Source organism: Mesonia phycicola (assembly GCF_900141885.1).
GTDB classification, from domain to species: domain Bacteria; phylum Bacteroidota; class Bacteroidia; order Flavobacteriales; family Flavobacteriaceae; genus Mesonia; species Mesonia phycicola.
The window spans coordinates 115,343-346,028 of sequence record NZ_FQYY01000002.1 but is presented as its reverse complement, the minus strand read 5'-3'; the positions used below and the strand labels follow the sequence as shown (position 1 = coordinate 346,028).

Annotated in this window: 211 protein-coding genes, 1 other RNA gene and 1 riboswitch (2 of these 213 cut by a window edge); of the genes, 101 read left to right on the top strand and 111 right to left on the bottom strand. The window is 30.8% G+C overall.

What is annotated here, in order from left to right; all coding sequences use genetic code 11:
- The 4 genes from BUC03_RS04320 to BUC03_RS04305 form a co-directional block, all read right to left on the bottom strand.
- A protein-coding gene (locus BUC03_RS04320) for an AMP-dependent synthetase/ligase (RefSeq protein WP_073148624.1) crosses the window boundary here: on the bottom strand, positions 1-311 show its start. Its footprint begins 1,471 nt before the window's first position; the window shows 311 of its 1,782 coding nt (coding positions 1-311); its start codon is at positions 309-311; its stop codon lies off the left edge, out of view.
- A gap of 110 nt (positions 312-421) precedes the next feature.
- Positions 422-4,087, bottom strand: a complete 3,666-nt coding sequence (gene purL / locus BUC03_RS04315) for a phosphoribosylformylglycinamidine synthase (RefSeq protein ID WP_073148622.1) — start codon at positions 4,085-4,087, stop codon at positions 422-424.
- 116 nt (positions 4,088-4,203) lie between these two features.
- Positions 4,204-6,093: an endonuclease gene (locus tag BUC03_RS04310; protein ID WP_073148620.1), complete on the bottom strand. Its 1,890-nt coding sequence runs from the start codon at positions 6,091-6,093 to the stop codon at positions 4,204-4,206.
- 6 nt (positions 6,094-6,099) lie between these two features.
- Positions 6,100-7,314 carry an RsmB/NOP family class I SAM-dependent RNA methyltransferase gene (locus BUC03_RS04305; protein ID WP_073148618.1) on the bottom strand — a complete coding sequence of 405 codons (1,215 nt, stop codon included), beginning with the start codon at positions 7,312-7,314 and terminating at the stop codon, positions 6,100-6,102.
- A 75-nt stretch (positions 7,315-7,389) separates the two neighbouring features.
- Here BUC03_RS04305 and BUC03_RS04300 point away from each other — a divergent pair, with 75 nt between their 5' ends.
- Positions 7,390-8,457 carry a sialidase family protein gene (locus BUC03_RS04300; RefSeq protein WP_073148616.1) on the top strand — a complete coding sequence of 356 codons (1,068 nt, stop codon included), beginning with the start codon at positions 7,390-7,392 and terminating at the stop codon, positions 8,455-8,457.
- A 1-nt stretch (position 8,458) separates the two neighbouring features.
- Here the strand turns inward: BUC03_RS04300 and BUC03_RS04295 are convergent, their stop codons facing one another.
- The 7 genes from BUC03_RS04295 to BUC03_RS04265 are packed head-to-tail and all read right to left on the bottom strand — an operon-like array spanning position 8,459 to position 15,093.
- Positions 8,459-8,881, bottom strand: coding sequence for a hypothetical protein (locus BUC03_RS04295; RefSeq protein ID WP_073148614.1), 423 nt, complete (start codon positions 8,879-8,881; stop codon positions 8,459-8,461).
- A 2-nt stretch (positions 8,882-8,883) separates the two neighbouring features.
- Positions 8,884-9,390 (bottom strand): hypothetical protein, encoded by a 507-nt coding sequence (locus BUC03_RS04290; protein WP_073148612.1) that lies wholly within the window; start codon positions 9,388-9,390, stop codon positions 8,884-8,886.
- 32 nt (positions 9,391-9,422) lie between these two features.
- Positions 9,423-9,974 (bottom strand): RNA polymerase sigma factor, encoded by a 552-nt coding sequence (locus BUC03_RS04285; protein ID WP_073148610.1) that lies wholly within the window; start codon positions 9,972-9,974, stop codon positions 9,423-9,425.
- 16 nt (positions 9,975-9,990) lie between these two features.
- On the bottom strand, positions 9,991-11,817 hold the full coding sequence (locus BUC03_RS04280) for an ABC transporter ATP-binding protein (protein WP_073148608.1): 1,827 nt from the start codon (positions 11,815-11,817) through the stop codon (positions 9,991-9,993).
- 13 nt (positions 11,818-11,830) lie between these two features.
- Positions 11,831-13,546 carry a phospho-sugar mutase gene (locus BUC03_RS04275; protein WP_073148606.1) on the bottom strand — a complete coding sequence of 572 codons (1,716 nt, stop codon included), beginning with the start codon at positions 13,544-13,546 and terminating at the stop codon, positions 11,831-11,833.
- A gap of 52 nt (positions 13,547-13,598) precedes the next feature.
- Positions 13,599-14,555: a glycosyltransferase family 2 protein gene (locus tag BUC03_RS04270; RefSeq protein WP_073148604.1), complete on the bottom strand. Its 957-nt coding sequence runs from the start codon at positions 14,553-14,555 to the stop codon at positions 13,599-13,601.
- A 10-nt stretch (positions 14,556-14,565) separates the two neighbouring features.
- On the bottom strand, positions 14,566-15,093 hold the full coding sequence (locus tag BUC03_RS04265) for a DUF4199 domain-containing protein (RefSeq protein ID WP_073148602.1): 528 nt from the start codon (positions 15,091-15,093) through the stop codon (positions 14,566-14,568).
- Between the two features lie 169 nt (positions 15,094-15,262).
- Between BUC03_RS04265 and BUC03_RS04260 the strand changes: the two genes are divergently transcribed.
- Entirely contained in the window at positions 15,263-15,517 is a 255-nt protein-coding gene (locus BUC03_RS04260; RefSeq protein ID WP_073148600.1) for a type B 50S ribosomal protein L31, read from the top strand.
- Positions 15,518-15,750: 233 nt separating this feature from the next.
- Here the strand turns inward: BUC03_RS04260 and BUC03_RS04255 are convergent, their stop codons facing one another.
- Positions 15,751-17,925 carry a T9SS type A sorting domain-containing protein gene (locus BUC03_RS04255; RefSeq protein ID WP_073148598.1) on the bottom strand — a complete coding sequence of 725 codons (2,175 nt, stop codon included), beginning with the start codon at positions 17,923-17,925 and terminating at the stop codon, positions 15,751-15,753.
- Between the two features lie 126 nt (positions 17,926-18,051).
- Between BUC03_RS04255 and BUC03_RS04250 the strand changes: the two genes are divergently transcribed.
- The 3 genes from BUC03_RS04250 to BUC03_RS04240 are packed head-to-tail and all read left to right on the top strand — an operon-like array spanning position 18,052 to position 20,005.
- Positions 18,052-18,495 (top strand): c-type cytochrome, encoded by a 444-nt coding sequence (locus BUC03_RS04250; protein WP_073148596.1) that lies wholly within the window; start codon positions 18,052-18,054, stop codon positions 18,493-18,495.
- 7 nt (positions 18,496-18,502) lie between these two features.
- Positions 18,503-19,138 carry a Crp/Fnr family transcriptional regulator gene (locus tag BUC03_RS04245; RefSeq protein WP_073148594.1) on the top strand — a complete coding sequence of 212 codons (636 nt, stop codon included), beginning with the start codon at positions 18,503-18,505 and terminating at the stop codon, positions 19,136-19,138.
- A gap of 57 nt (positions 19,139-19,195) precedes the next feature.
- Complete coding sequence (locus BUC03_RS04240) at positions 19,196-20,005, top strand: sulfite exporter TauE/SafE family protein (RefSeq protein ID WP_073148592.1); 810 nt, start codon at positions 19,196-19,198, stop codon at positions 20,003-20,005.
- 36 nt (positions 20,006-20,041) lie between these two features.
- Here BUC03_RS04240 and BUC03_RS04235 read toward each other — a convergent pair whose 3' ends face one another.
- Both BUC03_RS04235 and BUC03_RS04230 read right to left on the bottom strand, forming a co-directional pair.
- Positions 20,042-21,286, bottom strand: a complete 1,245-nt coding sequence (locus BUC03_RS04235; RefSeq protein ID WP_073148590.1) for a BamG family beta-barrel-assembly machinery protein — start codon at positions 21,284-21,286, stop codon at positions 20,042-20,044.
- Entirely contained in the window at positions 21,276-22,586 is a 1,311-nt protein-coding gene (locus BUC03_RS04230; protein ID WP_073148588.1) for a DUF4270 family protein, read from the bottom strand. Before BUC03_RS04230 ends, BUC03_RS04235 begins: the two co-directional genes overlap by 11 nt.
- Before the next feature lie 627 nt (positions 22,587-23,213).
- Here BUC03_RS04230 and BUC03_RS04225 point away from each other — a divergent pair.
- The 5 genes from BUC03_RS04225 to BUC03_RS04205 all read left to right on the top strand — a co-directional run bounded on the left by BUC03_RS04225 (position 23,214) and on the right by BUC03_RS04205 (position 27,665).
- Complete coding sequence (locus BUC03_RS04225) at positions 23,214-24,194, top strand: Kelch repeat-containing protein (protein WP_073148586.1); 981 nt, start codon at positions 23,214-23,216, stop codon at positions 24,192-24,194.
- A gap of 85 nt (positions 24,195-24,279) precedes the next feature.
- The gene (locus BUC03_RS04220; protein WP_073148584.1) at positions 24,280-24,624 is read left to right on the top strand and encodes a DUF4907 domain-containing protein; all 345 of its coding nucleotides are present in this window, start codon (positions 24,280-24,282) and stop codon (positions 24,622-24,624) included.
- An 83-nt stretch (positions 24,625-24,707) separates the two neighbouring features.
- On the top strand, positions 24,708-25,319 hold the full coding sequence (locus tag BUC03_RS04215; RefSeq protein WP_073148582.1) for a class I SAM-dependent methyltransferase: 612 nt from the start codon (positions 24,708-24,710) through the stop codon (positions 25,317-25,319).
- Positions 25,320-25,425: 106 nt separating this feature from the next.
- The gene (locus tag BUC03_RS04210) at positions 25,426-26,313 is read left to right on the top strand and encodes a sterol desaturase family protein (protein ID WP_073148580.1); all 888 of its coding nucleotides are present in this window, start codon (positions 25,426-25,428) and stop codon (positions 26,311-26,313) included.
- 17 nt (positions 26,314-26,330) lie between these two features.
- Positions 26,331-27,665, top strand: coding sequence for an MBL fold metallo-hydrolase (locus BUC03_RS04205; RefSeq protein WP_073148578.1), 1,335 nt, complete (start codon positions 26,331-26,333; stop codon positions 27,663-27,665).
- A 70-nt stretch (positions 27,666-27,735) separates the two neighbouring features.
- Here the strand turns inward: BUC03_RS04205 and BUC03_RS04200 are convergent, their stop codons facing one another.
- Entirely contained in the window at positions 27,736-28,152 is a 417-nt protein-coding gene (locus tag BUC03_RS04200) for a PepSY-like domain-containing protein (RefSeq protein WP_073148576.1), read from the bottom strand.
- A gap of 171 nt (positions 28,153-28,323) precedes the next feature.
- On the opposite strand from BUC03_RS04200, the gene BUC03_RS04195 reads away from it, so the two are divergent.
- The 6 genes from BUC03_RS04195 to BUC03_RS04170 all read left to right on the top strand — a co-directional run bounded on the left by BUC03_RS04195 (position 28,324) and on the right by BUC03_RS04170 (position 34,172).
- The gene (locus BUC03_RS04195) at positions 28,324-28,875 is read left to right on the top strand and encodes a YeeE/YedE family protein (protein ID WP_073148574.1); all 552 of its coding nucleotides are present in this window, start codon (positions 28,324-28,326) and stop codon (positions 28,873-28,875) included.
- Between the two features lie 67 nt (positions 28,876-28,942).
- A complete protein-coding gene (locus BUC03_RS04190) occupies positions 28,943-29,356 on the top strand; it encodes a DUF6691 family protein (RefSeq protein ID WP_073148573.1) in 414 nt (137 codons plus the stop codon).
- A gap of 209 nt (positions 29,357-29,565) precedes the next feature.
- Positions 29,566-30,051, top strand: coding sequence for an acyl-CoA carboxylase biotin carboxyl carrier protein subunit (locus BUC03_RS04185; RefSeq protein ID WP_073148571.1), 486 nt, complete (start codon positions 29,566-29,568; stop codon positions 30,049-30,051).
- A gap of 122 nt (positions 30,052-30,173) precedes the next feature.
- Positions 30,174-31,619, top strand: a complete 1,446-nt coding sequence (gene accC, locus BUC03_RS04180; RefSeq protein WP_073148569.1) for an acetyl-CoA carboxylase biotin carboxylase subunit — start codon at positions 30,174-30,176, stop codon at positions 31,617-31,619.
- A gap of 186 nt (positions 31,620-31,805) precedes the next feature.
- The gene (locus tag BUC03_RS04175) at positions 31,806-33,350 is read left to right on the top strand and encodes an acyl-CoA carboxylase subunit beta (protein ID WP_073148567.1); all 1,545 of its coding nucleotides are present in this window, start codon (positions 31,806-31,808) and stop codon (positions 33,348-33,350) included.
- 324 nt (positions 33,351-33,674) lie between these two features.
- Positions 33,675-34,172 (top strand): DUF4168 domain-containing protein, encoded by a 498-nt coding sequence (locus BUC03_RS04170; protein WP_073148565.1) that lies wholly within the window; start codon positions 33,675-33,677, stop codon positions 34,170-34,172.
- Between the two features lie 542 nt (positions 34,173-34,714).
- Here the strand turns inward: BUC03_RS04170 and BUC03_RS04165 are convergent.
- The 8 genes from BUC03_RS04165 to BUC03_RS04130 all read right to left on the bottom strand — a co-directional run bounded on the left by BUC03_RS04165 (position 34,715) and on the right by BUC03_RS04130 (position 47,093).
- Positions 34,715-36,154, bottom strand: coding sequence for a SusD/RagB family nutrient-binding outer membrane lipoprotein (locus BUC03_RS04165; protein WP_073148563.1), 1,440 nt, complete (start codon positions 36,152-36,154; stop codon positions 34,715-34,717).
- Positions 36,155-36,164: 10 nt separating this feature from the next.
- Positions 36,165-39,386 (bottom strand): SusC/RagA family TonB-linked outer membrane protein, encoded by a 3,222-nt coding sequence (locus BUC03_RS04160; RefSeq protein WP_073148561.1) that lies wholly within the window; start codon positions 39,384-39,386, stop codon positions 36,165-36,167.
- A 242-nt stretch (positions 39,387-39,628) separates the two neighbouring features.
- On the bottom strand, positions 39,629-41,851 hold the full coding sequence (locus tag BUC03_RS04155) for an NADP-dependent isocitrate dehydrogenase (RefSeq protein ID WP_073148559.1): 2,223 nt from the start codon (positions 41,849-41,851) through the stop codon (positions 39,629-39,631).
- 326 nt (positions 41,852-42,177) lie between these two features.
- The gene (gene rplS, locus BUC03_RS04150; protein ID WP_073148557.1) at positions 42,178-42,537 is read right to left on the bottom strand and encodes a 50S ribosomal protein L19; all 360 of its coding nucleotides are present in this window, start codon (positions 42,535-42,537) and stop codon (positions 42,178-42,180) included.
- 104 nt (positions 42,538-42,641) lie between these two features.
- Complete coding sequence (gene trmD / locus BUC03_RS04145) at positions 42,642-43,319, bottom strand: tRNA (guanosine(37)-N1)-methyltransferase TrmD (RefSeq protein WP_073148555.1); 678 nt, start codon at positions 43,317-43,319, stop codon at positions 42,642-42,644.
- A gap of 8 nt (positions 43,320-43,327) precedes the next feature.
- Positions 43,328-43,942 (bottom strand): hypothetical protein, encoded by a 615-nt coding sequence (locus BUC03_RS04140; RefSeq protein WP_234971597.1) that lies wholly within the window; start codon positions 43,940-43,942, stop codon positions 43,328-43,330.
- 166 nt (positions 43,943-44,108) lie between these two features.
- On the bottom strand, positions 44,109-45,554 hold the full coding sequence (locus tag BUC03_RS04135; protein WP_073148551.1) for a glyceraldehyde-3-phosphate dehydrogenase: 1,446 nt from the start codon (positions 45,552-45,554) through the stop codon (positions 44,109-44,111).
- A gap of 132 nt (positions 45,555-45,686) precedes the next feature.
- On the bottom strand, positions 45,687-47,093 hold the full coding sequence (locus BUC03_RS04130) for a S1C family serine protease (protein WP_073148549.1): 1,407 nt from the start codon (positions 47,091-47,093) through the stop codon (positions 45,687-45,689).
- 137 nt (positions 47,094-47,230) lie between these two features.
- Here BUC03_RS04130 and dapF point away from each other — a divergent pair, with 137 nt between their 5' ends.
- From dapF to mltG, 3 genes are read left to right on the top strand one after another with little or no spacing between them, the layout of a single operon-like run.
- A complete protein-coding gene (gene dapF / locus BUC03_RS04125; protein ID WP_073148547.1) occupies positions 47,231-48,010 on the top strand; it encodes a diaminopimelate epimerase in 780 nt (259 codons plus the stop codon).
- A complete protein-coding gene (locus BUC03_RS04120; protein WP_073148545.1) occupies positions 48,004-48,534 on the top strand; it encodes a GNAT family N-acetyltransferase in 531 nt (176 codons plus the stop codon). Before dapF ends, BUC03_RS04120 begins: the two co-directional genes overlap by 7 nt.
- On the top strand, positions 48,524-49,567 hold the full coding sequence (gene mltG / locus BUC03_RS04115; RefSeq protein WP_073148543.1) for an endolytic transglycosylase MltG: 1,044 nt from the start codon (positions 48,524-48,526) through the stop codon (positions 49,565-49,567). The genes BUC03_RS04120 and mltG overlap by 11 nt, the downstream gene beginning before the upstream one ends.
- Before the next feature lie 95 nt (positions 49,568-49,662).
- Here mltG and BUC03_RS04110 read toward each other — a convergent pair whose 3' ends face one another.
- The 3 genes from BUC03_RS04110 to BUC03_RS04100 are packed head-to-tail and all read right to left on the bottom strand — an operon-like array spanning position 49,663 to position 52,463.
- A complete protein-coding gene (locus tag BUC03_RS04110; RefSeq protein ID WP_073148540.1) occupies positions 49,663-50,046 on the bottom strand; it encodes a DUF3037 domain-containing protein in 384 nt (127 codons plus the stop codon).
- Positions 50,024-50,818 (bottom strand): HipA family kinase, encoded by a 795-nt coding sequence (locus BUC03_RS04105; RefSeq protein ID WP_073148538.1) that lies wholly within the window; start codon positions 50,816-50,818, stop codon positions 50,024-50,026. Before BUC03_RS04105 ends, BUC03_RS04110 begins: the two co-directional genes overlap by 23 nt.
- Before the next feature lie 34 nt (positions 50,819-50,852).
- Positions 50,853-52,463: an ABC transporter substrate-binding protein gene (locus BUC03_RS04100; RefSeq protein ID WP_084112798.1), complete on the bottom strand. Its 1,611-nt coding sequence runs from the start codon at positions 52,461-52,463 to the stop codon at positions 50,853-50,855.
- Positions 52,464-52,582: 119 nt separating this feature from the next.
- On the opposite strand from BUC03_RS04100, the gene mtaB reads away from it, so the two are divergent.
- On the top strand, positions 52,583-53,935 hold the full coding sequence (gene mtaB, locus BUC03_RS04095) for a tRNA (N(6)-L-threonylcarbamoyladenosine(37)-C(2))-methylthiotransferase MtaB (protein ID WP_073148536.1): 1,353 nt from the start codon (positions 52,583-52,585) through the stop codon (positions 53,933-53,935).
- Here the strand turns inward: mtaB and BUC03_RS04090 are convergent.
- Entirely contained in the window at positions 53,932-54,231 is a 300-nt protein-coding gene (locus BUC03_RS04090) for a GNAT family N-acetyltransferase (protein ID WP_073148534.1), read from the bottom strand. The two genes, mtaB and BUC03_RS04090, sit on opposite strands and share 4 nt — an antisense overlap.
- 15 nt (positions 54,232-54,246) lie before the next feature.
- Complete coding sequence (locus tag BUC03_RS04085; RefSeq protein ID WP_073148532.1) at positions 54,247-54,957, bottom strand: pirin family protein; 711 nt, start codon at positions 54,955-54,957, stop codon at positions 54,247-54,249.
- 98 nt (positions 54,958-55,055) lie between these two features.
- On the opposite strand from BUC03_RS04085, the gene BUC03_RS04080 reads away from it, so the two are divergent.
- Genes BUC03_RS04080 through cls form a run of 3 tightly spaced genes read left to right on the top strand, consistent with a single transcriptional unit; the run spans position 55,056 to position 58,195 of the window.
- Positions 55,056-55,742, top strand: coding sequence for an alpha/beta hydrolase family protein (locus BUC03_RS04080; protein ID WP_073148530.1), 687 nt, complete (start codon positions 55,056-55,058; stop codon positions 55,740-55,742).
- A gap of 33 nt (positions 55,743-55,775) precedes the next feature.
- Positions 55,776-56,741 (top strand): lytic transglycosylase domain-containing protein, encoded by a 966-nt coding sequence (locus BUC03_RS04075; RefSeq protein WP_073148528.1) that lies wholly within the window; start codon positions 55,776-55,778, stop codon positions 56,739-56,741.
- Complete coding sequence (gene cls / locus BUC03_RS04070; protein ID WP_073148526.1) at positions 56,741-58,195, top strand: cardiolipin synthase; 1,455 nt, start codon at positions 56,741-56,743, stop codon at positions 58,193-58,195. The genes BUC03_RS04075 and cls overlap by 1 nt, the downstream gene beginning before the upstream one ends.
- A 1-nt stretch (position 58,196) precedes the next feature.
- Here the strand turns inward: cls and BUC03_RS04065 are convergent, their stop codons facing one another.
- Both BUC03_RS04065 and BUC03_RS04060 read right to left on the bottom strand, forming a co-directional pair.
- The gene (locus tag BUC03_RS04065) at positions 58,197-58,895 is read right to left on the bottom strand and encodes a TlpA family protein disulfide reductase (protein WP_073148524.1); all 699 of its coding nucleotides are present in this window, start codon (positions 58,893-58,895) and stop codon (positions 58,197-58,199) included.
- A gap of 105 nt (positions 58,896-59,000) precedes the next feature.
- The gene (locus BUC03_RS04060) at positions 59,001-59,516 is read right to left on the bottom strand and encodes a tetratricopeptide repeat protein (protein ID WP_073148522.1); all 516 of its coding nucleotides are present in this window, start codon (positions 59,514-59,516) and stop codon (positions 59,001-59,003) included.
- Positions 59,517-59,684: 168 nt separating this feature from the next.
- Here BUC03_RS04060 and rpmH point away from each other — a divergent pair, with 168 nt between their 5' ends.
- Entirely contained in the window at positions 59,685-59,843 is a 159-nt protein-coding gene (gene rpmH, locus BUC03_RS04055) for a 50S ribosomal protein L34 (protein WP_073148520.1), read from the top strand.
- Positions 59,844-59,953: 110 nt separating this feature from the next.
- Positions 59,954-62,806, top strand: coding sequence for a carbamoyl-phosphate synthase large subunit (gene carB, locus BUC03_RS04050; protein WP_073148518.1), 2,853 nt, complete (start codon positions 59,954-59,956; stop codon positions 62,804-62,806).
- 69 nt (positions 62,807-62,875) lie between these two features.
- Here carB and BUC03_RS04045 read toward each other — a convergent pair whose 3' ends face one another.
- Positions 62,876-63,628: an NUDIX hydrolase gene (locus BUC03_RS04045; protein ID WP_073148516.1), complete on the bottom strand. Its 753-nt coding sequence runs from the start codon at positions 63,626-63,628 to the stop codon at positions 62,876-62,878.
- Between the two features lie 145 nt (positions 63,629-63,773).
- Positions 63,774-64,466 (bottom strand): NAD(P)H-dependent oxidoreductase, encoded by a 693-nt coding sequence (locus BUC03_RS04040; protein WP_073148514.1) that lies wholly within the window; start codon positions 64,464-64,466, stop codon positions 63,774-63,776.
- 95 nt (positions 64,467-64,561) lie between these two features.
- Here BUC03_RS04040 and BUC03_RS04035 point away from each other — a divergent pair, with 95 nt between their 5' ends.
- Positions 64,562-64,924, top strand: a complete 363-nt coding sequence (locus BUC03_RS04035) for a winged helix-turn-helix transcriptional regulator (protein WP_073148512.1) — start codon at positions 64,562-64,564, stop codon at positions 64,922-64,924.
- On the opposite strand, the gene BUC03_RS04030 is transcribed toward BUC03_RS04035, so the two are convergent.
- Complete coding sequence (locus BUC03_RS04030; protein WP_073148510.1) at positions 64,921-65,478, bottom strand: sugar O-acetyltransferase; 558 nt, start codon at positions 65,476-65,478, stop codon at positions 64,921-64,923. The genes BUC03_RS04035 and BUC03_RS04030 overlap by 4 nt on opposite strands.
- Positions 65,479-66,390: 912 nt before the next feature.
- Here BUC03_RS04030 and BUC03_RS04025 point away from each other — a divergent pair.
- Positions 66,391-67,227, top strand: coding sequence for a T9SS type A sorting domain-containing protein (locus tag BUC03_RS04025; protein ID WP_073148508.1), 837 nt, complete (start codon positions 66,391-66,393; stop codon positions 67,225-67,227).
- Positions 67,228-67,276: 49 nt separating this feature from the next.
- Here the strand turns inward: BUC03_RS04025 and BUC03_RS04020 are convergent, their stop codons facing one another.
- On the bottom strand, positions 67,277-67,984 hold the full coding sequence (locus BUC03_RS04020; RefSeq protein WP_073148506.1) for a DUF3307 domain-containing protein: 708 nt from the start codon (positions 67,982-67,984) through the stop codon (positions 67,277-67,279).
- Complete coding sequence (locus BUC03_RS04015) at positions 67,981-68,595, bottom strand: SatD family protein (protein ID WP_073148504.1); 615 nt, start codon at positions 68,593-68,595, stop codon at positions 67,981-67,983. The genes BUC03_RS04020 and BUC03_RS04015 overlap by 4 nt, the downstream gene beginning before the upstream one ends.
- 297 nt (positions 68,596-68,892) lie before the next feature.
- Between BUC03_RS04015 and BUC03_RS04010 the strand changes: the two genes are divergently transcribed.
- From BUC03_RS04010 to BUC03_RS04000, 3 genes are read left to right on the top strand one after another with little or no spacing between them, the layout of a single operon-like run.
- Complete coding sequence (locus BUC03_RS04010) at positions 68,893-70,194, top strand: cytochrome ubiquinol oxidase subunit I (protein ID WP_073148503.1); 1,302 nt, start codon at positions 68,893-68,895, stop codon at positions 70,192-70,194.
- Positions 70,195-70,196: 2 nt separating this feature from the next.
- The gene (locus BUC03_RS04005; RefSeq protein WP_073148501.1) at positions 70,197-71,216 is read left to right on the top strand and encodes a cytochrome d ubiquinol oxidase subunit II; all 1,020 of its coding nucleotides are present in this window, start codon (positions 70,197-70,199) and stop codon (positions 71,214-71,216) included.
- The gene (locus tag BUC03_RS04000; protein WP_073148499.1) at positions 71,216-71,611 is read left to right on the top strand and encodes a DUF423 domain-containing protein; all 396 of its coding nucleotides are present in this window, start codon (positions 71,216-71,218) and stop codon (positions 71,609-71,611) included. The genes BUC03_RS04005 and BUC03_RS04000 overlap by 1 nt, the downstream gene beginning before the upstream one ends.
- Before the next feature lie 3 nt (positions 71,612-71,614).
- On the opposite strand, the gene BUC03_RS03995 is transcribed toward BUC03_RS04000, so the two are convergent.
- The 8 genes from BUC03_RS03995 to BUC03_RS03960 form a co-directional block, all read right to left on the bottom strand.
- Positions 71,615-72,595 (bottom strand): Gfo/Idh/MocA family protein, encoded by a 981-nt coding sequence (locus tag BUC03_RS03995; protein WP_073148497.1) that lies wholly within the window; start codon positions 72,593-72,595, stop codon positions 71,615-71,617.
- Positions 72,576-74,270, bottom strand: a complete 1,695-nt coding sequence (locus BUC03_RS03990; RefSeq protein WP_073148495.1) for a sodium:solute symporter family protein — start codon at positions 74,268-74,270, stop codon at positions 72,576-72,578. The genes BUC03_RS03995 and BUC03_RS03990 overlap by 20 nt, the downstream gene beginning before the upstream one ends.
- A 113-nt stretch (positions 74,271-74,383) precedes the next feature.
- Entirely contained in the window at positions 74,384-76,876 is a 2,493-nt protein-coding gene (locus BUC03_RS03985) for a PIG-L family deacetylase (protein ID WP_073148493.1), read from the bottom strand.
- Positions 76,877-76,998: 122 nt separating this feature from the next.
- Positions 76,999-77,547, bottom strand: a complete 549-nt coding sequence (locus BUC03_RS03980; RefSeq protein ID WP_073148491.1) for a mechanosensitive ion channel domain-containing protein — start codon at positions 77,545-77,547, stop codon at positions 76,999-77,001.
- A gap of 56 nt (positions 77,548-77,603) precedes the next feature.
- Positions 77,604-78,185 (bottom strand): Maf-like protein, encoded by a 582-nt coding sequence (locus BUC03_RS03975; protein WP_073148490.1) that lies wholly within the window; start codon positions 78,183-78,185, stop codon positions 77,604-77,606.
- Between the two features lie 9 nt (positions 78,186-78,194).
- Complete coding sequence (locus BUC03_RS03970) at positions 78,195-79,106, bottom strand: geranylgeranylglycerol-phosphate geranylgeranyltransferase (RefSeq protein ID WP_073148488.1); 912 nt, start codon at positions 79,104-79,106, stop codon at positions 78,195-78,197.
- Positions 79,107-79,162: 56 nt separating this feature from the next.
- Positions 79,163-79,687 (bottom strand): KdsC family phosphatase, encoded by a 525-nt coding sequence (locus BUC03_RS03965; protein WP_073148485.1) that lies wholly within the window; start codon positions 79,685-79,687, stop codon positions 79,163-79,165.
- The gene (locus tag BUC03_RS03960; protein WP_234971596.1) at positions 79,680-80,420 is read right to left on the bottom strand and encodes a Rossmann-like and DUF2520 domain-containing protein; all 741 of its coding nucleotides are present in this window, start codon (positions 80,418-80,420) and stop codon (positions 79,680-79,682) included. Before BUC03_RS03960 ends, BUC03_RS03965 begins: the two co-directional genes overlap by 8 nt.
- A gap of 178 nt (positions 80,421-80,598) precedes the next feature.
- On the opposite strand from BUC03_RS03960, the gene ccsA reads away from it, so the two are divergent.
- Positions 80,599-83,820, top strand: coding sequence for a cytochrome c biogenesis protein CcsA (gene ccsA / locus BUC03_RS03955; protein WP_084112780.1), 3,222 nt, complete (start codon positions 80,599-80,601; stop codon positions 83,818-83,820).
- A gap of 3 nt (positions 83,821-83,823) precedes the next feature.
- Positions 83,824-84,219 (top strand): copper resistance protein NlpE, encoded by a 396-nt coding sequence (locus BUC03_RS03950; RefSeq protein WP_084112778.1) that lies wholly within the window; start codon positions 83,824-83,826, stop codon positions 84,217-84,219.
- An 84-nt stretch (positions 84,220-84,303) separates the two neighbouring features.
- On the opposite strand, the gene fumC is transcribed toward BUC03_RS03950, so the two are convergent.
- The gene (fumC, locus tag BUC03_RS03945; protein WP_073148477.1) at positions 84,304-85,701 is read right to left on the bottom strand and encodes a class II fumarate hydratase; all 1,398 of its coding nucleotides are present in this window, start codon (positions 85,699-85,701) and stop codon (positions 84,304-84,306) included.
- Positions 85,702-85,905: 204 nt separating this feature from the next.
- On the opposite strand from fumC, the gene BUC03_RS03940 reads away from it, so the two are divergent.
- On the top strand, positions 85,906-86,088 hold the full coding sequence (locus tag BUC03_RS03940; RefSeq protein WP_073148475.1) for a hypothetical protein: 183 nt from the start codon (positions 85,906-85,908) through the stop codon (positions 86,086-86,088).
- A 145-nt stretch (positions 86,089-86,233) separates the two neighbouring features.
- Here the strand turns inward: BUC03_RS03940 and BUC03_RS03935 are convergent, their stop codons facing one another.
- The 4 genes from BUC03_RS03935 to BUC03_RS03920 form a co-directional block, all read right to left on the bottom strand.
- On the bottom strand, positions 86,234-88,729 hold the full coding sequence (locus BUC03_RS03935; RefSeq protein ID WP_073148473.1) for a TonB-dependent receptor: 2,496 nt from the start codon (positions 88,727-88,729) through the stop codon (positions 86,234-86,236).
- A 126-nt stretch (positions 88,730-88,855) separates the two neighbouring features.
- Positions 88,856-89,200: an arsenate reductase (glutaredoxin) gene (gene arsC / locus BUC03_RS03930; protein WP_073148471.1), complete on the bottom strand. Its 345-nt coding sequence runs from the start codon at positions 89,198-89,200 to the stop codon at positions 88,856-88,858.
- Positions 89,201-89,215: 15 nt separating this feature from the next.
- A protein-coding gene (gene prfB / locus BUC03_RS03925) for a peptide chain release factor 2 (protein WP_143159132.1) occupies positions 89,216-90,323 on the bottom strand; the annotation gives its coding sequence in 2 pieces (ribosomal slippage) (positions 89,216-90,259 and positions 90,261-90,323; 1,107 coding nt in all).
- 128 nt (positions 90,324-90,451) lie between these two features.
- Complete coding sequence (locus BUC03_RS03920; protein ID WP_073148469.1) at positions 90,452-90,844, bottom strand: methylglyoxal synthase; 393 nt, start codon at positions 90,842-90,844, stop codon at positions 90,452-90,454.
- Between the two features lie 210 nt (positions 90,845-91,054).
- Between BUC03_RS03920 and BUC03_RS03915 the strand changes: the two genes are divergently transcribed.
- Positions 91,055-92,071, top strand: coding sequence for a threonine aldolase family protein (locus BUC03_RS03915; protein ID WP_073148467.1), 1,017 nt, complete (start codon positions 91,055-91,057; stop codon positions 92,069-92,071).
- Positions 92,072-92,142: 71 nt separating this feature from the next.
- A complete protein-coding gene (locus BUC03_RS03910) occupies positions 92,143-92,658 on the top strand; it encodes a redoxin domain-containing protein (protein ID WP_073148465.1) in 516 nt (171 codons plus the stop codon).
- A 22-nt stretch (positions 92,659-92,680) separates the two neighbouring features.
- Here BUC03_RS03910 and BUC03_RS03905 read toward each other — a convergent pair whose 3' ends face one another.
- The 3 genes from BUC03_RS03905 to BUC03_RS03895 are packed head-to-tail and all read right to left on the bottom strand — an operon-like array spanning position 92,681 to position 94,010.
- Entirely contained in the window at positions 92,681-93,094 is a 414-nt protein-coding gene (locus tag BUC03_RS03905) for a hypothetical protein (RefSeq protein WP_073148463.1), read from the bottom strand.
- On the bottom strand, positions 93,091-93,642 hold the full coding sequence (locus BUC03_RS03900; RefSeq protein ID WP_073148461.1) for a hypothetical protein: 552 nt from the start codon (positions 93,640-93,642) through the stop codon (positions 93,091-93,093). The genes BUC03_RS03905 and BUC03_RS03900 overlap by 4 nt, the downstream gene beginning before the upstream one ends.
- 53 nt (positions 93,643-93,695) lie before the next feature.
- Complete coding sequence (locus BUC03_RS03895) at positions 93,696-94,010, bottom strand: YbaB/EbfC family nucleoid-associated protein (RefSeq protein ID WP_073148459.1); 315 nt, start codon at positions 94,008-94,010, stop codon at positions 93,696-93,698.
- A gap of 110 nt (positions 94,011-94,120) precedes the next feature.
- On the opposite strand from BUC03_RS03895, the gene BUC03_RS03890 reads away from it, so the two are divergent.
- The 3 genes from BUC03_RS03890 (at position 94,121) to BUC03_RS03880 (ending at position 98,719) form a co-directional block, all read left to right on the top strand.
- On the top strand, positions 94,121-96,184 hold the full coding sequence (locus tag BUC03_RS03890; RefSeq protein ID WP_084112774.1) for a S9 family peptidase: 2,064 nt from the start codon (positions 94,121-94,123) through the stop codon (positions 96,182-96,184).
- 90 nt (positions 96,185-96,274) lie between these two features.
- Positions 96,275-97,315, top strand: coding sequence for a cysteate synthase (locus tag BUC03_RS03885; RefSeq protein WP_073148454.1), 1,041 nt, complete (start codon positions 96,275-96,277; stop codon positions 97,313-97,315).
- Between the two features lie 147 nt (positions 97,316-97,462).
- Positions 97,463-98,719, top strand: coding sequence for a cysteate-C-fatty acyltransferase (locus BUC03_RS03880; protein WP_073148452.1), 1,257 nt, complete (start codon positions 97,463-97,465; stop codon positions 98,717-98,719).
- 76 nt (positions 98,720-98,795) lie between these two features.
- Here the strand turns inward: BUC03_RS03880 and BUC03_RS03875 are convergent, their stop codons facing one another.
- A complete protein-coding gene (locus tag BUC03_RS03875) occupies positions 98,796-99,770 on the bottom strand; it encodes a transporter (protein WP_073148450.1) in 975 nt (324 codons plus the stop codon).
- 104 nt (positions 99,771-99,874) lie between these two features.
- Between BUC03_RS03875 and BUC03_RS03870 the strand changes: the two genes are divergently transcribed.
- From BUC03_RS03870 to BUC03_RS03855, 4 genes are read left to right on the top strand one after another with little or no spacing between them, the layout of a single operon-like run.
- Positions 99,875-100,153, top strand: coding sequence for a DUF4834 family protein (locus tag BUC03_RS03870; RefSeq protein ID WP_073148448.1), 279 nt, complete (start codon positions 99,875-99,877; stop codon positions 100,151-100,153).
- Between the two features lie 33 nt (positions 100,154-100,186).
- Positions 100,187-102,613 carry a YfhO family protein gene (locus BUC03_RS03865; protein WP_073148446.1) on the top strand — a complete coding sequence of 809 codons (2,427 nt, stop codon included), beginning with the start codon at positions 100,187-100,189 and terminating at the stop codon, positions 102,611-102,613.
- A gap of 57 nt (positions 102,614-102,670) precedes the next feature.
- Complete coding sequence (locus tag BUC03_RS03860) at positions 102,671-103,954, top strand: glycosyltransferase family protein (RefSeq protein ID WP_317041142.1); 1,284 nt, start codon at positions 102,671-102,673, stop codon at positions 103,952-103,954.
- Positions 103,955-105,406 carry a polysaccharide biosynthesis C-terminal domain-containing protein gene (locus BUC03_RS03855; RefSeq protein ID WP_073148442.1) on the top strand — a complete coding sequence of 484 codons (1,452 nt, stop codon included), beginning with the start codon at positions 103,955-103,957 and terminating at the stop codon, positions 105,404-105,406. It begins immediately after the preceding gene.
- Between the two features lie 60 nt (positions 105,407-105,466).
- Here the strand turns inward: BUC03_RS03855 and BUC03_RS03850 are convergent, their stop codons facing one another.
- Positions 105,467-106,528 carry a hypothetical protein gene (locus BUC03_RS03850; RefSeq protein WP_073148440.1) on the bottom strand — a complete coding sequence of 354 codons (1,062 nt, stop codon included), beginning with the start codon at positions 106,526-106,528 and terminating at the stop codon, positions 105,467-105,469.
- 216 nt (positions 106,529-106,744) lie between these two features.
- Entirely contained in the window at positions 106,745-109,534 is a 2,790-nt protein-coding gene (gene uvrA, locus BUC03_RS03845) for an excinuclease ABC subunit UvrA (protein WP_073148438.1), read from the bottom strand.
- 239 nt (positions 109,535-109,773) lie between these two features.
- On the opposite strand from uvrA, the gene BUC03_RS03840 reads away from it, so the two are divergent.
- Together BUC03_RS03840 and BUC03_RS15280 are read left to right on the top strand one after the other, a co-directional pair.
- Positions 109,774-110,364, top strand: coding sequence for an RNA polymerase sigma factor (locus BUC03_RS03840; protein ID WP_073148436.1), 591 nt, complete (start codon positions 109,774-109,776; stop codon positions 110,362-110,364).
- Positions 110,365-110,423: 59 nt separating this feature from the next.
- Positions 110,424-110,573, top strand: a complete 150-nt coding sequence (locus BUC03_RS15280) for a hypothetical protein (protein WP_200799125.1) — start codon at positions 110,424-110,426, stop codon at positions 110,571-110,573.
- Positions 110,574-110,598: 25 nt separating this feature from the next.
- On the opposite strand, the gene BUC03_RS03835 is transcribed toward BUC03_RS15280, so the two are convergent.
- Complete coding sequence (locus BUC03_RS03835; protein WP_073148434.1) at positions 110,599-111,267, bottom strand: endonuclease III domain-containing protein; 669 nt, start codon at positions 111,265-111,267, stop codon at positions 110,599-110,601.
- A 180-nt stretch (positions 111,268-111,447) separates the two neighbouring features.
- Positions 111,448-112,806: a hydroxymethylglutaryl-CoA synthase family protein gene (locus BUC03_RS03830; protein ID WP_073148432.1), complete on the bottom strand. Its 1,359-nt coding sequence runs from the start codon at positions 112,804-112,806 to the stop codon at positions 111,448-111,450.
- A gap of 235 nt (positions 112,807-113,041) precedes the next feature.
- Here BUC03_RS03830 and bcp point away from each other — a divergent pair, with 235 nt between their 5' ends.
- Positions 113,042-113,491, top strand: a complete 450-nt coding sequence (gene bcp, locus BUC03_RS03825; RefSeq protein ID WP_073148430.1) for a thioredoxin-dependent thiol peroxidase — start codon at positions 113,042-113,044, stop codon at positions 113,489-113,491.
- Between the two features lie 29 nt (positions 113,492-113,520).
- On the opposite strand, the gene aroB is transcribed toward bcp, so the two are convergent.
- Positions 113,521-114,588, bottom strand: coding sequence for a 3-dehydroquinate synthase (gene aroB / locus BUC03_RS03820; RefSeq protein WP_073148428.1), 1,068 nt, complete (start codon positions 114,586-114,588; stop codon positions 113,521-113,523).
- 91 nt (positions 114,589-114,679) lie between these two features.
- Here aroB and BUC03_RS03815 point away from each other — a divergent pair, with 91 nt between their 5' ends.
- The 3 genes from BUC03_RS03815 (at position 114,680) to BUC03_RS03805 (ending at position 117,588) form a co-directional block, all read left to right on the top strand.
- Positions 114,680-115,870 carry a proline dehydrogenase family protein gene (locus BUC03_RS03815; protein ID WP_073148426.1) on the top strand — a complete coding sequence of 397 codons (1,191 nt, stop codon included), beginning with the start codon at positions 114,680-114,682 and terminating at the stop codon, positions 115,868-115,870.
- A gap of 68 nt (positions 115,871-115,938) precedes the next feature.
- Positions 115,939-116,916, top strand: a complete 978-nt coding sequence (locus tag BUC03_RS03810; RefSeq protein ID WP_073148424.1) for a YihY/virulence factor BrkB family protein — start codon at positions 115,939-115,941, stop codon at positions 116,914-116,916.
- 123 nt (positions 116,917-117,039) lie between these two features.
- Positions 117,040-117,588 carry a type 1 glutamine amidotransferase domain-containing protein gene (locus tag BUC03_RS03805; RefSeq protein WP_073148422.1) on the top strand — a complete coding sequence of 183 codons (549 nt, stop codon included), beginning with the start codon at positions 117,040-117,042 and terminating at the stop codon, positions 117,586-117,588.
- Positions 117,589-117,629: 41 nt separating this feature from the next.
- Here BUC03_RS03805 and BUC03_RS03800 read toward each other — a convergent pair whose 3' ends face one another.
- From BUC03_RS03800 to BUC03_RS03775, 6 genes are all read right to left on the bottom strand, one after another.
- Positions 117,630-117,965, bottom strand: a complete 336-nt coding sequence (locus BUC03_RS03800; protein WP_073148420.1) for a DUF6787 family protein — start codon at positions 117,963-117,965, stop codon at positions 117,630-117,632.
- A 4-nt stretch (positions 117,966-117,969) separates the two neighbouring features.
- Positions 117,970-118,374, bottom strand: coding sequence for a DUF6146 family protein (locus BUC03_RS03795; RefSeq protein ID WP_073148418.1), 405 nt, complete (start codon positions 118,372-118,374; stop codon positions 117,970-117,972).
- Positions 118,375-118,379: 5 nt separating this feature from the next.
- Positions 118,380-119,144, bottom strand: a complete 765-nt coding sequence (locus BUC03_RS03790) for a septal ring lytic transglycosylase RlpA family protein (RefSeq protein ID WP_073148416.1) — start codon at positions 119,142-119,144, stop codon at positions 118,380-118,382.
- A 23-nt stretch (positions 119,145-119,167) separates the two neighbouring features.
- Entirely contained in the window at positions 119,168-120,118 is a 951-nt protein-coding gene (locus tag BUC03_RS03785; RefSeq protein WP_073148414.1) for a D-2-hydroxyacid dehydrogenase, read from the bottom strand.
- A 28-nt stretch (positions 120,119-120,146) separates the two neighbouring features.
- Positions 120,147-121,211, bottom strand: coding sequence for a 3-phosphoserine/phosphohydroxythreonine transaminase (serC, locus tag BUC03_RS03780; RefSeq protein WP_073148412.1), 1,065 nt, complete (start codon positions 121,209-121,211; stop codon positions 120,147-120,149).
- 69 nt (positions 121,212-121,280) lie between these two features.
- Complete coding sequence (locus tag BUC03_RS03775) at positions 121,281-122,324, bottom strand: acyl-CoA reductase (protein WP_073148410.1); 1,044 nt, start codon at positions 122,322-122,324, stop codon at positions 121,281-121,283.
- 66 nt (positions 122,325-122,390) lie between these two features.
- Here BUC03_RS03775 and BUC03_RS03770 point away from each other — a divergent pair, with 66 nt between their 5' ends.
- Positions 122,391-122,741, top strand: a complete 351-nt coding sequence (locus tag BUC03_RS03770) for a 4Fe-4S dicluster domain-containing protein (protein WP_073148408.1) — start codon at positions 122,391-122,393, stop codon at positions 122,739-122,741.
- Positions 122,742-122,794: 53 nt separating this feature from the next.
- Here the strand turns inward: BUC03_RS03770 and BUC03_RS03765 are convergent, their stop codons facing one another.
- Positions 122,795-123,277, bottom strand: coding sequence for a hypothetical protein (locus BUC03_RS03765; protein ID WP_073148406.1), 483 nt, complete (start codon positions 123,275-123,277; stop codon positions 122,795-122,797).
- Between the two features lie 169 nt (positions 123,278-123,446).
- Between BUC03_RS03765 and ychF the strand changes: the two genes are divergently transcribed.
- The 6 genes from ychF to mscL all read left to right on the top strand — a co-directional run bounded on the left by ychF (position 123,447) and on the right by mscL (position 132,371).
- A complete protein-coding gene (gene ychF / locus BUC03_RS03760; RefSeq protein ID WP_073148404.1) occupies positions 123,447-124,541 on the top strand; it encodes a redox-regulated ATPase YchF in 1,095 nt (364 codons plus the stop codon).
- Between the two features lie 119 nt (positions 124,542-124,660).
- Positions 124,661-126,853 (top strand): response regulator, encoded by a 2,193-nt coding sequence (locus BUC03_RS03755; RefSeq protein ID WP_073148402.1) that lies wholly within the window; start codon positions 124,661-124,663, stop codon positions 126,851-126,853.
- Positions 126,854-126,938: 85 nt separating this feature from the next.
- Complete coding sequence (locus BUC03_RS03750) at positions 126,939-128,795, top strand: DNA topoisomerase IV subunit B (protein ID WP_073148400.1); 1,857 nt, start codon at positions 126,939-126,941, stop codon at positions 128,793-128,795.
- Positions 128,796-128,800: 5 nt separating this feature from the next.
- The gene (locus BUC03_RS03745; protein ID WP_073148398.1) at positions 128,801-129,313 is read left to right on the top strand and encodes a hypothetical protein; all 513 of its coding nucleotides are present in this window, start codon (positions 128,801-128,803) and stop codon (positions 129,311-129,313) included.
- The gene (locus tag BUC03_RS03740; protein ID WP_073148396.1) at positions 129,291-131,903 is read left to right on the top strand and encodes a DNA gyrase/topoisomerase IV subunit A; all 2,613 of its coding nucleotides are present in this window, start codon (positions 129,291-129,293) and stop codon (positions 131,901-131,903) included. Before BUC03_RS03745 ends, BUC03_RS03740 begins: the two co-directional genes overlap by 23 nt.
- A 6-nt stretch (positions 131,904-131,909) precedes the next feature.
- The gene (gene mscL / locus BUC03_RS03735; protein ID WP_073148394.1) at positions 131,910-132,371 is read left to right on the top strand and encodes a large conductance mechanosensitive channel protein MscL; all 462 of its coding nucleotides are present in this window, start codon (positions 131,910-131,912) and stop codon (positions 132,369-132,371) included.
- Between the two features lie 296 nt (positions 132,372-132,667).
- Here the strand turns inward: mscL and BUC03_RS03730 are convergent, their stop codons facing one another.
- Together BUC03_RS03730 and BUC03_RS03725 are read right to left on the bottom strand one after the other, a co-directional pair.
- Positions 132,668-133,042, bottom strand: coding sequence for a DNA topoisomerase IV (locus BUC03_RS03730; RefSeq protein ID WP_073148392.1), 375 nt, complete (start codon positions 133,040-133,042; stop codon positions 132,668-132,670).
- A 43-nt stretch (positions 133,043-133,085) separates the two neighbouring features.
- Positions 133,086-133,529, bottom strand: coding sequence for a helix-turn-helix domain-containing protein (locus tag BUC03_RS03725; protein ID WP_073148390.1), 444 nt, complete (start codon positions 133,527-133,529; stop codon positions 133,086-133,088).
- A 279-nt stretch (positions 133,530-133,808) separates the two neighbouring features.
- On the opposite strand from BUC03_RS03725, the gene BUC03_RS03720 reads away from it, so the two are divergent.
- Together BUC03_RS03720 and BUC03_RS03715 are read left to right on the top strand one after the other, a co-directional pair.
- A complete protein-coding gene (locus tag BUC03_RS03720) occupies positions 133,809-134,966 on the top strand; it encodes a M14 family zinc carboxypeptidase (protein ID WP_073148388.1) in 1,158 nt (385 codons plus the stop codon).
- Positions 134,967-135,043: 77 nt separating this feature from the next.
- Positions 135,044-135,523 carry an Lrp/AsnC family transcriptional regulator gene (locus BUC03_RS03715; RefSeq protein WP_073148386.1) on the top strand — a complete coding sequence of 160 codons (480 nt, stop codon included), beginning with the start codon at positions 135,044-135,046 and terminating at the stop codon, positions 135,521-135,523.
- A gap of 77 nt (positions 135,524-135,600) precedes the next feature.
- On the opposite strand, the gene BUC03_RS03710 is transcribed toward BUC03_RS03715, so the two are convergent.
- The 7 genes from BUC03_RS03710 to thrA form a co-directional block, all read right to left on the bottom strand.
- Positions 135,601-136,311: a YebC/PmpR family DNA-binding transcriptional regulator gene (locus BUC03_RS03710; RefSeq protein ID WP_073148385.1), complete on the bottom strand. Its 711-nt coding sequence runs from the start codon at positions 136,309-136,311 to the stop codon at positions 135,601-135,603.
- A gap of 72 nt (positions 136,312-136,383) precedes the next feature.
- Positions 136,384-136,671 carry a 4a-hydroxytetrahydrobiopterin dehydratase gene (locus BUC03_RS03705; protein WP_073148383.1) on the bottom strand — a complete coding sequence of 96 codons (288 nt, stop codon included), beginning with the start codon at positions 136,669-136,671 and terminating at the stop codon, positions 136,384-136,386.
- 12 nt (positions 136,672-136,683) lie between these two features.
- Positions 136,684-137,487: a sugar nucleotide-binding protein gene (locus BUC03_RS03700; protein WP_317041141.1), complete on the bottom strand. Its 804-nt coding sequence runs from the start codon at positions 137,485-137,487 to the stop codon at positions 136,684-136,686.
- A gap of 136 nt (positions 137,488-137,623) precedes the next feature.
- On the bottom strand, positions 137,624-138,706 hold the full coding sequence (gene gcvT / locus BUC03_RS03695) for a glycine cleavage system aminomethyltransferase GcvT (protein ID WP_073148379.1): 1,083 nt from the start codon (positions 138,704-138,706) through the stop codon (positions 137,624-137,626).
- Between the two features lie 151 nt (positions 138,707-138,857).
- Complete coding sequence (thrC, locus tag BUC03_RS03690; RefSeq protein ID WP_073148377.1) at positions 138,858-140,153, bottom strand: threonine synthase; 1,296 nt, start codon at positions 140,151-140,153, stop codon at positions 138,858-138,860.
- A gap of 140 nt (positions 140,154-140,293) precedes the next feature.
- Entirely contained in the window at positions 140,294-141,217 is a 924-nt protein-coding gene (locus BUC03_RS03685) for a homoserine kinase (RefSeq protein ID WP_073148375.1), read from the bottom strand.
- 3 nt (positions 141,218-141,220) lie between these two features.
- Positions 141,221-143,668 carry a bifunctional aspartate kinase/homoserine dehydrogenase I gene (gene thrA / locus BUC03_RS03680; RefSeq protein ID WP_073148373.1) on the bottom strand — a complete coding sequence of 816 codons (2,448 nt, stop codon included), beginning with the start codon at positions 143,666-143,668 and terminating at the stop codon, positions 141,221-141,223.
- Between the two features lie 284 nt (positions 143,669-143,952).
- On the opposite strand from thrA, the gene BUC03_RS03675 reads away from it, so the two are divergent.
- Entirely contained in the window at positions 143,953-145,473 is a 1,521-nt protein-coding gene (locus BUC03_RS03675; protein ID WP_073148371.1) for a bifunctional ADP-dependent NAD(P)H-hydrate dehydratase/NAD(P)H-hydrate epimerase, read from the top strand.
- Between the two features lie 98 nt (positions 145,474-145,571).
- Entirely contained in the window at positions 145,572-147,086 is a 1,515-nt protein-coding gene (gene hutH, locus BUC03_RS03670) for a histidine ammonia-lyase (RefSeq protein ID WP_073148369.1), read from the top strand.
- Between the two features lie 80 nt (positions 147,087-147,166).
- On the opposite strand, the gene BUC03_RS03665 is transcribed toward hutH, so the two are convergent.
- Both BUC03_RS03665 and BUC03_RS03660 read right to left on the bottom strand, forming a co-directional pair.
- Positions 147,167-147,538 carry a hypothetical protein gene (locus BUC03_RS03665; RefSeq protein ID WP_143159131.1) on the bottom strand — a complete coding sequence of 124 codons (372 nt, stop codon included), beginning with the start codon at positions 147,536-147,538 and terminating at the stop codon, positions 147,167-147,169.
- 90 nt (positions 147,539-147,628) lie between these two features.
- A complete protein-coding gene (locus tag BUC03_RS03660; protein ID WP_073148365.1) occupies positions 147,629-150,193 on the bottom strand; it encodes an ATP-dependent Clp protease ATP-binding subunit in 2,565 nt (854 codons plus the stop codon).
- 241 nt (positions 150,194-150,434) lie between these two features.
- Here BUC03_RS03660 and gyrA point away from each other — a divergent pair, with 241 nt between their 5' ends.
- Both gyrA and BUC03_RS03650 read left to right on the top strand, forming a co-directional pair.
- Positions 150,435-152,969 (top strand): DNA gyrase subunit A, encoded by a 2,535-nt coding sequence (gyrA, locus tag BUC03_RS03655; RefSeq protein ID WP_073148363.1) that lies wholly within the window; start codon positions 150,435-150,437, stop codon positions 152,967-152,969.
- 31 nt (positions 152,970-153,000) lie between these two features.
- Positions 153,001-154,242 (top strand): tetratricopeptide repeat protein, encoded by a 1,242-nt coding sequence (locus BUC03_RS03650; RefSeq protein ID WP_073148361.1) that lies wholly within the window; start codon positions 153,001-153,003, stop codon positions 154,240-154,242.
- 70 nt (positions 154,243-154,312) lie between these two features.
- Here the strand turns inward: BUC03_RS03650 and BUC03_RS03645 are convergent, their stop codons facing one another.
- The 7 genes from BUC03_RS03645 to BUC03_RS03615 form a co-directional block, all read right to left on the bottom strand.
- Positions 154,313-154,702 carry a hypothetical protein gene (locus BUC03_RS03645; protein ID WP_073148359.1) on the bottom strand — a complete coding sequence of 130 codons (390 nt, stop codon included), beginning with the start codon at positions 154,700-154,702 and terminating at the stop codon, positions 154,313-154,315.
- 102 nt (positions 154,703-154,804) lie between these two features.
- A complete protein-coding gene (locus tag BUC03_RS03640) occupies positions 154,805-155,350 on the bottom strand; it encodes an acyl-CoA thioesterase (protein ID WP_073148357.1) in 546 nt (181 codons plus the stop codon).
- 163 nt (positions 155,351-155,513) lie between these two features.
- Complete coding sequence (locus BUC03_RS03635; protein WP_073148355.1) at positions 155,514-155,879, bottom strand: 6-phosphogluconate dehydrogenase; 366 nt, start codon at positions 155,877-155,879, stop codon at positions 155,514-155,516.
- Complete coding sequence (gene rmuC / locus BUC03_RS03630) at positions 155,876-157,201, bottom strand: DNA recombination protein RmuC (protein ID WP_073148353.1); 1,326 nt, start codon at positions 157,199-157,201, stop codon at positions 155,876-155,878. Before rmuC ends, BUC03_RS03635 begins: the two co-directional genes overlap by 4 nt.
- Before the next feature lie 178 nt (positions 157,202-157,379).
- On the bottom strand, positions 157,380-158,162 hold the full coding sequence (locus tag BUC03_RS03625; RefSeq protein WP_073148351.1) for an ABC transporter ATP-binding protein: 783 nt from the start codon (positions 158,160-158,162) through the stop codon (positions 157,380-157,382).
- A gap of 31 nt (positions 158,163-158,193) precedes the next feature.
- Positions 158,194-159,216: a FecCD family ABC transporter permease gene (locus BUC03_RS03620; RefSeq protein ID WP_073148349.1), complete on the bottom strand. Its 1,023-nt coding sequence runs from the start codon at positions 159,214-159,216 to the stop codon at positions 158,194-158,196.
- Between the two features lie 44 nt (positions 159,217-159,260).
- Entirely contained in the window at positions 159,261-160,409 is a 1,149-nt protein-coding gene (locus tag BUC03_RS03615; RefSeq protein ID WP_073148347.1) for an ABC transporter substrate-binding protein, read from the bottom strand.
- 73 nt (positions 160,410-160,482) lie between these two features.
- Positions 160,483-160,702, top strand: a riboswitch (cobalamin riboswitch).
- A gap of 35 nt (positions 160,703-160,737) precedes the next feature.
- Here BUC03_RS03615 and BUC03_RS03610 point away from each other — a divergent pair.
- Positions 160,738-162,564, top strand: coding sequence for a TonB-dependent receptor plug domain-containing protein (locus BUC03_RS03610; RefSeq protein WP_073148345.1), 1,827 nt, complete (start codon positions 160,738-160,740; stop codon positions 162,562-162,564).
- A gap of 2 nt (positions 162,565-162,566) precedes the next feature.
- The gene (locus BUC03_RS03605; RefSeq protein WP_073148343.1) at positions 162,567-163,655 is read left to right on the top strand and encodes a YncE family protein; all 1,089 of its coding nucleotides are present in this window, start codon (positions 162,567-162,569) and stop codon (positions 163,653-163,655) included.
- Between the two features lie 100 nt (positions 163,656-163,755).
- Here BUC03_RS03605 and BUC03_RS03600 read toward each other — a convergent pair whose 3' ends face one another.
- Positions 163,756-165,156, bottom strand: a complete 1,401-nt coding sequence (locus BUC03_RS03600; protein WP_143159130.1) for a S41 family peptidase — start codon at positions 165,154-165,156, stop codon at positions 163,756-163,758.
- 110 nt (positions 165,157-165,266) lie between these two features.
- Between BUC03_RS03600 and BUC03_RS03595 the strand changes: the two genes are divergently transcribed.
- The 5 genes from BUC03_RS03595 (at position 165,267) to BUC03_RS03575 (ending at position 169,085) form a co-directional block, all read left to right on the top strand.
- Positions 165,267-165,776 (top strand): RNA polymerase sigma factor, encoded by a 510-nt coding sequence (locus BUC03_RS03595; protein ID WP_073148339.1) that lies wholly within the window; start codon positions 165,267-165,269, stop codon positions 165,774-165,776.
- On the top strand, positions 165,763-166,224 hold the full coding sequence (locus tag BUC03_RS03590) for a hypothetical protein (protein ID WP_073148337.1): 462 nt from the start codon (positions 165,763-165,765) through the stop codon (positions 166,222-166,224). Before BUC03_RS03595 ends, BUC03_RS03590 begins: the two co-directional genes overlap by 14 nt.
- Positions 166,225-166,228: 4 nt before the next feature.
- Positions 166,229-166,753, top strand: a complete 525-nt coding sequence (locus BUC03_RS03585; RefSeq protein WP_073148335.1) for a DUF4252 domain-containing protein — start codon at positions 166,229-166,231, stop codon at positions 166,751-166,753.
- Positions 166,754-166,761: 8 nt separating this feature from the next.
- Positions 166,762-167,376, top strand: a complete 615-nt coding sequence (locus tag BUC03_RS03580; RefSeq protein ID WP_073148333.1) for a DUF4252 domain-containing protein — start codon at positions 166,762-166,764, stop codon at positions 167,374-167,376.
- Between the two features lie 83 nt (positions 167,377-167,459).
- Complete coding sequence (locus BUC03_RS03575; protein WP_073148331.1) at positions 167,460-169,085, top strand: dihydroxyacetone kinase subunit DhaK; 1,626 nt, start codon at positions 167,460-167,462, stop codon at positions 169,083-169,085.
- 66 nt (positions 169,086-169,151) lie between these two features.
- Here the strand turns inward: BUC03_RS03575 and BUC03_RS03570 are convergent, their stop codons facing one another.
- Positions 169,152-170,585 carry an L-serine ammonia-lyase gene (locus BUC03_RS03570; protein WP_073148329.1) on the bottom strand — a complete coding sequence of 478 codons (1,434 nt, stop codon included), beginning with the start codon at positions 170,583-170,585 and terminating at the stop codon, positions 169,152-169,154.
- A 285-nt stretch (positions 170,586-170,870) separates the two neighbouring features.
- Between BUC03_RS03570 and dnaK the strand changes: the two genes are divergently transcribed.
- Complete coding sequence (dnaK, locus tag BUC03_RS03565) at positions 170,871-172,787, top strand: molecular chaperone DnaK (protein WP_073148327.1); 1,917 nt, start codon at positions 170,871-170,873, stop codon at positions 172,785-172,787.
- Between the two features lie 72 nt (positions 172,788-172,859).
- Here dnaK and BUC03_RS03560 read toward each other — a convergent pair whose 3' ends face one another.
- Complete coding sequence (locus BUC03_RS03560) at positions 172,860-173,708, bottom strand: aldo/keto reductase (protein ID WP_073148325.1); 849 nt, start codon at positions 173,706-173,708, stop codon at positions 172,860-172,862.
- A gap of 234 nt (positions 173,709-173,942) precedes the next feature.
- Here BUC03_RS03560 and pyrR point away from each other — a divergent pair, with 234 nt between their 5' ends.
- From pyrR to BUC03_RS03520, 8 genes are read left to right on the top strand one after another with little or no spacing between them, the layout of a single operon-like run.
- Positions 173,943-174,482: a bifunctional pyr operon transcriptional regulator/uracil phosphoribosyltransferase PyrR gene (gene pyrR, locus BUC03_RS03555; protein ID WP_073148323.1), complete on the top strand. Its 540-nt coding sequence runs from the start codon at positions 173,943-173,945 to the stop codon at positions 174,480-174,482.
- A 9-nt stretch (positions 174,483-174,491) separates the two neighbouring features.
- On the top strand, positions 174,492-175,421 hold the full coding sequence (locus BUC03_RS03550; protein ID WP_073148321.1) for an aspartate carbamoyltransferase catalytic subunit: 930 nt from the start codon (positions 174,492-174,494) through the stop codon (positions 175,419-175,421).
- 3 nt (positions 175,422-175,424) lie between these two features.
- A complete protein-coding gene (locus tag BUC03_RS03545) occupies positions 175,425-175,772 on the top strand; it encodes a ribonuclease Z (protein ID WP_073148319.1) in 348 nt (115 codons plus the stop codon).
- Between the two features lie 31 nt (positions 175,773-175,803).
- Positions 175,804-176,712, top strand: coding sequence for a ribonuclease Z (locus BUC03_RS03540; protein WP_073148317.1), 909 nt, complete (start codon positions 175,804-175,806; stop codon positions 176,710-176,712).
- Between the two features lie 59 nt (positions 176,713-176,771).
- Positions 176,772-177,422, top strand: a complete 651-nt coding sequence (pdxH, locus tag BUC03_RS03535; RefSeq protein ID WP_073148315.1) for a pyridoxamine 5'-phosphate oxidase — start codon at positions 176,772-176,774, stop codon at positions 177,420-177,422.
- Between the two features lie 29 nt (positions 177,423-177,451).
- Positions 177,452-177,940, top strand: coding sequence for a SixA phosphatase family protein (locus BUC03_RS03530; RefSeq protein WP_073148313.1), 489 nt, complete (start codon positions 177,452-177,454; stop codon positions 177,938-177,940).
- Position 177,941: 1 nt separating this feature from the next.
- Positions 177,942-180,008 carry a polyphosphate kinase 1 gene (gene ppk1 / locus BUC03_RS03525; protein ID WP_073148311.1) on the top strand — a complete coding sequence of 689 codons (2,067 nt, stop codon included), beginning with the start codon at positions 177,942-177,944 and terminating at the stop codon, positions 180,006-180,008.
- Between the two features lie 15 nt (positions 180,009-180,023).
- Entirely contained in the window at positions 180,024-180,929 is a 906-nt protein-coding gene (locus BUC03_RS03520; protein WP_073148309.1) for a Ppx/GppA phosphatase family protein, read from the top strand.
- Between the two features lies 1 nt (position 180,930).
- On the opposite strand, the gene miaE is transcribed toward BUC03_RS03520, so the two are convergent.
- Both miaE and BUC03_RS03510 read right to left on the bottom strand, forming a co-directional pair.
- Entirely contained in the window at positions 180,931-181,512 is a 582-nt protein-coding gene (gene miaE / locus BUC03_RS03515; RefSeq protein ID WP_073148307.1) for a MiaE family protein, read from the bottom strand.
- Positions 181,513-181,515: 3 nt separating this feature from the next.
- The gene (locus BUC03_RS03510; protein ID WP_073148305.1) at positions 181,516-183,264 is read right to left on the bottom strand and encodes a DNA polymerase III subunit gamma/tau; all 1,749 of its coding nucleotides are present in this window, start codon (positions 183,262-183,264) and stop codon (positions 181,516-181,518) included.
- 118 nt (positions 183,265-183,382) lie between these two features.
- On the opposite strand from BUC03_RS03510, the gene rnpB reads away from it, so the two are divergent.
- An RNA gene (rnpB, locus tag BUC03_RS03505) (RNase P RNA component class A) lies at positions 183,383-183,691 on the top strand.
- On the opposite strand, the gene BUC03_RS03500 is transcribed toward rnpB, so the two are convergent.
- From BUC03_RS03500 to BUC03_RS03485, 4 genes are read right to left on the bottom strand one after another with little or no spacing between them, the layout of a single operon-like run.
- Entirely contained in the window at positions 183,684-184,067 is a 384-nt protein-coding gene (locus tag BUC03_RS03500) for a hypothetical protein (protein WP_073148303.1), read from the bottom strand. The two genes, rnpB and BUC03_RS03500, sit on opposite strands and share 8 nt — an antisense overlap.
- A 12-nt stretch (positions 184,068-184,079) precedes the next feature.
- Positions 184,080-184,616 (bottom strand): 16S rRNA (guanine(966)-N(2))-methyltransferase RsmD, encoded by a 537-nt coding sequence (rsmD, locus tag BUC03_RS03495; RefSeq protein WP_073148301.1) that lies wholly within the window; start codon positions 184,614-184,616, stop codon positions 184,080-184,082.
- On the bottom strand, positions 184,613-185,452 hold the full coding sequence (locus BUC03_RS03490; protein ID WP_073148299.1) for a DUF3822 family protein: 840 nt from the start codon (positions 185,450-185,452) through the stop codon (positions 184,613-184,615). Before BUC03_RS03490 ends, rsmD begins: the two co-directional genes overlap by 4 nt.
- On the bottom strand, positions 185,436-186,083 hold the full coding sequence (locus tag BUC03_RS03485; RefSeq protein WP_073148297.1) for a hypothetical protein: 648 nt from the start codon (positions 186,081-186,083) through the stop codon (positions 185,436-185,438). The genes BUC03_RS03490 and BUC03_RS03485 overlap by 17 nt, the downstream gene beginning before the upstream one ends.
- Positions 186,084-186,205: 122 nt before the next feature.
- Here BUC03_RS03485 and BUC03_RS03480 point away from each other — a divergent pair, with 122 nt between their 5' ends.
- Together BUC03_RS03480 and kdsB are read left to right on the top strand one after the other, a co-directional pair.
- Positions 186,206-187,636 (top strand): ATP-dependent DNA helicase, encoded by a 1,431-nt coding sequence (locus BUC03_RS03480; RefSeq protein ID WP_073148295.1) that lies wholly within the window; start codon positions 186,206-186,208, stop codon positions 187,634-187,636.
- Between the two features lie 77 nt (positions 187,637-187,713).
- Positions 187,714-188,439: a 3-deoxy-manno-octulosonate cytidylyltransferase gene (gene kdsB, locus BUC03_RS03475; RefSeq protein WP_073148293.1), complete on the top strand. Its 726-nt coding sequence runs from the start codon at positions 187,714-187,716 to the stop codon at positions 188,437-188,439.
- A 107-nt stretch (positions 188,440-188,546) separates the two neighbouring features.
- Here kdsB and BUC03_RS03470 read toward each other — a convergent pair whose 3' ends face one another.
- Entirely contained in the window at positions 188,547-189,299 is a 753-nt protein-coding gene (locus BUC03_RS03470) for a C40 family peptidase (RefSeq protein WP_073148291.1), read from the bottom strand.
- Positions 189,300-189,323: 24 nt separating this feature from the next.
- Positions 189,324-190,502 (bottom strand): acetyl-CoA C-acyltransferase, encoded by a 1,179-nt coding sequence (locus BUC03_RS03465; RefSeq protein ID WP_073148289.1) that lies wholly within the window; start codon positions 190,500-190,502, stop codon positions 189,324-189,326.
- Between the two features lie 116 nt (positions 190,503-190,618).
- Here BUC03_RS03465 and BUC03_RS03460 point away from each other — a divergent pair, with 116 nt between their 5' ends.
- The 3 genes from BUC03_RS03460 (at position 190,619) to BUC03_RS03450 (ending at position 194,049) form a co-directional block, all read left to right on the top strand.
- Positions 190,619-192,676 (top strand): HD family phosphohydrolase, encoded by a 2,058-nt coding sequence (locus tag BUC03_RS03460; RefSeq protein WP_073148287.1) that lies wholly within the window; start codon positions 190,619-190,621, stop codon positions 192,674-192,676.
- Positions 192,677-192,699: 23 nt separating this feature from the next.
- Positions 192,700-193,569: a DUF72 domain-containing protein gene (locus BUC03_RS03455; RefSeq protein ID WP_073148285.1), complete on the top strand. Its 870-nt coding sequence runs from the start codon at positions 192,700-192,702 to the stop codon at positions 193,567-193,569.
- Between the two features lie 87 nt (positions 193,570-193,656).
- Positions 193,657-194,049, top strand: a complete 393-nt coding sequence (locus BUC03_RS03450) for an acyl-CoA thioesterase (RefSeq protein ID WP_073148283.1) — start codon at positions 193,657-193,659, stop codon at positions 194,047-194,049.
- A gap of 10 nt (positions 194,050-194,059) precedes the next feature.
- Here the strand turns inward: BUC03_RS03450 and BUC03_RS03445 are convergent, their stop codons facing one another.
- On the bottom strand, positions 194,060-194,347 hold the full coding sequence (locus BUC03_RS03445) for a DUF3817 domain-containing protein (protein ID WP_073148281.1): 288 nt from the start codon (positions 194,345-194,347) through the stop codon (positions 194,060-194,062).
- Positions 194,348-194,593: 246 nt separating this feature from the next.
- Between BUC03_RS03445 and galE the strand changes: the two genes are divergently transcribed.
- The gene (galE, locus tag BUC03_RS03440) at positions 194,594-195,604 is read left to right on the top strand and encodes a UDP-glucose 4-epimerase GalE (protein WP_073148279.1); all 1,011 of its coding nucleotides are present in this window, start codon (positions 194,594-194,596) and stop codon (positions 195,602-195,604) included.
- Here the strand turns inward: galE and BUC03_RS03435 are convergent, their stop codons facing one another.
- From BUC03_RS03435 to BUC03_RS03425, 3 genes are all read right to left on the bottom strand, one after another.
- Positions 195,605-195,763: a YqaE/Pmp3 family membrane protein gene (locus BUC03_RS03435; RefSeq protein WP_073148277.1), complete on the bottom strand. Its 159-nt coding sequence runs from the start codon at positions 195,761-195,763 to the stop codon at positions 195,605-195,607.
- Positions 195,764-195,850: 87 nt separating this feature from the next.
- Positions 195,851-196,465, bottom strand: coding sequence for a M15 family metallopeptidase (locus BUC03_RS03430; RefSeq protein ID WP_073148275.1), 615 nt, complete (start codon positions 196,463-196,465; stop codon positions 195,851-195,853).
- 88 nt (positions 196,466-196,553) lie between these two features.
- Entirely contained in the window at positions 196,554-196,922 is a 369-nt protein-coding gene (locus BUC03_RS03425; RefSeq protein WP_073148273.1) for a hypothetical protein, read from the bottom strand.
- A 275-nt stretch (positions 196,923-197,197) separates the two neighbouring features.
- On the opposite strand from BUC03_RS03425, the gene BUC03_RS03420 reads away from it, so the two are divergent.
- Positions 197,198-198,697 carry a DEAD/DEAH box helicase gene (locus BUC03_RS03420; RefSeq protein ID WP_073148271.1) on the top strand — a complete coding sequence of 500 codons (1,500 nt, stop codon included), beginning with the start codon at positions 197,198-197,200 and terminating at the stop codon, positions 198,695-198,697.
- A 70-nt stretch (positions 198,698-198,767) separates the two neighbouring features.
- Here the strand turns inward: BUC03_RS03420 and BUC03_RS03415 are convergent, their stop codons facing one another.
- Positions 198,768-199,388, bottom strand: a complete 621-nt coding sequence (locus BUC03_RS03415; RefSeq protein WP_073148269.1) for a YqaA family protein — start codon at positions 199,386-199,388, stop codon at positions 198,768-198,770.
- A 68-nt stretch (positions 199,389-199,456) separates the two neighbouring features.
- Positions 199,457-200,737: a mechanosensitive ion channel family protein gene (locus tag BUC03_RS03410; protein ID WP_073148756.1), complete on the bottom strand. Its 1,281-nt coding sequence runs from the start codon at positions 200,735-200,737 to the stop codon at positions 199,457-199,459.
- 145 nt (positions 200,738-200,882) lie between these two features.
- Here BUC03_RS03410 and BUC03_RS03405 point away from each other — a divergent pair, with 145 nt between their 5' ends.
- Together BUC03_RS03405 and BUC03_RS03400 are read left to right on the top strand one after the other, a co-directional pair.
- Positions 200,883-203,129 (top strand): FUSC family protein, encoded by a 2,247-nt coding sequence (locus BUC03_RS03405; RefSeq protein WP_073148267.1) that lies wholly within the window; start codon positions 200,883-200,885, stop codon positions 203,127-203,129.
- Positions 203,113-204,030 carry an SdiA-regulated domain-containing protein gene (locus BUC03_RS03400; protein WP_073148265.1) on the top strand — a complete coding sequence of 306 codons (918 nt, stop codon included), beginning with the start codon at positions 203,113-203,115 and terminating at the stop codon, positions 204,028-204,030. Before BUC03_RS03405 ends, BUC03_RS03400 begins: the two co-directional genes overlap by 17 nt.
- A gap of 26 nt (positions 204,031-204,056) precedes the next feature.
- Here the strand turns inward: BUC03_RS03400 and BUC03_RS03395 are convergent, their stop codons facing one another.
- A complete protein-coding gene (locus BUC03_RS03395; protein ID WP_073148263.1) occupies positions 204,057-206,360 on the bottom strand; it encodes a transglycosylase domain-containing protein in 2,304 nt (767 codons plus the stop codon).
- A gap of 10 nt (positions 206,361-206,370) precedes the next feature.
- Positions 206,371-207,144: a DUF1206 domain-containing protein gene (locus BUC03_RS03390; protein WP_073148261.1), complete on the bottom strand. Its 774-nt coding sequence runs from the start codon at positions 207,142-207,144 to the stop codon at positions 206,371-206,373.
- Positions 207,145-207,324: 180 nt separating this feature from the next.
- On the opposite strand from BUC03_RS03390, the gene BUC03_RS03385 reads away from it, so the two are divergent.
- Together BUC03_RS03385 and BUC03_RS03380 are read left to right on the top strand one after the other, a co-directional pair.
- Positions 207,325-208,050 carry an SDR family oxidoreductase gene (locus BUC03_RS03385; RefSeq protein WP_073148259.1) on the top strand — a complete coding sequence of 242 codons (726 nt, stop codon included), beginning with the start codon at positions 207,325-207,327 and terminating at the stop codon, positions 208,048-208,050.
- 12 nt (positions 208,051-208,062) lie between these two features.
- Entirely contained in the window at positions 208,063-209,010 is a 948-nt protein-coding gene (locus BUC03_RS03380) for an aldo/keto reductase (protein WP_073148257.1), read from the top strand.
- Positions 209,011-209,066: 56 nt separating this feature from the next.
- Here BUC03_RS03380 and BUC03_RS03375 read toward each other — a convergent pair whose 3' ends face one another.
- Together BUC03_RS03375 and BUC03_RS03370 are read right to left on the bottom strand one after the other, a co-directional pair.
- The gene (locus BUC03_RS03375) at positions 209,067-209,933 is read right to left on the bottom strand and encodes a sigma-70 family RNA polymerase sigma factor (protein WP_073148255.1); all 867 of its coding nucleotides are present in this window, start codon (positions 209,931-209,933) and stop codon (positions 209,067-209,069) included.
- 156 nt (positions 209,934-210,089) lie between these two features.
- A complete protein-coding gene (locus BUC03_RS03370) occupies positions 210,090-210,518 on the bottom strand; it encodes an FKBP-type peptidyl-prolyl cis-trans isomerase (protein WP_073148253.1) in 429 nt (142 codons plus the stop codon).
- 268 nt (positions 210,519-210,786) lie between these two features.
- On the opposite strand from BUC03_RS03370, the gene BUC03_RS15415 reads away from it, so the two are divergent.
- Positions 210,787-210,918, top strand: coding sequence for a hypothetical protein (locus tag BUC03_RS15415; protein WP_262493966.1), 132 nt, complete (start codon positions 210,787-210,789; stop codon positions 210,916-210,918).
- A gap of 58 nt (positions 210,919-210,976) precedes the next feature.
- Entirely contained in the window at positions 210,977-211,129 is a 153-nt protein-coding gene (locus BUC03_RS15275) for a hypothetical protein (RefSeq protein ID WP_200799124.1), read from the top strand.
- Positions 211,130-211,175: 46 nt separating this feature from the next.
- Here BUC03_RS15275 and rlmF read toward each other — a convergent pair whose 3' ends face one another.
- On the bottom strand, positions 211,176-212,132 hold the full coding sequence (gene rlmF / locus BUC03_RS03365; RefSeq protein ID WP_073148251.1) for a 23S rRNA (adenine(1618)-N(6))-methyltransferase RlmF: 957 nt from the start codon (positions 212,130-212,132) through the stop codon (positions 211,176-211,178).
- Between the two features lie 420 nt (positions 212,133-212,552).
- On the opposite strand from rlmF, the gene BUC03_RS03360 reads away from it, so the two are divergent.
- Both BUC03_RS03360 and BUC03_RS03355 read left to right on the top strand, forming a co-directional pair.
- Positions 212,553-213,263, top strand: a complete 711-nt coding sequence (locus tag BUC03_RS03360; RefSeq protein ID WP_073148249.1) for an Ig-like domain-containing protein — start codon at positions 212,553-212,555, stop codon at positions 213,261-213,263.
- A gap of 7 nt (positions 213,264-213,270) precedes the next feature.
- Complete coding sequence (locus BUC03_RS03355; RefSeq protein ID WP_073148247.1) at positions 213,271-214,131, top strand: hypothetical protein; 861 nt, start codon at positions 213,271-213,273, stop codon at positions 214,129-214,131.
- A 46-nt stretch (positions 214,132-214,177) separates the two neighbouring features.
- Here the strand turns inward: BUC03_RS03355 and recQ are convergent, their stop codons facing one another.
- Together recQ and BUC03_RS03345 are read right to left on the bottom strand one after the other, a co-directional pair.
- Positions 214,178-216,283, bottom strand: coding sequence for a DNA helicase RecQ (gene recQ / locus BUC03_RS03350; RefSeq protein WP_073148245.1), 2,106 nt, complete (start codon positions 216,281-216,283; stop codon positions 214,178-214,180).
- A 165-nt stretch (positions 216,284-216,448) separates the two neighbouring features.
- Positions 216,449-216,718 carry a hypothetical protein gene (locus BUC03_RS03345; RefSeq protein WP_073148244.1) on the bottom strand — a complete coding sequence of 90 codons (270 nt, stop codon included), beginning with the start codon at positions 216,716-216,718 and terminating at the stop codon, positions 216,449-216,451.
- Between the two features lie 219 nt (positions 216,719-216,937).
- Between BUC03_RS03345 and BUC03_RS03340 the strand changes: the two genes are divergently transcribed.
- Both BUC03_RS03340 and BUC03_RS03335 read left to right on the top strand, forming a co-directional pair.
- A complete protein-coding gene (locus tag BUC03_RS03340; RefSeq protein ID WP_073148242.1) occupies positions 216,938-217,525 on the top strand; it encodes a Crp/Fnr family transcriptional regulator in 588 nt (195 codons plus the stop codon).
- Between the two features lie 65 nt (positions 217,526-217,590).
- The gene (locus tag BUC03_RS03335) at positions 217,591-218,697 is read left to right on the top strand and encodes an alkene reductase (protein ID WP_073148240.1); all 1,107 of its coding nucleotides are present in this window, start codon (positions 217,591-217,593) and stop codon (positions 218,695-218,697) included.
- An 83-nt stretch (positions 218,698-218,780) separates the two neighbouring features.
- Here the strand turns inward: BUC03_RS03335 and BUC03_RS03330 are convergent, their stop codons facing one another.
- The 5 genes from BUC03_RS03330 to BUC03_RS03310 all read right to left on the bottom strand — a co-directional run bounded on the left by BUC03_RS03330 (position 218,781) and on the right by BUC03_RS03310 (position 222,706).
- A complete protein-coding gene (locus BUC03_RS03330) occupies positions 218,781-219,260 on the bottom strand; it encodes a CREC-EF hand family protein (protein ID WP_073148238.1) in 480 nt (159 codons plus the stop codon).
- Between the two features lie 125 nt (positions 219,261-219,385).
- The gene (locus BUC03_RS03325) at positions 219,386-220,033 is read right to left on the bottom strand and encodes a SanA/YdcF family protein (protein ID WP_073148754.1); all 648 of its coding nucleotides are present in this window, start codon (positions 220,031-220,033) and stop codon (positions 219,386-219,388) included.
- Positions 220,034-220,199: 166 nt separating this feature from the next.
- Positions 220,200-221,195, bottom strand: a complete 996-nt coding sequence (locus BUC03_RS03320; protein WP_073148236.1) for an NADP-dependent oxidoreductase — start codon at positions 221,193-221,195, stop codon at positions 220,200-220,202.
- 87 nt (positions 221,196-221,282) lie between these two features.
- Positions 221,283-222,272, bottom strand: a complete 990-nt coding sequence (locus tag BUC03_RS03315) for a glycosyl transferase family 90 (protein WP_073148234.1) — start codon at positions 222,270-222,272, stop codon at positions 221,283-221,285.
- Positions 222,273-222,286: 14 nt separating this feature from the next.
- The gene (locus BUC03_RS03310) at positions 222,287-222,706 is read right to left on the bottom strand and encodes an SRPBCC domain-containing protein (protein WP_073148232.1); all 420 of its coding nucleotides are present in this window, start codon (positions 222,704-222,706) and stop codon (positions 222,287-222,289) included.
- A gap of 384 nt (positions 222,707-223,090) precedes the next feature.
- Here BUC03_RS03310 and BUC03_RS03305 point away from each other — a divergent pair, with 384 nt between their 5' ends.
- The 6 genes from BUC03_RS03305 to BUC03_RS03280 form a co-directional block, all read left to right on the top strand.
- On the top strand, positions 223,091-224,392 hold the full coding sequence (locus BUC03_RS03305) for a DEAD/DEAH box helicase (protein WP_073148230.1): 1,302 nt from the start codon (positions 223,091-223,093) through the stop codon (positions 224,390-224,392).
- 4 nt (positions 224,393-224,396) lie between these two features.
- Positions 224,397-225,938 carry an SDR family NAD(P)-dependent oxidoreductase gene (locus BUC03_RS03300; RefSeq protein WP_073148228.1) on the top strand — a complete coding sequence of 514 codons (1,542 nt, stop codon included), beginning with the start codon at positions 224,397-224,399 and terminating at the stop codon, positions 225,936-225,938.
- A gap of 163 nt (positions 225,939-226,101) precedes the next feature.
- The gene (locus BUC03_RS03295; protein WP_073148226.1) at positions 226,102-227,457 is read left to right on the top strand and encodes a DEAD/DEAH box helicase; all 1,356 of its coding nucleotides are present in this window, start codon (positions 226,102-226,104) and stop codon (positions 227,455-227,457) included.
- Between the two features lie 143 nt (positions 227,458-227,600).
- Positions 227,601-227,792 (top strand): cold-shock protein, encoded by a 192-nt coding sequence (locus BUC03_RS03290; RefSeq protein ID WP_073148224.1) that lies wholly within the window; start codon positions 227,601-227,603, stop codon positions 227,790-227,792.
- Positions 227,793-228,016: 224 nt separating this feature from the next.
- Positions 228,017-229,021: a 2,3-diaminopropionate biosynthesis protein SbnA gene (gene sbnA, locus BUC03_RS03285; protein WP_073148222.1), complete on the top strand. Its 1,005-nt coding sequence runs from the start codon at positions 228,017-228,019 to the stop codon at positions 229,019-229,021.
- A protein-coding gene (locus BUC03_RS03280; RefSeq protein WP_073148220.1) for an FAD/NAD(P)-binding protein crosses the window boundary here: on the top strand, positions 229,022-230,686 show its 5' portion. It continues 99 nt past the right edge of the window; only the first 1,665 of its 1,764 coding nucleotides appear in the window; it begins with the start codon at positions 229,022-229,024; its stop codon lies off the right edge, out of view.

The following is a 230,686-nucleotide window of genomic DNA, read 5'->3' as shown; positions in this document are numbered from 1 at the left end:
TTGAGTACATAAGCGTACTCATCTTCAGAAATGGTAGGGTAAACAGGTACATCTTGAGCACCTATTTGTAAGATACCAATGTCCATAATATTCCACTCTGTTCTATTAGAAGTAGAGATAATGGCAATTTTATCATTGGGGTTGACTCCCATTCTAAGTAAAGCTCTACTTATTTTGTTAGCTTTAGCTATGTATTCTTTAGTAGAAGTACCAATCCACTCTCCGTTATATTTAGTTACAAGAGACTGTTTTAAATTGAATTTTTCTAACTGATAATATGGGAAATCGAATAGTCTTTTAATTTCAGTCATAAGAGGATGTCTGTTTATATACTGCAAAATATAAAATAAACTGCTTATTTTATATTAAATATATAAAAAAACATCCTTTTAATTATTTAATTGACCAAATTGGTTAGAAACTATTCTGCTTTTTCTAACCAATTTTTAGCATTTACAAAAGCACTTAACCAAGGTGTTACTTGATCATCTTTTCTATTTTGTGGGTAGTAAGACCAGTTCCAAGTAAAGGTAGAACGCTCTAAATGAGGCATCATTACTAAGTGTCGGCCAGTTTTATCTGTTAACATAGCAGTGTTAAAATCTGATCCGTTAGGGTTAGCAGGGTAACCTTCATAACCATATTTACCTACAATGTTATATTTTTCTTCAGCATACGGAAAGCTAAATTTACCTTCACCGTGAGCAGCCCAAATACCTAATTTACTTCCTGCTAAGCTAGAAAGCATGACAGAATTGTTCTCTTTTATTTCTACTGAAGTGAAATTACATTCAAATTTATGAGAGTCGTTATGTAACATTTTTGGTTTTTCATCATGATCTGGGTTAATTAAACCAAGCTCAATAAATAACTGACAACCGTTACAAACCCCTAAAGAGAGTGTATCTTCTCTGTCAAAGAATTTCTTTAAAGCATTTTTAGCTTTTTCATTGTATAAAAATGCACCAGCCCAACCTTTTGCGCTTCCTAATACATCTGAATTAGAGAAACCACCAACGGCAGCAATAAACTGAATATCTTCTAAAGTTTCACGACCAGTGATTAAATCGGTCATGTGTACATCTTTTACATCAAAACCAGCTAAATGCATAGCTCGTGCCATTTCACGCTCAGAGTTAGAACCCTTTTCACGAATAATAGCTGCTTTAATTTTAGCTTTGCCAGTATCTATTTTAGGTAGTTTTCCTGTAAAACCTTCTGGGAATTTATAAGTAAGAGGTTGTTTTTTATAATTATTAAAACGCTCTGTCGCTTTTTCTTTTCCGCTTTGTTTCTGGTCTAATAAATAAGAAGTTTTAAACCAATTATCGCGGTATTGCTCAATGTCAAAAATAAAGTTATCGCTGTGGTTTACTATTTTTAATTCTGCAGCTTCAGTTACTTCCCCTATTTTAAAATACTCAACACCTTGTTCTTTTAAAATGTTTTCTACTGAATTGTCTTTAGCTTGAAAAACAATTCCGCTGTTTTCATTAAATAAAACTTTAACGGTATCTTTTTCATTTAATTTAGATAGATCTAATTCTGCTCCTAAATTAGTATCTGCAAAACACATTTCTAAAAGTGTAGTAATTAATCCGCCAGAAGCTACATCGTGCCCAGCTAAAATTAAGTCACTTTTAATTAATTGCTGAATGGTATTGAAAGCGGTAGCAAAGCTTTCGTCATTTTTAATAGTTGGAGCTTCTGTACCAATTTTATTTAAGATTTGTGCAAACGAAGAACCACCTAGTTTAAAATTATCTTGAGAAAAATTAATGTAATAAATAGAACCAGCATTATGTTGCAATACAGGCTCTACTACTTTGGTAATTTCATTACAGTTTCCTGCAGCAGAAACAATAACAGTACCTGGAGCAATTACCTCTTTGTTTGGATATTTTTGCTTCATAGAAAGAGAATCTTTCCCTGTAGGAACGTTTACTCCCAAAGCAATTGCAAATTTAGATAAACCTTCTACAGCATCATATAAACGTGCATCTTCACCTTCATTATTACAAGGCCACATCCAGTTTGCAGAAAGAGAAACCGATTTTAAACCGTCTTTTAATGGTGCCCATACTAAATTAGTTAAAGCTTCTGCAACAGAGTTTTTAGAACCAGCAACAGGGTCTATTAATGCAGAAATAGGAGAGTGCCCAATGGTAGTAGCTACCCCTTCTTTCCCTTTATAATCTAGTGCCATAACACCAACATTGTTTAAAGGTAATTGTAAAGCACCTGCGGTTTGTTGTTTAGCCACTCGGCCAGAAACACAACGGTCTACTTTGTTAGTTAACCAGTCTTTAGAGGCTACTGCTTCTAATTGTAAAACTTGTTGTACGTAATCGTATATTTTAGAAGTGTCGTAAGCTAAATCTGCATAGTTACGTTTCACTTTTTTATCGTTCATAATGGTTTTAGGCGAGCTTCCAAACATATCTGAAAGTGCTAAATCCATTGGTTTTTCTCCTGTAGTTTCACTTATAAAAGTAAACTGATGATCACCGGTTACTTTACCAACTTCATACATTGGAGAACGTTCGCGTTCTGCAACACGTTTAAGCGTAGCAATTTGCTCTTGGCTAATTACTAAGCCCATACGCTCTTGAGACTCGTTACCAATAATTTCTTTTGCAGAAAGAGTAGGGTCTCCCACAGGTAATTTATCTAAATCTATTTTACCACCAGTATCTTCTACTAATTCACTTAAACAGTTTAAGTGACCACCAGCACCGTGATCGTGAATAGATACTATAGGGTTTTTGTCTGCTTCTACCATACCACGAATGGCATTGGCAGCACGTTTTTGCATTTCTGGGTTAGAACGTTGTATAGCATTTAACTCGATACCGCTACTAAATTCTCCTGTATCTGCAGAAGAAACTGCAGCACCACCCATACCAATTCTATAATTTTCACCTCCTAGAATAACAATAGAATCGTCTGTTTTTGGTGTTGCTTTTATAGCTTGGTCTTTTTTACCGTAACCAATACCACCAGCTAACATAATTACTTTATCGTAACCTAGCTCTCGGTTATCTTCATTATGCTCAAAAGTTAAAACAGAACCAGAAATAAGAGGTTGTCCAAATTTATTTCCAAAATCTGAAGCACCGTTAGAGGCTTTGATCAAAATATCCATTGGGGTTTGGTATAACCATTTGCGCTCTTGCATCGCTTTTTCCCAAGGTCTTTCTTCTAATCTACTATAAGAAGTCATGTAAACTGCAGTTCCGGCTAATGGTAAAGAACCTTGCCCTCCTGCTAAACGGTCTCTAATTTCTCCACCACTACCAGTTGCAGCTCCGTTAAAAGGCTCTACAGTAGTAGGGAAATTGTGTGTTTCTGCTTTTAAAGAAATAACCGAATCAAACTCTGTATTTTGATAAAAATCTGGTTTATCTGCAGATTTAGGGGCAAATTGCTCGACTTTAGGTCCTTTAATAAAGGCTACATTATCTTTATATGCTGAAACAATTTCGTTAGGGTTTTCTTCTGAAGTTTTCTTTATAAGCTTAAATAGTGAAGTTGGTTTTTCTTCACCATCAATTACAAAAGAACCGTTAAATATTTTATGACGACAATGCTCTGAGTTTACTTGAGAGAAACCAAATACTTCAGAATCTGTTAGTTTTCTACCTAATTTTTCTGAAAGTTGTTCTAGGTATTTTACTTCTTCATTATTTAAAGCAAGACCTTCTTGTTGGTTATATGCTTCAATATTTTCAATTTCAATAACATTTTCTGGTTGTAAATGAATATCAAAAATAGTTGGAGTTAACTCGTTATATTTTTGAGACAACATTGGGTCAAACTCATTATAACCTTCTTCTACTCCGTAAAATTCTTCAATTCTAATAATACCTTCAATTCCCATATTTTGGGTAATTTCTACGGCATTAGTACTCCAAGGAGTAATCATAGCTGCACGTGGCCCTATAAAGTTTCCTTCTAATATTGTTTGATCTATTTGGTGAGTATTGCCAAAAAGCCAGTTAAGTTTTTCAACGTTTTCTGTAGTTAAGTTTTTTTGAACTTGAACCGCATAAACGGTAGATTGAGGGTTCCCGAAGAAAAGAATCATAATAGGTTATTTGCGTTGAGTTTTAAAAATGCAAATTTAACTTTTTATGATGAATTTAAGATATAAAAAAAGCGACAAAATTTTGTCGCTTTTTAACTAAGTATCGTTAATAACTTTTAATTTACAATTAACTTCTTGGTTGCAGTTAACCCTTTTACTGTAACTTGTAATAAATAAAGACCGCTAGATAGGTTTTTAACAGATATTTCTTTATTTATGGTTTGGTTGTTTTTAATTATTAATCTTCCGTTTAAGTCATAAATAGCGTAAGAATATTCTTCATTAGTAGAAAAATCAATATTTAAAATTCCATTAGCAGGGTTAGGGTAAATGCTAAATTGTAATTTGTTTTTTGGGTTTGTAGCTAAGTTTTGATCTCCTGCTATTGTAAAACTATCTACTGTATATCTTGTAGCGCTGTCTCCATTAGAAGTATCATACTTAAAGGCAAAATAGACTTGTCCCGTGATAGAACTTATATCTATAGTAGAAAAATAAGTTTCTTCTATAGTACTACCACCATCTGTGTGTAATGGGATAGAGATATTTGGTACAACTTGCCAAGTAAAATTTGAAGGATTATTACTACCATTATAATCTGAAGAATATAATAATTGTAACGTTGAATTACCAAATGTGGCGGCAGTAAAAAAGCTTAAAGTCTCGTTAGTATATGCATCAAAATCTATTTTGTTGTTAGTAATTAGCCAATCTGTGCTAGGTACTTGACTTCCGTTAGAATAAGCATTCATTTGATAAGCGCCCGTATTATTTTCACCAAACTCTGTGGTGCATTCCCAGTCTAAATCACTTAATTCACTAATAGCAGTAAATTGTACGGTTTCACAATCATTAAAATCTTCACTAAATGCTACTCCAGGATTATCTAAAGTAGTTACAGTTATTAAATTACTAGCCACAGAAACATTACCGTAAGCATCTAAAGCATACACTTCAAAATTATAAGAAGTAAGCGCGGTTAGATTGGTAACAGTGTAAGTTGTATTAGTAGCAGTGGTAGAACCTATATTTGTTCCGTTTTGTTCAATTGTATATGAATATACTCCCACATTATCTGTAGCTGCTGTCCAAGATAAAATTACAGAATTGTTGGTTAAATTACTGTAAGTTAAATTAGTTGGTGCAGTAGGAGCTTGTGTATCTGTTGTTCCCCAAATTTGAGCAACGTATTGCGGATTATCAATAAACGGGTTTCTGTTCCCTTGAAAAGTATACGCTGCATTATTACGGTCTATTTCTTTTTGAGAAACAGGGTCTGCATTATGCCAACTTATTAACATATCTAACATCCAATCTTCAAAAACTTGATTTGATGTTCCGTTAAGAACAATATTACTATTACTAGAGTTGGTTTCCCAACCGGCAATTTGGCTTTCATAACGAGTAGCCATGTAAAGCCATGTTCTAGCAACATCACCTTTAAATTCATCTATAGGTTCAAAAACAGTACCTGTATAAGCTCCTGAATAGGTATAAGAATTGTTTCCTTTTTTACTTCCGTTTAGAGATGTCCAAGATGCATTATTTACTTCACCAAAAGGAAAACTTCCACGTTGCCCATTTACATACCCGTCGGTTGGGTATATATGATGCATATCTGTCACCATAGGTGATTGATCGTTAAAATAGCTTTTAGGAAACAAATGTTCTCTGTTGTAACAAGAATTTTCTCCAGAATAGCTACCGCATTGATCACTACCAATAGTAAAATTATAAGGGTCTGATCCACTAGGATCTTCAGAATAAATATCTAAAACGCTACCATCATTTTCATAATAATTATCACGATCTGAACTATAATAAACCGTCCATAAATCACCATAACTTTGTGCGTTGTGACCATTGGTGATAATAGAGCTTAATTCGGTTTTTAAAGCGTAACCGGTTAAGCCTTGGGCAGTGCTATAATATCCCGACGGAACTTGGGCTTGCGTACAAGCCATATTAATTAATATGATAATTGATAAAAGTAGAATTTTTTTCATAGAAACTTATTTTCTTTTTTCTAATAAAGCCATATAAAATCCATCGTAACCGCTTTCATGAGATAAAATAATTTTCTCATTAGTAAGCATAAAGTCTTTTCCGCTTTCTCTTTCTAAAAATGCTTTTACTTGTTTTTGATTTTCAGAAGGAAGAATAGAACATGTAGCGTATACAAGTTTACCATCTTCTTTAATAATTTTAGAATAACGATCTAATATCTCTGCTTGAGTTTTTCTAATTTCATCAATAAATTCAGGTTGAAGTTTCCATTTAGCATCTGGGTTTCTTCTTAAAACTCCTAATCCGCTACAAGGTGCATCAATAAGTACACGATCTGCAGTACCATAAAGTTTTTTTACAACTTTGGTAGTATCTATTGTTCTGGTTTCAATATTATGAGCTCCAGCACGTTTTGCACGTCTTTTTAATTCTTTTAGTTTATTCTCGTAAATATCTAATGAGATAATTAAGCCTTTATTCTCCATTAAAGCAGCTAAGTGTAAAGATTTACCTCCTGCACCAGCACAAGTATCTACAACGCGCATACCAGGTTTAACATCTAAAAATTCTGCTACTAATTGAGAAGAAGCATCTTGTACTTCAAAAGAACCATATTTAAATGCTTCTGTAGAGAAAACATTAGCTCTTTCTTCTAGTATTAAAGCATTTTTATAACCTTTAACAGTATGTGTTTCAATATTTTCTTTAAAAAGTTTGTCTTTTAAAGCTGTTTTGCTGTTTTTTAAAGTATTAGCTCTTAAAACTACAGGAGCCTGTTTATTTAGAGCAGCAATTTCTTTGGTCCATTTTTCTTCTCCTAGCTCTTCTATAGCTAATTTATCTAACCAATCTGGAATAGATTCTCTGTATTTTCTTGTTTTGTTTAACTCGTCAAACCTACCTTTAATTCTTCTAGTAGGGGTTTCTTCTAATTGTTTCCAATCTGGTAATTCTATACCTCGTAAGGTAGCCCAAACAGCAAATAATCTAAATAAATTTGGTCTAGAAAAAGGTTCTTTTACATCAGCAATCTCTGCATATAGTCTTTTCCATCTAACAATATCGTAAGTAGTTTCAGCAATAAAGCTACGGTCTCTAGACCCCCAACGTTTATCTCTTTTTAAGGCTTTAGCAATTTCTTTATCGGCATATTTATTTTCGTCAAATATAGCTTTTAAAGCATCTATTACTGCAAAAACCAAGTTTCTGTGCAATCGCATTTTTTTGTCAATTTTAGTCTGCAAAGTTACGTAATTAAATATGTGAATAATGTTATATTTGGAAAAAATCTATTTATGAGGGGTTTTACCGGACTTATTCTTTTTTTATTTTTAACAGCTTGTGTAAATGTTGCACAGCAAGAAATTACTTCTCATCAATTTACCTCAGTTAATGTAGAAGATATTTACACTAAGCCCATAAGTATTAGAGCACTGCACGTAAATGCTAATTATGTTTTTTATGCAGGTTCTGGTGGTAAATTTGGTTATTTAAATACGGCAGATAACTCTGTTGCTTTTATGGGTAAAATAAGAGAAGCGAGTAAAGACACTGAGTTTAGAGCAATTGGGAGTACAGAAGATTCTGATTTTATACTATCTGCAGGAAACCCTGCTATGCTTTACAAAGTAAACTATTTTGGTAAAAGAAAGTTGGTTTATAAAGAAGAGGGAGAAAATGTGTTTTATGATGCTATGGCATTTTGGAATGCAACTGACGGAATAGCTATTGGTGACCCTACCGATGGTTGTATGTCTGTAATTATTACTAGAGATGCTGGAGAAACATGGAATAAAATAGATTGTTCTGTATTGCCTGAAGCATTAGAAGGTGAAGCTGCATTTGCGGCAAGTAATAGTAATATTTCTATTGTGGGTAATCAAGTTTGGTTTATTTCTGGCGGAAAAAAATCTAGAATTTATACATCTAAAGATAAAGGTGAAAGTTGGGAAGTTTTTGACTTACCTATTACGCAAGGCGAAAGTACAACGGGAGCTTATAGTTTAGATTTTTACGATCAAAATTTAGGTGTAGCTATTGGCGGAGATTATACAAAGCCTAATTACAATGAAAACAATAAGGTAATTACACAAGATGGGGGAGAAACGTGGAAGGTAATAGCAAAAAATAAAGAACCTGGTTATAGAAGTTGTGTGAAATTTGTACCCAATACAGGTGGTAAAGAGTTAATTGCAGTAGGGTTTCAAGGTATTTCTTATAGTTATGACTACGGAGAAAATTGGCAACAATTGAGTGATGAGCCGTTTTATACCATAAATTTTATAAATGAATTTGTAGCTTATGCTGCAGGGAAAAACAGAATTTCAAAACTGATTTTTATGGAAAATACGATTGAAGAATAATTTATTTTTTAAATTTTTCTAATAGCATTTTATGAAAATCGTGTTCTGCTTTTTTAAGCATTAGTATTTTTTTAGAAGACATGAGCTTCTTTAAATCTGCTACGTACTCTTTTCTTAATTGAAGACGATCGTCTTTAATTTTCATATACATAGCTAAAACTTTTTCTGCTTTTTCTTCTGAAATTTCATCTACGGTTTCTAGTCCGTTTTGAACTTCACACCATTTACTGTCTAAAATTTCACTTTCTTTTTGTTCGTATAAATTATAAACAGGCCAAAATTTTTGAGCTTCTGTAGGAGTTAGTGAAAGAGCTTCTGTAATAAAAGCTGTTTTTAAAGACTTAATTTTTTCATCTTCTCCCTTCTGGGCAAACATAGAAGAGGTGAAAAGAAATATAGCGAGGTAAAAAATATATTTTTTCATAATTAGTTGTCGTTAAGTAAAGAAGCTATGTCCATATCAGAGCTTTGTGCAAGATATTCTAAGATGGCTTCGTCACCTACAGTGTTTAATTCTTTTTTAATACTAATAAAATAAGCATCACTATTATAATCTATTTCATTTTCAAAATCAAAATCATTTTGTTCTAAATAATTTTCTATAGCTAATTGGTTAAGCTCTGTAGTTTCTGAAAATTCTACTGTTTTTTCTTTATAAATTAATACAATAAATAATAATACAGCAGCTGCAGTGGTAATCACTGTGAAAAACTGATTTCTGTAAAGAGAGATAACTTTAGATTTTTTATTTTCTGAAGGGATATCTACTTTAAAATCATTAAAATAATTATCAGGTGTTTTAAACCCTGTAGTTTTAATTTTATCTAGCTTAGAGATTGTATCTGCATGAGAGAAATCTACCTTAAAGTCCTCAAAATATTGATTAGGGACTTTAAAGCCGTTTTGTTTTGGTATGTTGTGTTTCTCTTTCATTTACTTATAAGACTATTTTATATAGTAAAGGTTTAATCTCTTTTGAGATATTCTTCAATTTTTTTTGTAGCGTGGTGATAGTTAGATTTGCAGGCACCTTCTGTAACTTCTAAAATTTCGGCAATTTCTTTGTATTTAAGGTCTTGAAAGTATTTCATATTAAAAACCTGTCGCTGTTTTTCTGGAAGAGTGTTGAGTGCTTTTTGTAAAGCAATTTGAATTTTATCTCCTTCAAAATAAACATCACTTTCTAAATTATCTATTAATTGATCTTGTAATTCTTGATCTGATAATTGAAGCTTTTTTGCCTTTTTATTTAAAAAGGTAATACTCTCATTAGTAGCAATGCGGTACATCCAACTGTATAGTTTGCTGTCTCCTTTAAAATTTTTAATATACCTAAATACTTTTATAAAGGTATTTTGTAGAACATCGTTAGCATCTTCATGGTTTTTAACCATGTTTCTTATGTGCCAGTAAAGTCTTTCTTTATAAAGAGAAACAAGTTCAGAAAAAGCTTGATCAGCTTGCTTATTAGATTGCAGCTGTTGTATTATTTTATCTTCTTTTTCTTGTTCTGTCATCTTTTAAATTTCACAATTATTCAAAAGATTGCATTTCTACTAAGTTTTTGTAAGTACCGTTTAAAGCTAGTAGTTCTTGGTGTTTGCCTTGTTCTACAATTTCACCGCGTTGCATAACAATAATATTATCTGCATTTTGAATGGTAGAAAGTCTGTGTGCAATGACGATAGAGGTTCTGTTTTTCATCATATTTTCTAAGGCTTTTTGTACCAATTTTTCACTTTCTGTATCTAGAGCAGAGGTGGCCTCGTCTAAAATCATAATTGGTGGGTTTTTTAATACCGCTCTAGCAATAGAAAGACGTTGTTTTTGTCCGCCACTCAATTTATTACCGCTATCTCCAATATTAGTTTCTATGCCATTAGGTAAGTCTGAAACAAACTCCCAAGCGTTGGCAATTTTAAGAGCATCAATAATTTCTTGATCACTGGCATCTTCTTTGGCCATTAAAATATTATTTTTAATGGTGTCGTTAAAAAGAATAGCATCTTGGGTAACCATTCCCATTAAATTACGCAGACTATCTTTGGTAATATTTTTAATATTAATACCGTCAATCAAAATTTCGCCACTTTCGATATCGTAAAAACGAGTAACTAAATTGGCGATGGTTGATTTCCCGCTACCAGATTGACCTACTAATGCAATGGTTTTTCCTTTTGGGACTTCTATGGAGAAGTTTTTTAAGACATCATAATCTTCGTAACGAAAAGATATATTGTTAATTGAAATTCCATTTTCGAACGTATCTTTTATAATCGCATTTTCTTTATTGTGTATTGGGTTTTTAGTTTCTAAAACGCTAAGTACACGTTCTGCAGCGGCATTTCCTTTTTTAACTTCATAAGAAGCTTTACTTATCGCTTTTGCCGGTGTAAGAATATTGTATGCTAACCCCATGTATGTGATGAAAGATGCTCCATCTAAAGTTCCTTCGAGAACGACCATTCTACCGCCATATAAAAGTAAAATAGAAATAACCACGATACCTAAAAATTCACTTACTGGTGAAGCTAAATTTTTACGATGCATTAAATCATTTGAAAATTTAAAATGTCTCTCTGTAGATTCTTGAAAGACTTGCGTAAACCTTCCTTCAGCATTAAAAGCTTTTATGATTTTTAAACCTGAAAGCGTTTCTTCTAAATTCGAAAGAATATGACCGTTTTCTTGCTGAACTTTATCAGATTTCTTTTTTAACTTTTTACCGATTAAAGAAATGACATATCCTGAAACCGGAATAAAAATAAACACAAATAGAGTTAACTTTGGACTAATTAACAACATTCCAACAATGGTAAAAATGATGGTCAGAGGCTCTTTTACAATTAATTCTAAAACCGCTAAAAATGAATTTTGAACTTCTTGCACATCAGAAGTCATTCTGGCAATAATATCTCCTTTTCTTTTTTCTGAATAGAACGAAATAGGAAGTTCTACAATTTTCTTATATAATTTATCTCTTAAGTCTTTTAAAACACCATTTCTTAAAAAGGCAATAAAATATAGCCCCATATAATTGAAAAGATTTTTTAATAAGAATAAGCTAATAATTATACCTACCAATATTGTTAAGGTGTAGACACCTCCTTTTTCTGCTGAAGTGGTGGTAATGTAATAATTAGAATATTCGTTAAAAAAGTCTCCTAAATGTACTATACCTCTATAAGCTGGAACCTCTTTTATAGGTTTTGCTTCTCCAAACATTACTTTAAGCATAGGAATTAGCGCTACCATAGAAAGGGTGCTAAACAATGCGTAAAATATATTGGCAAATATGTTTAAAAAAGCATACTTCTTATAAGGAAGTACAAAAGGGTAAATCTTTTTAATGTATTTCATTTAAAATAGATAGTTAAAAATCGAAATGCGAAAGTACCGAATCAATTTTATTTTCTAATTGTTCTTTTGTTTTTTTATAATTTTCTGCTGTATCTAATTTACCATTTACGCTAACATAAAATTTAATCTTAGGTTCTGTACCACTTGGTCTTGCAGCAATTTTACTACCATCTTCTAAATAGAAAATTAATACGTTAGATTTAGGGAAATCTAATTCTTTTGTAATGTTTTCTTTAAAGTCTTGTGCTTTACCAGTTTGGTAATCTTCAAATAAAACTACTTTAGTATTATTAAATTCTTTTGGCGGATTTTCACGAAGATCTGTCATCATGGTTTTAATCTCTTCTGCACCAGTAATTCCTTTTTTAACTAAAGAAATTAATTTTTCTTGGTATAAACCGTGGGTTTTATAAAGCTCTAGTAATTCATTGTAAAAAGAACTACTATCTGCTTTTGCAGCAGCACCAATCATACAAGCAAGTAGGGTAGAGGTAACGGCATCTTTATCTCTTACAAAGTCACCTACCATATATCCAAAACTTTCTTCACCACCACCAATAAAGGTTTGTTGTGGGTAATCTTTAATCATTTTGGCAATCCACTTAAAACCAGTTAAACCTAGTTTGCATTCTACGCCGTAGTGTTTTGCTAATTGATTCATCATTGGGGTAGAAACTACTGTAGAAGCAATAAACTCATTCCCTTTGAAGCTGTTTTTTGCTTGGTATTCTTTCAGTAAAAAATCTGTCATTAAAACCATGGTTTGGTTTCCGTTTAATAAAACCATTTTACCATCGTTATCTCTTACGGCAATCCCTAAACGGTCACTATCTGGGTCTGTACCAATTACCATATCTGCTTGTTTTTCATCTGCTAACTCTAAGGCCATTTTTAAAGCGTCTGGCTCTTCTGGGTTAGGAGATTTTACGGTAGGGAAATCACCATTTGGTTCTGCTTGTTCTTTAACAATGAAAACATTGCTAAATCCAGCTTTTTCTAATACTTGCGGAATTAATGTAATAGAAGTACCGTGAAGACTTGTAAATACAATTTTATAATCTTCTTTTGCTTTTTTAGAAACTCCAAAATCTACATTGGCTAGAGAAGCTTCTACAAATGCCTGATCTACTTCTTGGTCTATATATTCTATTAGCTCTTCGTTAGCTTCAAATTTAATTTCTTGGTATTCTAAATTATTAATTTCTGTAATAATTTCATGATCTTGTGGTGGTACTAATTGTCCGCCATCTTCCCAATAAACTTTATAACCGTTATATTCTGGCGGATTATGGCTTGCTGTTAGTACAATACCACATTGGCAGTCTAAATATTTTACTGCAAAACTAAGCTCTGGAGTAGGGCGTAGGTCTGAGAAGATAAACACCTTAATTCCGTTAGCAGAAAAAACATTGGCTACAATTTGCGCAAGTTCTTTACTATTATGTCTACAATCGTAAGCAATTGCAACTTTAATTTCTTTTTTAGGGAATTGTTCTTTTAAATAATTAGACAATCCCTGTGTATTTTTACCTAAAGTATATTTGTTAATTCTATTGGTACCTACTCCCATAATACCGCGCATACCGCCAGTACCAAAGGCTAAATCTTGGTAAAAACTATCTTCTAGTTCTGCTTTATTATTTTCTAGTAGGTCTTGTGTTTTTTTTCTTGTATTTTCATCAAAAACATCAGATAACCAATATTTTGCTTTAGATAATATCTCTTCCATAATATTTTTTTAGTTTGGTAGTAAACAAAAATATATAAAAATTGCTGAAGCTCTAGTGATTTAGCGTTTTGCTAACTTTATAACGTTCATGTTTACGTTGTGTGCGTAAAATTAATTCTGCAATAAATCCAGACAAGAATAGTAGTGTACCTATAACCATAACTGTTAGTGCAATAAAAAACCAAGGGTTTTGGGTAACAAGAATATCTGGTACGTGGTTATATAGGTGGTATAATTTAGAAATACCAATGTATAAGGCAGATAGAAAGCCAATAAAAAACATGAGAATACCTAGCCCGCCAAATAAGTGCATTGGGTTTTTACCAAATTTAGACAAAAACCAAATGGTAATTAAATCTAATAGTCCGTGTAAAAATCTTTCTGAACCAAATTTTGTTTCTCCGTATTTTCTGGCTTGGTGTTTTACTTCTTTTTCACGAATGTTAGTGTAGCCTGCGTTTTTTGCTAATAATGGTATGTAGCGGTGCATTTCACCGTAAACGTCTATATTTTTAACAACTTCTAATTTATATGCTTTTAAACCGCAGTTAAAATCGTGTAAGGCTAAGCCAGAAACTTTTCTTGCGGCAAGATTAAAGAGTTTTGAAGGTAGGTTTTTAGTGACTACATTGTCGTATCTCTTCTTTTTCCAGCCAGAAACAATATCGTAGTTTTCATTGTGAACAAGGTGGTAAAGTTCTGGAATCTCTTCTGGATTGTCTTGCAAATCTGCATCCATAGTAATTACCACTTCTCCCTTAGCCATTAAAAAACCTGCGTGTAAAGCCTGAGATTTACCGTAGTTCTTTTTAAAATGAATTGCTTTTACATTTTGGCTTGTGGTAGCAAGGTCTTCTATAATTTGCCAAGAATGATCTGTACTACCATCATTAATAAAAATGATTTCATAGGAGAAAGAATTGGAAAGCATTACTTCTACAATCCAATTATATAACTCTGGTAAAGATTTTTCTTCGTTAAGAAGCGGGATAACTATTGATAATTGCATAAAATAAGTTTTATCCTTCTAACGCAGGATTCTTTTTCTTAATAATTAAACCAATTATCAAAGAAATAATAAAGCCAAAAAATATAGATCCAACCAAGCTAAATGTAGCTTGAGCAAATGGACTAACCATTTTTTTGCTTATCGCTAGAGCTTGTTCCATTTGAGCATCAGACATACTTGAGTTGCTGTCTAACATTTCTTGTTGCGCTTTTTCTAGTGTTATTTCTAAAAATTCAGGATATACAAATGAGTAATGTATATAGGTGTAAACAGCAGATATTAAACCACCAATTACAGCAATTGCTAAACCTACTTTTAAAGCATCTGTTAAAGAAATAAAACCGCTATTTTTTGATTTAAATTCTTTCAAACCAAAAAAATAAACAAGAATAGAAAGTGAGAAACTTAAAATGGCTAAAAAGTAATTTGTATCTGTAATATTTAATACATAAATTAAAACAAGCATTATAATACTTACCACACCTAAAACAATACCATAAGTAAAGGCTGTACTTTTAATAGTTGTAGAATTTTCCATATTTTTGAAAGATTAAAGTTTGGCTTGTTAGTGTACAAATATAGAAAAAGGTTACATAGGCTATTCAAAAACTTTTATTTATGTAAAAAATATTGCTGTATATGTTGTAGGATAATATATTTTATATAAATTTGCACTTCGAAAATTATAAGGTTTAAAGCTAAAGAAGATGAAACAAGGAATCCATCCAGAAAATTATAGACTAGTAGCTTTTAAAGACATGTCTAACGAAGAAGTCTTTATTACTAAGTCAACAGTTAATACAAAAGAAACTATTGATGTTGAAGGAACAGAATATCCATTAGTTAAATTGGAGATTTCTAGAACTTCTCATCCTTTTTATACTGGTAAGACAAAACTTATCGATTCAGCTGGTCGTATTGACAAGTTCAAGAACAAATACTCAAAATTCAAAAAGAACTAAATCTAGTTTTTTTAAATTTTATAAGATAATAAAAACCCTTAGATTAATTTCTAAGGGTTTTTCTGTTTTTTCAATGTAGAAATGTATTTGCTTTATATTTTGCCACAAATCAGTTATTTGTTTTTATATAGAATGAGATAGAGGCAAGGTTTTGGTTATTTTAAAAAAATATGTTATTATGATAAAAAAAATGCTGCATTAATTATGCAGCATTTTTTATAGAATTAAAACTGTTAATTCTTTACAATCTTAAAGATCTCTCTTTTACCATTTACTTCTACATTTACAAAATATGCACCACTCATTAGAGTTTCTATATTAATTTGTGCGTTGTTAGTAGATAGGTTGTTATTTTCTATCACTTTTCTTCCGGCAATATCATATATAGTAATGCTAGAAATATTTGTTTCTGCATCTACGTGAAATATTGCATTAGTAGGGTTAGGGTATATGTTGATAGATGTTTTATGAATGTTTGTGGTAGATAAAGTTCCGCAAGAAATGTTAACGGTCCAACCAGATCTTGTGGTATAACTATCTGAAGTAAATTTAATAGTGATAGCTCCATCTGTATTGGTTGCGGTATAACTAAGTGATTGAGAAGTTAAATTACCAGATAAATTATCTCCATTGGTAAAAACAGGGTCGTTAACAGACGTTCCGTCATAAATAGTCATAAAATCGTAATCAAGTTCTGTATTAAATTCAGAAAAACTTAAGGTAACTTTATTATTGCTATTAGTAGGGTAAAAAGTTTTTATAAGATTTTGGTTGTTACCATAATTATTAAACTGTAACCCTGAATCAAAAAATTGATCATTTCCGCAAAAATCACCGTCTGTTAAAAACAGAAAGTTTAATGCGCTCCCTATTTCTGTATTGTTACAAATATTAGTAATAGAAAGTTGGTAATAAGTATTTGGTGAAAGATTGTTTACAGAAAATGTATTAGTATTGGTGGTAATCCAGTTATTTGAATTATTACCGTATGGTTTTAAGTTATAATACCATTGGTTAGAGTAGTTGTCGTTTATAGTAATATCTGTAGATGTAGAAGTGGTGTTGTTAAAAACTACATTGTCTATAGATCTAAAACAAGAGTTGATGCAGTCTGTACCTAAACAAGTTTTGTTATTTATATTATCTCTCATTAATTGAGCGGGTTGGGAGTGAAAACCATTGGCTAAATTAGTACCTACAGAAACCAAGTGGCAATAACTCATTATGGTACCTCCGTTAGAAGGGATAATAGCATTACAACCTTCATTTGCGCCACCTGCAGGTCCGCAACCATCAATAGCGGTGTTATTCCCGTTCCAATAACAAGCATGAGTATGTGGAGAGCCAAAAGAGTGACCTATCTCATGCGTAGAAGCATTAATAGTCCAAGAATAAGCGGGAATTTGATTAAAATACTGACTAACTGCAGAGTATGCGTAATTATTTTCTTCACATAAAGAATCTAAAAAAGCAACACTAGTAGTAGAGGGTTGATTAATTAGATGTGCTAAATCTCCATTAAAAGTAGTTCTATTAGCATAGAAGTAGTATAAGTTGTTTTGATAACCATACGTATACGGATCAGGAGTTGTCCATATCATTGTAGTGCTTAATGCAATTTGTATATTATCGTTAGCATAAAGTGTAGAAATATTGTTATGGATAGAGGTTAGCCAATTAAGGGTTTGGGTAGAATCGTAATTATTTTCTACATAAGGTTGATAAGCAACTTCATAATAGATTCTCACACAATTGTTTGTTAATGCTGCTGAAGAGTTAGAGGTGTTATTTAATTTTTCAGTTATTTTTTTTGTATTCTCTTCTATTTGAGAGAAACCACAAGTAAACGGATTTTCTCCTTTTAAATCACTTTCTGTGTATGCTATGTAAGTTTCAGAATCTTTAATTTTTCCAATATTTACATTACCTAATCTTAAAGAAGAAGCTACACCGTAAGCACTATTTTTAAAAAAGCTAAAGGCAACTATAGATTTTTCAGAATTTTTTATAACTCCTCTATAATAAGCTCCTGGTTTGTAATTAATAGTTTCTTTGTTTTGGTCTGTTGCTTGAAAATCTTCAGATAATATATCTTTTTTATATAATTCAATTTCTATAACAGAATTTTGATAAGGAATAGATATGCTTACTAATAAAGGTTTCTCTTTATAAATTTGCTGAATAACATTGGTGTCTATTTCTAAAAAAGTAGCATTATTTACAGATTTAGATATGTTTTGTATTAGAGTTTCTTCATTTGGTGTGTTTTTTTTAAATAAAGAATAGTTTTTAAATTCATAACCATATTGTTTGTATTGATTAATATTATTTAAAATTTTAGAAGAGTTTTCTTGAGCAAAAGAACATATAGATAATACAAATAAGAGTAAAGTAATTATTTTTTTCATACAATAATTTTAATAAGTCTGTGAATATAAGAGTAATTAAAAAAAATAGAGTCTTCTATAGCAAGGTTTGTTTAAAATTTTAACCTTTACTTTTGTACCTTTATCTTAAAATTATTCTATTTGAATATGAAAAAGAGTTTATTATTTATTTTCTCATTATTGATTTTTGTTAGTTGTAAAAATGAAGAAGAGAAAAAAACTACAGATAAGTTTGAAGTAGAAAAAGTAGAAAAAACACCTTTGCAAAAAAGTATTTCTGCAGGTAAAAGCATTTATACAAAAAAATGTGCTCAATGTCACTTAGCTACTGGTAAAGGAATACCTAAAATGTACCCGCCGCTAAGAAGCTCTGATTGGTTAACTAAAAAAAGAACAGAAAGTATCCATGCGGTTAAATATGGCTTAAATGGAGAAATTACGGTAAACGGTAATAAGTTTGATAATGTAATGATCCCTGTAGGTTTAAAAGACCAAGAAGTGGTAGATGTACTCAATTACGTGATGAATAGTTGGGGGAATAAACAAGACAAAATGGTATCTCTAGAAGAGGTAAAACAAGTGAAAAAATAAATACTTTATGTTAAATAGTGAACTTCAGCAAAATTACGGAAGCTTTTTTCAGCCAGAATTATTAAAAGAAATTAATGAAATAGCTATACAAAAAGAGGTAAAAGCAGGAGAAGAGCTTATAAAGTATAACGATTACATACGATCTATGCCTTTAATTTTAAAAGGTTCTATAAAAATATTAAGAGAAGATGAGAATGGAGATGAATTGTTATTATATTTTTTAGAAAAAGGAGATACTTGTGCTATGACTTTAGCTTGTTGTTTAGGAGATAAAAAGAGTGAGATTAAAGCGATTGCAGAAATAGACTCTACTTTATTAATGATTCCAATTCAAAAAATGGAAGAATGGTCTTCAAAATATAAAAGTTGGAGAAATTTTGTGTTTGATAGTTATCATCATCGTTTAATGGAGGTGCTTCAGTCTATAGATAATATAGCTTTTTCTAAACTTGACAGTAGGCTTATTAAGTATTTAGAGCATAAAAAGGAAGTTTTTAATTCTAATTATATAGAAATTACTCATCAAGATATTGCTCGTGATTTAAACTCATCTAGAGTAGTAATTTCTAGATTACTTAAAAAATTAGAAAATCAAAAAAAAATAGAATTATATAGAAACGCAATAAAGTTAATTGCTGTGTAACTTACATTACTTAAATCAACTACTTTTTTAAATAGTTTTGTTTACAAAGAAATTTTTTTGATGTTAATTACTATTCTTGGTTATATAGCTGCGTTGATAATTGGAGTTGTTTTGGGACTTACTGGAGGAGGGGGGTCTATTTTAACAGTGCCTGTATTTGTTTATTTGTTAGGGATAGATCCTGTGCTAGCTACTGGTTATTCTTTATTTGTAGTAGGAAGCAGTTCTATGTTTGGCGCAATAAAAAATGTACAAAAAAAATTAGTTAATTTTAGTACTTCTTTAATTTTTGCTGTTCCTGCTGTAATAGCAGTATTTTCTACCCGAAAGTTTATTATACCAGCCATTCCAGAAACTATTTTTCAGAATGAAAAAATTACTATTTCTAAAGATATGGTAATTATGGTGTTTTTTGCAGCTTTAATGTTAGTCGCATCTTTTTCTATGATATTTAATAAAAAAAGAGAAATGTCTTCCATTAATCTAGAGCAAACAAAATCAATTAATCTCTTTAGTTTAATAATACTAGGGATAGTTACAGGAGTGGTTACTGGCTTAGTAGGAGCAGGAGGAGGATTTATAATTGTGCCCATATTAATATTTTTTGCTAAGCTACCAATTAAAAAGGCCGCAGCAACTTCTTTATTTATTATAGCATTAAACTCTTTAATAGGTTTTTTAGGAGATGCTTTGCAAATAGATATAGACTGGTATTTTCTATTATCATTTTCTGCTTTATCTATAGTAGGTATTTTTTTAGGAATCTACTTAAACAAGTTTATCGATGGAGCCAAACTAAAGAAAGGTTTTGGTTGGCTAGTATTGTTAATGGGAGTATATATATTCTATAAAGAAATTCTCCTATAATTATTCAAACAGAATAATTATAGGAGAAAATAATAATTAATTTAATTTACGCTTAACAAACCAAATTCCTTCAAAACTTAGGTTAACGCTTATTAAATGATAATTCTCTTTTATTAAGCTATTAGAAATTTTACCTTTTTGTCCATAAGAATAAGATATATTAATCATAGAATGCTTAGTACTTCTTAGAGGTAAACCAATACCTAAACTAAGTGCATAATTATCTACAGTTTCTTCATCATTTACAAGAATATTTCCATTATCATAGCTTACTCCAGCTCTGTATTCTATGTGTTCCCAGTATTTTAAAGAGTTTTCGTTTGGTATATATTCAACTCCTAATCCAAAAAAGTCTTGATCTGTATATTTTCCTATATAATCTTCTTGATCTGTTTCATCCCAAAAGCTATGTTTATAATCGGCATATGCGTATAGATTGTCATTTAGCTTTGTTTGAAGTCCAAAACCAACTTCTAAAGGAAGTTTAAAATCATCTAATTCTGTAGAAACTTCTATTTGGTCATCATACAACTGCGTAATACTAGTTTCTTGATCGCCAGATAGTCTTACAGGAAGATTGACAATTGCTCCAAAAGAAAAGTTTTCATTCAATTCATATTGAGTACCAAAACCAAATTTAAAACCACGGTAATAATTATCGTCCTCTACTACTAATAGGTTTTGGTTAATTACGTTTGTTTCTGTTTGTTGTATTTTACCAAATAACACAGAAGCGTAACTACCTATGCTTAAATTAGGTAATATATTATAACCATAACTTAGCTTTAAGTCTTTTAACCCACCTGTACCTTCAACAATAGTAGAGAAGCTGTTGTTAGAGCCTTCAATATCAGTCTCTATACCGTCTATATTATACCCCACACTAGAATAAGGGGTAAGGGTTAAACCGATACCAGATTTGTCATTTACAGGAAATGCAAAAGAAATATTAGAAAAATTTGCACTAGAGCTATTTTCTTTATTTCCAGCAGTTTCGTAGGTATCAAATTGAGCTTTCCCTCCAACATCAAAAAAGAAACTATGTAAAGGTATACCTGCATAAGATGCAGGGTTTAAGTTATTTATAGAGGTGCTAGATTTCATGGCAATACCTGCCTTACCTAAAGCGTTTGTTTTACCTGTACTTACTTGATTTAGAATGCCTAAACCACTTAAAGAATAAGGAGAGCTAGATAAAGAGTTATTTTGAGCTAATATTTCTTGGGAAGCAAGTACTCCCAATATAAGTACAAATAATAAACTTTTTTTCTTATTCATCATAAATGGCATATGTTAATTCTAATTTTAATTTTAAGTCGTCATCTTGTTCATCTTCACCATAAAATATATATCTATCTACAGAGGCATTAAAATCTTGTGAGTAGACTGCTAAATACCAATTTTCACCATTTACTTCAGATAGTTTTTGCTCAATAAAATATTTTACAGGTATTTTATAGGTAGTTGTATTAAACTCGGTGTTATCATCGTCTAAAAGCCCAAGAGATGTAGTTTGAGTATAATCTGTTAATTGACTTAGTACGTTAGAGTCTTGATCTATAATATAGATGCTTAGCGAATCTCTAGTAGATAAATTATCTGTATGAGAATTCTTTTTAAGAGTAATTTCAACGTTAGCGTCAATAAATGAACCTTCTCCTTCAATATCGTAAATTCGTTCAAGATATGGGAAAGCAATTCTAGTAGCTATTCCTGAACCAGACTGAATATAACTATATCCATTTGATTGTGGATCAGAGCTAGATAAATATGTTTCCTGATCATCTAAATTGCTAAAAATAGTACCTGCAATTTCATTATTTACAAGATGAAAAGTATTTACGCTATTAAAAGGCATATCGTAAGTTAATTCTTGATCTGCAGTTTCATCAGGAATGGTATAGTAAATTCTAATAAAGCTATCTTTAGAGAAACCCAAAATAGAAGTGTTTGAAGGGTCTGCTACGATATTTATTCCTTGATATTCTTGTAGAAATTCATCTGAATTATTGATATCATTATCTAATATTTTATTAAACATTTCTTCTCCATATGCATCACTTAGAGGTATTGTAAGAGAATCGTGAGATATTGGCCTAGCATAGACGGTAACATCTCCAATAGATGTAGGGTCAACTTTAAAATCTGTAACATTATAATAATAATCCTCATCTGGAGTAATATCTTCTTCTACAGTATAAACAGAGAATTTTTGAGGAGATAAAGTATCATTATAATAATAGTTGTCATACTTTAATATAATTTCTATTGAATCATATACAGCATCTGTGTCTAATATATAATTTGTACTATAAAATTGAGAATAAATTTGACTTTCTGTATAACCAAAAACATCATCTGTATAAGCACCTAAAATCAATCTAGTACTAGACTCTGAAATTAAAGAGTCATATTTAAACGTAGATGATTCTATGCTCATGGTGTCTATATAATAAACTTTAGTGTTGCTTTCTAACCAAGACTCTCCAACAGCATAAGCTGTATCATCTTGCGAGCAAGAGAAAGTGCTAATTAAAATTAAAAGCATCACACCGTAATTAAGATACTTCTGTGTAATCATATAAATATAAATTTGTGCGAATGTATTACTTAGTTATAACTAATGAAAAAAATAATAGATTAATGATGATTTTTTATAGCCAGATATTGTTAATGTATCGATATAAAAACACGCTATTTTTGGTCGGGTAAATATAGTTGTTAATATGTAAAAAATACAATTTGGTATATTTTTTTTGATAGTCAACTAATATTCAAATTATGTTTGTTTAAACTCCTAATTAAGAACGCTAAAAAATCCATTTATTATATTTATCATCAATATAAAGAGTTTTAAATTTTACAATTGTTGCAAAAAAATGTTTTATAATTAGAAAATAGCTAATAAAATTGCAGAAGAGCTTAATAATTTCTTACGTAGAGTACTCAATTATTAAATCTTTTGATAGTTTTGCTTATTAATAAAGAGATATTTAAGAGTGATTTTAAAAAAAAATGTAACAATTAAATAAAAAAAGAGTTACTATATACGGTAAGCATTAAAATAAATTTTAGTTTTGACGTTTAACATATATAGAATGGTTTAGATATAATTATATATAAAAATATCAGTAAAGATTTTTGTGAAAAATTAAATTAAAAAGTTCAATACAAATTATAAAGACAATTAATAAAAATTAGAATTAAAATGATTAAAGGTAAAAAGTTTTTTATAGGATTAGCATTAGCATCATTAGGTGTTGCTTGTTCAAGTGATGATGATTTTGATAGAGGTAACTGGGTAGAGAGTTCTGTTTTTGATGGAGTGCCTAGAAGTAGTGCAGCAGCTTTTACTATCGATAACTTAGGGTATATGGGTACAGGCTATGATGGAGATGATTACCTTTCAGATTTTTGGGAATATAATATAGAAGGTGATTACTGGGTACAAAAAGCAGATTTTCCTAGTACACCAAGAAGTGCAGCCTCAGCTTTTACAATAGATGGTAAAGGTTATTTAGGTTTAGGTTATGATGGTGATGATGAACTTCAAGATTTTTGGGAGTATAATCCAGCAACAAATACTTGGGACTCAATCGCAGATTTTGGTGGGGGAGTTCGTAGATCAGCTACAGGTTTTGCTATCAACGGTACAGGTTATGTAGGTACTGGTTACGATGGAGATAACGATTTAAAAGATTTCTGGAAATATAATCCATCTACAGACCAATGGACAGAGATGGTTGGTTTTGGAGGAGGTAAGCGTAGAGATGCTGCTTACTTTATATTAAACGATCTAGTTTATTTTGGTACAGGTGTTACTAATGGAGTTTATAATACAGATTTTTGGCAATTTGACCCTTCTTCTGAAGTTTGGACTCGTTTAAACGATTTAGATGAAGAAGATAGCTATAGCGTAGTAAGGTCTAACGCAGTAGGCTTTAGTCAAGCAGGTTATGGTTATTTTGCAACAGGTTATAATGGAGGTGCATTAGATACTATTTGGGAGTATGATCCAACAAATGATGATTGGGAAAAAATCACAGAGTTTGAAGCTACAGCAAGACAAGATGCAGTTAGTTTTAGTACAGCTACTCGTGCATTTGTATTATTAGGTAGAACAGGTAGTTTATATTTAGATGATAACTACGAGGTATTTACTCAAGATGAATACGACGAAGAAGACTAATTTGATATAACTTTTTTAAAAAAACCAAAGTATATGAGTGTTTCACCTATATGCTTTGGTTTTTTTATTTTATAATATTTAGATAATGAAAAAGAAATATTTATTCTTTACCATAACTGTAGTAATTCTAATTTTTCTATTTTTTAAGTTTAATAGCTTTTTTACTAATAATGAAACTACATCAAATTACTATGCACAGGCAATAGAAGTTGATGGCGGGTATGGTTATGAAGTAAGAAAAAAAATCTCAAGCAAAATTTATATAAAGCAAGAATATATCCCAAGCTTAAACAAAAAATTAGTTTTTTGCACCAAAGAAGATGCTTTAAAAATAGGAGAACTTGTTGTAGATAAACTTAACAATCATATAAACCCCGCAGTAAGTAAAGAAGAGTTAAAAGAACAACAAATAGCATTAACTTGTAAATAGTTTACTATTTTATTAATTCTAATTTTAAAACTTATCTTCTCTAGATTTAATAAATTAGAAACGAAATTTAAATATTATGGAGGATGAAAGAATTTTGGGAACAGAAATTTAATACAAAAGATTATATCTACGGAAAAGAACCAAATAGATATTTAGCAGAAAAATTATCAAATATATCTCCAAAAAGAATATTGTTTCCAGCAGAAGGTGAAGGCAGAAATGCAGTTTATGCAGCAACTAAAGGTTGGCAAGTAGAAGCTTTTGATTTAAGTGAAATAGCGAAAGAGAAAGCCTTAAAATATGCTAAAGAGCTTCAAGTTTCTATTAACTATACAACCGCAAGTTTTTTAGAAATATCATACAAGTCTAATAGTTTTGACGCTGTAGCATTAATATATGCTCATTTTGCAGCAGATAAAAAAGAAACTTACTTTCAAAAAATCACTCAAATACTTAAACATAACGGAGTTATTATTTTTGAAGGTTTTGGGCAAAAACATCCAACTTATCAAGAAAAATATCCACACATTGGCGGACCAAAAGACAAAGAACTTCTTTTTTCTGTGGAAGAATTAAAAACTACTTTCTCTAATTTTGAGTTTTTAGAACTACAAGAAAAAGAAATAGAACTATCTGAAGGGAAAAAGCACATAGGTAAAGGCTCTGTAGTAAGAATGTTTGCTAAAAAGAAATAAAATTTGATTCCCTTTCTACAACTTCACTTATTAAAAACCTCTAATGTAACTCTAGTTACTTACATAAGTGTAGATAATGTGTATTTTTGTTTTCAATCATTCTAAAATGCTAAATAAGTATCTACATATAATAGAAAACTCATTCACGGGATATTTCAACTATTTAATAACTGAAATTACTACCCCATCGTGGATTAATTATTTCTATTGGCTAATTGCTTTATCACTGTTAGTTTGGTTATTAGAAATTTTTATTCCTTGGAGAAAAAATCAACCAATTTTTAGAAAAGGTTTTTGGTTAGATAGTTTTTATATCATTTTTAACTTTTTTCTATTTTCATTAATTGGTTATAACGCTATTTCTAATGTTGGGGTAGAGTTATTTAATGATTTTTTAGCACTTTTTGGTATTAAAAATATTGTAGCACTAGAAGTACAAACTTTTCCTGTTTGGGCACAATTACTTATTATGTTTGTCATTGCAGATTTTATACAATGGAATGTACATCGCCAATTGCACAAAAGAGCCTGGCTCTGGAAGTTTCATCAAGTACATCACAGCGTAAAACAAATGGGGTTTGCAGCACAGTTTCGCTTTCATTTTATGGAGACTATTGTATATAAAAGTGTGCAATACATTCCTTTAGCAATGATAGGTTTTGGGATAGAACAATTTTTTATCATCCATATGTTTGCAGTTTTTATAGGTCATTTAAATCACGCAAATGTAGGCTGGGGTTATGGTTGGTTAGGTTATATATTTAATAACCCTAAAATGCATATTTGGCACCACGTAAAAGATTTACCAGAAGAACACCCTTACGGAATGAATTATGGTTTGAGTTTAAGCATTTGGGATTATCTTTTTAAAACAGCCTATGTGCCCACAAACGGACAAAATATAGAATTAGGATTTGCTGGAGACGAGAGTTTTCCAGAAAACTTTACAGAGCAACTAACATATCCTTTTCAAACTAAAAAAATAAAGAAATAAAATAAAACTCTACATCAATGAATATTAAACAATTTAACGATAAAGCTTTAGCACATTATAGTTATGCAATCGTTTCTGAAGGGAAAATGGCAGTAGTAGATCCTGCTAGAAACCCAATGCCTTATTACCAATTTGCAGAAGAGAATAACGCCAAAATTGTAGCTGTTTTTGAAACACACCCTCACGCAGATTTTATAAGTAGCCACTACCAAATACATAAAGAAACAGGGGCAACTATTTATGTTAGTAAATTATTAGGTGCAGATTACCCACACCAAACTTTTGATGATGGAGATAGTTTTGTAATGGGAGAAATAAAATTTTCTGCAATTAATACACCAGGACACTCTCCAGATAGTATTTCAATTTTAACAGAATTGAAAGAAGAAAAAGTATTGTTTACAGGAGATACTGTATTTATCGGTAATGTAGGAAGACCAGATTTAAGAGAAACAGCAGGAAATATGCAAGCTAAACGAGAAGAGTTAGCAAAGCAAATGTACTATACTATAAACAATAAATTTACTCACTTACCAGATAATACTGTTGTTTATCCAGCTCACGGGGCAGGGTCACTTTGTGGTAAAAATATGAGTGATGCTTCTTCTTCAACATTAGGTAACGAAAGAATGGGTAACTGGGCTTTTAAAGAACAAACAGAAGAAGAGTTTGTTGCAGAAATTTTGAAAGATCAACCAATGATCCCTCATTATTTTGGCTTTGATGTAGATACTAATAAAAAAGGACCAGATAATTTCTTAAAAAGTGTAGGAGAAGTACCAGTTTTATTAAATGTAAATGAAGTAGAACCTGGAGCTGTTATTGTAGATATAAGAGCGCAAGAAGAGTTTAAAGCAAATCACTTGCCAGGTAGTATAAATATTCAAGGTTTAAGAGAACCTCAAAAATTAGAAACTTGGTTAGGTGCAATTGTTAAACCAGAAGAACCTTTCTATTTAGCTATACCTTCTGTAGATATGTTAGAGATAGCATTATCTAGAATGGCTAAGATTGGATACGAAAAGCAATTAAAAGCAGTAATTACTTTAGCAGATAATTTAAATACTTCTACAGAAATTAATCTAGAAGAGTTTAAAAATAATCAAGAAAAATATACTATTGTAGATATTAGAAATGTAGCAGAAGTAGAAGAAAATAAACCTTTTACCAATTCTATTAATATTCCTCTTCACGAGTTAAGAGAAAGAGCTAATGAAGTACCAACAGATAAACCAGTGGTAGTACATTGTGCAGCAGGTTATAGGTCTGCAGCAGGTAGCAGTATTTTAGAAAGTAATCTTGATAATGCTACAGTATTAGATTTAAGTGATGCAATTAAATATTTTATGTAATATATTCACTTTTTAGCATTAAAAAAGCCAAGCTATTTTAGCTTGGCTTTTTTGTAACTGAGTTTCTTAATTATTTTAAACTCTTGTTTTGTAATAGATTTCCATCTTTGTCAAAAACAAGTTCGGCACCGCTTTTCATTTCAATCTTGTGTCCGTCTTCATTCATTTTCCATTCATCCACATAATCGTTTTTGTACTTATTTTTTAAAAAATAACTCATTTTTTCTGGTAATAAGTCGTAAGGTACCTTTTCATCTCCTTTAATTTCAGTAGGATTACCTTCTTTGTCAAAATCAATTTTAGTATCATTTTCAAATTTTACTTCGTAACTATCATCGTCAATATCTATTTTTTCAATTTCATGACTTGCATAATTGGTTTCTATAATTTCTTTTGCATTTTCAGGAAGTTTATCAAAATTTTCCTGTGCACGTCCAAAACTTGCTAATAATAATGTAAATGCTCCAGTTAAAATTAATTTTTTCATAGTATAAATTTTTATGGTTATACCTTCAAAATTAAGATGCAAAAAACCGTTTTATATTAATACTATGTGAATTTGAATGAGATTAACAGTTTTTACTAATAAAGTATTAAGTAACTTGTGTTACAAAGTTTGAAACAAGAAGTAGGCATATTTGTATAAAAATTAATTAGTATGAATTGGATTTATGAACCTTGGCCGTGGTATATTGGGGGTCCTGCCATTGCATTTTTTATGTTATTATTATTAGTTATAGGCAAACAATTTGGTATGTCTTCTAACTTAAGATCTATTTGCTCTATTGGAGGAGGTGGTAAAATAGCAGATTTTTTCAATTTTGATTGGAAATCTCAACGCTGGAACTTAACTATTATGATTGGCGCAGCTATAGGTGGTTTTATTGCAGCCAATTATTTATCTACCAATACCGTTCAAATTAATGAAAGTTTATTACCGCAATTAAAAGCGTACGGTATAAATAGTGCAGGAAAAGCATACTTGCCAACAGAAATTTTTGCATTAGAAAATTTAAACCTCAAAAACTTTTTTATTCTTTTGATTGGTGGCTTATTAGTTGGTTTTGGAGCGCGTTATGCAGGTGGTTGTACCTCAGGTCACGGTATTTCTGGTTTAAGTAATTTACAATTACCATCTTTAATTGCCATTATTGGTTTCTTTATAGGTGGTTTGGTTATGGTACATTTACTTTATCCATTAATTTTTTAAAACTAATAGTAATAATTAGTGATGCTGTACTTTTTTAGTATCACTCTACAATACAATATTTATAAAAATGAAAACACTACTTTATTTATTTTTAGGTACAATTTTCGGAATTATTATGTACAAGTCTGAAGCTGCGTCTTGGTTCAGAATTTATGAAATGTTCAACTTTGCTAGCTTCCATATGTACGGTATTATGGGGTCTGCAGTAGCTATAGGGATAGTTGGAGTTCAATTTTTAAAAAAGAAAAATTACAAAGCTTTAGATGGTTCAGATTTATCACTTCAACCTAAAGAAAAAGGAATTTCAAGATATCTATTTGGTGGTATTATTTTTGGTTTAGGGTGGGGCTTAGCAGGTGCTTGCCCAGGACCAATGTATACGTTAGCAGGAGTGGGTTATATTTCAATTTTAATAGTAATTGCTGGTGCGGTTTTAGGAACTTTTTTATATGGTTTGCTACGTAAAAAATTACCACACTAAAATAAAAATTCAATTTTTTATATAAATCTCCTATTACAGGAGATTTTTTTATGCTTAAATTTATAAGAAGTATATCATAAAATAATAAAAGATATTTCAATTTTTAAAAAAGTTGAAAATTTTATGATAAAGTGAAATTCTGAAAAAAAATGCGTTTAGAATTTACTATATTTACAAATCGTCAAAAATAAGTCTATTTATTTATCAATATGGATAAAGATTATAAAGTAAAAGTAAATAGTGAGGCAGAATTTGAATTTAATTTAGATGAAATTCAAAAACTCGATGCTCAACCACTTTCTTCAAACAAATACCATGTTTTAAAAGAAAACAAATCTTTTAAAGCAGAAATAGTAGATAGTAATTTTCTAAACAGAAAGTACGTCGTCAAAATAAATTCTAATTCTTACGAAATCGATATTGCTAACGAGCTAGATCTTCTTATAGAAAAAATGGGCTTGTCTTTAGGTAATGCCCAAATTGTAAATGATATTAAAGCACCAATGCCTGGTTTAATTTTAGAAGTAAACGTGCAAGAAGGGCAAGAGGTAAAAGAAGGAGATTATCTTCTCGTGTTAGAAGCTATGAAGATGGAAAACGCTTTAACGGCCCCTAGAGATGCGGTTATAAAATCTATAAGTGTTGAAAAAGGGCAAACGGTTGATAAAAATCAACTTTTAATAGAAATGGAATAAAACTTCTTCACGTCTTTCCAAATGGTTGTATGACATAAGCTGATGTTTTACAGTAAAATACCATTTAAAATACAAGTTTTTATATAATTAAAAATGAACTTGAAGAAAAACAACAATTTACAATGAAAAAAATATTAGTTGCTAACCGAGGAGAAATTGCTTTAAGAGTAATGAAATCTGCTCAAAAAATGGGTATTAAAACCGTAGCAATATATTCTACAGCAGATAGAAATGCACCACACGTAAAATTTGCAGATGAAGCAGTTTGTATAGGTGAAGCACCTTCTAATCAATCTTATTTATTAGGGGATAAAATTATAGAAACCGCAAAAAAACTTGATGTAGATGGGATTCATCCTGGTTATGGATTTTTAAGTGAAAATGCGCAATTTGCAAAAGCAGTAACCGATAGCGGCATTAAATTTATTGGTCCAAAACCTTATGCTATAGAAATTATGGGTAGTAAGCTTGCCGCTAAAGATGCAGTAAAAGCTTACGATATACCAATGGTGCCAGGTATAGATGAAGCCATTACCGATACCGAAAAAGCTAAGAAAATCGCTAAAGAAATTGGTTTTCCTATTCTAATCAAAGCTTCTGCTGGTGGTGGAGGTAAAGGTATGCGTGTAGTTGAAAATGAAGAAGTGCTAGAAGAACAAATGAAGCGTGCCATTAGTGAAGCCGAATCTGCTTTTGGTGATGGATCTGTTTTTATTGAAAAATATGTGGCTTCTCCACGCCATATTGAAATACAAGTGTTAGCAGACGAGTACGGTAATACGGTTCATCTTTTTGAAAGAGAATGCAGTGTACAACGTCGTCACCAAAAAGTAGTAGAGGAAGCTCCGTCGGTAGTTTTAGATGAAGCTTTACGTAAAGAAATGGGAAAAGCTGCTGTTAGAGTGGCTAAAGCTTGTAGTTACGTTGGTGCTGGTACAGTTGAGTTTCTATTTGATGAAAGTAGAAATTTTTATTTCTTAGAAATGAATACGCGTTTACAAGTAGAGCATCCCGTAACCGAATTAATTACAGGTATAGATTTAGTAGAAGAGCAAATTAAAATTGCTCGAGGAGAAAAATTAAGTTTTACGCAAGAAGATTTAAATATTAAAGGTCACGCGTTAGAATTAAGAGTGTATGCCGAAGATCCGTTAAACGATTTCTTGCCAAGCGTAGGGAATTTAGAAAAATATATAATTCCTGAAGGAGAAAATATTCGTCTTGATAATGGTTTTGAAGAAGGTATGGATGTGCCTATTTATTACGATCCGATGCTAGCAAAATTAGTTACTTACGGTAAGAGTAGAGAAGAAGCTATTCAATTAATGATTAAAGCAATAGATGCTTATCAAGTGCAGGGTGTTTCCACCACATTGCCATTTGGTAAATTTGTTTGTGAGCACGAAGCCTTCCGTAGTGGTAATTTTGATACGCATTTTGTAAAAAACTATTATTCTGCTGAAAAGCTTCAAGCTAAAACAGAAGAAGAAGCAAAATTGGCAGCAATTATTGCATTAAGACAATATTTAAAAGATCAGCAACAATTACGTCTACCTATTACAGAATAGTACAATTATCACACTGAGCAGAGTCGAAGTGTTGATTCAGGGTCTCATCCTCAAATTTTTAGTTTTTAAAGCAGGATGTGATTCCGGATCAAGTCCGGAATGACGAAAATCTCGAATATTTTACATTAAAGATAATCGGTAAATTTTTAAAAATTTAAATATCGTAAAGGATTAAAAAATAATTAAATGAGTCAAAAAAATATAGATCAGCTTCAAGAAAAAATCAAAAACGCCCATTTAGGTGGTGGCGAGAAGCGTATTGCCAAACAACACGAAAAAAAGAAACTTACCGCAAGAGAGCGAGTAAATTATTTGCTAGATGAAGGTTCTTTTGAAGAAATAGGAATTTTAGTTACCCACCGAACTACAGAATTCGGGATGGAAAAACAAAAAATTTATGGCGATGGAGTTATCACTGGTTACGGAACTATTAACGGAAGATTAGTTTACGTTTTTGCACAAGATTTTACCGTTTTTGGAGGTTCACTTTCAGAAACACACGCCGAAAAAATCTGTAAAGTAATGGACTTAGCGGTTAAAGTTGGTGCTCCAATGATTGGTTTAAACGATTCTGGTGGAGCGAGAATTCAAGAAGGAGTTCGATCGTTGGGTGGTTATGCAGATATTTTTCATCGCAATGTAAAATCTTCTGGAGTTATTCCACAGATTTCAGCCATTATGGGACCTTGCGCCGGTGGAGCCGTTTATTCTCCGGCAATGACAGATTTTACCTTAATGGTGCAAGACACAAGTTATATGTTCGTAACTGGTCCAAACGTAGTGAAAACGGTAACGAATGAAGAAGTAACTTCAGAAGAATTAGGAGGGGCAAGCACACACTCCACCAAATCTGGTGTTACGCATCGCGTTGCCATTAACGATATAGCTTGTTTAGAAGATATAAAAAAAATGATTGGCTATATGCCGCAAAACAATCAGCAAGCGCCAGAAAAATTACCTTATGAGTTAGGCGATGAGCTTCGCCCAAAATTAGATGAGTTAATTCCTGATAGTTCTAACAAACCTTACGATATGCACGAGGTAATTAACGGAATTATCGATGAAGATTCTTTCTTTGAAATTCATAAAGATTATGCCGATAATATTATTGTTGGTTTTGCTCGTTTAGGCGGAAGAAGTATTGGTATAGTTGCTAACCAGCCTATGAGTTTGGCAGGTGTTTTAGATGTAGATGCCTCTAAAAAAGCAGCTCGTTTTACCCGTTTTTGTGATTGTTTTAATATACCGTTATTGGTGTTGGTAGATGTTCCGGGATTCTTGCCGGGAACTGACCAAGAGTGGAACGGGATTATTCTTCACGGAGCTAAATTATTATATGCATTAAGTGAAGCTACTGTGCCAAAAGTTACGGTAATTACACGTAAAGCTTATGGCGGTGCTTATGATGTGATGAACTCAAAACACATTGGTGCCGATTTAAACTTTGCTTGGCCAAGTGCAGAAATTGCGGTAATGGGAGCCAAAGGAGCCAGCGAAATTATCTTTAGAAAAGAAATTAGTGAAGCCGATGATAGCGAAGCAAAATTAGCTGAAAAAGAAGCAGAATATGCAGAGTTATTTGCAAATCCTTTTGAAGCTGCAAAACGAGGATTCATAGATGAGGTAATAATGCCACACGATACAAGAAGAAAATTATTAAAAGGTTTTAGTATGTTAGAACATAAAAAAGTGCTAAGACCAGATAGAAAGCACGGTAATATTCCGTTGTAAAATTATCTAGCTTTAAAACATACTAGAAATAAAAATGGGTAATAATTATACAGGTTTACATTAGTTTCTACAGTTATGGTGAAGAAAAAAGTACATCTAATTAAATACCTATACTTACATATAATGTGTTTAAATTTATTAATAGTTGAATTATAACTACTTAAAATATAAAACTTCGTTAAGATGAAATAGTTTTTTGGCGTTCCAAATTAATGGCATTACATTTGAAACTATGACATGGTAGGATATTTAGATGTAAAGTTGTTTTATATAAAAACACGATCTTATCTTATTAATAACGAAAGTAAAACTTAAAAAACAATTATGTTAAAATCAGTAAAAGTAAACCTAGTCTTATTGTTAACTGTAGTTTGTGCATCTATCAGTGGAGTTAATGCTCAAATTCAGGCACCTGCTCAAAATGTTGCTACAGATGTATCTGAACAAGAATTAAGTAATTTTGCAGATGCATATCAAGCAATTCAAGTAGAAAATCAGAAAATCCAAGAAAAAATGGAAGCGATGATTGAAGAGTCTGGATTAAATGTTGAAAAATTTCAAAAAATTCAGAATTCTAAAATGAATCCAGATGCAGAGGTAGAGGCTACAGAAGAAGAATTAACAGCTCACCAAACGGTAATGACAAAAATTCAAGCAATGCAGCCAGAACTTCAATCACAAATGGAGACTGTAATTAAAAATAAAGGACTTTCTTTAGAAAGATATCAAGAAGTTGCTTCAGCAATACAAGCCGATGCTTCTCTTCAACAAAAGCTTCAAGCTATTATAATGAAGCAGCAAACAGGAGGTTCTGAAGGATAAGATAATAACCTTTTATTACTTATAAAGCGATGTGAAAACATCGCTTTTTTTGTTTATTAAATTTAAAATAATTGTATTTCATATATATTTAGTTGTAGAAAAACAATAGGGTAGTAGGTATTCAAAATACTTCTTTTAACTAATTTAATTTTGTTTGAACATGTTAAACTCTAAATATTCAACTATAGTATATGCAAATAAAACCTATAATTATTGATGGTAATTATATAAATGTAACTTAGTATTTCATACAAGTTGAGAGGTTTAATGAATTGATTGAAGTAAGGGTATTAAAGAATTTTCGTTATTGTATATGTGTCTTACATTTATCTGATTAGCAATTATTCAGGTAAATATATTGAGAATTAATTCATTATATATGGATAGCGAGCGAAGTAAAAATACTTGGAAGATGTTGTAGAAAAAATATGAGGTTATATTATAAAGTGATATAAATACAAAAACCCCAAGCATATTGCTTGGGGTTTTATATTAACAAAAGATAAAGTTTAGTGGAAAATAGCCTTTGTTAATAATGTGGCTTAATTAACATCCCAAAATAATGCTGTTTGCTGAGTGTCACCACCAATAGCAGCAGCAGCGGCATTGTAATTAGTAGGGTTCAAGTTTTGTTCTGTTACAGGGTAAGTATAACGCAACGGCACAGGGTTACCAGTATCTTCTGGTAAATTAAATGCAGGAGCATCAAACTTTCTCCAAACAGACCAACCTTGATAAGGGTTATCATACATTGCAATCCAAAACTGAGTTCCTATAGATTCTTTCCAATTAGCAGAATCATAAGCAACATCAGATTGTGCTATATAAGTGTTAGCATCACTGTCTGAACCTCCCCAATAAGTTATAGAAGCAGTAATAGCATTATTATAGTGCGTTTCTGCATCGCTAGCAGAAGCATAACCTCTTTGGGCAGCTTCAGCTAAATAAAACTCTACTTCTGCGTAATCTAATAAAATACCTTCGTGAGCTGGATCTAAAAATACTTCACCAACGTGAGTATAAGAGCTATAAGAATTACTTGCTCCATAAATACCACCTATATATCCTGTAGAGACATTGTCATCAAAATAATAAGTTCTTCTAGGGTCATTTAAGTCATTTAATTTATCTACAATGGTATTTGCAGTTACATAGTCAGATCTTCCGCTTTGTACTAAATCTTCCCATAATGGGTTAGTGTTAGGTGGAGATGATTCATAATATATTAAAGCATTGTCAGAGTTACTTGTAAATACTCCATTATCTATTGCAGTATTTGCAGCATCTTGAGATAAAGCAGGGTTAGAGTCTGAAATTCTCATAGCCAATCTTAATAATAATGAATTAGAGAATTTTCTCCAGTTAGTCATATCACCACCATAAATTACATCTGAACTAGAAAAACCATCACCATTTGCAAGTGCATCATCCGCATCAATTAACGTATTTATTAAATCTTCATAAATAGTTTCTGCATCAGAATATGCGGGTAAAGGATTGTCTGCTCCTTGTAATGCAGTCTCATAAGGAACATCACCAAATGTATCAATTAATACTTGCCAAGTAAGTGCTTGTAAAACATTAATTTGTGCAATTCTAGCGTCTATATCTTCTTGACTTAAAGCTCCTTCACTTACCACTAAACCTTCTTGTACATTAGTTTTAGCATTTTCTAAATCAAGTAATACGTTTTGGTAAAGAATCGCCCATTGATTAGAAGGAATACCTCTATTTACTAAATTATAATTTGGTTCATCTAAGTAAGTAGTGGCTGTCCAATATTGAGATATAAATCTAAAAATATTAAGATTTACATTTGGGCTTGCCATTTGGTCACCTAACGCTTGTGTAGATGAGGTAAATAGAAAATCTGCAGAAACCTCTTGTGGGTTTTTGGGATCTGTATTTAGATTATCAAATTGATCGTCTGAGCAGGCATAAATAACCACTACAGACAATATTGCTATTATATATTTTTTCATATGTTTTTTATTAAAAGTTAAGTCTTAAACTAGCTCCAATTTCTCTGAAAGAAGGGTATGCTCCAGATTGATAACCTTGAATATTACCAGAACTTAAACCAGCTTCAGGATCTGAATAAGGTATATTTTTATGGATAATCCATAAGTTTCTACCAATTAAAGAAATAGATGCATTAGTAATAAAAGTTTTTTCTAGAGCTTTTTCTGTGAAATTATAAGTTAAACTTACCTCTCTTAATTTTACATAAGAAGCGTCATAAATATGACCTTTGTTTGCATCTCTAGCATATCCATAAGGATTAGCATAAGTATTAAAAGAAGCTCTGGTAGTATTTTCTGCACCACCTTCTGTAACTCCTGGTAAAATAATACCACCGCTATCAGTACCTCCTGTTACAGCATTTCTTATAGGGTTTCCTAACTCATTAGTACCTACAGTTCTGTCATACAATCCAGTAGCAAAACCATACCAAGTATCTAAAGAGAAAATATCACCACCTTGTTGTACATCGATTAAGAAAGACATACTTATGTTTTTGTAAGAAAGTGAATTTTGAACTCCACCAATCCAATCTGGTTGAATATTACCAATTATTTCATTGTTGGTATCAGATATTAAATAGTAACCATTGTCTCCTACAATTTTTCTTCCTTCGCTATTGTAAACATAGTCAGAACCTCTAATGGCACCATATGCTTCACCTGGAGCAGCATTAATAGACACACCACCTTGTAAGCTAGCAAGCTCTAGGTTTTCGATACCTTCTGTTAACTCAACAACTTCACTTCTGTTTCTAGACCAGTTTACAGATAAATCCCAGCTAAAATCTTTTGTTTTTATAGGGTTAGCTCTAAATAACACTTCTATACCTTTATTCTCGATGGTACCTGCATTTAAAATTCTTGCAGAATAACCTGTTGCATCTGAAGTAGGTACTGGAGTAATTTGATCTTCTGTTCTGTTGTTATAATAAGAAACATCAAAACCTAATCTATTGTTCAAAAAGTTGGCTTCAAGACCTAGCTCGTAGTTTTTAGATCTTTCAGGTTTTAAGTCTGGGTTATTTAATGTAGATGGGTTAGATGCGTTACCACTACTATTAAAAGGTAAACTTACGTTATAAGTATTTACTAATCTATATGGATCTGTATCGTTACCAACTTCTGCATAATTAGCTCTTAATTTAGCAAATGATAGCCAATCTGTATCTACTATATTAGATAATAGTATACTAGTAGAAACTGAAGGGTAGTAAAATACATTATTATCGGTAGGTAGTGTAGAAGATTTATCTCTTCTTAAGGTTCCTTCTAAGTAGTAAGTATCTAAAAACCCTAAACTTGCTCTAGCATAAACTCCATAAAGCATTTTAGTTGCATCATACTCGTCAGGTGCTTCTAAAGGGCTTATTGTATTAGTTAATGCATAAAGGCCAGGTATTGCTAAACCACCGTTTGTAGATGCAAGAATTGAACTGTAACCATTTCTTCTTAAATTCCAACCTAAATTCCCGTCTAAATTAAGATCATCACTTAAATCTTTGTTTACATTTAAAATAATATCGTAGTTATACTCAGAAGTTCTATTGTTATATCTACTATAACCAGAAACACCAGCACTACCTACATTATTTCTTTCTTCTCTTAATTCATCATAAGTATCAAAAGTAAATCTACCTAAAACACTAAATATATCGTTTAATTCGTAATTTAAATTTACATTACCAAAATATCTATTTCTAGTATCGGTTTCAAAATTCTCATAAAATGTCCAGTATGGGTTATCAGAATAAATAGGAGATAAGTTACTTGGTCCGTTAGGGTTCCAAGTGATGTTTTCACCAGTTGCTAGATATGCTTGTTTTTGTTCTTCAATATCTACATTTACTTGCCACCATTGTCTAAATTGTTGCATAATATTGTTAGAGTCATAACCAGTACCATATCTACCTTTACCATCTGTTTTAGTGTAACTGATATTAGAACTTACTTCCAATTTATCTGTAAACTCGTGAGATCCACTAAATTTTAAAGTATTTCTTTTGATTTCACTATTAGGTAAATTACCATCTTGTAAAAAGTTGGTAAAGCTCATTCTGTAAGTACTTTTATCTGTACCTCCACTTAAAGCTACGCTATTTATAGCTGTAGTTCCACCTTCCCAAATGGTATTAGGGTCATTTTCTGCAGCTTCCCATGGAGTTGCTTGTTGGTAAGTGTCTAATTGTGGGTAAATAGAGTTCCATTGGTAAATAGGCTGACCGTCAAAAGCAGCACCAAAAGACGCATCTTCTGTAAATGGTGTAGTTTTATCTGGTATACCATCTCCATCAATATCGGCTAAATTAAAATAACCATCATCAGAATCATAATAAGGTCCATAACCAGCACCATATTCTTTTTGATAAATTGGTAATGTTTTTTTGTTTACGCTAGTAGCCATCAATGTAGAGCTAATAGTAACTCCAATGTCTGTATTCTTTTTACCTTTTTTAGTTTCAATAATAATAACCCCGTTTGAAGCTCTAGCTCCATAAAGAGCGGTTGCGGCTGCCCCCTTTAGAACGTTGATAGATTCAATATCTTCTGGATTAATATCTGTAGCAGCATTACCATAATCATAACCACCACCACCAGACATCTGTGTAGAAGTGTTATTGTTAGAATTATCAATAGGCGTACCATCAATTACATATAAGGCTTGGTTATTACCTGTTAAAGAAGAATTACCTCTAATAACGGTATTGGTAGAACCACCCATAGTACCAGAAGGATTAATTCTTAAACCTGCTACTTTTCCTGAAAGAGCGTTAGCAAAGTTTGTTGTAGGGACATCAGAAACTGCAGAGCCATCAACTTCTTGAGTAGCGTAACCTAAAGATTTCTTTTCTCTTTTAATCCCTAAGGCAGTTATCACTACTTCATCTAATTCTGAAGAGTCAGCTTCTAAAACAACATCTATAGTAGTATTGTTACTTACAGTATATTCTGTTGTTTTAAGACCTACATAAGAAAACACTAAAATATCTCCTTGCTGTGCAGTAATAGAATAATTTCCATCAAAGTCAGTTTGTGTCCCTGTTGATGTGTTTTTAATAACAACATTTACTCCGGGTAGAGGTAAATTGTTGTTGTCTGTAACGGTTCCGGTAATTTCACTTTCCTGCGCTAGAAGTACTTGTGAAAATAGCACACAGAGAAGTGTGCAAAACACTTTAAATTTTGTTCTCATATTTATTTATTTGAATTAGCCTTTTCAATTAGGCGAAAAACAAATAAATATTGAATATTTATGAGCAGTTTTAACATTTAATATGCGGTATTTTATAATTTCTATAACATTTTGTTAAGATAAGACAAAGAAATTTTAAGTTTTATGAAATATTCTCTGTTGGTAATTCTTAACATACTTTAATAAAAAAGCCACGCAAATAGCGTGGCTTTTTAAAATTTATATAATAAAACTTTAATACTCTATTTGTTAATAATGTTATTAAGCGTTTCACTAGCTCTCATTTCTTTATAAACAAGTGCTTCATTTGGATTGTAGTAGCCTTTAATATTTACCGGGCTACCTTGAGCAGCATTTAATTCTGCTATAATTTTATCTTCATTTTCACTCATAGCTTTAGCAATTTCAGAAAATTCAGCTTTTAAGTCAGCATCTTTATCTTGATTAGCTAAAAACTCTGCCCAATACATAGCTAAATAAAAGTGACTCCCTCTGTTATCTAACTCATTAACTTTACGAGAAGGAGATTTATTAGTATCTAAAAATTTATCTGTAGCCTCGTCTAGAGCATCTGCCAAAACAAGTGCTTTATTATTGTTATATTTTTTACCTAAATGTTCTAAAGAAACAGCTAAGGCTAAAAATTCACCTAAAGAATCCCAGCGTAAGTGACCTTCTTCTACAAATTGCTGAACGTGTTTAGGAGCAGAACCTCCCGCTCCGGTTTCAAATAAACCTCCTCCATTCATTAACGGAACGATAGATAACATTTTAGCACTTGTACCTAATTCTAAAATAGGGAAAAGATCTGTTAGGTAATCACGTAATACGTTACCTGTAACAGAAATAGTGTTTTCACCAGCTTTAACTCTTTTTAATGTATAAGTGGTAGCTTCTGCTGTAGACATAATTTGAATGTCTAAGCCTTCAGTATCGTGATCTTTTAAGTAAGTATTTACTTTTTTAATTAGCTCTGCATCATGAGCTCTGTTTTTATCTAACCAGAAAATTGCTGGCCAACCTGTATCTTTAGCACGATTTACTGCTAATTTTACCCAATCTTGGATTGGTGCATCTTTTACTTGACACATTCTCCAAATGTCACCTGCTTCTACTTCGTGAGCTATTAATACATTTCCTTCTGCATCTATTACTTGAACAGTACCATCTGTAGCTATTTCAAAAGTTTTATCATGAGAACCATATTCTTCTGCTTTTTGAGCCATTAATCCAACATTAGGTACTGTACCCATAGTGGTAGGATCAAAAGCGCCATTTTCTATACAAAATTTAATAGTAGCATCGTAAAGAGGAGCGTAGCTGCTATCTGGAATTACAGCTTTTGTATCTTGAGTTTCGTTATTTTTGTTCCACATTTGTCCAGATGTTCTAATCATTGCTGGCATAGAAGCATCAATAATTACATCACTTGGTACGTGTAGGTTTGTAATTCCTTTATCAGAATTTACCATAGCGATATCTGGACCATTTTCTAATTCTGTCTGGATATCAGCTTCAATAGCTTCTTTTTTATCTGCAGGAAGATTTTCTATAGCATTTAAAACAGAACCTAGACCATTAGTTGCATCTGCTCCAGCTTCTTTTAATTCTGTAGCATATTTTTCAAAAACATTACTAAAAAAAGCTTCTACTGCATGACCAAAAATAATAGGGTCAGAAACTTTCATCATGGTAGCTTTCATGTGTAAAGAAAAAAGCACCCCTTGTTTTTTAGCATCTGCAATTTGTTCTTTTAAAAATTTTAAAAGAGCTTTTTTGCTCATAAAGGTCCCGTCAATTACTTCACCTTCTAAAACAGGAGTTTTTTCTTTTAATACAGAAACATTACCGTCTTTATCTACTAATTGAATTTTTACATTTCCTTCTTTAGCAATAGTTACAGATTTTTCATTTGCAAAAAAATCACCACTCTGCATAGTTGCTACGTGAGATTTAGAATCTGCACTCCATTTACCCATACGGTGTGGGTTCTTTTTAGCATAGTTTTTTACAGCCTTAGGAGCTCTACGGTCAGAGTTACCTTCTCTAAGTACTGGGTTTACGGCGCTACCTTTAACGCTATCGTATTTCTTTTTAGTAACAGCCTCTTCGTCTGTTTTTGGCTCATCTGGATAATTAGGTAATTTGTATCCTTGAGATTGTAGCTCTGCAATTGCAGCTTTTAACTGTGGTACAGAAGCACTAATGTTTGGTAATTTAATAATATTTGCTTCTGGAGTTTTTGCTAGTTCACCTAATTCTGCTAAAGCATCAGGAACTTTTTGATCGTCGGTAAGTAATTCTGGAAATACAGCTAAAATTCTTCCTGCTAAAGAGATATCTTTTGTTTCTACATTAATACCTGAAGACTTAGTGTATGATTCTATAATTGGTAATAAAGAATGAGTCGCTAAAAAAGGAGCTTCATCTGTTTTAGTATAAATAATTCTAGGTTGTTCTGCCATTGGAATTTAATTTGTTAGTTTTTGAGGATTATAAATAATCCTAGTTAATAAATTATTTAAAGATGTCTTATTTTGAGAGCATAAGACTTAAATACTATAATCACAAATATAAACAATTGAGCTCTTTTAATTTAATAATTTCGGTTAGAAATCGTTTAAGTATTTCAAATTTTTGTAAGAATAACGTAAAATGGAAAATGTATTTAAAAAGAGTAGGAGAGATGTAGTAGTTTTTTACTACAAGTTTAATTGTGAATTTTTTTATAGTTGGGTTGAAAGCAAAAAAAACCTTCAACGAAAGTTGAAGGTTTGTCTTATTTAAAAGCTTAGTCTTGTTTGAAACGACGTTCTTTAATTCTAGCTTTTTTACCAGTAAGTTCTCTAAAGTAGTAAATTCTAGCTCTACGAACTTTACCTCTTTTATTAATCTCTACTTTTTGTAGTGCAGGTAAATTAATTGGGAAGATACGCTCTACACCAACAGTACCACTCATTTTACGAATAGTAAAAGTTTGAGCTGAACCAGCACCTTTAATTTGAATTACAACACCTCTAAAAAACTGAGTACGTGTTTTAGCTCCCTCTTTAATTTCGTAGTATACAGTAATTGTATCTCCTGCATTAAATTTTGGGAATTCTTTTTTTGTTACGAATTCGTCTTGAACAAATTTAATTAACGATTCCATTGTTAAAATGTTTTTTAATAATACTAAATCAACATTCGCGACGATCGCCAGAGGTTAATATAGAAACGGCTGCAAAATTAATATTTATTTTTAATTTAACCAACTTAATCTTTTAAAAGATCTGGTCTTTTTTCTTTTGTTCTTTGGTATGCTTGGTTTTCTCGCCAAGCTTCTATTTTAGGGAAATTGCCGCTCGTTAGTATCTCTGGTACTTTCCAACCTTTATAATCTGCTGGTCTAGTATAAATTGGTGGAGCTAAAAGATCGTCTTGAAAAGAGTCTGTTAGAGCAGAAGTTTCATTACCTAGTACTCCTGGTATTAATCTAATAACTGCATCACACAAAATAGCGGCTCCTAACTCACCCCCAGATAATACAAAATCACCAACAGAAATTTCTCTAGTGATAAAGTGATCTCTTACTCGTTGGTCTACACCTTTATAATGACCGCATAGAATAATAATATTTCCTTGAAGAGATATAGAATTTGCAATTTTTTGATTTAATGTTTCTCCGTCTGGAGTCATATAAATCACTTCATCATACTCGCGTTCGTTTTTAAGTTTTGTAATACATTTATCTATAGGCTCAATCATCATTACCATACCTGCACCACCTCCAAATTGATAATCGTCAATTTGCTTATAATTATCTGTAGTATAATCTCGTAAATTATGTAAATGAACTTCAACGAGTCCTTTTTCTATGGCGCGTTGCAATATAGAAGCTTCAAAAGGACTTCTTAAAATATCAGGAACAACAGTAATAATATCTATTCGCATACAGGTGTTTAATGCTTGTTTTTAGCTTGTTTGTTTTTTTCGTCTTGAAGTTGTCTACCTAATTTTTGTTGTTTCTCTAGCGCTTGTTTACGGTATTCGTCAAATTCTACTTCATTTTCTGCTAAGTTCTTTTTAGCTTCTTTAGTAAGAATGTTACTTTGCTTGAATTTATAAATGAAGAATAATAGAATTAGTATTAAAGCGAAGATAATTACCCACATAATAGTTTGGTAAGTACCTTTATCTGTAGGTAAACCAAAAAATAGTATTTGGTCTTTTTCTTCTGTTACCTTGTTTAAATTGTTTTGAGTGTCACTTAATTGAGTTTTTAAATCTTCAATTTTTGTGTTTTGTTCGTTGATGGTTTTTTTAGATGCTACAATTATTTCATTTAATGCATCTACTTTTTTTACAGTACTTTTTTGAAGCTGAATTAACTCGTAACGCTTTACCACTTTATAATCTTGGTAATTGTTAGATGATTCTATAAGCTCATCAAACTGATTATTAATTACGGCGCTACTGGTTTCTTCTTGATTAGTTTCTGTGGTTTCTTGTGCAATGCTTAGGTTACAAATGCATAATAAAATAAATGTGAAGAATAAGTTTTTTGGTTTCATCATTGCTTGTTAGTTTTCAGAATAAATAACACAAGTTATTCAACTTTATTGTAAACAGTTTATTTTTAGAGTAAACCCCAAATATAAGTAAAGCTGTGAAGAATTAAACTTAAAAATAAAAAAAACCTACTGGGCAAGCAGTAGGTTTTTAGACGACAGATAGATACTATTAATAATATGTAAATCGTCTTACTTTTGCAATGTATTTAGCTAAACGCATTACTTGATGGCTATAGCCGTATTCGTTATCATACCAGATGTATAAAATCACATTTTTTCCGTCTTCTGTAACAATTGTAGAATTACTGTCGTAAATAGACGGAGCAGAAGACCCAATAATATCAGAAGAAACTAGTTCATTATCTATTGAGTACTTAATTTGTTCTACTAAATCACCCTCAAGAGCATATTTTTTAATTAAGGTATTCATTCCTTTTAAAGTAACTGGCTTTTTTAAAGTTAAATTTAAAATAGCTAATGATCCATTTGGGACAGGTACTCTTATAGCATTTGAAGTTAATTTACCTTCTAGTTTAGGTAATGCTTTTGCAACTGCTTTACCTGCACCGGTTTCTGTAATAACCATATTTAACGCAGCAGCACGGCCTCGTCTATATTTACTATGCATGTTATCTACCAAATTTTGATCATTGGTATATGCGTGTATGGTCTCTAAGTGACCGTGTTGCACTCCTAAAGAGTCTTCTACAGCTTTTAATATAGGTGTAATTGCATTAGTAGTACAAGAAGCTGCAGAAAAAATAGAAACTTTATCTGGATCGTGATCTTTATGGTTTACACCATGTACAATATTAGGTATATTTTTACCTGGCGCTGTTAGTAATACTTTACTAGCTCCTTTTGCTTTTAAATGTCTTTTAAGTGCTACATCATCTCTAAAAGCCCCAGTATTATCTATAACTAAGGCATTATTTATACCGTATTTTGTATAATCAATATCTTCTGGTTGATTTGCAGAAATTATATAAACGGTAGTTCCGTTAATAATAAGTGCTTTTTTCTTTTCATCTATATTTACTGTACCAGAAAAATCACTGTGTACAGAATCACTTTGTAAAAGAGAAGCTCTTTTTTCTAAAACTGTTTTGTCTACAGTACCTCTAGTGACTATGGCTCTTAATCTTAGTTGACTGCCTTTACCTGTTTTAGTCATTAATTCTCTAGCAAGTAAACGACCAATTCTACCAAAACCATAAAGAACCACATCTTTTGGTTCTATATTTTTATAACTTTTTGCTTTAGAAAGTTTATTGGCTATAAATGCGGTAGCGTTATGTTTAGAGTCTTCTAATTGATACTCGTAAGTAAGCTTACCAATATCTAATTTTGCAGGAGGAAGGTCTAATGTTTGAATTGCTTTTGCAATTTCTACAGAGTCAAAAATAGAAATAGGTTTTTGTACAAATTTACCTGCATATTCGTGAAGGTTTAGAATTTGACTTACATTTTGATCTAATAATTGATTTCTGAATAATACAATCTCAATAGATTTATCATACCAAAGGTCACTAATAATTTTAATGAACTCTACTGTTGCTTTTCTTCTGTCTGCTTGAAAAGCTAGTTCTTTTTCGTATGCTTCGTTTTGACTCATTTTTGTGTGTTGTGTTTGTGAATAAAAATTTAAAGTCAATGCAAAAATACATATTTCAATCGTTTTCGTAACATAAAAATAAAAAAATCCTCTTTTGGTATAAAGAGGATTTTTTGCGAATAATTCAATAAATTACGGTCTAAACGTGTAATTTTCTTGTTGACCGCTAATATGTTTAAAGGTTATTTTGGTATTCTCATTTTTAGACTTGCTATTTATTATTTTTTTAACATCACTAACATTAGCAACTTTTTTATTGTCTATGGCGGTAATCAACCACTCATTTTCTTTTATATCTAGACGGGTAGAAAGCGGTCTTAAAATTTTGACACCATTATCTGCATTAAAACTAGCTAAATCACTGTCTGTAGCATTTGTAATTTCTACGCCAGCTACATCTAATATAAATGTTTCATATTTAGAAAGAATTACTCCTGTATTTTTCTCTTCACCATCTCTAAAATAACTAACAGTGACTTTGTCACCTGGTCTTTTGGTTCTAATATAAGCGGTTAAATCTGATAAATTTCTAACTTTGATGCCATCAATTTTTGTAATTAAATCGCCTTCACGTAAACCTGCTTTTTTTGCACCTTCTGCTGTAGATGCTACATAAACACCTTGAGAAATTGCAATTTCATTTTTTTGAGCAGCTTTAGGGTTTAATGTACCTCCGGTAATACCTATTATAGCTTGTTGTACATCTCCATACTCTAAAATGTCTTCTACAATTTTTCTAGCATTATTGCTAGGCACTGCAAAGCCGTATCCAATATAGCTTCCTGTTTGAGAGGTTATGGCGGTATTAATACCAATTAACTCTCCGTTAGTATTTACTAAAGCACCACCGCTATTACCAGGATTTATAGCGGCATCTGTTTGTATAAACGATTGCATTTTAGAGTCACCTTCATTTAAATCTCTTCCTTTTGCACTTATAATTCCTGCTGTAACAGTAGACGTAAGATTAAACGGATTACCCACAGCAAGAGCCCAATCACCAATACCCACTGTATCACTGTCTCCAAACGGAATATAGTCTAAATCTTCAGCATCTACTTTTATTAAAGCAATGTCAGACTGTGGGTCTGTACCAATTACTTTAGCTTGGTAAGTACGATTGTTGTTTAAAGTAACCTCTAATTCACTAGCACCGTCTATCACATGGTTATTGGTAACAATATAGCCATCTGGAGTTATAATAACCCCAGAGCCAGCACCTTGTATAGCTCTACCAGCTCTCATACCACTCATGTATTCTTGTAAGGTTCTTGGTTGTCTACCCACAGTAACATTTTTTACGTGTACTACTGCATGTATGGTTTTATCTGCTGCTTCTCTAAAATCGGTATTCATAGCATTAGAGACAGCGGTATTTGTAAAGTTATGGTTAATAAATGTAGCAGCTTCTTTTTGAGCCTGTGTTTCTGTTTGATATAATGGGGTGCTATTTTCATTTTCAAAAAATAGTTTGTAGCTCCCAAGTGTAAGAGCTCCACCCAACATAGATACTAAAAGTAAACTTGATAAATTTTTCATAGTTATATTGAGTTTTAAATAGAAAACATGATTAAAGTTAAAAATTTTTATTCCTACAAAATATTTGCTTAACTGTTTTTTAACGACAGTATTTCTAAGTGAAAATTGTATATTTGCGCACTTTTTATAACGAAAAAATGACTGTAAAATTTTATAAATATCAAGGAACTGGTAACGATTTTATAATGATCGATAACCGTGAAGGTTTTTTCAAAAATAATACCAAACTCGTTAATCGTTTATGTGACCGTAAATTTGGCATAGGTGCAGATGGTTTAATTTTATTAGAAAACTCTGAAGACCCTGAAGACGATTTTAAAATGGTTTATTTTAATTCTGACGGAAACCAAAGTACTATGTGTGGTAATGGAGGAAGATGTTTAGTGCGTTTTGCTGAATTTTTAAAAATTGTAGATAAAACAGCCATATTTACAGCTATAGACGGAAAACATCATGCAAAAATAGAAGCAGATAAAATTCATTTACAAATGCAAGATGTTGTTGAAGTAAAAGAATTAGGTACAGACTATTTTTTAGATACTGGATCTCCTCACCATATCGTGTTTACACCAGAAGTACATCAATTAGATGTGAAAAAAGAAGGCGCTGCCATTCGTTATAATGATGTTTATAAAACAGAAGGAACTAACGTAAATTTTGTAGAACCACAAGAGGGAGTTCTTCAAGTAAGAACATACGAGCGTGGAGTAGAAGATGAAACACTATCTTGCGGAACTGGCGTTACAGCCGTTGCAATTGCATCTACCTACGCAAAAAAATACAATACATTGCCAGTTAAAATTGAAACTCCTGGCGGTAATTTAGAAATCAGTTTCAAACAGAAAGGAAATCAATTTACAGATGTTTGGTTAAGCGGACCAGCAGAGCAGGTTTTTGAAGGTACAATTCTATGCTAACATTAACGGGAAAACATATTAGTTTAAGACCGTTAGAGCCAGAAGATCTAGATTTTATTTATCAAATAGAAAACAACGAAGATTTGTGGGAGTTAAGCTCTACACAAACCCCATATTCTCGTTTTTTAATTCAGCAATACTTAGATAATGCATATCGAGATATTTATGAGGTAAAACAATTACGTTTAGTTATTGAAAATAATGAGAAAGAGAGTTTAGGCTTAATAGATATTTTTGATTTTGACCCGCAACATCGCAGAGCAGCTATCGGTATATTAATTGTAGAGCAACAAAATAGAGGTAAAGGCTTTGGGGCAGAAGCTCTAAATTTACTTTGTGGTTATGCTTTTGAGCGTTTAAAGCTGCACCAAGTGTATGCCAATGTAGCAGAAGATAATTTAAAAAGTCAGAAACTTTTTGAGCACCAAGGTTTTCAAAAAATAGGGGTGAAAAAAGACTGGAACCTCGTAAACGGAATTTATAAAAACGAATATTTATATCAATTATTAAATAATGTATATTAAAAAAATATTAGTAATTATATCTCTTTTAGGGATAGTAGGCTTAGGTGTGTTTAGTTATTTTGTGTACAACTCTATTTTTACCGCTAACACTAATTTTTCTTCAGATACGCAAGAAGTTTTTGTACCTACAAATGCAGAATATGCAGAGGTAATTGAGCAATTAAAGCCTTTAGTTAAAGACATTTCAAGTTTTGATGCTATTGCAAGAAAAAAAGGTTACGCTAATAACCTAAAACCAGGAAGATTCATTCTAAAAAAAGGGATGAATAATAATGAAATAGTAAACACTTTAAGAAGCAATAATCAACCTGTAGCTGTAGTATTTAATAATCAAGAGCGTATAGAAAATCTTGCCGGCAGAATAGCCATGCAAATAGAAGCAGACAGTATTTCTTTACTAGAAGTAATGCAAGATTCTACATTTTTAGCAGAAAATAATTTTAAGGCAGAAACTGCATTGGCTATGTATATACCTAATCAATATCAATTGTATTGGAATACTTCCGCAGAAACCTTCAGAAATAGAATGCTAAAAGAATACCAGCGTTTTTGGAATGAAGATAGAATGGCAAAAGCCAATAAAATAAACCTAACACCTAACCAAGTGTATACCCTAGCTGCTGTGGTACAAAAAGAAACCGCAAAAGTAGACGAACGTAAGCGTGTAGCTGGTGTTTATATGAATCGTTACAATCGCGGAATTAAACTTGACGCAGATCCAACCGTAATATATGCAGTTAAGAAAAAAAATAACAATTTTGATACGGTTATAAAACGTGTACTTTATAAAGACCTAGAAACCGATTCTCCCTACAATACCTATAAATATGCAGGTTTACCACCAGGGCCCATTGCAATGCCAGATATCTCTGCTATTGATGCCGTGTTAAATTACGAAAACCACGACTATTACTATTTTGTAGCAAATCCAGAAAATCCAGGGTATCATAAATTTGCAAAAACCTTACGCCAGCACAATAATAACAGACAAGCTTACGTACGTTGGATAAATAAAATGGGAATTAATAGATAATTTTTGGGCGTTACCCTAACGGGTCGGGCTTTACATTACAATCTTTTTACTCGTACCTCATAAAAAGGATTTTCATTGCAATCCCTAACGCATTGTTACAAAACAAGTTCGTTAAATAAACAAGAAACAGTATCTTCTAAATGATTGCTAAAACCTGGATGCGTTTTAGAAGTTTGTATAACAGAACTTCTTGTGGCTGTTAACCATCTAAATCTAGAAGCTATATCCATTAAAGCAATAGGTCCTCCATTTTTCTCTCCCAAACTAATTAAATGAAAAGCTTTTAAATTTTTTTCTACCTGTTCTGCATCTAAATCAGGGCAAAATGCAGCCAATTTATTTTTATCTAATTGGTATCGCATATCAATAAATTTCTGATTTTTAGAATATAAAATTACACCAACGTTAAAAAACTCTTCTCGTTCTACCTTTGGTACAATTCTAATTACAGCATATTCATATAAGTGTCTTTCTTGCATCTTGGGCGTGTTTTACAAATATTTCTGAATGAGCTAAACGTATAGTTAAAAAGTTAAAATAAACCAATTTAATTTCTTCTGGAGACAAATTAGAGCCTTCCCAAGTAATCCATTCTTCAGGTATTAAATCAACAACTGTTTTTAAAACATCAGGATTAAGAATTTTCTGGAATTTTAAATTAGTTTCTTCTAACAAACCAGCTTGAGGTAACAAAACATGGTCTTTTATAAAAGGAAAATTAGTTTTGGCAGTTTTTTCCCAATTATCCCAAGAATGGTGAAAATATAAAGAAGCACCATGATCTATTAACCATACCTCACGATTCCAGATTAACATGTTTGTATTTCTAAAAGTTCTATCAATATTGGTTAAAAATGCATCTAACCAAACAATTTCTGAAGCTAGTTGAGGTGCTACCGTAGTTACCGCAGGATCAAAATTAATAGCTCCAGATAAAAAATGTAAACCTAAATTTAAACCTTTACTAGATTTTAATAAATCTTGAATTTCTTCATCAGCTTCTGTTCTTCCAAAAGCCTCGTCTAAATTAGTAAATACAAGCTCTGGTATTTTTAAACCTAATAGTTTAGCTATTGCTCCACCAATAAGTTCTGCTATTAATGCTTTTGTACCGTGACCTGCACCTTTAAATTTTACCACATACTTAAAACCATCATCTGCATCTGCAATTGCTGGCAACGAGCCACCTTCTCGCAGTGGAGTAATATAGCGAGTAACATTTACAGATCTTAAATCAATTTTTTCTTGCATCTAATAATTTTTGCAAATATATATTTTAATAAAATTAGTTAACTTTCTTTACTCGTTTTAAATCCAATAAATTAATAGGATTAATGCCTAAGCCTTGTACATTTTTTTGTGAAAATCTAACCACTTGATCATAATATAAAGGTACAACTGCTGCTTGCTTTATTACTATAGAATCCATTTGTTGGTAAAGTGGTATTCTATCTTTTGCGTCAGAGGTATTAATAGCTTTTTCATATAAACTATCAAAGGTAGCAGATTTAAAATGTGTATAGTTTGGCCCGTTGGGAGAAAAATTTTCAGAATAAAACAACGACAGATAATTTTCTGCATCAGGGTAATCTGCAATCCAACTAGCTCTAAAAATATCTAATTTCCCGGCAGATCGTTGCTGGCGTAGGGTAGAAGGTGGCATCACGTCTATATTTACTTGAATACCTATTTTCTGTAATTCTCGCTGAATATATTCTACCAAATCCAAATATGAAGAATTAGTACTAATAGTTATTTCTGGAGAAGTGTCACCAGTTTCTGCTTGATAAGAAGCTAAAAGTTCTTTTGCCTTAGGTAAATTATATGTATAGTACTTATCTTTAGAAAAACCCGGTAAACCTTTAGGTATAAAACCATTTTCTGCAGGCGTGCCAATTCCGTTTCTTAAATAAGTAATCATTGTTTTTCTATCAAAACCATAGTTAATAGCTTGGCGTAATTGCTGGGCATTAATTTCTGGGGTGTTACTGTCAAGATAAATACCTAAATACTCTGTATTTAAATAAGGAGCAGAAAGCATGTTTACTCGCTTGCTATATTTTTCTTTCAGATTTCCTACGGCAGAAAGCAATTCATCTTTATAAGATGGGTCTAATCCGCTTAAAAAATCTATATTTCCTTGAGCAAATTGTAAAAATTCACTTTGTTTATCTGGTAAAAATGTAATGGCAATAGCTTCAAGATAGGGTAATTGCTCACCTTTTTTATCTTTTTCAAAATAAAGATTATTTTTTCTGAACACCAATTTTTCATTGGCTTCCCAGCGCTTAAATTTAAACGGTCCTGTGCCAATTGGGTTTTCTCTAAAATCAAGTTCTTGCATTTCCGTAGGGATAATAGAGCAAAACTTCATCGATAATAATCCTAAAAATGCAGGAAATGGCTTTTTAAGTTGAATAATCACAGAGGTATCATTTAAAGCAGTAATGCTCTCTACATTTTGCATGACCCAACTTCCTGGAGAAGCCAATTTTGTATCTGTTAAACGTTGTAAACTATAAACAACGTCTTTTGCATTTACTGTTCTGGTAGAGTCTGCTCCAAAAATTTGATGTTTATGAAAATAGATACCTTTTCTTAGAGAAAAAGTATAGGTTTTAGCATCTGCAGAAATAGTCCAATTTTCAGCTAAATCTGGCTGAATATTTAAACTATCGTCTAACTGAACCAAACTATTGTATAATTGATTGCAAGGCCAAATATTACGTTGATCTTTAGCAAAAGCAGGATCTAAAGAGGTAATATTTGCGTGTTCGTTATACCGAAAAACTAGATGATCTTGATTGCTTTTTCTTGTGTTTTGGCAGCTAGAGAAACCAATAAATATAAAGGCTATAAATAATAGCTTGATAATTATGTTGTTAGTGTAATTTATCAATTTTCTTAAACCAATTTTAGATAGTATATTTGCACGCGTTTTTGTAAGGATTGCTGTGGCTTATCGCCAAAGTATTTCAATCACAATAATACTAAAAGATTAGGAAAGGAGCTGTTATGATAGATACAAATAAAAATGTAGCATTTTACACTTTAGGTTGTAAACTTAATTTTTCTGAAACTTCTACGATTGCTCGTTCGTTTGAGAAAGAAGGTTTCAATAGGGTAGAGTTTACAGAAAAAGCAGAGATCTATGTGATTAATACGTGTAGTGTTACAGAAAATGCAGATAAGCGTTTTAAATCTATTGTAAAGCAAGCTCAAAAAATTAATGAAAATGCATTTGTAATAGCTATTGGTTGTTACGCACAGTTAAAACCAGAAGAATTAGCAGATGTAAATGGTGTAGATTTAGTATTAGGTGCTACAGAAAAATTTAACATTACTAGTTATTTAAATGATTTACTAAGTCAGCCAACAGAAGCAAGAACAGCTCAAATTCATTCTTGTGAGATTGATGAAGCAGATTTTTATGTTGGTTCTTATTCTATAGGTGATCGTACACGTGCTTTTTTAAAAGTGCAAGATGGTTGTGATTATAAATGTACTTACTGTACTATTCCGCTAGCACGCGGGATTTCTAGAAGCGATACTTTAGAGAATGTTTTAAAAAATGCCCAAGAAATTTCTGAGCAAGACATTAAAGAAATTGTTTTAACGGGTGTAAATATTGGTGATTATGGCAAAGGTGAGTTTGGTAATAAAAAGCATGAACATACTTTTTTAGAGCTAGTTAAAGCTTTAGATGAAGTAGAAGGTATTGAGCGTTTGCGTATTTCTTCTATCGAGCCAAATTTACTTAAAAACGAAACTATAGAGTTTGTAGCAAACAGCAACACATTTGTACCTCATTTTCATATTCCGTTACAAAGCGGTAGTGACAAGTTATTAGGTTTAATGCGTCGTCGTTACCAAACAGCTTTATACGTAAATAGAGTAGAGCAAATTAAAGCAACAATGCCAAACGCGTGTATTGGGGTAGATGTAATTGTTGGTTTCCCTGGAGAAACAGAAGAACTTTTCTTAGAAACCTATAATTTTTTAAATGATTTAGATATATCTTATTTACACGTATTTACTTATTCTGAAAGAGATAATACTGTAGCTGCAGAAATGGATAATGCTGTTTCTTTAAATGTACGTAAAAAAAGAAGTAAAATGCTTCGAGGTTTATCTGCTAAAAAACGTAGATCTTTTTACGAAAGTCAATTAGGTAATGAGCTAACAGTTCTTTTTGAAGGAGAAAATAAAGAAGGTTACATTCACGGATTCACAGAAAATTACGTAAAAGTAAAAATGCCTTGGGATCCTAGTTTTGTAAATACATTACACTCTGTAAGACTTACAGAAATAGATGAAGATGGTTTGGTGCGTTTTGATTTACTATGTAAAAAAGAAAATGTGGCTTAAATGCTAATGCCTATTGGCAGTAAGTCTGAATATTTAAACTTATTTTTTCGGAAAAATTTTTTCACCTCTTTGCTAGTAGGTACTATTTTAATTCTTCCTTTATCTTTGATAAAATCAAATATTTTAGTTAAAAATTTTTCTTGATACCCTTGGTCTATTAAATCTTCAGAAATTTCTAGCTTAGAAAGAAAAATTTTTCGCTCTTGTTCAGAGTATTCTAACTTAATAAGTTCATTATTAATCGTTGCTTCAAACTGTCTTAAAAATTCATTGTTTTTAATTTCAAAATCTTCCATAATATTAGTTTTAAATTATGTCATAGGTACTTCAATTAAAAGTATGTAAGCATCTTCTATTACTTTTATTTCTATATTGCTAGTATCCCAAATCCCTATTGCATCTCTTTTTTCTAAAAGTTGATTGCTTACTTCAATTTTACCAGAGATTACTAAAATGTAAATACCGTGGTTTTGTTGGTGTAGTTTATAAGTAACGTTTGTAGAGGCGTTAAAATTGCCTAAATTAAAATATGCTTGTTGGTAAACCCAAAGCGCATTTCCGTCGTTATCATTTTTTGGAGAAACTATTTGTAGAAATTTATTTGCTTTAAAAGAGAATTTTTTTTGATCGTAACGTGGAGTTGCGTTTTCTTTTTCGGTAAAAACCCAAATTTGTAAAATATTTACAGTTTCTGTTTGGCTAGCGTTAAATTCACTGTGTTGTACGCCACTACCAGCACTCATTACTTGTACTTCTCCTTTTGTAATAACACCTTCGTTCCCTAAAGAATCTTTATGTTGAAGTGCTCCCTGTAGCGGAATAGTAATAATTTCCATATTTTGATGAGAATGCATACCAAAACCCTTCCCGCCAGCAATAAAATCATCATTAAGTACACGTAAATTTCCAAATTGCATATAATCTGGATTATAATATTTAGCAAAACTAAAAGAGTAATTTGCTTTTAACCATCCAAAGTCTACAGAGCCACGAGAAGAGGCAGGATGAAAAACTTTTTTCATTTTAAATATTTTATAAGATTAAATAACTTTATAACCCGTATTTTTGATTTTTAAAGTTAATTTTTAAATACCAGTTTTACTGTTATCTAGCTGTTAAAATGAATGAAAACTCTACAATTACCCACGTATATTTTATGCCAGGAATGGCGGCTAATCCTACTATTTTTGAACATATAAAACTACCAGAGAACGATTATAAAATACATTGGTTAAAGTGGAAAATACCTTACCATAATGAGTGTATGCATTCTTACATTACAAGAATGTTAGAAGATGTTGTACACCCCAACCCTGTTTTAATTGGTGTTTCGTTTGGAGGTGTTATTGTGCAAGAAATGGCTAAACTTATACCAGTTAAGAGATTAATTTTGATTTCTACGGTAAAATCTAAACATGAATTACCATCTAGAATGAAGTTTGCAAGTAAAACAGGTCTCTATAAAATTTTGCCAACAAGTCTTGCTGGTAGATTGGGAGATTTAGAAAAATTACCTGTTGGAGAGTTTACCAAAAAAAGAGCGCACCTTTACAAACAATATCTTTCTGTAAGTGATAAGCAGTATTTAGATTGGGCTATTCAAAAAATGGTTTGTTGGGATCAAGAAGAACCTATGGAGGGAGCAATACATATTCATGGAGATGCAGATATTGTTTTTCCTATTAAAAATATTGAAAATTGCATAGTTGTTGAGGGTGGTACACATATTATGATTATTAACCGTTTTAGATGGTTTAATAAATATTTACCTTCTTTAATTACAGAAGGTAAAATGCAGGAAGATTAGTAAGTTTTCCTATGAAAGAAGAAAAAAGAGAATATGAAATATAGAAATGTTTTTGCAACTGTTGGAGTCATAGCTGTTGCAGGTTTGGGAGTGCAAGCCGTTAGTTCAATATCACAAACAGAAGGCTCTGCAGCCACAGCTAGTGATACAGAAATAGTGAAAATAGATCCAGAAAAAGCAGTGAAAGATTATAATGTCTATGCATTGTCTTTACCAGAAGATTTAAATTTTGCAGGAGAAAAGGTACCAGTGCAAGACCCTGATATTAAGGAAAGAATGGACAGAGAATTGTTAGTAAATACTTACTGGCAATCTAATGGATTGTTACTTATTAAACGTGCAAATAAATACTTTCCTATAATAGAACCTATTTTAAAGAAAAATGGTATTCCAGATGATTTTAAATATTTAGCTATAGCAGAAAGTGGTTTAACTCAAATTGTCTCTCCAGCTGGCGCTACAGGTTTTTGGCAATTAATGAGAGAAACAGCGAAAGAACACGGGTTAGAAGTTAACGATAATGTAGATGAACGCTATCATATAGAAAAAGCTACACAAGCAGCTTGTGAGTATTTAAAAAAATCTAAAGAACAATTTGGTAGTTGGACGCTTGCAGCTGCAGCTTATAATGCAGGTAATTACGGTATTTCTAAACAACAAGATAGACAATTAGTAAATGATTATTACCAATTATTACTAGGGGAAGAAACGGGTAGGTATGTTTTTAGAATTTTGGCTTTAAAAGAGATTTTAAGTAACCCAGTTAAGTATGGTTTTAATTATGAAGCCAAACACCTTTACCAACCAATTACCACAAAAGAAGTAATAATAGATACTCCTGTTGCAGATTTTGCTGTATTTGCTAAAGAACTAGGTATTAATTATAAAATCTTAAAAATTCATAATCCTTGGTTAAGAGAAGCGCATCTTAACAATAAATCTCGTAAGTTGTACAAAATTAAAATTCCTGAAGAAGGGGTTTACTCTTATAAGCCATAATGTTAGAATATATACAGAATAATATCTTTTTTTCATTAATTATTATTAATTATATCATTGCTATTGGTACTGCAATTTTTATAATTTTAAATAATAGAAATCCTATAACGACCGTGTCATACATATTGGCATTGGTCGTTTTGCCATTTTTAGGACTATTAGTTTATTACTTTTTTGGCCAAGAATACCGAAAAGACAAAATGTTTAAACGCAGAAAAGTATTTGATAATGAAACCGTAAAAAAATGGGAAAAAAAATTAATGCTGAATAATTGCCGTTTAGAAGATTATGAAAATGGTTTTTTACAAAACAAAGTTAACGTAGTTAAATTACTTCAAAACAATCAAAAAAAACCACTGGTATTAGGTAATGATGTGGAGATTTTGATAAACGGAGAAAAAAAATTTGAAGCACTATTTAAAGATTTAAAAACAGCAAAGCATCATATTCATGTAGAATACTATATGTTTAATGACGATAAAATTGGTACTAAACTTATTAATGCGCTTATAGAAAAAGCAAAAGAAGGAGTTAAAGTTAGGGTAAATTACGATTATGTAGCAAGTGGTATTTCTAATAAAAACATTAATAAAATGAAAAGTTTCGGAATAGAAATTTTTCCTTTTATGCCAGTTTGGTTTCCAAATTTAACCAGAAAACTTAATTACAGAAATCACCGTAAAATTGTAGTAATAGATGGTGTTATTGGCTACGTTGGTGGGGTAAATATTTCAGATGAATATGTAAACCCTTGTGATAAGGGGTATTGGCGAGATACGCATTGCAGATTAAAGGGAAATATTGTTAAGTCTATTCAATCTCACTTTTTATTAAATTGGAATTTTGTTTCTCAACAAGAAATAGAAATTACAGATCATCTTTTTCCAGATGTAGAGTCTTTTGGAGACATACCAGTGCAAATAGCAGCGAGTGGTCCAGACTCAGACTATCCGCATATTATGGAAGCTTTATTTACGGCCATTAACGGGGCAAATGATTATATAAAGATTACAACCCCTTATTTTATACCTAATGAGCAAATGTTAACCGCTTTAAAAACAGCAAGTAGAAGAGGGGTAGATGTAGAATTACTAATCCCTAAAGAAGGAGATTCTTGGGCGGCTAAATATGCTACTAATTCTTATATCTCTGGGTTGCTAGAATCTGGTATTAAAGTATTTCATTATTGTAAAGGCATGGTGCACGCCAAAACAATGATTGTAGATGGTTTGTTAACTACAATAGGTACTTCTAATATGGATTATAGAAGTTTTGAAATCAATTTTGAAATTACAGCGCTCATTTATAATGAAAATTTAAGTGAAAAAATGGTTCAAATCTTTAAAGAAGATATAGAGCATTGCGATGTAGTAGAACTAAAAAAATGGGAGCAAAGACCATTTATAGAAAAAGTGAAAGAATCTTTTAGTAGACTTTGGGCGCCTTTATTATAAACTACTCTAAGTTAAAAGGTTTGTTATTTAATAATTGCTCTTCGTGTTCTAAAATTAACGAAACACCTTCAGAAACATTTTGGTAATTTAAAGTGTAAGACTTTTCGTAAGCAGAATTATAAGGTAATATAATAGTTCTGCTAATATCTAAAATCTGTTTATCAGAACCTATAAAAAATGTAGTAGGAAACCCTAGAGAATGTTTCATTGTTTTTACAATATAAGCATTTCTATTATCTAACTCATTAACATATAAAATATCTATAGAATTGTGGTATTCTTTAGCTACTTTTCTAACCTCGTCTTTTTTGTCCCAAAAAAGAACTATAAAATCTATCTGATCTTTAAATTTTTTAGATAACTCATTTAGTGCAGGTATTTCTCCTTTTCCAGGAACGCACCATGAAGCATAAGTTAGTAGGTATATAGGTTTTTGGTAATCGTTAAAACAGTTTTTGTTTTTACCTAAGCAATTTATGCTAAAATTGTCAATGTAAGAGCCTTTTAAACAATGGTTCACGAGAGAGTCAAAAAGAAAATTAGCTCTTTCAATATTTTCATACCGATAGGCTTTACTTACTTTCTTTTTGTAACTACTAATGTTTAAGCTAATAGCTTCAGAAAAATAAGTTTTTTTTTCTTGGGCATTAGCTAACGATAACATTAAACAGAATAAGATTATGAGTAATAATTTAATCATACGCCAAGCTTCTGTAATAAATATACTAAAATATATCTATTTTTTTGATGAATTGTTAATTCAATATCATCAAATTAACTTGGCATAATTAAATTTAGATAACAATTAGATTTTTTTCATCTGTTGTTTCATCATTCTTATTTGCTCATTAAGCATTCCGTGTTTATCTAAAGTTTTAGCTTCTTTTAATAACATTTGTGCTTCACGTTTTCTTCTTTTGGTCATGGCAATACCTGCCAAGTTCAACTTAGCCATAGCTAAATCTTGACTCATAGAAAGGCCTAATTTTATAGCTTTTTTAAAATATTTTTCAGCTTGACTTATATTGGTTTGAGAAACCATTAAACCATGTAAATAATAATAATAGCCTTGTTGTTTTTCTACTAAAGCAGCCTCTGGGTTAGATATTTTGTCTAGCCATTTTTTTGCACCAGGAAAATCTTGTTTTCTAAGTCTTAAAAAAGCAAGAAGTATAATTTCGTTTTTAAAATATAAAAAAACAAAAATGGCTGCTAGTAAAATAAGCATAATACCATTACCTATATTATTTTCTATAAATTGATAAATTGCAAATACAATAGTACCTACGGCTAAAACTAATTTTATATTTTTGTTAAACATGTGTTCTATTTTTTAACAGCGGCAAAGGTATAAAAAACAATTCAGAAATTATTTAAAAATACGTTTGGAAGAGTTAAAAGATATTGTATATTTGCACGCAGTTTTAGAAAAGAAATTTTCTTAAAAAGCAAATAACGAAGATACAAAGAAGATTAAAGATATTTTACAATGAAAAGAACGTTTCAACCCTCAAAGAGAAAAAGAAAAAATAAGCACGGTTTTAGAGAACGTATGAGTTCTGTTAATGGTAGAAAAGTGCTTTCACGTAGAAGAGCAAAAGGAAGAAAGAAACTTTCTGTATCTTCAGAAAATAGACATAAACACTAATTATGATATATTAGTGGTTTAAAATATTAAGGTGTTACTTAGCGTAACGCCTTTTTTTATATCTACTCGTAGCTTAACTTTGTAACCCAACCTAATACATTTATTTTCAGATGCCTAAAAACAACGACTTAAAAAGTATTTTAATTATTGGATCAGGACCAATCGTTATTGGTCAAGCGTGTGAATTTGATTATTCCGGAACGCAAGCCCTTCGTTCTTTAAGAGAAGATGGGATAGAAACGATACTTATCAATTCTAATCCGGCAACAATCATGACAGACCCTTCTATGGCAGATCATGTTTATTTAAAGCCTTTAACAACAAAATCTATCATAGATATTTTAAAAGAGCATCCGCAAATTGATGCTGTTTTACCTACTATGGGTGGACAAACTGCATTAAACCTTTGTATCGAAGCTGATGAAAAGGGAATTTGGAGTGATTTTGATGTAAAATTAATAGGTGTAGATATTAACGCTATTAATATAACAGAAGATAGAGAACAATTTAGAGAGTTAATGTTGAAAATTGGTGTGCCTATGGCGCCTCAAGCAACAGCTACTTCTTTTTTAAGAGGTAAAGAAATAGCTCAAGATTTTGGTTTTCCTTTAGTAATTAGAGCTTCTTACACTTTAGGTGGAGCAGGAGCAGGAATTGTATATAAAGAAGAAGACTTTGATGAAATGCTAACCAGAGGTCTTGAAATCTCACCTATTCATGAAGTGATGATTGATAAGGCAATGATGGGTTGGAAAGAATATGAATTAGAGCTTTTACGTGATAAAAATGATAACGTAGTTATTATCTGTACTATTGAAAATATGGATCCAATGGGTATTCATACAGGAGACTCAATCACTGTTGCACCTGCAATGACATTGAGTGATGCCACTTTTCAACGTATGAGAGATATGGCTATTAAAATGATGCGTAGTATTGGTGATTTTTCTGGAGGTTGTAATGTACAATTTGCAGTAAGTCCAGACGATAAAGAAGATATTATTGCCATAGAAATTAACCCTCGTGTATCTCGTTCTTCTGCATTAGCATCTAAAGCAACAGGTTACCCTATTGCTAAAATAGCTTCAAAATTAGCGTTAGGTTACACATTAGATGAGCTAGATAACCAAATTACAAAAACTACCTCTGCTTTATTTGAGCCTACATTAGATTATGTAATTGTAAAAATACCACGTTGGAATTTTGATAAGTTTGAAGGGTCTGATAGAACTTTAGGTCTTCAAATGAAATCTGTAGGAGAAGTAATGGGAATTGGGCGTTCTTTCCAAGAAGCATTACAAAAAGCAACTCAATCTTTAGAAATTAAAAGAAACGGTCTTGGTGCAGATGGTAAAGGGTATAGCAAGTATGATACAATTATAGAAAAACTAACTCACGCAAGTTGGGATCGTGTATTTGTAATTTATGATGCTATTCAATTAGGTATTCCTTTAAGCAGAATTCACGAAATTACTAAAATAGATATGTGGTTCTTAAAGCAATATGAAGAGCTTTATACCCTAGAAAAAGAAATTTCTAATTATAAAATAGATACACTTTCTAAAGAGTTATTGTTAGAAGCAAAACAAAAAGGTTTTGCAGACAGACAAATAGCATATATGTTAGGTTGTTTAGAAAGCCAAGTTTATAATAAAAGAGACGAATTAAAAATTAACCGAGTTTACAAACTGGTAGATACTTGTGCAGCAGAGTTTAAAGCACAAACCCCTTATTATTATTCTACTTTTGAAAGTGAAATAGAAAGAGTAGATGGTACTACGTATGTAGAAAATGAAAGTGTTGTTACAGATAAAAAGAAAATTATTGTACTAGGTTCTGGACCAAATAGAATTGGGCAAGGTATTGAGTTTGATTACTGTTGTGTACACGGAGTTTTAGCAGCATCTGAATGTGGTTATGAAACTATCATGATTAACTGTAATCCAGAAACGGTATCTACAGATTTTGATATTGCAGATAAACTTTATTTTGAACCTGTTTTCTGGGAACATATTTATGACATTATTCGTCACGAAAAACCAGAAGGAGTAATTGTTCAATTAGGAGGGCAAACCGCATTAAAATTAGCAGAAAAACTAGAGCGTTACGGAGTTAAAATTTTAGGTACTAGTTATGAAGCTTTAGATTTAGCTGAAGACCGTGGTAGCTTCTCTACTTTATTACAAGAAAACAACATTCCTTATCCAGAGTTTGGTACTGCAGAAACTGCAGATGAAGCTCTTGCTTTAGCAGATGAATTAGATTTCCCAATCTTGGTAAGACCTTCTTACGTGTTAGGTGGCCAAGGAATGAAGATTGTTATTAATAAAAAAGAACTAGAAAGTACAGTTGTAGATTTATTAAGAAAAATACCTAACAATAAGTTACTATTAGATCATTATTTAGACGGAGCTATAGAAGCAGAAGCAGATGCTATTTGTGACGGTGAAAATGTTTACATTATTGGTATAATGGAGCATATAGAACCTTGTGGTATTCACTCTGGAGATTCAAATGCATTACTACCTCCTTTTAACTTAGGTGATTTAGTACTTCAGCAAATTAAAGACCATACTAAGAAAATTGCTTTGGCATTAAAAACAGTAGGTCTTATTAATATTCAATTTGCAATTAAAGAAGATAAAGTTTACATTATAGAGGCTAACCCTCGCGCATCTAGAACAGTACCATTTATAGCAAAAGCATACGGAGAGCCTTATGTAAACTATGCTACCAAGGTAATGTTAGGTGAGAAAAAAGTAACAGATTTTGAGTTTAACCCTCATTTAGAAGGTTATGCAATTAAGCAACCTGTATTCTCTTTCAATAAATTCCCGAAAGTAAATAAGCAATTAGGGCCTGAAATGAAGAGTACTGGTGAGAGTATACTTTTTATTAAAGATTTAAAAGATGATGATTTTTACGATCTTTATGCAAGACGTAAAATGTATTTAACTAAATAAGATAAATTATTTAGTAGTAATAAAAAAGGGACTTCAAAATTGAAGTCCCTTTTTTTTATGAGGCAAAAGTTACCAACTTTCTTGTAAACCAGTTTTTAAAGCGGCATTATAGTTTTCTATATCAAATTTATAAAGATCTGGAGCTTTATGTGCGCCACCTTTACGGGTTTCGTTTAATTTATCTAAAATATTATAACGGGTCATTTTTCTATAAAAATTACCTCTATTTAGTTTTTTGTTTAAAATTATTTCATAGAGTTTTTGTAACTCTGGCATGGTAAATTTTTCAGGAAGAAGATTTAAACCCACTGGTTTATAATTTAAATCTCTACGAAGTTGAATTAGTGCTTCATCAAATATATGTTGGTGATCCATCATTAATTCAGGTAACATATCTATATCTTTCCATTCACAAGCATCAGAAAATTGATCCATCACAGGGGTTACGGTTTCAAAATCTATTAACGCGTAATGTGCAATAGATATGTAGCGTTGTTTATGCCACAAATCATCAGGAAAATCTTTAAAATGAGCTTCAGATCTGTTTTTATCTCCAAATGTTTTAAATTGATTTAAGTAGATATTGGTAGCACCGGTTCTTTCTTGTAATATTCTATTAGCTCCTACGTTTAAATCTTCTTTTTTTTTTAAATATCCGCCAGGAAGTCCCCACGTTTCACTTTCTTTTAGCTTTATTAATAGAACTTTTAAACAAGCATTATGAAAACCAAAAACAACACAATCTATAGATACACTGGGTAAGTAGTTTTCTTTGTAATAAGGTGAAAGTATGGTAAGCTGTTTATATAATTCAGATTTCATGAAATTTAATTAAATACAATATATTTTTAATTTAGCTAATGATAATAAAAATTTCTTAAAATATATCAATTTTAATTATGAAATAAACAAAAAATCTCCTTATTGTTAACAATAAGGAGATTTAGTTTTGCAAACCTATTTTATTTTAAGTAGGATCTCCTAAAGAGCCTTCCATTGGTGCTTCATCAAAATCTGCCGCATCTGCAAGAGTCATTTCTGTAACAAAATCTTCTTTTGGCGTACGTATTTTTTTCATATTTACTAACCAATCATTTTCTTCTTCACGATAACCAATTGGTAATAGTAAAGTACTTTTATAACCGCTACCTTCTAATTTTAAAAGTTTATCTAGCTTTTCTGGTATAAAACCTTCAATAGGAGTAGCATCTACTTTTTGCTCTGCAGCTGCAGCAATAGCTAAACCAAAAGCAATATAACTTTGCTTAGACGCGTGATGTGCGTGCCATTCTGGGCTTAATTGAGAGTACATACCTAACAAATTATTTTTATAATCGTCCATAGTGCTGTGTGGTAATCCACGCTCATCCATCGTATAATTAAATACTTTAGAGACACGCTCATCTGTGTAACCATCCCAAGCAGCAAATACTAATAAGTGAGAACAATCTGTTACTTGGCTTTGGTTCCAAGAGATGCCTTTTATTTTTTCTAGTAAAGCTTTATCTGAAATAACAATTACTTTATAAGGTTGTAACCCTGAAGAAGAAGGAGCTAAACGAGCTGCTTCTAAAATATAATCTAATTTATCTTGAGGTACTTTTGTACCATTCATTTTTTTGGTGGCATAACGCCATTTAAGATCTTCTAATAAACTCATTATATAAATTTTTATACAAAGGTATATGTTAGGGGTTTAATATAGTAACTTTGTGACAAAAAGTAATAGTGACATTTAAGTAACCAACATGTTTTATGGAGAATATTGAAGAAAAACCCTGTACTTTAAAGACTTGCTCTCAAAAAATAAGAGCAATTCATGATACGATGGATGTGTTAAGCGGAAAGTGGAAGGTGTCTATTATTGCTTGTCTTTGTTACGAGCCTATGCGATACTCTGAATTGTTAAAAGAAATACCTGGTATTTCTGGTAAAATGTTGAGTAGAGAGTTAAAAGATTTAGAGATCAATAATTTAATAGTTAGAAAAGTTTTAGATACTAAACCAGTTATGGTAAGTTACCAAATTACAGAATACGGAAAATCTTTAAAAGATTTAACCAACGTAATTGCAGATTGGGGTTTACAACATAGAGAAAAGGTAATTAAAAGCTTTTAGTCTAACTCTTTTATTACTTTACACGGGTTGCCTGCAGCCATCACGTTTGCTGGTATATCTTTAATTACAACACTACCTGCGCCAATTATACTTTTATTTCCAATTTTTACTCCGGGACAAATAGTAACATTGCCGCCAATCCATACATTACTACCTATGCTAACTGGTTTTCCTTTTTCTAAATGTGTAGCGCGTTTTTCTGCATTGGTGGGATGTATTGCCGTATAAATTTGTACGTTGGGGCCTAGTAGAGTTTTTTCTCCTATTTCTATGGTTGCTAAATCTAATAAAGTACAGTTAAAATTAAAAAACACGCCTTTACCTGTTTTTATATTGTAGCCATAATCACAGTAAAATGGAGGCTGAATAAATGTTGCTTTACTAGAATTTGGTAATAATTTTTTTATAATTTCTTTTTGCTGCTGAAAATTATCTGGAGAAAGATGGTTGAGTTCATGCAATAGTTTTCTTGCTTGTAAACGTTCTGTGCTTAGCTCTTTGTCAAACGGATGAAAATATTCTCCAGAAAGCATTTTTTCTTTTTCAGATTTCATTTTTGGTTCAAGTTTATTGCGTTAGGGGTAGAGGCTTTGTTGAAGCTCTTTTGTTTTATTTCTTTGAGCGCAGCTAAAAGGGATAAACAAAAAGCGACTGCCGATAACCCGACCCGTTAGGGTAAGGTCCTTATTCTATATAAATTTTAAGGAATAACTACATAATATATCTGTAAAGTTACTAGACCTAAAAATAGATTTGGCTGCAATTAAAGAGCTATACCTTCCCAATATCTTGCGGCAATAAATACAAATATCAATAAACATTCTGGTATACCAACTATAGATTTCTGCTTTTCTAGAGCTTCTTTTTTTCCAATTTTTGTATTGAATTTATATACAGAGACAAGTCTTTTAATAACAAAAGAAGTTGGTTGATTAAGAAAAATGCTACGGAAATTTAAATCAATAAGATTGACAAAATTTCTAAAGGAATACTAACTCATTTTAAAAATTATAAAAAAACAAAATAACTAAAGAGTGGAATAACTCATTGAAAAAAAGAACAAACGTTTGTTTTTTGGTTTTACAACTAAGTTTCTAAGTAGCTATGGCTAAATGAGCAATTTTTATAATTAATGAAATTTACTACAAGCTAAAATATGAAAGAAGTGTAATGCTTTGAAAAGTTATTTTAACACTTAATGGTTTGGTTTAAAATTTTTTAAGTAATTTAGGTGTAAGTTTTTTTTATTTAACCAATTAAGATTTAATTCGATTAAAAAAAAATTACCAACCGATTATCATATAATTATGACAAGAGTTTTATTGTAAATCTATAAATTAAAATTATAGCAATTAAATGCATAAGCCTCAATCTTTCAATGATTAAATCTTGGGCAGATGAAGGCTATATAACGACGATTTCTATCTAAACTACATTTATTAATAATTCAATAAAACAAAAACTTCATGAAAATATATATATACATTTTTTTCTTTTGCTTAAAACTTACTGCGCAAACCACCAGCATTCCTGACCAAAATTTTGAGCAAGCCTTGATTAATTTAGGTATAGATTCTGATCAAACTATAAACGGGCAAGTATTAACAAGTGATATTAGTGGTGTAATAAATTTAGATTTAAAAAATATACTTTTAAATGATTTAACGGGAATAGAAGATTTTGATTCACTTAAAATACTTAATATTTCTGATACAGGATTAGGCTATACACTAGATTTGAGCCAAGTAGGAAGTTTAGAAGAACTTTATATGAATAGTGGTGGAGACAGTACTACAATACTTGTGGGAGAGATTATACTGACCAACAATCCAAACCTTCAAGTTATTCAGGCGATTGATGCCTGGTCACTTAATAAAATTAATTTAAAGGGAAGTGATACTCAACTTAACAATTTATCAGTAAATGTACAGAAATATGGAGAGGAATCAGATTCTAGCGTTTGTTTTGAAGTAACAAATTCTGTAAATGCACAGAACCAACAAGGAATTTATTCTACTTGGTCAATTTCTGGAAGTAGTAATTTTTCTGAAAATTGTAATTTATCACTAAAGACTACTAACAAAATAGAAGCTGCTTTATACCCTAATCCTGTGCAAAATAACTTTCAAGTAAAAACATTAGAAGAAATAGAGCATGTAAGCGTATTTTCTATTATAGGTAATGAAGTAGCAAATTTTGGTTTGCAAAATACATATGATATTTCACAACTTCCTGCTGGAGTCTATTTTGTGAAAATACAGAATAATAGGGGGCAAAGTATTAAGCGAGTGGTTAAACGATAATTTTTTTAATCAAAAATACCTTTCTGTAACAATTTTAGTGAGGCATTTTTTATAAACTATGCTGTAAAACACCTATTAAAAGCGCAACATTAATAGCTATACCAAAGCTTAATAATGTCCCAATTAAAATATATTCTGTAAGTTTTCTATCTTTAGATTGGGTAAGGTCGCTAAAGCGGAAAATAGATTTGGCAGCAATTAAAAATCCTACGCCTTCCCAATGTTGTGTAGCAATAAAAACAAATACGAGTAAACGCTCTAAGATACCTATGTATTTTCCTGCATTTTCGAGCGATTCGTCTTTTTCTATCTCGGTATTTGGCTTGTAAATAGAAATTAGCGTTTTTATCATAATTGATGCGGGGGTGCTCAAGAAAATAGCTCCGGTAAGGTAACACAGAAAAACAGGCGAGAGGTTAAAGTGAATGTTCTCTCTCTCGATTAAAAAATAAAGTCCAAAAATAATAATCAAATGAAAAAGCTGGTCAAGAAAAAAGAGTAATCGTCTATTTTTATTATTTTGAAAACTAAGTTTCCAGGCATCTATGCCCAAATGAGTAACGGCAATAATTAGTGGGACGTACCAAAGTTTTAAATTCCACAGAAAAAGAAAATTAAGCAATAAGTGAATCCCTACGTGAAAGTAGAGTTTATTAGAAGCTAATTTTTTATTTTCTTTCTCTTTTACCCAAGAATAAGGTTGCAACAAAAAATCTCCCACCAAGTGAGCTAAAATAAGTTTGAGCAGAATAATCATAAAATGGAATTAATTTTTTCTCTAAATATAAGGTCAAAATCTTGTAATTGACTTAAAGCTGCGCGTTTTTGTCGCTCACTCACGGTATTTTGCTTGATCCCGATAAGCTCACCTAATTGCTTTTGATTGAGTTGTGGATTTTCTATAGATAGCTTAATAATTTCGGCAGAATTTGGTGTCCAATAATCCATCGTCATTAATGCTAATTGAAAATATACGTTTAGCTCATTATCTAAATCTGTATGGCCTGTATTAATTAGTAAGTTGCTTTTTTCTTTTTTAAGAGTCTCAAATACTTCTCCAGAATTTATAAATGCAGAGCCATTAGCCTCTGATATGGTTTTGGCGTGGTAAGTTTTCTCTCCAATCCCTATTGCCATTCTTGCATCAAGCTCTTTTATAGTTTTTAAAGAAGCTTTTATGTATACACATTGCCAAAAAACATTTAGCGGATCTTTAATTTCTATCTGAAAACTGTCTCCTCTAAAAATTTCCCAATCGGTATGCTCTTTGCCTAGTACTTGAAGCGTTGTTCTTATTTGCTCTAAGTATGCTTTAGGCAATTTAACCGATTTAGAATTGATGATATCTCCTGTTATTACACTTGTCATAGGTCAAATATCGTTTAAAAAAGCGATAAATGCAAATATCGTTTTAAAAGACGATATTGTATTTTATCGTTTGTAGAGTAGATAAAGATAATTATCGTGTTTTGAGAAGATAATTTTTAAATGTAAAAATTTACAGAAGAATGAAATTAATGCAAAAATGAGGTAGCGCAAATTACGATTAATTATGAAAATAAGAAGAAAGAAAAAAAGTGTTAAACCTGCAAACTATGTAACAAAAGCTACAGATTTTAAAGGGATATGAAGTAAATTTGTAAGAGAACATAAATACCTATTTATATGGAAAATCTAGAGGCCGCAAGACTTCAAATGGCAATAACACTTATTTTCCACATTGTGTTTGCTTGTATTGGAATGGTGATGCCTTTTTTTATGGTAATTTCTCATTACAAATGGTTAAAAACTAAAGATAAAGTCTATTTAAAACTAACCAAAGCTTGGCAAAAAGGAGTGGCAATTTTTTTTGTAACTGGAGCCGTTTCTGGTACAGCGCTTTCTTTTGAATTAGGTTTACTCTGGCCAGAGTTTATGAAACATGCAGGGCCAATTATAGGAATGCCATTTTCTTTAGAGGGAGCAGCATTTTTTGTAGAAGCAATAGCTTTAGGTTTTTATTTATATGGATGGAAAAAATTACCAGAGAAATTTCATTGGTTTACCGGAGTAATAATTGGTGTTTCTGGAGTGATGTCTGGCATTTTAGTAGTAGCTGCTAACGGCTGGATGAATTCACCTTCTGGTTTTACTTATGAAAACGGTGTGTTTTCTAATATAGATCCTATTCAAGCAATGTTAAACGGAGCTTGGTTTACTCAAGCATTACATATGACGTTGGCTGCCTTTGTAGCTACTGGCTTTGCCGTAGCTGGTATTCACGCCTATCAAGTATATAAAGGAAGAAATGTAGTATTGCACAAAAAAGCATTTAGCATAGCAATTATTTTTGCTGCAATTGCTGCTTTATTTCAACCTATTAGCGGAGATATTTCTGCTAAAGATGTAGCAGAGCGTCAACCAAGTAAATTAGCTGCTCTAGAGGCGCACTATGAAACCGAGAAAGGAGCTCCGCTTTATATTGGTGGTATTGTAGATGAAGAGAAGCAAGAAGTAAGTTATAAAATAGAAATACCTAAAGCACTTTCTTTTTTAGCCTTTGGTGATTTTGATGCAGAAGTAAAAGGATTAAATGATTTCCCTGAAGATGAACAACCACCAGTAGCTATAGTGCACTATGCGTTTCAAATAATGGTTGGTATTGGTACGCTGCTTGCTATAGTAGGTTTATTTTATTTGTTGAGTTTAAAATGGAAAAAATGGCAAGATAACAGAAAGTTTTGGTTGCTTTTTACCTTTATGGCTCCATTAGGTTATATTGCTTTAGAAGCAGGGTGGATTGTTACAGAAGTTGGTAGACAACCGTGGATTATTTACCAAGTAATGAAAACAAAAGATGCGGTAACACCTATGCCAGGTATTTTTTATAGTTTACTTTTTTATACAGGGATTTATATTTTACTTACTTGTGTGGTAAGTTGGTTAATGGTGAGACAAATAAAAGTACTTAACCAAAAAGAAGCTTAATTATGCTAACAGTTGTTTTATTCTTTTTATTTTTTTCGTTATTTCTATATGTTTTATTGGCGGGAGCAGATTTTGGAGGCGGTATTATTGAGCTTTTTTCGTTGCCTAAAAATCAAGAGAAAACCAAACAAACAATTTATAGAGTAATGGGGCCAATTTGGGAGGCTAACCATATCTGGATTATTATTCTTATTGTAATTATGTGGATTGCTTTTCCTGAATACTTTAACATATTTGTGGTTTACCTACATATCCCAATTACATTAATGTTATTAGGTATAACCATACGTGGAGTTGCATTTATTTTTAGACACTATGATGCAGTAAAGGGAAAATCACAGACTTCTTATAACGTTCTATTTAAAATGGGAAGCATACTTAGTCCGTTGTTTTTAGGAGTTATCTTTGGAGGATTAGTAGGGGGAAATATAAATTTACATACAACGGGTGCAAATTTAGGTTTCAAAGAAATTTATATTGATGGTTGGTTTAACACTTTTTCTTTATTAATAGGTCTATTTTATACCGCACTATGTACATTTATAGCTTCTAATTTTTTAATTGGAGAAGCAGATGATGAACACGAGCTAAATGAATATAGAAAAAAAGCAAGTTACTCTACCATTGTTTTGGTATTAATTGGTTTTATAATCTTACTGTACGGCTATTTTAATGAGGTAGCTTTTGTATTAGATTTTTTAGAGAATCCTTTTTCTTTATTAGCAGTTTTTATCTCCGGAGTTGTATTAATTCCTCTGTGGAAAATGATTAAACTAAAGAGAAAAGTTTGGGCAAGAGTTTTAGCGGGAGTACAAGTATTGCTTGTTCTTTCTGCAGCAATGTTGGCTCATTTTCCTGATATTATAATCACTTCTACTAAAGAGGTAAGTATTTTAGATGGAGTAGCGCCAGATAGTGTTATTTTTGTTTTAGGAATAGCTTTAATAATAGGTGGTAGTGTAATTTTACCTGGATTATTCCATTTAATGAAATCTTTTCAACTTATAAAATTATTTAAATAATGTATAAAGAAATAGCTTTACTATTTGGAGCCAGTTTTGGAATTTTAGCCATTGTTTTAGGTGCATTTGGTGCTCACGCCTTAAAAAAAACTTTTACAGAAGAACAATTAGCTAGTTTTGAAACTGGAGTAAAATACCAAATGTATCACGCGTTATTACTAATTGTGATAGGCTTAAATTTACCCTTAGTAAATAGTTTACAACACGTAATGCTTATTTTTTTAATTGTAGGAGTTGTATTATTTTCTTTCAGTATTTATGGTTTATGTATTTCTTCTAGTAAAGGAAAAAAGATAAAAATACTAGGCCCTATAACTCCGTTAGGTGGGTTGTGTTTAATAATAGGTTGGGTATTAATGCTGGTAGTGTTTTTAAAAGACGGTTACTATTTATAGAAATTAATATGTCAAACCAATTTTATTTCTAATCTCATCTAGTAAAGAAATTAGATTTAAGCTCTTTTCAAAAGTCATAATTGTACTTTCTATTCTGTTTAAATCTAGCATTTCTTGCACGTGAATAGCTTCAAAATTATAACCTAGAGTATGTACAGGAAAATCTATTGTTTGTGTATCTCCATTTGTTAATGTAATTTCTATTTTACTAGGAGGTTGGTGAAATCTGCTGGTTAGTTTAACGGTAGCATTTTCTAATTCAATAACACATTCTGTAGGGGTTTTTTCTAATAAAGTACTTTTTAAAGAAGCAGTTACTTCATTTTTATACTCAAAATTTATCACACACTCTTCATCAATACCAGTAGAACTCATTTGGGCTGAAGCATCTATTTTTTGAGGCATTCCTATACAAGTTAAAGCGGCAAAAACAGGGTATATACCAATATCTAATAAACTACCACCACCTAATTTTTTGTTGAATAAGCGTTTGTTAAAATCTAAGGGAGCTTTAAAACCAAAATCTGCAGTTAAAGATTTTACTTTTCCGTATTTTTTTTGCTGAATTATTTCTAAAACAGAATTATAATGTGGTGTAAAATGCGTCCATAATGCTTCCATTAAAAATACATTTTCTTTTTTGGCAGTGGCTATCATTTCTTCTACTTCGGCTTTATTCATTCCAAAAGCTTTTTCGCATAAAACAGCCTTTTTAGCTTTTAGGCATTCAACAGTCAATTCTTTATGAAAAACGTGTGGAGTAGCAATATAAATGACATCAATTTCGGGAGAATTAATTAGTTCTGTATAACTTCCGTAGAAATTTTCAGCGTGAAAATCTTGTGCAAAATCTTCAGCTTTTTCTATAGATCTACTTGCAACAGCTTTTAAGTTTGCTCTTTCTACACTTTGTAAATCGGTAGCAAATTTTTTTGCTATTTTACCTAATCCTATAATTCCCCAATTATATATTTTGGACTGCATACGCTTTTTGTTTTGTAAAAATTTGAATTAATATAGCAATAAGCATCACTAAAGCACAGCCAAACATATTAAGCCATAAATAAGGCATCCAATCGTACCACCAACCAATTATTACAATAACTTGTGTAATTAAGGCAGCTGTAAAAGTGGCATTACTTTTTACAAATTTTACAAAAAATGCAAGAAGAAAAATACCTAAAACATTTCCGTAGAAAATAGAACCTATAATATTAACCAACTGAATAAGATTATCAAACAAATTGGCAGTACAAGCAACTATCACAGCTAAAAATCCCCACATAACCGTAAACCAACGAGAGGCGGTTAAAAAATGTTTTTCAGATTTGTTTTCACTAACATTGCGTTTGTATAAATCTATAGCAGTGGTAGAGGCAAGAGAATTAAGCTCTGATGCTGTAGAAGACATTGCGGCAGATAGTATAACGGCTAGAAGTAGACCTATTAATCCTTTTGGTAAATTATTTAGAATAAAATGTATAAACACATAATCTTTATCGTTGGTTTCTAATAGCGGATTTGCTTTTTTAATTAACAAATTAGCTTTTTCTCTAATTTTTACTTCTTTTTTATTAGAGTTTAAAATTTGTTTTTGTAGAGTAGAGTTATCTTTATTACTACTCTCTATAAATTGATAGGTAAGTTGTTCTTTTTTTAAACGTTCTGTTTCTAATTGTTGCTGAAGCTGTTTATATTCTTTAGAATAAGCAGAATTTAAAACTTCTTCTTCTGCTGCAGGATTAAAATTTAACGGAGAAGAGTTGAATTGGTAAAACACAAAAACCATAATACCTATAAGTAATATAAAAAACTGCATAGGTACTTTTAAAAAGCCATTAAAGATTAGCCCCATTTGGCTTTCTTTTAATGAGCTAGCAGAAAGGTAGCGTTGTACTTGGCTTTGGTCTGTACCAAAGTAAGAAAGCGCTAAAAAAGTACCTCCAATAAGTCCGCTCCAAAAAGTATATCTATTATTCCAATCAAATGAAAAATCTAAAACATTCAATTTTTCATTAGCAGAAGCAATTTTCAAAGCGTTAGAAAAGGTAATATTATCTGGTAAATCACTTACAATAAGAACAAAAGCAATAATTAAACCTAGAAAAATAACTCCCATTTGTTGTTTTTGGGTTACGCTTACCGCTTTTGTACCGCCAGAAACGGTGTAAATTACTACCAACGACCCAATAATAATATTTAGAGAAAATAAATCCCAACCTAAAACGGCAGAGAGAATTATAGAAGGTGCAAAAATGGTAATACCTGCAGCTAAACTTCTTTGAATTAAAAAAAGCATAGCTGTTAAGGTTCTAGTTTTTAAGTCAAACCTTGTCTCTAAATACTCATAGGCCGTATATACTTTTAATTTATGGTAAATAGGTATAAAAACCATACAAATTACAACCATAGCAATTGGTACGCCTAAGTAAAATTGAACAAAACCCATCCCGCTATGAAAAGCCTGACCAGGAGCAGATAAAAATGTAATGGCACTTGCTTGGGTAGCCATTACAGATAAACCAACCGTCCACCAACGAGCTTCGTTACCGCCTTTTAAAAAATCATTTACATTTTTGCTTCCTCTGGTTTGTGTGTAACCGTAAATTACTATAAATGCCAGTGTACAAACTAGAACAACTAAATCTATGGTGTGCATTGTAGTAATTTTATTGAAAGAAATTCATAAATAAATAGAAGAAAAACACGTAAATTAAATTGGCAAGTAGTAGCCACGTGTAAGATTTTTTCCAGATATATTTTTCAGGTTGTTTACTCGTCATTTCCTAGAGATAAAATATTAGCAAATAATTTATAAGCACCAGACACACCTGCTGGCAGCTCTCTAAAAAAGCTTAAACCTGTGTATACATAATTACCTTTACCATAAGGCGCAACTAATAAACTACCGTAAAGTTCTGCTTCGTTTTTATCTTTCATAGCTAAAATTGGGGTAAATTCTTTACTCCATTCATCAGGAAAATATAAACCACGCTCTTGTACCCAACCGTCAAAATCTTTTTCTGTTATTTTGTTAGGGGTATTTAATACGGGGTGATTTTTAGTTTTAAATATTACATTAGAAAACTCATCTGTAACTCTATCTCTAGAAAGATGGAGTGGGTAAGGAGCTATATTTTCTGTTTTAAGTCGATGGTTAGTGTTGTACTGCACCACCATTGTACCACCATTTTTAACGTAATCAAACAAAATAGGTTGTTTATACACTAATTCTTGTTGCGTATTATAAGCACGAATACCAATTACCACTGCATCAAAGTTTTTTAATTTTTCTGAAGTAATTTGTGAAGGTTTTATTATTTCAACTTGATAACCAATTGCTCTTAAACTTTTAGGTACCACATCTCCCGCACCTTCTATATATGCTATTTGGTTTCCTTTTTTCTGAATATTTAATTTAATCACCTTTGTTTTAGAAGGTAAAATCACGGTTTGCTGCGGAATATGATTGTATTTAATTACGTGAATTTCATTACTAAATTTCTCGTCATTATCGGTAAAAACAGGGTAAATTTCTGCCTCTTCATTGTTTTCGGGCGGGGTTACATTAAAAATAACTGTTTGTGAAGCTCCTTTTTGCAAAAATGTTAACGGGATATTACTTGGGGTTACTTGCCAATTTTCAGGAGCATTTAAAGCAATATTTCCTTTTAAGTTTTCTTTATAAGCAGTGACATTTACTGTAACTTTTTTAGGTGTATCATCTTTAAAAATTAAGGTAGAGTTTTCTAAACCTACAGATACCTCTGGCACAATGGCAAATGGCTCAAATACTTCCCCTTTTACAGGGTCATTAGTTTTAAAAACTAGATCTTTTGTAAATGATATCTGTTTACCTTCAATAAGTAACTCAAAATTAGCTTGAATAGCCGCAGGTGTTTCTGGTAAACCTATTAATGATTTTTGATTGACTGTATACATACCTAATGTACTAGGCTCATTTAACCAATAAGGATTGGTGTAATTTGCTGACGAAGGTATTGGTAGGGATATTTTTTTGTAATAAGGTTCGTTGTTTTTTAGTGCAGAATTAATTTCTATTTCTTTTTCTAAATTATGGAAAGCGATTTTTTGTAATTGAATAGAGGCATTACTTCTATTAATAGCCTCTAAATTGATAGAAATTTCTGAATTTTTTGTTGCAAATGAAGTTGAAGTATTGGCTTCTAGATATAAACCTGTACAAGCTAAAATGATAGATTTTATTTCTTTAGATTTTAACTCTCGCCAATGTTTATTTTTTAACTTCTGGATAAGTTCATAAGCTTCTATAAGTTGAGGTAAGCTCTTTTCTGGGTGTGTAAAATCAAAATTATCTTCTACATTATGTAAAATTTTTCCAATTTTTTTTCCTCCTTTTACTCTAGACCAAGTAGTATTAATTCCTTCAAAAATATCTTTACTTTTAGGGTAATCGCCTTTTATAAGTTCTATGTATTCTGAAGAAATACCGCGGGTACCTGTATTACCAAAACCTTGAGATTTATGTTGACTTCTACTTAGAGCAGCAATTTCTGAATTAGATAAACCTTTACTTGGGTAATAAGTACCTATATCATAACTCAAAAAGTTAGACTTGTCTGCCTCATTAAATTTTTCTTGACTTCCATAAAATCTCCAAGAGGTATTAATAAATAGCCGTTTTGGTTGCCAAACATCTAAATCTTGTAGTTGTTCTGGGTAGTATTTTTTATTGCCAGCAATATCAAAAGCTTCTACGCTTAAAATAGCAGAGGTGGTGTGGTGACCGTGTGTGGTGCCAGAAGTACGGTGATCAAACCTATTAATGATAATATCTGGCTGAAATTTTCTAATATTTTTAATGACATCTGCCATTACTTCTTCTTTGTTCCAGATTTCTAGTGTTTCTTCGGGTGTTTTAGAGTATCCAAAATCATTAGCTCTGGTAAAAAACTGTTCTCCGCCATCTATTTTTCTAGCTTCTAATAATTCTTCGGTTCTTATAACGCCAAGTAATTCTCTAATTTCTGTACCTATTAAATTTTGACCACCATCACCACGAGTTAGAGAGAGGTATGCGGTTCTAGCATGTACTTTATTAGAAAAATAAGAGATTAATCTGGTGTTTTCATCGTCTGGATGAGCTGCAAAATATAAAACAGAACCTAAAAAGTTGAGCTTTTGTATAGCGTCATATATTTCAGAACTATTTAATTTTTGAGGGGTTTGTGCTTTTAAAAATTGAAAAGAGACTAATAATAGTAGCAGAATGAGTTTTTTCATCTGGTAGGAGTAATATTTTAGGGATATCTCCAAATATAATAACTTTCAAGATAAAGAAAAGCTCTAGCTTTAATAAATATAATAGTATTTAAATATGTATAAAGTTTATCTCTTAAAACCTATTACAATGCATCTTTACCTTCATCAGAAGAATCTATAAAGGCATCTTTTTTTACTAAAGAAACAGCTTTTTGTAAAATTAAATTATTAGGGTAGGTAATAAGCTCTCCTTCAGAAGTTCTTAAGTGAATTTGAAATGCTTTAATATCTTCTATGATAGCGGTAAAAGGAAAATCTTTATCGTGAATTTTAATTTCATCACCAATTTTGTACGGGCAAGAGAAAAACATAATTACTCCAGAGGTGATATTACTTAAAATAGACCAAACAGCAAAAAGACCAACGCCTATTACTGCAAATACAGAAGAGAAAACAACTGTAACTTGTGTAATTTCTACTCCCCACACAATTAGCAATACAAAAATGGCTATAAAAATCACTAAAAAATTAATATACCTTACTATTAATTTTACTCTCGCCAAATTAATATCTGCTCGTTTACCTACTTTATTAGCGGTTGTGGTTAATATAAACTTGAATATAAAAAGTAATATTAACGCTGTAATAGTGTAAATAATCTCTTTTTCAAAAGAAGTGAAAACCTCTTGCATACTATATTTTTTTGCAAAGATACTAGTTTATAAATCCCGACATTAGAAATAAATATCTAAAAATTCATTAATTCTTTATAGAGTAAATGTGTAGGCATTCCCATTACTGTAAAGTAAGACCCTTCAATTTTTTCAATACCAATTTGTCCTATCCATTCTTGTATGCCGTAAGCGCCAGCTTTGTCAAATGGTTGGTAGTTTTTAATGTAGCTATTAATTTCTTCGGAAGTTAATTTTTTAAAATAAACTACAGTTTTATCATAAAAAAGCTTGGTTTTTTCTGTAGATTTTAAGCATACAGATGATATTACCTCGTGCGTTCTGCCAGAAAGTTGTTCTAGCATTTGGTATGCTTCTTCTGCATTTTTAGGTTTCCCTAAAGCAATGTTATCTATACAAACTATAGTGTCTCCGGTAATTAAAATTTCGTTGTCTTGCAGAGAACCATCAAATGCTTTTGCTTTTAATTCTGCTAGAAAAAGAGCAATATCTGCCCCTTTTAAGTTTGGAGGGTAAATTTCTTCTACAGATTTTAACTGAATTTTAAAATCTAAATTTAAATCTTTTAAAAATTGCTGTCTACGAGGAGAACCAGACGCTAAAATTAGCTGCTTATTTTTTAATTTTTCTTTTAGCATGATTTAATATTATAAAAGAATGAATTGAAAAAGACCACTAGAAAGCAATCCCAAAAACATAATTACTTTTAAAAGTAAGCTTAAACTTTTATAATCATTTTCAGTTTTTGCAGTTATTATTTTAATCATAAAATAAAGTAGTGGTGCAACAATTAATGCAAGAGCATAAATAATAGAACTTAGGTGACTATATAAATAGGTATATAAATAATATATTACAGCTGCTAATGGTAAAATACTTACTGCAAAAATAATTTTATTGGTACGCTCTTTTCCTACCATAATAGGTAAGGTTTTAATGCCAGTTTTATAATCACCATTAATATCTTGCTGGTCTTTAACCATTTCTCTTAGCCAATTTAGTAGAAAAGCGAAAATAGAATAGTCTAATACAATTCTAAAAATCACGTTTTGAGTGGCTTGGTTTTGCGGAGTAATAGCAGGAAAAAGATCAAAAAGGCCTACAATTATAAGTGACATTGCAACTAATATACTAATGATAATATTGCCTAGTACCAAATAACTTTTTAAAGAGCTTGCATAAAGGTAAAGTAGGGCAGAGGTAAAGATAAAAATAGCTGTAAAAGATGGTTTTTGTATCATATTAGATAGATAAAAACCAATAACTACACCAATTATATTTAGAATAAAAAATAGGTTGTAAGCAGTTTTTTCTGAAATAGATTTACCAATTATTACTTTACTAGGTTTGTTTATATGGTCTGCCTCAACATCAAAAATATCGTTAATTATATTTCCTGCAGCGGCTAAACAAACAGTAGCAGTTACTAATAAAAAGAACCCAAAAGCATTTAAGGTTATAGATATGCCAAAAGGCTCAAATAGAAAATATTTAATGAGAATTTGAGTAAAAATAATCATTAATAAATTAGGGTAACGTACTAGTTTTAAATACTTCAAAATTTAATTATGCTTAGTGTTAGTGAATTTTGTTTTAGATAAGTTTATTTTAATTTTTATTCGTTGCTCATTACTTCATTTATCCACTTGCCTTGCACCTTCATTACTTGCTCTATTAAATCACGACCAGCACCTTCACCACCATTTTTATGAGAAATATATTTAGAAATAGCTTTAATCTCTGGCACGGCATCTTGTGGGCAAGTAGGTAAACCTATTAATTTCATAGGGAAAATATCAGGGATATCGTCTCCCATATAAGCTACATTTTCTGCTTTTATTTGATGGTTGTTAAAAAATGTATTTAGGCATTCCACTTTGTCTTCTACTCCTAAAAAAATATTATTAATACCTAATCCGCTTAAACGTTTTCTAACACCTTCGTTTTTTCCACCAGAAATTATACAAACATGATAGCCAGTTTTTACGGCTTTTTTTAAAGCATAACCATCTTTAATATTCATAGATCTTAGTAGTTCTCCTTCAGAAGAAACCAATACTGTTCCGTTGGTTAAAACACCATCTACATCAAAAACAAAAGTGGTTATATCGTTTAAAATCTCTTTATAATTTCTATTCATGTTGGTTAATTATTGATTGGGTGAGCAATTTATAAATTTCCTTATAATCCGCATTATTAATTTGATCTAAATGATGCTGAATGGTTTTTTGGTCTTTTCTTACAGCAGGACCAGTTTGTACATCTTTTGGTGAATTGAGAGTTGCTTTTTTTGCAGTTTCTTTTATTAAAGCACTTAAAACATCAAAAGGTACTTGATTTTCTTTACAAATATCTTCAGAAATAGAATACATATAATTCACAAAATTACACGCAAATACAGCTGCTAGATGTAATTTTTTTCGTTGAGCTGAAGAAATAAAATATACTTTGTTAGAAATGCTTTTAGCTAAACCTTCTAGTAACTCATTATCACCTTTATTAGAAGTTTCTAAACAAAACGGAATTTCTTTAAAATCTACTTCTACATTTTTAGAAAAAGTTTGTAATGGGTAAAAAACCGCACTATGAGCACTACTTTTTAGCAGCTCTACGCTACCAGAAGTATGTGCTATTATTCCTTTTTTAAAACTAATTTTCTTGGCAGTTTCTGCAACAAAATCATCTTTTACACAAATAACATACACATCAGCATCTTTTATTTGCGATAAAGAAGTTGTGGTAGCAGTATGTTTTTTAAAGGGTAATAAAGATTCTTCTAGGTGATTATAAACCTGAATAACTTTCACGTTTTCAGTAGTTAAAAAAGCATGAAATAAATGCGTGGCAACATTTCCTGTGCCAATAAGTACCATATTTATCATTTGGCTAAAATATTAAAAAGAGTCGGCCTTTTAAAATTAACATTCTTAGAGGTATTTTAATAGCATAATTGCAGATAAATCCGTTAGAAATGGGTAAATTTGCAGCGTTTTTAAAGTACTTCTCATGATTCAAAAAAAGATCGCGAATATTCTGTTCTCAACACGATTAATGGCCGTATTATTTATTGTTTTTGCACTTGCAATGGCTATTGGGACTTTTGTAGAAAATTCTTACACCACAGCAACCGCTAGAGAGTGGATTTACAATGCCTGGTGGTTTGAGGCAATTATGCTACTTTTTGCGGTTAATTTTTTAGGAAATATTAAAAGATATAGACTTTGGAGTAAAGAAAAAGCAAGTACTTTATTATTACACCTTTCTTTCTTTTTAATTATTATAGGTGCAGCTATTACCAGGTATATTGGTTATGAGGGGGTTATGCCAATACGAGAAGGTGAAGTTTCTAACGTAATGTTATCTCAAGAAACTTATTTAACAGCAATGATAGATGGTGAGTTTAATGGAGAACCACTTAGAAGATCTGTAGAGCTACCTTTAAATCTTGCACCTGGTATAAATAACCTTAAAACTGTAACCACAGATTTTAAAGGCCAAAAAATCACTTTTGAAGTTACAGAATTTATTAACGGAGCTGAAGAAGGATTAGTAGAAGATGAAAACGGAGAAAATTATTTAAAAATTGTAGAAGCTGGTGGCGGGCAACGTCACGATCACTACTTAAAAGAAAATGAAGTAGCCAACATACATAATATTCTTTTTGCGTTAAATAAACCAACAGAAGGTGCTATAAATTTTATGATAGAAAATGGAGAATATAAAATTTCATCTCCTTTTGAAGGTAACTATATGAGAATGGCAGACCAAAAACAAGGTAGCGTTGTTGCAGATACAGTACAACCTTTAGTGTTAAGATCTCTTTACAATATGGCAGGAATGCAATTTGTAATTCCAGATCCTGTAATTAAAGGACGTTATGATATGGTAGCTTCAGACCCTAAACAAAAAGGTCAAGCAGATGGAGTAGTGCTTAACGTTACTACTGCAGGAGAAACACAACAATTAAAACTATTGGGAGCTGAAGGAATTATTAATGATTTTAAAGAAGTAGAAGTTGGTGGTTTAGAGATTTATGCCCGTTACGGAAGTAAAGAACACGAATTGCCTTTTGCTTTAAAATTAAACGATTTTATTGCTGAAAAATATCCAGGTACAGAAGAAAACCCAACACCTAGTTATTCTGCATTTAAAAGTAAAGTAGAATTGGTAGATGAGGGTGAGTCTAAACCTTTTGATATTTACATGAATCACGTTTTAGACCATAAAGGGTATCGTTTTTTTCAGTCTTCTTTTGATGCAGATGAAAAAGGAACCGTACTTTCTGTAAATCACGATTGGTGGGGAACTTGGGTAACTTACATTGGCTATTTTTTACTATACATAGGTTTAATGTGGATTTTGTTTGATAAAAATTCTCGTTTTGGAGAGCTTACCATAAAACTAGATAAGCTAAAAGCTAAAAAAGCCAAACAACTAAGCATATTATTATTACTAGTTAGTTTTGGTAGTTTTGCTCAGCAAGACGTTACTTCAGGTACGATTAACGAAGAGCAAGCTCCCGAGCATATTACAGAAGAGCATGACCACCAACACGATCATGCAGTAGAAACAGAAGAGCACCAACACGAAGCTCAAGCACCAATTAGTTTATCTAAAGAAGAAGTAGATAAAATAATTATAAAAAATAAAATTTCTGAAGAACACGCTGCAAAATTTGGAAAACTAATTATTCAAGATGCAGGTGGTAGAATGAAACCTGCCAACACGTATTCTTCAGAATTAGTTAGAAAATTAAGCAAGTCTGATACTTACGAGGGGTTAACAAGTGATCAGGTATTGTTTTCTATGTTTGAAAACCCTTCACTTTGGTATAATGTACCTATAATTTATGTAAAAGCTAAAAACGATAGTTTACATAATATATTAGGAGTAGAGAAAGGATTAAAACATATTCCGTTAGCTAATTTTTTTGATGAAAAAGGAGCGTACAAACTTTCATCTTACTTAGAGTCGGCTTACAAAGAAGAAGTAAAAAATCAATTTCAAAAAGATTTTATTTCTGCAGATGAAAAAGTGAATTTACTTTACAGCGCTTTAGAAGGAAAGGTTTTAAAAATATTTCCGGTTCCTAATGCCGAAAACAACAAATGGCTTTCTTACCCTGAAGTAATTAAAACCGAAGGTAAATTTACAGGTGTAGACTCTTTATACGTTACGCAAGTACTTCCTTTATACATGCAAACTATACAAAATGCAAAAAGTACAGGAGGTTATAATAAAGCAGACGAAGTTTTAGAAAGCTTAAAAGGTTTTCAGAAAAAATACGGAGCAGAAGTGATGCCATCTGATAAAAAAATAGATTTAGAAATCATGTATAATAAATACGATGTTTTTAGAGGTCTATTTTGGCAATATATGCTTGCAGGCTCTGTGATGTTTATTTTGGTAATTTTTAGAATATTTTTTGATAAAAAAGGACTTAAAATAGGAGTAAACATTAGCAAAGTGGCAATAATTATTTTGTTTGCATTGCATACCGCAGGGTTAATTGCCCGTTGGTATATTTCTGGACACGCGCCTTGGAGTGATGCTTACGAAAGTATGATTTACGTGGCTTGGGCTACTATGTTTTTTGGTTTAGCATTTGGTAGAAAAAGTGATTTAACTTTTTCTTCTACTACATTTGTAGCTTCTATGATTTTAATGGTAGCTCACTTAAACTGGATGGATCCGTCTATTGCCAACCTAGTACCTGTATTAGATTCTTATTGGTTAATGATTCACGTAGCGGTAATTGTAGCAAGTTACGGTCCGTTTACTTTAGGAATGATTTTAGGTTTAGTTTCTTTAATTCTAATGATTTTAACTAATCAAAAGAATAAAAAGAAAATGGCTATTAATATACAAGAGTTAACCATTATTACAGAACTTGCATTAACAGTAGGCTTAGTAATGCTAACTATAGGAAACTTTTTAGGAGGTCAATGGGCTAATGAAAGTTGGGGAAGATATTGGGGTTGGGACCCTAAAGAAACTTGGGCGTTAATTAGTATTATGGTATACGCATTTGTAATACATATGCGTTTAGTGCCAGGTATGAGAGGGAGATTTGCTTTTAACTGGGCAGCAGTTTTTGCTTTTTCTTCTATTATGATGACTTATTTTGGTGTAAATTTCTATTTAACAGGTTTACATTCATACGCTAGTGGAGATCAAATTATAAGTTACCAATTTATAATAGCTGCTTTTGTAATTTGGTTGTTATTAGGCTTTTTTGCTAGAAGAAAGTATGTACTATTTTATAAAAAATAAAATATGATGAATTTTAAATCTTTTTTACTTTTAGTAATAGGTGTTATTAGTTTTATTGCTTGTAATTCTAACTCATCTATAGATTATATAGGTGTTTATGAAGGGGTTTTACCTTGTGAAGATTGTGATGCTATAAAGGCTAAACTTACTTTAAAAGAAGATCAATTTTACACTTTGTATGAAACTTATAGTGCTGCAGAAGGGGATGAAATAAAGAGAATGAGTGGGAAATTTGAATGGGAAGAAGAAAAAGGAGTTTTTAGTATAGAACAAGTTGGTGCTATGCCTTTATATTTTAAAATAGTAGATAATAAAATTATGCACCTTAATTTTAAAGCAGAACCTTTTAAAGATAACCAACAACATATATTAATGAAAATAGAATCTTCTGAAGAGTAAAAAACTATTTTCTTTAACTAAATAAAATAAAAAATCCCAGAGATAATTCTCTGGGATTTTTTTATAAAATATTGTGGAAAGTGATTATTTTAACTCACCAACCATATCTTCAGGTTTTACCCAAGCATCAAACTCTTCAGCAGTAGTGTAGCCTAAATTTACAGCTTCTTCTTTTAAAGTTGTTCCGTTTTTATGAGCAGTATTTGCAATTTCAGCAGCTTTATAGTATCCAATTTTGGTATTTAAAGCAGTTACTAACATTAAACTATTTTTTAATAACTCATCTATACGCTCTTGGTTAGGCTCTATACCTGCAGCACAATGCTCTTCAAAAGAAAGACAAGCGTCACCAATTAACTGTGCACTCTGTAATAAGTTAGCAGCCATAACTGGTTTAAATACATTTAGCTCAAACTGGCCTTGTAAACCGCCAACAGTTGCAGCAACATCGTTACCTACAACTTGCGCGCAAACCATAGTTAAAGCTTCACATTGTGTAGGGTTTACTTTACCTGGCATAATAGAAGAACCTGGCTCATTGGCTGGTATAATAATTTCTCCAATTCCACTTCTTGGCCCAGAAGCTAACATTCTAATATCGTTTCCTATTTTATTTAAAGAAACAGCAAGTTGTTTTAAAGCTCCGTGTGTTTCTACTAAAGCATCGTGAGCAGCAAGAGCTTCAAATTTATTTTCGGCAGAAGTAAAAGGTAATCCTGTAAATTCAGCAATAAATTCAGCTACTTTTTCAGCATAACCAGCAGGAGTATTTAACCCTGTACCTACTGCAGTACCACCTAAAGCTAATTCAGCTAAATGCGGAAGTGTGTTTTCTAGAGCTTTTAATCCGTGATCTAATTGAGAAACGTAACCTCCAAATTCTTGACCAAGAGTTAGGGGAGTAGCATCCATAAAATGCGTACGTCCAATTTTTACTACTTCTTTAAAATCTTGTGATTTTTTATATAATGTGTCACGTAATTTTTTTACACCAGGGATGGTTACTTCTACTACTTTTTTATAAGCAGCAATGTGCATACCTGTAGGAAAAGTATCATTAGAAGATTGAGATTTATTTACATCATCATTAGGTTGAAGTGTTTTTTCTCCCTCACCAATTGTTTTTCCTGCTAATTGGTGTGCACGATTGGCTACAACTTCGTTTACGTTCATGTTACTTTGTGTACCAGAACCTGTTTGCCAAATAACCAAAGGAAATTGATCATCGTGTTTACCTTCTAAAATTTCTTCACAAACTTGAGCAATAAAATCTCTTTTTTCGTTAGGTAAAACACCTAAAGCAGCGTTTGTGTATGCCGCAGCTTTTTTTAAGTAAGCAAACCCATAAATAATCTCTAAAGGCATAGAAGCTGCTGGCCCTATTTTAAAGTTATTTCTAGATCTTTCTGTTTGAGCACCCCATAATTTATCGGCAGGTACTTTTACCTCACCCATGGTGTCTTTCTCTATTCTATATTCCATAATAGTTGATTAATTTTAAGTATAACAAATTTAAGGATTTAGTTTTTTTTATAAGCTTAGTTAAACCACGAAATGCATATTTTTTACAAATAGAAATAGAAGGATAAAAAATAATTAATAATCTGTTGATATTTTTTTAAGTTTAGTTGTGATATTTCATATAGAATAATTATTTTTGAAGCAAATTCTTGAAATTTATAAATTATGTTTGAGTTTGATCAATACCTTGGCTTTTTAGCATTTTTAACCATCGCAACTATTGGTTTTTGGTTAATGATATTTTTAGTAAGTTTTATAGTACCTTATTGGATTGGTGGTTCTATTATGGAAATGCTTAAAGAAAAGAAAGAAGCTAAGCGTAAAAAACGTGAAGAGTTAAACGCATAATTAAGATATATACTTATATAAAAAAAGGAAGCTATTTTTAGCTTCCTTTTTTTTGTGGGGTAAAATTTAAGTAGTTGTATGGGTAAAAAAAATGCGCTCTAAATAAAATAATTTAAAGCGCATTTTATTTTTCTTTGAGTTTTGTTTAGAAATCTCCTTCTTCTTCGTTTAAACCAGCACCGTTGTTTCTTCCTTTTTCTTTCATTCTATCTTCTTTAGACTGATTAAATCTGTAGATAAGAGATAAAGTAAATTGTCTTTCTCTCCATTGAAACTCACTATCTGATGTGAAACTATCACTTACTGTATAAGAGTTTCTTTTTCTAGAATTAAATACGTCTCTAATATTAAAAGTGGCAGTTAATTTATCTTTGATAACCTCTTTACTTAAAGCAAGATCTAAAGAGAAAATAGCATCATTTTCTGTTTGAGAGTTTTGAGTAGGCCCTTTATAAATACCATTAGTTTGTATGTCTATTTCTGCTGGTAAAGTATATTTAGCGCTAAACCTACCAAACCAACTTGTACTTTCTGTCCCGTAATCTACGCCTTCATAAAAACCTTCTGTCTCAAATCTAAATATATTAAAACTACCGTTTAATCTCAATTTTCTTGTCGGATTGTAAATTAATCCTACCTCACCACCAATACGTTCATCTGTAGCTAAATTAATAGGTTGGTTTCTAATAATAGCAACACCATCATCATTAGTATTTCCTGTGTCTTGCTGTATTCTTTCAAAAGCGTCTGTTTCTTTTTGGTAGTACACAGAAGTATTAAAAGTTAGTTTATCCCATTTTTTTAGGTAACCCAAATCAAAAGTATTAGCAAATGCAGGATTTAAATTTGGATTTCCTTGAAAGATGTTTGTAGTACTTGATCTTGAAGGAAAAGGATTTATGTATCTTCCTCTAGGTCTGTTTATTCTTCTATTGTATCCTAAAGTTATATTTTCATCATTTCCTATTTCGTAAATTAAATTTACGGTAGGGAAGAGGCCTAGGTAATTTTTATCAAAATTAGGATCAAAATCTACACCAATTTCTTCTATTAATTCATCTTGCGTTAAATAATCTGAATATGCATTTCCTTTTAATTCTGTTTGTTCTAAACGTAGCCCTAATAGAAATGAAAATCTATCTCCTAGTTTGTTTCCGTATTGAGTATATAGAGCGTACACATTCTCATCGTAATCAAAATTATAAGACTGTCCCTCGTCTAAATAATATTCTTGTGTATCTAAATCAAAATCTTCTAGTACGTAATCTGTTTTGCTAGATTGTGTATTTATTCTAAAACCAGCTTCAAATTGTGCATCTCCCTTAGGTAAAACATAATCTGCTTGTAATAAAAATTCATTTTGACGTTGATTTTCAAATATGCGTTGACTTTCTACCAACTCATTAGTAGGGAAAGTTTTATTTTCTACAATATTATTTGGCTTGTCTTCATTATCGTAAGAATACTGCAAATCTGCAGTTAATTTATGTCCTTCTCCATTAAAATTATTAATGTAATTTACAGACCCTTGGTAGGTTTCTTCTTTTTCTCCTTCTAATTGATTTCTGTAGGTAGAGCTATCTAAAGCATCGTCTATATAACGATCACTAATAGATTCACTTTCATCTTCATCATCACCCCATTTTCCGAAAAAAGTACCAGTAATAGAAGATTGATCATTTAAGTAATATTCTATACCTAAGTTGGTGTTAATACCTTTTCTTAAGCGATCATACTCACGGTCTTCAATAATACGATCGTAAGTGCCAGAGAAGTAGTTATTATCAAAATAAGCATTACCAGGAGATTTTCTATAATAAACCCCTGTGTTATTAAATATATTAAATTTATCTGTTCTTAGGTTTAATGTGGTAGAAACAGAATTATTAATTGGATAACCAAAGGTTGCATTAACAGAACCATTAAGACCTAAAGTTTTTTCTTTTTTAAGAATAATATTTAATATCCCAGCAGTACCTTCTGCATCATATCTAGCTGAAGGACTAGTAATAACTTCTACCTTTTCAATAGCATCTGCAGGTAGTTGTTGAAAGATAGTGGTATCATCAAAGCCAGCCATTGCAGACGGTTTACCATTAATAAGTATACGTACATTTTCATTACCACGTAAACTTATAGCTCCCTCTACATCTACAGATACAGAAGGTATGTTTTGCAATGCATCATTTACAGTACCACCGCGAGTGGTTAGATCTTTACCTATATTGTATATTTTTTTATCTAAACGTACTTCAACTTGTGTAGTTTCTGCGGTAACAACTACTTCGTCTAAGCTATCAGAATTTATACCTAAAGTGATTGTACCTAGATCTAAGTTTCCATTTAAAGTTTGGCTGTTATATGTTTTTGTTTCAAAAGAAATAAATTCAATTTTAATATCATACGTACCTTTATAAACATCTACATTAAAATTACCATCAAAATCTGTTACACCACCTTGTGGTAGGCGATCTCCAGATTTGTCTATAAATGTAATAGTAGCGTATTCTAGCGGTATTGCAGCATCTTTGTCTACAACAGTACCAGTTACTTTAACTTTCTCTTGGGCGTTACTAAATTGAGTTAAGCTTAGTGTAACAAATAATAAAAGTGTTTTTACTAAAAATAGTTTTTGGGTCATTGGTTTGTTCTTTGCTTATAAGACCTAATTATTATAGAATCGTTTAATTTTATTTTGTTAAAGTTGAGTTAACAAAAAAAGCCTCTTTTTTATAAGAGACTTTTAGTTTTCAAATTAATTGAAAGTTTATTGTATTATTTTTTTAATATTTTCTGACGGTCTACCAATTACAGCTTTCTTATTATTAACTACAATTGGTCTTTCTATTAACTTTGGGTTTTCTTGCATAGCAGTAATTATTTCTTCTTCAGAAAGTGATTTACCTTTATAGTTTTCTTTCCAGATTTTTTCATTTTTACGTACTAATTCTTCCGCAGAAATATTTAAAAGGTTAAGAATTTCTTTTATTTCTGAAGCAGATAATGGTGTATCTAAATACTTAATAATTTGAAAATCTTTACCAGACTCTTCTAACATCTTTAAACCTTCTCTAGATTTAGAACATCTAGGGTTGTGGTATATTTTAATCATTATTTTATATTTTATTTAAAGAGATTTTTCATCTTCTTTTTGCCCCATCATCATTAAATATGCTTTTAAAAATGCATCAATATTACCATCCATCACGGCATCTACATTACCAGTTTCTTCTGCGGTTCTTACATCTTTAACTAACTTGTAAGGGTGCATTACATAATTTCTAATTTGTGAACCCCATTCTATCTTCATTTTTCCGGCCTCAATATCTTCTCGTTGTGCTAGTTGTTTTTGTAGCTCAATTTCGTATAGTTGTGATCTAAGCATTTGCATAGCACGAGCTCTATTTTCATGTTGAGAGCGTGTTTCTGAACAAGATATTTGAATACCAGTTGGGTGGTGCACTAATTGTACTTTTGTTTCTACTTTATTTACATTTTGCCCTCCAGCACCACTAGATCTAGCGGTAGTAATTTCGATATCTGCAGGGTTAATGTCTATTTCTATAGAATCATCTACTAATGGGTAAACGTAAACAGAAGCAAAAGAGGTGTGACGTTTAGCATTACTATCAAACGGAGAAATACGTACCAAACGGTGTACACCATTTTCTCCTTTTAGCCAACCAAAAGCATAATCACCTTCAATTTCAATAGTTACTGTTTTAATACCAGCTACATCACCAGCTTGGTAATTAAGTTCTTTAATTTTAAAGCCTTGCTTTTCTGCCCACATTAAATACATTCTCATCAGCATTTCTGCCCAATCACAACTTTCTGTACCACCAGCACCAGCAGTTATTTGTAAAACAGCAGATAAATCGTCTCCTTCTTCAGAAAGCATATTTTTAAACTCTAAATCTTCTAAAAGGTTTTTAAGTTTTTCGTAGCGTAAATTAAGGTCTTCTTCTGTAGCTTCGTCTTCTTTGTAAAATTCAAAAATTACTTCTAAATCTTCATAAAGAGTCACCGCAGCTTCATAATCTTCTACCCATTTTTTTTCTTGGTTAAGAGCTCTAACTATTTTTTGAGCCTCTTGTGCATTATTCCAAAAATCTGGCGCAAAAGTTTTTTCTTCCTGATTGCTAATTTCTATACGTTTGGCATCAATGTCAAAGATATTGTTTTAGGGCAGTTACACGATCTTTGAAGTCTTTAAGAGTATCTTGGGTAATCATATTTTTTATTTTTTAATGTATAAAAATAGAAGTTGATAAGAGTTTTAAAAAAAATACAACTACTTATTTCTTCGGAATAAATTTTAAACCATTCCATACTTCTATTGTAAATTTTCTGAGTGAAGTTTTTAAATAGGTTTTATTTCTGTATTTACCAAAGAAACACCTTTAATTAAAAGTTTAGCAGATGCAGGATTGGATGCTAGAGGTACATTATGTACATCACAAATACGTAAAAGCATTAATACATCTGGCTCGTGCGGATGTTTTTCTAAAGGGTCTCTAAAAAACAATACCATTTTGCATTTTCCTTCTGCTACACGGCCTGCAATTTGTGCATCACCCCCAATTGGTCCAGAAAGATAGCGCTGTACTTTAAATCCTGCATTTTCAACTTTATTTCCTGTAGTACCTGTGGCAATTAGTTTAATATGATCTTGAAGAAAAAAATCTTTAAATTCTTCTAAAAACTTAACCATTTCTACTTTTTTACCATCGTGGGCAATTATAGCTATTTCCATTTTTCTTTAGTTTGAATAACAAAATTACAATTATTTTAGTTGGGTATCAATTTTATAAAGAAAGACAAAATGAAAATTTTGTCTATAATAATTACATTGTAAAACAGATACAAATTTTAGTTTTAAGTAATTATAATGATTATTTAATTGAAGAGGATGCAGCTTAAACAATTCTTGTAAATTTGATTTTCTTGAATATAATTAATAGCTATGATAGATTTAAAAAGTGATACTGTAACCAAACCAACTCCTGCAATGTTAAAAGCTATAATGAGTGCAGAAGTAGGTGACGATGTTTATAAAGAAGACCCAACAGTTAATACATTAGAAGAACGTTTGGCTAATATGTTTGGTAAAGAAACGGCCTTGTTTTTTCCTACGGGAAGTATGGCTAACCAAGCAGCAATAAAGTTGCATACTCAGCCTGGAGAACAGTTAATTTGTGATAAATGGGCGCATGTGTATAATTATGAAGGTGGTGGTGTTTCTTTTAACAGTGGAGTTTCTTGTAAATTAATAGATGGTGACCGCGGAATGATAACTGCAGCACAAGTGGCAGAAAATATTAATCCGCCAGATTTTTATCACAGTCCGTTAACGTCTTTGGTTTGTTTAGAAAATACTACTAACAAAGGGGGTGGAGCTTGTTATAATTTTGAAGAAATCAAGAAAATAAGAGAAGTATGTAATGAGCACAAATTAGGTTTGCATCTAGACGGAGCGCGTTTATTTAATGCTCTAGTAGCCAAAAATGAAAATCCAAAACAATATGGGGAAGTTTTTGATACTATTTCTGTATGCCTGTCTAAAGGGTTAGGTACACCAATGGGTTCTGTTTTAATTGGAGATAAAGAAGTAATGAAAAACGCTATGCGTGTACGTAAAGTATTGGGAGGCGGAATGAGACAAGTAGGTTTTATGGCAGCTGCAGGTTTGTATGCTTTAGACAATCACATAGATCGTTTAGCGGTAGATCATAGAAGAGCTAAAGAGTTAGCAACCGTTTTAAAGGAATTGACTTTTGTAAAAAAAGTGGAACCAGTAGAAACTAATATTGTAATATTTTATTTAAATGATAATGTAAATGAAATTACTTTCTTAAAACATTTAGAAGATAAAGGAGTAATAATTAGCGGAATGGGGCAAGGAAAATTAAGAATTGTAACTCACTTAGATTATTCTCTAGAAATGCACGAAAAATTCATTTCTATTCTAAAAAACATATAAATTTAACAACACCTTGTTGGTTTATTAAGAGTTTTTATGAAGAACATCTGTTAGCTTTGAAAAAAAAAGCTATGAAAAATTTTAAACCAAGACAAAAAGTACCAGCATTAAACATTAAAACGGTTAATGGTACTAATTGGAATATTGAAGAGTCAAATCCTGAAAATTTTAACCTTATAATTTTTTACAGAGGTCTTCACTGCCCAGTTTGTAAAACATATTTACAAGAATTAAATACGCTTATAAAAGATTATGAAGAAAGAGGCGTTAATGTTATTGCAATTAGTTCTAATACAAAAGAACTAGCAGAGAAAACAGTAGAAAGTTGGGATGTAGATAATGTAACTATTGGTTACGATTTCCCAATTGAAGAAGCAAGAAAGTGGGATTTGTATGTGTCTGAAGGTATTAATGATAAAGAACCTGCAGAGTTTGTAGAGCCTGCAATATTTTTAGTACGTCCAGACCAAACACTTTATGCAAGTTCTGTACAAACAATGCCATTTGCAAGACCAAAATTAAAAGAGTTACTAAAATCTATAGATTTTGTACTAGACAAAGATTATCCTGCAAGAGGGGAAGCATAATTTATAAAAAAGTCCTGATTTTTCAGGGCTTTTTCTTTATTTTCTTATGTTTTATAAGGGTAGCTAAACTTATAGAAACTACTACAGAGATACAAGCAGTAGTACCTAAAGCACCTCCAAAATTGTTAAAGAAACTTCCTTTATTAAGGTATAAAACACTAAAAATTAGTCCGGCTAACAGTACATAAATACTATGAGTAAGTATTTTTTTAGAAACCATACCTACAAAAGAAGAACCTATATAAACTAACGGAATTTGCTTTTGAAGCGTTTCATTTACTATTTCTCCAAAATAATAGAAAAATAATCCCACTAATAAAGAGGGAAAAGCAGAAGCTAAAACCGCTCCTAATTTTATGTGATTATTTAAGTAGTAGGTAATATAACTTCCAATAGTACCTACAAGTATTAGTATAATTGTGTTTTCTTCTATCATACAAGTAGGTATATTAATAAAGAAGTAAAAGCTACTCCACCAAATGCTAAAGTTCCCAATTTACCACCATACCCATTAAACAGGTTTTTTGAGCCAATAAATAAAATGCCAGTTAGTAGACAAGCAAATAGAATAAAGCTATAACCGCTAGCTAAAGTTTTTTGAGACATCCCTACAAATGCGCCACAATAAACCGTAGCAGGAATTCTTCTAAAAATTTTTGAATTTTTAGGAAGATAAGGAGGTATAGAAGCAACGGTTCCTACAATTCCTGCAGCAATTACAGAACCTAGTTTTAGTTCTACACTTAAAAAATAAGTAAAAATGCCACCTATAGCAATGTAAAATATATCTTGTAAATCGGCTAAAAAGTGGTCTTCTTGGTCGGTAGTGCTATGGTAATAAGCATAAGTAATTAAAGAGGTTACTAAAATAATACCTAACAAAACCCATATTTCATTTACTTTTTCTACCAAGATTGAGGTTAAAAAAATAAGATGAATAGCAATAATCAAAAAAAAGGTAATTACACTAATAATTCTCTTCATTAGGAAGAATTTTAAAAAAAAGACCGCCTAGAATATAGGCGGTCTTTATAAATTTATTTAAACATATCCATTCCAGGGATATTAGGCATACCTTCTTTTGCAGCAGCAGCCAATTCAGCTTCGTTAATATCAGAAGCTTTTTTTATGGCTTTATTAAGAGTAAGTATTAAATAGTCTTCTAGTTGTTCTTTATCATTTAATAATTCTTCAGAAACCTCAATATTTTTAATTTCTCTATTTCCAGTGATCGTAATTTTTAATAAATCGTCACTAGACTTTTCTTGAATGGTAACCGTGTCTAAGCGTTTTTTAGTTTCTTCTACTTTTACTTGCGCCTCTTTAATTTTATTCATCATATCTCCAAACATAGCTTCTTTGTTTTTTAGTTGAGTGGCAAAGTTATTAATATACTCTCAATGCTTCCTAATTTCTACTTAAATTTTACCTTTGCAAGCATTCAAAATTGAATTTTAAGAAGATGATAGAAGAAAAAATACTTCCGCCTAAAGCAGAAAAAATTGCAAAAGAATTAGAAATGCATGGCGATATACGTGTAGATAACTATTTCTGGCTGAATGATAGAGAAAACCCTAAAGTAATTGATTATTTAGAGCAAGAAAATACATATAACGATAAAATGACCGCTCATACCAAGCAATTTCAAGAAAATTTGTTTGAAGAGATGAAAAGTAGAATAAAAGAAGATGACTCTTCTGTACCCTACAAATCTAATGGTTACTGGTATTATGTAAGGTATGAAGTTGGTCAAGGTTATCCTATTTACGTGCGTAAAAAAGAAACCTTAGAAGCAGCAGAAGAAATTTTGTTTGATTGTAACGAAATGGCTAAAGACCATGCTTATTTCAATTTAAGCGGAATTAGTGTGAGTCCTAATAACAAATTAGTAAGTTTTGGGATAGATACGGTGAGTAGAAGAAAATACACTATTCAAATAAAAAACTTAGAAACCAATGAGGTTTTACCAACAAAAATAGAAAGTACCACAGGAGGTTCTACTTGGGCTAACGATAATAAAACACTTTTTTATACTCGTAAAGACGAAGAAACTTTACGTTCAGACAAAATTTATCAGCATATATTAGGGCAAGACCCTGCAGAAGATAAATTAGTTTATCATGAAAAAGATGAAACCTTTAACACCTTTGTTTATAAATCAAAATCTAAGCAATACATCATTATTGGTGCTAGTAGTACTATGAGTGATGAGTATATGATCTTAGACGCAGATAAACCTAGAGGTGAATTTAAAATGTTTCAAGAAAGAGTAAGGGGTGTAGAATATGGTTTTTCTCATTATAAAGACCATTTTTATATTATTACCAATAAAGATGATGCTCACAATTTTAAGTTGATGAAAACCTCATTAACTAACACCAGCTCTAACTATTGGGAAGAAGTAATACCACACAGAGAAGATGTTTTGTTAGAAGACATGGATATTTTTAAAAATTACTTGGTATTAGGTGAGCGTTTTAATGGTTTAAATAGAATTAGAATAATGAGTTGGGATAATCAAGAAGATTATTTTTTACCATTTGATAATGAAACTTACACCGCCTACACGGGTAATAACCCAGATTTTGATACAGATATATTACGTTATGGTTATAACTCTTTAACTACACCATCTTCAGTTATAGATTTTAACATGAAGACAAAAGAAAGTGAAGTTAAAAAAGAACAAGAAGTACAAGACCCTAGTTTTAAAAAAGAAAATTATATTTCAGAAAGAATTTGGGCTACCGCTAAAGATGGTGCCAAAGTTCCAATTTCTATGGTCTATAAAAAAGGTATTAAAAGAGATGGAAGTAATCCCGTTTTACAATATGCTTACGGTAGTTACGGCCATACCACAGATCCATCATTTTCTAGTTCAAGATTAAGTTTACTAAATAGAGGATTCATTTTTGCAATTGCTCACATAAGAGGAGGAGAGTACCTGGGTAGAAAATGGTATGAAGATGGAAAAATGCTGAAAAAGAAAAATACGTTTACAGATTTTATAGCTTGTAGTGAATACTTAATAGCTCAAAAATATACTTCAGCTCAACATTTATATGCAATGGGAGGTTCTGCTGGCGGAATGTTAATGGGAGGTATCGCAAATATGGCACCACATTTATACAACGGAATTATAGCAGCTGTTCCTTTTGTAGATGTAGTAACCACTATGCTAGACGATAGTATCCCATTAACTACAGGTGAGTATGACGAGTGGGGTAACCCTAATAATGAAGAATACTACCATTATATGAAATCTTACTCTCCTTACGATAATGTAAAAGCGCAAGATTACCCAAATATTTTGGTAACTACAGGTTTACATGACTCACAAGTTCAATATTGGGAACCTGCAAAATGGGTTGCAAAATTAAGAGAGTTAAAGACAGACAACTGTATACTCTTGCTACATACAAATATGGATGCAGGCCACGGGGGGGCATCAGGTAGATTTGAAGCTTTAAAAGAAGTAGCTGAAGATTATTCTTTTATATTAGACTTGGAAGGAATTAATGAATAATTAAAAAAAATATTGTAAATTCGCAATGTTTTTCAAAAATGTATCTCTATACTTAGAGACATTTTTATATGTTAACAAGAACTTCAATTTATGAAAGAAGACTTAAAGGTTTATAACGATGTGTTGCAACTTATAGGTAATACTCCACTAATAAAACTCAATAAAGTAACTAAAGAATTAGAAGGTAATTTTTACGCTAAAGTAGAAGCCTTTAACCCAGGTCACTCTACAAAAGATCGGATTGCTCTGTATATCATAGAAGAAGCAGAGAGGAAGGGTATATTAAAACCAGGAGATACAATTATTGAAACTACCTCTGGTAACACAGGCTTTAGTATTGCTATGGTTAGTGTAATTAAAGGGTACGATTGTATTTTAGCAGTAAGCTCAAAATCATCAGCAGATAAAATAGATATGCTGAAAACCATGGGAGCTAAAGTATATGTTTGTCCGGCAAATGTTTCTGCAGACGATCCAAGATCATATTACCAAGTAGCAAAACGCCTTCACCAAGAAATGAAAGGTTCTGTTTACATAAATCAATATTTTAATGAATTGAATATTGAAGCTCACTACCGCTCTACAGGTCCAGAAATTTGGAAACAAACAGAAGGTAAAATCACACACTTAGTAGCTTGTAGTGGTACAGGAGGTACAATTTCTGGTACAGCTAGATTTTTAAAAGAACAAAATCCAAATATTAAAGTAATTGGTATAGATGCATATGGATCGGTACTTAAAAAATACCACGAAACTCGAGAGTTAGATCCAGATGAAATTTACCCATATAGAATAGAAGGTTTAGGTAAAAACTTAATACCAACAGCTACAGATTTTGACGTGATAGATAAATTTGAAAAGGTTACAGATGAGTCTAGTGCACATACTGCTAGATTTATAGCAAGAACAGAAGGTTTATTTGTAGGTTATACTAGTGGAGCAGTTTTTCAAGGAATAAAACAACTAGAAGAACAAGGTGAATTTGATGAAAATAGTAATGTAGTTATGATTTTCCCTGATCACGGTTCAAGATATATGAGTAAAATTTACAGTGACGACTGGATGAAAGAACAAGGTTTTTCAGACAGTGAAAACATTGTAGGAGCAGAGAAAATAGAATTTGTAAAATAATAAATGTTGTAATAAATTATAAAAAAGACTTTGAATTCTATATCAAGGTCTTTTTTTTGCGATAAACGGTCTATATTTCTAATATATACATTACGTTTTCACACTAAAAAATTATATTTTTGCAACTTGGCTTAAAATTAAAATCTTATGAAGGATTTATTTGATAAAATATATAGAGATAAAGGACCATTAGGTAAATGGGCAGACCAAGCAGAAGGATATTTTGTTTTCCCTAAACTTGAAGGAGAGATTAGCAACCGCATGAAATTTCAAGGTAAAGAAGTTATTACTTGGAGTGTGAATGATTATTTAGGGTTAGCAAATCACCCAGAAGTAAGAAAGGTTGATGCTGAGGCTGGTAAAAAATACGGTTCTGCTTACCCAATGGGAGCAAGAATGATGAGTGGGCATACAGATTTACACGAAAAGCTTCAAAATGAATTGGCAGACTTTGTACAAAAAGATGCTGCATATTTATTAAATTTTGGGTATCAAGGTATGGTTTCTACTATTGATGCTTTAGTTGGTAAAGATGATGTGATTGTGTATGATGTAGATGCTCATGCTTGTATTATAGATGGTGTACGTTTACATTTAGGGAAGCGTTTTACTTATAAGCACAACGATGTAGCAAGTATCGAAAAAAACTTAGAAAGAGCAACTAAAATTGCAGAGCAAACAGGTGGTGGTATACTTTTAATTTCTGAAGGAGTTTTTGGTATGCGTGGTGAGCAAGGTAAATTAAAAGAAATAGTTGAGCTTAAAAAGAGATTTAATTTTAGACTTTTTGTAGATGATGCTCACGGTTTTGGTACTTTAGGTAAAACAGGAGCAGGAGCAGGAGAAGAACAAGGTGTACAAGATGATATTGATGTTTATTTTGCAACTTTTGCAAAATCTATGGCAAGTACAGGTGCATTTATTGCTGCAGACCAAGAAGTAATAGATTACTTAAAATACAATTTAAGATCTCAAATGTTTGCCAAGTCTTTACAGATGCAATTGGTAGAAGGAGCTCTTAAACGTTTAGAAATGTTACGTTCTATGCCAGAACTTAAAGAAAAGTTGTGGGAAAATGTAAATGCACTACAAAACGGATTAAAAGATAGAGGTTTTGATATTGGTACCACGCAAAGTTGTGTAACACCAGTTTACCTTAAAGGTAGTATACCAGAGGCAATGGCATTGGTGAAAGATTTAAGAGAAAACTATGGTGTATTCTGTTCTATAGTGGTTTATCCAGTAATACCTAAGGGATTAATTTTATTAAGAATGATACCAACAGCTTCTCATACATTGCAAGATGTAGAAGAAACTTTAGAAGCTTTCTCTGCAATTAGAGAGCGTTTAGAAAATGGTACTTATAAGCGTTTATCTGCAGCAGTAATGGATGCAATGAAATAATAATTACCTATTTTAATAATATAGAAAAAGCCCGATATAATTTTATATCGGGCTTTTTTATAAATAAGATAAGAGATTACTCTACTACTTCATTCTCAAAACCATCTTGTCTATTTTGTTTTACTTCTTTTTCCTTTTTTTCAACCTCCTTACTTTTTTTCTTATCCTCCATTATATATTCATCAGTACTATGCATATCTAATCTATAAGAAACTCCCAAAGCAACTTGCCATCTATAAGGTGTATCTTTAAAATTAGTTAAAAAAGACATATCTACTTGTAAGTCATTACCAAATAAGTAGGCTGCACCAAGTCTAGCAATGTCATCACTATAATAATCACTTTTAATAGCTTGGTATTCTCCAAAAACAGAAATCTCCCTGTTAATAGAATGAGTAAGGGTGAAAATACCAGAATAACTAGGGAAATCTGAACTTAATTTATCTGCAATAAAATTCATTACATATACCCATCTTCCTAAATTATGTTGAGTTATTAAGGCAAACTGAGGGGTTATTTTGTTATTTCCTTCTGGTAAATATGGGTTATCATCACCAAATGCTAAATTTAATCCAGCATACACAGAAACAGCAGGTATTAAATCTCTCCATTGAAAAGTATTATCTGCTTTCCAACTGTATAAATTAGGGCCTTCTAACATTCTTTTTTTATGAGGATCATACACTAAGTATTTTGCACCAAGTGTATTTTTGTCAAAATTGCTAAAGGTATTTTTATATTCTGTACCAGAAACAAAATATTTTTCTGTAGAACTAAGGTAAGAACCTCTTAAACTAATTTCTAAAGCTTCTCTAAAAAAACCATATCTAACTTCAAAATCTATTCCCCACAAATTTGTATCTGTACCTAATAAATCGTGATTGTCATTACCTAGCTTAACACCAGTTTCTACCTGTAAAACATTTTTACCAACCGCAAAAGCTCCCTGAGACTGTCCAGGTCTATTAGAGTTAATAGTTTCTGTATATTGAGCAAAAAGTACAGGGGAGGCTAATAAAAAGCCACTTAGTAATAGGGATTTAATCTTCATAAACGGTCAGTTTTTTTCAAATATAGAATAGTTTTTAGTAATTTTTATAGGTATTAATAAGTTTTTCATTGATGTAATTAATAGTTTTGTATAAAAAAGTAATTATGCAAGAAGCATCTTTGGTAGGTTTGGTGAGAACCATTCTTATTATACTATTTATTTATTTTGGATTGAAATTAATTTTTAAATGGTTTGGACCTCTTATTTTAAAATATTTTATGAGAAAAATGGGAGAAAAAGCCTTTAAAGGATTTAATCCGCAAGATTTTTCTAATCCTAATTCTTCCCACAACAACAAAAAAAATATAGATAAAGATCCTGAGACGAAAAGAAAGGAAAAGAAACCTGTAGGAGAGTATATTGATTACGAAGAAATTGATTAATTTTCGTGTTTTATCTTAGTTGAAGTAAATTTTATGTCTATAAATTTTAAGAAGGTTATACCACACTTATTAATTGTTGTGGGTTTTGTAATTGCAGCAATAGCGTATTTTAATCCGGTTTTGCAAGGAAAAGTTATTTTTCAGAGTGATATTTCTCAATATGTAGGGATGTCTCACCAAAACAAAGAATTAAAAGAAGAAACAGGAAAAGAGATATATTGGACAGACGCTGCCTTTGGCGGAATGCCAACTTACCAATTGGGAGCTAATTACCCACACAACTATATAAAGCAAATAGATAGACTACTTAGGTTTTTACCAAGGCCTGCAGATTATTTATTTCTTTATTTTATAGGTATTTATATATTCTTTTTATGCTTAAAAATAGACTATAAATTAGCAGCTTTAGGTGCCTTGGCTTTTGGTTTTTCAACTTACCTTATTATTATTTTAGGGGTTGGGCACAACGCAAAAGCACACGCTATTGCCTATATGCCATTAGTATTGTCTGGTATAGTACTTACATTTAGACAACGCTACCTTTGGGGAGGCTTGCTATTAGCAGTTGGTATGGCTTTACAAGTAAATGCTAACCACCCACAAATGACTTACTATTTGTTTCTTTTAGTAGTAGTTTTAGGGATAGCATATCTAATAGATTTTATTCAGAAGAAAAAAATTAAAGAATATTTTATAGCAATTGTAGTAATGGTATTTGCAGTAGTTATTGCTATTGGTACCAATGCAACTAGTATTTTAGCAACAAAAGAGTATTCTGAATTTAGTACTAGAGGAGATACAGGTTTAACCATTACTCCAGATGGTAACCAACAAGCACAAGCTTCTGGTTTGTCTTATGATTATATCACAGAGTATAGTTATGGCATTGCAGAAACTTTTAATTTATTTATCCCTCGTTTTATGGGAGGCTCTAGCGCAGAAAAATTAGGAGAAGATTCAGAATTATATAAAGAATTACTAAAAATTGGTGCTAGCCCACAACAAGCATTAGATTTTGCAAATTCTGCACCTACTTATTGGGGAGATCAAACATTTATTGGAGCACCAGCATATATAGGTGCAGTAGTAATTTTCTTATTTGTATTAGGTTTATATTTAGTAAAGGGACGATTTAAATGGTGGATTGTAGGAGGTTCTATTTTAGCCTTACTTCTCTCTTGGGGAGATAATTTTGCTCCCTTAACCAAGTTTTTTATCAACACCGTTCCGTTATATAATAAATTTAGAGCTGTATCTTCCATTCAAGTAATTATAGAATTGTGTTTGCCTTTGATGGCGGTTTACGGTTTATCTAAATTTTTTAGTAATGAAAGAACTAAAGAGGAAAAAGAGCACGCTTTAAAATTGGCAACGATTATTGTAGGAGGCTTTGCTCTATTATTTTTAGTTGCAAAATCTGTATTTTTTGATTTTGTAGGTTCACAAGACAGACAGTACATTCAGCAATTAGGGCAAAGCTTTGTAAGAGCATTAAAAGAAGATCGTAAAGCAATTTTTAATGCAGATACCCTTAGAAGTTTGGTTTTTGTATTGCTAGCAGCAGCTTTAATTTGGGGATTTTTAAAAGAAAAAGTAAGCAAAAGCTTAACCATATCTGGTTTAGCATTACTAATTGTTATTGATCTAGTAGGTGTAGATAGAAGGTATGTTAACAATGATGATTTTGTACAAGCACGCCAAATGAAACAACCGTTTCAAGCTAATAAGGCAGATGTAGAAATATTAAAAGATAAAGGTCATTACCGAGTTTTAGATTTTTCTGGTTCTCCTTTAAATTCTGCACGTGCATCTTTTTTTCATAATTCTTTAGGGGGTTACCACGCAGCAAAACCAGGAAGAATTCAAGAGTTATTCGATTTTTATATTTACAATGGGCAGCCAGAGGTTTTAAACATGTTAAATACCAAATACATTATATTATCTAACCAAGGAGAAATAATGGCACAACCTAATCCAGATGCTAATGGTAATGCTTGGTTTGTAAATAATATACAAATAGTAGCTAATGCCAATGAAGAAATTTTGGCTTTAGATAAAATAAATACTAAAGAAACCGCTGTTATTAATCAGCAATTTTCAGAAATTATTACTAACAAAACGTTTATCTCAGATTCTTTAGCTCAAATTAATTTAAAGAGTTATCAACCTGAAGAGGTAGTTTACGAGTACGAGACTTCTGTAGATAGATTAGCGGTATTTTCTGAAATTTATTACCCACACGGTTGGAAAGCTTATGTAGATGATCAAGAAATTGATATTTTACAGGCAGATTACGTGTTAAGAGCTGCGTTATTACCTAAAGGAAAACACAAAATTGTATTTAAATTTGATCCAGAAGTAATTAAAACAGGAAGTACAATTACTATTGCTAGTTGCGCAATTTTAGGACTTTTACTTTTAGGCGGATTTGTTTATACGTACAAAAAGAAAGCTATATAAAAGCATTATTTAGGTTTTAAATAATTAATATTTCAAATAACCAATATATTGAAAAAAGTGCTCATTGTAACCTATTATTGGCCACCAGCAGGAGGTCCTGGGGTGCAACGTTGGTTAAAATTTGTAAAATATTTAAAAAATTTTGGAGTAGATCCGATAGTGTATATTCCAGAAAATCCGCATTATCCTATTGTAGATAATTCTTTGGTTAACGAAGTAGCTAAAGATGTAACTGTTATTAAACAACCAATTTTAGAGCCTTACCAATGGGCAAGTATTTTTTCTAAAAAAAATACAGAAACCATAAGTTCTGGAATTATTCAAGAGAAAAAGCAACAAGGTTTATTGCAAAAAATAATGCTATGGGTAAGAGGAAATTTATTTATTCCTGATGCAAGAAAATTTTGGATTAAGCCTTCTGTTAAATTTCTTTCTAACTATATAGAAAAAAATGCGATAGACACTTTAATAACTACAGGGCCACCACATAGTCTTCATATAATAGGCTTAAAGTTAAAAGCCAAAACAAATGTAAAGTGGATAGCAGATTTTAGAGATCCGTGGACAACCATTGGTTATCATCATCAATTAAAATTAACCAAAAACTCACAGCAAAAGCATAAACTTCTAGAAAGTGAAGTTTTAAATAAAGCAAACCACATTATAACAACAAGTTATACAACTAAAAAAGATTTTAGTGAAATTACTACAAAACCTATCACAGTAATTACCAACGGTTTTGATGGGGACATTGTAGAGAGAAAAACTTTAGATAATACATTTTCGTTAGCGCATATAGGTTCTTTACTATCAGAAAGAAATCCTGAAAATTTATGGTTAGCTTTAAAAGAGCTGATAACAGAAAATAAAGAATTTTCTGAAGATTTTCAACTTGTATTTGTAGGTAAAGTAAGTGAGCAAGTATTAAACTCTGTTTTTAATTACGGATTGAAAGATTACTTAACTAATGTGGGTTATGTATCTTACCAAGAAAGTGTACAGTATAAAGAAAAATCGCAAGTTTTATTACTTTTAGAGATTGACAAACCAGAAATGAATGGAATAATCCCTGGTAAATTATTTGAATATTTACAAGCTAAAAGACCAATTTTGGCAATAGGTCCAAATAAATGGGATGCAGCAAGAATTATAAAGGAGACAAATTCAGGTAAGTATTTTAATTATTCTTCAAAAGAAAAAATAAAAACACAAATACTCAAGTGGTACAAAGCTTATCAAAGTAATGAATTGCAAGTAGATTCTTCTTCAGAAAAAATAGAAAAATTCAGCAGAAAAAAATTAACAAAGAGTTTAGCAACAATTATTAATCAACTAAGTTAAATGGGATTAGTTTTAAAACAATCTATCTCTAACATGATTACCACTTATATAGGTTTTGCTATAGGTGCTGTTAATGTGTTGTTTTTGTATCCTCATTTTTTAAAACCAGAATATTATGGTTTAATCACTTTTTTGCTGTCTGCAAGTACGTTAGTTTGGCCAATTATGAGTTTTGGAGCTCCAAACACGATGATTAAATTTTATTCCGCATTTGAGTCTCAAATACAAAAAAATAGATTGTTGACCGTAATGTTAGTAATACCTTTACTGGTAAGCATGGTTATTGGTAGTTTTGGAGTGCTGTTTTACCAAAGTTTACTTAATTATTTTGAAAACAATAAAGCAGTACAAAATTATATTGTTTTTATTTACGTAATAAGTATAGCTATTGCCTATTTTGAGGTATTCTACTCTTGGGCAAAGCTCACGTATAAAAGTGTATTTGGTAACTTTATGAAAGAGGTTTTTCATAGAGTAGGAGTAACAGTTCTTTTACTAGCTGTTTATTTTGATTACTTAAATTTAGATGGGTTTATTTATTTTCTTACTGCTATTTACGTAATAAGAATGTTTATTTTAATGATTTATGCTTTTAAATTATTACCACCAAAATTAGATTTTAAATTACCAGAACAGATTTCTAGAATTTTAAAATATTCTGTACTAATTTTAATTGCGGGATCTATCTCTACAGCACTTTTAGATCTAGATAAAGTGATGATAGAACATTATTTACCTATAAAATTAGTTTCTGTTTATAGTATTGCAGTTTATATAGCTTCTGTAATAGCAGTACCTGCAAGAGCAATGAAACAAATAACCTCACCAATTACGGCCTCGTTATTAAATCAAAAAAAGAAAGTAGAGTTAAATGATTTATACCAAAAAACCTCTAGCTCTTTATTACTGGTAAGCGGATTAATTTTTATTTTAATTGTAGTTAATGTAAACAAATTATATGAGCTTATTCCTGCAGAATATCAAATAGAAGTGGGGTTAATTGTACTACTTTGTGCTATTAAATTATATGAAAATTTTTTAGGTAATAATAATAGTATTCTATTTAATTCAGATTATTACAGGTTGGTATTAATTATTGGAGTAGTAATTGTTTTACTTGCTATTATTTTAAATATAACATTTATTCCACTTTGGGGTATTTGGGGAGCTGCAATAGCTACTTTCTCTACCTTTTTTACATTTTTTAGTATTAAGTTATACCTGGTTTATAAAAAATTTGGAATGCACCCTTTTAATAAAAAAACATTACCAATAGTCGTATTAATTACTATTACCTCTTTATTACTTTTTCAAATAAATATAAATTTACATCCGTTATTTGCTATAGCTATTAAATCTATACTTGCGTGTGTACTTTATGGCTTTATAGTGTACCAATTTAATTTTTCTGAAGATTTAAATAGTATTCTAAAAAAATATAAGAAAAAATAAACCCCTTCCAGATTTAAATATAATTTAAACCTGAAAGGGGAAAAACTAACCAACCAAAAACTATCTTACTCTAGAAGAACTTGTTCTATTACTTTCTGTAGAAGCAATAGATGAACTTCTATTAGATGTACGAGAATTTACTTGAGTTGGTTTTCTCGTACTCTGCGTATTTTTATTTGCAACACTAGAAGATCTATTTGTTACTGTACGTGTATTGTTATTTACTTTATTAGTAGATCTAGTACTTGTTGTTGGTGTTTTACTCACCGTACTTAATTGTCTATTAGATTGATTTTTAATCTCTCTAGTAGTATTAGATCTAGTATTAACGCTAGATTTAGTAGCATTACTACTTGTTTTTCTAGCTGAATTACTTCTTGTACTTACAGCAGAGCTATTTCTGGTATTAGAATTTCTTACAGTAGCTACACTTCTTTTATTACTCACTCTTGTACCTCTTTGGTAAGAAGCAACTCTTTGAGAAGGTCTGTAAAAATTACTTCTGCTATAACGGTTAACCTTGTAATGAGTTCTATAATAATTATAAGATACTCTATTAGGTTGGTAATAAGCTCTATAAGGTGTGTGATAAACTATAGCGTGTGTTACTACTGGTTTTCTATAATAATTATGCCAAGCTCTATGTACATATCTAGTATTATAGCTATTAATGTAACCTCTGTAATAACTATTACCATAAGAATTATAATAAATATATAAACCCCCAACTTGAGCTACTTGTCCGTAATTATTGTAATTAATTAAAACATTACCAGCTTGAATTATTCTACCATAATAATCATAATAAATAGGGATTGATTCTATTTGTATAACAGCCCCATAATCATCATATTGTACATACGGATCGTAATTATAACCACTATTGTAACTTATGTTTACATTAGGTGTATTTATATTAAAATTGAAATTGCTGTTTGGTTGATAATAAAAATCAAATTGACCATCAGGATATATTGCGAATTCTACATTTCTTTCTACAAAAATTATAGATGAATTATATCCATAATTATAAGTACTTGTAGAATTATCTACCGACTTATTTTCAGCGGAAGTAGTAAAACCTATAAGAGTTAATACTACTAAGGTGATTAGATTTTTCATAATTATGGAATTTTATAAGTTAATATGAAAACTTTAAATCAAACTGCGTGCCAAAAATATAAAAACTTAATTATCAGGTATTTGTAAGGTTTTTAAAAAACAGAAACCCCTTAAGTGATACTTAAGGGGTTTCTTACTAACCAACCAAAAAATAAATTATGATGTAATTAAATTACACCTATAATTATGGTTAATGAATTTCAATTACCGTGCCAACTACTTTAGTTTTTCTTTTAAATATTTAGCTGTGTAAGATTTTTTGTTTTTAGCAACTTCTTCAGGGGTTCCATAAGTAATTAGGTGTCCGCCATTTTCTCCTCCTTCAAGGCCTAAATCAATTACATAATCGGCACATTTTACCAAATCCATATTATGCTCAATTACAATTACAGAGTGTCCTTTTTCAATTAACGCATAAAAAGATTTTAATAGCTTATTAATATCATGAAAATGTAAACCTGTGGTAGGTTCATCAAAAATAAATAGAGCTTTATCTTTAGTAGTACCTTTTCCTAAGAAAGAAGCTAATTTTATACGTTGAGCTTCACCACCAGATAGGGTAGAAGAGCTTTGCCCCAAAGTTACATAGCCCAACCCAACATCTTGTAGTGGCTGTAATTTTCTTTTAATTTTGGTTTCATTATGTTTATTAAAAAATGCTATAGCATCATCTATAGTCATATTTAATACATCGTCTATAGAAGCGTCTTCGTATTTAATTTCTAAAACTTCTTGTTTAAAACGTTTACCGTGGCAAGTTTCACATTCTAAATGAACGTCTGCCATAAATTGCATTTCTATAGTTACTTCTCCTTCTCCTTTGCAAGTTTCACAACGACCTCCATCTACATTAAAGCTAAAGTGTTTGGCTTTAAACCCTCTTACTTTAGCCAGATTTTGATTTGCAAATAAATTTCTTATATCATCGTAAGCTTTAATATAGGTAACGGGATTAGATCTAGAAGATCTACCTATAGGGTTTTGGTCTACAAATTCTACATTTTTAGTATTGCTAAATTTCCCTTCTACCTTTGTTAATTGTCCTACTTTTTCTCCGTAACCTCCAGTTTCTTTTAAAATAGAAGGATATAAAAGGCGTTTTACCAAAGTACTTTTACCACTACCAGAGACACCAGTAACAGCTGTAAATATGCCTAAAGGAAATCTTACATCAATATTTTTTAGGTTGTTTTCACGTGCTCCAATAATATCAATGTAGTATTTATAGTCTTTTCTCTTCTTGGGTATGTCAATAGTTAAGCTGTTATTAAGGTATTTTGCCGTTAAAGAGTCAGATTTCAATAATTGTTTAAAGTTACCTGTTGCTACTACATTACCACCTAAAGTACCTGCTTCTGGACCAATATCTATAATTTCATCTGCCGCTTTCATGATGTCTTCATCGTGTTCTACCACAATTACGGTATTTCCTAAGTCTCTTAAAGATATTAGTACATTAATTAGTTTTTCTGTATCTCGAGGGTGTAAACCAATAGAAGGTTCATCTAGAATATACATAGAGCCTACTAAACTACTACCTAAAGAGGTTGCTAAGTTTATACGTTGTGACTCTCCACCAGATAATGTGTTAGATTTTCTATTTAATGTAAGATAATCTAAGCCTACGTTAGATAAAAATTGTAATCTATTAGTAACTTCTTTTAATAGGCGTTTGGCAATATGTGCATCGTGTTCGTTTAACTCTAATTGTTTAAAAAAAGCACTTACTTTATCTAAAGGTTTTTCTACTAAATCTGTAATGGTGGCTCCACCAATTTTCACGTAATTAGATTCTGGTCTTAAACGTTTACCTTGACAAACAGGACATTTTGTTTTTCCGCGGTAACGAGAGAGCATTACTCTGTTTTGTATTTTGTATGCTTTTGCTTCTAGATGATCAAAAAAACTTGTGAGACCTTCAAAATACTTATTTCCTGTCCATAAAAGGTTTTTTTGCTCACTTGTTAATTCAAAATAAGGCTTGTGTATAGGAAAGTCAAATTTATGTGAGTTATTTACTAGTTGGTCTCTATACCAACCCATACTATCACCACGCCAAGGGAAAATAGCATTCTCGTAAATAGAAAGCGCGGTGTTAGGAATAATTAAATCTTCATCTAAACCAATAACATCTCCGTATCCTTCACACTTAGGGCAAGCGCCGTATGGATTGTTGAAACTAAATAAATGAATATTTGGCTCGTTAAAAACAATGCCATCTAATTCAAATTTATTGCTAAAATGCCTTAGTTGATTGTCTTTTAGGGTTTCTATATATAATTCTCCTTTTCCCTCATAAAAAGCAGCTTGTATAGAATCTGCTAATCGGTTATAAAAATCTTCCTCATCTTTTTTAACAATTCTATCTACTACCAGAAAAGTATTTTCAGATTTAGCTTTTTTTAAATCTGCTTCATCAATTCTAACAACATTATCTTTTATTTTAATTCTGCTATAGCCTTGTTGGGCAAGTACTTTTACTTTTTCTTTTAAGTTTCTTCCTTTTTCTACAATAATAGGCGCAAGAAGCAGTAATTTTTCTCTATCTGAAAAACTTTTAATAAAATCTACTACATCACTTACCGTATCTTTTTTTACCTGATTACCAGAAACAGGAGAGTAGGTTTTTCCTATTCTTGCAAATAAGAGCTTTAGATAATCATAAATTTCTGTAGAAGTACCTACGGTAGATCTAGGGTTGGTAGAGTTTACTTTTTGCTCTATAGCAATAGCAGGGGCAATACCTTTAATATAATCTACCTTTGGTTTATCTAATCTGCCTAAAAACTGTCTTGCGTAAGAAGATAAGCTTTCTACATAACGCCTTTGGCCTTCTGCATATAAAGTATCAAAAGCAAGGCTAGATTTACCAGAACCAGAGAGCCCTGTAATTACAACTAGCTTGTTTCTAGGGATAACTACATTAATATTTTTTAAATTATGGAGTTTGGCTCCTTTTATAATGATGTTTTCTTTGGGATTTACTTTAGAAATATCTTGAATCATAGCAAAATTTAAGAATAGCCAACAAAGATAATTAAACTAAGTGGGCTTAAAAAGTGAGAATCTACTTATACAAATGTTAAATTTTTTAACTTATTTGGTAATGTTAAATATATGTTGTTATATTTAACACTTTCAAACCCCAAATTACTTCAAGCCTATATAGCAGCATTACTTCAAATTAAAGTTTATTAACCAAATTTAATTGACTTAAGTTCAACTTAAGAATAGAGGTAACCGCTATGAAGAAAATCGAAACAATTACAGACGCTACATTAGTTAGGCAGTATTTAGAGGGTAGTGAAGATGCACTTTCTAAATTAATTAACAGACACCAACAACGTATTTACAATTTTATTTACTCTAAAGTATTTGATCGTGATGTAACAGAAGACATCTTTCAAGATACTTTTATTAAAGTGATTAGAACTTTAAAAAGAGGGAAATATAATGAAGAAGGTAAATTTTTACCTTGGACCATGCGTATTGCTCACAATTTGGTAATAGATTATTTTAGAAAAAATAACCGCATGCCTAAGTTTGATAACAGTGGTGATTTTAATATTTTTTCTGTACTGCAAGATGAAGATTTAAATGCAGAAAAATTAATGGTAAAAGACCAAATAGAAAGCGACGTAAAGAAATTAATAGAAGAGTTACCAGAAGATCAAAAAGAAGTTTTGATTATGCGTATTTACAGAGATATGAGCTTTAAAGAGATTGCAGAGCGTACAGATGTAAGTATAAATACAGCTTTAGGAAGAATGCGTTATGCACTTATAAATTTAAGAAAGGTGATAGAAAAACACGATATTGTTTTAACGAAGTATTAATGATGCAATAAGCTATTTTTTTTTACGTTATTTATATATACTAACAAAAAATAGTCTTAATGGAAAAAATTTACTTTAACCAACCCCCTAACAAAAAGGTGGAAAAATTAAACCCTAAAAAAGAAACCATTCAGTTTCTCTTAAATTATTCTAAAGCCTTAAGTATTATAGAAGGAAAGCATATGAGTTATGAAAACCTTCTTAACTGAACTTAAAAAATCCGTAAATAAGATATTATTTACGGATTTTCTTTTTATTATCTTCATAAGCTTTAATCACAGATTTTCTTCCTATGGTTTTAGTAATAATATCTTTGTCTAAATTCCAACCACGAGCGGGAGAGTACTCTCTACCATACCAAATTATTTGTAAGTGAAGTCTATTCCAAACTTCTTTAGGAAACAGGCGTTTAGCATCTTTCTCTGTTTGTTGTACATTTTTTCCGTTAGTAAGATTCCATCGATACATTAATCTATGTATGTGTGTATCTACAGGAAATGCAGGAATACCAAATGCTTGAGATACTACTACGCTTGCCGTTTTATGACCTACAGCAGGGAAGGTTTCTAATGCTTCAATATTTTTTGGTACAATTCCGTTGTATTCTTCAATTAAAATTTTAGAGAGTCCGTAAATACCTTTTGCTTTCATTGGAGATAAACCTACTGGTTTAATAATCTCTCTAATTTCATCTACAGAGAGTTTCACCATATCATAAGGGTTATCTGCCTTTTTAAAAAGTAAAGGGGTAATTTGGTTAACCCTTACATCGGTGCTTTGTGCAGACATTAATACTGCTATAAGTAGAGTATATGGATCTTTATGATCTAGTGGTACAGGTATTTCTGGATATATTTCTTCTAGCGTATCTATTACAAATTGTACTTTTTCAGCCTTGGTCATAATAGTTTTTAAATTTTGAATTCAAAAGTATAAAAATTAAGCTTCTTGCTGAGTTAACAAGTAAAATTATGTAATGAAGTATTTGCTTAGATTTTTAAGAAGCTAATGGCAAAACTTATTGGTTACTCAAAAATGTCTTGTAAGTAACCAATAAGTGAAAACTTGTAACAGTTTATGCAATTATTCTACCCATTTATAATAACGAGCACCTATTAAATTTTCTTTTTCGTTTTCAATGCTATCTAAAACCCATTCTTGCTTGGGAGAAATTACACTAGTGTTTATTTCTTTTTTATGTAATTGGTGGTAAGTATCTATATCTATGTGCTTACAAGCGTCTAGAGTTTTAAATAAGTTTTGTTTGGCTATAATTTTTTCTGAGCCAGTTACTATTTTACCTTCAAATACTTTAGATTTTGCACCACTACCATATGCCATAAATCCAAATACTTTACCTGATAAATCTTTTCCGTTCTCATAAAAATCACATAAAGTAGAAAGCATACCCATAAACATAGAAGCGGTATACATATTACCAATTAGAGAAGACGCACGTTCTGCAGGGGCAAATTTTTCAGCAACAAAAAATTTATATTCTTCAGATTTACTTAATGCTTTTAGTTTACTAAAGTACTCCTCATCGTCTTTCTGGTAATTTTTAGCCAGTTCTGGGTTATCTGAGGCATAAATTTCAGCAAACATTCTGCGTGCTTGAAAAGAGTATGGCAGGTGCATAATAATAGCTTCCCAGGTTTGGTAAAGAGTTTCTTCTTCTTGTTTTAGTTTTTTAAATTGAAAATACGCATCTGTAGTTCTTTCTATATAACACTCGTTAGAGTACTGACCGTCAAATACAGGTTGTTCTTTAAAAATTTCAATTTCACTCTCTAACACTCCTTGCCATTCTTCATTATTATGTATGCCAATACTTTCTTTTTTAATGGTTCTATGAGGTTTAAAAAAATCAAAAACTCCTTTAGTACTTACAGAAATATTATTTTCTATTTCCATAAGTCTAGGGTTTTTGCTTATTAATAAAGCTACTGCACCGGCACCTTGAGTATATTCTCCAGTAGAGTTTAAATCGTATTTGGCCACATCTGTACAAATAACGATTGCTTTTTTAGTAGGATTAACTCTTACAAAGTCTAAACAATTATGAAAAGCATCTACACCACCAATACAAGCAAAAGTAAAATCTACAGCATCACAATGTGTAAATTTACCTTCACCAAAATAATTGTCCATCATTCCTATTAAATAAGAACCAATGGGTTTAGAGGCATCTATACCACTTTCAGAACCTACGTAAATACGGTGAATTTCTGAAGGTTCAATATCTTCTTGCTCTATTAGTTTAGTAAGTGCATTAGCAGCAAATGTTATTACATCTTGGTGTACATCTGGAAAAGTCATTTTTACAAGACCTAAGCCTTTTTCTAACTTTGCGGGTTCTATATTTCTTGCAATTGCCAAATCTTGGATTGGTAATTGAATTTTTGGTATATCAAAACTGATACTATCTATTCCTATTTTCATATTACAAAAGTAAAAATCGCACTTTTTTTAAGCAAGATAAATATGTTGAAAATGCCTATAATTACTGACTTTCTATTAAAAACAATTCATTTTTTAATAATTCGTTAATTGATTGTCTTTTTACATTGAAAAATTAAATAATCTATAAAATAAAACAATGATCATTTACTTAAAATGCTTTTATTATTATAGAGAGATGAGTATATTTCAGCAAGAAAAGAAATAATTATAGATAATGACAACTTTAAAAGCGGGAGATGCTGCTCCAGAATTTTCAGCAAAAGATCAAGATGGTAATACACATACTTTAAGTGATTATAAAGGTAAAAAATTAGTAGTATTTTTTTATCCTAAAGCAAGTACGCCTGGTTGCACGGCAGAAGCATGTAATTTGAGAGATAATTGGGAGACATTTCAATCTCAAGGATATGATATTTTGGGAGTAAGCGCAGATTCTGCTAAAAGACAAACTAATTTTAAAGCTAAAAATGAATTACCATTTCCCTTATTGGCAGATGAAGATAAAGCTGTAATTGAAGCTTTTGGAGTTTGGGGACCAAAGAAATTTATGGGTAAAGAGTATGATGGTATTCACAGAACTACTTTTGTAATTGATGAAGAAGGTAAAATTAAAGAGGTAATTAGTAAAGTAAAAACAAAAGCTCACGCAGAGCAAATATTATAAAAAAAAGCCGGATTAATATCCGGCTTTTTTTAGTTAGCATAATAGTTAAATGACTCATATATAATATCATTTGGTACCAGACAATCTATTTTAGAAACTCCTATTTTTTCTAAAAGAACAAAGTTAATATTACCGTGACTGTTCTTTTTGTCATATTTCATTAGTTTAATAATCTCTTCTATATCTTTAGTGCTGAAGTTTACTTTTTGAAAAGTTTGAAGCATTACGTTTTTAATATTGTCTGTTTCTGCCCTAGATAACCCTGTTAATTTAGTAGAAATGTATGCAGCCAAAACCATCCCTACAGCAATAGCCTCTCCGTGTAAAAGGTCTTCTTTTTCTGGGTTAGTAATAAAATAAGACTCTATAGCGTGGCCAAGTGTATGACCAAAATTTAAAGTTTTTCTTATACCATCTTCATTCAAATCTTTAGAAACTACTTCGTGTTTAATTATAACGCTTTCATAAATAAGATTTTCTAAATCTGTACTGCTAAGTTGAGAAAGGTCACTTAATTTTTTCCAGTAAGCTTCATCTTTAATAAGTCCATGTTTCAGCATTTCAGCTAAACCACTTTTCATTTGGTTTTGTGGTAAAGTAGCTAAAAAACCTACATCTATTAAAACCATTTCAGAATTACTAATAACTCCTATTTGATTTTTTAAATGCCCTAAATCTACACCAGTTTTACCACCAACAGAAGCATCTACCATAGCTAGTAAAGAGGTAGGTATATTTATATAAGGGATTCCTCTTTTAAATGTGCAAGCCACAAAGCCACCAAGATCTGTTACTACACCGCCACCAAGATTAATCATAAGTGATTTTCTATCTGCATCTAAATCAGATAAAGTTTGCCAAACCCCATTGCAAGTATCAATTGTTTTATTGGTTTCACCAGGTTCAATTTCAATAATTTCTACCTCTACATCCGTAGAAAGTTGCTGTAAAAAAAATGGAGCACAATGCTCTTGTGTATTGCTATCTACAAGAAGAAAAATTTTTGAAGGTTTACTATTTTTAAGGTAATCATTTAATTTTTGGAACGCCTCTTGCCCAAAAAGTATAATATTATTAACAGACTGAATTGATTTCATTAAAATATACGTTAAATGTTACTCGAAATTACGTAGAAAATTCAGAAATGTGTTATTTCAAAACTTATATTTGCGAAAAATTCAACAATCGATGGTAACAAAAATTTTCAACAACACTAAACGTGCTTTTGCACTTAAAAGTGATAAAGAATTAAAAAAAGCTCTTTTTATTTTCGGAATGATGAATAAGCCAGCATTAGTAGCTATTGGTACAAGAGTTACAAATCTAGCCATTAAATTGAATTTACCGGTAGATGGTCTTATTAGAAAAACAATTTTTGAAATGTTTTGCGGTGGTATTAGCATGAAAGATTGTGAGCCAGTTATGGAGAAAATGTACCAAATGCATGTGCATAGTGTATTAGATTTTTCTAAAGAAGGAGAAGAGGCAGAAGAAGTTTTTGATAAGACTCTGGAAATTAAAAAAGACATTGTAAAATTTGCTAACGGAAAAAAACAAATCTCTTTTACCGTATTTAAACCTACAGGAATAGGAAGATTTGAAATTTGGGAAAAAGTATCTGCTAAAGAAGAATTAAGCAAAAAAGAGCAAGAAGAGTGGGAGAGAGTAAGAAATAGAGTAGATGAAATATGTAAGTTAGCTTATAATTTAGATACTAAAATTTTAGCTGATGCTGAAGAATCTTGGATGCAAGATGCAGCCGATGATCTTTTAGAGGAAATGATGGAGAAGTATAATAAAGAAAAAGTAATTGTTTATAATACTTTACAATGTTACCGTTGGGATAGATTGCAGTATATTAAAGACTTGCATAAACGAGCAAAAAACAAAGGTTTTAAAGTTGGAGCCAAAATAGTTCGTGGAGCCTATATGGAAAAAGAAAATGCAAGAGCAGAAAAGATGGGTTACCCAACTCCTATTTGTGAAGATAAAGAGGCTACAGATGTAAATTTCAATGCAGTACTTTATTATGCAATGCAAAATTTAGAAGACATTTGGTTATACATAGGTACACATAATGAAGTAAGTACTTATTTAACCATGCAGTTGATGGATGAAAAAGGCATAGACCAGAGAGATGATAGAATTTGGTTTAGCCAATTATTTGGTATGAGTGATCATATCACGTTTAATTTAGCGTTAAATGGTTTTAATGCTGCAAAACTGGTTCCATTTGGTCCAGTAAAAGATGTAATTCCGTATTTAATAAGAAGAGCACAAGAAAATTCATCTGTAAAAGGGCAAACCGGTAGAGAGCTTGCTTTATTAAGAGAAGAGAAAGATAGAAGAGATGGTAATTTTACCAAGACTATTGCTTAAAAAATTTATATCTTAATTAAGTATTAAATCCCACCTACATCAAGGTGGGATTTTTTATTTTAGATACTATGATAAAATATTTTAAACTTTTACCAAAGACTTATAAAGAATGGATGAAAAACAATCCGTTTGAGCAAAGTGCTGTAATAGCATATTATACCTTATTTTCTTTGCCATCTTTACTGGTTATTGTAGTTTCTGTTGCAGGTTATTTTTATGGCAGAGAAGCTATACAAAATCAAATCACTTCAGAATTTGCTGTTTTTATTGGAGAAGGAGCTGCAGAAGCTATTAACACCATGATTTCTAATGCATTTTTAGAAGGTGGCTCAATTATAACTATTCTTTTTGGTATAGGGATGTTGTTATTTGGTGCCACAGGAGCTTTTTTTCAGCTTAAAAGAGCTATGAATAGAGTATGGGGAGTACGAGCTAAAAAAGATAACTTTCAACGTATACTTTTAGATAGAGCTATTTCTTTAGGAATGATTTTGGTAATTGGTTTTATGCTTTTAGTATCCTTAGTAATTTCTGCAGTAATACAAGGTTTAGGTGATTATTTAAGAAATTTTGCCCCAGAGATTACCTCATTTGCATTATCAATCTTCAATTTTTTAATTTCCTATATATTTATTGGTCTTTTATTTGCTGGTGTATTTAAACTTTTGCCAGATATTAAAATTAATTGGAAAATTACATTTGTAGGCGCTTCTGTTACAACTATTTTATTTTTAGTAGGGGAGTTTTTATTAGGCTTCTATTTTGGGCAGAGTGATCCAACTTCTGTTTACGGTGGTGCTTCTTCTGTTATACTTATATTACTTTGGGTATTTTACTCTTGTTTAATTATGTTATTTGGAGCAGAATTTACCGTGCAATATGCCTTGTTTCGAGGAGTAAATGTAACGCCTAATAGTTTGGCAGAGTCTGCTTTAAAACAAGAGTTAGAAGAGTTGAAACAAAGAGAAAAAGATATTAAAAAAAAGGAAAAACTTTTAGATGAGCTGGGAGAAGATGGTCCTGGTGAACATGCAGAACAATTTTAGGGTTTATATTAATAAAGTTTAACTTCTACAGTAAATGGTTTAAAACTTCTTTAATACAAAGATCTATTCTTATTACTTAATTTTGAAGTGAAAGAAAAATAAATCACTAAAAATTAAATTGTTATGAATAAGAAAGTAGCCATATTAGCAACTGACGGATTTGAAGAAGTTGAATTTACATCTCCAAAAGAAGCTTTAGAAAAAGAAAATTTTGAGGTAGATGTAATTAGTATTAAATCTGGAAAAATTAAAAGTTGGGATGTAGATAATTGGGGAGCAGAATTTGATGTAGATAAAACCATAGATCAAGTTTCTGCAAAACAATACAATGCACTTGTGTTACCAGGTGGCGTTATTAATCCAGATAGTTTAAGAACCAATGAAGATGCTTTGGTATTTGTTAGAGACTTTTTTAAACAGCATAAACCAGTAGCAGCAATTTGCCACGGACCGCAAACTTTAATTAATGCAGATGTAGTTAAGGGAAGAACAATGACGTCTTACCCATCTATAAAGAAAGATTTAGAAAATGCAGGAGCATTATGGGTAGATAAAGAAGTAGTAGTAGATGAAGCTTTTGTTACTAGTAGAAAGCCTGACGATTTACCAGCATTTAATAGTAAATTAATAGAAGAAATTAAAGAAGGAAAACACGAGTTACAACACGCTTAATTTCTTGTAAATAGAATAATAAAGATCCGTGGTAAATTATGCTACGGATTTTTTTTTACAGAACTAAATAACAATCCGCCGCTTAATCTGTTTAGCATTTTCTTTTCAAAATTCCAGAAGAATTTAAATTGCCCAAAAATAGATCCAATTACTACCAATAAAACCTGATAAAAAGGGAAAATTAACAATATTCTAAGTGTGTAATATCCAAAACCACCTAAAAAACCTTCACCAAAGTGAGTTCTATCTAAGTTTATATATTCTAAAAATGGTTTAGCAACATACACAGAAGTAGAACCTGTAATAGCAAAAACTATAAATATGATAACAAGTTGAAAGTTAGAAGTAACATTCCATTTTTCTTTTAATTTTTGCATATAACTACCTTAGTTTTTGATTGTATTCTTCTTGAAAAAATAAAAAATAATGATATAGTAAATAATTTACTTCATAACCATAATTAACTGTAGGCTCATAATCAATTTTTTGCGGGTATAAACCAGTAGTAGAGTAAGGGTAACTTACAACTCTATTGTTGTAAGTTACCACAAATCTCCAATTTTTTTGTTCTAGATAATTTTGAGAATAAAAACCTCGAGGTTTTTGGGTTGCTATCCAAGAAGAAAAGCCAGGTTCAAATACAATTAACTCGTAATTTAAACTGTCGTTGGCAATTCTAATAGTATCATTACTGTAATTGTTACTAGACTCTAATTTCTTTACAGAACTTGTAGAACAAGCCATAAAAGCAAGAACAATACTAAGAATAGCAACTAAATTTCTCATAATAATTACTGCTGAAGTGCAGAAAAGTCTATAGTAAAACTACCCGGGTATTTTACAGAAACCTCTTCTTTAAAACGATCTGCTTGTTTTCTTGTTTTAAATTTCCCTAAAATTAAGCTGTATACTTTTATATTTTGTATGGTTTTTACTTGTACAGTAACATTCTCTTCATAGCTTATTTTAAGGTTATCTGCCAATCTTATTAAATTAGCTACTTCTTGAAAACTACCAACTTGTACACCAAACCAATCTGGCTCATCTACTTTATTTATATTAAGCTCATAAAATTCATTTGGTTCTACATTTGTAACTGCTGAAGAATTTTTAGGCGTAGTAGTGCTAGTTTCGTTATTGTTTTCAGAAGAAGAATTATCTGCTACACTTTGGTTTGGAGTGCTTACATCTTCTATTGTATCATCTGCATTACCTACCACTTCTATAGCAACATCTGTAACACCAATTGGTACATAACCTAATTCTTGCGCTGCAGATTTAGAAAGATCTATAATTCTCCCACTAACAAATGGTCCGCGGTCGTTAATTTCAACTACTACAGATTTGTTATTAGCTAAATTAGTAACTCTTACTTTAGTACCAAAAGGCAAGTGTCTGTGAGCAGCTGTTGCTTTGTTATGGTAATATTTTACTCCACTAGCAGTTCTTCGTCCTTCAAACTTATCAGCGTAAAAAGAAGCTTTTCCCGTTTGTACTTGAGCAAAAGCTATTACGCTGATAAATAAGAAGCATATGGTAATTAAAAATTTCTTCATTTTTTGGTTGGTTGTTAAAGGTGTTAGTTCAAAATTTCAATAATCTGATTGGCTAATTCTAGACCAATTCTATCTTGAGCCTCGTTGGTAGAACCTCCAATATGTGGAGTTAATGAAATATATGGACTCATTAAAATTTTGATTTCTGGTTTTGGTTCAGATTCAAAAACATCTAAACCTGCAAAGCTTAATTTTCTTTTATCTAAAGCTTCTACTAATGCAACCTCATCTATAACTCCGCCACGAGCAGCATTAATTATACCTGCACCGTCTTTCATCATTTCTATTTCTTGCTTTCCTATAACGTATTCTTTTTGAGAAGGTACGTGTAAGCTAATAAAGTCTGAATTTTTTAATAATTCTTCTTTACTAATGGTTTTAATGGTGAAATCTACTTTTTGACCGTCAAAGAAATCTAGTTCAATAGTCGCTTCATCTACATATCCGTCTGAAGCAATCACTTTCATCCCTAAACCTAATGCAATTTTAGCAGTAGCTTGACCAATTCTACCAAAACCAATAATACCAATAGTTTTACCTCTTAGCTCTACACCTTTAGCGTAGTTTTTCTTTAAGTCTTTAAATTTAGACTCTCCTTCTAAAGGCATATCTCGGTTAGCATTTTGCAAAAATCTAACACCACTTAAAAGGTGAGCAAAAACTAATTCTGCTACACTAGCAGAAGAAGCTGCAGGAGTATTAATTACTTTAACTCCTTTTTCTTTTGCGTACTCTACGTCTATATTGTCTAGACCAACGCCACCACGACCAATTATTTTTAAACTTGGGCAAGCATCGATAATATCTTTTCTTACTTTGGTAGCACTTCTTACTAAAATAACTTCAATTTGATGTTTATTTAGGTAATCTATAAGTTGCTCTTGTGCAACTTTGGTAGTAATTACTTCAAAACCGTTGCTCTCTAAATGATCTATTCCGCTTTGAGATACACCGTCGTTAGCTAATACTTTCATATTCTTTATTGTTGTGTTTGTTGTTTTTTTAAGCTTGAGTTTCTAACTCTTTCATCACTGTAATTAGAGTTTGTACACTTTCTTTAGGTAATGCATTGTACATAGACGCTCTGTAACCACCTACACTTCTGTGGCCGTTAATACCGTTAATACCTGCTGCTTTTACTAAATCTTCAAAAAGATCTTTTAATTTTTCATCTTTTAGATTAAATGTAGCATTCATGATAGATCTATCTTCTACGGCTGCAAAACCTTCAAATAAAGGGTTTCTATCAATTTCTGCATATAATAAAGCTGCTTTTTCTTCATTTAATTTTTGAATACCAGCAATACCACCTTTTTCTTTTAACCAACGTAAGGTTAACATAGAAGTGTATACTGCAAAAACAGGAGGTGTATTAAACATACTGTCTTTACTTATATGTGTTTTGTAATCTAACATAGAAGGTATTTGTCTAGAAACTTTACCCAGAATATCTTCTTTAATTACTACAAGAGTAGTACCTGCAGGTCCCATATTTTTTTGAGCTCCTGCATAAATTATATCAAATTTAGAAAAATCTAATTCTCTACTAAATATATCACTACTCATATCACAAACTAGTGGAGTAGTAGTGGTAGGAAATTCTTTAATTTGAGTACCAAAAATGGTATTGTTACTTGTACAGTGAAAATAGTCTGCATCTGCAGGGATACTGTAGTTTTTTGGTATATAGTTAAAGTTTTTGTCTGCTGAAGATGCTACTTCTTCTACAGAGCCAAACATTTTAGCTTCTTTTATAGCTTTAGAAGACCAAGTACCTGTATTTAAATAAGCAGCTTTATTTTCTAATAAATTATAAGCTGTCATTAAAAATTGTGTACTAGCACCTCCTTGTAAAAATAAAGCTTTGTAACCTTTACCTTCTAATTTTAGTAGGTCTATTACTAATGCTTGTGCTTCATCCATTACCGCTACAAAATCTTTACTACGGTGAGAAATCTCTAATATAGATAAGCCTGAGTTATTAAAATCTAATACAGCTTGAGAAGCTTCTTTAAATACACTTTGTGGTAAAATGCAAGGTCCTGCACTAAAATTGTGTTTTTTCATAACTTTTTTTATGGGTATAAATAAGAAAGCTAAAATTACAAAGTTAAGCTGCTAATAAAAAAAAATAACCTATAAATTTATCAGGAAATTCATAGTATCTACATTATCTGCATAATCAGATAATTTAGGTTGTTGAGTTTTACCAAAATTTACGTGATTTTCTTTTAAATTATTAGAAACTATACACTGTATTTGTTCTTTCTCTTGATCTAATTTTTCTAATAAATCATCTAAATTTGAATATTTTTCATAAAATACACTTGCAATAGGAGAAGAGTAAGAAGTGTCTTCTTTTAAAATTAAAAATCCGTTATCAAATAATTTAAATTCACTCATTAAATAAACTGCTTTATTATAATCGTAATTATTAGCGTATTTATTTTGATTGATAATAGAATTCCAGTGGTAAACAGCTTTAAAAAGTGTTTCTAGAGAAAAGTCTTCGTGAATAAAAATTTTAGATACATTTCTGCAGCCTAATCCATAATACCTAAAAATATCTTCTGCTAATGGTTTTAAATCATCAACTGTGTCATTGTTAGTTAAAATAGCTACAGAGTTTCTATTTTTTCTAATAATATGTGGTTTTTTAGAAAAGTAATATTCAAAATAACGAGCAGTATTATTGCTTCCTGTGGCAATAACTGCATCAAAATTCTCTAATTTATCTTTTGTAAAGGTGATATATTCTTTAAAAGTAGGGTTAACATCTATTAAAAATTCTACCAATACCGGGAGTAGTAATTTATCGTTAGAAGATTGTTTAATTAATACTTTATTTCCAGAAATTAAAATAGACAGAAAATCATGAAAACCTACCAAAGGGATGTTACCTGCCATTATTACAGCTACTGTCTTAGGTTGTTTTTCTTTCAAAGAGTAATTAGAGATCCATTCTTCTAAATTTTCTTTAGTAAGAGCACTAGCCCATTGTGTTAAAGAAAAGTATATGTTTTCTTTAGTAAACCAGCCATTATAATGAATTGAAGATTCTGTTTTTTCTAATAATTGCTCGTGAAAATGTAGGCTATTTTCTGGAGTTTTTTCTTGAATAAAGTCGTTTAAAAATTGACCTAATTGAATAAATGCTTGTTTACGTTCTTCTAGCGTCATATTATTTGGTTATCTGTACTAATGGCTTTATTTTTGTACAAAGTTACGTAAACTAAAAAGAAAAAAATGGCTATAATTATAACAGACGAATGCATTAATTGTGGAGCTTGTGAGCCTGAGTGTCCAAATACAGCTATATATGAAGGTGCAGATGATTGGAGATATGCAGATGGAACAGATTTAGAAGGAAATGTGGTTTTACCTAACGGAGTAGAAGCAGATGCAGATGAAGCTCAAGAGCCTATTAGTGATGAGTTTTATTATATAGTACCAGATAAATGTACAGAGTGTAAAGGTTTTCATGAAGAACCACAATGTGCTGCTGTTTGCCCTGTAGATTGTTGCGTACCAGATGATGATCATGTAGAATCAGATGAAGTTCTCTTGGGTAAACAAAGTTTTATGCACCATGAATAAATAAAAAAAGGCTCTCTAAATTTAGAGAGCCTTTTTTATAAATATAAATTTACTTATTCTAAATTATATTTTTTAAGCAATACCATGTCTGATGCAGGATCGTAACTTTCTACAATAAAGTTTTTGTCTTCATCAAAATACCCAAAAGAGTTTTCATTTTCTTTTACTAAAATGTAAAATTCATGATCAGGCATTTTTCTTATTTTCCCATACATTTTTTTTTCTCCGTTTTTATGAGTCATCATTACGTAACCATTTTTATCAGGTTCAATCGTGTAATTCTCATTACCAACACTAAAAGTGGTTGATTCTTTAATTTCTACAGCACTTCTTACAGCTTCTTGGTTTACTTTATTACTATCATTTACCTCTAAAGCTTGTTTAGAAGTATATTTTTTTTCTTGTATAGCAACCTCTTCACCAGCAGAAGATTTAATTTTCGTTTTAGTAGTTACTGTTTTAGATATTTTATCTTCATTTTGAGCAAACCCAAAAGAGAAAGAAATCATCGCTATTAGTAAAACAAATTTTTTCATAATTAGTATATTTTAAATTCTAACCAAATGTAGTTGTGGTAAGTGTTAATTTTTAATAAGCTAAAACTAATATTACCCTAAACTTTTTCTTTAAAACTCTTATGTTATTAAAAAGTCTAAAAAAATAAATCAAATTGTATATTTGCGGTTGTAAAATAAAATAGTCTTCATGAAAGCAGGAATTGTAGGATTACCAAATGTGGGTAAATCAACTTTATTTAATTGTTTATCTAATGCCAAAGCGCAGAGTGCAAACTTTCCTTTTTGTACTATAGAACCTAATGTAGGAGTGGTAAATGTACCAGATTTAAGATTAAAAAAATTAGAAGAATTAGTAAACCCAGAAAGAGTAATTCCTGCAACGGTAGAAATTGTAGATATCGCAGGTTTAGTTAAAGGAGCTAGTAAAGGAGAGGGATTAGGAAATCAATTTTTAGGTAATATTAGAGAAACAGATGCACTTTTACACGTGTTAAGATGTTTTGATAACGATAACGTAGTTCACGTAGATGGCAGTGTAGACCCTATTAGAGACAAAGAAACTATAGATATGGAGCTACAACTAAAAGATCTAGAAACTATAGAGAAAAAGTTAGACAAGGTTAAACGCGCAGCTAAAACAGGTAATAAAGAAGCACAAAAAGAGCAAGAAACACTTTTAAAACTAAAAGAAGGTTTAGAAGCAGGAATCTCTGTAAGAGCAATTGAGATAGAAGAAGATGCCCGTAAAGATTTTGTAAAACCTTTGCAGTTTATAACAGACAAACCAGTAATGTATGTTTGTAATGTAGATGAAGGTTCTGCTGTGAGTGGAAACAAATATGTAGATTTAGTTAAAGAAACAGTAAAAAATGAAAACGCAGAAGTAATCTTTTTGGCAGTAGGTACAGAGGCAGATATTGCAGAATTAGAAGATTATGAGGAGAGAAAAATGTTTTTAGAAGATATAGGTTTAGAAGAAGCAGGTTCTGGTAAACTAATTAGAGGAGCATATAAACTTTTAAATCAGCAAACATATTTTACTGCAGGAGTAAAAGAAGTAAGAGCTTGGACGTTTAATGTAGGAGCTACAGCACCACAAGCAGCTGGAGTAATTCATACAGATTTTGAAAAAGGTTTTATTAGAGCAGAAGTAATTAGTTACGAAGATTATGTAGCTTTTGGTAGTGAAGCAAAAGTGAAAGAAGCAGGAAAGTTAAATGTAGAAGGAAAAGAGTATATAGTAAAAGATGGTGATATTATGCATTTTAGATTTAATGTGTAAATAAAAATCAAACTATAAATAAAAAAAGTCTATAATTTATTTTATAGACTTTTTTTATGCTAATTACCTTGTTATTATGATAATAAAATTTATTTTAGAACAAAATTTTATACTAAACTGTGAGAAATCTATTTTTCTTAATTTTAATTTTTCTAACAAGTGTACAACTTGTTGGTCAGCAAACTTCTCAACAGCAAGAATCACTTCAATACTACTTTCAAAAATCTACTTCTCATTATAAAAATTCTAGCTATTTAGAGGCCTTAATAGATAGTAGAATATTATTAAAAAAAGCCATTAGGCAAAACGATTCTACCTATATTTCTAAAGCATATTTTCTTTTGGGTAGTATAGATCAATCTATTAAAAATTTTGAAAAAGCAGAAAACAACTATTCAAAAGCTATAGGTATAGCTAAAGTAAATAAAGACTCTATTGTTTTAATTGATATTTACCAGCAACTTGCAAGAATAGCTGCTATTCACAAAAACTTTTCAAAATCAGAGGTTTATTACCAAAAGGCGTTAAAATATAGTGATGCATTAAGTGAAGAGGCACATAAACAAATACTAGTAAAATTCTGTCAGAATTTTTTAAACAATAAATCTCCCCAAAAAGTAACGCCTTATCTCAATTCTTTAAATAGTTACCTGCAAGAATCTAGCAATACTATTCAAGAAAAAAAGTTTCAGATTAAGCTTAATTATGTTCTTGGAAGATATTACGGAGAAATTAAAAATTACAATTTAGCTCAATATCATTTGTCACAAGCATATGCATTAGCAAAAAGAGATGGCTTGCTTTATAAATTTATAAATATTTTAAAATTTAGAGCTAGATATTATAAAAATGATCATGATTTTGAAAACGCTTTAATTTATAAAGAAGAATATATTGATTATAAAGAAAAAGAATTAGATAGTATTTCTTCTGAAAGATTAAAATTAGAAGTTTTAAAACAAAACATTAATAAATACGAAGCTGCCTTAGATACCCTTGAAAAAGAAACAGTAGCTTCTGTATTAGTGTCTAAAAGTAAGCTTAGTTTGTTTTTTGTTATCATTAGTGGTTTGCTTGGCGTGTCTTTTATTTTAATTTTTATTACTAACCAAAAAAGAAAAAAACTAATTTTTCATTTAAATAATAAAAACAAAGAGCTTGTAGAAGCACAAGAAAAAGTAAAACTAGCTGCAGAAATTAAATCTAATTTTATTTCAAATATTAGCCACGAGATAAGAACACCATTACACGGTGTTATTGGTATTACTTCATTATTATTAGCAGAAAAAGAAATTTCTAACGATAATAGAAAACTCTTAAAATCATTAAAATTTTCTGGAGACTATTTATTAGGACTTATTAATAATGTTCTTTTAATGAGTAAGTTAGATAATAACAATGTAGAAATAAATTTGCAGCCAATAAAAATTAAAAATTTAATAGATACAATTAAAGGAGGGGTAGTATTTCTAGCAAAGAAAAATAATGTAAATATTGAATTTAAAATTCAAGAAGATGTACCAGAAGAAGTTATTTTAGATTCAAACATTGTTTCAGAGATTCTTATTAATTTAATAGAAAACGCTATTAAATTTTCAAAAGGAGGTTTGGTAGTTACAAGTATAGAAATAAACAATAGCTATCAAATTACGCAAGATGAGTTAATGTTGAGGTTTACCGTAAAAGATAACGGAATAGGAATACCAGAAGATAAGAAAAAAGTGATTTTTAATAAATTTTCTCAAGTTGGTTTAGAGCGTAATATGCTAGAGGGTACAGGTATAGGTTTATCTTTAGTAAAAAACCTGCTGTTGCATTTAGATAGTGATATACAGTTAGATTCTACTGTAGGTAAGGGGTCAACCTTTTATTTTGATTTATCTTGTAGTGTAGTTTCTCATAATAAAATTGATTTGTCTTTAAAAGCAGATAGTTTCAACTTTTCGGGTTCAAGCAAGAAAATTCTATTGGTAGAAGATAATAGGATAAATAAAATGGTGATAGAGAAATACTTATCACCATACAATATACAATTAGATATGATAGAAGATGGTTTAGAAGCATATAATACTTTGCTAACTACTAAGTATGATTTATTGCTGCTAGACATCAATATACCATCTATGAATGGTTATGAAATTACTAAAAAGTTAAGAGAAAAAGGTATTACAATTCCTATTGTAGCAGTAACAGCTTCAGAATTATCAGAAATACAAGAAAAAGCTTATAGCTTGGGTGTAGATGAAATCATTATAAAACCGTTTCAAAAACAAAAACTAATCTATATACTTTCTAAATTTTTCAAGGCATAGTATATAAAATTGTTAATTAATTTCCTGAAAAGATATTTTATTTTATGTGAAATGATACTATCTTAGCCTGAGATCCTAAGATTTTATGGTAGAAGAAACTAAGTACACAGAAGACAATATACGCTCTTTAGACTGGAAAGAGCATATTAGAATGAGACCAGGAATGTACATTGGTAAACTGGGCGACGGGTCTTCTGCAGATGATGGTATTTATATTTTGGTAAAAGAGGTTTTAGATAACTCTATTGATGAGTATGTCATGGGAGCTGGTAAAACCATAGAAATTTCTATACAAGGTACAAAAGTAATTGTACGAGATTACGGTAGAGGTATACCTTTAGGAAAAGTAGTAGACGTTGTTTCTAAAATGAATACCGGAGGTAAATACGACTCTAAAGCCTTTAAAAAATCTGTAGGTTTAAATGGAGTTGGTACAAAAGCGGTAAATGCACTTTCTTCATATTTTAGGGTAGAGTCTTCTCGTGAAGGAAAATCTGCTTCTGCAGAGTTTGAAAAAGGAGAATTAACCAATCAAGAATTTTTAGAAGAAACCTCAAGAAGAAAAGGTACTAAGGTTACTTTTATTCCTGATGAAAGTATATTCAAAAACTATAAATTTAGAAACGAATATGTAGCAAAAATGCTTAAAAACTATGTTTACCTAAATCCAGGTTTAACCATAGTTTTTAATGGTGAAAAATTTTATTCAGAAGAAGGACTTAAAGATTTATTATCAGATAGTATTCATGAAGAAGATCGTTTGTTTCCAATTATTCATTTAAAAGGAAATGATATAGAAGTAGCTATAACTTATAACAGGTCTCAATACAGTGAAGAGTATAATTCTTTTGTAAATGGACAACACACCACCCAAGGAGGTACACATCAAACTGCATTTAGAGAAGCAATTGTAAAAACCATAAGAGAGTTTTTTGGTAAAAACTACGAGCCTTCCGATATTAGAAAATCTATAGTTTCTGCTATTAGTATTAAAGTAATGGAGCCAGTTTTTGAAAGTCAAACAAAAACAAAATTAGGTTCTACAGATATGGGCGGTGATTTACCAACCGTAAGAACTTATATTGTAGACTTTGTAAAACGACAGTTAGATAATTATTTACACCGAAACACAGAAACAGCAGAAAAGCTACAAAGAAAAATTTTACAAGCAGAGCGTGAGCGTAAAGATTTATCAGGCATAAGAAAACTAGCTCGTGAGCGTGCAAAAAAAGTTAGCTTACACAATAAAAAATTAAGAGATTGTCGCGTACATCTTGGTGATGTAAAAAAACAAAGAAACCTAGAAACAACTTTATTTATTACCGAGGGAGATTCTGCAAGTGGTAGTATTACCAAATCTAGAGATGTAAATACCCAAGCAGTTTTTAGTTTAAAAGGAAAACCATTAAACAGTTTTGGTTTAAGTAAAAAGATTGTTTATGAGAATGAAGAATTTAACCTGTTACAAGCAGCATTAAATATAGAAGACTCTATAGACGATTTAAGGTACAACAACATTGTAATTGCAACAGATGCCGATGTAGATGGTATGCACATACGGTTACTTTTAATTACCTTCTTTTTACAGTTTTTTCCAGAATTAATTAAAAAAGGGCATTTATATATACTACAAACTCCATTATTTAGAGTTAGAAATAAAAAAGAAACTATTTATTGTTATTCAGAAAAAGAAAAACAAGAAGCAATAAATAAATTAACAGGAAAACCAGAAATTACTCGATTTAAAGGATTGGGGGAAATTTCTCCAGATGAGTTTAAGTATTTTATAGGAGAAGATATTCGTTTAGATCCAGTTATGCTAGATAAAGACACTGGTATAGAAGAGTTACTAACCTTCTATATGGGTAAAAACACCTCAGACAGACAAGAATTTATCATTGATAATTTAAGATTTGAATTAGATGTAATAGAGACTGAATAATATATATGAGGTTTAACAATCATAAAACAATTAAATATATACCATTTTTATACCTTCTTATTGTAGTAAGTATAGGTGTTTTTGGTTATTTAGAGTTTAAATTTAAGCAAGAACACTTATTTTATGCAGAGATAGTATTTTGGATATTTTTAAGCATCATGATTTTCTTGTTGGTATATATTTACAACTTCGGAAGATTTTTTGAATATGATAGTGATGGCGAGGCACTTTGTTTTAGAAACTCTGGAGCTTTACTTTCAGAAACTATTAATTATAGAGAGAAAAGAGCAGAATTTCCTAAGCAAAAATTAAAAAACTTCAAGATTAAAAATTATATCTTCATTAAGAAGTTAAACATTTACGTTAAATCTAATTATTTAGGCAAAAGGCAAGTAAAAAAAATGGTGTTTGATATTACCTTTGTCACACCTAAACGTATTAGCCTTATGAATACGTCATTAAACAAAGTAGTTTCAACAAATAGTAAAAAATTACATGAGTCAAGATCTAGAAAATAATAATCAAGAACCTTTAGAAGAAAATACAAACCAAGAGGTAATTACTAAAATTACTGGTATGTATAAAGATTGGTTTTTAGATTACGCATCTTATGTAATATTAGAAAGAGCCGTACCAGCTATAGAAGACGGTTTTAAACCTGTGCATCGTAGAATCATGCAATCTATGAAAGATTTAGACGATGGGCGTTACAACAAAGTAGCTAATATCGTTGGGCATACCATGCAATATCACCCTCACGGGGATGCAAGTATTGGTGATGCAATGGTGCAAATAGGGCAAAAAGAATTATTAATAGATACACAAGGTAACTGGGGTAATATTTTAACAGGAGATAGAGCAGCGGCATCAAGATATATTGAAGCAAGACTCTCTAAATTTGCTTTAGAAGTAATTTATAGTCCTAAAGTTACACAATGGCAATCTTCTTATGATGGAAGAAGAAAAGAACCTATAAATTTACCTGTAAAGTTTCCGTTACTATTAATGCAAGGGGCAGAGGGTATTGCAGTAGGGTTAAGCACAAAAATTCTTCCGCATAACTTTATAGAATTAATCCAAGCTTCTATAAAGCATTTAAATGGCAAGCGCTTTACAATTTATCCAGATTTCCCAACAGCGGGTATTATGGATATTACCAATTACAACGATGGTTTAAGAGGCGGAAAAGTAAGAATAAGAGCCAAAATAAGTCAGCAAGACAAAAATACATTAGTAGTAACAGAAATACCATACAGTACTACAACTACAACTTTAATAGATTCTATTATCAAAGCAAATGATAAAGGAAAAATTAAAGTAAAACATATAGAAGATAATACGGCAGAAAATGTAGAAATCTTAATTCACCTGCCAAATAATATCTCTCCAGATAAAACCATTGATGCGCTCTACGCATTTACCAATTGTGAAATCTCTATTTCTCCTTTATGTTGTGTAATTATAGATCATAAACCTCATTTTATAGGAGTTTCAGAAATATTAAGATTAAGTACAGATCATACCGTAAAACTTCTTAAAAGCGAATTAGAAATAAAGTTAGACGAGCTACAAGAACAATGGCATTTTGCATCTTTAGAAAGAATATTTATAGAAGAAAGAATCTATAGAAATATTGAAGAAGAAGAAACTTGGGATGGGGTTATTACAGCTATAGATGAAGGATTAAAACCACATATAACCCACCTTAAACGTGCTGTAACTGTAGAAGATATTACAAGACTAACAGAAATTAGAATAAAAAGAATATCAAAATTTGATTTAGATAAAGCACAACAAAAAATTGAAGCACTAGAAGATGAAATAGCACAAATTAAACATCATTTAGAGCATTTAATAGAGTTTGCAATTTCTTATTTTGAAAAACTATTAAAAGATTACGGTGAAGGAAGAGAAAGAAAAACAGAAATAAGACTTTTTGAAGATATAGAAGCTACCAAAGTAGTGATAAGAAATACCAAACTTTACGTAAATAAAAAAGAAGGGTTTATTGGTACCTCTCTAAAAAAAGATGAATACGTAGCAGACTGTAGTGATATAGATGATATTATTTGCTTTATGCAAGATGGTACTATGATGGTAACCAAAGTAGATGCAAAAACATTTGTAGGTAAAAATATAATTCACGCAGCTGTTTTTAAGAAGAAAGATAAACGTACCATTTATAACATGATTTATAAAGATGGTACAAACGGAAATACTTACATAAAGCGTTTTGCTGTCACCTCTATTACAAGAGATAAAGAGTATAGTATTGGTAGTGGTAAAGCAGGTACAAAAGTATTTTACTTCTCTGCAAACCCTAACGGAGAAGCAGAAAAAGTTACCGTTTATTTAAGACAAGTAGGTAGCGTTAAAAAATTAAAATTTGAAGTAGATTTTGCAGACCAACTAATTAAAGGAAGAGGCGCTAAAGGTAACATAGTTTCTAAACACGCTATTAAAAAAGTAGAACTCAAAGAAGAAGGCGTTTCTACACTTAAACCAAGAAAAATTTGGTTTGACAATGTAGTAAAACGACTAAATGTAGATGAAAGAGGAGACTTATTAGGAGAGTTTAAAGGAGATGATAGAATATTGTTAATCACTCAAGATGGTATAGCAAAAACAATTATCCCTGAGTTAACTACTCGTTTTGATGAGAATTATGTGTTAATGGAAAAATGGAATCCGCAGCAACCAATATCTGTAGTGTATTGGGAAGGGGAGCGCGAGCGTTACTATGTAAAACGCTTTTTAATAGAACACGCAGATAAAGATGAGCTAGTAATTACAGATCACCCTAAGTCTCAATTAGAGTTAGTAACTACAGACTCCATTCCTGTATTAGAAATTATATACCGTAAACAACGTAATAAAGAACAAAAACCTAATGATGAGGTTAATTTAGAAGAATTTATTTCTGTAAAAGGTATTAAAGCACAAGGCAATCAATTAACTACAGAGAAAATTACGCAGCTTAATTTACTAGAACCTATAGAGCCAGAAGTTTCTATAACTGAAGAAGAAGAAGTTCTAGATGAAGAACCACTACCAAAAGATAACGAAGCAGATTCTTCATCAGAGAGTCAAGCCTCATTATTTGATTAAAATTGTATGAGTAAATTTTTCAAAGAATTTAAAGAATTTGCCATAAAAGGCAACATGATAGATATTGCAGTAGGGGTAATAATTGGTGCTGCATTTAATAAAGTAGTAGATACGCTTGTAAAAAAAATAATCATGCCGCCTATCTCTTTATTGACAGACGATTTTAATTTTGAAAGCAAAAAACTTATCTTAAAAGAGGCTGTTGTTCAAAACAATGAAATAATTAAAGAAAGCGTCTACATTGGTTATGGCGAATTAATTACTGTATTAATTAACTTTTTTATAGTGGCTTGGTGTGTGTTTTTAGTGGTAAAAATATCTAACCGATTAAGAAATAAAGCCGAAGACGTAAAAAACAAAAAAGAAGTTACCCCTAAAGATATTGAGCTTCTTGCAGATATGAAAGAAATAATGAAAGAGCAAAACGAGCTTCTTAAAGCTAAATTTAATACCAACGAGAGCAAATAGGATTAAATAAAATACAAGATTATTTTACTTAAAAAACACTGAATAGTTCTATGTTTAGTTGCATTTAGAAATTGTATACTTAAAATTTTTTCAAAATGCATTCCCAATAATTAATCCAGTTTTCTCGAAAAGACGCTAACTAAAAATTAATTAAATCAGAAAATAAAGATTTAAGCGCTTTCTAAGCTACAATTTTCAAGTTACCATTATCATTTAAGCAATTTTTTTAAAACTTGCTTAAAACCTTTAATTTTAACTCAAAAAAAATCTGGACGTTAAAGTAGATGGCTAAAAGACTATTTAATCTTTTTTGCGGTCCCTTTATGTTTTTTATCTTCTCCAACCACAGAAAACTCAAAAGTATAAGTATCTCCTTTAGTAGTTAGTATTTTCATGTGTAATGGCTTTTCTTCTGCCATATTTTTAGGATTTAAATTGGTAAGTATATATTCACAATCATTAATCCATCTAATAGAAGAAGAATCTACTTCATTTCTAAAATAATCAATCTCTAAAGATTCTGTTCTCACAAAAGTAGTTTTAACTAGCTCGCCTTCTAAATAAGATTCAAACTCAAAAGTACCGGTTTTAAAATCTTCACAATTTCTTTCTGGAGCAAAGCAACTGCTAAGAAATAAAAATAGAATAGTAGCGGTGATAAAACTTTTCATGGTGCAATTTTATTTTTCACAAAAATAATGTTTCCCATGATATTTAATTCTGAAAAGATTCAAAACTTCCGTCTTTATAAAAAATAACAATTTTATGAATTTTCTTTTGTGAAGATGTAGAAGGTAAGTTGGTAGTCTCTGTTAAATTTTCTAATTCAAAACTACTTTTTTCAACTTCGTTTTTTACAATTTCTTTTGTAGGCTTTTCTGTTTTTAAAGGTTCATTTTCTAAAGGAAGTGGACTAGGAGTTGGATTGTTTTCTCTAGGAAATTTTCCATCTCCATTTAATAACCAATACAATTCTACTTCAGGGAAACTTTGTATAATCTTCATTACAAAATCTAAACTAGGTTTATTTCTGCCAGAGAGAATATGAGATATAGAAGAGCGTCCCACTTGTATTCTATCTGCAAAAGAAGCAGCAGATAAATCATAATAATCCATGATTTTACCTAACCTTTTAGCGAATTCTACACTGTTTACCATTGTAAACTAATTATTAAAATTTGTTATGTTACAAATGTAAATAACTTAATTGTAAACACCAATTATATCTTTATTTAATTGTAATTATATTAAATCTTAGCTTTAATCAAAGATATTTAAATAGCTAAAAACAAATGATTTATGTGTAATTTTATTGAGAATTGGATTTTTTCCTGAAAAGAGTATTCATTTGTATAAATACTTGTTTACATTTTTAAACTAATTTTGAAATTCAATTGTTTACAATTGTAAAATATAGAATGTTTACTTTTGTAAACTATGGAAGCAAAACATCTTTTAGAAAAGTATTCAGAATTTAAAGAGGTATCAATTACTGGTAGGTATTTGTCTTACTCCTCTATTGTAAATTATATAGAAAATTTACCTTCTTATTTTATTATTCAAACCGAAGGAAAATCTGTTTTAGGTGAAAAAATCTATTCAATTGAATTTGGAAATGGTCCAAAAAAGATTTTGATGTGGTCTCAAATGCATGGCAATGAGTCTACCACTACCAAGGCTGTTTTAGATCTATTAAATTTTATAGCAATTGATGAAAATGATGATTTTAAAAACAGAACATTAGAAGATTGTACTATTAAAATTATCTTGGTTTTAAATCCTGACGGACTTAAAAATTATACTCGTGTTAATGCAAATGAGGTAGACTTAAATAGAGATGCTACCAATCAAAGCCAGCCAGAAAGTAAAATTTTAAGAAAGGTTTTTCAAGAATTTAAACCTCATTATTGCCTAAACTTACACGATCAGCGTACAATTTTTAGTGCAGGAAGCGTAAATAAGCCTGCTACAGTCTCTTTCTTGGCTCCGGCTTACAATGAAGCTAGAGAGGTAAATACTGTAAGAGAAAAGGCTATGCAATTAATTGTAGGAATGAGCAATTATTTGCAAGCTGTAATACCAAACCAAGTAGGTAGATATGATGATGGTTTTAATATAAACTGTGTGGGAGATTATTTTCAGGCTCAAAATGTACCAACTATTTTGTTTGAGGCTGGTCACTATTATGAAGACTATGAGAGGGAAGTAACAAGAAAGTATATTTTTCTGTCTTTGTTTTCTGTAGTTTCACAAATTATATCTGCTACCTATAAAGATTTAGACCGTAAAGAGTATGAGAAAATCCCTGAAAACGATAAATTATTTAATGATATAATAATTAGAAACGCAGAAATAGAAGGGGAGATTAAAGATGTGGCAATACAGTATAAAGAAGTTTTAGAAGAAGGTAAATTTTATTTAATGCCTATAATTGAAGCAATTGGAGATTTAAATAACCGTTTTGGTCATAAAGAACTAAATGCAGAAAATAAGGTTTTACGAATAAATAGTGTTAAAAATCTAGAAATAGGAATTAAAATTGAAAAAATCACGTTGAATAATGAGATTATTTCAATTTTTTTAACAAATTCTTAATCCTCAAATTCGATAAATATTGATTTTTGTTATATTTTTGTAGCTTGTTTATAGACGAATTTCAATAAATTATCAAAATGGCAAGATTTAGATTAGACGAAGTAGACCACCAGATTCTAGATATTTTAATAGATAATACTAGAACTCCTTTTACAGATATAGCAAAGAAGCTTAGTATATCTGCAGGTACGGTTCACGTGAGAGTAAAGAAAATGGAAGAGGCGGGAATCATTATTGGTTCTTCTTTAACACTAGATTATAAAAAACTAGGATATGCATTTATTGCCTATGTTGGTGTTTATTTAAATAAAACTTCTCAAACAAAATTTGTTTTAGAACGTATTAACGATATTCCTTTTGTAACTGTAGCTCACGTTACTACAGGGAAATTTAATGTTTTTTGTAAAGTAAGAGCAAAAAATACAGAGCACGCTAAGCAAATTATCTTTTTATTAGATGATATTGAAGGTGTTTACCGTACAGAAACGATGATTTCTATGGAAGAGAGCTTAAACGATAAAAAACGTTTAATGCATTCTATTTTTAATGAAATGTAATATTTCTTAAAAACATAAATAAAAAAAGGAGCTATTGAAAAATAGCTCCTTTTTTTATGATGTAATTAGAAGAGATTTTATTCTTCCATAGTGTGATATACGTTTTGTACATCATCATCTTCTTCAATTTTTTCAATTAGCTTTTCTACATCTGCAACTTCTTCTTCAGATAGTTTTTTTGTAGTGGTAGGTATTCTTTCAAACCCAGAAGATAAAATTTCTATCTCTCTATCTTCTAATTCTTTTTGAATAGCTCCAAAACTTTCAAAAGGGGCGTATATTAAAATACCATCTTCATCATCAAATACTTCTTCTGCTCCAAAATCTATAAATTCAAGTTCTAATTCTTCCGCATCTATTCCTTCTCCGTTAATTCTAAAATTGCAAGTATGATCAAACATAAACTCTACAGAGCCAGAAGTACCTAAGTTACCATTACATTTATTAAAATAAGATCTAATATTGGCAACTGTTCTTGTATTGTTATCTGTAGCTGTTTCTACTAAAATAGCTATACCGTGTGGCGCATAACCTTCAAAAAGTACTTCTTTATAATCACCTTGACTTTTATCAGATGCTCTTTTTATGGCACGCTCAATATTGTCTTTTGGCATGTTAACAGACTTTGCGTTCTGTATAACTGCTCTTAATCGTGAATTAGCATCTGGGTCTGGGCCACCTTCTTTAACAGCCATTACTATATCTTTACCAATACGCGTAAAAGCTTTAGACATTGCTGCCCATCTTTTCATTTTTCGTGCTTTACGGAATTCAAAAGCTCTTCCCATTTTTTTCTTGTTAAATTATGATGTACGCAAATTTACTAAAAAGATAAAATACTAAGGTAATTATCCTAAAAATTACTCGGCATCTATGATAGATTCTATAGTTTTTGCCATTTGAAAGTCTTTTTCTGTTACTCCGCCAGCATCATGGGTAGAAAGTGAAATGCTTAAAGTGTTATAAACATTTGTCCACTCTGGGTGATGTTGTTGTGCTTCTGCTTCAAAAGCAATACGCGTCATAATGCTAAAAGTTTCTTTAAAGTTTTCAAATTCAAATTTAGTTTGAAGGGCGTTTTCTTGAAACTCCCATCCTTCTAAGTCTTGTAGTTTATCACTAATTTCTTTTTCGCTTAACTTGCTCATTTTGTATATTTTTTATTGATTAATTATTGAATCTTTTACCACATCTAAAATACTAATTTGAAGATTGTGTGGCAATAAGTTGTCTTTTGGTAGTAACGCTAAAAATCTATCATCATTAGAGTCAAAAACACTTTTAAATAAAGGATCTTTCAATTTTAGCTGTTTGCAAATATCTTCTATTAACTCGCTATGGTGAATCAAGTCTGTACTACCTAAATGAAATACGCCAGTTAAATCTCTATTAATAATATAATGCATTTGCTGTGTAAATCTAGTAATACTGGTTGCGTTAGTTACCACATTAGGAAAAACCTCTATAGGCTCATTTAAATCGTTTAAAATTTTAAGTTCTTCAACTCTTGGAGAGCCAGCCCCATAAACCATAGGTAGTCTAGCAATCACATATTTTTTATTGGGTAACCTAAGTAAGGCATTTTCTATTTTTGTTTTAAACTTCCCGTATACACTTATAGAAAGTGTTTTGTCATACTCGTAAGACGGGTAATTGGTAAAAGCATCAAACACATTTGCAGAAGAAAGAAAAATTAGTTTGCACTCGTGAGTTAATATGTAATTAATTACTTCAAAATGAGCAAATAACTGAGCTTTAAAATCACCTCTTAATGCACTAATTACAAGATCTGGTTTTAGATTTTTTAAAAGAATTTCAAGACCTTCTGTTTCTAAATCCCATTGATGAAATTTTTTATTCTTTTCAAAAAATGAATTGTCACTAAAATAAGTTGCGTGAACATTAAAATAGGGTAGAAGCTCTTTGTAAAGTGCGTTCCCTAAAAAACCACTCCCACCAAGTATTAATATTTTTTTTGAATTTTTAATACGCTTACAATTTTTAATTCAGAATAATTAAACGGTTAAAAAGCAAAAACTAGTGCTAATAAAACCATAAAATATGATTTTGAGCACTAGTTTTTAAATATCTTAAGTAATTTTAAGCCTTGTAAAAAGGTAATTTTACAACAGTAGCAGGTATAGTTTTCTTTCTAATCTGAATAAATATTTTAGAATCTACTTTGCTAAAATCTGTAGTTACGTAACCTAAACCAATAGCCTTACCAGTAGAAGGAGACATGGTACCTGAAGTAACTTTACCAATAGCATTGCCTTCTTGGTCTACAATTACATAGTCTTTTCTTGGTATTCCTTTTTCTGTAAGCTCAAAAGCTACTAATTTACGTTTTGGACCTTCTTCTTTTTGTTGTTTTAAATTAGCAGAATTAATAAAATCTTTGTTGAACTTGGTAATCCAACCTAAACCTGCTTCAATAGGTGAAGTAGTATCATCTATATCATTACCGTATAGGCAAAATCCCATTTCTAATCTTAGTGTATCACGTGCAGCAAGACCAATTGGTTTGATACCAAAATCTGCTCCAGCTTCTAAAACTTTTGTCCATACTTGTTCTGCAAATTCATTTTTCACATAAATTTCAAAACCGCCACTACCTGTGTAACCAGTAGCAGAAATAATTACATGCTCTGCATCTGCAAATTTACCAACTTCAAAATTGTAAAATTTAATAGCAGATAAATCTATTTCTGTTAGAGATTGCATTGCTTCTACAGCTTTAGGGCCTTGTATAGCAAGTAAAGAATACTCGTTAGAAAGGTCTTTCATATCTGCTTGCATAGTGTTATGCTCAGAAATCCAGTTCCAATCTTTATCAATATTAGATGCGTTTACTACCAAAAGGTACTTTTCTGCATCCATTCTATAGATAATTAAATCATCTACAATACCACCATCATTATTAGGCATGCAAGTATATTGCGCTTTACCATCGGTTAGTTTAGAGGCATCGTTAGAAGATATTTTTTGAATAAGTTCTAGCGCATTTGGACCAGAAATTAAAAACTCTCCCATATGAGAAACATCAAAAACACCTAAATGTTTTCTAACAGTTTCATGTTCAATATTTACTCCTTCATAAGAAACCGGCATATTGTAACCGGCAAAAGGAACCATTTTTGCACCTAAAGATTCGTGTATATGTGTAAGTTGGGTATTTTTCATGCCGCTTATTTATATTTTTGGCAAAATTATCAAAAAATACAGAGTAGCGATAAGAACTTTTAAAATAATATGGAATTATTAGTGATTTTGTTGAGAATATTTGAATGTTAATGGTTACCGATGTTTTATAAGCCGTACTTTTAGTAATTATCTACTTTTTGTTTTGTAAAAAGTCTTTTAATTGCTCGTAATTTTTTATTTGAACACTTTTTTTCTCTTTATTTATTACTTCTTTAATTTGTTTTGGGATCTGTATTTTCACTTCTAAAGTTTCTTCAACCGTATCTAGAAACTTTACAGGGTGTGCAGTTTCTAAAAATACACCGACCGCATCAGGAAATTGATCTTTACTTTTTTGCCAACCCAAGTAGCCAACCGCACCGTGAGGGTCTGCTATATAATTAGATTGCTTGTAAATATCTTTCATAGCTTTTTTAGTCTCTTTGTCTGTAAAACTTAAAGCACTAAAATCATTTTTTAAGTCTTCTGTGGTGTTATAAAGAGCTTGTATTCTTATAAAATTACTAGGGTCTCCCACATCCATAGCGTTAGAAATAGTAGCGCTAGAAGCTTTTGCTTGGTAATTACCTGTTTTTAAAAACTGCGGAACGGTGTCGTTAATATTAGTAGATGCTATAAAAAACTCTATTGGTAAACCTAATTTTTTGGCAAGCATACCAGCGCAAATATTTCCGAAATTTCCGCTAGGTACAGAAAACACTAATTTCTTTTTTAATTTTTTTAATTCACTATAAGCAAAGAAATAGTAAAACATTTGTGGTAACCAACGAGCTACGTTTATAGAGTTGGCGGAGGTCAAGTTAAACTCTTTTAATTCTTCATCTAAAAATGCTTTCTTAACCATTGCTTGGCAATCATCAAAAGTACCATCAACTTTTAGAGCAGTAATATTTTTACCAAGGGTAGTTAATTGTTTTTCTTGAATAGTAGAAACTTTACCACTTGGGTATAAAATTACCACTTCTACACCTTCAACTCCTAAAAAACCGTGCGCTACAGCACCACCAGTATCGCCAGAAGTAGCTACTAGAACTCTAATTTTTTGGTTTTTCTTATTTCTGTTGAAATAACCTAAGCAACGAGCCATAAAGCGTGCGCCAACATCTTTAAAAGCCATAGTTGGTCCGTGAAAAAGCTCTAAAGTATAGGTATTCTCATTAATTTGAATTAACGGAAAATCAAAATTTAAAGTTTCTGCTACAATTTTTCGTAATTCTTCTTTTGGAATAGAGTCTGTAACAAATTGTCTAATTACTTCGTAAGCAATTTGCTCTTTTGTCATCAAGTCTATTGTTTCTAACATTAGTTTATCTAACGGAACAAAACTTTCTGGAAAATATAAACCTTTGTCGGGAGCAATTCCGTTGACAGTAGCTTCTTCAAAATTTGCTTTAGGTGCTTTATGGTTTAAACTTAAATATTTCATTTTTTCTTTGATGTTTTATATAAACTAATTTTATGTAAATAATTTAATTAAAAGGTCTTATAGTTTTTTACTTAAATTAAAGATTTAGTTTATATTTTTTAATTTTTATAATGTACTTGTAAATCCAATTCAGTATTCATTTATAATATTTTAATTCCTTCCTTATTAATAGAAGAAACGTGAACATCATAATCTACCTCAAACTTTTTATAAGTTGTAGCCATAGCGTCACCTATTTTTTGAGCTGTAATTTTGTCTTTACTTAAAGCAAAAATAGAGGGACCAGAGCCAGAAATGCCGCTACCTAAAGCTCCGTTAACTAACGCACTTTCTTTTACTTCATTAAAACCAGGTATAAGTACACTTCTAAGTGGTTCTACAATCTCATCATGTAAGCATCTTGCTAATAAATCATAATCATTAGTGTAAAGAGCGCTAATTAATCCTGCAAGATTTCCCCATTGTGTAATTGCTTTTTTAAGAGGAACTGTATGTTTTAAAACAGCACGCGCATCTGCTGTTTTTACTTCTAATTGCGGGTGAATAACTGTAGCTATTAATTGGTTAGGTACAGGTAGTTTTAAAATATCTAGTGGCTCATAACTTCTTACTAATGTAAAACCACCTAAAAGGGCAGGAGCTACATTATCTGCATGTAATGCTCCGCTAGCTAAAAATTCTCCCTGCATAGCAAAAGGGATTAGTTCTTTTGCAGAAAAAGGTTGATTAAGTAATTGATTAATGCCAAAAACGGCTCCTGCAGCACTTGCAGCACTACTACCAATACCGCTTCCTGGTTTAATGTTTTTGTAAATCTCTATTTCAAAACCAGATTTAAAATCTTTTAACTCATTAAGTAAGGCAAGACCTGCTACACCAGCTACATTTTTCTCGGTTTCTAAGGGTAAATCTTGCCCTATAATTTTGGTGATTTGAATACCAGGAGTAAAAGATTTTTTAATAATCATCTCGTCTCCTGGTTGTTCTAAGCAAAGCCCTAAAACATCAAACCCACAAGAAACATTTGCAATAGTTGCTGGGCAAAATAGTTTTATCTCTTTCATAGTTTAGTAGTTTCCTATTCTAATGATATCTGCAAAAATTCCAGAAGCGGTAACATCTGCACCTGCACCTGCACCTTTAATAATTAGCGGTTGCTCTGTATATCTTTCTGTGTAAAACAATACAATATTGTCTTTACCTTCTAGGTTATAAAATGGATGTTGCTGCACAATTTCTTCTAAACCAACACTGGCTTCTCCGTTATTAAATTCAGCAACATATTTTAATCTGCTGTTATTCTCTTTTGCATTTTGATAAAGCTGGTTAAAGTGTTCTTTTTGAGTAGCTAGACTTGTAAAAAAGTCTTCTACATTTTCTGTAGCTAAACAAGATTCTGGTAAAAAAGATTTGTTTTTAATATCTTCTAGCTCTAATTGATAGCCACTTTCACGAGCAAGAATTAATATTTTTCTCATTACATCAATTCCACTTAAATCAATTTTTGGATCAGGTTCTGTATAACCTTCTGTTTGAGCTTGCCTTACTACCTCTACAAATTCATGATTATCATCAAAATTATTAAATACAAAATTTAAACTACCAGAGAGTACTGCTTGAATTTTGGTGATTTTATCTCCAGAAGCTATTAAGTTTTTAAGCGTATCTATAATAGGTAAACCTGCACCCACATTGGTTTCAAACAAAAACGGAGCATTATAATCTCTAGATAATTGCTTTAATTCTTGATAATTTTGATATGCAGAAGAGCTTGCAATTTTATTACAAGTTACTACAGAAATACTGTTTTTTAAGTATTGTGCATAAGTGTTTGCAATTACTTGATTAGCAGTGTTATCTACAAAAATACTGTTTCTTAGGTTTAAAGATTTCACCTTATTAAAAAACAACTCTTTGTCTGCTTTTTCACCATTTTCTAAATTCTCTCTCCAACTATTTAATGAAATACCACCTTCTTGAAAAAGCATTTTTTTAGAATTAGAAAGAGCTATTACTCTAATATTTAATTTTAAATTTTCTTTTAAGTATTTTTTCTGTTGCTCTATCTGATTTAAAAATTTAGCACCAACATTTCCAACTCCCATTACAAAAAGATTAAGTTGTTTAATGTTCTCTTCAAAAAAGCGTTCATGTAAGGTATTTAAAGCCTTTTTTACATCTACTTTTTTTATAACGGCAGATATGTTTTTTTCTGAAGCACCTTGTGCTATTACACGAATGTTTACATTATTTTTACCTAAAGTGCTAAACATTTTTCCGCTTAAACCCTGGTGACTTTTCATGTTATCACCTACCAAAGCAATAATAGCTTGGTCATTTTCTATAATAGTTGGTTTTATTTGGTTTAGTGAAATTTCGTAAGCAAAAGAATGATCAAGTGCTTTTTTAGCTTTTTCAGCATCTTCTGTAGCCACTGCAACACAAATACTATGTTCTGAAGATGCTTGGGTAATTAAAACCACGCTAACTTTTTGGTAAGAAAGTACTTCGAAAAAGCGTTTAGAAATTCCGGGTACACCTACCATACCTGGTCCTTCTAGAGAGAGAAGAGATATGTTTTCTATATGGCTAATTCCTCTAACCGGTCTGTTTTTTCCGTTAGTATTTTTTGAAATTCTAGTTCCTTTTTCATTTGGTAAAAAAGTATTTTTTATATGAATAGGAATTTCTTTCTCTAAAATAGGTTGTATTGTAGGTGGGTACAAGACCTTAGCCCCAAAATGAGAAAGCTCCATTGCTTCTTGATAAGAAATTTCTTTAATAGCGACAGCTTGTTTTACCAATTTAGGGTTTGCAGTAAACATACCGCTAACATCTGTCCAAATTTCTAAAACGTCTGCATTTACTGCGGCAGCGAGAATGGCGGCAGTATAGTCTGACCCACCACGACCTAAAGTTGTAGAGTCTCCTTTTAAAGAAGAGGCAATAAAACCAGGAAGTAGGGTGACATCTGTTTGGTTGTGAGCAGAATAATCTTGTATATTTTGGTGAGTTACTTCAAAATTAACCTGTGCCTTACCAAATTGCTCATTTGTTTTTATAAGTTCTCTACTATCTTTAAAAACACTAGAAATACCTTCAGTTACAAAATAAGCTTGTATAACTTTAGAAGATAGCAATTCTCCATATCCAACAATTTTGTCTAATAATTTAGGGGTAGTCTCTCCAATTAAAAAAGCACCTTCTAATAGGGTTTCTAATATGTTTAGTTCCCTTTTTAGTTCGCTCATTATAGCACTTTGCCTTGTAACGGGAATTAACTTTTTAACTACTTCTATATGTTTTTGCTCTACAATACCAAATGTTTCTAGGTAAGCTTCTTTTTGTTGACTAGCTAAATACGCGGTGTTTAATAATAAATCTGTAACTCCGCCTAAGGCAGATACCACCACATACAATTGGTTATTAGTAGATTCTTTTTGAACTATATTTTTTACGAGTTGAATATTTTCTGCATTAGCTACAGAAGTTCCTCCAAATTTGAGAACTTTCATAAGTTTTGCTTTTAAGGTGAATTGTAAATAGCATTTTTCTTGTTTGTGAATTACAAACTAAGATAACCTGAAGATAATATGATATTATAGAACCCCAGAAGGGGTAATAGTAGATGTAGAAATAGCAATAATGCCAGTAGCAAGAGCTCTGGTATTTATTAAATGTATGTTATTGCTATAGATCATAATAATGATTTCATCTCAAATGTATTACTTTTATACGGAGAAACCAATTTATAATTAATTTTTACGGAATTACTAATTTTAGAGATATATACTGAATAATGAAAATTTTTAACAAAGAAAACATCTATAAAGCTGATAAAATCACAATTAAGAATCAAAATATTGAAAGTGAAGTGTTAATGGAGCGCGCTGCGATTCAAATTTTTGGTTGGCTTAAAACCCAATTGCAAGAAAATTTCCCAACCATCCATTTATTTTGTGGAATAGGAAACAACGGAGGTGATGGTTTAGCTTTAGCAAGGTTGTTGTTAAATGATGGTTATGAGGTAGAAGTGTATGTGGTAAACTTTAGTGATAAACGTTCTGACGATTTTTTACTGAATTTAGCACGATTAAAAGAAAATAAATTGTGGCCAGAGTTTATAGGTGAAAATTCTGATTTACCTCAGCTTCCCGAAGGTGATATTGTAATTGATGCAATTTTTGGGATAGGTTTAAATAGATCTGCAGCAGGATGGATAAAAGAATTAATTCAGCATATAAACACATCAAAAACTTATGTAATTGCTGTAGATGTGCCTTCTGGGTTATATTTAGATAAAGCACCAGATGATAAAGAAGCTATTGTAAAAGCAAATACCACAATTACATTTCAGTTTCCGAAGTTAGTTTTTTTTTTACCAGAAACAGCAGAGTTTGCTGGCAATGTAGAAATTGTAGATTTAGGTTTAGATAGAGAGTTTATTAACACAACTACTTCTGAAGCATTTTTAATAAGTAGAAATGATGCTCAGAGACTTTACAAACCAAGGGCTAAGTTTGCACATAAAGGTGATTTTGGCCATTGTTTAATAGTAGGAGGAAGCTACGGGAAGATAGGAAGCGTAGTTTTAGCTACAAAAGCAGCTTTAAGAGCTGGTGCTGGTAAAGTAACTTCTCTTGTGCCGGAGTGTGGTTATGATATTTTACAATCTACCGTGCCAGAAGCTATGGTAATTACTGCTTTTAATGATAATTTTTTAATTCCTACAGAAATAAACTTTAAGCCACAAAGTAGTGTATTTGGAATAGGAGCAGGCAAAGGAAAAAAGACAGCTAAATTTCTAGAACAATTATTAACAGATGCTCATTCTCCATTATTAATAGATGCAGATGGTATAAATATTTTAGCAGAGCACACAGATTTATTAGAGCTTTTACCAGAAAAGTCAATTTTAACCCCTCATCCGGGAGAATTAAAGAGGCTATTGGGAGATTGGAAAGATGATTTTGAAAAACTAAACAAAGCAAAAGATTTTTCTAAAAAATATAAAGTGGTTTTAGTAATTAAAGGGGCTTTTAGTATAACCATTGCAGACGATAATTTATATATAAACACTACAGGTAATCCTGGGATGGCTACTGCAGGAAGCGGAGATGTTCTTTCTGGTATAATTTCTAGCTTAGTAGCACAAGGTTATGATGCTACAATAGCAGCAGTATTTGGAGTTTATTTGCACGGTAAAGCAGGAGATTATGCTGCGCAAGAAAATGGGTTTGAGTTTGTAATAGCAGAAGATATTGTAAATAATTTAGGTAATGCTTATAAGAGTCTCTTTCAGCAACATCCTGAAAATTAAGTTTTATAAAGATAATTTAATTAATATATTGAAAAATTCTTGTTTATTTTATAAGATATCTTCAATTTTGAAGCAATTAATTTAACAATTGTTGAACAATGCGAGATACCCATTACATAAGTCGAGAAATATTAGATTTGCCAAAAATTCAAGAAATTCTTGAAGAAAATCAATTATTGGCTTTAAGTGATGAGGCTAGAGTTAATATTAACAAAGCAAGACAGTATCTAGATAAAAAAATGGAATCTTCTAAAGAGCCATTTTACGGTATTAATACTGGTTTTGGTTCTTTATGTAATGTAAAAATATCTAAACAACATTTAGTTCAGCTTCAAGAAAATTTAGTCATTTCACACGCTTGCGGTACAGGAGATAGAATAAATTTTAAGATTGTTAAATTAATGCTTCTGCTAAAAATACAGAGTTTAAGCTATGGTAATTCTGGTATTACAGAAGAAGTTGTACTGCGTTTAATAGATTTTTTTAACGAAAATGTATTACCAGTAGTTTATGAGCAAGGTTCTTTAGGCGCTTCGGGAGATTTATCACCATTGGCCCATATGTCTTTACCTTTATTAGGTAAAGGAGAGGTTTTCTATAATGGCGAAATTTTTTCTTCTGAAAAAATACTAGAAAAATTTAATTGGAAACCACTAAAATTAAGATCTAAAGAAGGTTTAGCGTTATTAAATGGTACTCAATTTATGAGTGCACATGCAGTATATTCTTTAATAGAGGCTTATAAATTATCTTATTTAGCAGATGCAATTGGAGCGGTTTCTGTAGACGGATTTGATTGTAATCTTTCTCCTTTTGATGCTTTAGTACATTATGTAAGACCACATCGCGGACAAGTAAAAACTGCCGAACGCATCTTAGAATTTTTAGAAGGAAGCGAAATTGCAGAAAAAGTGAAAGAAAGTGTACAAGACCCTTATTCATTTAGATGTATGCCACAAGTACACGGTGCATCTAAAGATACTATTAGATTTGTGCATCAAACCGTGAAAACAGAAATTAATAGCGTAACTGATAATCCAAATATATTTGTAGAAGAAGATAAAATTATATCTGGTGGTAATTTTCATGGTCAACCACTAGCATTAGCTATGGATTATTTAGCAATCGCTTTGGCAGAATTGGCAAATATATCTGAAAGAAGAATTTATCAATTAGTTTCTGGCTTACGTGATTTGCCAATGTTTTTGGTAGACGATCCTGGTTTAAATAACGGGTTTATGATACCGCAGTACACTGCAGCAAGTATTGTAAGTCAAAATAAACAACTATGTACACCAGCAAGTGTAGATTCTATAGTGTCATCTAACGGACAAGAAGATCATGTGAGTATGGGAGCAAATTCTGCAACCAAATTAGTGAAAGTGGTTGAAAATTTAAATACTGTTTTATCTATAGAGTTGTTTAATGCTTCTCAGGCTATTTATTATAGAGAACCTTTAAAATCTTCTAACTTTATTATGCAATTGGTAAATAGTTTTAGAGAAGAAGTTCCTGTAGTAACTCAAGACAAAGTTATGGCAGAAGAAATAGCAAAAGCAAAACTGTATATAAAACAATTTAGTATTGATAAAGAAATACTTTTTGCAAATTAATCTTCCATTAAAAATAAAAAAATCCTCCAACTGTAATTATTTTAAAGTTGGAGGATTTTTTTATAAATAGAGTAGGAGTTTTATTGTTGTAATTGAAATGAAACAAACTCTTCGTAAGTAGTAAATTGATAGCAAGGAATTTTGGTAAAATGCTTCACGTATTTAAGGTTTTTAATGTCATTTGGGTGAGTGGTTACTACAACTACCCATTTAACAATTTTGTTTAAATTTAAAAAAGGAGCTAATAGAATAGAGGGATCGTAACTATGTGTAACTTCTAGATTTTCTCTGTGTACCAAAACACCTACGAAATCTTTACCAAAGTGCTTTTCTTTAATAGCAAACGCCTCTTTTAATAGTTTTAAATTAAAATGGCAACCATCAAACATTTTCAACTCAATAAAATCATCATGAATTATTATGTTACATAATTTAAGCTGGTATGTTTTCAATGTAAAAAATCTTAAAATAAATTAATAAAAAAGCCTCATATATATAGATATGAGGCTCTAAAATAACAATTAATTTAATTCTTGGAAATTTTAAGATTCTTCTGTTTTAGCTTCAGGTTTTTTTACTTGAATTGTTAATTCTTTTTTATCAGTATCTAAATCCATAGTAACACTGTCACCTTCTTCTATTTTAGAAGTAATTATTTCTTCTGCAAGAGCATCTTCCACGTATTTTTGAATAGCCCTTTTTAAAGGTCTAGCACCATATTGTTGATCAAAACCTTTATCAGAAATAAAATCTTTAGCAGCATCAGTTAAAACTAAATTGTATCCAAGATCTTGTATTCTTGTTACCAGCTTTTCTAATTCAATATCAATAATTTTGTGAATATCGTTTCTTTCTAACGCATTAAATACAACAACATCATCAATTCTGTTTAAAAATTCTGGAGCAAATGCTTTTTTAAGTGCATTTTCAATAACAGCTTTAGTATTAGCATCTGTTTGGTCTTTTTTAGCTTGCGTACCAAAACCAACACCTTGCCCAAAGTCTTTTAGTTTTCTAGCACCAATATTAGAAGTCATAATGATAATAGTGTTTCTAAAATCTATTTTTCTTCCTAAGCTATCTGTTAAATAACCATCATCTAATACTTGTAAAAGCATATTAAACACATCTGGGTGTGCTTTTTCAACTTCATCTAAAAGAACTACTGCATAAGGTTTGCGTCTTACTTTTTCTGTTAATTGACCGCCTTCTTCGTAACCTACGTACCCTGGAGGCGCACCAACTAATCTAGAAATGGCAAATTTCTCCATATACTCACTCATATCAATTCTAATAAGAGTGTCTTCATTATCAAACAATTCTTTCGCTAAAACTTTAGCTAGTTGAGTTTTACCTACACCTGTTTGTCCTAAAAATATAAAAGAACCAATAGGTTTATTAGGGTCTTTTAAACCAGCTCTGTTACGCTGAATTGCTTTAACCACTTTATGTACCGCTTCATCTTGACCAATTACTTTACCTTTAATAAGTTCTGGTAATTTAGCTAATTTGTTACTTTCTGTTTGAGCAATTCTATTAACAGGTATGCCAGTCATCATAGAAACAACATCTGCAACGCTGTCTTCAGAAACTATTTCTTTGTGTAATTTAGATTCTTCTTCCCAACGTTCTTGCGCTATTTCTAGTTCTTTTTCAAGACCTTTTTCATCGTCTCTTAGTTTAGCAGCCTCTTCATATTTCTGTTTTTTAACTACAGAATTTTTAGTTTCTCTAACTTCTTCTAATTTTTTCTCTAAGTCTAGTATTAACTTAGGTACTTCAATATTAGTGATGTGTACACGAGATCCTGCCTCATCTAGAGCATCAATAGCTTTATCTGGTAAAAAACGATCTGTCATATAACGATTAGTTAATTTTACACAAGCTTCAATAGCTTCTGGAGTATAAGAAACGTTGTGGTGACTTTCGTATTTACCTTTAATATTATTTAGAATTTCAATAGTTTCATCTACTGAGGTTGGCTCAATAATTACTTTTTGAAATCTTCTTTCTAGTGCACCATCTTTTTCAATATGTTGTCTATACTCATCAAGAGTAGTAGCACCAATACATTGTAATTCACCTCTTGCTAATGCAGGTTTAAACATATTGCTGGCATCTAAACTTCCTGTAGCGCCACCTGCACCAACTATAGTATGAATTTCATCTATAAAAAGAATAATATCGTCATTCTTTTCTAATTCATTCATTACCGCTTTCATACGCTCTTCAAACTGACCACGATATTTAGTTCCTGCAACTAAACTGGCAAGATCTAAAGTTACCACGCGTTTATCAAAAAGAATTCTGCTAACTTTTCTTTGTACAATTCTTAAAGCTAGACCTTCTGCAATGGCACTTTTACCAACACCAGGTTCACCAATAAGTAGAGGATTGTTTTTCTTTCTTCTACTTAATATTTGAGAAACTCTTTCAATTTCTTTTTCACGTCCAACAACTGGGTCTAGTTTACCTTCATCTGCCATTGCGGTTAAATCTCTACCAAAATTATCTAAAACAGGAGTTTTAGATTTTTTATTAGTTTTAGAGTTACCGGTATTTCCTGTTCCTCCAAAAGGATTGTTTTTAGTAGCATCTCCTGAAGCCGTGTCATCATCTGGAAATGACTCGTTAGAAGGGGTTTCGTTATAATCGTTATCTTGTGTTATCATAGACTTAAATTCATCTTTCACATTATCATAATCAACTTTTAATTTGTTTAAAAGTTTGGTAGTGGGGTCATTCTCATTTCTAAGAATACATAATAATAAGTGTGCTGTGTTAATAGAAGAGCTTTGAAAAAGCTTAGCTTCTAGAAAAGTTGTTTTTAAAGCACGCTCAGCCTGCCTGGTAAGGTGTAGGTTTTTCTTTTCGTTAGAAATTATAGCACTATCTGGGTTTGCAGGGCTTAAAATTTCTACTTTTCTTCTTAAATGATCTAGGTCTATATTTAGAGTATCTAGTATATTTATAGCTTTTCCATTACCGTCTCTTAGTAAACCAAGAATAAGGTGTTCTGTTCCTATAAAATCATGACCTAAGCGTAAAGCCTCTTCTTTACTGTAGGTAATTACGTCTTTTACTCTAGGTGAAAAATTATCATCCATCTCTAATCTCCTCTAATTAATAATACAATTATGGTTTCAAAAACCATGCCTGTTTAAAAGCACTAAGCTAATAGACAAAAATTACTTTTAAAATCAAAGTTTTTGAGTAGTTACTTATTAACGCTGTGCTAATAAAATTTTGTTAATAAAAAAAATGTAAACTTGTAGTTAGTGGCTTTAAAATAGTGATTAATTCCGTAAATTGCCACGTTAGAAAAATAAATTAACCAAAATTAATTTTATGGCTGAAGGAGAGAAGTTAATTCCTATCAACATTGAAGATGAAATGAAGTCGGCTTACATCGATTATTCGATGTCGGTCATTGTGTCACGTGCGCTGCCAGATGTTCGTGATGGTTTAAAGCCAGTTCATAGAAGAGTATTATTTGGAATGTACGAATTAGGTGTACTTTCTAATCGAGCATATAAAAAATCAGCAAGAATTGTTGGGGAAGTTTTAGGTAAGTATCACCCACACGGGGATACATCTGTTTACGATACTATGGTACGTATGGCTCAAGAGTGGAGTTTACGTTACATGTTAGTAGACGGGCAAGGTAACTTTGGTTCTGTAGATGGAGATAGCCCTGCTGCTATGCGTTATACAGAAGCTAGAATGCGCAAAATTAGTGAAGATTTACTTGCTGATATTGATAAAGATACCGTAGATCATCAATTAAATTTTGATGATACTTTAAAAGAACCAACCGTACTGCCAACTAGAGTCCCTAACTTATTAGTTAATGGAGCTAGTGGTATTGCTGTAGGTATGGCTACCAATATGCCACCTCACAATTTAACAGAGGTAGTAGATGGTACAATTGCTTATATAGATAATAATGACATTGAGATAGATGAATTAATAGAGCACGTAAAAGCTCCAGATTTTCCTACAGGTGGTATTATTTATGGTTATGATGGAGTAAAAGAAGCTTTTAAAACTGGTAGAGGTCGTGTTGTAATGCGTGCCAAAGCAAGTGTAGAAGAAGTGAGAGGTAAGGAGTGTATTGTGGTAACAGAAATTCCTTATCAAGTTAATAAAGCGGATATGATCAAAAAAACCGCTGATTTAATTAACGATAAAAAAATAGACGGGATATCTCTAATTCGTGATGAATCTGATAGAAACGGGATGCGTATTGTTTACATCTTAAAAAGAGATGCTATCCCTAACATTGTATTAAATATGCTTTTTAAGCATACTGCATTACAATCTTCTTTTAGTGTAAATAACATTGCATTAGTAAAAGGTCGTCCAGAAATGCTGAATCTTAAAGATATGATTCGTTATTTCGTAGAACACCGCCATGAAGTAGTTGTTAGACGTACACAATTTGAATTAAAGAAAGCAGAAGATAGAGCTCACATCTTAGAAGGTTTAATTATAGCTTCAGATAATATAGATGAGGTTATAGCTCTTATTAGATCTTCTAGCAATACAGAAGAAGCAAGACAGAAATTAATAGATCGTTTTGAGCTTACAGAAATTCAAGCCAAAGCAATTGTAGAAATGCGTTTAAGACAACTTACTGGTCTTGAACAAGATAAATTACGTGCAGAGTATGATGAGTTGATGGAAACCATCAAAGACTTAAAAGATATTCTAGCAAGTGAAGAAAGAAGAATGCAAATCATTAAAGATGAGTTGCTTGAAATAAAAGAGAAATACGGAGATGAGCGTAGATCTGTAATTAATTTTGCAGGAGGAGATTTGAGTATTGAAGATATGATACCAGATGAGCAAGTAGTAATTTCTATTTCTCATGCAGGTTATATTAAACGTACTTCTCTTTCAGAATACAAAAAACAAAATAGAGGTGGGGTTGGTTCTAAAGCAACCACTACTAGAAACGAAGACTTCTTAGAGTATTTATTTGTAGGTACTAATCACCAGTACATGATTTTCTTTACCCAAGAAGGTAAATGTTTCTGGATGAGAGTTTACGAAATACCTGAAGGTAGTAAAACCTCAAAAGGTAGAGCAATTCAAAACCTTATAAATATTGAGCCTCAAGATAAAGTAAAAGCCTTTATTTGTACGCAAGATCTTAAAGACGAAGAATATATCAATAGCCATTATGTAATTATGGCTACTAAAAAAGGTCAAGTTAAAAAGACCTCTTTAGAGCAGTACTCTAGACCTAGAACAAACGGTATTAATGCAATTACCATTAAAGAAGGTGATGAGTTACTTTCTGCTAAGTTAACCACAGGAGAAAGCCAAGTAATGTTAGCGTTAAAATCTGGTAAAGCTATTAGATTTGAAGAAGCTAAAACAAGACCAATGGGTAGAAATGCTAGTGGTGTAAGAGGTATTACTTTAGCGCACGATAATGATGAAGTAGTAGGAATGATTGCTGTTGAAAACCCAGATGAAGAAACCGTATTGGTAGTTTCTGAAAATGGATATGGTAAACGTACCTATATAAATGACCCTGAGACAGGAGATGAAATTTACCGTATTACTAACCGTGGAGGTAAAGGTGTAAAAACAATCTCTGTAACAGAAAAAACAGGAGAATTAGTAACTATTAAATCTGTAACAGATAACGACGATTTAATGATTATTAATAAATCTGGAATTGCTATAAGAATAGCAGTAGAAGACCTTAGAGTTATGGGACGTGCAACACAAGGAGTACGTTTAATTAATCTTAAAGGTAATGATTCTATTGCAGCAGTTGCCAAAGTAATGAATGAAGATGAAGATGAAGATCAAATTACAGATGTAAATGAAGATGGCACAGCTGTTGATAATACAGGAGAAGAAGAATAAAAAAATAATCTCAAACCAAAAATTTTTAAAAATGAAAACAAAAATTTTAGCAGTAAGCTTAATTTTAGCGAGTTCTGCAGTTTTTGCACAAAAAAAAGAAATTAAAAGTGCTGAAAAAGCAATCAATAAAGAAAATTATGCAGAAGCAAAATCTCTTTTAAAATCTGTAGAAGGAAGTATTTCTTCTCAAAAAGATAATTTAAAAGAAGATTTTTATGTAGCTAAAGGGCTTGCATATATGGGGAGTCAACCTCAAAAGCAATCTGTAGAAGATTTAAATATTGCAGGAGAGTCTTTTAAGATGGCTAAAGAATTAGGAAGCCAAGATGCAGATGCAAATTTAACTAAGGTTAGAAATGCTTTGATTAACTCTGCAATTGCAGATCAAAATGCTCAAAATTTTTCTAAATCAGCAGAAAAACTTTATGCATCGTACAACTTAAATAAAAAAGATACTATTTATTTATACTATGCAGCTTCTAATGCAACTAATGCTAAAGATTACAAAACTGCCTTAGAATATTATAATACTTTACAAGAATTAAATTATTCTGGAGAAGGTATGGAGTATTATGCTACCAATAAAGCTACTGGTGAACAAGAAAAGTTTACAGACAAAGAACAGAGAGATATCTTCATGAAAACAGGAACTTATAAAGATCCTAAAGAAGAAAAATTACCATCTAAAAAAGCTGAAATCACTAAAAATATTGCTTTAATCTATCTTCAACAAGGAGACACAGAAAAAGGTCTTAAAGCAATAGATAAAGCTATAGCTACTAACCCTGAAGATACAGACTTATTATTAGCACAAGCAGATATTTATTATCAGTCTGGAGATAAGAAAAAGTATACTGAAATTGTAGAGAAAGTATTAGAAAAAGATCCTAATAACGCTGCATTATACTACAATTTAGGAGTTACTGCAATGCAAATGGATGCTGCAGAAAAATCTATTACTTACTACAAAAAAGCTATTGAAATTGATCCAAAAATGGCTAATGCATACGTAAACTTAGCATCATCTATGTTAATGAAAGAGAAATCTATTATTGACGAAATGAATGGTTTAGGGATGAGTAATGCAGATAATAAACGTTATGATGAGTTGACTAAAGAGCGTTCTGAGCTTTATAAAAATGCAGTTCCTTACTTAGAAAAAGCGGTAGATTTAGAACCAAATAACGAGCAAGCTATTCAAACTTTAATCAATATCCATTCACAATTAGGGAATGATGATAAAGTTGCTAAATACAAAGCAATGCAAGGTTAATAGTATTTACAACCAAGTATAAAAAAAGCTCCGTTAGAAATAACGGAGCTTTTTTTTATATGTAATTTTTTTATTCTCTACTAAGTTCTAAAACCTGTACACTTTGTTGGCCATCTGTAGATTTCCAAACTTGTTTTTTAGATTTATCACTTACAATAATCCAGGTTTTATTTAAATGAGATTCTTGTTCTTCTCCAGCACTTTTAATAATGATGTAATCTTCGTGTAACTCATAACTAAACTGTGATTTATCACTATAGTCATTTTGAAATACATTATAATTTATATCTTTTACACCCTTTCCGTCGCTGTTAAAAGAAATAGTACCAATATTGTTAGAAGTCGTACTTTGTCCTTTTTTAATAACTTCATATTTATCAATATTCCAAGAATTTACAATACTTGGAGAACAACTTACTAAAGATACAGCTGCAAAAAGTAAAATAAGTTTATTTTTCATAATTAAATTTTTAGTTATAAATATTCATTTTTATTGTAATAAAACAATTTTAAAATTCTATGTAGCTAGTTTTAGCAGAAGCTTAACGCTTCTTCACATTTTTTACAATTCTACCTTAACTCTATATTGTTTTAAATCGTTTTGAAAATCTGGTGAAGAAAAATCTATATGATGAAATTCTTCATCTCTTTTTCTTTTTAATTGCGTACGTTTCATACTTTTCAAAAACCTTAAAACACTTTTTCTTCTAGATAAAATAAGTCCAGGTACTTTTAAACTATTTCCGTCTTTATCTTTTGCTACCATGGTGATGTAAGAAGAGTTACAATGTTTAACGTCTCCCGTCTGTATGTTTTCAGCCTCTACACGTATACCAATAACCATAGAACTGTTACCAACGTAATTTACAGATGCTTTCATAGTTACTAGTTCTCCAATTTCAATAGGCCTTAAAAAATCTACCGTATCTACACTAGCCGTTACACAATATTGCCCGCTATGCTTAGACGCACAAGCAAATGCAATTTGATCTAAAAGAGATAAAATATAACCTCCGTGAATTTTTCCGTTAAAATTAGAATGGGAGGGAAGCATTAGTTCAGATATGGTTACCTCAGACTCAGATACATGTTTAAATTCTTTACTCATAAATAATTTGTTATCATTTAGGCGCAACCCCAAAGGGTCGGGCTTTTCGTTATATCTTTTTTTGCCATTTATTAAAGCAAAAAAAGGATGCCACTACAATCCCTTGCGCTTAGAAAATATTTAAGATAATAATTTTAAAGAGATCTATTCTATTAAAAGATATTTATCTTCTAAAATGTGGAGATTGGGAGAGCTCTACATCTGTTACAAAATATTTAGTATCTCCCCAAAAAACAAAAGTACCATAGCGCTCTACATAAGTAAGTTTTACATACTCGCCTTGGTATTGCTTCATTTTTTCTATCACTTCTTCATCTTTATCAAGTACAGAAAAGCTAAAAATTTGAGCACCACTAATACCTTGACTTATTTGCCCTTCCCAAGTTTTTACCATTACTCCACGGCTACTAAATTTTATTAATTCTCCAGCACGTGTACCTTCACTATAGGGTACAAAATAAACAAAAGCGTAATAAGCCATTGCTATGGCAGCAATCCCTAATAAAACGTATGCTAATATTTTTTTCATAAATCTAATTCGTTTGTAGACTGCTCAATAAGTTTAGCATCTATTTGTTTACTGGCTTTAGCGCCAAGTTCTTTTAATTTTTCTACTCGTCTTACCAAATTACCTTTACCCGTAAGTTTTACCATAGCTTTATCGTAGCTATTTTGTACCGTACCAATTTGGTTTCCTACTTTTTTCAACTCTTCGGTTAAATTTACAAAAGAGTCATACAACGCACCTGCTTGTGTAGCAATTTCAATAGCATTTTGCTTTTGCTTTTCATTTTGCCACATACTATCTATGGTTTTTAAAACCGCTAATAAGGTGGTAGGAGTGACCAAAATAATATTTTTATCAAAAGCATCGCCATAAAGTTGCGGATATTCTTGAGAGGCTACCGCAAAAGCAGCTTCAATAGGTATAAATAACAGCACAAAATCTGGACTTTCCATATCATAAAGCTGATGATAGTTTTTCTTACTAAGCTCATCTACTCGGTTTTTTACAGCTATAAGATGATTTTTTAAATGAATTATTTTCTGTGCATCATCTACTTCATTTACATAACGCTCATAAGCATTTAAAGAAACCTTAGAGTCAATAATCATTTTTTTATTACCAGGTAGTTTTATCACCACATCTGGCATAACTCGTTTGCCTTCTTGAGTTACAAAATTTTGCTGCACAAAATATTCGCTATCTTTTTGTAGACCGCTACGCTCTAAAACTCTTTCTAAAACCATTTCTCCCCAGTTGCCTTGCATTTTAGTATCTCCTTTTAAGGCTTTGGTTAAATTAGTAGCTTCTTCACTAATTTTCAGGTTTTGTTCGTTTAAAAATTGTAACTGCTTACTTAATTCAGCATTAATTTTTACAGAATTTAGGCTGTTTCGTTCTACTTTTTCTTCAAAAACTTTAATTTTTTCTTGTAACGGATTTAAAATATGCTGTATATTCTCTTTATTCTGATTAGAGAATTTTTCTGAATTTTCATCAAATATTTTGTGGGCCAAATTTTCAAATTCTTTCTGAAATTTTTCTTGTAATTGTTGTACCTCTTCTTTTTGCTCGTTATTTCGTTGTTGTAAATTAGAAAACTCTACGTTTTTACGAGTCAATTCATCTTTAAAAAAGTCTTTTTCATTTCTAAGTGATTCTCGTTCTGTTTTTACTTCTTGCAAATTTTTTTCAGAATTTTCTAATTGAAGTTGATAATTTGAAACCTCACTTTCTAAGCTTTTCTGAATAGATTGCTGTTTTAGCTTTCCGAGACTTTTGCCCATAAAAATTCCTATAAAAAGCATTACCACAGCAATGACTCCTAAAATAATGTATTCAATCATAAAAGCCTTTTTTTCAAATTTACATAAAATTACTTCAGCAAATGAGAGATTTAATCTAACGAACTTATAGCTAGCTGGTCATTCCGTGCGTGACACGGAATCTCATACACGTTTTGAAATTGACAATTAGTATGCGATGCTGAATCAAGTTCAGCATGACGTTAGTTATAATAAAGCTTTACAAAACTCTAAAACTTTTGCTTGAAGCATCAAAAGCAACCAAATCTTTCGGGAAAAGTTCTTGAAGCAAGTTACTTTTAATCAGTTCTTCTGGCGTTTTTTGAATAATTTCTCCCTTATTTACCAATATAATTTGATCGCATAATTGTAACGCTAAATTAATTTCATGAGTAGCAAAAACTATTGCTTTTTCTGTTTGTCGGGTAAGTTTTTTTAGCAATTTAAAAACAAAAATTTTATGGTAAAGGTCTAGGTGAGTAGTAGGTTCATCTAAAAAAATAAGCGGTGTATTTTGGGCTATTGCTCTTGCCAATAACACTTTTTGTAATTGCCCGTCACTTAAATCGCTACACTTAGATAATGATTTCTCTTCAATTTCTAATAATTGTAGAGCTTTGTTAATCTCTAATTTATCGTTTTTAGAAAGTTGCCCTAACCAATTGGTATAAGGTTGCCTGCCTAAAGCTACTAACTCTTCTACATTCAAATTGTGAGAAAATTGCGTATCTGTTAGTACTACGCTAATAAAATGTGATAATTGAGCGGTATTTAACTCTGTAATATTTTTTTGTTGAAGATAAATTTCTCCTTTTTTAGGACTCAAATCACCTGTTAGTGTTTTTAATAAGGTAGATTTCCCAGAGCCGTTTACTCCAATTACTGCTATTAAATTTCCTGTATTTATTTCTACCGAAATATTTTTTGCAATCAATTTGTTAGCATAACCAATATCTAGTTGATGCGTTTTTAAAATTGATTTTATTTCAGTTTCTATATTCATTAATTTATTTCTGTTTTTAAAGAAAAGAAATTTAAAAGTACAACTTCTTTTTTCTTACTAAAAGCCAAATTACCACGGGAGCACCAATTAAAGAAGTAATCGCGTTAATTGGTAAAGTGGTGTTGCTGCCAGGTAATTGTGCAATACTATCACAGATCAGCATTAAAATTGCACCTCCTATAGCTACAGCAGGAAACAAAATTAAGTGGTTATTTTTAGTAATAATTTGTCTCGTTAGATGCGGTACTGCTAAGCCAATAAAAGCAATAGGTCCTGCAAAAGCGGTAATGCTTCCGGCTAATAAGCCAGTAGCTAAAATTACTAATAGGCGTGTTTTTTTAAGATTAGCACCTAAACTCACTGCATATTTTTCCCCCAACAAAAGTGAATTTAAATTTTTGATGCAGAAAATGGAAATGAGTATACCCAAACACCAGAAAATAAGTAAAATAAGTACTTCTTGCCAAGATAAATTACCTAAGCTGCCAAAAGACCAAAACACATATTGTTGTAAAGATTCTGCTGGACTAAAATAAGAAAGAATGCTAACAACAGCAGAAGTTAAACTGGCAAACATTAAACCAATAATTAGCAGCGTCATGGTATCTTTAACCCGAAAAGAGGTTGCTAAAACGGCTAATAAAACCAGTATGCTTCCTAAACTTGCAGCAATTACTAATGTCCATTTAGAAAAGAAAAAAGAAGAGATAACTCCTCCAAAAATAGAACCTCCTAATATAACCATAGCAACTCCCAAACTAGCGCCACTACTTAAACCCAATACATAAGGACCAGCTAACGGATTTCTAAACAATGTTTGCATTAAAAGTCCGCTTAAGGCTAAACCTGAGCCTACTAATATTGCTGTAATAGCTTTTGGTAAGCGGTATTCTAAAATAATATATCTCCAAGTTTCTTTCTCTACATCAGCATCTAGTAAACTTGCCATAATTTCTTTTAAAGGTATGTTTACAGAGCCTAAACTAATGTTTAAGATCATAAATAAGAGTAAAATAAGAACACCTAATAAAAGAAATATGGTATTTTTTTGCATTTAGCGAAGGTAAAAATTTTAGAAATCTTGTAGAATAGTAATTTTTACTTTTCATCTAACATTTTAAAAAATGTAGGTTGGTAGTTTTCTAAAAGTTCTGGATGAAAAGTTTTTATTAAATCTTTAAGCACTAAATCTGGACGTAGCGGTGCTAACTCATAATATAAAACTCCGCCTGTTTCTCCTGTTACTCCAGCAAAAGAATATATGTTTTTTTTCTGAAATGCTTTAAATTGTTGGTAATGCTCAGAGGTATTTAACATTTGCTCATAACTAATAAAACTTCCTGGAGCAATCCAGTAATCTGCATTTTGAGCTTTATCTAAAACACTTTCAAAAGAAGCAGAAATACTACCATTACCAGAAGTTTCTGCATATAAATATTCTGCTTGCGCATCTTTTATAAATTGTGCTTGCCAAGAATTACCATAAGGTAAATACCAAACATCTTTATACATAGAACCTGCAAGTACAGTAGGTTTAATTGTTACATTTTCTACTAATTTTTTGGCGGAAATATATTCTCTTTCAATTTTTTTAAAAATACTATCTGCTTGAGGTTGTTTATTGTAAAATGCACCAAAAAACTTAATCCATTCTGCTTTACCAAGTGGGTCTGTTTCTGTCCAATCTCCATTATAAACTACTGGTATTCCGCTTTTCTGTACTATTTCAAACGCTTTATTTCCACCTTCTACTGCAAAACCAATAACAACGTCTGGATTTAAATTTAAAAGTACTTCGGTGTTAATATGTTCATTTTCACCAATCTCTTCAATTTTTTCTTCAGCAATTAAAGCTCTTGTTTTTTTTGAGGAAATATAATTTAAGTTAGGGAAGCCTACCAGTGTATTTTCTTCTTGTAAAATCTCTAAAGCAGGAATATGCGTGGTAGAAGTAACTACAATTTGCTGAATAGGAACGGTAATTTTTTGATCGTATTTTAAAGTATCTGGTAGTGTTGCGTTTTTTTCTGCTAAAACATAAGTAAAGCCTTTTTCTGAATTAGGCCAAGGTGTATTTACTTTTACTATTTTAAAATTCTTGTAATTTGTAATGCTAAATCCTTCGGCATAAGTAATTTCTACTTTTTCAGCATTCGTTACCACAGTAGTTTGGGTGGTAGAGTTGTTTTTTTCTTCTTTACAGTTACATAAAAGAATACATAGAATAATAACTAAAAAATTCTTCATAAATATATTTAGGCTTTTAGGTTACAAAAGTAAGATTATTTCATTTTAAGATAGCAAATGCTAAAGAAATGTTTATTTTCGTCAAGAATTTGGTTGATTGTTGAAGATAGTTCAATAATCATTAAAAGGGAATTAGGTGATTCTTCTAGAAAAAACCTGAGCTGTTCCCGCAACTGTAAGCTTTGTCTGTAAAAAGATGCTTGTAGTAAAACTTCAAAATCCACTGTTTTAAAAACGGGAAGGAGCTACTACAAGACGCAAGCCAGGAGACCTGCCAATATTCATTTAATTAAAAAGCAGAGACTTTCGGGTAAAAGGTCTTAGGTGAATGAAACATTTTTTAAGCTACATTTTGTTATTAGGAGTAATTGCTTCTGCCTTTTCTCAAACAGATTCTATTACTGTTTTAGAAGAAGTTTTAGTGGTGCCTACAAAGTTGAAAGAATTTTCTAGCGGGCAAACTCTAACTACGTTATCAGATTCTTTATTGCTTCAAAATAAACCTTCTTTAACTTCGGTTTTAAATTATAATACGCCTATTTATTTTAAAGAAAATGGATTAGGGATGGTTTCTTCTCCATCTTTTAGAGGTACTACGGCTTCACAAACTGCGGTTTTGTGGAATGGTATCAATATTAATTCTCGCTTTAACGGACAAACAGATTTTAATACCATTAATACAGGAAGTTATGATGCTATAAATGTTCGTGGCGGTGGAGGAAGCGTAATTTATGGCACGGGAGCTATTGGTGGTACCGTACATTTAACTAATAATGTTGATTTTAAGAGGCAATTTAGCAATAAGTTATATTTAGGTTATGGTAGTTTTGATACTTATGATACTCGTTACCAGTTAAAAGCTGCTAATAAAAAGTGGAGTACAAGAGTTTCTTATAGTAGAAATCAATCGGAAAATGATTACGATTATTTAGAATCTGATAATTATAATAGAAATGGACAGTTTTATAATAATAGTTTAAATGCAGTAGTAGGTTTTAGAGCAAATAGTAGTAACACTTTTAAACTTTATAGTGAGTTGTTTGAAGGCGAACGCCATTTTTCATTAATCAGAGCTTCAGAAAACAAAACAAAATATCAAGACATCAACCTAAAAAATTTATTGGAGTGGGAGTATAGCAATCGTAAAATTACTTCTATTACCAGAGTTGCGTTTTTAAAAGAAGAATATAAATATTTCCCCAATATAGAAACAGATTCTTACACCTTTGGAGAAGCAAACACCTTGATTGGTAAGTACGATTTAAGCTATAACTTTTCAGAAAAAATTAAACTGAACACAATACTTTCGCACGAATATACCGATGGTAAAGGTTCGAGTATACCTAATAATTTCAGAAATATTTCTTCTGGAGCTTTATTATTAAAACACCAAGTTAATTCAAAATTAGCTTATGAAGCTGCCGCAAGAAAAGAGATTACACAAGATTATGAAAGTCCGTTTTTATTTAGTTTCGGAAGTGGTTATCGTTTTAATGATTATTACAAGTTGAAATTGAATGTTTCTAAAAATTTTAGAATACCAACTTATAACGATTTGTATTGGGCAACTGGCGGAAATCCAGATCTAGCAGCAGAAGAAGCACTACAATACGAATTAGGTAATGAGTTTACTTATAAAAATTTAAAGCTTACTCTAACAGGCTATTACAATGATATTGACAATATGATACGTTGGTTACCAAATAGCAGTGGTTACTGGTCTCCAAGTAATGTAGATGAAGTAGCAACCTACGGAGGAGAAGCTGTTTTAAATTGGAAAAAACAATTTAATAATCACCAAATAGCTATTAATAGTACTTATGCTTACACCGTTTCTAAAAATAAAGAAACTAAGAATCAATTAATTTATGTGCCTTACCACAAAGCAACAACTTCTGTGTATTATGCTTATCAAAAGTTTTTTGTAGAGACACAAGCTTTGTATAACGGAGAAGTTTTTACCAGATCAGACAATAACCCTATATACAATTTAAACGATTATTTTTTATGGAATGTAGGTTTAGGTTACCAATTTAAACCTCATTACACTATTGGCGGAAAAGTGAGAAATGTATTAAATACCGCTTATGAAAATGTAGAAAACCGGCAAATGCCCGGCACTAATTATACTATTTATTTAACCTTAAATTTTTAAAAATGAAACTTACCAAATTTTTAGCAGCAGCCTTTATAGGTTCAATTTTATTTACCTCTTGTAGTAGCGATGATGATTTTTCTGATCAGCCAGATGAGCCTCTTGGAAATTATGACAACGGAATTTTAGTATTGAACGAAGGCGGAACAGGAACTGTAACTTACATTAGTGAAGATTTACAAACTAGCGAACAAGCTATTTACCAAACAGTAAACGATGGTGACGATATTGGAGCTTATGCGCAATCTATCTTTTTTGATGACGATTTAGCCTATATTATCTCTAACGGATCTAATTTAATTACGGTAGTAAATCGTTACACTTTTGAACTTGTAGGGAAAGTTGATAGTGGTTTAGAAGTACCTCGTTATGGAGTAGTAGAAAACGGAAAAGCTTACGTGACTAACCAAGGAGATTTGACTGATGGAGGAGTAGATGATTTCTTGACAATTATCGATTTAGAAACATTAGAAGTTGAACAAACTATACCTATGGGGGCTCAAGACGAAGCCTTAGAATATATTAAGGAAGAAGGTGGATTACTATATATCCAAAAAGCTTCTTATGACACAGGGAATAAAATTGCTGTTTTTAATCCAACTACTAATACTGTTGATAATACTATTGAAACTTATACCTATACCGGAACTTTATATGGAGCCCCAAAGGATTTTGGTTTAAATTCGTTTGAAATAGAAGATGGCTTTATTTATAGTTTAAGTGGTAGCTATCTTGAAAAATTCAATTTAAATACGTTAGAACTAGAAAGTAGTATTTCTTTAGATTACGAAGGTGGAGATGCTTATAATATAGATATTGAAGACGATCAAATTTACTTTACGGTAGCTAATTCTGTTTATACGATGAGTATAAATGCTGATGCAGCTCCAGAAGATGCTTTATTAACTTACAATACAAATTCTGCTTGGGGCGTTATGTATGGTTTTGAAGTAGAAGATGATAGAATTTATGTAGCAGATGGTGGAGATTTTGTTTCAGATAGTTTTGTAGAAGTTTACGATTTAGAAGGAAATCTTTTAAGCAATATTACTGTTGGAGTAGGGCCAAATGGTTTTTATTTTAATGACTAAAAGCTAAATCAATATTAGTTTTTTAGATATAAAAAAAGTCCCAATCGAAAGATTGGGACTTTTTTGTTTGAAAATAAGATGATTATTAATAAACCATAAATTATTCAGCAGTGTTTATATACATTCTTTGGTAATTAAGTGCATTCATATCACTTTCTCCAATTTCTTTAAATTCTAAATCACTTTTGTTGTTGTCTACAGTAAATCTACCTAAACTAACATCGTTTAAAGCAGCAGCAAGTAACGGTTCGTTTACATCACCTAAAACTCCTAAATTAGCATAATCTTCTTCTACAATAATACTTGGCGTTATTCCATCTACATAATCTGTATAACCATTAGCATTCACCGTTTTTAAAATTAAAGGTTGCATAGCATATTTGTGATTTATACTAGCATCAGAACGAGAAAAATCTGCAGAATCATATAAAGTAACAGAACCTTGAAATTTCCCTGTGGTGGTGGTACCTATTTGCACTACTTCAATATAAGGTAATAAAGAGCTAATAATTAATTCACTTGCAGAAGCGGTACTACCTGTAGTTAAAATATAAACTTTGTTTAAGTTTAAACTATTAATGGTAGCTCCTGTACTTACTTCATTATTGAACAAACGTTCTACATCATCAAAATTTTCATTATAAACTTGAGTAGTAAAAAGTTCTCCATTAAACTGGCCAGTAACCATGCTTGCTAAATCATTACTAGTTTCAATACTACCACCGCCATTATAACGTAAGTCTATTACTAAATCTGTAATACCTTCTCCTTTAAAATTTGCAAAAGCATTATTAAGTGTGTTATCAAAATTATTATTAAATGCATTGTACATTAAGTATCCTACATTTTTATCTGCTAGCTCAATGGTTTTGGCAATGTAAACAGGGTCTTCTGTGTATTCACTTTTGGTAAGAGAGATAGTTTCATCTAACTCTGTAAGCGTGCTATTTTCAAAACTAGCAAGACCTATAGTATATGTGGTGCTAGCTAACAAGCTAGAGTAATTTTCTGTAGTGATGGCAGTACCATCAATGCGGTTAAAAATCATACCTCTTTCTACACCTTTATCTTCTGCATCTGTATTTGGTAGTACATAGCGTACATATCCAAAAACTTCTCCTGTGCTTTGTAGTTGTACAAGACCATATTCCATTCCATTACTTTTAGAAGTTCCTGCAAGCGCATCTTCTAAAACTGTATAATCTGAAACAATAAAACTAAATCTATCTTGAGAAGACATTAGCGCATCAAATAAATCTTCCGGATTTGCATAGTTATCTAAAAAATTATCTAACTCTGCTTGAGAAGCATAATTAGTTTCATCTAACGCAGAAATATCTTCTTTATACAGATAAAAAATGTTTAATCCTCTCCATACAAAATCTTGAATTTCTAGGGTAGAGGCTGGTTGTATTTCATCATCTTGATCGCTAAAACAAGAAGTAAGGCTAGAAGTTGCTATTACTAAAATTAGTAAGTAAGCTAATTTATTTTTCATCATTTCATATAATTGTAAGTGTCTAAAATAACGACAAAATTATAATTTAGAAATTTATTGTAACAAAATTTAAACAAGTTCGTCACCATAGTGTAGAGCATAACCAAGAAGAAATGAACCAAAAAGAGTTTTTAGTTTTTGTAGAACCTATTAAAGATAAGATGTATAGATTGTCTCTACGCTTATTAGTTTCTAAAGAAGCAGCTCAAGATGCGGTTCAAGAAGTTTTTGTAAAGCTTTGGAGTAAACGAGATAATTTAAAAAATTATAATAATGCTCATGCATTTGCTATGACAGTAACTAAAAACCACTGTTTAGATCAGTTAAAACTGAAGAATAACAATAATCTTAGAATTGTACATAGTAATTATGAAGATGAAAACAAATCACTTCAAAAACATCTAGAAGCAAAAAATGAGTTAGAAATTGTTGCAGAAATTATTAAACAATTATCTGAGCAAGAACAAACCTTAATTCAACTTAGAGATGTAGAGCAATTAGATTATGAAGAGATTATAGAAATTACAGGAATGAAGCCAACCGCTATACGTGTTGCTTTGTCTCGAGCAAGAAAAAAAATTAGAAAAGAAATATTAAAAAAACACCGCTATGGAACTGTCTAATATTAAAACCCTACTAGATAAATATGTAGAGGCAGAAACTAGTTTAGCTGAAGAAAAAGAATTAGAAGCTTATTTTTTATCGGGAAATGTAGCTCCTGAGTTAGAAGAGTATATGCCTTTATTTAATTTTTATGAAAGCGAACGCAGTATTTATGCTTCAGAAAAGATAGAATTTAAAATGCCTTTTGAAGAGAAAGAAACTAAAAACTTCTCTTTTTATAAATGGTCTGGCATTGCAGCTAGTGTTGCTATTATTTGTACCGTATTTTGGTTTGCACAAAGTGAGCAACGTATAGATACTCCAACAAATTCTATTAATCATGAACTTGCTATGCAAAACACGCAAGATTTATTATTAATGATGACAGATGCTGTTTCTAATAGTAAAAAACAGTTAAACTATTTAAAAGAAATCAATCAAACTAAAAATCAATTTTTAAAAAAATAATACCATGAAAAAATTAATTGTATTAATAGCCTTAGTCTTATTTCCTGTATTAACTCAAGCACAATCTTTTAGCAAATATGCAGATATGAAAGGAGTAAGCTCTATGGTAATGACTAGTGAAATGTTTAAGCTTCTAGCAGATATAGATTTTGAAAGTGAAGATGAAGAAGTAAAACGTTACATTAAACTTATAGAAAACTTAAATGATATTAAAGTATTAACTACAGAAGATGCTTCAATATCGGCAAAAATGCAAGCAGATGTAAAAACCTATTTAACCTCGGCTTCTATGAATGAGCTAATGAGTTTTAAAGACGATGGTAAAGAAGTTAAATTTTACTCTAAACCTGGTAGTGCAAAAGGTGCCGTAAGTCAATTGTTTATGTTCATGAAAGGTATGGAAGACGGTAAACCAATTACTGTAATAATGTCTATCACCGGAGATATAGACTTAAAAGAAGTATCTAAACTAGCACAAGATTTAAAAGTACCAGGAGCAGAACAATTAGAAAAAGTTAACGAAAAATAATAATTGCTATGAAAAAGATAAATAAAATTTTATTACTGCTAGTTGCTGTTTTTGCCATAGCTTGTAATAGTGAACCTACGTTACAAAAATATTACGTAGAACACCAAAACGATGATAATTTTGTACTTATAGATGTACCTTCTAGTTTGTTTATTGGTGACAACTCTGCCGTTTCTGAAGAAGATAAAAAAGTGATAGCTTCTATTAGAAAAGCTAATGTTTTAGCACTACCAATTAATGAAACTAACCAACAGTTTTTTACTCAAGAAAAAGCTGTTATGGAAACCATTTTGAAAGATGAAAAATACAAAGTATTAATGAGTTTTGGTAGCTCTAATAGAAATGTAAAAGTAATGTATCTTGGAGAAGAGAAAGCAATAGACGAAGTTATTGTTTACGCAAGTGATGATACCAAAGGCTTTGCCGTAGCTAGATTATTAGGAGATAATATGAATTTCTCTGCAATTATAAAATTAATGAAATCTGCTACCAATGGAGACTTAGATTTAAATTTAGGTGTTTTTCAAAATTTTGGTAGTGAAATCAAAAAAAAATCAGGAAACACGAATAAAAAAGATACTATTTCTATCGAGGTAAATGATAGTTTAAAAGTAAAAATTTAAAAGTTAAAAAAGATAATTTAAAGCGAGCTAAATTTTTGGCTCGCTTTTTTTTTAGTCTTAACTTTAACTCAAAACCAATAACAATGAAATTTTTTATAAATGATGCTCATCACGTAGTAGATGAGGGATTAGAAGGGTTATTAACCGACCCAAGCCTAACTAAATTAGATAATTTTCCAGAAGTACGCGTTATTCTTCGTAAAGAAATAGATAAGAATAAAGTATCTATTATCTCTGGTGGGGGTTCTGGTCATGAGCCTGCACATGCTGGTTTTGTCGGTAAAGGTATGCTTACAGCTGCAGTATGCGGAGATATTTTTGCTTCTCCCTCTGTAGATGCAGTTTTATCTGCTATCGTAGCTACAACAGGAGAAAAAGGATGTCTTTTGATAATTAAAAACTATACGGGAGACAGACTTAATTTTGGACTTGCAGCAGAGCAAGCTAGAGAAATGGGCTATAAAGTCGAAACCGTTATAGTTGGTGATGATATAGCTTTAGGGCTAGATGTACAACAACGAGGTTTAGCAGGTACTTTATTTGTTCACAAAACAGCGGGTTATTTAGCAGAAGAAGGTAAAGATTTAGAAGAGGTAACTAAAGCAGCAAAAAAAGTAGCTACTCAAACTTATTCTATAGGTCTTTCATTAGTAGAAGGTCAAAAATTTCAAAACACAGAAGAGTCTCGTTTAAGCCAATCTGAAGCCGAATTAGGTTTAGGTATTCACGGAGAACCTGGTGTAGAGACTATTGCTATGGATAGTGCTGAGGTTTTAATGAAAAAAGCCATAGATAAATTAAAAGAGTATTTACCTTCTGAAGAAAAAGAGTACGCTTTACTACTTAATAACTTAGGAAGCGTAACTCCTATAGAAATGAGTATATTATTATATGAATTTCAAAAATCAGATCTTGCTAAAAAAGTGAGATTAGTAGTAGGGCCTGCTCACTTAATGACTTCTTTAAATATGAATGGCTTTTCTATTTCTATTTTAGAATTAGATGAAGAAATTAAAACAGCATTAACAGCTCCTGCAGCTCCATTTGCATGGTTTATAAGAGAGTTTGGAGAAATTAGTGAGGTAGAAAGTCCAAAACTAATAGAAACCATGCCTTTTAAACCTTCTAAAGAAGAAAAGACAGAAAAAGCTTTGCTTGCAATCACAGAAAAGCTAATAGGTTTAGAAAAAGAATTAAACGCTATAGATGAAAAGGTAGGAGATGGTGATGCAGGTTCTACATTTGCAGCTGGTAGTCAAAAACTAAAAGAAGTTCACGATAAATTACCATTTGCTAATCCATCAGAATTATTAATTACTATTGGAAGAATTTTAGCAAGAGAAACAGGTGGTTCTAGTGGAGTTTTATTATCTATCATGTTTACCAGAGCAGGTAATGCATACAAAGAAGAAGCGCATTTAGGTAAAGCGTTAGACGCTGGTTTACAAAAAATGAAAGAATTTGGAGGAGCCTCAGAAGGGCAACGTACAATGATAGACGCTTTTCAACCAGCATTTACAGCATTAGCTAATGGCGAAAGTTTAGAAGAAGCAGCTAAAAAGGCTAGGGAGGGCGCAGATAAAACAAGAGAAATTACCAATACAGATTTTGGTAGATCATCTTATTTATCTGAAAAATCTTTAAAAGGAATTCCAGATCCAGGTGCAGAAGCAGTAGCTAGAGTTTTTGAGGTATTAGTAAATTTATAAAATTAGAAGTTTTGTAATAGCAAAAGCCACTGGAGTTCAGTGGCTTTTACTATTTTAAAGTATATTTTAACAATCACTCAAACTAACTTTTACAGCTAAACCACCTTCTGAGGTTTCTTTGTACTTTGCATTCATATCTTTTGCCGTATCCCACATAGTTTCAATCACTTTATCTAAAGGTACCTTTGCTTTGGTAGCATCTGTTTCTAAAGCAATTTCTGCAGCATTAATAGCTTTTATGGCTCCCATGGCATTTCTTTCAATACAAGGTATTTGTACCAAACCGCCAATTGGGTCACAAGTTAACCCTAAGTGATGCTCCATTGCAATTTCACTAGCCATTAAAACTTGCTCAGGCGTACCACCTAATAACTCTGTAAGTGCTCCTGCAGCCATGGCAGAAGAAACGCCAATTTCTGCTTGGCAACCACCCATTGCAGCAGAAATAGTAGCCCCTTTTTTAAATAAACTACCTATTTCTCCAGCCACTAATAAAAATTGTTTTACGTGTTCAAAACTGGCTTGGTGGTTCTCTATGGTCATATAATACATAAGCACAGCAGGTACCGTACCAGCGCTTCCGTTGGTTGGAGCAGTAACTACTCTACCAAGAGAGGCATTAACCTCATTAACACTTAAAGCATAACAGCTTACCCACTTAAGTATTTGTCTAAATTTCACCTCTGTATCTCTAATACCTTCTAACCACTCTTGTGGATTACTGTATTTTACTTCTCCAATCAGTCGTTGATGCATATCAAAAGCTCTACGCTGTACATTTAAACCACCAGGCAAAACACCTTCAGTATGGCAACCTGTATACATAGATTCTAGCATTACTCGCCAGATATCTTTTAAGCTATTATCTATTTGTTCTTTTGTACGTAGAGATTTTTCGTTTTCTAATACAATTTCAGAGATTTTTTTCTCTTCAGATTTACAATAGGCTAGTAGTTCTGTTGCTTTTTCTATTGGAAATGGAAAATGCTCAAAATTTTCAATTTTTTTCTTAGCATTTTTTCTTTCTTTTTTCACTACAAAGCCGCCACCAATAGAGTAGAAGCTGGAGCTTGTTTTTTTGCCATTACTTAATTTGGCAGAAAACTTTATTCCGTTAGGGTGAAATTCTAAAAACTTTTTGTTGAAGATTACTTGTGTAGAAGGATCAAAATTTATTTCTAACTCTCTATTTAAAAGTAATTTTTTTTCTTCTTTAATTGAATTGATTAACGGATCTAATTCAGCTAAATCCATAGTTACAGGATCATAGCCAGAAAGTCCCAATATAGAGGCAATATCTGTAGCGTGTCCCTTACCTGTTAACGATAGAGAACCATATAAATCTACTTTTACTTCTGTTATTAATTTAAAGTAATCTTTCTTTTTAAGTTCTGCAATCCATCGTTGTCCAGCACGCCAAGGACCCAAGGTGTGAGAACTTGAAGGGCCAACCCCAATTTTAAGCATATCGAATACGCTTATGCATTCAATTTTTTTCATAAAAGAGACTTTTTTAATCTAATTCAATTAATCGCAAATATGACAGAAATTATTGAGCTAACATTAATATGAAGTGAAAATTTTGATTAAATCTTAGTGAAATGTTCTTTTCATTTATAATTAATCATTTTCAACTTATTATTTGTAGAAGTAGATTATATATGTGTGTCAATAATTTCAGTATAATCTATTTAAAATGACAACCTGTCATAATTTTTTTGGTGGCACAAAGATTGACTATTTGTAACCGAGTTTAAAATTTGAAAAAAAACAAAAAATATAATTATGAGTAAAATAATTGGTATAGACTTAGGGACTACCAACTCTTGTGTTTCTGTAATGGAAGGTAATGAGCCAACCGTAGTACCTAACGCTGAAGGTAAAAGAACAACTCCATCTGTAATTGCTTTTGTAGAAGGTGGTGAAATTAAAGTTGGTGATCCTGCAAAACGTCAAGCAGTTACCAATCCAACAAAAACTATCGCTTCTATAAAAAGATTTATGGGTAATAAGTACTCAGAGTCATCTAAAGAAGCAGGTAGAGTTGCTTATAACGTTGTTAAAGGAGATAACGATACCCCTAGAGTAGATATTGATGGTCGTTTATACACACCACAAGAATTATCTGCAATGATTCTTCAAAAAATGAAGAAAACAGCAGAAGACTATTTAGGTCAAGATGTAACAGAAGCAGTAATTACTGTTCCTGCTTATTTTAATGATTCTCAACGTCAAGCTACAAAAGAAGCTGGAGAGATTGCAGGTCTTAAAGTAAGAAGAATTATTAACGAGCCAACTGCTGCGGCATTAGCTTACGGTTTAGATAAAAAAGGTCAAGATCAAAAAATTGTTGTTTTTGATTTTGGTGGTGGTACGCATGATGTTTCTATCTTAGAATTAGGAGACGGAGTTTTTGAAGTACTAGCTACAGATGGAGATACTCACTTAGGTGGTGATGATGTAGATCAAGCTGTAATAGATTGGTTAGCGCAAGAGTTTATTAACGATGAAGATATAGATTTACGTAAAGACCCAATGGCTCTTCAACGTTTAAAAGAAGCTGCTGAAAAAGCGAAGATTGAATTATCTTCTTCTACTTCAACAGAAATTAACTTACCATACATCACTGCAACAGCTAGTGGACCAAAACACTTGGTAAGATCTCTTTCTAGATCTAAATTTGAGCAATTAATTAGTGATTTAGTAAAAAGAACAATAGCTCCTTGTGAGAAAGCATTAAAATCTGCTGGTCTTTCTAAGAGTGATATTGATGAAATTATTTTAGTAGGTGGTTCTACACGTATTCCTGCTGTACAAGAAGCAGTAGAGAGTTTCTTTGGTAAAAAACCAAGTAAAGGTGTAAACCCAGATGAGGTAGTATCTGTTGGTGCTGCAATACAAGGTGGTGTATTAACAGGAGATGTAAAAGATGTACTTTTATTAGATGTAACTCCACTTTCTTTAGGTATAGAAACTATGGGTGGTGTAAATACTAGATTAATAGAATCTAACACAACTATCCCAACAAAGAAGTCTCAAGTATTTTCAACAGCGGCAGACAATCAGCCATCTGTAGAAATTCACGTACTTCAAGGAGAGCGCCCAATGGCTGCAGATAATAAAACTATTGGTAGATTTCACTTAGATGGTATCCCGCCAGCACAAAGAGGTACTCCACAAATTGAAGTAACTTTTGATATTGATGCTAACGGTATTATTAAAGTAAGTGCTACAGATAAAGCTACAGGAAAATCTCAAGATATTCGTATAGAAGCTTCTTCAGGATTAACAGAAGAAGAAATTGAGAAAATGAAGCAAGAAGCTGAAGCAAACGCAGAAGCAGATAAGCAAGCTAAAGAAAAAGTGGAAAAGCTAAATGAAGCAGATACCATGATTTTTCAAACAGAAAAGCAACTAAAAGAATTTGGTGATAAGCTTTCTGATGATAAGAAAAAACCAGTTGAAGATGCTTTAGAAGAATTGAAAAAAGCATACGAAACTAAAGAGCTTGAACAAATTACTCCTGCTTTAGACAAATTGAATGAAACTTGGAAATCTGTTTCTGAAGAAATGTACAAAGCTCAAGCTGAAGCACAACAGGCTGGAGGAGCTCAAGGTGGAGCAGAACAAGGTTCTACTGGAGGTCAAGCCCAAGGTGAAGATGAGAATATTGATGATGTAGATTACGAAGAAGTTAAATAAACTTCTCTATCATATAAATGCAAAAGGCTCAAGTTAACAACTTGAGCCTTTTTTTATACATATAATTTTAATTTAATTTTTATTAAAATGCTCCATAAAATGATCTGGGTGTGCACCAGTTCTTTCATCATTGTCTAATAAATCAATTGTACTAATTTCTTCATCGGTAAGTGTAAAATCAAATACAGAGGCGTTTTCTATAATACGTTGTTTGTGTACACTTTTAGGGATAGTTAATACTCCTTTTTGTAAATCCCACCTAATAATTATTTGTGCTACACTTTTGTTATATTTATTAGCAATCTCTTTAATTACTTCATTTTCTAAAATTCTACCTCTCATTAAAGGAGACCAAGCTTGATATTGAATATTTTCTTTTTTGCAATAATCAATTAAATCTTGCTGTAGTAATTTTGGATGAAATTCATTTTGTAATACCATAGGTTTTATAGAGCCACTTTTTTTAATTGTCTCTAATTGATGCGTTAAACAATTAGAAACACCAATAGCTTTAACTTTACCATCTTTATAAAGTTTTTCTAAAGCCCTCCAGGTGCCTTCTAAAACATCTGGTACAGGCCAATGTATTAAATACAAATCAATATAATCCAAGTTTAGTTTACTTCTAGATACTTCAAAAGCTTTTAGAGTATTTTCATAACCTTGATCATCATTCCAAACTTTAGTAGTCACAAAAATTTGATCACGTGCTACAGAACTTGTTTTAATGGCTTCACCAACACCTTCTTCATTATTGTAAAAACTAGCAGTATCAATTAATCTATACCCTGCTTCTAAAGCATTATGTATGGCTTTAACTACTTCATTTCCGTCTTTAGATTTATAAACTCCTAAACCTAAATACGGCATTTCAATTCCGTTATGTAAAGTTACTTTTCCAGTAATGTCTGTGATTTTCATAAAATTGAATTTGTAATTTTTTTAAAGAATTATAAAGGTAAAATATTTAAAAGCTAGAGCGCAAACTTCAATTAAATGATTTAAAATTTTAATAAATATTTATGTTTAATATTTAATTTATGACAGTGAATATTAGAAGGTTTCATTTTTTGTGTCAAGCTTTACGCAAGTTATATTCTATAAAAGCAATATTTTAATTACTTTTGTTAATCAGAAAATAGAACCATTCTACAGATGAGCCAAAAAATTTTACTTAGTGCTAAAGAAATAGAAATTATTTTACATCGCCTGGCTTGTCAACTTATTGAAAATCATCAAAAATTTGAAGAAACCGTACTTGTTGGTATTCAGCCAAGAGGTATTTTTCTAGCAGAACGTATTCAAAAGTTACTGCAAGAAGAGTATCATATCAAAGAAGTAAAAACAGGTAGGTTAGATATTACTTTTTACAGAGATGATTTTAGAAGAAGTACAAGACCTTTAGAGGCTAACAAAACCAAAATAGATTTTTTAGTAGAAAACAAACGTGTAGTTTTTATAGACGACGTATTATATACAGGTAGAAGTATACGTTCTGCATTAACTGCTATACAATCTTTTGGTAGACCTAAAACAATAGAACTACTAACTCTAATAGATAGAAGATTTAGTAGACATTTGCCAATACAGCCAGATTATAATGGCCGTAAAGTAGATGCAATAAATGAAGAAAAAGTAAAAGTAAATTGGGTAGAAAACGCAGGAGAAGATTGTGTTTACCTTATTAATCAATAAGCAAAGTCAATGAGTGAATTAAGTGTAGACCACTTACTGGGCATAAAATATATTACCAAAGAAGATGTTGATCTTATTTTTAAAACGGCAGATCACTTTAAAGAAGTAATTAACCGTCCCATTAAAAAAGTCCCGTCATTACGTGATATAACCATCGCTAATTTATTTTTTGAAAACAGTACCAGAACAAGATTGTCTTTTGAGTTGGCAGAAAAAAGACTAAGTGCAGATGTGGTTAACTTTTCTGCAGCATCTTCTTCTGTAAAAAAAGGAGAAACTTTAATAGATACGGTGAATAATATTTTATCTATGAAAGTAGATATGGTTGTTATGCGTCACCCTAACCCTGGTGCGGGGGTATTTCTTTCTCAACACGTTAATGCTAGTATAGTTAATGCGGGAGATGGAGCTCACGAACATCCAACCCAAGCCCTTTTAGATTCTTATTCTATTAGAGAAAGACTAGGGGAGGTTACTGGTAAAAATATTGTAATTGTTGGTGATATTTTGCATAGTAGAGTTGCTTTGAGTAATATTTTTGCTTTAAAACTACAAGGAGCAAATGTAAAAGTTTGTGGACCTAAAACGTTAATACCTAAACATATTGAAAAATTAGGTGTAGAGGTAGAGACAAATTTACGCAAAGCACTAGAGTGGTGTGATGTTGCTAATATGCTTCGAGTACAAAATGAACGTATGGATATTAGTTATTTTCCATCTACTAGAGAGTATGTACAACAATTTGGATTAACAAAAGATATTTTAGATTCTTTAAACAAAGAAATTACCATAATGCATCCAGGCCCTATTAATAGAGGGGTAGAGATTACTAGTGAAGTAGCAGACTCTGATCACGCTATTATCTTAGATCAAGTACAAAATGGAGTAGCTGTAAGAATGGCGGTAATTTATTTATTAGCTTCTAAAATAAAACAATAGTCTATGAAAGTTACACAGCAAGAAAACTATATAATTGTAAAAGATGAGAAAAATGATGTAATTGGTTTTTCTAATTATTTAGAAAATGAAGCTTATAAGTCTATAGAAGGCAAAAACATAGTGGTAGATATTTTAAAATATGGAGAGTTAACATTAGAAGAGTTACTTTCTTACCTTGCTTTATCTAATAAACATCGCTCTTCAGATCATTCATTTGTAATAGTAAATGATACAATAAATATAGATCTTGTTCCAGAAGAGTTAATGGTAGTCCCTACTTTATTAGAAGCTGGAGATGTAATACAAATGGACGAAATACAACGTGACTTGGGAGGTTTAGATGAATTTTAAACAATTCAGCAATAATTAAATTTACATTTATATGGAGTTAACCATTTTAGGTTGTTACTCAGCTACCCCAAGAACATTTAATAACCCTACAGCGCAAGTTTTAGAAATTAAAAATCATTTATTTTTAATTGATTGCGGAGAAGGTACCCAAGTACAATTAAGACGTAGAAAAATAAAATTTTCACGTATTAAGCATATTTTTATTAGTCATTTACACGGAGATCATTTTTTTGGTCTGGTAGGTTTAATTTCTACTTTTGGTTTATTAGATAGAAAAAATGAACTTCATATACACGGCCCAAAAGGGATTAAAGAAATTATTACCCTACAATTAAAATTATCTAATTCTTGGACGGGATACCCTTTATATTTTCATGAGTTAGACCAAAAAATACCACAACTTATACTTGAAGATGAAACCGTTACTGTAGAAACCATTCCTTTAAAACATAGAGTGTATGCTAATGGGTTTTATTTTAAAGAGAAAGAAGGAGATAGAAAACTTCTAATTAACGAGGTACAACAATATGAAATAGATGTAGCTTATTATAGAAGTATAAAAAAAGGAAAAGATGCCGTTTTAGAAGATGGCACTACAATACCAAACCACAAACTTACAGAACCAGCAGAGCCAACCAAAAGTTATGCATTTTGTAGTGATACCGTTTATTTACCAGAAATAGCAGAACAGATAAAAGGGGTTAGTACTTTGTATCATGAATCTACTTTTTTAGAACAGCACAAGCATTTGTGTGATAAAACCAAACACTCTACAGCAAAACAAGCAGCTTTAATAGCTAAAGCAGCAAATGCAAAACAATTAGTTTTAGGCCATTATTCTACAAGGTACGGTAACATCGAAGTATTTAAAGAAGAAGCACAAACTGTTTTTGATAACGTGATTTTAGCAGAAGACGGGAAGGTAATTACTATTAATTAAAAATACGTAAACTTTTAAAAATCGCTTTTCCTTTACCGGCATTTCCATTAAATTGCAGTATGGAAAAGAATTTAGAAAATTATCGTAAATCTTACGATAAATCAGAATTAAAAGAAGAAAATCTTTCAGTAAATCCGTTAGCATTTTTTCAAAAATGGTTCAATGAAGCAGAAGAATCTCAGCTAGTTGATGAACCTAATGCAATGACTTTGAGTACAATTGGTTTAGACGGTTTTCCGAAGAGTAGAGTAGTGTTACTCAAAAAAATAAAGGAAGAAGGTTTTGTTTTTTATACCAATTACGATAGCGAGAAAGGAAAAGCTTTAGAAAAAAATGCTAAAGTATGTTTATCATTTTTTTGGCCTGCTTTAGAACGTCAGATAATTGTAAAAGGTGAAATTGAAAAAATAAGTGAAAAAGAATCTGAAGCTTATTTCAATTCTAGGCCAGAAGGTAGCCGTTTAGGTGCTATTGTTTCTAACCAAAGTTCTCCAGTACCTAATAGAGATTACTTAGAAAAAAAATTAACAGAATTAGAAAAAGAGTACCAAGATAAAACTATAAAAAAACCAAAAAACTGGGGCGGTTATCTTGTAAAACCTTTTTCATTTGAATTTTGGCAAGGTCGTCCAAATAGATTGCATGATAGGTTTGTTTACAAACTATCTGTTAATAACACTTGGGAAACGCCAATAAGACTAGCTCCATAAACCAACCAAACCAACCAATATTTAACTTTATGAAACAACTAATACTAGTAAGACACGGTAAATCTTCTTGGGATGATCCTACTTTAACAGATCACGACAGGCCTTTAAAAAAAAGAGGTTTTAAAGATGCTAAACTAGTGATTAATGCTTTTAGCACGTATTTACAAAGCCCTTTAAAAGTAATTAGTAGTTCTGCAAATAGAGCGTTAACCACCGCTAATTTATTTAAAGAAGGTTTAAAAATATTAGATTCAGATTTTAGTGTAGTAAAAGAAGCTTATACTTTTGAGTCTTCAGAGTTATTAGAGGTTATTAAAAATCAAGATGATACAATAGAAAAATTAATGGTTTTTGGGCATAACCCTGCAATGACAAATTTGGTAAATTCTTTAGGAGATAATTATATAGAAAATTTACCAACCACAGGACTTGTGGTGATAGATTTTGATACAGATTATTGGAGTAAAATAGAAAATGGTAAGACTTTAGTGAGTTTATTTCCTAAAATGTTTAAATAAAATGGGAGTTCAAAATCAATACGTAAATAGAGAGTTAAGTTGGCTTCAATTTAATGCTCGAGTACTGCAAGAAGCAGAAGACGAAAGTGTACCATTAATAGAAAGACTTCGGTTTTTAGGTATTTTTTCTAATAATTTAGATGAGTTTTTTAAAGTACGTTACGCAACGGTAAAGAGAATAGATCAAGCAGGAAAAGGAGGAAAAAAAGCTCTTGGAGGGATGACTGCTTCAGATTTGTTAAAAGAAATTACTCAAATTGTAATTAAACAACAATCAGAAAGTTTAAAGATTTTAGATACTATTATAAATAAATTAGTAGATCATAAAATTTGCATTATTAATGAGCAAGAAGTAACAGAAAATCAAGCTCAATTTGTACAAGATTATTTTTTACAAAAAGTAAGTCCTGCTTTAGTAACTATTATTTTAAATGACTTAGAAGAATTACCACGTTTAAAAGATAGTGCAGCGTATTTGGCTGTTAGAATGATTTTAAATGAAAAAAAGAAAAAAGAAAAAAAATATATTTTAATAGAAATACCTAGAGGGATAGAGCGCTTTGTAGAAATACCTTCTGAAGATGGTAACAAATACATCATTATTTTAGATGATTTAATTAGGTATAATTTAAAAAGTCTATTTAGTATATTTAATTACGAAAGCATTTCTGCTCACATGATTAAAATTACTCGTGATGCAGAGCTAGATATGGCGGGAGATTTAAACAAAAGTTATATAGATAAACTTTTGTCTAGTATTAAAGATAGAATAGAGGGTGAACCAGTACGTTTTGTTTACGATAAAACAATAGAAGATGATACATTAGAGTTTCTACTTTCTAAAATGGGTATAGACGATTCTGATAGTATTATTCCAGGAGGTAGATACCATAACCGTAGAGATTATATGAAGTTTCCTAGTTTAGGAGCTTCAGATTTATTGTATAAAAAATATTCTGCACTTCCAGTAAAAGGCTTAACGCTGCATGGAAGTTTATTAGAAAAAATAGCAGAAAAAGATTACTTACAATATACTCCATACCACACATTTTCATACACAGTAAAATTTTTACGAGAAGCCGCATTAGACCCTAAAGTAAAGTCTATTAAAATTACGATTTATCGTTTAGCTGAAATTTCTCACATTGCTAGTTCTTTAATCAATGCAGTAAAAAATGGTAAACAAGTAACCGTTTCTATTGAGCTAAGAGCAAGGTTTGACGAGGCAAATAATATACGTTATGCAGAAAGAATGCAGCGTGAAGGAGTAAAATTAATATTTGGTGTACCTGGTTTAAAAGTGCACTGTAAAGCTTGTGTTATAGAACGTTTAGAAAAGAAAAAACTAGTACGTTATGGCTTTATAAGTACAGGTAATTTTAATGAGTCTACCGCAAAAATATATACAGATTACACACTTTTTACAGCCAACCAATCTATATTAAAAGAAATAAATAAAGTATTTAACTTCTTTGAGATTAATTACAAAGTAAGTCATTACAAGCATTTAATAGTTTCTCCACATTACTCTAGATCTGTTTTTGAAAGGTTAATAGACACAGAAATAGAAAATGCTAAGCTTAATAAACCTAACGGAATAAAAATTAAGCTAAATAGTTTGTCTGATTATAAAATGATTGATAAATTATATGAAGCTAGTAGAGCAGGGGTAAAAATAAAATTAATAGTAAGAGGTATTTGTAGTTTAATTCCTGGAGTAGTGGGAATGTCAGAAAATATTGAAGCTATTAGTATTATAGATAAATATTTAGAGCACCCTAGATTATATATTTTTGAAAACGGAGGAGAACCTAAAACTTATATATCTTCTGCAGACTGGATGACAAGAAACTTAGATAACCGAGTAGAAATATCTTGTCCTATTTATCAAAAAGATATTCAAGAAGAGTTACTAGAAACGTTTAATATCTGTTGGAATGATAATGTAAAAGCTAGAGATTTCTCTGCTAAAAATGACAACGCTCACAGAGTAAATAATCAATTAAAAGTAAGAAGTCAATTTGCTACTTATGATTATTATTTAGAAAAATTAGTAAATAAAGACTAAAATATACAAATATACGTGCTAAAAATAAGAAAATACGCTGCCATAGATATAGGTTCTAACGCTGTTAGATTATTAATTTCTACCATTACAGAACCAGAGTTTAAAGAACCAACTTTTAAAAAAACATCGTTAGTGAGAGTCCCTATTAGATTGGGAGCAGATGTTTTTGTAAATGGTGAAATCTCTGCAGAAAATATGTTAAGAATGCAAGATACTATGTGCGCATTTAGCTTATTAATGAAATCTCATAAAATAGAAAAATACAAAGCTTGTGCTACATCTGCTATGCGTGATGCTGCTAATGGACAAGAATTAGCAGATATTGTATTAAAAGATACTGGAATAAAAATTGAAATTATTGATGGTGAACATGAAGCAGCTATAATTGCTGCTACAGATTTACATAGTTTAATACAAGGTGATAAAACCTATTTATATGTAGATGTAGGTGGAGGTAGCACCGAGTTTACCCTATTTTCTGCAGGGCAAACTATCACTTCAAGAAGTTTTAAATTAGGTACCGTACGTATACTTAACAATATGGTAGAAGATTCTCTTTGGAAAGAAGTAGAAACTTGGATTAAAAAAGAAACAAAACCCTACACTCATATCTCTCTAATAGGTTCTGGAGGTAATATTAATAATATTTTTAAGTCTAGTGGTAAAAAAGCAGGTAGCCCGTTATCGTATCTTTATTTAAATTCTTATTATCAGTTACTTAACTCGTTAACTTATGAAGATAGAATCTCTCAATTAGGAATGAACACAGACCGTGCAGATGTAATAATACCTGCTACAAAAATATATCTATCTGCAATGAAATGGAGTAGATCTAAAAGTGTACATGTACCAAAAATTGGACTTTCAGACGGAATAATAAAGTCACTTTATAACGATATTATTAAAGCAGAAAAGCTTTAAATTACCCGTGAATTAATCCTTCTTTGCTTAAAGATTGCATAATTTTGGCTTCATAAGTTAAGAGGTCGTTCCATTTTTGGTCCACTTCTTTTCTATCGCCATATTTACGGGCAAAATTTAAAAACATAGTATAGTGGTTTGCTTCACTAATCATTAGTTTTTTGTAAAACAAGCGTAACTCCTTATCTTCTAACTGTTCAGATAATAATTTAAAACGCTCACAACTTCTTGCTTCAATTAATGCCGCATATAATAAACGGTGTACCATTTGAGTAATTCTACTACCTCCTTTAGGAAAAAATTTAAGTAATTCTATTACATACATATCTTTTCTATCTCTGCCTAACTCAAAGCCACGTTCTAGAATTTTATCATGAACCATTTTAAAATGACTCATTTCTTCGTGAATAAGTTCTGTCATTTCTTGTACAAGCTCTGTAAATTCAGGAAAACTTACAATTAGAGATACTGCAGTAGAAGCAGCTTTTTGTTCACACCACGCGTGATCTATTAAAATATCATCTAAATTTTTTTCAGCAATATTTACCCAACGAGGGTCTGTAGGAAGTTTTAAACCAAGCATAATTTATATATCTAGATCAAAAGTTGTTCGTAATTTATCTATCAACGGGTTCTTTTCTTTTAGCTTTTCAAACTTTTCTCGAGTAGTGAAAGCATATTTTTTTGTAGCCGTTTCGTTTACATCTATGTGTAGTTTTATAGATGTATTCTGAATTTTTTTCTTAATAAACCCCATTAAATTACCTTGAGCTCTCTTTAACTCAATCAACATCGTTTCATTAGGTAATTCTATATGTATGGTATCACCTTTTAAGGTAGGTTTATCTGTATCTACAATAGAAGCTAATATTTTTTTACCACGATTAGTAAGTTTTGATACATACTCTGCCCAAGCTTCTTGTACTTGCTCTTCTGTATAACTTTCTGTTAACTCTTCTGTAGGTAAAGCTTCTTTTTCTTTTTGTTCTTCTTCGTGTTTCTTTTTATGAGCAATGCTTTTTAAAGATAAACCAGAAGGCCTTTTTTTGTTATTAAGATTTATTTTAACCTCTTCTTTTGGTGTAGGAGTTTCTGTTTTTTCTTTAGAAACCGAAGAAGGTAATTGTACTTTTACTTCAGGTTTTGTAGCAGGAGTAGGGTGTTCTTCTGTTTTAATTACCTCTTTAGATGCATTATCTATTTTTTTTGCTGAAACTTTTTCTGTAGAAATAAAGTTTTCTGCAGGAATTATAAAGCGTTTAGAATTTTTTTTTTCTCCATCAAAAGTGATAGAGGCAAGCTGCATTAAGCATAATTCTACGAGTAATCGCGGATTTCGACTGGTTTTATATTTTAAATCACACTCATTAGCTAGCTCAATACCCTGCATTAAAAATTCTTGAGGTGCTGCTTGAGATTGTTTAAAGTAAAGTGCTTTTATTTGTTCTCCTACTTCTAATAAACTAATTGTAGCTTGATTTTTACAAACCAATAAGTCTCTAAAGTGAGATGCTAAACCAGCAATATAATGGTGACCATCAAAACCTTTAGCTAAAATCTCATTGTATTGTACAAGTAAGTCTGGTATATTATTAGCTAAAATTAAATCTGTAGATTTAAAATAAGTTTCATAATCTAGAACATTTAAGTTTTCTGTTACAGCAGCTCTAGTAAGATTATTACCACTAAAACTAACTACACGATCATAAATAGATAAAGCATCTCTCATAGCTCCGTCTGCTTTTTGGGCTATAATGTGTAATGCATCATCTTCTGCTTGCACACCTTCTTTTAAGGCAATACCAGCTAAATATTCTTTAGCGTCGGTAACTGTAATTCTTTTAAAATCAAATATTTGACATCTAGAAAGAATAGTAGGTATTATTTTATGCTTCTCTGTAGTGGCTAAAATAAAAATAGCATGTTTTGGTGGTTCTTCTAAAGTCTTTAAAAACGCATTAAAGGCAGAAGAAGATAGCATATGTACCTCATCTATAATATAAACCTTGTATTTACCTACTTGTGGTGGTATTCTTACTTGGTCTATTAAATTTCTAATATCATCTACAGAGTTGTTAGAAGCGGCATCTAATTCAAAAATATTAAAAGCGTAATCTTCTTCTTTATTTTCTGTAGCTTGTTGATTAATTTTTTTAGCTAAAATTCTGGCACACGTAGTTTTACCTACACCTCTTGGGCCTGTAAACAGCAAAGCTTGTGCTAAGTGATTATTATCAATAGCATTAAGAAGTGTGTTGGTAATTGCTTTTTGACCAACTACATCTTCAAAAGTTTCAGGCCTGTATTTTCTGGCAGAGACAACAAAATGTTCCATAGTACAAAAATAGAAATCCTAAGCACATATGGCTTTTAGTTCTGTATTTTTTTCTGAATAATTATTCACAATTTTAAAGATAAAATTCTTCAGCTTATATAATCTACTATATTTGCAAGACGCAGGCCGCCTTATCGCCACGCTTTAAAGCTTGGAGGAAAGTCCGGACACCAAAGGGAAGCATAGTGGTTAACAGCCACCGGCCGAAAGGTTAGGACAAGTGCAGCAGAAAGAATGTACAGGTAATGCTGTAGTGAAACCAGGTAAACTCTATGCGGTGCAATACCATGTATACCGGCGCTTAAGATTGCCCGATCAATGCCGGAGGGTAGGTAGCTAGAGATTTTTGGCAACAAAAATTCGAGATAAATGATAAGGGTTCTAATTTATTAGAATACAGAATCCGGCTTATAGGCCTGCTATTTTTTTAAGTTTACTAATGTCCAGTCAATAGCATCGTTTAAGTTTCTAAAAACTTGAAAAGGTTTTTCTTGAAAACTTTTTTCATAAAGAGCTGCTTGAACGCTAGTATCAGAATAACAAACCATAGCTATAGTTTTTACTTTATTATATAAATTACTTAAGTAGTAATTAGTAGGTACAATATTGTAGTTGTTTATTCTGTTAGAAATGTAACCTATGTTTTCTATACTTTTTGGGTAATATGTGTCTATATTCATTTTTAACCAATTGAGTTCTTCAATATCAAAAACTACATCTTCATTTATTTCTGTAATAATGTAGTTTTCATAAAGTCGAAGCTTCCCAATTTTATCTTCTATTATTTTAAATGGTGGAGTCATTTTAAAATAATATTAAATTTTGAAAAATGAAAAAACAGAACTTCCGTATTTTCTACTTTCTGTAAAATGGTTGGTTTCAGATAAATCTGTGTACTTAGAGTGCTCAATAATTAAAATACCGTCTTTATTTAATAAATCATTCTCGAATACAAAATAAGGTATTTTTTGAAATTCTGCAAGTTCTAATCCGTAGGGTGGATCTGCAAAAATCACGTCATGTTTACTTTTTACCTTTTCTAGATATTTAAACACATCGCTTTTTACGGTTTGTATTTCTGCATCTAATTCTTTAGCTGTTTTGTTTATAAACTTTACACAACCATAATTTTGATCTACGGCAGTAACATCTGTAGTTCCTCTAGAAATAAACTCGTAAGATATGTTTCCTGTACCTGCAAAAAGGTCTAATAGTTTAACATTATCAAAATCTATCTGAAAATTTAATATATTGAATAAAGCTTCTTTTGCCATATCTGTAGTTGGTCTTACAGGTAGAGTTTTGGGAGCTATTAATCTTTTACCTTTAAATTTTCCTGATATAATTCTCATATTAAATTACTTAATAATAGTAAGTTTTGTTTAGGATTAATATTTTTTTCTGATAAGTTTTTCAATTGCTGTACTAGAAATGAGGTGTCTAAAAACTCAATATTTTTTACATATGTATAAAGGTAGTGATACAGATTGTCTGTTTCATTTATTTTTCCGCATAAATACATCTGTAACTCTTCATTATTTAATTTTAATTGCTCTAAACAAAATAGAACATAATAAATAAAGTCTTGCGGGGTAAAATATTCAAATGAATTTGCTAAAAGCAGTTTATTATCTTTTATAATGCAAATATCAAATGTAGATGTATAAATATTTAAGTAAACTACCTCTGTATTTAGTTTGTTAGAAGAGTTTACTAAACATAAATCTACAAATAGAGTAGAAGAGTGGGTATAGGTAAATTCTCCAAACTGATCAAACAAGTAGTTATTTATATTAGTATAGGGTATATAAACACTATTTGCTTTAATATTATTTAGCTCATCAAATGCTATAAAATCTGTATGTAGAATTTTGGTGTTAAATTTTAAATAATCTGTAAGTTTTTTTTCAGAGAAATATTTTTGAGGTACAATATTATATAGATTATTAGCGTAAACCACTTTAACTTTACTAATAGCAGTTAAAATACTACTATCTATATTAAATTTGATAGCATTTTGTAGCTCAACTAATATTTTTTCTGGGTCTAGATTATTATTAAAAGACTTATTAAAAAAAATATCTAGGGTATTGTTTTCTGTGTTTTGGGTACAAAAAGAAAGTCCATCTTGAGTAATCAAGATGGACAGTTTGTAATATTGTTTCTCGTTATTAATCGTTAGATCCATAAACTTTTGGCCAGTTACCATTTGTGTTTACTTCAGACATAGAACCTACTTGAATATATTCACCTCTAACGTTATCTACAGAAAGCATTTGCTTTTCTTGTTTAATTAAATGCTCATCTTGATCTGCTAATATATCTGCTTTATCAATTTTAGCTTCAAAAACAGGAATATAACTATCGTTTTTATAGATTTTTCCGGCATCTAATTCAAATTTCTTACCATCTGTGAAAGGAACTTCCATCATTGTTTTATAACGATCTGTACCTTTGTAGATAGAATCTCTAACAGAAGTATACCCTAAAGTATCAATAATAGTTTCAGACTTGTATTGGTCTACTTTATAAGTATCATAATACTCTTGATCAAAAACAGTAGTATCTCTACGTTGAGTAACTACAAATTTAGCAGTATCAATAAATTGAACTAAGCTATCCCAGTCGCCGCTAAATCTACCAGTAACTTGTTTGTGTGCTAATTCTGCCTGGCGAATATCTTTTAATTTCTCAATTACTTTAGGATACCTAGCATCTCTAACTTTGTTAAATTTAATTGGCTCATATACAGCATTAAAAGTAAGGTAGCCTAAAAATCCAATAACGACCCATAATAGTAATTGAATGACAATTTTCATATTTAATGAATTTAATTTGTTTTATATGATATACGCAAACTTACAATTTTTTTTTATTCGCAAAAGTTTCCAAGTCAAAAATCACTGTTTATCTTTGGTTTTTTAGTAACCTAAGCATTTAAATGACCTCCACAGAATTTTATAAATTATTAAAGAACGATTTTCCTTTCACGGTAACTACACAACAAGATGTAGCATTACAAAAATTGTCAAGTTTTATCTTATCTGATAAAAGCGATCAATTATTTATCCTCAAAGGTTATGCCGGAACTGGTAAAACTTCTATAATTGGTACTATTGTTAAAAATTTACGGAGGGTACTTATGTCTTCTGTGCTTGCTGCGCCAACAGGTAGAGCAGCAAAAGTAATGAGTAATTACTCTGGTTATCAGGCACAAACTATACATAGAAAAATTTATCATCCTAAAAAAACAGGTGGTAGTAAAGTGCAATTTGTGTTACAAAAAAATAAACATAAAAACACTGTATTTATTGTAGATGAAGCTTCTATGATATCAGATTATAGTGGTGACGGTTCTCTTTTTGATAGTGGTTCTTTATTAGAAGATTTAATAGATTATGTGTACTCTGGAAAAAATTGTAAACTCATTTTTATTGGAGATACCGCACAATTACCACCAGTTAAATTAACCCTAAGCCCAGCACTAGATCAAGATAAGTTAAGTTTAGGTTATCAAAAAGATGTAGACCATTTAGAGCTTAATGAAGTAGTAAGGCAAGAGCAAGAAAGCGGTATTTTATATAATGCAACTCTAATAAGAGAAGCTATCAAAAATCATTTTTACGACGATTTTAAATTTCAATTAGGAATAGGAGATGATTTTATACGACTAGTAGATGGGTATGAAATTATGGATGCCATTAACGATTCTTACGATCATGGCGGTTATGAAGAGACTGCTATTGTAGTAAGATCTAACAAAAGAGCAAATATTTATAATGAACAGATAAGAAATAGAATACTTTTTCAGGAAAATGAAATTGCTAGTGGCGATTTTTTAATGGTGGTAAAAAATAACTATTTCTGGGTAAAACCTACTTCTGAAGCAGGATTTATAGCGAATGGTGATATTATAGAGATTTTAGAAATATTTGAAATTATAGATTTATATGGTTTTAGGTTTGCAGAAGTAAAAGTACAAATGGTAGATTACCCTAAAATGCAAGCTTTTGAAACAGTTATTATTTTAGATACCCTAACCGTTAATGCACCATCTTTAAGTTATGAGCAATCTAATGAGCTTTACCAAGAAGTGCAAAAAGATTATGCAAATGAGACATCTAAGTATAAAAAGTTTCAGAAAGTAAAGAGCAATAAATATTTTAATGCTTTACAAGTGAAGTTTAGTTATGCTATGACATGCCATAAATCCCAAGGTGGACAATGGGATAATGTTTTTGTAGAGCAACCTTATTTAAAAGATGGTATCAAAGAAGATTATTTACGTTGGTTATATACCGCTTGTACTCGTGCAAAGAAAAAATTATATTTAATAGGATTTAAAGATGAATTTTTTAAAACAGATCTTTAAAGACTTTAAGTAAATAGAAGAAGATTAATAACATAAAAAATAACTACTTGAATAATAATAAATTGAAAGTCATTGCAATGATACCAGCACGATATGCTGCAACAAGGTTTCCTGGAAAATTAATGAAAGATTTAAACGGTACCACAGTAATTACTCGTACTTATCAAGCTGCAGTTTCTACAAAACTTTTTCAAGAAGTTTATGTAGTTACAGATGATGAAATTATTTTTAATGAAATTACCAACCACGGTGGCAAGGCAATTATTAGTAAAAAAGAACACGAATGCGGAAGTGATAGAATAGCAGAAGCTGTAGAAGATATGGACGTAGATATTGTAGTGAATGTGCAAGGTGACGAACCATTTATAGAAAAAGAGAGCTTAGAAGATTTACTGGCTGTCTTTGAAGGAGAAGATGCTCATCAAATAGATTTAGCTTCTTTAAAAACATCTTTAGAGACAGAAGAAGAGGTAGAAAACCCTAATCATGTGAAAGTAATTACAGATAAAAATGATTTTGCTCTCTATTTTTCACGCTCTCCAATACCTTACGTAAGAAATAAAGAAGCAGAAATTACTTATTACAAACATATAGGTATTTATGCTTTTCGAAAAAATGCTTTGTTAGATTTTTACCGTTTGCCAATGTTAGCTCTAGAAAATGCAGAAAAGTTAGAACAGCTACGCTATTTAGAATATGGTAAAAATATAAAAATGGTAGAAACAAAACTTAAAACCATTGGGATAGATACTCCTGAAGATTTAGAAAAAGCAAGATTAACCCTAGATAATCTTAAAAAGTAGATTGTTTATTAAAAAAGCTATCTAAAAAACGATAAAATCTTTGATTGAAAGTTACTTCAAGCAGAAGAAAATTAAGTTTTTAGATAGCTTTTTGTATGGTATTTTATCTAAATTATTTTTTTTATAACTCTAAGGTTGTGAGAGTATTGGTTGGTATCTACATTAAAAATACCACTATGATCAATTCTATCTATACGTACTTTACCATGTGCGTGAATAATGTAGTTATCTCTCATTATAATCCCTACATGAATAATTTCACCTTCAGCATTATCAAAAAAAGCTAAATCACCAGGTTCACTTTCTTCTATAAAGCTTAATGGTTCCCCTTGTCTAGCTTGTTGAGATGCATCTCTATAAAGATGGTAGCCATTTAAGCGATAAACCATTTGGGTAAAACCGCTACAATCTATACCAAAAGGAGTTTTACCACCCCATAAATACGGAGTGTTAAGATATAAATAGGCTGTATTTAATAAATTGTCTTTAGGTTGCACACCAACAATTTTTCTACCTTCAAACTCTAAATTTAATTTGTTAATAAAATTTAATTTAGCTCCAATAGATAAAGGGGTAAGCTCTTGGGTATTTGGTGTTACTGCAAAATCTACCAAATCTATAGATAATTCTTCAGCAGAAGATTGTAATAAAGCATACTCTTCTTCATCTAGATGTAAGTATTGTTTATTATCTATCCACCCTTCATAAGAATCAAATGCAATACGAATTTTGCTCCATTTTTTTCTTTTTTCTAAGACTTTGAAATTTTCTCCAAACAAAAGTTGAGAAACCATTTCACTAGTATCGGTAGGTTCTAAACGTACCGGCACAATATTTAGATGACAAATTCCGTATTGCATTAATTGTTTTTTACTGCAAAAATATCAATTTCTTTCAATTATCATTGCAGAAGCTCCACCACCTCCGTTACAAATTGCAGCCGCACCTAACTTTCCATCATTTTGTTTAAGTACATTTATTAGGGTAATTAGTATTCTAACTCCCGAGCAACCAAGCGGATGCCCTAAAGAAACAGCCCCACCATTTACGTTTACATTTTCATCAGAAAGTCCTAAAATTTTCATATTTGCAAGCCCAACTACAGAAAAAGCTTCGTTAAATTCAAAATAATCTACATCTTCTATTTTAATTCCTGCTTTATCTATGGCTTTTGGTAAAGCTTTAGAAGGAGCAGTGGTAAACCATTTAGGTTCTTGCGCAGCTTCAGCATAACTTTTTATAGTAGCTAATGGAGTTAAACCTAACTCATCTGCTTTTTCTTTGCTCATTAATACTACAGCACCAGCACCATCATTAATGGTAGAAGCATTAGCAGCAGTTACGGTGCCTTCTTTACTAAATGCAGGTCTAAGTGAAGCAATTTTATCCATTCTAACATTTTTAAACTCTTCATCTTCGCTTACAACAACAGGTTCTCCACGTCTTTGTGGTACTTCTACAGGTACAACTTCATCGTTAAATTTACCTTCTTCCCAAGCTTTTTTAGAACGCTCATAAGATTTTATAGCAAATGCATCTTGGTCTTCTCTAGAAAAATTGTGTTCTGTAGCACATAAATCTGCACAAACACCCATAGCATTATGGTCGTAAGCATCTACCAAGCCATCTTTTTGCATGCCATCTTCCATAGCTTTAGGTCCAAATTTGTGACCGTTTCTTAGGTGAACATAATGAGGTATTAAACTCATATTCTCCATACCGCCAGCAACAATAATGTCTGCATCTCCCAAAGCAATTGCTTGAGCAGCTTGAATAACAGCTTTTAATCCAGAAGAACATACTTTATTTACTGTAGTGCAAGGTACGCTATCAGGTATACCTGCACCAAGAGCAGCTTGTCTAGCCGGAGCTTGCCCAACACCAGCTTGTACAACATTACCCATTAATACTTCTTGTACTAACTCTGGTTTTAAATTTATTTTCTCTAATGCACCTTTTATAGCGATAGAACCTAGTTTTGGAGCTGTTACAGAAGATAAACTTCCTAAAAAACTACCTATAGGAGTTCTAGCAGCACTTACAATTACAACCTTTTTATTCATTATTTAATAATTTTTAGTTTTATTTTTTACGAATTTAATAATTTTAAAAAGAACTAACTACTGCTTTACCTGTTACCTTTTAACTTTTCACTACATTTGATATTGAATAAAATTGTATGAGTAAATTTGTTAATAGTGTTTATAAGAATCAGGCTTTAATTTATAAGGTTTTTCTTTATATATTGACTACAGCCATTATTGTTTATTTATTTCCTAAAGGAAGTAAATTTAAGTATGAATATTCTAAAGGTCAGCCTTGGCAGTATGAAAATTTATACGCTCCTTTTGATTTTGCTATCTTAAAATCTAATCAAGAAATTGAAGCAGAAAAAGAAGATATAAGAAGCAAACACACCCCTTATTATGAATATAACGAAAATATACCTAAACAAGTTGTAAACTCTTTAGATGCCGAAATAGATGCCGTATTTTCTGATAGCATAATTAATAGAGATGGAGTAAGACTTGTAAAATTTACAAGAAAAACTTTAGATGATTTATATACAGATGGTTTATTGCAAGAAATAGAACCTTTTGAAGATAGCAGAATTGTTTATCTAATGAAAGGTAATGAAGCTGAAGAAATTGTATATGGTAGTATTATTAAGCAAGAAGGTCTACGCTCTTACATTAACAAAAAAATAGACATAGCGGGTTTACAAAAATATGAAAATGAGTTAACAGAACTTTTTTTTGATATCGTACAACCTAATGTTAGTTTAAATGAAGAGTTAACTCAACAAGATTTACAATCTAAACTTAATGCTATTTCATATACACGAGGTATAGTAAACCAAGGCTCTAGAATTATTGCTAGAGGAGAGGTGATAGATGGTAATAGATTGGGGATTTTAAATTCTTTAAAAAGTGAATACGAATCTAAAGTATGGAGTACCTCTAGTTATTATGTAGTTGTATTTGGCTATGTTCTTTTAGTGTCTTTATCTCTATTAATGCTTACTCTTTTTATAAAAAAATATAGACCAGAAATTTTTGATAATAATACCAAAGTAACATTTATATTTTTCAATATTCTTTTTTGTGTATTACTAACAGTGGGGGTAATGAAGTTTAATGTAAAATATGTGTATGTAGTACCACTTTGTATTTTACCATTAACTTTAAAAGCTTTTTTCGATGCTCGGCTTGGTTTATTCACGCACGTAATTTTAGTACTTATATTAGGCTTTATTGTACCTAATAGTTATGAGTATATGTTCTTGCAAATAATAGGAGGTATTGTTACTATTTTAACCGTATCAGAGTTATATAAGAGAGCTAATTTATTTATAAGCGTAGGGCAAATTACGGGAGTTTACTTATTTGCTTATTTTGCATTTACTATTATACAAGAAGGTGATTTACAAGAAATAAACTATGAAACTCTATTAATATTTTTAATAGCAGGTTTTGCCACACTTTTTGTACAACCCTTAATTTATGCTTACGAGAAGTTATTTGGGTTAGTATCAGATATGTCTTTATTAGAATTATCAGACACCAATTCTAAGCTTTTAAAAGAATTATCTAATAAAGCACCGGGTACTTTTCACCATAGTTTAAATGTAGCTAATCTAGCTGAAGCTGCCGCTAATGAAATTGGAGCAAACTCTATGCTGGTAAGGGTTGGAGCTTTATATCATGACGTAGGTAAAATGTCTAACCCTACTTTTTTTACAGAAAACCAAACAACTTCTGTAAATCCGCATGACGAGTTAGAGCCTAAAGAAAGTGCACAAATAATAATAAATCACGTAATCCACGGTATAGAAATAGCAAAAAAACATAATTTACCAGATAGATTAATAGATTTTATTAGAACACATCACGGTACCAGCGTAGTTTATTATTTTTATAAAAAAGAACAAGCCCGTTTAAAAGATACTAACCAAGATGTAAATATAAAAGACTTTACTTACCCTGGGCCAGAGCCATTTAGTAAAGAAACGGCTATTTTAATGATGAGTGATAGTGTAGAAGCGGCAAGTAAAAGTTTAAAAGAACCAACTGCTAATTTAATAGATAATTTTGTAGAGAAAATTATAGATAAGCAAATGGATGAGGGGCAATTTTTAAATGCAGATATTACTTTCAAAGAAATTCAGATAATTAAGAAAGTTTTAAAACGAAAGTTAAAAAACATTTATCATCTTAGAATTGAATATCCAGAATAATCATTCAATTAAAATCAAGATAGATGAAATTTGGAAAAGTGGAAGATCCAGGTAGTATTGATTTTTTATTACCAAAAGATCACATTCAAACTAAAAAAATACTACAAACCTACGAGTCTAAAACGTTTAATAACGTAAGTGTAGGTTGTGCTAAGTGGAATAGAAAAGACCTTAAAAACTTTTATCCACGGGGTACAAAAGAAGAATTAACATATTATTCTCAGCAATTTAATAGCATAGAGCTCAATGCTACTTTTTATAGAATGTGGACAATAGAGCAGTTCCAAACGTGGAGAGATAAAACAGTTGAAGATTTTAAATTTTTCCCGAAAGTACCTAGACTTATTAGTCATATTAAACGTTTGGTAGATGCAGATGATTTGGTGACAGATTATACAGCAAATTTATTAGGTTTAGGAGAAAAATTAGGAATGGTTTTTTTACAAATGCCAGAAAATTTTCATCCTAAATGGATAGATAGATTACCTCCATTTTTTGAAAAATGGCCTAATGAAATTCCGTTAGCTTTTGAAGTAAGACACCAAGATTGGCATCTTGATTCAGAAATAAGTGACCGGTTTAATGCTATTTTAAAAGAACATCACATCACTAACGTTATTACAGACAGTGCAGGTAGAAGAGATTTACTACATATGAGATTAACGTCAGATACTGCATTTATTAGATATAACGGCGCAAATCACCCTTCAGATTACACAAGGCTAGATGATTGGGTAGATAGGCTAGAAGAGTGGTATAATTTAGGACTTAAAAACGTGTATTTTTTTGTTCATCAAAATCTAGAAGAAGCTTCTCCATTATTATCTGCATATTTTATAAATAAACTAAACGAGCGTTTTAACTTATCTATTAAAATTCCGCAGACATTATAAAGAAATAACCAATAGCTGTATAGATTTTCTTAATTTAAATCTATATTATTAGAGCTAATAAACGTTTAACTTGCAATAAAAATTATTATGAGATTTCATACAAGAAAATGGATTAAACCAGAAGATTTAAACCCAAACGGAACTTTATTTGGAGGTAGATTGTTAGAGTGGATAGATGAAGAAGCAGCTTTATACTCAATTATTCAGTTAGAGAACCCTAAAACGGTTACTAAATATATGAGTGAAATAGATTTTCAGAGTTCTGCCAAACAAGGTGATATAATAGAAATAGGTATTGAAGTTTTAAAATTTGGTAGAGCTTCACTTACCTTAAAATGTGAAGTAAGAAATAAAATGACAAGAAAACCTATTATTAAGGTAGACAGAATTGTTATGGTAAGTTTAGATGAGAACGGAAAATCTGTACCTCACGGTAAAACCAAAGTAGAGTTTGTTAAAGATAGACTTAGTGAAATGTAATTACATTTCACTAAGAAGCAGGTAAGTATTTTTTATCTGCATAAAATGGTCCAAATGGTAAAACAGAGCAAAATGCAACAATGGCAAATGTTTTTAAAGACCAGTTTAGTTTTTCATACATAAAATAAGCACCAATTAGGTAAAGTACAAATAGTATACCGTGTGCCATCCCTAAAACACTTACAAATTGTGGTAAATCCCAAATATATTTAAGTGGCATTGCTATAAACAGTAACAGTAAAAAAGAAATAGCTTCTAGAGTGCTTATTATTTTAAATGCTTTAATTTGAAAGTCCATACTTTTATTTTTTTGCAAAAATAAGGCTTAAAGAATATAAAACTTCTAAATTTTCATAAAAATTCATAGTTAATTAAGCTTTTAAAATTATTTACATTTATTTAAAAATCTAATTAAAAAATATATACTTGTTTTAATTTCTAATTTTTAAATTAGGGGCTTATATTATACGGTTTTGTAAATACATATTCGTGTAAAATTTATCTTAATTATAGAGATAAGTTAAATAATTTTAAAATACTGAAAATGAAAATATTAGTAACTGGAGGGCTAGGTTTTATAGGTTCTCATACAGTAGTTGCTTTGTTAAACGAAGGTTTAGAAGTAGTGATTATAGATAATTTATCTAACTCAAGTTTATCTGTTTTAGAAGGAATTACTAGAATAACCAATAAATCTCCAGAGTTTTATAAAATAGATTTAAGAGATAAAATTGCAGTAAGTGATTTTTTTGAAGAAAATCAAGATATAGCAGGTATTATCCATTTTGCAGCATCTAAAGCAGTAGGTGAAAGCGTAGAAAAACCATTATTGTATTATGAAAATAATATTAATACGCTAGTTAATGTGCTGCAAGAGTTGAGAAGAAAAGAACTTTCTAATTTCATATTTAGTTCTTCTTGTACCGTTTATGGTCAAGCTGACGAACTACCAATAACAGAAGCTGCTCCCGTAAAATTAGCAGAATCTCCTTACGGAAACACCAAACAAATAGGAGAAGAAATAATTAAAGATTTTGCTAAAACAGCACCTAATTTTAAAGCAATAGCTCTAAGGTATTTTAATCCCATAGGTGCGCACCCAACAGCAGAGATAGGAGAATTACCAATAGGAACACCTCAAAACTTAATTCCATACATTACACAAACTGGTGCAGGTATAAGAAAAGAATTATCTGTTTTTGGCGATGACTATGATACTAATGACGGTACTTGTATAAGAGACTACATACACGTGATGGATTTAGCCGAAGCACACGTAGTGGCTTTAAAAAGATTAATAAATAACCAACATAAAACAAATTATGAGGTATTTAATCTAGGTACTGGCCAAGGCAACTCTGTTTTAGAAGTTATTCACGCATTTGAAAAGGTATCTAATAAAAAATTACCATATAAAATAGTAGATAGAAGAGAAGGAGATGTAGTTGCCGCTTATGCCAATACTACCAAAGCAAATTCAGATCTTGGCTGGAAAGCTAGATTTACCATGGAAGATGCTTTGGCAAGTGCTTGGAAATGGCAACAAAAACAGTAATTACCTTTTACTAGTTACTAAAAAGGCATGTATTACTCCTGGTAGCCAAAAAATTAATGTTAGTATTAAATTAATAATAAAATCTTTACCTAATCCTTTATTCATAAATACTCCTAAAGGTGGTAAAATAATGTTCAAAATAATTGTAAGTATAGACATTGTTGTTGGTTTTTTTATAAAACTACGCAATGTCTTTTCTTTTTAAATACAATTAAAGATAAGTATAACAGCTATTTAACAAAAGTGTTAATGGCAGGGAAAATCTACATTAAAAATAGGGTAGGCATAGGCTTTTCCAAAATCGTAATGCCACCATTCGGTTCTAATAATATGAAAACCAAATTTTTCTAAACCTTCTCTTAGTAATTTTCTGTTTTGTAATACTTCTGCAGGTAAATTTTTAAAATCTTGATGAGCTTTTTCTCCAAAATAATCATAAGTAGTACCCATATCTAATTGATTTCCGTCTGCATCTACCAAAGTTAAATCTACAGCGGCAGCTCTATTATGTACAGATTTATTAGTGTAGGGATTAGCAACATATCTTGGATTAGGATATATTTTCCACATCTTTTTTTGAGCACTCAAAGGCCTGTAACAATCAAAAATTTTTATTTGATAACCTAGGTCACAAAAATAATAGTTTGCTCTAGTTAGCGCTTGAGCCACTTCTGGTAGTAGTAAGCATGTGGCACAATTATATATAGGCTCTTTTAAAAAATTATTAGAAGTAGCGTATCTAATATCGTAAATAAAGTTAACATCATACTTCTCTAAATCTACAAATTGGTTTAGAGAGTCTTTAGATTGGCTAAATGCACAAAAAGACAATAAATATAATAGCGTAAATATATTTTTCACTAGAAAATATTTTTCTGTACAAATTTATAGAAGATACATAAAAAAAGCCCTCTGTAGAAGAAGGCTTTTGTATAAAATATAAATAATATTAGTCTTCGTAATTTTGAAGAGCTTCATTGTATATTCTAATCTCTTCAATATTTACTGGATTATCAGATCTTTTGATAAGATTAATTAAATACATTAAACTCTCATCAGCATTAAATTCTTGATTTTGAAATTCTGCTTCTTCTCCTTCAATAGGTTCATCTTCCGGAATAGGAATATCAAATGTGAAAGTTTCTTCTAAATGCTCACAAGTTAAGCGTATTGCTTTTGCTACTACAGGAAGCTTCTCTTCAACAGCATAGGGACGAAGTTGTTTTAAGTCTTCAACTAATGTATTGGTGATAATACCTGCGTGGTCTAAATCATCCAATATTTTCTTAATTATTTTTTGAGCTTTAGGATTATTCAAAATAGATTGCTTTTAAAGGTTAACGGGATACAAAAATAAATTTTTAAAACTTCCTTTCTTTATATTTTGCTATAATTTTCAAAAAAAAAGCACATTTAATTTCTGCTAGTACTTCTCTGGCTTTGGCTTTTAAAAATATGCGTTTATAAGGGTTTGACAATGAATAGAATAAAATTAAATTAAGATTTAATGCCTAAATATTTCAATAAACCTTTTAAACTGACTAATTTTGCAAGGTTTTATTTTAATAATTTTAAGTTCAGGAGAAACGATTTATGGCTGAAAAAGTGGCAGAAAAGAAACTTTACGATTATCAAGAGGCAGATTTACAAAAGATATTTGGTTATCTAAATGAGTCTCCAGATAATTTTAATTTATTATATCAACTTCCAACAGGAGGAGGAAAAACAGTAATTTTCTCTGAAATTGTAAGAAGATACATAGCACAAACTAATAAAAAAGTTGTGATACTTACACACCGTATAGAATTGTGTAAGCAAACTTCTAAAATGTTGAAAGGTTTTAATGTAAACAATAAAATCATCAACAGTAAAGTAAAAGAACTACCAGACCAAGACGAATATCAATGTTTTGTAGCAATGGTAGAAACTTTAAACAACAGACTAAGTGATGATAAACTTGAAGTGTCTGATGTTGGTTTAGTGATTATTGATGAGGCGCACTACAACTCTTTTACTAAGCTTTTTAAATATTTTGAAAATTCTTTCATTTTAGGAGTAACGGCAACCCCGTTAAGTTCTAATATAAAATTACCAATGAAAGATAATTATAAAGAGCTTATTGTTGGTAACTCTATACCTTCTTTAATAGAAAAAGGGTTTTTAGCAAAAGCAAAAACTTATAGTTATGACGTTGGTTTAACCTCTTTGCAAATTGGTATAAATGGAGATTACACCGTTAAATCTTCTGAAGATTTATATACTAATTTTACTATGCAAGAAAAATTAGTACAAGCATATGAAGAGCGTTGTAAAGGTAAAAAGACCTTAATTTTTAACAATGGTATTAATACCTCTTGGTATGTATATCAAACTTTTAAAGATGCAGGTTACGAGGTAAGACATTTAGATAATACGCATAGTAAAAAAGAGCGTAAAGATATTTTAAAGTGGTTTAAAGAAAAACCAGATGCTATCTTAACTTCTGTAAGTATTTTAACAACAGGTTTTGATGAGCCTACTGTAGAAAATATAATCTTAAACAGAGCAACAAAATCTCTTACATTATATTATCAAATGATTGGTAGGGGATCTCGTAAATTGCCTGGCAAAGATGATTTTAGTGTTATTGATTTAGGTAATAACGCGGCAAGATTTGGTTTGTGGGATGCTCCCGTAGATTGGCAACAAATCTTTAAAAACCCAGACTATTATTTAGAAAATATTACTTCTGATGAAGATATTGAACGCGAGTTTAAATATACAATGCCAGAAGAGGTAAGAGAAATGTTTAAAAACTCAGAAAATATAGAGTTTGACATTAAAGAGGCTTATGAGTCTGCTGTAAATAATGGCGAAAAATCTAAAAAAGTTTTAGAAGAATCTATAGATCAACACGCGCAAATGTGTGTAGAAAATAGTGAAGATGTTTTTGATGCTAGAATCTTAGCAAGAGAATTAAGCGGAGATATTAGAGATCGCGTTAAACGTTACTCTAGATGTATTATTAATAATACTAAAAATTATAGAGATTGGTTGTTTGAAGATTATAACAGAAAACTAAGATCTAGAATTAATGAAATGTTTCAAGATTAAGTTTTTGTAGCAGAAAGAAAAAAGCCAGATGATTAAAATCATCTGGCTTTTTTTATAGAAATATTATAAATTAGTTAAGTGCTTCAAAAATAGCGACTCCGTATATAAAAAATCGTAAAAAACGTAATAAACCAAATAATAAGTAACTACCAAAAGGAAACTTAATAACTCCTGCAGCAATACTAGAGATAGAAAATGGTACAGGTAATAATGCTCCCACTATAATTAAAAAGCCTCCCCATTTACGCATATTTTTAATGTGTTTAGCCATTTTAACTTCTAAATACACAAATACCGAGGGAATACTTGCAATACCTCTTCCCATAAAGTAAGATAAAATACCACCACAGTAAGATAATGTAGCTAATGCAGCTAAATACCATTCTGGATGGGCAGATTTACCAGACCAAGCAATAAATATTTCTGGTGGTATTAAACCTAATATAGATTCTGAAGCAAAGAAAACAGATAATACTCCAATAGGAGGGAAGTTATCGGTTACGTATAATAAAATGTCATTAATATCTATTACAAAAAAGTGAACACATATTAATGCAACTACAAATAACAAAATAGGTATTGCAGCCTTTAATAAACTTTTACCTACAAAACTATAAAACCCGGTATACGAGTAATATTGGTGTAAAAGTTTCCATTTAGGTTTTCTATTTGACGGGCGTTTGTTCTTCATTAGGGTGGTAAAAATAAGTTGTATTTACATACAAGACAATAAATAAATGATAAGAATTAGTTAATGTATTATGCTTTAAAAGTAGGGTTCATATTACTTATCTCTCTAAAATCGTAACCAGTAGGTAATTCGTACAATTCTAAATTAAAATAAGGAGTTGCTGCCAATAAATGATCAAAAATATCTGCTATAATATGCTCATAGTTTTTCCATACTTTATCTTTACTAAAGGCGTAAATTTCTAACGGAATGCCTTGTGCTGTAGGCTCTAGCTGTCTCGTCATAATCATCATGTCTTTATTAATTGCAGAGTGTTGATTTAAGTAAGTATCTACATATTTTCTAAATATTCCGAAATTTGTCATATTTCTTCCGTTAAGTAAAACTTCTTTATCAATATTATTTTCTTTATTAAAATTGTCAATATCGTTTTTTCTATTAATTAAATAATCTTTAATCAATTGTATTTTTTTAAATTTCTCTAATTGTTCGTCATTTATGTAATGAATACTTGTAGCTTGTATTAAGAGCGCTCTTTTTATTCTTCTACCTCCAGAAACACTCATCCCTCTCCAGTTTTTAAATGAATCTGAAATTAAATAGTAAGTTGGGATAGTGGTAATGGTATTGTCAAAATTTTTAATTTTAACAGAGGCTAAATTAATTTCAATCACATCTCCATCTGCTCCATATTTTTCCATAGTAATCCAATCTCCAATTCTTACGGTATCATTTACAGAAACTTGTATACTAGCCACAAAACCTAAGATGGTGTCTTTAAAAATTAATAAAATAATGGCAGAAATAGCCCCTAAAGCGGTTAAAAACTCTACAATAGATTTACCTGTTAAAATAGAGAAGATTACTATAAAACCAACACTCCAAGAAAATATTAAAAATACTTGTAGATAACTTTCAATAGGTTTGTCTTTAAAGCTATTAAGAGATTTTAAATAATCTTTAATGGTATGTAAAATACTTCTTATAAAGGTAATTACTAAAAATACAGTAATGATATTTAGTAAGATATCTACTTCATCTTTTAAATGAGCATAATCTTCTAAAATTAAAGGCATTAACCATTTTATAATAAAGATAGATAGTAAATGGCAAAAATGAAGCAATACTTTGTTGTGAAATAAATAATCATCAAATTCAGAAATTGTTTTTTGAGAGATGTTTCCTAATGCTTTTTTAAAGAGGCTTCTCATTAAACTATTAAACAGGTAGGTAATAGTTAATAAAAGAACTGTGTTAATAATAACATTACCTAACGCAGCCATATTTTCAGACCAACCAAAGCCTATAAATATTTTGTAAAAATACCTGGTAATATATTCTAACTCCATTTTAAAAATTTCTGCAAAAATAAGGTTGATAATTTTTACAACCAAGAACAAAACCATGTATCTTATAATTTATAAACTATTCTTAAACCAACCTAAAAGTTAAAGCGTTTAGATAAATTTGCGCTAGATTTTGTAACTGTCTATAATGAATATTACTCAACTAAAAACTCATATTATTAGATATGTTTCTGGAACAGATTTTTCTAGGGGACTTATCTTAGCTATTTCTATTGTTTCTGTAGTTTCTGCGGGGTATTATTTAAATATGATGCCAATAGGGGTGGGTATGGCAATAGGTTCTTTTTTAGTAGCTCCTGGTGATGTACCTGGTAATTTTAGACATCGTTTATTGGGAATGCTTTCTGCGGTATTTTTAGGAGTTTCAGTAACTATAATTGGTGGTTTATTAAATTTTAATTTTTGGTTAGAGTTACCTATTTTCTTTGTTGTATTTTTTAGCGTTGCATTTATTTCTGTATACGGATTTAGGGCTTCTTTAGTAACTTTTACAGGCTTAATAGCTAGTGTTTTAAGTTTTTCTAGTTTAGGTGGTGATGATATTTTTCTACACGCACTTTATATAGCCTTAGGTGGTTTGTGGTACATCATTTTAAGTTCTATTTACTTGTTATTAAGACCAGAGAAGCATACAGAAGTTTTACTAGGAGAAACAGCATCTTTAACAGGAAAATTTTTATCTATTAGAGCAAAACTTGCAGAAGATGTAGATAGAGAACAATATTTAACAGAGCAATTTAATTTACAAATATCTATTAATGAGCTTCATGAAAATTTAAGAGAAGCATTACTAAGCAGTCGTCAGAAATCTGGAAGATCTAACTCATCTAGAAGACAGATTTTAATATTTATAGAACTAGTAGATATTTTAGAGCTTGGTATTGCACACCCTGTTAATTTTCAGAAAGTAGATGAGCTTAACAAAGAGTTTCCAGAGCTTATAGTAGCATTAAAAAAACTCATTTTAGAAATGGGTAGAAGGTTAAATCATATTTCTGAAGTATTTATAGATGGCAATAGATTAACAATAACTAATAAAACTGCTCAATTAATTAAAGAAGTAGAGCAATTAATAGAAACCTATAAAAAGACAGAAGAGTACCCACAATCTAGACCTACGGTTTTATTGATGCGTAATTTATTAGATTTTGAAAAAAAACAACATCAAAAAATATTATCTATAGAAAGAGTTTTAGGTAATATTAAACAAAGAGATGCGGTAAATGTAAAATTAAAAAGACCAGACCAGTTTTTAACTCCAACAGATTATTCGTTTAAAATATTAGCAGAAAACTTCAGTTTATCTTCAACAATATTTAGACACAGTTTAAGATTGGCTATTTTAATGGTATTAGGGTTAATTTTAGGCCATGTTTTTGATCTTCAAAACTCTTATTGGATTTTATTAACCGTCGTGGTTATAATGAGGCCAAACTACGGGTTAACCAAAGAAAGAACCAAAAAAAGAATTATAGGTACTCTAATAGGTGGAGTAGTAGCAATAGGTATTGTTTTGTTAGTAAATGATCCGTATATCTATATAATTCTAGCGGTGATATCACTAATCACAGCATTTTCTATGCTACAAAAAAATTATGTGGGAGCAGCAGCATTTATAACTTTAAATGTAGTTTTTCTGTATGCATTATTACAACCTAATGCACTTAATGTTATTCAGTATAGGGTATTAGATACTTTAGTGGGTGCAGGTTTAGCATTTTTAGGTAACAAATTTATATTACCAACTTGGGAGCATATAGCAATAGAAAATACCTTAGCTAATGTTATAGAAAAAAATATAAATTACTTAAAAGAAATAGAACAGTTTTACAACAAAAAAGGTAGATTAACTAATGCGTATAAGTTAGCTAGAAAAGAAGCTTTCTTAGCTATGGGAAATCTTAGCGCTGCATTTCAACGTACCTCACAAGAACCTAAATCAAAACAAAAAGAATATAGCCATTTGTATAGGTACACCGTTTTAAATTATACTTTTTTGTCTTCATTAGCAAGTTTAGGTAGTTTTATAAGAAGCCATAAAACTACAGAAGCTTCTGTTTATTTTGAATCTTATATAGCTCATATTTTAGAGAATTTAAATGATACGTTAACACAGTTAAATAAATCTCCAGAAAAAATTAAAGCTAAAGATAAAAGCCTTAGTGACGTAGATAAATATTTAAATAAACAGTACTCTAAATTAGATCATTTACGTAATAAAGAGTTAGAAGAAGGTAAAGAAGAAATTAGTTTGCCGTTAAGAGTGCAAATGCAAGAAGCTCAATTAATATCAGAACAGTTAAAATGGCTTCATCAAGTCTCCTTAAATTTAAAAAACGTAAATAGTAAAGCTACTTATGAAAGATTATTTTAAAAGTCCACCATTTTTTATCACCATAGGTATTTTGGTGTTGGTTAGTGTAATTGTATATTTTTCTAAAGACAAGTACTATGTAGAATATACAGATGCTAGTCAAATTAAGATTGTAAATAAATGGGAGTTACCGCGTATATTAGAAGAAGTTTCAGGTATATCTTATTTAGATAATGAAAGAATTGCTTGCGTTCAAGATGAAGTGGGCGATGTATTTATTTTTAACTTAGTAAGTAAAACCATAGAAAAGAAGATAAATTTTTCTAAAAATGATGATTTTGAAGGTTTAGCAACTGTAGAAAATAAAGCTTACTTATTAAGAAGTGATGGTGAAATTTTTAAAATAGACGATATTACTGTAGAAAATCCTAAAATAGAAAAGCTAAACTCAAGTCTCTCTTATGAATATAATTTTGAAGGTTTGTGCTACGATAAAAAGCATAATCGTTTGTTATTAGCAGCAAAAGAAAGCGGACCAGATAAAGACAAAAATTTTAAACCTGTTTTTGAGTTTTCACTAACTACCAATAAACTAAATAAAACTCCTGTCTTTAAACTGAATTATGACAACCCCATATTTGAAGGATTAGAAAGTGCAGGAAGTGCAAGAGTGTTTAGAACTTCAGAAATTAAAATACACCCTACCACTGGAGATATTTATATGTTAGATGGTGTAATAGGGAAACTTTTAATATTAAATAGCAATTGGGAAGCAAAAGATCTATATGTATTTAATCCATCAGATTTTCCTCAGCCAGAAGGAATAACTTTTTCTCCTAAAGGAAAAATGTTTATTAGTAATGAAGGGGAGTGGAACCCTGCTAATATTTTAGAAGTAGAGCTTCAAGGTCCGCCAAAAGATAAATCTAAAATAGAAGAAGATTCTATTAATAAATTGTAGTAATTAAATAAAGAAAAAAGAAAACGTTAGTCTTCGTTTTCTTTTTTCCCTTTCAAAAAAGAGAAAATTCCTCCTTTTTTCTTTTCTTTTTTAAATGTTTTCTCGTCTTTGTTTCCTTTAAAAAGTTTTTTTAGAAAACCATCTTCTTTTATTGGTTCACATGCTAAATCTTCCATTACCTCGTCATCTGGAGTTTCAAATTTAGCAGTGGTTATATTATTAAATTTATCGTCTGCGTTTATGTTTTTCATGAAATTAGCAAAAATAGGCAATGCAGAGTTGGCTCCTTGACCAATACCAGTACTACTAAAACCAATACGTTGCTCATCATTACCAACCCAAGTAACAGTTACCAATTTTGGAGTAATCCCTACAAACCAACCGTCTTTATTATCTTGTGTAGTACCTGTTTTCCCTGCAATATCATTAGTTAAACCATAGGTTTTTCTAATTCTTGTAGCAGTACCCTCATTAATGGTAGCTTTCATAAACTCTAGCATTACTTGCCTTGTGTAGTCACTATACGCTGGTGGGGTATTATCTTCTAATTCATTTTTATAAATTAAATTTCCATTTTTATCTTCAATTTTAGTGATAAATAATGGAGTGCTTGGCTTGCTTTTATTTACAAAAGAGGTGTAAGCTTTAGCAAGCTCTATAAGCCCTAAATTTTCTGTACCTAAAGCTATAGAAGGAACCTCTTCAATTTCTGACTCTATGCCCATTTTATGTGCTAGCTCTATTACCTTTTCTATTCCTACTTCATTAATAACTTTAACAGCAATAGTATTTACAGAGTTACTAAGTGCTTTTTTTAAAGAATAATTTAAATCAGGATCATTAAGACCTCCAGAATTTTTAGGTGTCCAATTATCCATATCTGTATAAGTCACTTCTTTTACAGGAAAATAAGTACAAGGCTCCATACCATTTTCTATGGCTGCAGTATATACAAATGGTTTAAAGGTAGAGCCTACTTGCCTTTTACTTTGTGCTACATGGTCGTATTTAAAATACCTATAATCTACCCCGCCAATATACGCTCGTACAGATCCGTTACTCGGGTCTAAAGCAACCATACCGCTATTTAAAAACTTTAAATAATGTTGTAAACTATCTAAAGTAGATGCTTTTACCACTTTATTACCATCCCAATTAAAAAGTTCCATTTCTCGTTTTACAAGTAGGCTATCTTCTATCTGTTTTTCAGATAAACCTTCTTTTTTAAGTTGTTGGTAACGCTTTAATTTTTTCTTGTTGCTTTCTAATATTTTTTTGTTGGTAAGCCAAGGTGCTTTATTACCGTAGGCATTTTCATAGGCTTGCTGTAGTTTTTGCATATGTTCACGCATTGCATCTTCTGCATATTTTTGCATAGTAATATCTAGCGTGGTATAAACTTTTAAACCATCTCTATAAATATTATAATTGGTACCATCTGGTTTTAAGTAATCTTTGTCTTCTAGTATTTTATCTAGTTTCTTTGTAATAGCTGCTCTAAAATAAGGAGCTATTCCTTGATTAGGAGCAAAGTATTGGTAGTCTAATGCAATTTTATCTTGCATAGCCTGATTGGCTATTTTTTCTGAAACATAACCATATTTTACCATTTGCTGTAAAACAACATCTCTTCTTAATTGGCTTCTCTCTGGATATAATCTTGGATTATAGCTGTGATTAGCTTTTAAAGAGCCTACCAAGGTTGCAGCCTCTGCTAAAGTTAGGTTTTGAGCGTGTTTATTAAAAAACTTTAGAGATGCACTTTCTATTCCGTAAGTATTATCGCTAAACGGAACGGTATTAAAATACATAGTAAGTATGTCGTTTTTAGAATAAATTTCTTCCATTCTTTTAGCAACAATACTTTCTCTAATTTTATTAACTACTATACCAAGAGAACCGTAATCTTGTCTGCCAAATAAATTTTTAGCAAGTTGAAGGGTAATGGTACTACCGCCACCAGACGATTTATCTGAAAGCAGTATAGTTTTGAAAAAAACACGTAATAAACTTTGGTTGTCTACCCCGTCGTGCTCATAAAATCGAACATCCTCTGTAGCAACAAGAGCATCAATTAAATGTTTAGGTAAGTTGTTGTAACTTATAGACTGCCTGTCATATATATAAATTTTACCTAAAAGTTTTTCATCTTTATCTAGTATCTCTGTAGCTTGGCTTTGTTTAAGTTCACTAAGTTCTTTTTTGGTAGGTATTTCTCCCCAAAAACCTAAATAAATACTAGCATAAAAACCAACAAAAGCAATAATTATAAGTAAGAATAAATATAATAATCGCTTTATCCATTTATTCTTAAAAAATCTCTTCCACATAAATTATTCATTAATTATCAAACCTTTTGTACTTCGACAAAAGAAGAACAAAAATACCATAACTTGCCAATCCTGCCGCAACTAAACCCAAAAGAATACTTCCGTAGCTAGAATTTTGCAAAAAAGAAAACGCATCTTCTGTGCCTTTAATTTCATTTTGCCTAGAATATAATCCTGCTTTTAAAAAGAAAAAAGCGATTATACCCTCTACAACAGCTCTTGCATAGTAACCAAAATAGCCTGCGTTTTTTGCTAGCGTATGGTATTTAAGATTAGCAATAGAGTATTCATCCATAAATTTTTTATGATAAGCTTTTTTTAAATGAAACACAGCCTTAACAGCAAGAGCAATACCAATTGCTATAAATACAATAGCTACCACGGTTGTACCAAACATATCTATGTAATTTTGGGTATTTGAAGAGCCACCAGAGCTAGAAACTACTTTTTTAATAGCAATACCAGCTAATACTAAATAAATTAAACCACTTACCCCAAAACCAGCTCTTTTAATTTTTGCTTTAGTATCGCTACCTTCTTGCTCTGGATCTTTAAAACATTGTATAAACCTCCAGGTAGCGTAAGAAATAAGACCCAATGCTAAAACTATAAGTATTACATTGCCTAGAGGTTGTTTTTCTAAAAAATCTAATACTTTAAATTTACCAGATTTAGAGCCTCCCATATTTAGTGCGGCTAATAATGTTAATGTGCCAGAGATTAGGTAAATACTTCCTTTTGCAAAAAAGCCAAATTTCGCAATTTTTTTAGTAGAGTTTTTCATTTTCAGTTGATTAGTTGTTTTTTGGAAGGGAATTTACAGTTACTATCTAAAAATTATAGTCAAATTCATATAAGTTTAACAAGCATTATTTTCAACGTTAAATTCTTCAAAAAGCCAATAATATCTACTGTTTTTTCTTTATTCTACAATATCTTTATCTTCAAATAAAACTCAACAACCATGAATAATTTAAAGAATAAAACAGCTTTTATAACCGGAGGTAGCAAAGGTATTGGCTTTGGTATTGCGCAAGCTCTAATCAATCAAGGGGTTAATGTAGCAATAACGAGTAGATCTTTAGAGTCTGCAGAAAAAGCGGCAAAACAATTAACCACTACAGATGCTAAAGCACTAGGTTTAGAGGCAGATGTAAGAAATTTAAAAGACCAAGAAGAAGCTATTAAAAAGACGGTTGCAGAATTTGGACAGGTAGATTTTGTAATTGCAAATGCAGGACTTGGTCATTTTGCTAACATTACAGATTTAACACCAACGCAATGGAATGAAACCATTGATACTAATTTAACTGGTGTATTTTACACTGTAAAATCTTCTTTAGAAGAATTAAAAAAATCTGAAGGTTATTTTATCACAATTTCTAGTTTAGCAGGTACCAATTTTTTCCCACAAGGAACCGCATATAACGCAAGTAAATTTGGATTAACTGGTTTTTCTCAAGCTTTAATGCTAGATGTGAGAGAATACGGAATTAGCGTTTCTACCATTATGCCAGGATCTGTTTCTACTCATTTTAATGGAAATGACCCAGAAGAGAAAAAAGAGGCTGAGGCTTGGAAAATACAGATTGAAGATATTGGTGAAATTGTGGTAGACTTATTCAAAATGAATAAAAGAACCTTACCTAGTAAAATAGAGGTAAGACCATCACGACCAGATAAAAAATAAAAATTTAATGCTATGAAAAAGAAAAAATTTGGGAGTTCAGCACTAGAAACAGATCCTTTAATTTTTGGAGGAAATGTTTTTGGATGGACGTTAAATGAAAAAGAATCTTTTAAAATTTTAGATGAACTTTTTGAGAAGGGTTATCATACCATAGATACAGCAGATGTTTACTCTCGTTGGGCAGAAGGAAACAACGGAGGAGAATCTGAAACAATTATTGGTAAATGGATGAAAGATAAAGGAGTGAGAGACCAAATTAGTTTGCATACCAAAGTAGGCTCAGATATGGGGCAAGGTGCAAAAGATATTTCTAAATCTTACATTTTAAAAGCGGTAGAAGACTCTTTAAAAAGACTGAAAACAGATTATATAGATTTGTATTACACGCATTGGGATGATGATAAAACCCCTGTAGAAGAAACTCTAGAAGCATACCAAAAGTTAATAAAAGAGGGGAAAGTTAGACATATTGGAGCATCTAATTTGTCACCTTCTAGATTGCAAGATTCTTTAAACGCTGCAAAAAATAGTGATTTACCAAAATATGAAGTTTTTCAGCAGCAATATAATTTAGTAGAAAGAAATGATTTTGAAGGAGATATTAAAAATATTTGCAATGAAAATGGGGTAGGAGTAGCAACTTATTTTTCTTTAGCTAGCGGTTTTTTAACCGGTAAATACAGAAAAGAAGAAGATTTTGAAGGTAAGCAGCGAAAAGACTTTGTAAAGAAATATTTAAACAGAAAAGGTTTAGAAATTTTAGATGCGTTAGATCAAATATCTGCAAATCATAATGTAAGTAATGCAGGAGTTGCGTTAGCTTGGGTAATTAATAGACCTGGAGTTACTGCACCTATAGCAAGTGCTACAAAATCATCTCATATTAAAGCTTTTGATGAAGCTATATCTTTAGATTTATCAGAAGATGAAATGAATAAACTTAATGAGGTAAGCAAATAATTTATCTTTAAGAGATAAAAAAAGCGTGATTTTATAATCACGCTTTTTTTATTTTATTATCCTAAATACTTTTTTAATATTTTGTTTTTAGACTGGTGTTTTAATCGTCTAATCCCTTTTTCTCTTATTTGTCTAACACGTTCTCTACTCAAGTCAAACGTATCTCCAATTTCTTGTAGCGTCATTGCAGGCTGATTGCCAATACCGTAATTTAAGCGTATTACATCTGCTTCTCTTGTAGAAAGTGTGTCTAAAGCTCTGTTAATTTCAATACTTAAAGAATCACGCATTAAATTATCATCTGGGTTTGGAGACTCTCCAGAACTTAATACATCATATAAGTTAGAGTCATTTTCACCTTCTTTAAATGGTGCATCCATAGAAAGGTGTCTACCAGAATTTTTCATGGCAGTTTTTACTTGCCCCACAGGCATATCTAACTCGTTTGCTACTTCTGGAGCAGATGGAGGTCTCTCTAAAGATTGCTCTAGATGAGAGTATGCTTTGTTAATTTTGTTAATTACACCAATTTTGTTAAGCGGTAACCTAACTACACGAGACTGCTCTGCTAAAGCTTGCAAAATGGATTGTCTAATCCACCAAACAGCATAAGATATAAATTTAAAACCCCTAGTTTCATCAAAACGTTTGGCAGCTTTTACTAAACCTACATTTCCTTCATTAATTAAATCTGGGAGTTTTAATCCTTGATTTTGGTATTGTTTTGCTACAGATACCACAAACCTAAGGTTTGCATTGGTTAATTTTTCTAAAGCACGCTGATCACCTTCTCTAATACGCTGGGCTAACTCAACTTCTTCCTCTGCGGTAATCAAATCTACTTTGCTAATATCTTGCAGATATTTGTCTAAAGACTTGGACTCTCTGTTGGTAACCTGCTTGGTAATTTTAAGCTGTCTCATATGTGTACTTGTTTGTAATTGATATTCTGTATCATTATAACATTTTTAATCCACATTTCCAAATTTTTAGATAGATATAACTAATAATGCTATAAACAAAAAAATCACAGATAGAAAAACTACCTGTGATTTTTAATAAAATATGTACTTGTATTTTTATTTAATCTCTAAAACTTCTACGTCAAAGATTAAGTCTTTACCTGCTAATGGGTGATTAGCATCAATAATGATAGAAGTTTCTTTTACTTCTGCCACTCTTAATTGACGCTCAGAACCGTCAGGATTTTTAGCTACTAATCCCATACCTACTTCTGGAGCAATTTCTTGTGGTAATTGATCTTTAGGTACTTCTTGAAATAAATCTTCTATTACTTCACCGTATGCTTCAGCTTGAGGAATTTCAATGGTTTTTTTATCGTTTACCTTCATATCGATAAGGCCTTTTTCAAGACCAGGAATAATTTGACCGCTTCCAATTGTAAATTCAATAGGTTCTCTCTCTAAAGAACTATCAAAAACTTGACCGTCTTGAAGTTTACCAGTATAATGGATTTTTACAGTGTTATTCTCTTTAACTTGACTCATAAATTTGTTTTATGTTTTAATAAACTGAAAATTAACTAGATAAGTTATTTTCATTTGAATTTGCGAAACTACAAAGTAGAATAGGAAAATCCACAGCTATAGGCTTATTATCTAAGAGTATTAAGAAAAACTTAACATATATAGAGTAAAAGCTTTTTTTTAAGCTCTATCTCTTAAACTTGTTTTAAATTTTTTCCCAATTAGCATTCTGTTAATATTTGTAAGTTGACTAATTAGTTAATTTTCAGAAAAACTAAATCAATTAACTATGAAAACTAACCAAAATTCTAGAGAGGTAGATAATATACAAGTTCATAAAAGCAACGATTTTGCATCTAACTTAGCAGTGATTTTAGCAGTATTAATTACCCTAACAGCTATTTTTTTGCTACCAGGATAAACCTGAGTAATTAGTTAATTATTAATAAGTTAATTTATTCATTTTAAATTCTCTACATATGTCAGCAGATCCAACTAAAAATCAAAACAACGAAGATTATATATTAAAAGACAACAAAAAAACTAAATTTGGTGCTTCTTTTATTATTGTGGTATTAATTGTATTAGCTATTGCAGTAGCTTTTTCTGGAAGTTATATGGGGTGGTGGTAATTTTCACTTAATTTATTATAAACCTCGTCTGCTAATAAACTAATAATTATAGTTTGCTTTTTAGCCATTTTTCTCTTTCAAGGGGTGTAAAGTATGTCCACGCTACAATTCTATTAGTTTTATTACCTACACTAATATCTATAGTTTTTATTTCTGAAGGATTGTTTTTCTTTAAAACTTTGTAAATCTTTTTAAGATTAGATTGTTTTGATACTAAAGTGGTGAACCACAAACAATTTTTGGAAAATGCTTTACTTTCAAAAATCATATTTTGAATAAACTGAAACTCACCACCTTTATATACCAATTCATTCAAATTTCCAGAAAAATTACGTTCTACAGAATCTGTTTTTTTACCAGTTAAGTTTTTAATTTTTCTTTTTGTACCACTAATAGCATCTTCTATAGAGGCATGAAATGGAGGGTTACAAATAGAAACGTCAATTTTATCTTGTTCATTTAAAATATTTCTGAATATAAATCTGGGATTGTTCTGTAATTTAAAATTTACTTTCCCTTTTAGAGAATTGTTTGTTTTTACAATTTTTTGTGCAGATTCTATAGATTTTGCATCCACATCTGTAGCAATAAAATTCCAGTTATATTCTGCAACACCAATAACAGGATAAATGCAACTAGCCCCTGTACCAATATCTAAACATTTTATTTTTTCACTTCTAACTATATTTTCTTCATTATAATTACTCAGTAAATCTGCAATATGGTGTATATATTCTGCTCTTCCGGGTATTGGAGGGCAAAGATTTTTTTCAGGAAAATCCCAAAATTTAATTCCGTAATAATAATTAAGTATTGCGGCATTAAGAGTTTTTACCGCTAATGGATTAGAAAAATCTATAGAATTGGTTCCCCATTTATTAGGTTTTATAAAGCTATTAAGTTTAGGACTAACATCACATAATGCATCTAAGTCATACCTATCTCTATTTTTATTTCTAGGATGTAATTTTGGTTTTTCTTTTACATTTTTAGGTGTAGACATACTCTCTAATTAAATTTTAATGTATCGCTAAATATTATCTCTATTGTAGAATTTTATTTTTTTTCAAATATAGATTCCTTCGATTATAAAACTCTAAGCTATTGATCCTCTCTATTTTTTACTCAATATTTTTCAAAATTACTCATAAGTGTCCACTATCAAGTTATAAATGCACTTTAATTATGCTTATTATAAAGCAACTACATTGACAAAACACTTTGATTTTGATAAAATCAAGATAATAGTATCACAGTATTGTAGAGTTTTATAGTGTTAAAAGTAAAAACACTTATGTTTTTTTTGATAATTATCACCTAATTGTATTCAGTTTTATATTATTGTTTCTAATTATGTTAATTTATCTGTAATAATTCAATTTAGTTCTCGACATAAATTTTCTATGGATCAAATTATACTCTAATGAAACAATTAAAATTTGTGTTTATCTTCCTCTTTCTAGGATTTATTTCTTGTATACAAGAAGACATTGTTGACGATACTATATCTGAAGAAGTTAGAATTACAAGTACAACTAGTATTTTAAATATAGGTGATACTATAAAACTTGAAGCCTTTTATTACAATAATGTAGGAGAAATAGAAAATAAAACAATTACTTGGCAAAGCTCTAACTCTAATGTTATATCTATAGATAGTGCCTCTGCAGATATGACGGGTTTAAATGAAGGTATTGCAACAATTACGGCAAAAACAAATAGTAATAATGGAGTTGAGTTAGTAGATAGCCTAACGATAACTGTAGTTGCAAATGATGAAGTGATAACTCCTGTAGAAACGATTAAAGTAGGAACCTTTGTAGAAACATCTTCTTATGTTGCAGCAGGAGATTTTGAAATTTTAGAAACCTCTTCTGGCATACAAATAAACTTAGCTAGTAATTACCAAGCAGACCAAAGTTTACCAGGTTTTGCTTTGTTTTTAACAAACAACCCAAACTCATTATCTAATGCTTTGCAAATTGATGCTTATGATGATAATGATGGCGTACATTATACAGGAGCTTTTACTTATAATATAGATAATGTAGGAATAAATGACTACCAATATTTAGTGCAATGGTGTAGGCCTTTTTCAATTTTAGTAGGACAAGCAATAATCACAGATAAATAAATTTTATATGAAGCATTTACACTTATTAGCAATTATATCTGTTTTTTTTGTTTTTCAAAATAACTATGCTCAATGGACAAAAGAAAAAGGAAATGGATATTACAAATTATCTGCTTGGTCTTTAGTGGCAGATGAGCATTATACTAGCTCTGGAGAAATAGACCCAAATGCAACTCGTGGTAATTTTACACTAAGTTTTTATGGTGAATATGGTATTACAGATAAGATAGACGTAATTACATATATTCCTTTTTTTACAAGAATCTACCAAAACACTCAAGTTTCTGGTACTAATGGTAATGTTTTGCAAGATGGCGAAGCCGTAAATAGTATTGGAGATATAGATTTAGGGTTTAGATTTGCATTATTAAAAAAGAAAAAAATAGCAATTTCTTCTACAATAAAATTTGGGTTACCAACCGGAAAAGATAAGGCAGGGAGTGATGGTAGTTTTCAAACTGGTGATGGTGAATTTAATCAATTACTAACATTAAATGCAGGAAGCTCATACAAATTATTTGAAAAGCGTTCTTATGCCAAAGCTTATTTGGGGTTTAATAATAGAACTAATAATTTTTCAGATGAATTTCATTATGGTGCAGAAACAGGAATTAAATTATGGGATAAGTTTTGGTTATTAGGGAAATTAAATGCTGTAAAGTCTTTAAAAAACGGCTCACTATCTGCTCAAAATACACAAGGGAGTATATTTGCTAATAATGTAGAATATGTGAGTGTAGCAGTAGAAGCAGCTTATTATATAACCAAGAAATTAGGAGTTTCTTTTACCTACGCAACTGCAATTTCTGGCCGTATTATATATGCGCAACCATCTTATAGCGGAGGTGTGTTTTTAGATATTAAATAATAATAATAGTTAGTTGGCTATTTTACATTTACATAAAAATAGTCAACTAATTTTTCTCTAAAGCACTTAATGCAAGTCTAATTTTAAAATACGGAATCTTCTCATCAAAATATTCAAAATAAGGTTTTAAGCCATCGGGTGATTTTAATTCTTTTTTAGCAGACTCAATTTGATCTATAATTGCTTGTTCTACAAAATCATTAATATTAATATTTTTACCTTCACTGTATAACTTAGCAATGTGAGAATAGATAGTAGTAGAGGTTAAGTTTCTTTTTTCTGCAATTTCTTCAATAGATAAACCTTCTTTATACAAATCAAAAGTTACTTTGTGAGTATTGGCTTTCTTTTTTTTAGTTTGATTAAATTTTTTAATTTCAGCCATAAACAGATCTCCGTATACTTCTAATTTACGTTGACCAACACCACTAATATTCATAAAATCTTCATCTGTAAGTGGTCTTTCTCTTTCAATTTCTTTTAATGTAGCATCATTAAAAACTAAATATGCAGGTATGTCTTCTTCTTTTGCTATGGTATATCTTAGCTTGCGTAAATTTTCAAATAAAGTTTCTTTAGTTTTAATTTTTTTACTTGATGATTTAGCAATTGATTCTCTCTTTTCTTTAAGTGCTGTTGGTTTAGTTAGTAATACTTTTTGATTTTCAAATAATACTTTTTTTGCTACTTCTGTTAATTGCAATGTATTTTGCTTATGAAAAGCAATTTCACAATATCCTTGATTAATAAGTTGCGTTAGGTAATGTTGCCAATCTCTAAATGATATGTTATTACCAATACCAAAGGTTTTAATATGTTGGTAGTTTTTAGAAATTATATTAGCATTTTGCGCACCTCTTAAAACTTCAATCACAGTTCCTGCTGCTTCTTTATTTTTTAATCTGGCAATGCAAGAAAGTAATTTTTGGGCAAGTACAGTACCTTCAAAAAATTCTGGCGGATTTTTACAAACATCACAATTACCACAATTTTTTTCTAAATACTCTCCAAAATAACCAAGTAGAATTTTTCTTCTGCAATCTGTAGCTTCTGCAAATTCTTTCATTCTATCTAACTTGGCATTCTGTATTTCTTCATTGGCGGCACCTTGTGTAAATTTTCTTAATTGTATAACATCTGCATAAGTATGAAAAAGTAAAGCGTAAGAATCTAACCCATCTCTACCAGCTCTACCAATTTCTTGATAATAGCCCTCAATATTTTTAGGCATATTATAGTGTATAACGTAGCGCACGTTAGATTTGTCTATTCCCATACCAAATGCTACTGTAGCGCAAACTACTTGAGTTTTATCAAAAATAAAATCTTCTTGTACTTTTGCACGTTGCTCAAAGGTTAGGCCTGCGTGGTAAGCTGTTGCTTTAATACCTTTATTTTGAAGTTTTTCTGCAATGTTTTCTGTTCCTTTTCTGCTTAAACAATAAATAATACCAGATTCTGAACTTCTTTTTTCTACAAATTTTAAAATTTGGGTTACTCTATCTTCTGCAGGTCTAACTTCAAGGGTGATATTTTTTCTATCAAAAGAGCTTAAAAACTGTTTAGCTTGCGGTATATTTAATTGATCTATAATATCTTGCCTTGTAGCTTTATCTGCTGTTGCGGTTAGAGCAATTATTGGGGTTTGAGGTAAAGAACGTTTTAAAAAACCTAATTGCTGGTAACTGGGTCTAAAATCATGCCCCCAAGAAGAAATACAATGTGCTTCATCTATAGCAATACAACTAATATAAGTTTCTTTTAAAATATCATTTAAACCAGATAAACTTTCTGGTGCTACGTAAAGTAATTTAATTTGTTTATTTACAACCTTATCTAAAATTTCTTGTTGCTGTATGTTGTCTTGGCTACTATTAAAAAAATCTGCTTCTATACCGTTGGCTTTTAAACCATCTACCTGGTCTTTCATTAACGCTATTAGCGGAGAAATTACTAGCGTTAATCCTTCAAATAATAAAGCCGGAAGCTGAAAACATATAGATTTACCACCTCCTGTAGGCATAATTACCAAACAGTCTTTTTTTTGAAGTACGCTTGTAATTATTTCTTCTTGTTGTGCTCTAAATGTATCGTAACCAAAGTATTTTTTAAGAGTAGGGTAGAGCTGTTCTTGGTAAGTGGTTACAGACATAGATAAGTATTTATTTAAGATTGCAAAATTAGACAAAATGAATTAACTCACGAAATTACTTCTGCCAATCTAAATATATGTGAACAATTACCATTTTAGATAAAGGCATAAAAAAAGTGCTAACCATTATTTATAGTTAGCACTTTTTTACCAAAGCGGTTTTTATTACTGTCCGCTATGGTCTTCTTCTAAATCATTATTATTACCGCCTTGGCTGTATATATCATTTTCTTCATCTTTTAAACCGCTAGGTCCGTTATTCTTTTTAGCTTTATCGCTATAAGGTACATCTAAATCATTTCCTGTAAAATCTACGTCTTTTTTACGCTGATTTAATTCTTGATCGTCACCGCCATCATTATGAATGTTTTCTTGATTCAACATTTCTTTTTCTTGTTCTGTTATTTCTGAGTTGTATGCATCTTGCTTTTTCATTTCTCTAAGTTTTTTTATTTCAATTTACAAGAAAACTATAGATGGTAATTTTTAATTAACTTGCTTTAACATAGGTTTCTAAAAACTTTTAACAGCTATTTATGTAGCAATTAAATTTACTGGTATTAAAATTTTATAAAATTAGTATTAGATTTGATAGATTTTAATAAGGTTTTTACTAAAATTCTCTTGTAAAAAATAACCATAGTACTACTATTTATGCACGCTGAAATTATACAACACGTTACCAATACGATAGAGTTGACTAATGAAGAATTAGAAGAATTTACAAGTGTGTTAGTAGAAAAAAAAGTAAAGAAAAAATCGTTTTTAATTAAGCCAGGAGATCGTGTAAAAGAAGAATATTTTGTAGTAAAAGGGTGCTTATTAGCTTATTATATAGATCATTTAGGTAATAAACATATTTTACAATTTGCTGTAGAAGATTGGTGGATTAGTGATTTTGAGTCGTTTTTTAACGGAGAACCAGCAAAACTATATATTGAAGCTTTAGAAGATTGTACTCTATTAGCAATAAATAAAGATGTACTAGAAACTGTTTACCAAAGAATACCAAAATTTGAACGTTTTTTTAGAATAAAAACAACAAAGGCATTTGTATCTTTAAGAACCAGAATTTTATCTAGCTTACAAAAAACAGCCAAAGAGCGTTACGTAGAGTTTTGTGAGGCTTACCCAGATATAGAAAAGCGTATTGCCAATTACCAAGTAGCAAATTATCTAGGCATTAAACCAGAAAGCCTTAGCAGAATAAGAAAAGAGCTTGTAAAAGTTAACACTTTTTAACTAGTTTAGATAACTTATATCATTCTACTTCTTACATCACTCTTTTATCTTTGCTGAAAAAAATCATGGCTAAAGATAAAAATCAACCGTTATTGTCTTCTTTTAATCTCAACGGACTAGAACTACCAAATAGAGTAGTAATGGCACCAATGACAAGAAGTAGAGCAGATAATGAAGGAAATATAGCTACAGAAGAATTACAGGGAGAATATTATAAACAAAGAGCTTCAGCAGGATTAATTATTTCTGAAGGTTCTCAAGTTTCTCCAGAAGCTGTAGGGTACGTTAATACTCCAGGAATTTATAGCAAAGCACAAGTAGAAGGATGGAAAAAAGTAAACCATATGGTGCATAATGCAGGAGGCAGAATATTTATTCAGCTTTGGCATGTAGGTAGAATTTCTCATCCAGATTTTCATAACGGAGAAAAACCATTAGCTCCTTCTGCAATTAATCCTAATGCAAAATCATTTACATACAACGGTTTTAAAGATACTGTTACCCCAAAAGAGATGACTATTGCAGATATTAAAAGAACTGTACAAGATTTTAAAAATGCAGCTAAAAATGCTATGGATGCAGATTTTGATGGTATAGAAATTCACTCTTCTAACGGTTATTTATTTCATCAATTTTTTAGTGCAAACGCCAATAAAAGAGAAGATGAATATGGAGGAAGTATAGAAAATAGAGCTAAATTTTTATTTGAAGTTTTAGATGAAATTAAACAAGTAATGCCAGAACATAAAATTGGGTTAAGATTAAATCCATCTTTAGACGGACTTTTTGGTATTGAATTAGATAAAGAGTCTATTCCAACTTTTGATTATATAGTTGAAAAATTAAATAATTATAATTTGGCTTACTTGCATTTATCTGAACCTTTTACAGATGTTTCTAACAATCCATACGCAGTAAAAGAAATAGCAAAACATTACAGACCTATTTATAAAGGCAATTTAATTATTAATACAGCTTTTGATCAAGACAAAGGAAATAAAGTAATTAAAGATGGAGATGCAGACTTGGTAGCTTATGGTAAGCCATTTATTTCTAATCCAGATTTGGTAGAAAGGTTTGAGCAAGGTGTTGCATTAACAGAATGGGATAATGATACATTTTATACATCAGGAAAAAAAGGGTATTTAGACTATGAAAAAGAAACAGATTAATTACAAGATTAATCATTTTACCCCACGAAAAAAGCGAGTTAAATAACTCGCTTTTTTTATATAATATAGTAAGTACTAAAAAATTATTTTTTTAATAATTTTTTAGCAGCTTTTAATTCAGATTTAGACAGAAAACCATCTTTATCGGTATCTAAAGTATCAAAATTTTCAGATAATTTAGTGTTTTCAGCAGCTTCAGCTTTGCTAATTAATTTATCACTATCTGTATCTAATTCTGCAATTTTAGCCCTTTTTTCAGTAGCAGAAGCTTTCATTTTTACAAGTTTTTTTCTGTCACCATTCATTTTTGGTCTTTCTGCAATCATTGCATTTAGCTCTTCTTCAGATAAATAACTGTCACTGTTTGTGTCAATTTTATCAAAATTTTCAGTCAATCTTTCATTATCTCCTAATTCATCTTTACTTAATTGGTTGTCTCCGTTCTCATCAAATCTTTCTATAATTTTATCAGCAGAGATTTTACCTTTTCTTTCCATTTTTTGAGCGTTTGCAGTAACACCTAGTGCTAAAACAGCTCCTAACATTAAAATTGATTTTTTCATTGTAATTTTATTTTAGTTTTATTGGTTAAACCAAATACAATGCCAAAAAAATATGTTTAAAGCATTTGTAATTGTATTTCTTGTAAATTTTAATTTATTTATCTGGTAAATAGATGTTTGTATAATTAAGATATTTTTACTTTATCCCCTAAAAACTTAGGCTTTACATGAAAAAGTATATCTAAAAATACCTTACTTCTGGCTAAATATTCTCTTAATTGTACTCTAATACCATAAGCGTAAGATACATTTTTTGCATTAAAACCAACAGCATTTATCCCGTTATGTTCTGCAATATAAATAGCTCTTTCGTTATGAAATTGCTGAGAGATAATAGTAATATTATTTTGTCCAAATATTTCTTTTGCTCTAATTACAGAGTCTAAAGTTCTAAAACCAGCATAATCTAAGAAAATTTTATCTTCCGGAATCCCAAATTTTATCAGTTCTTCTTTAAAATCAGATGGCTCATCATAATTTTTACTACTATTATCACCACTTACCAGAATAAATTCAATTTTCTCTTCTTTATACAAAGCTACAGTAGCTTCAATTCTATATTTAAAATAAAGATTAATATTCCCGTTTTGTAGTTTTTTAGAAGTACCCAAAACTAAGCCTACTTTGTTTTGAGGTATTTGTGAGGTATTAAAATATGTTTTGTTGATAGAATTTTTTTCGATAAAATAATTAGAAGCTCCAATAAATAGAATAGGGGAGAGAATAATAATGATAAGTAGGTATTGTACTTTTCTTTTTTTAAGTAATGTAATCAAATTAAGTAAATATTAGGTTTTAGAAAATTTGTCACAAAAGGTTGATAATAGAACTTTAAAAATATAATAATTCTCTTTAAACTATAAATCTATCTAAAAATAAAATCCCCCTTTATAATTTAATTTACAAAGGGGATGGATTAATAGTTAGTTGTAAAGTATTTTATACTTGCACTACCATTTTACCTTTATTTTTACCTTCAAACAAATCTAGAAATGCTTGTGGTATATTCTCAAAGCCTTTTACCATGGTTTCTTCATAAACAAGTTTATCTTCTTGAAGCCATTGAGCTAGCTGCTTAGATGCTTCACCAAACTTATCTTGATAATTACTTACAATAAACCCTTGCATTAAAGCGCTATTTTTAACCAGAAATGGTTGTACTGCAAGGGCTTTTGGGATAGAAGTTTTGTTATAAACGGCAATTGCACCACATATGGCTATTCTAGCAAATTTATTGATATTGACTAAAACACCATCAGAAATTTCACCACCTACATTGTCAAAATAAACATCTACACCGTTAGGGCAAGCATCTGCTATGGCTTTAGCCATATTGTCTGTAGTTTTGTAATTAATACCTTTATCAAAACCAAACTTGCTGGTAAGCATTTCTACTTTCTCATCACTTCCCGCAACACCAACTACGTGTAAACCTAGTATTTTACCAATTTGCCCAACAACGCTACCAACAGCACCTGCTGCGCCAGAAACTACTAAGGTTTCTCCTTTTTTAGGTTTACCAATTTCGGTTAAACCTAAATAGGCTGTTAATCCAGTAAGACCTAAAATACCTAGATAAGTAGATAGTGGGGCTTTTTCTGGATCTACTTTCTGTAAATTTTCTGGATTTACAACTTGTTGTTTTTTCCAAGGCAAATTACCTGTTACAAAATCACCTTTTTTAAAATAACTATTTTCAGATTGTAAAACTTCTGCAACAATTCCAGAAGTGATAGGCTCATTTAATTTAAATGGAGGTACGTAAGATTTAGCATCACTCATTCTTCCTCTTAGATAGGGATCTACAGAAACATATTTACTTTCAATTAAAATTTCATTATTTGAGGGAGTGCCAACTTCTTGATTAACAAATTTAAAATCAGACTCTTGTGGTTTTCCTTCTGGTCTGCTATTTAATAGAATTGTATTTTTCATTTTTTTTAATAAAATTACAATTATTAGAAGGCTTAAAAGAAGAAACGACCTAGTTTAAATCTATTTTAACACTAGGCAATTAGTAGGTTAATTAGAGAAATATTTACTTGTTTTTTGCTGTGTTTTAGCAAAGTATTTTTCTAGAATTAATAAAGAAATAATGTCTTCTCTCTCTTTATTTTGAAACTGCTTCACATATTGGTTGGCATTTTTAATAATAGTTTTGGCTTTTTCTGGATGGTTTATGTAAAAGTTCAATTTTTCTTCTAGATCAGAAAAATCATCTTTTATAGCAATATAGTGATAGTCTGGTTTTAAAGAACCTTCCATAAACCAGGTTTCAAATTTTGGTTTTGGCATTACTGCAATAGAATTAGAAGACATAACCCATTTTAAATTACTAGCAACATCATTACCCTCTATACTCATAATAAATTTATAGTTTAATTGCTCTTCTATAGTCATTCTTGGTTTTACCCAATTACTATTTAATTGATTAGTGTTTACTTTACCAATATCACAAAGCGGATGATCTATAAATTTTTGAACAAAGTTGATTCTATGAGGTTGAGTAGGGTGCACTTTACCTCTCCATACCAATAAGTCTTGTTTATCTAGGTATTTTTTAGGATGCTTTTTTATAAAAAGAAAGTGCCTAATTTTATTCCATTTCATTAAAATAGAATTTTTATTTTGACCAGATATAGGTCTACTTTTTAATAAAGTTGGGTAATTAGGCGTGTGAGTGATATCTCCAAAAAGGTAGTCTACTTTAAACTTTTGTGAAAAATATTTATGGTGTTCTAAAAAATCAAAAAAATAAGTTTTACCTCCTTTTTTTAAGGGAATAGAATTTAAAGGTTTGCTATCATTACTAATTTCATGATTTTTATCTAATTGGTAATAATAGTTTACACGTTTAAAAACATATTCTTTGTCTAGTTGATCAAGCTGATGTAGTTTTTTATCTAGCTGAAAATTTTGTAGTTTATTTCCAACAAAATAACTCCAGTAGTTTTTAAAATAATAAGCCATCTTATTATTTTTATGTTTACCAGACAAACGTTTTAAATCCATAACAAAGAGTCTATTTATTTAAAATAGGCTTCTGTATGTGCTTTAAAATTATCTAAAATAGCTTGGTGAAATTCTTCTAATTCATCTAAAGTGCTTTCATCTTCGTCTGCATCAAAAGTTTTAGTTACAAAAGTTTCTTCTCCTTCTTCTGTAAAAAGAATACTTACTTTACTTCCGTCTTCTAATAGATAAACAATTTCGTCTTTAGGTATTATAATTTCATATACCCCATCTACTGCAATAGTTTTACTTTTGTCTTTAGCTTCTATTTTAAATGAAAATTCTCCACCAGGTTCTAATTGTTGAGTTACTTGAGAACATTTCCATTCAGACGAAGGAAAATTCCATTGCTTAATGTGTTTAGGGTTAGTCCAAGATTCCCAAACTTGATGTACTGGTACGTTAAGGGAAGTTTCTACGGTAATAGACTCCATGATTAAATGTAAGAGATTTTTAAATGTTATATTTTCAAATATAAATGATAAAAGTTAATTTTAAAGAAGTATAATTTATTTTATCGTAGTATTTGTTTAAAAGTTTGATTTTCAGTTATTAAAAAATTATATTTTTTCAATTTTTTTCTGATAATACTTATGAAATTACAAATATTTTAAAGATTATAATGGTATAAAAGAGGTAATTGTAGAGGTTTTAAACTTTTAGAAGCTATAATTTTATTAAACCATACAAGTAGAGTTAATCTATTAAATTTATTTTTAAATAACATTTGATTTTTAATAATTTAAGAGTAAAACTGTAACTATATTTGCAAAAAATATAAAGGTATAATTTACCGGTTATCCAAGAAGCAATATAGAATGATGAAATCACAAAAAGATATTTTAGCAAAGCTGAATATTAATCAATTAAATGCAATGCAAGAAGAAGCATCTTTAGCAATTTCATCTACAAATAATATAATTTTACTATCACCAACAGGTACTGGTAAAACCATTGCATTTTTACTACCATTAATAGAAACTCTTCAAGCAGATTTAGAAGAGGTGCAATTATTAATTTTGGTACCTTCTAGAGAATTAGCAATACAAATAGAGCAAGTTATAAGAGAAATGGGTGCTGGATTTAAAACCAATGCTGTTTATGGAGGTAGGCCATTTTCTAAAGATAAAATAGAACTAGCACATCCGCCAACTATATTAATAGGTACTCCAGGAAGAATTGCAGATCATTTGCGTAGAGAAACTTTTTCTACAGAAAAATTGCAATCTTTAGTTTTAGATGAATTTGACAAATCTTTAGAAGTAGGTTTTGAAGCAGAGATGAAGCAGATTATAGAAGGTTTGCGAAATTTAAATAAGCGTATACTTACTTCTGCTACTCAAGAAATAGAAGTGCCAGATTTTGTTGGTTTAAAAAAGGAGTTAGTAATTAACTATTTAGGAGATAAAATAAATCAATTAAGTATAAAAAAAGTAATTGCTACAGAAAAGAATAAACTACAAGCATTACTAGATGTGTTGCACCACGTGGGTAATCAACCTGGTATTATTTTCTGCAATTTTAAAGATACTATTCAATACGTAAGTGATTATCTAAAAGTAAACAAAATACCACACGGTTGTTTTTATGGTGGTATGGAGCAAATAGAACGTGAAAGAGCTTTAATTAAATTTAGAAATGGTACTCACCAACTAATTATAGCTACAGATTTAGCGGCTAGAGGTTTAGATATACCAGAACTTCATTTTATTATACATTACCAATTACCTTTAAAAGTAGAGGAGTTTACTCACAGAAATGGTAGAACAGCTAGAATGAATACTGCAGGAACTGCCTATGTGTTACAATGGGAAGAAGAGTATTTACCTGAGTTTATAAAAACTTCAGAAATAGCTAAATTAACAGAAGCCAAAGAAAAATTAGGAACAATTTGGACCACTTTATTTATTTCTGGTGGAAGAAAAGATAAAATTTCTAAAGGAGATATAGCAGGATTGCTTTTAAAACAAGGAAACTTATCTAAAGAAGAATTAGGATTAATTGAATTAAAACAAGATTGTGCTTTTGTAGCAGTGCCTCAAGCAAAGGCTAAAAAAGTGATAGAAAAAACAAACAATACTAGATTAAAGAAAAAGAAAGTACGCATTAGCGTGATATAAGTTTATGACAGAAAAAAATCTAATTGCAGATATAGATGCTTGCATTAAAACAATACAAGATTTACTGGAAGATACTAATCAACTTTTTGAGCTTCCAGAAGAAAAACGTATAGAATTATTAAAAGTAGCAGGAGCGTTAACTAGACCTAATAGAGAAGAATTTCAGCGTAGAAGAAAAGATGCTAAAAAGGCGGCTAAACGTAAAATGATAGCACGTGATAAACACGCTCGTAAAACTACAGGAATAAGATCTGCAAGAGAAGCTAACGTCTTTGTAGCACCTAAATTATTAGCCGTAGCACAAGAAAATTTAAATAAAGAAACTCCAGAGCTAGAGTCACCAAGAAACTGCTATGTATGTAAAAAAGTTTACACCAAACTACACCATTTTTATGATAGTATGTGTACAGAGTGTGGTGATTTAAACTATTTAAAGCGTTTTCAAACAGCAGATTTAACAGATCAAGTTGCAGTAATGACGGGGTCTCGTTTAAAAATAGGTTATCATATTACTTTAATGTTATTACGTGCAGGAGCAACGGTTATTGCTACTACGCGTTTCCCTGCAGATTCTGCAATTCGTTTTGCAAAAGAAGAAGATTACTCTCAATGGAGTAATAGATTGCATATTCACGGGTTAGATTTAAGACATATACCTAGTGTAGAAATTTTTTGTAACTATATTGAGCAGAAGTACGATAGATTAGACATACTAATTAACAATGCAGCACAAACAGTAAGAAGACCAGCTGGTTTTTACGCTCACTTAATGGAGAATGAAGAAAAACCATTAACAGAGTTACCAATATTGGCTCAAAAACTTTTAAAAGACCATCATTCTTGTCTAGAAGAATTAAATAGTTTAAGCGTAACTACGCAAAAAACAAGTAAAAACAACGTATTACCTGTAACTTGGCACGGTCCAGAACCAGGTATAGGTTTACGTTCTTCAGCAAAATTAAGTCAAATACCTTATAGTTTTGATAACTCGTTACAAGCTTCAGAAGTATTTCCGGAGGGTGAGTTAGATGCAGATTTACAACAAGTAGATTTAAGAAAAACAAATAGTTGGAGATTAAAATTAGGGGAGATTGAAACTACAGAAATGGTAGAAGTACAATTAGTAAACTCTGTAGCTCCTTTTGTTTTGTGTAATCGTTTATCACAATTAATGCTGAAAGAAGATACGGGTAAAAAGCATATTATTAACGTATCTGCGATGGAAGGGAAGTTTCATAGATTTAAAAAAGAAGACCGTCACCCACACACCAATATGGCAAAAGCAGCATTAAATATGTTAACACATACTTCTGCAGCAACTTTAGCTAAATCTGGTATTTATATGAATGCTGTAGACACTGGTTGGGTGACAGATGAAGATCCAGCAGAACTTTCTAAACGTAAAACAGAAATTCATGATTTTCAGCCACCATTAGATATTGTAGATGGAGCAGCACGAGTTATGGATCCGTTAATAGATGGAATTAATACAGGAAAACACTGGAGTGGTAAATTTTTAAAAGACTATTTTCCTATAGATTGGTAAAATGTTTTTTTTAAGTTTTTTAAGCTCACCAGTTTTCTTAAAAAATAAACTCTATTTTTGCAATTGCTAATTTTTAGAAATTTTTCTGGAATTAGTCTTAATTTTTTATTCCGAATTTATTTCGGATTTTCTCAAATCTCACCTTGTGAGTAATTTATAAAGTATGGAATTATTTGAAGATTTTAAAATAAATAATCAACTACAATACGGTATTGAAGACTTAGGTTTTAAAAAACCTACACCAATTCAATCTAAATCTTTCCCTGTAATAATGAGTGGTAAAGATGTAGTTGGTATTGCACAAACAGGTACAGGTAAGACTTTTGCTTATATGTTACCTATTTTACAAAATCTTAAATACTCAGAGCAGAAGCACCCTAGAGTATTAGTGATGGTTCCTACAAGAGAGCTTGTAATTCAAGTAGAGCAAGAGATTAATAAATTTGCTAAATATTTAAATCTTAGAGTAGCTGCTGTTTACGGAGGTGTAAATATGAATACTCACCACCAATTAGTAGCACAAGGCTGTGATATTGTAGTTGCAACACCAGGTAGATTGTATGATTTAACTTTGAGTAGAGCCTTACAATTAAAACAGATTAAACAGTTGGTGATAGATGAAGTAGATGTTATGTTAGATTTAGGCTTTAGGTTTCAGCTAACTAATATTTTAGAAATTTTACCTCCACGTAGGCAAAATATTATGTTTTCTGCAACAATGACAGAAGATGTAAATTTATTTATTCAAGACTTTTTTAAAAGTCCAACTACTATTTCTGTAGCAGTAAGCGGTACACCTTTAGAAAATATAGATCAAGTTTGTTATGCTGTACCTAACTTTTATACCAAAGTAAATTTACTATTAGATTTATTAAAAGATAAAGACACTTTTCAAAAAGTATTAGTTTTTGTACCAAACAAAAAGAGTGCAGATTTAGTTTTCAATTTATTAGAAGAGCGTTTTTCTTATGAGGTAGCCGTTATTCACTCTAACAAAACTCAAAATTACAGATTAAGATCTATAGAGAATTTTAATAAAGAAAAAACACGAGTATTAGTTACCAGTGATGTAATGTCTAGAGGTTTAGATTTACATAAAATTACACACGTTATAAATTTTGATACACCGCGTTACCCAGAAAATTATATGCATAGAATTGGTAGAACCGGTCGTGCAGAAGAGCAGGGGAGTTCTATTTTGTTATATACAGAAAAAGAGAGAGAAGCTAAAGAAGCAATAGAAGAATTAATGGGTACTTCTATAAAAGAGTTAGAAATGCCAGAACAAGTAGAAATTTCTAAGCAACTTACTCCAGAAGAGCGACCTAGAGAAAAAGAAATTGATAATCCAACAAAGATTAAAGATGAAGATGCACCTGGTCCAGCGTTTCATGAGAAAAAAGAAAAAAACAGAAAAGAGAATTTAGGAGGTTCTTATAGAAGAAAACTAGAAAAGAAATACAAAAAACCTAAAACTAGAGGAGATAAAAACTACAATAAGAGAAATAAGAATAAATAATTTACCTTATAAATAATTGAATATCAAGTATTTAAAATTTAATTTGACTTTTTTTTAAAATAAACATTTATTTAACGGTTTTATCCAAATATAAACTTGATATTTGTAGTATTATAAATAACAATTTTTTTAATTACATTACAATGAATAAAGGAACAGTAAAATTCTTCAATGACACTAAAGGTTTTGGATTTATCACTGAAGAAGGGGTGAACAAAGATCATTTTGTACACGTATCTGGATTAATCGACGAAGTTCGCGAAGGTGACGAAGTTGAGTTTGATTTACAAGAAGGTAAAAAAGGTTTAAATGCAGTAAACGTAAGAGTACTGTAATTCATATATCTTTAAAGATTTCAGTAAAACCCATCTTTTTAAGATGGGTTTTTTTATGCCTAATTTTTACAAGTAGTACGGTTTATATGTTAACACCTACTTAGTAAAAATTTATGATTTCCTTCTTACTCGGTATATTTTCTAAACTATAATTTAGGTTTATTATAATTTTTGGGCTTTTCATCTCTTGAATTGCTTTTAACTTAAAACTAAATAATAGAAAGATGATCAACATACAAACCAAGCCGAGTACTATTGCTTCCAATATTCTTCAGACTGTAGGAAATACTTCATTAGTACAACTTTCTAAATTATTTATAGCCCAAGATTTTAAAGTTTACGGCAAATCAGAATACAATAATCCAAGCGGAAGTATAAAAGATAGAACCGCATTAAGTATATTAAAAGATGCTTTAAATAAAGGACTTATTAATGAAAATAGCACTATTGTAGAATCTAGCTCAGGTAATATGGCTTTAGGATTAGCGCAAGCTTGCCTGTACTTAGGTTTAAAATTAATTGTAGTGGTAGACCCTAAAATTAACCTGCATACACAAAAACTGTTAGAAACCTATCAAGTAAAAATTATTAAAGTTGAGCAACCACTAGATGATGGTGGTTTTTTAGGAGCTAGACTTGCTAAAATTCAAGAACTATTACATAATATACCAAATAGTTACTGGACTAACCAATACGGCAATCAAGCAAATCCGTTAGCACATCATCAAACAATGGAAGAGATTTTTAAAGATTTAAACAGAAAAGTAGATTATCTTTTTATGGCTACAAGTACTTGCGGTACTATTATGGGTTGTGCAAATTATATACATAAGCACCAATTACCAACAAAAATTATAGCAGTAGATGCTAAAGGTAGTGTTTTGTTTGGTGGTGAATCTAAAAAAAGAATTGTACCGGGACACGGAGCGGCAGTACCCTCTCAATTTTTAGATACTTCAAAATTGTATGACCACGTAGAAGTAAGTGATTTAGATTGTATTAAAGGCTGTTGGTCTCTTTTAAGTAACGAAGCTATTTTGTGTGGAGGTAGTACAGGAGGTGTAGTACAAGCTATACAACAATATGCATATAAAATACCTAAAAATAGTAATTGCGTAATGATGCTTTGTGATCGTGGAGAGCGATATTTAGATACAATTTATAATAAAGATTGGATAAATAAAAATATACCGAAAGCTAATAATTTTGTTCAGTTTAGAACTAAATAAATGGAAAAAAAAATACAAAATACTTTTTTAACCATTGCTATTATTGGGTTTGGTCCCAAAGGTTTATTTGCTTTAGAGCGTTTAATAGCTAATTTACAATCTACAAAAAGTAAAAAAAGAGTACATATTCATATCTATAATAGAACCTCTTTTTTTGGCTCTGGTGATGTTTATAGAACAGACCAACCAGATTATTTATTAATGAATTATGCTAATTATAATATCTCTTTTAAAAATAAAGAAATACCTCACCTGCAGTTACCACAATTGCAAGAATTTTTACCTTGGTTAACCAATAAAACCAATAAAACTCTTGAAGAAATAGAATATACATACTCATCTAGAAAAACCGTGGGAGAATATTTAGAGTATTGTTTGTCTATGCTTTTATCTAATTTACCAGATAATATACGTGTAACTAAGCATATAGCAACCGTTGTAGATATTATCCCTACTAAAAATGAATATCAAATTAATACAGATAAAGTAGAAGAAAACTCTGTCGTTAAAGAAATAATGTTAACTACAGGACACTTTTGGAACAGACATCAAATAAAACCAAGTACCAATTCAAAAAAATATATTGATTTTGTATATCCAGTACAAGAAAAACTTCAGCATATTTTAAATACAGAAACTGTAGCAATTAAAGGAATTGGGTTAACTTTTATAGACGTCGTACTAGCATTAACAGAAGGTAGAGGAGGAAAATTTATTAAATCAAATAATACTATAAAATACATAGCCTCTGGTAGAGAACCTAAAGTTATCTATCCGTATTCTAGAAGTGGTTTACCCATGATTCCTAGAAAAGGAAATACAGACAAAGTAACTGAATTTAAATTTTTTACAGAAGATTTTGTGCAGCAACTTCTTTGTAAAAAATCTATTGATTTTCAGAAAGATATTTTACCAGTTATAAAAAAAGAGAGTTTATTCATTTTTTATCAAACGAACTTTCGTAATTACAATTTTGATGTTGAATTATCAGATGATTTATTTCCCTTTAAATTACAAATTGAAAAATTTCATCAACAATATCCAGAGGCACAAAAATTTGATTGCAATTTTTTTATAAATCCATTTTCAAATAAAGAAACCCTTTCTAACAAAGATATTTTACCTTATATAAATTTTATTTGTGATTTAGTAGAAGAAAATGAAGAAACTTCCCCTTGGTTAGCAGTTATTTCTTCTTTAAGAAATATGAGCGTTTTATTTAGTAAGATATACCGTTTTGGAGGGCTTTCTGCAATGTCACATCAAAAATTTGATTCACAGTATTTTGGTTTATTAAATAGGTTAGCTTACGGCCCGCCTGTACAAAATATGAGAAAAATAGAAGCCTTAATAAAAAGTAAAATCTTAGATTTTAGTTATGCTCGTGGTTCAAAAATTAAAGAGAATATAAATGGAAGTTTCTCCATTTTCAACAAAAAATCTACTAATTATGTAGATATTCATATAAATGCCACAATTCCTAGAGCGGCAAAAAATCAAAAGCGTGATGGTTTATTTGGTAAAATATTAAATCGAGGTATTATTTCAGAATTTGTAAATACAAACGGCACGTCTTATGCTACAGGAGCAGTGGCAATTAATAAAAAAGGTCAAGTTATAGATAATCAAGGGAAAATTAATAAACATATAAGCTGTTACGGCACA

What these genes read in the sequence shown, in the direction of transcription:
- BUC03_RS03635 (WP_073148355.1), bottom strand. Translation starts at nt 155,879, where the DNA reads ATGAAAAAAATATTAGCATACGTTTTATTAGGGATTGCTGCCATAGCA.
- BUC03_RS04020 (WP_073148506.1), bottom strand. Translation starts at nt 67,984, where the DNA reads ATGATTATTCTGCTCAAACTTATTTTAGCTCACTTGGTGGGAGATTTT.
- BUC03_RS04135 (WP_073148551.1), bottom strand. Translation starts at nt 45,554, where the DNA reads ATGAGTCAAAACGAAGCATACGAAAAAGAACTAGCTTTTCAAGCAGAC.
- BUC03_RS03870 (WP_073148448.1), top strand. Translation starts at nt 99,875, where the DNA reads ATGCAAGAAGCATCTTTGGTAGGTTTGGTGAGAACCATTCTTATTATA.
- BUC03_RS03580 (WP_073148333.1), top strand. Translation starts at nt 166,762, where the DNA reads ATGAAAAAGATAAATAAAATTTTATTACTGCTAGTTGCTGTTTTTGCC.
- BUC03_RS03935 (WP_073148473.1), bottom strand. Translation starts at nt 88,729, where the DNA reads ATGACCCAAAAACTATTTTTAGTAAAAACACTTTTATTATTTGTTACA.
- BUC03_RS04045 (WP_073148516.1), bottom strand. Translation starts at nt 63,628, where the DNA reads ATGAAATCTGAATTATATAAACAGCTTACCATACTTTCACCTTATTAC.
- dnaK (WP_073148327.1), top strand. Translation starts at nt 170,871, where the DNA reads ATGAGTAAAATAATTGGTATAGACTTAGGGACTACCAACTCTTGTGTT.
- BUC03_RS03940 (WP_073148475.1), top strand. Translation starts at nt 85,906, where the DNA reads ATGTTTGAGTTTGATCAATACCTTGGCTTTTTAGCATTTTTAACCATC.
- BUC03_RS03990 (WP_073148495.1), bottom strand. Translation starts at nt 74,270, where the DNA reads ATGCACACCATAGATTTAGTTGTTCTAGTTTGTACACTGGCATTTATA.
- BUC03_RS03975 (WP_073148490.1), bottom strand. Translation starts at nt 78,185, where the DNA reads ATGCTAAAAGAAAAATTAAAAAATAAGCAGCTAATTTTAGCGTCTGGT.
- BUC03_RS03310 (WP_073148232.1), bottom strand. Translation starts at nt 222,706, where the DNA reads ATGGAGTCTATTACCGTAGAAACTTCCCTTAACGTACCAGTACATCAA.
- BUC03_RS03530 (WP_073148313.1), top strand. Translation starts at nt 177,452, where the DNA reads ATGAAACAACTAATACTAGTAAGACACGGTAAATCTTCTTGGGATGAT.
- pyrR (WP_073148323.1), top strand. Translation starts at nt 173,943, where the DNA reads ATGAGCCAAAAAATTTTACTTAGTGCTAAAGAAATAGAAATTATTTTA.
- BUC03_RS03445 (WP_073148281.1), bottom strand. Translation starts at nt 194,347, where the DNA reads ATGGACTTTCAAATTAAAGCATTTAAAATAATAAGCACTCTAGAAGCT.
- BUC03_RS04265 (WP_073148602.1), bottom strand. Translation starts at nt 15,093, where the DNA reads ATGGAAAATTCTACAACTATTAAAAGTACAGCCTTTACTTATGGTATT.
- BUC03_RS03590 (WP_073148337.1), top strand. Translation starts at nt 165,763, where the DNA reads ATGGAACTGTCTAATATTAAAACCCTACTAGATAAATATGTAGAGGCA.
- BUC03_RS03320 (WP_073148236.1), bottom strand. Translation starts at nt 221,195, where the DNA reads ATGAAAAATACAATTCTATTAAATAGCAGACCAGAAGGAAAACCACAA.
- BUC03_RS03480 (WP_073148295.1), top strand. Translation starts at nt 186,206, where the DNA reads ATGACCTCCACAGAATTTTATAAATTATTAAAGAACGATTTTCCTTTC.
- BUC03_RS03715 (WP_073148386.1), top strand. Translation starts at nt 135,044, where the DNA reads ATGGCAAGATTTAGATTAGACGAAGTAGACCACCAGATTCTAGATATT.
- BUC03_RS04220 (WP_073148584.1), top strand. Translation starts at nt 24,280, where the DNA reads ATGAAAAAGAAATATTTATTCTTTACCATAACTGTAGTAATTCTAATT.
- BUC03_RS03650 (WP_073148361.1), top strand. Translation starts at nt 153,001, where the DNA reads ATGAAAACAAAAATTTTAGCAGTAAGCTTAATTTTAGCGAGTTCTGCA.
- thrA (WP_073148373.1), bottom strand. Translation starts at nt 143,668, where the DNA reads ATGAAAGTTCTCAAATTTGGAGGAACTTCTGTAGCTAATGCAGAAAAT.
- BUC03_RS04185 (WP_073148571.1), top strand. Translation starts at nt 29,566, where the DNA reads ATGGATAAAGATTATAAAGTAAAAGTAAATAGTGAGGCAGAATTTGAA.
- uvrA (WP_073148438.1), bottom strand. Translation starts at nt 109,534, where the DNA reads ATGATTCAAGATATTTCTAAAGTAAATCCCAAAGAAAACATCATTATA.
- BUC03_RS03710 (WP_073148385.1), bottom strand. Translation starts at nt 136,311, where the DNA reads ATGGGAAGAGCTTTTGAATTCCGTAAAGCACGAAAAATGAAAAGATGG.
- BUC03_RS04255 (WP_073148598.1), bottom strand. Translation starts at nt 17,925, where the DNA reads ATGAAAAAAATAATTACTTTACTCTTATTTGTATTATCTATATGTTCT.
- BUC03_RS03540 (WP_073148317.1), top strand. Translation starts at nt 175,804, where the DNA reads ATGGAGTTAACCATTTTAGGTTGTTACTCAGCTACCCCAAGAACATTT.
- BUC03_RS03435 (WP_073148277.1), bottom strand. Translation starts at nt 195,763, where the DNA reads ATGTCTATACTTACAATTATTTTGAACATTATTTTACCACCTTTAGGA.
- BUC03_RS03410 (WP_073148756.1), bottom strand. Translation starts at nt 200,737, where the DNA reads ATGGAGTTAGAATATATTACCAGGTATTTTTACAAAATATTTATAGGC.
- BUC03_RS03790 (WP_073148416.1), bottom strand. Translation starts at nt 119,144, where the DNA reads ATGAAGAAATTTTTAATTACCATATGCTTCTTATTTATCAGCGTAATA.
- BUC03_RS04170 (WP_073148565.1), top strand. Translation starts at nt 33,675, where the DNA reads ATGTTAAAATCAGTAAAAGTAAACCTAGTCTTATTGTTAACTGTAGTT.
- BUC03_RS03770 (WP_073148408.1), top strand. Translation starts at nt 122,391, where the DNA reads ATGGCTATAATTATAACAGACGAATGCATTAATTGTGGAGCTTGTGAG.
- BUC03_RS03900 (WP_073148461.1), bottom strand. Translation starts at nt 93,642, where the DNA reads ATGAAGAGAATTATTAGTGTAATTACCTTTTTTTTGATTATTGCTATT.
- BUC03_RS03785 (WP_073148414.1), bottom strand. Translation starts at nt 120,118, where the DNA reads ATGAAAGTATTAGCTAACGACGGTGTATCTCAAAGCGGAATAGATCAT.
- mscL (WP_073148394.1), top strand. Translation starts at nt 131,910, where the DNA reads ATGAGTAAATTTTTCAAAGAATTTAAAGAATTTGCCATAAAAGGCAAC.
- BUC03_RS03685 (WP_073148375.1), bottom strand. Translation starts at nt 141,217, where the DNA reads ATGAAAGAGATAAAACTATTTTGCCCAGCAACTATTGCAAATGTTTCT.
- BUC03_RS03750 (WP_073148400.1), top strand. Translation starts at nt 126,939, where the DNA reads ATGGTAGAAGAAACTAAGTACACAGAAGACAATATACGCTCTTTAGAC.
- BUC03_RS04105 (WP_073148538.1), bottom strand. Translation starts at nt 50,818, where the DNA reads ATGCAAGAAAAAATTGATTTAAGATCTGTAAATGTTACTCGCTATATT.
- BUC03_RS03575 (WP_073148331.1), top strand. Translation starts at nt 167,460, where the DNA reads ATGAAATTTTTTATAAATGATGCTCATCACGTAGTAGATGAGGGATTA.
- BUC03_RS03490 (WP_073148299.1), bottom strand. Translation starts at nt 185,452, where the DNA reads ATGGATCTAACGATTAATAACGAGAAACAATATTACAAACTGTCCATC.
- BUC03_RS03890 (WP_084112774.1), top strand. Translation starts at nt 94,121, where the DNA reads ATGATAGAAGAAAAAATACTTCCGCCTAAAGCAGAAAAAATTGCAAAA.
- cls (WP_073148526.1), top strand. Translation starts at nt 56,741, where the DNA reads ATGTTAGAATATATACAGAATAATATCTTTTTTTCATTAATTATTATT.
- BUC03_RS04215 (WP_073148582.1), top strand. Translation starts at nt 24,708, where the DNA reads ATGAAAGAATTTTGGGAACAGAAATTTAATACAAAAGATTATATCTAC.
- BUC03_RS03510 (WP_073148305.1), bottom strand. Translation starts at nt 183,264, where the DNA reads ATGGAACATTTTGTTGTCTCTGCCAGAAAATACAGGCCTGAAACTTTT.
- BUC03_RS03810 (WP_073148424.1), top strand. Translation starts at nt 115,939, where the DNA reads ATGATAAAATATTTTAAACTTTTACCAAAGACTTATAAAGAATGGATG.
- BUC03_RS04000 (WP_073148499.1), top strand. Translation starts at nt 71,216, where the DNA reads ATGTATAAAGAAATAGCTTTACTATTTGGAGCCAGTTTTGGAATTTTA.
- thrC (WP_073148377.1), bottom strand. Translation starts at nt 140,153, where the DNA reads ATGAAATATTTAAGTTTAAACCATAAAGCACCTAAAGCAAATTTTGAA.
- BUC03_RS03305 (WP_073148230.1), top strand. Translation starts at nt 223,091, where the DNA reads ATGATGAAATCACAAAAAGATATTTTAGCAAAGCTGAATATTAATCAA.
- hutH (WP_073148369.1), top strand. Translation starts at nt 145,572, where the DNA reads ATGCGAGATACCCATTACATAAGTCGAGAAATATTAGATTTGCCAAAA.
- BUC03_RS04080 (WP_073148530.1), top strand. Translation starts at nt 55,056, where the DNA reads ATGAATGAAAACTCTACAATTACCCACGTATATTTTATGCCAGGAATG.
- BUC03_RS15415 (WP_262493966.1), top strand. Translation starts at nt 210,787, where the DNA reads ATGAAAACTAACCAAAATTCTAGAGAGGTAGATAATATACAAGTTCAT.
- BUC03_RS03675 (WP_073148371.1), top strand. Translation starts at nt 143,953, where the DNA reads ATGAAAATTTTTAACAAAGAAAACATCTATAAAGCTGATAAAATCACA.
- BUC03_RS04275 (WP_073148606.1), bottom strand. Translation starts at nt 13,546, where the DNA reads ATGGAAGAGATATTATCTAAAGCAAAATATTGGTTATCTGATGTTTTT.
- BUC03_RS03745 (WP_073148398.1), top strand. Translation starts at nt 128,801, where the DNA reads ATGAGGTTTAACAATCATAAAACAATTAAATATATACCATTTTTATAC.
- BUC03_RS03385 (WP_073148259.1), top strand. Translation starts at nt 207,325, where the DNA reads ATGAATAATTTAAAGAATAAAACAGCTTTTATAACCGGAGGTAGCAAA.
- BUC03_RS04175 (WP_073148567.1), top strand. Translation starts at nt 31,806, where the DNA reads ATGAGTCAAAAAAATATAGATCAGCTTCAAGAAAAAATCAAAAACGCC.
- rplS (WP_073148557.1), bottom strand. Translation starts at nt 42,537, where the DNA reads ATGGAATCGTTAATTAAATTTGTTCAAGACGAATTCGTAACAAAAAAA.
- BUC03_RS03720 (WP_073148388.1), top strand. Translation starts at nt 133,809, where the DNA reads ATGGAAGCAAAACATCTTTTAGAAAAGTATTCAGAATTTAAAGAGGTA.
- BUC03_RS03775 (WP_073148410.1), bottom strand. Translation starts at nt 122,324, where the DNA reads ATGACGCTAGAAGAACGTAAACAAGCATTTATTCAATTAGGTCAATTT.
- BUC03_RS03605 (WP_073148343.1), top strand. Translation starts at nt 162,567, where the DNA reads ATGAAACTTACCAAATTTTTAGCAGCAGCCTTTATAGGTTCAATTTTA.
- BUC03_RS04025 (WP_073148508.1), top strand. Translation starts at nt 66,391, where the DNA reads ATGAAAATATATATATACATTTTTTTCTTTTGCTTAAAACTTACTGCG.
- BUC03_RS03965 (WP_073148485.1), bottom strand. Translation starts at nt 79,687, where the DNA reads ATGAATAGAAATTATAAAGAGATTTTAAACGATATAACCACTTTTGTT.
- ychF (WP_073148404.1), top strand. Translation starts at nt 123,447, where the DNA reads ATGAAAGCAGGAATTGTAGGATTACCAAATGTGGGTAAATCAACTTTA.
- rsmD (WP_073148301.1), bottom strand. Translation starts at nt 184,616, where the DNA reads ATGAGAATTATATCAGGAAAATTTAAAGGTAAAAGATTAATAGCTCCC.
- BUC03_RS03390 (WP_073148261.1), bottom strand. Translation starts at nt 207,144, where the DNA reads ATGAAAAACTCTACTAAAAAAATTGCGAAATTTGGCTTTTTTGCAAAA.
- BUC03_RS04015 (WP_073148504.1), bottom strand. Translation starts at nt 68,595, where the DNA reads ATGACAAGTGTAATAACAGGAGATATCATCAATTCTAAATCGGTTAAA.
- BUC03_RS03360 (WP_073148249.1), top strand. Translation starts at nt 212,553, where the DNA reads ATGAAACAATTAAAATTTGTGTTTATCTTCCTCTTTCTAGGATTTATT.
- BUC03_RS03875 (WP_073148450.1), bottom strand. Translation starts at nt 99,770, where the DNA reads ATGAAGATTAAATCCCTATTACTAAGTGGCTTTTTATTAGCCTCCCCT.
- BUC03_RS04195 (WP_073148574.1), top strand. Translation starts at nt 28,324, where the DNA reads ATGAATTGGATTTATGAACCTTGGCCGTGGTATATTGGGGGTCCTGCC.
- sbnA (WP_073148222.1), top strand. Translation starts at nt 228,017, where the DNA reads ATGATCAACATACAAACCAAGCCGAGTACTATTGCTTCCAATATTCTT.
- BUC03_RS04310 (WP_073148620.1), bottom strand. Translation starts at nt 6,093, where the DNA reads ATGAAAAAAATTCTACTTTTATCAATTATCATATTAATTAATATGGCT.
- BUC03_RS03295 (WP_073148226.1), top strand. Translation starts at nt 226,102, where the DNA reads ATGGAATTATTTGAAGATTTTAAAATAAATAATCAACTACAATACGGT.
- BUC03_RS04245 (WP_073148594.1), top strand. Translation starts at nt 18,503, where the DNA reads ATGTTAAATAGTGAACTTCAGCAAAATTACGGAAGCTTTTTTCAGCCA.
- BUC03_RS03550 (WP_073148321.1), top strand. Translation starts at nt 174,492, where the DNA reads ATGAGTGAATTAAGTGTAGACCACTTACTGGGCATAAAATATATTACC.
- BUC03_RS03795 (WP_073148418.1), bottom strand. Translation starts at nt 118,374, where the DNA reads ATGAGAAATTTAGTTGCTATTCTTAGTATTGTTCTTGCTTTTATGGCT.
- BUC03_RS04285 (WP_073148610.1), bottom strand. Translation starts at nt 9,974, where the DNA reads ATGACAGAACAAGAAAAAGAAGATAAAATAATACAACAGCTGCAATCT.
- BUC03_RS03855 (WP_073148442.1), top strand. Translation starts at nt 103,955, where the DNA reads ATGGGATTAGTTTTAAAACAATCTATCTCTAACATGATTACCACTTAT.
- BUC03_RS03960 (WP_234971596.1), bottom strand. Translation starts at nt 80,420, where the DNA reads ATGGTACTTATTGGCACAGGAAATGTTGCCACGCATTTATTTCATGCT.
- BUC03_RS03995 (WP_073148497.1), bottom strand. Translation starts at nt 72,595, where the DNA reads ATGCAGTCCAAAATATATAATTGGGGAATTATAGGATTAGGTAAAATA.
- BUC03_RS03330 (WP_073148238.1), bottom strand. Translation starts at nt 219,260, where the DNA reads ATGAAAAAATCAATTTTAATGTTAGGAGCTGTTTTAGCACTAGGTGTT.
- rlmF (WP_073148251.1), bottom strand. Translation starts at nt 212,132, where the DNA reads ATGTCTACACCTAAAAATGTAAAAGAAAAACCAAAATTACATCCTAGA.
- BUC03_RS03730 (WP_073148392.1), bottom strand. Translation starts at nt 133,042, where the DNA reads ATGAAAAGTTTTATCACCGCTACTATTCTATTTTTATTTCTTAGCAGT.
- BUC03_RS03335 (WP_073148240.1), top strand. Translation starts at nt 217,591, where the DNA reads ATGGCTAAAGATAAAAATCAACCGTTATTGTCTTCTTTTAATCTCAAC.
- BUC03_RS03610 (WP_073148345.1), top strand. Translation starts at nt 160,738, where the DNA reads ATGAAACATTTTTTAAGCTACATTTTGTTATTAGGAGTAATTGCTTCT.
- rpmH (WP_073148520.1), top strand. Translation starts at nt 59,685, where the DNA reads ATGAAAAGAACGTTTCAACCCTCAAAGAGAAAAAGAAAAAATAAGCAC.
- BUC03_RS03800 (WP_073148420.1), bottom strand. Translation starts at nt 117,965, where the DNA reads ATGCAAAAATTAAAAGAAAAATGGAATGTTACTTCTAACTTTCAACTT.
- BUC03_RS03910 (WP_073148465.1), top strand. Translation starts at nt 92,143, where the DNA reads ATGAAAAATTTTAAACCAAGACAAAAAGTACCAGCATTAAACATTAAA.
- carB (WP_073148518.1), top strand. Translation starts at nt 59,954, where the DNA reads ATGCCTAAAAACAACGACTTAAAAAGTATTTTAATTATTGGATCAGGA.
- BUC03_RS03705 (WP_073148383.1), bottom strand. Translation starts at nt 136,671, where the DNA reads ATGAGCAAGTTAAGCGAAAAAGAAATTAGTGATAAACTACAAGACTTA.
- BUC03_RS03950 (WP_084112778.1), top strand. Translation starts at nt 83,824, where the DNA reads ATGATGAATTTTAAATCTTTTTTACTTTTAGTAATAGGTGTTATTAGT.
- arsC (WP_073148471.1), bottom strand. Translation starts at nt 89,200, where the DNA reads ATGATTAAAATATACCACAACCCTAGATGTTCTAAATCTAGAGAAGGT.
- BUC03_RS04085 (WP_073148532.1), bottom strand. Translation starts at nt 54,957, where the DNA reads ATGAAAAAAGTTTTTCATCCTGCCTCTTCTCGTGGCTCTGTAGACTTT.
- rmuC (WP_073148353.1), bottom strand. Translation starts at nt 157,201, where the DNA reads ATGATTGAATACATTATTTTAGGAGTCATTGCTGTGGTAATGCTTTTT.
- BUC03_RS15280 (WP_200799125.1), top strand. Translation starts at nt 110,424, where the DNA reads ATGGAAAAAATTTACTTTAACCAACCCCCTAACAAAAAGGTGGAAAAA.
- BUC03_RS03895 (WP_073148459.1), bottom strand. Translation starts at nt 94,010, where the DNA reads ATGTTTGGAGATATGATGAATAAAATTAAAGAGGCGCAAGTAAAAGTA.
- BUC03_RS03915 (WP_073148467.1), top strand. Translation starts at nt 91,055, where the DNA reads ATGATAGATTTAAAAAGTGATACTGTAACCAAACCAACTCCTGCAATG.
- BUC03_RS04005 (WP_073148501.1), top strand. Translation starts at nt 70,197, where the DNA reads ATGCTAACAGTTGTTTTATTCTTTTTATTTTTTTCGTTATTTCTATAT.
- ccsA (WP_084112780.1), top strand. Translation starts at nt 80,599, where the DNA reads ATGGCCGTATTATTTATTGTTTTTGCACTTGCAATGGCTATTGGGACT.
- BUC03_RS03815 (WP_073148426.1), top strand. Translation starts at nt 114,680, where the DNA reads ATGGTAACAAAAATTTTCAACAACACTAAACGTGCTTTTGCACTTAAA.
- BUC03_RS03865 (WP_073148446.1), top strand. Translation starts at nt 100,187, where the DNA reads ATGTCTATAAATTTTAAGAAGGTTATACCACACTTATTAATTGTTGTG.
- BUC03_RS03615 (WP_073148347.1), bottom strand. Translation starts at nt 160,409, where the DNA reads ATGAAGAATTTTTTAGTTATTATTCTATGTATTCTTTTATGTAACTGT.
- BUC03_RS03345 (WP_073148244.1), bottom strand. Translation starts at nt 216,718, where the DNA reads ATGAAAAAGCAAGATGCATACAACTCAGAAATAACAGAACAAGAAAAA.
- mltG (WP_073148543.1), top strand. Translation starts at nt 48,524, where the DNA reads ATGTATATTAAAAAAATATTAGTAATTATATCTCTTTTAGGGATAGTA.
- BUC03_RS03595 (WP_073148339.1), top strand. Translation starts at nt 165,267, where the DNA reads ATGAACCAAAAAGAGTTTTTAGTTTTTGTAGAACCTATTAAAGATAAG.
- BUC03_RS04165 (WP_073148563.1), bottom strand. Translation starts at nt 36,154, where the DNA reads ATGAAAAAATATATAATAGCAATATTGTCTGTAGTGGTTATTTATGCC.
- trmD (WP_073148555.1), bottom strand. Translation starts at nt 43,319, where the DNA reads ATGCGAATAGATATTATTACTGTTGTTCCTGATATTTTAAGAAGTCCT.
- BUC03_RS03985 (WP_073148493.1), bottom strand. Translation starts at nt 76,876, where the DNA reads ATGAAAAAACTCATTCTGCTACTATTATTAGTCTCTTTTCAATTTTTA.
- BUC03_RS03415 (WP_073148269.1), bottom strand. Translation starts at nt 199,388, where the DNA reads ATGAAGAACAAACGCCCGTCAAATAGAAAACCTAAATGGAAACTTTTA.
- BUC03_RS03765 (WP_073148406.1), bottom strand. Translation starts at nt 123,277, where the DNA reads ATGAAAAAATTTGTTTTACTAATAGCGATGATTTCTTTCTCTTTTGGG.
- BUC03_RS15275 (WP_200799124.1), top strand. Translation starts at nt 210,977, where the DNA reads ATGTCAGCAGATCCAACTAAAAATCAAAACAACGAAGATTATATATTA.
- ppk1 (WP_073148311.1), top strand. Translation starts at nt 177,942, where the DNA reads ATGGGAGTTCAAAATCAATACGTAAATAGAGAGTTAAGTTGGCTTCAA.
- accC (WP_073148569.1), top strand. Translation starts at nt 30,174, where the DNA reads ATGAAAAAAATATTAGTTGCTAACCGAGGAGAAATTGCTTTAAGAGTA.
- purL (WP_073148622.1), bottom strand. Translation starts at nt 4,087, where the DNA reads ATGATTCTTTTCTTCGGGAACCCTCAATCTACCGTTTATGCGGTTCAA.
- BUC03_RS03500 (WP_073148303.1), bottom strand. Translation starts at nt 184,067, where the DNA reads ATGACTCCACCATTTAAAATAATAGAAGATAAAATTGGGAAGCTTCGA.
- BUC03_RS04120 (WP_073148545.1), top strand. Translation starts at nt 48,004, where the DNA reads ATGCTAACATTAACGGGAAAACATATTAGTTTAAGACCGTTAGAGCCA.
- bcp (WP_073148430.1), top strand. Translation starts at nt 113,042, where the DNA reads ATGACAACTTTAAAAGCGGGAGATGCTGCTCCAGAATTTTCAGCAAAA.
- BUC03_RS03370 (WP_073148253.1), bottom strand. Translation starts at nt 210,518, where the DNA reads ATGAGTCAAGTTAAAGAGAATAACACTGTAAAAATCCATTATACTGGT.
- BUC03_RS03380 (WP_073148257.1), top strand. Translation starts at nt 208,063, where the DNA reads ATGAAAAAGAAAAAATTTGGGAGTTCAGCACTAGAAACAGATCCTTTA.
- BUC03_RS03920 (WP_073148469.1), bottom strand. Translation starts at nt 90,844, where the DNA reads ATGGAAATAGCTATAATTGCCCACGATGGTAAAAAAGTAGAAATGGTT.
- BUC03_RS04090 (WP_073148534.1), bottom strand. Translation starts at nt 54,231, where the DNA reads ATGGAAGATTTTGAAATTAAAAACAATGAATTTTTAAGACAGTTTGAA.
- BUC03_RS04060 (WP_073148522.1), bottom strand. Translation starts at nt 59,516, where the DNA reads ATGTTTAACAAAAATATAAAATTAGTTTTAGCCGTAGGTACTATTGTA.
- BUC03_RS04205 (WP_073148578.1), top strand. Translation starts at nt 26,331, where the DNA reads ATGAATATTAAACAATTTAACGATAAAGCTTTAGCACATTATAGTTAT.
- BUC03_RS03545 (WP_073148319.1), top strand. Translation starts at nt 175,425, where the DNA reads ATGAAAGTTACACAGCAAGAAAACTATATAATTGTAAAAGATGAGAAA.
- BUC03_RS03805 (WP_073148422.1), top strand. Translation starts at nt 117,040, where the DNA reads ATGAATAAGAAAGTAGCCATATTAGCAACTGACGGATTTGAAGAAGTT.
- BUC03_RS04305 (WP_073148618.1), bottom strand. Translation starts at nt 7,314, where the DNA reads ATGCGATTGCACAGAAACTTGGTTTTTGCAGTAATAGATGCTTTAAAA.
- BUC03_RS04075 (WP_073148528.1), top strand. Translation starts at nt 55,776, where the DNA reads ATGAAATATAGAAATGTTTTTGCAACTGTTGGAGTCATAGCTGTTGCA.
- miaE (WP_073148307.1), bottom strand. Translation starts at nt 181,512, where the DNA reads ATGCTTGGTTTAAAACTTCCTACAGACCCTCGTTGGGTAAATATTGCT.
- BUC03_RS04140 (WP_234971597.1), bottom strand. Translation starts at nt 43,942, where the DNA reads ATGATGAAACCAAAAAACTTATTCTTCACATTTATTTTATTATGCATT.
- gyrA (WP_073148363.1), top strand. Translation starts at nt 150,435, where the DNA reads ATGGCTGAAGGAGAGAAGTTAATTCCTATCAACATTGAAGATGAAATG.
- BUC03_RS04030 (WP_073148510.1), bottom strand. Translation starts at nt 65,478, where the DNA reads ATGAAATCTGAAAAAGAAAAAATGCTTTCTGGAGAATATTTTCATCCG.
- BUC03_RS03355 (WP_073148247.1), top strand. Translation starts at nt 213,271, where the DNA reads ATGAAGCATTTACACTTATTAGCAATTATATCTGTTTTTTTTGTTTTT.
- BUC03_RS04065 (WP_073148524.1), bottom strand. Translation starts at nt 58,895, where the DNA reads ATGATTAAATTATTACTCATAATCTTATTCTGTTTAATGTTATCGTTA.
- BUC03_RS03850 (WP_073148440.1), bottom strand. Translation starts at nt 106,528, where the DNA reads ATGAAAAATCTAATCACCTTAGTAGTATTAACTCTTATAGGTTTTACT.
- BUC03_RS03290 (WP_073148224.1), top strand. Translation starts at nt 227,601, where the DNA reads ATGAATAAAGGAACAGTAAAATTCTTCAATGACACTAAAGGTTTTGGA.
- galE (WP_073148279.1), top strand. Translation starts at nt 194,594, where the DNA reads ATGAAAATATTAGTAACTGGAGGGCTAGGTTTTATAGGTTCTCATACA.
- pdxH (WP_073148315.1), top strand. Translation starts at nt 176,772, where the DNA reads ATGGAAAAGAATTTAGAAAATTATCGTAAATCTTACGATAAATCAGAA.
- aroB (WP_073148428.1), bottom strand. Translation starts at nt 114,588, where the DNA reads ATGAAATCAATTCAGTCTGTTAATAATATTATACTTTTTGGGCAAGAG.
- BUC03_RS03450 (WP_073148283.1), top strand. Translation starts at nt 193,657, where the DNA reads ATGAGATTTCATACAAGAAAATGGATTAAACCAGAAGATTTAAACCCA.
- BUC03_RS04160 (WP_073148561.1), bottom strand. Translation starts at nt 39,386, where the DNA reads ATGAGAACAAAATTTAAAGTGTTTTGCACACTTCTCTGTGTGCTATTT.
- BUC03_RS04250 (WP_073148596.1), top strand. Translation starts at nt 18,052, where the DNA reads ATGAAAAAGAGTTTATTATTTATTTTCTCATTATTGATTTTTGTTAGT.
- gcvT (WP_073148379.1), bottom strand. Translation starts at nt 138,706, where the DNA reads ATGAAAAATACCCAACTTACACATATACACGAATCTTTAGGTGCAAAA.
- recQ (WP_073148245.1), bottom strand. Translation starts at nt 216,283, where the DNA reads ATGTCTGTAACCACTTACCAAGAACAGCTCTACCCTACTCTTAAAAAA.
- mtaB (WP_073148536.1), top strand. Translation starts at nt 52,583, where the DNA reads ATGATAGATACAAATAAAAATGTAGCATTTTACACTTTAGGTTGTAAA.
- BUC03_RS04040 (WP_073148514.1), bottom strand. Translation starts at nt 64,466, where the DNA reads ATGAGTTTATTAGAAGATCTTAAATGGCGTTATGCCACCAAAAAAATG.
- BUC03_RS03600 (WP_143159130.1), bottom strand. Translation starts at nt 165,156, where the DNA reads ATGATGAAAAATAAATTAGCTTACTTACTAATTTTAGTAATAGCAACT.
- dapF (WP_073148547.1), top strand. Translation starts at nt 47,231, where the DNA reads ATGACTGTAAAATTTTATAAATATCAAGGAACTGGTAACGATTTTATA.
- BUC03_RS03340 (WP_073148242.1), top strand. Translation starts at nt 216,938, where the DNA reads ATGCACGCTGAAATTATACAACACGTTACCAATACGATAGAGTTGACT.
- BUC03_RS04200 (WP_073148576.1), bottom strand. Translation starts at nt 28,152, where the DNA reads ATGAAAAAATTAATTTTAACTGGAGCATTTACATTATTATTAGCAAGT.
- kdsB (WP_073148293.1), top strand. Translation starts at nt 187,714, where the DNA reads ATGATACCAGCACGATATGCTGCAACAAGGTTTCCTGGAAAATTAATG.
- BUC03_RS04190 (WP_073148573.1), top strand. Translation starts at nt 28,943, where the DNA reads ATGAAAACACTACTTTATTTATTTTTAGGTACAATTTTCGGAATTATT.
- BUC03_RS03840 (WP_073148436.1), top strand. Translation starts at nt 109,774, where the DNA reads ATGAAGAAAATCGAAACAATTACAGACGCTACATTAGTTAGGCAGTAT.
- BUC03_RS04225 (WP_073148586.1), top strand. Translation starts at nt 23,214, where the DNA reads ATGATTAAAGGTAAAAAGTTTTTTATAGGATTAGCATTAGCATCATTA.
- BUC03_RS03645 (WP_073148359.1), bottom strand. Translation starts at nt 154,702, where the DNA reads ATGAAAAATAAACTTATTTTACTTTTTGCAGCTGTATCTTTAGTAAGT.
- BUC03_RS03585 (WP_073148335.1), top strand. Translation starts at nt 166,229, where the DNA reads ATGAAAAAATTAATTGTATTAATAGCCTTAGTCTTATTTCCTGTATTA.
- BUC03_RS03885 (WP_073148454.1), top strand. Translation starts at nt 96,275, where the DNA reads ATGAAAGAAGACTTAAAGGTTTATAACGATGTGTTGCAACTTATAGGT.
- BUC03_RS03905 (WP_073148463.1), bottom strand. Translation starts at nt 93,094, where the DNA reads ATGATAGAAGAAAACACAATTATACTAATACTTGTAGGTACTATTGGA.
- BUC03_RS03300 (WP_073148228.1), top strand. Translation starts at nt 224,397, where the DNA reads ATGACAGAAAAAAATCTAATTGCAGATATAGATGCTTGCATTAAAACA.
- BUC03_RS04230 (WP_073148588.1), bottom strand. Translation starts at nt 22,586, where the DNA reads ATGATTACACAGAAGTATCTTAATTACGGTGTGATGCTTTTAATTTTA.
- BUC03_RS03830 (WP_073148432.1), bottom strand. Translation starts at nt 112,806, where the DNA reads ATGAAAATAGGAATAGATAGTATCAGTTTTGATATACCAAAAATTCAA.
- BUC03_RS03455 (WP_073148285.1), top strand. Translation starts at nt 192,700, where the DNA reads ATGAAATTTGGAAAAGTGGAAGATCCAGGTAGTATTGATTTTTTATTA.
- BUC03_RS03465 (WP_073148289.1), bottom strand. Translation starts at nt 190,502, where the DNA reads ATGAATAAAAAGGTTGTAATTGTAAGTGCTGCTAGAACTCCTATAGGT.
- BUC03_RS03375 (WP_073148255.1), bottom strand. Translation starts at nt 209,933, where the DNA reads ATGAGACAGCTTAAAATTACCAAGCAGGTTACCAACAGAGAGTCCAAG.
- BUC03_RS04130 (WP_073148549.1), bottom strand. Translation starts at nt 47,093, where the DNA reads ATGAAAAATTTATCAAGTTTACTTTTAGTATCTATGTTGGGTGGAGCT.
- BUC03_RS04155 (WP_073148559.1), bottom strand. Translation starts at nt 41,851, where the DNA reads ATGGCAGAACAACCTAGAATTATTTATACTAAAACAGATGAAGCTCCT.
- BUC03_RS03740 (WP_073148396.1), top strand. Translation starts at nt 129,291, where the DNA reads ATGAGTCAAGATCTAGAAAATAATAATCAAGAACCTTTAGAAGAAAAT.
- BUC03_RS04295 (WP_073148614.1), bottom strand. Translation starts at nt 8,881, where the DNA reads ATGAAAAAATATATTTTTTACCTCGCTATATTTCTTTTCACCTCTTCT.
- BUC03_RS03570 (WP_073148329.1), bottom strand. Translation starts at nt 170,585, where the DNA reads ATGAAAAAAATTGAATGCATAAGCGTATTCGATATGCTTAAAATTGGG.
- BUC03_RS04110 (WP_073148540.1), bottom strand. Translation starts at nt 50,046, where the DNA reads ATGCAAGAAAGACACTTATATGAATATGCTGTAATTAGAATTGTACCA.
- BUC03_RS03460 (WP_073148287.1), top strand. Translation starts at nt 190,619, where the DNA reads ATGAGTAAATTTGTTAATAGTGTTTATAAGAATCAGGCTTTAATTTAT.
- BUC03_RS04010 (WP_073148503.1), top strand. Translation starts at nt 68,893, where the DNA reads ATGGAAAATCTAGAGGCCGCAAGACTTCAAATGGCAATAACACTTATT.
- BUC03_RS04210 (WP_073148580.1), top strand. Translation starts at nt 25,426, where the DNA reads ATGCTAAATAAGTATCTACATATAATAGAAAACTCATTCACGGGATAT.
- BUC03_RS03395 (WP_073148263.1), bottom strand. Translation starts at nt 206,360, where the DNA reads ATGTGGAAGAGATTTTTTAAGAATAAATGGATAAAGCGATTATTATAT.
- BUC03_RS03470 (WP_073148291.1), bottom strand. Translation starts at nt 189,299, where the DNA reads ATGCAATACGGAATTTGTCATCTAAATATTGTGCCGGTACGTTTAGAA.
- serC (WP_073148412.1), bottom strand. Translation starts at nt 121,211, where the DNA reads ATGAAAAAACACAATTTTAGTGCAGGACCTTGCATTTTACCACAAAGT.
- BUC03_RS04280 (WP_073148608.1), bottom strand. Translation starts at nt 11,817, where the DNA reads ATGAAATACATTAAAAAGATTTACCCTTTTGTACTTCCTTATAAGAAG.
- BUC03_RS03560 (WP_073148325.1), bottom strand. Translation starts at nt 173,708, where the DNA reads ATGAAAATCACAGACATTACTGGAAAAGTAACTTTACATAACGGAATT.
- BUC03_RS03485 (WP_073148297.1), bottom strand. Translation starts at nt 186,083, where the DNA reads ATGAAAATTGTCATTCAATTACTATTATGGGTCGTTATTGGATTTTTA.
- BUC03_RS03315 (WP_073148234.1), bottom strand. Translation starts at nt 222,272, where the DNA reads ATGGATTTAAAACGTTTGTCTGGTAAACATAAAAATAATAAGATGGCT.
- BUC03_RS03835 (WP_073148434.1), bottom strand. Translation starts at nt 111,267, where the DNA reads ATGACCAAGGCTGAAAAAGTACAATTTGTAATAGATACGCTAGAAGAA.
- BUC03_RS03405 (WP_073148267.1), top strand. Translation starts at nt 200,883, where the DNA reads ATGAATATTACTCAACTAAAAACTCATATTATTAGATATGTTTCTGGA.
- fumC (WP_073148477.1), bottom strand. Translation starts at nt 85,701, where the DNA reads ATGGAATATAGAATAGAGAAAGACACCATGGGTGAGGTAAAAGTACCT.
- BUC03_RS04270 (WP_073148604.1), bottom strand. Translation starts at nt 14,555, where the DNA reads ATGCAATTATCAATAGTTATCCCGCTTCTTAACGAAGAAAAATCTTTA.
- BUC03_RS03400 (WP_073148265.1), top strand. Translation starts at nt 203,113, where the DNA reads ATGAAAGATTATTTTAAAAGTCCACCATTTTTTATCACCATAGGTATT.
- BUC03_RS03420 (WP_073148271.1), top strand. Translation starts at nt 197,198, where the DNA reads ATGGCTGAAAAAGTGGCAGAAAAGAAACTTTACGATTATCAAGAGGCA.
- BUC03_RS03880 (WP_073148452.1), top strand. Translation starts at nt 97,463, where the DNA reads ATGAAGGATTTATTTGATAAAATATATAGAGATAAAGGACCATTAGGT.
- BUC03_RS03660 (WP_073148365.1), bottom strand. Translation starts at nt 150,193, where the DNA reads ATGGATGATAATTTTTCACCTAGAGTAAAAGACGTAATTACCTACAGT.
- BUC03_RS03980 (WP_073148491.1), bottom strand. Translation starts at nt 77,547, where the DNA reads ATGCAAGAGGTTTTCACTTCTTTTGAAAAAGAGATTATTTACACTATT.
- BUC03_RS04300 (WP_073148616.1), top strand. Translation starts at nt 7,390, where the DNA reads ATGAGGGGTTTTACCGGACTTATTCTTTTTTTATTTTTAACAGCTTGT.
- BUC03_RS03620 (WP_073148349.1), bottom strand. Translation starts at nt 159,216, where the DNA reads ATGCAAAAAAATACCATATTTCTTTTATTAGGTGTTCTTATTTTACTC.
- BUC03_RS04290 (WP_073148612.1), bottom strand. Translation starts at nt 9,390, where the DNA reads ATGAAAGAGAAACACAACATACCAAAACAAAACGGCTTTAAAGTCCCT.
- BUC03_RS04260 (WP_073148600.1), top strand. Translation starts at nt 15,263, where the DNA reads ATGAAACAAGGAATCCATCCAGAAAATTATAGACTAGTAGCTTTTAAA.
- BUC03_RS03725 (WP_073148390.1), bottom strand. Translation starts at nt 133,529, where the DNA reads ATGGTAAACAGTGTAGAATTCGCTAAAAGGTTAGGTAAAATCATGGAT.
- BUC03_RS03640 (WP_073148357.1), bottom strand. Translation starts at nt 155,350, where the DNA reads ATGAGTAAAGAATTTAAACATGTATCTGAGTCTGAGGTAACCATATCT.
- BUC03_RS03625 (WP_073148351.1), bottom strand. Translation starts at nt 158,162, where the DNA reads ATGAATATAGAAACTGAAATAAAATCAATTTTAAAAACGCATCAACTA.
- BUC03_RS04235 (WP_073148590.1), bottom strand. Translation starts at nt 21,286, where the DNA reads ATGATGAATAAGAAAAAAAGTTTATTATTTGTACTTATATTGGGAGTA.
- BUC03_RS04035 (WP_073148512.1), top strand. Translation starts at nt 64,562, where the DNA reads ATGGAGAATATTGAAGAAAAACCCTGTACTTTAAAGACTTGCTCTCAA.